At 61.9% G+C, this 229,836-nt stretch carries 224 protein-coding genes and 1 tRNA gene (1 of these 225 only partly in view); 86 read left to right on the top strand and 139 right to left on the bottom strand.

Going from position 1 to position 229,836, the window contains the following annotated elements:
- Positions 1 to 1,191, bottom strand: partial view of an alpha,alpha-trehalose-phosphate synthase (UDP-forming) gene (locus BMX27_RS10845; protein WP_090159847.1) — the 5' portion only. Its footprint begins 177 nt before the window's first position; the window shows 1,191 of its 1,368 coding nt (coding positions 1-1,191); its start codon is at positions 1,189 to 1,191; its stop codon lies off the left edge, out of view.
- The gene (gene otsB, locus BMX27_RS10840; protein WP_090159846.1) at positions 1,188 to 1,952 is read right to left on the bottom strand and encodes a trehalose-phosphatase; all 765 of its coding nucleotides are present in this window, start codon (positions 1,950 to 1,952) and stop codon (positions 1,188 to 1,190) included. The genes BMX27_RS10845 and otsB overlap by 4 nt, the downstream gene beginning before the upstream one ends.
- A 215-nt stretch (positions 1,953 to 2,167) precedes the next feature.
- On the opposite strand from otsB, the gene BMX27_RS10835 reads away from it, so the two are divergent.
- The gene (locus tag BMX27_RS10835; protein WP_090159845.1) at positions 2,168 to 2,899 is read left to right on the top strand and encodes a Crp/Fnr family transcriptional regulator; all 732 of its coding nucleotides are present in this window, start codon (positions 2,168 to 2,170) and stop codon (positions 2,897 to 2,899) included.
- A 46-nt stretch (positions 2,900 to 2,945) separates the two neighbouring features.
- Here the strand turns inward: BMX27_RS10835 and BMX27_RS10830 are convergent, their stop codons facing one another.
- The 7 genes from BMX27_RS10830 to BMX27_RS10800 form a co-directional block, all read right to left on the bottom strand.
- Positions 2,946 to 3,536, bottom strand: coding sequence for a hypothetical protein (locus tag BMX27_RS10830; RefSeq protein ID WP_090159844.1), 591 nt, complete (start codon positions 3,534 to 3,536; stop codon positions 2,946 to 2,948).
- Position 3,537: 1 nt separating this feature from the next.
- A complete protein-coding gene (locus BMX27_RS10825; RefSeq protein WP_090159843.1) occupies positions 3,538 to 4,116 on the bottom strand; it encodes a DUF3618 domain-containing protein in 579 nt (192 codons plus the stop codon).
- Positions 4,106 to 4,507, bottom strand: a complete 402-nt coding sequence (locus BMX27_RS10820; RefSeq protein WP_256212476.1) for a phage holin family protein — start codon at positions 4,505 to 4,507, stop codon at positions 4,106 to 4,108. The genes BMX27_RS10825 and BMX27_RS10820 overlap by 11 nt, the downstream gene beginning before the upstream one ends.
- A 3-nt stretch (positions 4,508 to 4,510) precedes the next feature.
- Entirely contained in the window at positions 4,511 to 4,999 is a 489-nt protein-coding gene (locus BMX27_RS10815; protein ID WP_090159842.1) for a hypothetical protein, read from the bottom strand.
- 147 nt (positions 5,000 to 5,146) lie between these two features.
- Positions 5,147 to 6,160 (bottom strand): UDP-glucose 4-epimerase GalE, encoded by a 1,014-nt coding sequence (gene galE / locus BMX27_RS10810; protein ID WP_090160012.1) that lies wholly within the window; start codon positions 6,158 to 6,160, stop codon positions 5,147 to 5,149.
- A 52-nt stretch (positions 6,161 to 6,212) separates the two neighbouring features.
- Entirely contained in the window at positions 6,213 to 6,605 is a 393-nt protein-coding gene (locus BMX27_RS10805; RefSeq protein WP_090159841.1) for a rhodanese-like domain-containing protein, read from the bottom strand.
- A 9-nt stretch (positions 6,606 to 6,614) separates the two neighbouring features.
- On the bottom strand, positions 6,615 to 7,049 hold the full coding sequence (locus BMX27_RS10800; RefSeq protein WP_143056811.1) for a hypothetical protein: 435 nt from the start codon (positions 7,047 to 7,049) through the stop codon (positions 6,615 to 6,617).
- A 130-nt stretch (positions 7,050 to 7,179) separates the two neighbouring features.
- On the opposite strand from BMX27_RS10800, the gene BMX27_RS10795 reads away from it, so the two are divergent.
- The gene (locus tag BMX27_RS10795; protein WP_090159839.1) at positions 7,180 to 8,811 is read left to right on the top strand and encodes an alpha-amylase family glycosyl hydrolase; all 1,632 of its coding nucleotides are present in this window, start codon (positions 7,180 to 7,182) and stop codon (positions 8,809 to 8,811) included.
- Between the two features lie 53 nt (positions 8,812 to 8,864).
- Here BMX27_RS10795 and rpe read toward each other — a convergent pair whose 3' ends face one another.
- Positions 8,865 to 9,542 (bottom strand): ribulose-phosphate 3-epimerase, encoded by a 678-nt coding sequence (rpe, locus tag BMX27_RS10790; RefSeq protein ID WP_090159838.1) that lies wholly within the window; start codon positions 9,540 to 9,542, stop codon positions 8,865 to 8,867.
- A gap of 216 nt (positions 9,543 to 9,758) precedes the next feature.
- On the opposite strand from rpe, the gene deoC reads away from it, so the two are divergent.
- Both deoC and BMX27_RS10780 read left to right on the top strand, forming a co-directional pair.
- The gene (gene deoC, locus BMX27_RS10785) at positions 9,759 to 10,682 is read left to right on the top strand and encodes a deoxyribose-phosphate aldolase (RefSeq protein ID WP_090160011.1); all 924 of its coding nucleotides are present in this window, start codon (positions 9,759 to 9,761) and stop codon (positions 10,680 to 10,682) included.
- Between the two features lie 48 nt (positions 10,683 to 10,730).
- Positions 10,731 to 13,031, top strand: a complete 2,301-nt coding sequence (locus tag BMX27_RS10780) for an aldehyde dehydrogenase family protein (RefSeq protein WP_090159837.1) — start codon at positions 10,731 to 10,733, stop codon at positions 13,029 to 13,031.
- 61 nt (positions 13,032 to 13,092) lie between these two features.
- Here BMX27_RS10780 and BMX27_RS10775 read toward each other — a convergent pair whose 3' ends face one another.
- The 8 genes from BMX27_RS10775 to BMX27_RS10740 all read right to left on the bottom strand — a co-directional run bounded on the left by BMX27_RS10775 (position 13,093) and on the right by BMX27_RS10740 (position 20,849).
- Entirely contained in the window at positions 13,093 to 13,770 is a 678-nt protein-coding gene (locus BMX27_RS10775; protein ID WP_090159836.1) for a DUF1523 family protein, read from the bottom strand.
- A 9-nt stretch (positions 13,771 to 13,779) separates the two neighbouring features.
- Positions 13,780 to 14,046: a hypothetical protein gene (locus tag BMX27_RS10770; RefSeq protein WP_090159835.1), complete on the bottom strand. Its 267-nt coding sequence runs from the start codon at positions 14,044 to 14,046 to the stop codon at positions 13,780 to 13,782.
- 10 nt (positions 14,047 to 14,056) lie between these two features.
- The gene (locus tag BMX27_RS10765) at positions 14,057 to 15,373 is read right to left on the bottom strand and encodes a DUF6638 family protein (protein WP_090159834.1); all 1,317 of its coding nucleotides are present in this window, start codon (positions 15,371 to 15,373) and stop codon (positions 14,057 to 14,059) included.
- Positions 15,374 to 15,383: 10 nt separating this feature from the next.
- Positions 15,384 to 15,716, bottom strand: a complete 333-nt coding sequence (locus BMX27_RS10760; RefSeq protein WP_090159833.1) for a hypothetical protein — start codon at positions 15,714 to 15,716, stop codon at positions 15,384 to 15,386.
- Entirely contained in the window at positions 15,713 to 17,647 is a 1,935-nt protein-coding gene (locus tag BMX27_RS10755; protein ID WP_090159832.1) for an ATP-binding protein, read from the bottom strand. Before BMX27_RS10755 ends, BMX27_RS10760 begins: the two co-directional genes overlap by 4 nt.
- Before the next feature lie 49 nt (positions 17,648 to 17,696).
- Positions 17,697 to 18,821 carry a hypothetical protein gene (locus tag BMX27_RS10750; RefSeq protein WP_090159831.1) on the bottom strand — a complete coding sequence of 375 codons (1,125 nt, stop codon included), beginning with the start codon at positions 18,819 to 18,821 and terminating at the stop codon, positions 17,697 to 17,699.
- 6 nt (positions 18,822 to 18,827) lie between these two features.
- Complete coding sequence (locus BMX27_RS10745; protein ID WP_090159830.1) at positions 18,828 to 19,907, bottom strand: GumC domain-containing protein; 1,080 nt, start codon at positions 19,905 to 19,907, stop codon at positions 18,828 to 18,830.
- A gap of 141 nt (positions 19,908 to 20,048) precedes the next feature.
- Positions 20,049 to 20,849, bottom strand: a complete 801-nt coding sequence (locus BMX27_RS10740; protein ID WP_090159829.1) for a L,D-transpeptidase — start codon at positions 20,847 to 20,849, stop codon at positions 20,049 to 20,051.
- Positions 20,850 to 21,037: 188 nt separating this feature from the next.
- On the opposite strand from BMX27_RS10740, the gene BMX27_RS10735 reads away from it, so the two are divergent.
- The 4 genes from BMX27_RS10735 (at position 21,038) to BMX27_RS10720 (ending at position 25,293) form a co-directional block, all read left to right on the top strand.
- Positions 21,038 to 21,508 carry a hypothetical protein gene (locus BMX27_RS10735; RefSeq protein WP_143056810.1) on the top strand — a complete coding sequence of 157 codons (471 nt, stop codon included), beginning with the start codon at positions 21,038 to 21,040 and terminating at the stop codon, positions 21,506 to 21,508.
- A gap of 2 nt (positions 21,509 to 21,510) precedes the next feature.
- Positions 21,511 to 22,473, top strand: a complete 963-nt coding sequence (locus tag BMX27_RS10730) for a P1 family peptidase (RefSeq protein WP_256212474.1) — start codon at positions 21,511 to 21,513, stop codon at positions 22,471 to 22,473.
- A 111-nt stretch (positions 22,474 to 22,584) separates the two neighbouring features.
- On the top strand, positions 22,585 to 24,063 hold the full coding sequence (locus tag BMX27_RS10725; protein WP_090159826.1) for an NAD-dependent succinate-semialdehyde dehydrogenase: 1,479 nt from the start codon (positions 22,585 to 22,587) through the stop codon (positions 24,061 to 24,063).
- 117 nt (positions 24,064 to 24,180) lie between these two features.
- The gene (locus tag BMX27_RS10720; RefSeq protein WP_177172706.1) at positions 24,181 to 25,293 is read left to right on the top strand and encodes a sensor histidine kinase; all 1,113 of its coding nucleotides are present in this window, start codon (positions 24,181 to 24,183) and stop codon (positions 25,291 to 25,293) included.
- A 38-nt stretch (positions 25,294 to 25,331) separates the two neighbouring features.
- Here the strand turns inward: BMX27_RS10720 and BMX27_RS10715 are convergent, their stop codons facing one another.
- Complete coding sequence (locus BMX27_RS10715; protein ID WP_090159824.1) at positions 25,332 to 25,931, bottom strand: DUF1285 domain-containing protein; 600 nt, start codon at positions 25,929 to 25,931, stop codon at positions 25,332 to 25,334.
- Between the two features lie 59 nt (positions 25,932 to 25,990).
- Between BMX27_RS10715 and BMX27_RS10710 the strand changes: the two genes are divergently transcribed.
- The 4 genes from BMX27_RS10710 to BMX27_RS10695 all read left to right on the top strand — a co-directional run bounded on the left by BMX27_RS10710 (position 25,991) and on the right by BMX27_RS10695 (position 32,851).
- Positions 25,991 to 26,995 (top strand): AAA family ATPase, encoded by a 1,005-nt coding sequence (locus BMX27_RS10710; RefSeq protein ID WP_090159823.1) that lies wholly within the window; start codon positions 25,991 to 25,993, stop codon positions 26,993 to 26,995.
- The gene (locus tag BMX27_RS10705; protein WP_090159822.1) at positions 26,992 to 27,864 is read left to right on the top strand and encodes a DUF58 domain-containing protein; all 873 of its coding nucleotides are present in this window, start codon (positions 26,992 to 26,994) and stop codon (positions 27,862 to 27,864) included. Before BMX27_RS10710 ends, BMX27_RS10705 begins: the two co-directional genes overlap by 4 nt.
- A 60-nt stretch (positions 27,865 to 27,924) precedes the next feature.
- Complete coding sequence (locus BMX27_RS10700; protein ID WP_090159821.1) at positions 27,925 to 30,690, top strand: DUF4159 domain-containing protein; 2,766 nt, start codon at positions 27,925 to 27,927, stop codon at positions 30,688 to 30,690.
- Positions 30,691 to 30,766: 76 nt separating this feature from the next.
- Complete coding sequence (locus tag BMX27_RS10695; protein WP_090159820.1) at positions 30,767 to 32,851, top strand: hypothetical protein; 2,085 nt, start codon at positions 30,767 to 30,769, stop codon at positions 32,849 to 32,851.
- Here BMX27_RS10695 and BMX27_RS10690 read toward each other — a convergent pair.
- Positions 32,848 to 33,195 (bottom strand): hypothetical protein, encoded by a 348-nt coding sequence (locus BMX27_RS10690; RefSeq protein ID WP_090160010.1) that lies wholly within the window; start codon positions 33,193 to 33,195, stop codon positions 32,848 to 32,850. The genes BMX27_RS10695 and BMX27_RS10690 overlap by 4 nt on opposite strands.
- 110 nt (positions 33,196 to 33,305) lie before the next feature.
- On the opposite strand from BMX27_RS10690, the gene BMX27_RS10685 reads away from it, so the two are divergent.
- From BMX27_RS10685 to BMX27_RS10665, 5 genes are all read left to right on the top strand, one after another.
- Entirely contained in the window at positions 33,306 to 34,739 is a 1,434-nt protein-coding gene (locus BMX27_RS10685) for an FAD-linked oxidase C-terminal domain-containing protein (protein WP_090159819.1), read from the top strand.
- Positions 34,740 to 34,799: 60 nt separating this feature from the next.
- Positions 34,800 to 35,885: an FAD-binding protein gene (locus BMX27_RS10680; RefSeq protein ID WP_090159818.1), complete on the top strand. Its 1,086-nt coding sequence runs from the start codon at positions 34,800 to 34,802 to the stop codon at positions 35,883 to 35,885.
- Entirely contained in the window at positions 35,885 to 37,270 is a 1,386-nt protein-coding gene (glcF, locus tag BMX27_RS10675; RefSeq protein WP_090159817.1) for a glycolate oxidase subunit GlcF, read from the top strand. The genes BMX27_RS10680 and glcF overlap by 1 nt, the downstream gene beginning before the upstream one ends.
- 61 nt (positions 37,271 to 37,331) lie before the next feature.
- Positions 37,332 to 38,132 carry a trypsin-like serine peptidase gene (locus BMX27_RS10670; protein WP_256212473.1) on the top strand — a complete coding sequence of 267 codons (801 nt, stop codon included), beginning with the start codon at positions 37,332 to 37,334 and terminating at the stop codon, positions 38,130 to 38,132.
- Positions 38,133 to 38,287: 155 nt separating this feature from the next.
- Entirely contained in the window at positions 38,288 to 38,755 is a 468-nt protein-coding gene (locus BMX27_RS10665; RefSeq protein WP_090159816.1) for an Hsp20 family protein, read from the top strand.
- Between the two features lie 68 nt (positions 38,756 to 38,823).
- Here the strand turns inward: BMX27_RS10665 and BMX27_RS10660 are convergent, their stop codons facing one another.
- The 4 genes from BMX27_RS10660 to BMX27_RS10645 all read right to left on the bottom strand — a co-directional run bounded on the left by BMX27_RS10660 (position 38,824) and on the right by BMX27_RS10645 (position 43,913).
- Positions 38,824 to 39,303, bottom strand: coding sequence for a pyridoxamine 5'-phosphate oxidase family protein (locus BMX27_RS10660; RefSeq protein ID WP_090159815.1), 480 nt, complete (start codon positions 39,301 to 39,303; stop codon positions 38,824 to 38,826).
- Between the two features lie 78 nt (positions 39,304 to 39,381).
- Positions 39,382 to 40,872 carry a Na+/H+ antiporter NhaC gene (gene nhaC / locus BMX27_RS10655; protein WP_090160008.1) on the bottom strand — a complete coding sequence of 497 codons (1,491 nt, stop codon included), beginning with the start codon at positions 40,870 to 40,872 and terminating at the stop codon, positions 39,382 to 39,384.
- A 57-nt stretch (positions 40,873 to 40,929) separates the two neighbouring features.
- Entirely contained in the window at positions 40,930 to 43,734 is a 2,805-nt protein-coding gene (gene polA / locus BMX27_RS10650; protein WP_090159814.1) for a DNA polymerase I, read from the bottom strand.
- Positions 43,734 to 43,913 (bottom strand): zinc-finger domain-containing protein, encoded by a 180-nt coding sequence (locus tag BMX27_RS10645; protein WP_090159813.1) that lies wholly within the window; start codon positions 43,911 to 43,913, stop codon positions 43,734 to 43,736. The genes polA and BMX27_RS10645 overlap by 1 nt, the downstream gene beginning before the upstream one ends.
- A gap of 83 nt (positions 43,914 to 43,996) precedes the next feature.
- Between BMX27_RS10645 and BMX27_RS10640 the strand changes: the two genes are divergently transcribed.
- Complete coding sequence (locus BMX27_RS10640; protein ID WP_090159812.1) at positions 43,997 to 44,929, top strand: ABC transporter ATP-binding protein; 933 nt, start codon at positions 43,997 to 43,999, stop codon at positions 44,927 to 44,929.
- 58 nt (positions 44,930 to 44,987) lie between these two features.
- Here the strand turns inward: BMX27_RS10640 and BMX27_RS10635 are convergent, their stop codons facing one another.
- On the bottom strand, positions 44,988 to 45,350 hold the full coding sequence (locus BMX27_RS10635; protein ID WP_090159811.1) for an HIT domain-containing protein: 363 nt from the start codon (positions 45,348 to 45,350) through the stop codon (positions 44,988 to 44,990).
- 8 nt (positions 45,351 to 45,358) lie between these two features.
- Positions 45,359 to 46,936 (bottom strand): DUF5928 domain-containing protein, encoded by a 1,578-nt coding sequence (locus tag BMX27_RS10630; RefSeq protein ID WP_090159810.1) that lies wholly within the window; start codon positions 46,934 to 46,936, stop codon positions 45,359 to 45,361.
- A 152-nt stretch (positions 46,937 to 47,088) separates the two neighbouring features.
- On the opposite strand from BMX27_RS10630, the gene BMX27_RS10625 reads away from it, so the two are divergent.
- Both BMX27_RS10625 and BMX27_RS10620 read left to right on the top strand, forming a co-directional pair.
- On the top strand, positions 47,089 to 47,907 hold the full coding sequence (locus tag BMX27_RS10625; protein ID WP_090159809.1) for a sulfotransferase family protein: 819 nt from the start codon (positions 47,089 to 47,091) through the stop codon (positions 47,905 to 47,907).
- 75 nt (positions 47,908 to 47,982) lie between these two features.
- A complete protein-coding gene (locus tag BMX27_RS10620; protein ID WP_090159808.1) occupies positions 47,983 to 48,681 on the top strand; it encodes a hypothetical protein in 699 nt (232 codons plus the stop codon).
- On the opposite strand, the gene nth is transcribed toward BMX27_RS10620, so the two are convergent.
- Positions 48,678 to 49,322 carry an endonuclease III gene (gene nth, locus BMX27_RS10615; RefSeq protein WP_090159807.1) on the bottom strand — a complete coding sequence of 215 codons (645 nt, stop codon included), beginning with the start codon at positions 49,320 to 49,322 and terminating at the stop codon, positions 48,678 to 48,680. The genes BMX27_RS10620 and nth overlap by 4 nt on opposite strands.
- 86 nt (positions 49,323 to 49,408) lie before the next feature.
- On the opposite strand from nth, the gene BMX27_RS10610 reads away from it, so the two are divergent.
- Positions 49,409 to 50,251 carry a methylated-DNA--[protein]-cysteine S-methyltransferase gene (locus tag BMX27_RS10610; protein WP_090159806.1) on the top strand — a complete coding sequence of 281 codons (843 nt, stop codon included), beginning with the start codon at positions 49,409 to 49,411 and terminating at the stop codon, positions 50,249 to 50,251.
- A gap of 105 nt (positions 50,252 to 50,356) precedes the next feature.
- Positions 50,357 to 51,010 (top strand): YiaD family glycine zipper/OmpA-like lipoprotein, encoded by a 654-nt coding sequence (locus BMX27_RS10605; RefSeq protein ID WP_090159805.1) that lies wholly within the window; start codon positions 50,357 to 50,359, stop codon positions 51,008 to 51,010.
- A gap of 121 nt (positions 51,011 to 51,131) precedes the next feature.
- Here the strand turns inward: BMX27_RS10605 and BMX27_RS10600 are convergent, their stop codons facing one another.
- From BMX27_RS10600 to BMX27_RS10580, 5 genes are all read right to left on the bottom strand, one after another.
- A complete protein-coding gene (locus BMX27_RS10600; RefSeq protein WP_090159804.1) occupies positions 51,132 to 51,689 on the bottom strand; it encodes a F0F1 ATP synthase subunit B in 558 nt (185 codons plus the stop codon).
- A gap of 3 nt (positions 51,690 to 51,692) precedes the next feature.
- A complete protein-coding gene (locus BMX27_RS10595) occupies positions 51,693 to 52,214 on the bottom strand; it encodes a F0F1 ATP synthase subunit B' (protein ID WP_090159803.1) in 522 nt (173 codons plus the stop codon).
- A gap of 81 nt (positions 52,215 to 52,295) precedes the next feature.
- On the bottom strand, positions 52,296 to 52,532 hold the full coding sequence (locus BMX27_RS10590; RefSeq protein ID WP_056035496.1) for a F0F1 ATP synthase subunit C: 237 nt from the start codon (positions 52,530 to 52,532) through the stop codon (positions 52,296 to 52,298).
- A 63-nt stretch (positions 52,533 to 52,595) separates the two neighbouring features.
- Positions 52,596 to 53,381 carry a F0F1 ATP synthase subunit A gene (locus tag BMX27_RS10585; RefSeq protein ID WP_090159802.1) on the bottom strand — a complete coding sequence of 262 codons (786 nt, stop codon included), beginning with the start codon at positions 53,379 to 53,381 and terminating at the stop codon, positions 52,596 to 52,598.
- On the bottom strand, positions 53,353 to 53,706 hold the full coding sequence (locus tag BMX27_RS10580) for an AtpZ/AtpI family protein (protein WP_090159801.1): 354 nt from the start codon (positions 53,704 to 53,706) through the stop codon (positions 53,353 to 53,355). The genes BMX27_RS10585 and BMX27_RS10580 overlap by 29 nt, the downstream gene beginning before the upstream one ends.
- Positions 53,707 to 53,913: 207 nt before the next feature.
- On the opposite strand from BMX27_RS10580, the gene BMX27_RS10575 reads away from it, so the two are divergent.
- The gene (locus BMX27_RS10575; protein ID WP_090159800.1) at positions 53,914 to 54,255 is read left to right on the top strand and encodes an ArsR/SmtB family transcription factor; all 342 of its coding nucleotides are present in this window, start codon (positions 53,914 to 53,916) and stop codon (positions 54,253 to 54,255) included.
- A 169-nt stretch (positions 54,256 to 54,424) separates the two neighbouring features.
- On the opposite strand, the gene BMX27_RS10570 is transcribed toward BMX27_RS10575, so the two are convergent.
- Entirely contained in the window at positions 54,425 to 55,336 is a 912-nt protein-coding gene (locus BMX27_RS10570; RefSeq protein ID WP_090159799.1) for a DMT family transporter, read from the bottom strand.
- Positions 55,336 to 56,214 carry a LysR family transcriptional regulator gene (locus BMX27_RS10565; protein ID WP_090159798.1) on the bottom strand — a complete coding sequence of 293 codons (879 nt, stop codon included), beginning with the start codon at positions 56,212 to 56,214 and terminating at the stop codon, positions 55,336 to 55,338. Before BMX27_RS10565 ends, BMX27_RS10570 begins: the two co-directional genes overlap by 1 nt.
- A 120-nt stretch (positions 56,215 to 56,334) precedes the next feature.
- On the opposite strand from BMX27_RS10565, the gene BMX27_RS10560 reads away from it, so the two are divergent.
- The 16 genes from BMX27_RS10560 (at position 56,335) to BMX27_RS17120 (ending at position 66,360) form a co-directional block, all read left to right on the top strand.
- Complete coding sequence (locus BMX27_RS10560) at positions 56,335 to 57,246, top strand: alpha/beta hydrolase (RefSeq protein ID WP_090159797.1); 912 nt, start codon at positions 56,335 to 56,337, stop codon at positions 57,244 to 57,246.
- Positions 57,243 to 57,599: a DoxX family protein gene (locus BMX27_RS10555; RefSeq protein WP_090159796.1), complete on the top strand. Its 357-nt coding sequence runs from the start codon at positions 57,243 to 57,245 to the stop codon at positions 57,597 to 57,599. The genes BMX27_RS10560 and BMX27_RS10555 overlap by 4 nt, the downstream gene beginning before the upstream one ends.
- A gap of 169 nt (positions 57,600 to 57,768) precedes the next feature.
- On the top strand, positions 57,769 to 59,256 hold the full coding sequence (gene ffh, locus BMX27_RS10550; protein ID WP_090159795.1) for a signal recognition particle protein: 1,488 nt from the start codon (positions 57,769 to 57,771) through the stop codon (positions 59,254 to 59,256).
- A gap of 3 nt (positions 59,257 to 59,259) precedes the next feature.
- The gene (locus BMX27_RS10545) at positions 59,260 to 59,841 is read left to right on the top strand and encodes a GNAT family N-acetyltransferase (RefSeq protein WP_256212472.1); all 582 of its coding nucleotides are present in this window, start codon (positions 59,260 to 59,262) and stop codon (positions 59,839 to 59,841) included.
- Positions 59,838 to 60,353, top strand: coding sequence for a GNAT family N-acetyltransferase (locus BMX27_RS10540; RefSeq protein WP_056035528.1), 516 nt, complete (start codon positions 59,838 to 59,840; stop codon positions 60,351 to 60,353). Before BMX27_RS10545 ends, BMX27_RS10540 begins: the two co-directional genes overlap by 4 nt.
- On the top strand, positions 60,350 to 60,919 hold the full coding sequence (locus BMX27_RS10535; protein WP_090159794.1) for a GNAT family N-acetyltransferase: 570 nt from the start codon (positions 60,350 to 60,352) through the stop codon (positions 60,917 to 60,919). The genes BMX27_RS10540 and BMX27_RS10535 overlap by 4 nt, the downstream gene beginning before the upstream one ends.
- Positions 60,916 to 61,215 (top strand): chorismate mutase, encoded by a 300-nt coding sequence (locus BMX27_RS10530; protein WP_056035533.1) that lies wholly within the window; start codon positions 60,916 to 60,918, stop codon positions 61,213 to 61,215. Before BMX27_RS10535 ends, BMX27_RS10530 begins: the two co-directional genes overlap by 4 nt.
- Before the next feature lie 41 nt (positions 61,216 to 61,256).
- Positions 61,257 to 61,658 (top strand): 30S ribosomal protein S16, encoded by a 402-nt coding sequence (gene rpsP, locus BMX27_RS10525; RefSeq protein ID WP_177172705.1) that lies wholly within the window; start codon positions 61,257 to 61,259, stop codon positions 61,656 to 61,658.
- A 130-nt stretch (positions 61,659 to 61,788) separates the two neighbouring features.
- On the top strand, positions 61,789 to 62,298 hold the full coding sequence (gene rimM / locus BMX27_RS10520) for a ribosome maturation factor RimM (protein WP_090159793.1): 510 nt from the start codon (positions 61,789 to 61,791) through the stop codon (positions 62,296 to 62,298).
- Positions 62,295 to 63,098, top strand: coding sequence for a hypothetical protein (locus BMX27_RS10515; protein ID WP_090159792.1), 804 nt, complete (start codon positions 62,295 to 62,297; stop codon positions 63,096 to 63,098). Before rimM ends, BMX27_RS10515 begins: the two co-directional genes overlap by 4 nt.
- On the top strand, positions 63,058 to 63,897 hold the full coding sequence (locus BMX27_RS10510; protein ID WP_177172704.1) for a hypothetical protein: 840 nt from the start codon (positions 63,058 to 63,060) through the stop codon (positions 63,895 to 63,897). Before BMX27_RS10515 ends, BMX27_RS10510 begins: the two co-directional genes overlap by 41 nt.
- 64 nt (positions 63,898 to 63,961) lie before the next feature.
- Complete coding sequence (locus BMX27_RS10505) at positions 63,962 to 64,123, top strand: DUF1328 family protein (RefSeq protein WP_083484359.1); 162 nt, start codon at positions 63,962 to 63,964, stop codon at positions 64,121 to 64,123.
- 35 nt (positions 64,124 to 64,158) lie between these two features.
- Positions 64,159 to 64,980: a tRNA (guanosine(37)-N1)-methyltransferase TrmD gene (gene trmD, locus BMX27_RS10500; RefSeq protein WP_090160005.1), complete on the top strand. Its 822-nt coding sequence runs from the start codon at positions 64,159 to 64,161 to the stop codon at positions 64,978 to 64,980.
- 50 nt (positions 64,981 to 65,030) lie between these two features.
- The gene (gene rplS, locus BMX27_RS10495) at positions 65,031 to 65,408 is read left to right on the top strand and encodes a 50S ribosomal protein L19 (protein ID WP_090159790.1); all 378 of its coding nucleotides are present in this window, start codon (positions 65,031 to 65,033) and stop codon (positions 65,406 to 65,408) included.
- 11 nt (positions 65,409 to 65,419) lie between these two features.
- Complete coding sequence (gene rpmE / locus BMX27_RS10490; RefSeq protein ID WP_056035554.1) at positions 65,420 to 65,641, top strand: 50S ribosomal protein L31; 222 nt, start codon at positions 65,420 to 65,422, stop codon at positions 65,639 to 65,641.
- Between the two features lie 365 nt (positions 65,642 to 66,006).
- Entirely contained in the window at positions 66,007 to 66,360 is a 354-nt protein-coding gene (locus BMX27_RS17120; protein ID WP_090159789.1) for an HNH endonuclease, read from the top strand.
- Positions 66,361 to 66,458: 98 nt separating this feature from the next.
- Here BMX27_RS17120 and BMX27_RS10480 read toward each other — a convergent pair whose 3' ends face one another.
- Together BMX27_RS10480 and BMX27_RS10475 are read right to left on the bottom strand one after the other, a co-directional pair.
- Positions 66,459 to 66,845 carry a four-helix bundle copper-binding protein gene (locus BMX27_RS10480; protein ID WP_090159788.1) on the bottom strand — a complete coding sequence of 129 codons (387 nt, stop codon included), beginning with the start codon at positions 66,843 to 66,845 and terminating at the stop codon, positions 66,459 to 66,461.
- Positions 66,846 to 66,942: 97 nt separating this feature from the next.
- Entirely contained in the window at positions 66,943 to 68,259 is a 1,317-nt protein-coding gene (locus BMX27_RS10475; protein ID WP_090159787.1) for a DEAD/DEAH box helicase, read from the bottom strand.
- A 341-nt stretch (positions 68,260 to 68,600) separates the two neighbouring features.
- On the opposite strand from BMX27_RS10475, the gene BMX27_RS10470 reads away from it, so the two are divergent.
- Positions 68,601 to 69,410, top strand: coding sequence for a division plane positioning ATPase MipZ (locus BMX27_RS10470; RefSeq protein ID WP_056035780.1), 810 nt, complete (start codon positions 68,601 to 68,603; stop codon positions 69,408 to 69,410).
- Here BMX27_RS10470 and BMX27_RS10465 read toward each other — a convergent pair.
- Entirely contained in the window at positions 69,407 to 70,219 is an 813-nt protein-coding gene (locus BMX27_RS10465) for an alpha/beta hydrolase fold domain-containing protein (RefSeq protein WP_090159786.1), read from the bottom strand. The genes BMX27_RS10470 and BMX27_RS10465 overlap by 4 nt on opposite strands.
- Positions 70,219 to 71,001: an SDR family NAD(P)-dependent oxidoreductase gene (locus BMX27_RS10460; protein WP_090159785.1), complete on the bottom strand. Its 783-nt coding sequence runs from the start codon at positions 70,999 to 71,001 to the stop codon at positions 70,219 to 70,221. Before BMX27_RS10460 ends, BMX27_RS10465 begins: the two co-directional genes overlap by 1 nt.
- 136 nt (positions 71,002 to 71,137) lie before the next feature.
- On the opposite strand from BMX27_RS10460, the gene BMX27_RS10455 reads away from it, so the two are divergent.
- Entirely contained in the window at positions 71,138 to 72,685 is a 1,548-nt protein-coding gene (locus BMX27_RS10455; RefSeq protein ID WP_090159784.1) for an alpha-amylase family glycosyl hydrolase, read from the top strand.
- On the opposite strand, the gene BMX27_RS10450 is transcribed toward BMX27_RS10455, so the two are convergent.
- Together BMX27_RS10450 and BMX27_RS10445 are read right to left on the bottom strand one after the other, a co-directional pair.
- Positions 72,621 to 73,640: an SDR family oxidoreductase gene (locus tag BMX27_RS10450; RefSeq protein ID WP_090159783.1), complete on the bottom strand. Its 1,020-nt coding sequence runs from the start codon at positions 73,638 to 73,640 to the stop codon at positions 72,621 to 72,623. The two genes, BMX27_RS10455 and BMX27_RS10450, sit on opposite strands and share 65 nt — an antisense overlap.
- A 164-nt stretch (positions 73,641 to 73,804) precedes the next feature.
- On the bottom strand, positions 73,805 to 74,587 hold the full coding sequence (locus BMX27_RS10445) for a DUF4394 domain-containing protein (RefSeq protein ID WP_090159782.1): 783 nt from the start codon (positions 74,585 to 74,587) through the stop codon (positions 73,805 to 73,807).
- 323 nt (positions 74,588 to 74,910) lie between these two features.
- Here BMX27_RS10445 and BMX27_RS10440 point away from each other — a divergent pair, with 323 nt between their 5' ends.
- Positions 74,911 to 75,462, top strand: coding sequence for a sigma-70 family RNA polymerase sigma factor (locus BMX27_RS10440; protein ID WP_256212471.1), 552 nt, complete (start codon positions 74,911 to 74,913; stop codon positions 75,460 to 75,462).
- Complete coding sequence (locus BMX27_RS10435; protein ID WP_090159781.1) at positions 75,459 to 76,166, top strand: anti-sigma factor; 708 nt, start codon at positions 75,459 to 75,461, stop codon at positions 76,164 to 76,166. Before BMX27_RS10440 ends, BMX27_RS10435 begins: the two co-directional genes overlap by 4 nt.
- 71 nt (positions 76,167 to 76,237) lie before the next feature.
- Here BMX27_RS10435 and tal read toward each other — a convergent pair whose 3' ends face one another.
- The 8 genes from tal to BMX27_RS10395 all read right to left on the bottom strand — a co-directional run bounded on the left by tal (position 76,238) and on the right by BMX27_RS10395 (position 86,335).
- On the bottom strand, positions 76,238 to 77,179 hold the full coding sequence (tal, locus tag BMX27_RS10430) for a transaldolase (RefSeq protein ID WP_090159780.1): 942 nt from the start codon (positions 77,177 to 77,179) through the stop codon (positions 76,238 to 76,240).
- Positions 77,180 to 77,270: 91 nt separating this feature from the next.
- Positions 77,271 to 80,696 carry a YhaN family protein gene (locus BMX27_RS10425; RefSeq protein ID WP_090159779.1) on the bottom strand — a complete coding sequence of 1,142 codons (3,426 nt, stop codon included), beginning with the start codon at positions 80,694 to 80,696 and terminating at the stop codon, positions 77,271 to 77,273.
- Positions 80,696 to 81,931, bottom strand: coding sequence for a metallophosphoesterase family protein (locus tag BMX27_RS10420; RefSeq protein ID WP_090159778.1), 1,236 nt, complete (start codon positions 81,929 to 81,931; stop codon positions 80,696 to 80,698). The genes BMX27_RS10425 and BMX27_RS10420 overlap by 1 nt, the downstream gene beginning before the upstream one ends.
- Before the next feature lie 43 nt (positions 81,932 to 81,974).
- Positions 81,975 to 83,210: a urate hydroxylase PuuD gene (locus BMX27_RS10415; RefSeq protein WP_090159777.1), complete on the bottom strand. Its 1,236-nt coding sequence runs from the start codon at positions 83,208 to 83,210 to the stop codon at positions 81,975 to 81,977.
- Positions 83,211 to 83,318: 108 nt separating this feature from the next.
- Positions 83,319 to 83,672, bottom strand: a complete 354-nt coding sequence (gene uraH / locus BMX27_RS10410) for a hydroxyisourate hydrolase (RefSeq protein ID WP_090159776.1) — start codon at positions 83,670 to 83,672, stop codon at positions 83,319 to 83,321.
- 50 nt (positions 83,673 to 83,722) lie between these two features.
- Positions 83,723 to 84,718: a type I glyceraldehyde-3-phosphate dehydrogenase gene (locus BMX27_RS10405; protein WP_256212470.1), complete on the bottom strand. Its 996-nt coding sequence runs from the start codon at positions 84,716 to 84,718 to the stop codon at positions 83,723 to 83,725.
- A gap of 72 nt (positions 84,719 to 84,790) precedes the next feature.
- On the bottom strand, positions 84,791 to 85,627 hold the full coding sequence (locus BMX27_RS10400) for a bifunctional allantoicase/(S)-ureidoglycine aminohydrolase (RefSeq protein ID WP_090159775.1): 837 nt from the start codon (positions 85,625 to 85,627) through the stop codon (positions 84,791 to 84,793).
- A 252-nt stretch (positions 85,628 to 85,879) separates the two neighbouring features.
- Entirely contained in the window at positions 85,880 to 86,335 is a 456-nt protein-coding gene (locus BMX27_RS10395; RefSeq protein WP_090159774.1) for a MerR family transcriptional regulator, read from the bottom strand.
- Between the two features lie 75 nt (positions 86,336 to 86,410).
- On the opposite strand from BMX27_RS10395, the gene BMX27_RS10390 reads away from it, so the two are divergent.
- Both BMX27_RS10390 and BMX27_RS10385 read left to right on the top strand, forming a co-directional pair.
- On the top strand, positions 86,411 to 87,346 hold the full coding sequence (locus BMX27_RS10390) for a cation diffusion facilitator family transporter (protein ID WP_090159773.1): 936 nt from the start codon (positions 86,411 to 86,413) through the stop codon (positions 87,344 to 87,346).
- Positions 87,343 to 87,912 (top strand): methyltransferase family protein, encoded by a 570-nt coding sequence (locus BMX27_RS10385; protein ID WP_090159772.1) that lies wholly within the window; start codon positions 87,343 to 87,345, stop codon positions 87,910 to 87,912. The genes BMX27_RS10390 and BMX27_RS10385 overlap by 4 nt, the downstream gene beginning before the upstream one ends.
- 191 nt (positions 87,913 to 88,103) lie before the next feature.
- Here the strand turns inward: BMX27_RS10385 and BMX27_RS10380 are convergent, their stop codons facing one another.
- The 3 genes from BMX27_RS10380 to BMX27_RS10370 all read right to left on the bottom strand — a co-directional run bounded on the left by BMX27_RS10380 (position 88,104) and on the right by BMX27_RS10370 (position 94,637).
- Entirely contained in the window at positions 88,104 to 90,260 is a 2,157-nt protein-coding gene (locus BMX27_RS10380; RefSeq protein ID WP_090159771.1) for a malate synthase G, read from the bottom strand.
- A 103-nt stretch (positions 90,261 to 90,363) separates the two neighbouring features.
- Positions 90,364 to 93,486, bottom strand: a complete 3,123-nt coding sequence (locus BMX27_RS10375) for an efflux RND transporter permease subunit (protein ID WP_090159770.1) — start codon at positions 93,484 to 93,486, stop codon at positions 90,364 to 90,366.
- Positions 93,483 to 94,637, bottom strand: coding sequence for an efflux RND transporter periplasmic adaptor subunit (locus BMX27_RS10370; RefSeq protein WP_090159769.1), 1,155 nt, complete (start codon positions 94,635 to 94,637; stop codon positions 93,483 to 93,485). Before BMX27_RS10370 ends, BMX27_RS10375 begins: the two co-directional genes overlap by 4 nt.
- A 214-nt stretch (positions 94,638 to 94,851) precedes the next feature.
- Between BMX27_RS10370 and BMX27_RS10365 the strand changes: the two genes are divergently transcribed.
- The 6 genes from BMX27_RS10365 (at position 94,852) to urtE (ending at position 101,994) form a co-directional block, all read left to right on the top strand.
- Positions 94,852 to 95,538, top strand: coding sequence for a D-lyxose/D-mannose family sugar isomerase (locus tag BMX27_RS10365; RefSeq protein WP_090159768.1), 687 nt, complete (start codon positions 94,852 to 94,854; stop codon positions 95,536 to 95,538).
- A 428-nt stretch (positions 95,539 to 95,966) separates the two neighbouring features.
- Positions 95,967 to 97,259, top strand: a complete 1,293-nt coding sequence (gene urtA, locus BMX27_RS10360; RefSeq protein WP_056035592.1) for an urea ABC transporter substrate-binding protein — start codon at positions 95,967 to 95,969, stop codon at positions 97,257 to 97,259.
- Between the two features lie 69 nt (positions 97,260 to 97,328).
- Positions 97,329 to 99,263, top strand: coding sequence for an urea ABC transporter permease subunit UrtB (urtB, locus tag BMX27_RS10355; RefSeq protein WP_090159767.1), 1,935 nt, complete (start codon positions 97,329 to 97,331; stop codon positions 99,261 to 99,263).
- A 127-nt stretch (positions 99,264 to 99,390) separates the two neighbouring features.
- Positions 99,391 to 100,557: an urea ABC transporter permease subunit UrtC gene (urtC, locus tag BMX27_RS10350; RefSeq protein WP_090159766.1), complete on the top strand. Its 1,167-nt coding sequence runs from the start codon at positions 99,391 to 99,393 to the stop codon at positions 100,555 to 100,557.
- Entirely contained in the window at positions 100,554 to 101,303 is a 750-nt protein-coding gene (gene urtD, locus BMX27_RS10345; protein WP_090159765.1) for an urea ABC transporter ATP-binding protein UrtD, read from the top strand. The genes urtC and urtD overlap by 4 nt, the downstream gene beginning before the upstream one ends.
- Positions 101,296 to 101,994 (top strand): urea ABC transporter ATP-binding subunit UrtE, encoded by a 699-nt coding sequence (gene urtE / locus BMX27_RS10340; protein ID WP_090159764.1) that lies wholly within the window; start codon positions 101,296 to 101,298, stop codon positions 101,992 to 101,994. Before urtD ends, urtE begins: the two co-directional genes overlap by 8 nt.
- 69 nt (positions 101,995 to 102,063) lie before the next feature.
- On the opposite strand, the gene BMX27_RS10335 is transcribed toward urtE, so the two are convergent.
- Complete coding sequence (locus BMX27_RS10335) at positions 102,064 to 105,306, bottom strand: autotransporter family protein (RefSeq protein WP_090159763.1); 3,243 nt, start codon at positions 105,304 to 105,306, stop codon at positions 102,064 to 102,066.
- A gap of 271 nt (positions 105,307 to 105,577) precedes the next feature.
- Here BMX27_RS10335 and BMX27_RS10330 point away from each other — a divergent pair, with 271 nt between their 5' ends.
- Complete coding sequence (locus BMX27_RS10330; protein WP_090159762.1) at positions 105,578 to 106,459, top strand: hypothetical protein; 882 nt, start codon at positions 105,578 to 105,580, stop codon at positions 106,457 to 106,459.
- Here the strand turns inward: BMX27_RS10330 and BMX27_RS10325 are convergent.
- A complete protein-coding gene (locus tag BMX27_RS10325) occupies positions 106,456 to 107,559 on the bottom strand; it encodes a TIGR03032 family protein (RefSeq protein WP_090159761.1) in 1,104 nt (367 codons plus the stop codon). The genes BMX27_RS10330 and BMX27_RS10325 overlap by 4 nt on opposite strands.
- A gap of 88 nt (positions 107,560 to 107,647) precedes the next feature.
- On the bottom strand, positions 107,648 to 108,568 hold the full coding sequence (locus BMX27_RS10320) for a helix-turn-helix domain-containing protein (RefSeq protein ID WP_090159760.1): 921 nt from the start codon (positions 108,566 to 108,568) through the stop codon (positions 107,648 to 107,650).
- A gap of 143 nt (positions 108,569 to 108,711) precedes the next feature.
- Here BMX27_RS10320 and BMX27_RS10315 point away from each other — a divergent pair, with 143 nt between their 5' ends.
- From BMX27_RS10315 to BMX27_RS10275, 9 genes are all read left to right on the top strand, one after another.
- Positions 108,712 to 110,097 carry an aldehyde dehydrogenase family protein gene (locus BMX27_RS10315; protein ID WP_256212469.1) on the top strand — a complete coding sequence of 462 codons (1,386 nt, stop codon included), beginning with the start codon at positions 108,712 to 108,714 and terminating at the stop codon, positions 110,095 to 110,097.
- Positions 110,098 to 110,148: 51 nt separating this feature from the next.
- Positions 110,149 to 111,348 (top strand): amino acid ABC transporter substrate-binding protein, encoded by a 1,200-nt coding sequence (locus BMX27_RS10310; RefSeq protein ID WP_090159759.1) that lies wholly within the window; start codon positions 110,149 to 110,151, stop codon positions 111,346 to 111,348.
- Positions 111,349 to 111,411: 63 nt separating this feature from the next.
- Complete coding sequence (locus BMX27_RS10305) at positions 111,412 to 112,278, top strand: branched-chain amino acid ABC transporter permease (RefSeq protein WP_090159758.1); 867 nt, start codon at positions 111,412 to 111,414, stop codon at positions 112,276 to 112,278.
- The gene (locus BMX27_RS10300; RefSeq protein ID WP_090159757.1) at positions 112,275 to 113,210 is read left to right on the top strand and encodes a branched-chain amino acid ABC transporter permease; all 936 of its coding nucleotides are present in this window, start codon (positions 112,275 to 112,277) and stop codon (positions 113,208 to 113,210) included. Before BMX27_RS10305 ends, BMX27_RS10300 begins: the two co-directional genes overlap by 4 nt.
- 1 nt (position 113,211) lies before the next feature.
- Positions 113,212 to 113,943 (top strand): ABC transporter ATP-binding protein, encoded by a 732-nt coding sequence (locus BMX27_RS10295; protein WP_090159756.1) that lies wholly within the window; start codon positions 113,212 to 113,214, stop codon positions 113,941 to 113,943.
- A complete protein-coding gene (locus tag BMX27_RS10290; RefSeq protein WP_090159755.1) occupies positions 113,936 to 115,081 on the top strand; it encodes an ABC transporter ATP-binding protein in 1,146 nt (381 codons plus the stop codon). Before BMX27_RS10295 ends, BMX27_RS10290 begins: the two co-directional genes overlap by 8 nt.
- 1 nt (position 115,082) lies before the next feature.
- Positions 115,083 to 116,549, top strand: a complete 1,467-nt coding sequence (locus BMX27_RS10285; RefSeq protein WP_256212468.1) for an aldehyde dehydrogenase family protein — start codon at positions 115,083 to 115,085, stop codon at positions 116,547 to 116,549.
- Complete coding sequence (locus BMX27_RS10280) at positions 116,549 to 117,355, top strand: coniferyl-alcohol dehydrogenase (RefSeq protein ID WP_090159754.1); 807 nt, start codon at positions 116,549 to 116,551, stop codon at positions 117,353 to 117,355. The genes BMX27_RS10285 and BMX27_RS10280 overlap by 1 nt, the downstream gene beginning before the upstream one ends.
- Before the next feature lie 13 nt (positions 117,356 to 117,368).
- Positions 117,369 to 118,949 carry a flotillin family protein gene (locus BMX27_RS10275; RefSeq protein ID WP_090159753.1) on the top strand — a complete coding sequence of 527 codons (1,581 nt, stop codon included), beginning with the start codon at positions 117,369 to 117,371 and terminating at the stop codon, positions 118,947 to 118,949.
- A gap of 90 nt (positions 118,950 to 119,039) precedes the next feature.
- Here the strand turns inward: BMX27_RS10275 and BMX27_RS10270 are convergent, their stop codons facing one another.
- The 18 genes from BMX27_RS10270 to uxaC all read right to left on the bottom strand — a co-directional run bounded on the left by BMX27_RS10270 (position 119,040) and on the right by uxaC (position 138,812).
- Entirely contained in the window at positions 119,040 to 120,341 is a 1,302-nt protein-coding gene (locus BMX27_RS10270; protein WP_090159752.1) for a pectinesterase family protein, read from the bottom strand.
- Entirely contained in the window at positions 120,341 to 121,396 is a 1,056-nt protein-coding gene (locus tag BMX27_RS10265; protein ID WP_090159751.1) for a glycoside hydrolase family 88/105 protein, read from the bottom strand. The genes BMX27_RS10270 and BMX27_RS10265 overlap by 1 nt, the downstream gene beginning before the upstream one ends.
- A complete protein-coding gene (locus tag BMX27_RS10260; protein ID WP_090159750.1) occupies positions 121,386 to 122,891 on the bottom strand; it encodes a polygalacturonase PglA in 1,506 nt (501 codons plus the stop codon). Before BMX27_RS10260 ends, BMX27_RS10265 begins: the two co-directional genes overlap by 11 nt.
- Positions 122,892 to 122,954: 63 nt before the next feature.
- Positions 122,955 to 124,217, bottom strand: a complete 1,263-nt coding sequence (locus BMX27_RS10255; protein WP_090159749.1) for an ABC transporter substrate-binding protein — start codon at positions 124,215 to 124,217, stop codon at positions 122,955 to 122,957.
- 10 nt (positions 124,218 to 124,227) lie between these two features.
- A complete protein-coding gene (locus BMX27_RS10250) occupies positions 124,228 to 125,364 on the bottom strand; it encodes an ABC transporter ATP-binding protein (protein WP_090159748.1) in 1,137 nt (378 codons plus the stop codon).
- Complete coding sequence (locus BMX27_RS10245) at positions 125,364 to 126,248, bottom strand: carbohydrate ABC transporter permease (RefSeq protein ID WP_090160000.1); 885 nt, start codon at positions 126,246 to 126,248, stop codon at positions 125,364 to 125,366. Before BMX27_RS10245 ends, BMX27_RS10250 begins: the two co-directional genes overlap by 1 nt.
- Before the next feature lie 31 nt (positions 126,249 to 126,279).
- Complete coding sequence (locus BMX27_RS10240; RefSeq protein WP_090159747.1) at positions 126,280 to 127,164, bottom strand: carbohydrate ABC transporter permease; 885 nt, start codon at positions 127,162 to 127,164, stop codon at positions 126,280 to 126,282.
- Positions 127,164 to 128,549 carry a family 4 glycosyl hydrolase gene (locus tag BMX27_RS10235; protein WP_256212467.1) on the bottom strand — a complete coding sequence of 462 codons (1,386 nt, stop codon included), beginning with the start codon at positions 128,547 to 128,549 and terminating at the stop codon, positions 127,164 to 127,166. The genes BMX27_RS10240 and BMX27_RS10235 overlap by 1 nt, the downstream gene beginning before the upstream one ends.
- Positions 128,546 to 130,069, bottom strand: a complete 1,524-nt coding sequence (locus BMX27_RS10230; RefSeq protein WP_090159746.1) for a UxaA family hydrolase — start codon at positions 130,067 to 130,069, stop codon at positions 128,546 to 128,548. Before BMX27_RS10230 ends, BMX27_RS10235 begins: the two co-directional genes overlap by 4 nt.
- Positions 130,062 to 131,234, bottom strand: a complete 1,173-nt coding sequence (gene uxuA, locus BMX27_RS10225; protein WP_090159745.1) for a mannonate dehydratase — start codon at positions 131,232 to 131,234, stop codon at positions 130,062 to 130,064. The genes BMX27_RS10230 and uxuA overlap by 8 nt, the downstream gene beginning before the upstream one ends.
- The gene (locus BMX27_RS10220; RefSeq protein WP_371260129.1) at positions 131,234 to 132,670 is read right to left on the bottom strand and encodes a mannitol dehydrogenase family protein; all 1,437 of its coding nucleotides are present in this window, start codon (positions 132,668 to 132,670) and stop codon (positions 131,234 to 131,236) included. The genes uxuA and BMX27_RS10220 overlap by 1 nt, the downstream gene beginning before the upstream one ends.
- Complete coding sequence (kduD, locus tag BMX27_RS10215; RefSeq protein WP_090159743.1) at positions 132,648 to 133,391, bottom strand: 2-dehydro-3-deoxy-D-gluconate 5-dehydrogenase KduD; 744 nt, start codon at positions 133,389 to 133,391, stop codon at positions 132,648 to 132,650. Before kduD ends, BMX27_RS10220 begins: the two co-directional genes overlap by 23 nt.
- Positions 133,388 to 134,212: a 5-dehydro-4-deoxy-D-glucuronate isomerase gene (gene kduI / locus BMX27_RS10210; protein ID WP_090159742.1), complete on the bottom strand. Its 825-nt coding sequence runs from the start codon at positions 134,210 to 134,212 to the stop codon at positions 133,388 to 133,390. Before kduI ends, kduD begins: the two co-directional genes overlap by 4 nt.
- Before the next feature lie 17 nt (positions 134,213 to 134,229).
- Positions 134,230 to 134,535, bottom strand: coding sequence for a cupin domain-containing protein (locus BMX27_RS10205; protein ID WP_090159741.1), 306 nt, complete (start codon positions 134,533 to 134,535; stop codon positions 134,230 to 134,232).
- A gap of 8 nt (positions 134,536 to 134,543) precedes the next feature.
- The gene (locus BMX27_RS10200; protein ID WP_090159740.1) at positions 134,544 to 135,824 is read right to left on the bottom strand and encodes a TRAP transporter large permease; all 1,281 of its coding nucleotides are present in this window, start codon (positions 135,822 to 135,824) and stop codon (positions 134,544 to 134,546) included.
- A 1-nt stretch (position 135,825) separates the two neighbouring features.
- Entirely contained in the window at positions 135,826 to 136,347 is a 522-nt protein-coding gene (locus BMX27_RS10195) for a TRAP transporter small permease (protein ID WP_090159998.1), read from the bottom strand.
- A 54-nt stretch (positions 136,348 to 136,401) separates the two neighbouring features.
- The gene (locus BMX27_RS10190; protein WP_090159739.1) at positions 136,402 to 137,382 is read right to left on the bottom strand and encodes a TRAP transporter substrate-binding protein; all 981 of its coding nucleotides are present in this window, start codon (positions 137,380 to 137,382) and stop codon (positions 136,402 to 136,404) included.
- Positions 137,383 to 137,405: 23 nt separating this feature from the next.
- Positions 137,406 to 138,812: a glucuronate isomerase gene (gene uxaC / locus BMX27_RS10185; protein WP_090159738.1), complete on the bottom strand. Its 1,407-nt coding sequence runs from the start codon at positions 138,810 to 138,812 to the stop codon at positions 137,406 to 137,408.
- A 147-nt stretch (positions 138,813 to 138,959) separates the two neighbouring features.
- Here uxaC and BMX27_RS10180 point away from each other — a divergent pair, with 147 nt between their 5' ends.
- Together BMX27_RS10180 and BMX27_RS10175 are read left to right on the top strand one after the other, a co-directional pair.
- The gene (locus BMX27_RS10180; RefSeq protein ID WP_090159737.1) at positions 138,960 to 139,691 is read left to right on the top strand and encodes a GntR family transcriptional regulator; all 732 of its coding nucleotides are present in this window, start codon (positions 138,960 to 138,962) and stop codon (positions 139,689 to 139,691) included.
- Positions 139,688 to 140,587 (top strand): sugar kinase, encoded by a 900-nt coding sequence (locus BMX27_RS10175; protein WP_090159736.1) that lies wholly within the window; start codon positions 139,688 to 139,690, stop codon positions 140,585 to 140,587. The genes BMX27_RS10180 and BMX27_RS10175 overlap by 4 nt, the downstream gene beginning before the upstream one ends.
- Positions 140,588 to 140,664: 77 nt before the next feature.
- On the opposite strand, the gene BMX27_RS10170 is transcribed toward BMX27_RS10175, so the two are convergent.
- On the bottom strand, positions 140,665 to 141,582 hold the full coding sequence (locus BMX27_RS10170) for a LysR family transcriptional regulator (protein ID WP_090159735.1): 918 nt from the start codon (positions 141,580 to 141,582) through the stop codon (positions 140,665 to 140,667).
- 125 nt (positions 141,583 to 141,707) lie between these two features.
- On the opposite strand from BMX27_RS10170, the gene chvE reads away from it, so the two are divergent.
- The 7 genes from chvE to BMX27_RS10135 all read left to right on the top strand — a co-directional run bounded on the left by chvE (position 141,708) and on the right by BMX27_RS10135 (position 150,810).
- On the top strand, positions 141,708 to 142,763 hold the full coding sequence (gene chvE, locus BMX27_RS10165) for a multiple monosaccharide ABC transporter substrate-binding protein (RefSeq protein ID WP_090159734.1): 1,056 nt from the start codon (positions 141,708 to 141,710) through the stop codon (positions 142,761 to 142,763).
- A gap of 141 nt (positions 142,764 to 142,904) precedes the next feature.
- Positions 142,905 to 144,407, top strand: coding sequence for a multiple monosaccharide ABC transporter ATP-binding protein (gene mmsA / locus BMX27_RS10160; RefSeq protein ID WP_090159997.1), 1,503 nt, complete (start codon positions 142,905 to 142,907; stop codon positions 144,405 to 144,407).
- A 15-nt stretch (positions 144,408 to 144,422) separates the two neighbouring features.
- Positions 144,423 to 145,652: a multiple monosaccharide ABC transporter permease gene (gene mmsB, locus BMX27_RS10155; protein WP_090159733.1), complete on the top strand. Its 1,230-nt coding sequence runs from the start codon at positions 144,423 to 144,425 to the stop codon at positions 145,650 to 145,652.
- Positions 145,653 to 145,656: 4 nt separating this feature from the next.
- On the top strand, positions 145,657 to 147,399 hold the full coding sequence (araD, locus tag BMX27_RS10150) for an L-arabinonate dehydratase (RefSeq protein ID WP_090159732.1): 1,743 nt from the start codon (positions 145,657 to 145,659) through the stop codon (positions 147,397 to 147,399).
- Positions 147,399 to 148,322, top strand: coding sequence for a Gfo/Idh/MocA family protein (locus BMX27_RS10145; protein WP_090159731.1), 924 nt, complete (start codon positions 147,399 to 147,401; stop codon positions 148,320 to 148,322). Before araD ends, BMX27_RS10145 begins: the two co-directional genes overlap by 1 nt.
- A gap of 33 nt (positions 148,323 to 148,355) precedes the next feature.
- Positions 148,356 to 149,273: a dihydrodipicolinate synthase family protein gene (locus BMX27_RS10140; RefSeq protein ID WP_090159730.1), complete on the top strand. Its 918-nt coding sequence runs from the start codon at positions 148,356 to 148,358 to the stop codon at positions 149,271 to 149,273.
- 10 nt (positions 149,274 to 149,283) lie between these two features.
- The gene (locus tag BMX27_RS10135; RefSeq protein WP_090159729.1) at positions 149,284 to 150,810 is read left to right on the top strand and encodes an aldehyde dehydrogenase (NADP(+)); all 1,527 of its coding nucleotides are present in this window, start codon (positions 149,284 to 149,286) and stop codon (positions 150,808 to 150,810) included.
- On the opposite strand, the gene BMX27_RS10130 is transcribed toward BMX27_RS10135, so the two are convergent.
- A complete protein-coding gene (locus BMX27_RS10130; protein WP_090159728.1) occupies positions 150,805 to 154,062 on the bottom strand; it encodes an ATP-binding protein in 3,258 nt (1,085 codons plus the stop codon). The two genes, BMX27_RS10135 and BMX27_RS10130, sit on opposite strands and share 6 nt — an antisense overlap.
- A 6-nt stretch (positions 154,063 to 154,068) precedes the next feature.
- Positions 154,069 to 155,679 (bottom strand): FAD-binding oxidoreductase, encoded by a 1,611-nt coding sequence (locus BMX27_RS10125; RefSeq protein ID WP_090159727.1) that lies wholly within the window; start codon positions 155,677 to 155,679, stop codon positions 154,069 to 154,071.
- A 137-nt stretch (positions 155,680 to 155,816) separates the two neighbouring features.
- Here BMX27_RS10125 and BMX27_RS10120 point away from each other — a divergent pair, with 137 nt between their 5' ends.
- On the top strand, positions 155,817 to 156,521 hold the full coding sequence (locus BMX27_RS10120) for a Crp/Fnr family transcriptional regulator (RefSeq protein WP_143056809.1): 705 nt from the start codon (positions 155,817 to 155,819) through the stop codon (positions 156,519 to 156,521).
- Positions 156,522 to 156,837: 316 nt separating this feature from the next.
- Entirely contained in the window at positions 156,838 to 157,563 is a 726-nt protein-coding gene (locus BMX27_RS10115; RefSeq protein WP_177172703.1) for a cyclic nucleotide-binding domain-containing protein, read from the top strand.
- 32 nt (positions 157,564 to 157,595) lie between these two features.
- Here BMX27_RS10115 and BMX27_RS10110 read toward each other — a convergent pair whose 3' ends face one another.
- The 9 genes from BMX27_RS10110 to BMX27_RS10070 form a co-directional block, all read right to left on the bottom strand.
- Entirely contained in the window at positions 157,596 to 158,054 is a 459-nt protein-coding gene (locus tag BMX27_RS10110) for a hypothetical protein (protein WP_177172702.1), read from the bottom strand.
- A gap of 170 nt (positions 158,055 to 158,224) precedes the next feature.
- Entirely contained in the window at positions 158,225 to 159,070 is an 846-nt protein-coding gene (locus BMX27_RS10105; RefSeq protein ID WP_090159723.1) for a CsgG/HfaB family protein, read from the bottom strand.
- 26 nt (positions 159,071 to 159,096) lie between these two features.
- Entirely contained in the window at positions 159,097 to 159,417 is a 321-nt protein-coding gene (locus BMX27_RS10100; protein WP_090159722.1) for a curli assembly protein CsgF, read from the bottom strand.
- Positions 159,418 to 159,640: 223 nt separating this feature from the next.
- Entirely contained in the window at positions 159,641 to 160,273 is a 633-nt protein-coding gene (locus tag BMX27_RS10095) for a hypothetical protein (protein WP_143056807.1), read from the bottom strand.
- A gap of 126 nt (positions 160,274 to 160,399) precedes the next feature.
- A complete protein-coding gene (locus BMX27_RS10090) occupies positions 160,400 to 160,963 on the bottom strand; it encodes a hypothetical protein (RefSeq protein WP_090159720.1) in 564 nt (187 codons plus the stop codon).
- Positions 160,964 to 161,815: 852 nt separating this feature from the next.
- A tRNA-Arg gene (locus tag BMX27_RS10085) sits at positions 161,816 to 161,892 on the bottom strand.
- 58 nt (positions 161,893 to 161,950) lie between these two features.
- Positions 161,951 to 163,351 carry a sensor histidine kinase gene (locus tag BMX27_RS10080; RefSeq protein ID WP_090159719.1) on the bottom strand — a complete coding sequence of 467 codons (1,401 nt, stop codon included), beginning with the start codon at positions 163,349 to 163,351 and terminating at the stop codon, positions 161,951 to 161,953.
- A 16-nt stretch (positions 163,352 to 163,367) separates the two neighbouring features.
- Positions 163,368 to 164,789: a dihydrolipoyl dehydrogenase family protein gene (locus BMX27_RS10075; RefSeq protein ID WP_090159718.1), complete on the bottom strand. Its 1,422-nt coding sequence runs from the start codon at positions 164,787 to 164,789 to the stop codon at positions 163,368 to 163,370.
- Between the two features lies 1 nt (position 164,790).
- Positions 164,791 to 165,543: a TVP38/TMEM64 family protein gene (locus tag BMX27_RS10070; RefSeq protein ID WP_090159717.1), complete on the bottom strand. Its 753-nt coding sequence runs from the start codon at positions 165,541 to 165,543 to the stop codon at positions 164,791 to 164,793.
- Between the two features lie 281 nt (positions 165,544 to 165,824).
- Between BMX27_RS10070 and rpmH the strand changes: the two genes are divergently transcribed.
- From rpmH to yidD, 3 genes are read left to right on the top strand one after another with little or no spacing between them, the layout of a single operon-like run.
- On the top strand, positions 165,825 to 165,959 hold the full coding sequence (gene rpmH / locus BMX27_RS10065; protein ID WP_056038884.1) for a 50S ribosomal protein L34: 135 nt from the start codon (positions 165,825 to 165,827) through the stop codon (positions 165,957 to 165,959).
- Between the two features lie 11 nt (positions 165,960 to 165,970).
- Positions 165,971 to 166,366, top strand: a complete 396-nt coding sequence (gene rnpA / locus BMX27_RS10060) for a ribonuclease P protein component (protein ID WP_090159716.1) — start codon at positions 165,971 to 165,973, stop codon at positions 166,364 to 166,366.
- Positions 166,363 to 166,584 carry a membrane protein insertion efficiency factor YidD gene (yidD, locus tag BMX27_RS10055; protein WP_090159715.1) on the top strand — a complete coding sequence of 74 codons (222 nt, stop codon included), beginning with the start codon at positions 166,363 to 166,365 and terminating at the stop codon, positions 166,582 to 166,584. Before rnpA ends, yidD begins: the two co-directional genes overlap by 4 nt.
- Here the strand turns inward: yidD and BMX27_RS10050 are convergent.
- Positions 166,581 to 167,120, bottom strand: a complete 540-nt coding sequence (locus BMX27_RS10050) for a DUF3833 domain-containing protein (protein WP_090159714.1) — start codon at positions 167,118 to 167,120, stop codon at positions 166,581 to 166,583. The two genes, yidD and BMX27_RS10050, sit on opposite strands and share 4 nt — an antisense overlap.
- 99 nt (positions 167,121 to 167,219) lie before the next feature.
- Here BMX27_RS10050 and ttcA point away from each other — a divergent pair, with 99 nt between their 5' ends.
- The 7 genes from ttcA to BMX27_RS10015 all read left to right on the top strand — a co-directional run bounded on the left by ttcA (position 167,220) and on the right by BMX27_RS10015 (position 174,721).
- Complete coding sequence (gene ttcA, locus BMX27_RS10045; RefSeq protein WP_090159713.1) at positions 167,220 to 168,062, top strand: tRNA 2-thiocytidine(32) synthetase TtcA; 843 nt, start codon at positions 167,220 to 167,222, stop codon at positions 168,060 to 168,062.
- A gap of 63 nt (positions 168,063 to 168,125) precedes the next feature.
- A complete protein-coding gene (gene yidC / locus BMX27_RS10040) occupies positions 168,126 to 169,976 on the top strand; it encodes a membrane protein insertase YidC (RefSeq protein WP_090159712.1) in 1,851 nt (616 codons plus the stop codon).
- A complete protein-coding gene (locus BMX27_RS10035; RefSeq protein WP_256212466.1) occupies positions 169,977 to 170,735 on the top strand; it encodes an MOSC domain-containing protein in 759 nt (252 codons plus the stop codon).
- Positions 170,735 to 171,379 carry a ribosome biogenesis GTP-binding protein YihA/YsxC gene (gene yihA, locus BMX27_RS10030; protein ID WP_090159711.1) on the top strand — a complete coding sequence of 215 codons (645 nt, stop codon included), beginning with the start codon at positions 170,735 to 170,737 and terminating at the stop codon, positions 171,377 to 171,379. Before BMX27_RS10035 ends, yihA begins: the two co-directional genes overlap by 1 nt.
- A 74-nt stretch (positions 171,380 to 171,453) precedes the next feature.
- Positions 171,454 to 173,271 carry a c-type cytochrome gene (locus BMX27_RS10025; protein WP_090159710.1) on the top strand — a complete coding sequence of 606 codons (1,818 nt, stop codon included), beginning with the start codon at positions 171,454 to 171,456 and terminating at the stop codon, positions 173,269 to 173,271.
- Positions 173,272 to 173,336: 65 nt separating this feature from the next.
- Positions 173,337 to 174,236: an acetylglutamate kinase gene (argB, locus tag BMX27_RS10020; protein ID WP_090159709.1), complete on the top strand. Its 900-nt coding sequence runs from the start codon at positions 173,337 to 173,339 to the stop codon at positions 174,234 to 174,236.
- Positions 174,233 to 174,721: a SixA phosphatase family protein gene (locus tag BMX27_RS10015; RefSeq protein ID WP_090159708.1), complete on the top strand. Its 489-nt coding sequence runs from the start codon at positions 174,233 to 174,235 to the stop codon at positions 174,719 to 174,721. The genes argB and BMX27_RS10015 overlap by 4 nt, the downstream gene beginning before the upstream one ends.
- A gap of 87 nt (positions 174,722 to 174,808) precedes the next feature.
- Here BMX27_RS10015 and BMX27_RS10010 read toward each other — a convergent pair whose 3' ends face one another.
- The 54 genes from BMX27_RS10010 to BMX27_RS09750 all read right to left on the bottom strand — a co-directional run bounded on the left by BMX27_RS10010 (position 174,809) and on the right by BMX27_RS09750 (position 224,188).
- A complete protein-coding gene (locus BMX27_RS10010) occupies positions 174,809 to 175,600 on the bottom strand; it encodes an amino acid ABC transporter ATP-binding protein (protein WP_090159707.1) in 792 nt (263 codons plus the stop codon).
- A 12-nt stretch (positions 175,601 to 175,612) separates the two neighbouring features.
- Positions 175,613 to 176,929, bottom strand: a complete 1,317-nt coding sequence (locus BMX27_RS10005; RefSeq protein WP_090159706.1) for an amino acid ABC transporter permease — start codon at positions 176,927 to 176,929, stop codon at positions 175,613 to 175,615.
- 1 nt (position 176,930) lies between these two features.
- On the bottom strand, positions 176,931 to 178,145 hold the full coding sequence (locus tag BMX27_RS10000) for an amino acid ABC transporter permease (protein WP_090159705.1): 1,215 nt from the start codon (positions 178,143 to 178,145) through the stop codon (positions 176,931 to 176,933).
- A gap of 141 nt (positions 178,146 to 178,286) precedes the next feature.
- Positions 178,287 to 179,306, bottom strand: a complete 1,020-nt coding sequence (locus tag BMX27_RS09995; protein ID WP_090159704.1) for an amino acid ABC transporter substrate-binding protein — start codon at positions 179,304 to 179,306, stop codon at positions 178,287 to 178,289.
- 204 nt (positions 179,307 to 179,510) lie between these two features.
- Positions 179,511 to 180,224, bottom strand: a complete 714-nt coding sequence (locus BMX27_RS09990) for an ATP12 family chaperone protein (protein ID WP_090159703.1) — start codon at positions 180,222 to 180,224, stop codon at positions 179,511 to 179,513.
- Positions 180,221 to 180,895 (bottom strand): HAD-IA family hydrolase, encoded by a 675-nt coding sequence (locus BMX27_RS09985; RefSeq protein WP_090159702.1) that lies wholly within the window; start codon positions 180,893 to 180,895, stop codon positions 180,221 to 180,223. The genes BMX27_RS09990 and BMX27_RS09985 overlap by 4 nt, the downstream gene beginning before the upstream one ends.
- The gene (locus BMX27_RS09980) at positions 180,895 to 181,947 is read right to left on the bottom strand and encodes an RluA family pseudouridine synthase (RefSeq protein WP_090159701.1); all 1,053 of its coding nucleotides are present in this window, start codon (positions 181,945 to 181,947) and stop codon (positions 180,895 to 180,897) included. The genes BMX27_RS09985 and BMX27_RS09980 overlap by 1 nt, the downstream gene beginning before the upstream one ends.
- Positions 181,944 to 182,318 (bottom strand): fluoride efflux transporter CrcB, encoded by a 375-nt coding sequence (crcB, locus tag BMX27_RS09975; protein WP_090159700.1) that lies wholly within the window; start codon positions 182,316 to 182,318, stop codon positions 181,944 to 181,946. The genes BMX27_RS09980 and crcB overlap by 4 nt, the downstream gene beginning before the upstream one ends.
- A gap of 31 nt (positions 182,319 to 182,349) precedes the next feature.
- Positions 182,350 to 183,669: a replication-associated recombination protein A gene (locus tag BMX27_RS09970; RefSeq protein WP_090159995.1), complete on the bottom strand. Its 1,320-nt coding sequence runs from the start codon at positions 183,667 to 183,669 to the stop codon at positions 182,350 to 182,352.
- A gap of 39 nt (positions 183,670 to 183,708) precedes the next feature.
- Positions 183,709 to 184,299 carry an acyl-homoserine-lactone synthase gene (locus BMX27_RS09965; protein WP_090159699.1) on the bottom strand — a complete coding sequence of 197 codons (591 nt, stop codon included), beginning with the start codon at positions 184,297 to 184,299 and terminating at the stop codon, positions 183,709 to 183,711.
- A 71-nt stretch (positions 184,300 to 184,370) separates the two neighbouring features.
- Positions 184,371 to 184,982, bottom strand: a complete 612-nt coding sequence (locus BMX27_RS09960) for an autoinducer binding domain-containing protein (RefSeq protein ID WP_090159698.1) — start codon at positions 184,980 to 184,982, stop codon at positions 184,371 to 184,373.
- 150 nt (positions 184,983 to 185,132) lie between these two features.
- Entirely contained in the window at positions 185,133 to 185,552 is a 420-nt protein-coding gene (gene rplQ / locus BMX27_RS09955; protein WP_090159697.1) for a 50S ribosomal protein L17, read from the bottom strand.
- 135 nt (positions 185,553 to 185,687) lie between these two features.
- Entirely contained in the window at positions 185,688 to 186,704 is a 1,017-nt protein-coding gene (locus tag BMX27_RS09950) for a DNA-directed RNA polymerase subunit alpha (RefSeq protein WP_056039029.1), read from the bottom strand.
- A 109-nt stretch (positions 186,705 to 186,813) separates the two neighbouring features.
- Entirely contained in the window at positions 186,814 to 187,206 is a 393-nt protein-coding gene (rpsK, locus tag BMX27_RS09945) for a 30S ribosomal protein S11 (protein ID WP_056038943.1), read from the bottom strand.
- A gap of 12 nt (positions 187,207 to 187,218) precedes the next feature.
- On the bottom strand, positions 187,219 to 187,587 hold the full coding sequence (gene rpsM, locus BMX27_RS09940) for a 30S ribosomal protein S13 (RefSeq protein ID WP_056038946.1): 369 nt from the start codon (positions 187,585 to 187,587) through the stop codon (positions 187,219 to 187,221).
- A 206-nt stretch (positions 187,588 to 187,793) separates the two neighbouring features.
- Positions 187,794 to 188,441, bottom strand: coding sequence for an adenylate kinase (locus BMX27_RS09935; RefSeq protein ID WP_090159695.1), 648 nt, complete (start codon positions 188,439 to 188,441; stop codon positions 187,794 to 187,796).
- On the bottom strand, positions 188,438 to 189,778 hold the full coding sequence (gene secY / locus BMX27_RS09930; protein ID WP_090159994.1) for a preprotein translocase subunit SecY: 1,341 nt from the start codon (positions 189,776 to 189,778) through the stop codon (positions 188,438 to 188,440). Before secY ends, BMX27_RS09935 begins: the two co-directional genes overlap by 4 nt.
- Positions 189,779 to 189,905: 127 nt before the next feature.
- Complete coding sequence (rplO, locus tag BMX27_RS09925; protein ID WP_090159694.1) at positions 189,906 to 190,388, bottom strand: 50S ribosomal protein L15; 483 nt, start codon at positions 190,386 to 190,388, stop codon at positions 189,906 to 189,908.
- Positions 190,389 to 190,607: 219 nt separating this feature from the next.
- A complete protein-coding gene (locus BMX27_RS09920; protein ID WP_090159693.1) occupies positions 190,608 to 190,820 on the bottom strand; it encodes a DUF1127 domain-containing protein in 213 nt (70 codons plus the stop codon).
- A 191-nt stretch (positions 190,821 to 191,011) separates the two neighbouring features.
- Positions 191,012 to 191,200, bottom strand: a complete 189-nt coding sequence (rpmD, locus tag BMX27_RS09915) for a 50S ribosomal protein L30 (RefSeq protein ID WP_090159692.1) — start codon at positions 191,198 to 191,200, stop codon at positions 191,012 to 191,014.
- 13 nt (positions 191,201 to 191,213) lie between these two features.
- Complete coding sequence (gene rpsE, locus BMX27_RS09910) at positions 191,214 to 191,816, bottom strand: 30S ribosomal protein S5 (RefSeq protein WP_090159691.1); 603 nt, start codon at positions 191,814 to 191,816, stop codon at positions 191,214 to 191,216.
- A gap of 109 nt (positions 191,817 to 191,925) precedes the next feature.
- Complete coding sequence (gene rplR / locus BMX27_RS09905) at positions 191,926 to 192,285, bottom strand: 50S ribosomal protein L18 (protein ID WP_056038964.1); 360 nt, start codon at positions 192,283 to 192,285, stop codon at positions 191,926 to 191,928.
- Between the two features lies 1 nt (position 192,286).
- A complete protein-coding gene (gene rplF, locus BMX27_RS09900; protein WP_056038967.1) occupies positions 192,287 to 192,820 on the bottom strand; it encodes a 50S ribosomal protein L6 in 534 nt (177 codons plus the stop codon).
- A gap of 10 nt (positions 192,821 to 192,830) precedes the next feature.
- A complete protein-coding gene (rpsH, locus tag BMX27_RS09895; protein WP_056038970.1) occupies positions 192,831 to 193,223 on the bottom strand; it encodes a 30S ribosomal protein S8 in 393 nt (130 codons plus the stop codon).
- A 12-nt stretch (positions 193,224 to 193,235) separates the two neighbouring features.
- Positions 193,236 to 193,541, bottom strand: a complete 306-nt coding sequence (gene rpsN, locus BMX27_RS09890) for a 30S ribosomal protein S14 (RefSeq protein WP_056038972.1) — start codon at positions 193,539 to 193,541, stop codon at positions 193,236 to 193,238.
- Positions 193,542 to 193,562: 21 nt separating this feature from the next.
- Positions 193,563 to 194,126 carry a 50S ribosomal protein L5 gene (rplE, locus tag BMX27_RS09885; protein ID WP_056038975.1) on the bottom strand — a complete coding sequence of 188 codons (564 nt, stop codon included), beginning with the start codon at positions 194,124 to 194,126 and terminating at the stop codon, positions 193,563 to 193,565.
- A complete protein-coding gene (gene rplX, locus BMX27_RS09880) occupies positions 194,126 to 194,431 on the bottom strand; it encodes a 50S ribosomal protein L24 (RefSeq protein WP_056038978.1) in 306 nt (101 codons plus the stop codon). Before rplX ends, rplE begins: the two co-directional genes overlap by 1 nt.
- A 2-nt stretch (positions 194,432 to 194,433) precedes the next feature.
- Positions 194,434 to 194,802, bottom strand: coding sequence for a 50S ribosomal protein L14 (rplN, locus tag BMX27_RS09875; RefSeq protein ID WP_056038981.1), 369 nt, complete (start codon positions 194,800 to 194,802; stop codon positions 194,434 to 194,436).
- Positions 194,803 to 194,885: 83 nt separating this feature from the next.
- Positions 194,886 to 195,116: a 30S ribosomal protein S17 gene (gene rpsQ, locus BMX27_RS09870; RefSeq protein WP_056038985.1), complete on the bottom strand. Its 231-nt coding sequence runs from the start codon at positions 195,114 to 195,116 to the stop codon at positions 194,886 to 194,888.
- 4 nt (positions 195,117 to 195,120) lie between these two features.
- A complete protein-coding gene (rpmC, locus tag BMX27_RS09865; RefSeq protein ID WP_056038989.1) occupies positions 195,121 to 195,330 on the bottom strand; it encodes a 50S ribosomal protein L29 in 210 nt (69 codons plus the stop codon).
- 518 nt (positions 195,331 to 195,848) lie between these two features.
- The gene (locus tag BMX27_RS09855; RefSeq protein ID WP_090159993.1) at positions 195,849 to 196,469 is read right to left on the bottom strand and encodes a 2OG-Fe(II) oxygenase family protein; all 621 of its coding nucleotides are present in this window, start codon (positions 196,467 to 196,469) and stop codon (positions 195,849 to 195,851) included.
- Between the two features lie 260 nt (positions 196,470 to 196,729).
- Positions 196,730 to 197,143, bottom strand: a complete 414-nt coding sequence (gene rplP, locus BMX27_RS09850; protein WP_056038998.1) for a 50S ribosomal protein L16 — start codon at positions 197,141 to 197,143, stop codon at positions 196,730 to 196,732.
- A 12-nt stretch (positions 197,144 to 197,155) separates the two neighbouring features.
- Positions 197,156 to 197,872, bottom strand: coding sequence for a 30S ribosomal protein S3 (gene rpsC / locus BMX27_RS09845; RefSeq protein ID WP_056039002.1), 717 nt, complete (start codon positions 197,870 to 197,872; stop codon positions 197,156 to 197,158).
- A complete protein-coding gene (gene rplV / locus BMX27_RS09840) occupies positions 197,872 to 198,252 on the bottom strand; it encodes a 50S ribosomal protein L22 (protein ID WP_056039005.1) in 381 nt (126 codons plus the stop codon). Before rplV ends, rpsC begins: the two co-directional genes overlap by 1 nt.
- Positions 198,253 to 198,255: 3 nt before the next feature.
- The gene (gene rpsS, locus BMX27_RS09835; RefSeq protein WP_024088539.1) at positions 198,256 to 198,534 is read right to left on the bottom strand and encodes a 30S ribosomal protein S19; all 279 of its coding nucleotides are present in this window, start codon (positions 198,532 to 198,534) and stop codon (positions 198,256 to 198,258) included.
- Position 198,535: 1 nt separating this feature from the next.
- Positions 198,536 to 199,378, bottom strand: coding sequence for a 50S ribosomal protein L2 (gene rplB / locus BMX27_RS09830; protein WP_090159689.1), 843 nt, complete (start codon positions 199,376 to 199,378; stop codon positions 198,536 to 198,538).
- Positions 199,379 to 199,683: 305 nt separating this feature from the next.
- Positions 199,684 to 202,365 carry a beta strand repeat-containing protein gene (locus tag BMX27_RS09825; protein ID WP_090159688.1) on the bottom strand — a complete coding sequence of 894 codons (2,682 nt, stop codon included), beginning with the start codon at positions 202,363 to 202,365 and terminating at the stop codon, positions 199,684 to 199,686.
- Between the two features lie 253 nt (positions 202,366 to 202,618).
- Entirely contained in the window at positions 202,619 to 203,110 is a 492-nt protein-coding gene (locus BMX27_RS09820; protein ID WP_090159687.1) for a prepilin peptidase, read from the bottom strand.
- The gene (locus tag BMX27_RS09815) at positions 203,107 to 203,721 is read right to left on the bottom strand and encodes a hypothetical protein (protein WP_090159686.1); all 615 of its coding nucleotides are present in this window, start codon (positions 203,719 to 203,721) and stop codon (positions 203,107 to 203,109) included. The genes BMX27_RS09820 and BMX27_RS09815 overlap by 4 nt, the downstream gene beginning before the upstream one ends.
- A gap of 14 nt (positions 203,722 to 203,735) precedes the next feature.
- The gene (locus tag BMX27_RS09810) at positions 203,736 to 207,068 is read right to left on the bottom strand and encodes a hypothetical protein (protein WP_090159685.1); all 3,333 of its coding nucleotides are present in this window, start codon (positions 207,066 to 207,068) and stop codon (positions 203,736 to 203,738) included.
- A gap of 10 nt (positions 207,069 to 207,078) precedes the next feature.
- On the bottom strand, positions 207,079 to 207,870 hold the full coding sequence (locus BMX27_RS09805; RefSeq protein ID WP_090159684.1) for a hypothetical protein: 792 nt from the start codon (positions 207,868 to 207,870) through the stop codon (positions 207,079 to 207,081).
- A gap of 40 nt (positions 207,871 to 207,910) precedes the next feature.
- On the bottom strand, positions 207,911 to 211,024 hold the full coding sequence (locus BMX27_RS16865; RefSeq protein ID WP_090159683.1) for a hypothetical protein: 3,114 nt from the start codon (positions 211,022 to 211,024) through the stop codon (positions 207,911 to 207,913).
- A complete protein-coding gene (locus BMX27_RS09795) occupies positions 211,021 to 211,893 on the bottom strand; it encodes a type II secretion system F family protein (protein ID WP_056039457.1) in 873 nt (290 codons plus the stop codon). The genes BMX27_RS16865 and BMX27_RS09795 overlap by 4 nt, the downstream gene beginning before the upstream one ends.
- On the bottom strand, positions 211,890 to 212,786 hold the full coding sequence (locus BMX27_RS09790; protein ID WP_090159682.1) for a type II secretion system F family protein: 897 nt from the start codon (positions 212,784 to 212,786) through the stop codon (positions 211,890 to 211,892). The genes BMX27_RS09795 and BMX27_RS09790 overlap by 4 nt, the downstream gene beginning before the upstream one ends.
- Positions 212,779 to 214,692 (bottom strand): ATPase, T2SS/T4P/T4SS family, encoded by a 1,914-nt coding sequence (locus BMX27_RS09785; RefSeq protein WP_090159681.1) that lies wholly within the window; start codon positions 214,690 to 214,692, stop codon positions 212,779 to 212,781. Before BMX27_RS09785 ends, BMX27_RS09790 begins: the two co-directional genes overlap by 8 nt.
- Positions 214,693 to 214,705: 13 nt before the next feature.
- Positions 214,706 to 215,410 carry a Flp pilus assembly protein CpaB gene (cpaB, locus tag BMX27_RS09780; protein WP_090159680.1) on the bottom strand — a complete coding sequence of 235 codons (705 nt, stop codon included), beginning with the start codon at positions 215,408 to 215,410 and terminating at the stop codon, positions 214,706 to 214,708.
- Positions 215,411 to 215,427: 17 nt separating this feature from the next.
- Positions 215,428 to 215,625 (bottom strand): hypothetical protein, encoded by a 198-nt coding sequence (locus BMX27_RS09775; RefSeq protein WP_090159679.1) that lies wholly within the window; start codon positions 215,623 to 215,625, stop codon positions 215,428 to 215,430.
- 9 nt (positions 215,626 to 215,634) lie between these two features.
- Positions 215,635 to 215,796: a hypothetical protein gene (locus tag BMX27_RS16860; RefSeq protein ID WP_157057569.1), complete on the bottom strand. Its 162-nt coding sequence runs from the start codon at positions 215,794 to 215,796 to the stop codon at positions 215,635 to 215,637.
- A 75-nt stretch (positions 215,797 to 215,871) separates the two neighbouring features.
- Complete coding sequence (locus BMX27_RS09770) at positions 215,872 to 217,044, bottom strand: CpaF family protein (protein WP_177172701.1); 1,173 nt, start codon at positions 217,042 to 217,044, stop codon at positions 215,872 to 215,874.
- A 5-nt stretch (positions 217,045 to 217,049) separates the two neighbouring features.
- Positions 217,050 to 217,178: a hypothetical protein gene (locus BMX27_RS17025; RefSeq protein WP_256212462.1), complete on the bottom strand. Its 129-nt coding sequence runs from the start codon at positions 217,176 to 217,178 to the stop codon at positions 217,050 to 217,052.
- A 10-nt stretch (positions 217,179 to 217,188) separates the two neighbouring features.
- Positions 217,189 to 219,084 carry a hypothetical protein gene (locus BMX27_RS09765; protein ID WP_090159677.1) on the bottom strand — a complete coding sequence of 632 codons (1,896 nt, stop codon included), beginning with the start codon at positions 219,082 to 219,084 and terminating at the stop codon, positions 217,189 to 217,191.
- Complete coding sequence (locus BMX27_RS09760) at positions 219,084 to 219,851, bottom strand: ATP-binding cassette domain-containing protein (RefSeq protein WP_177172700.1); 768 nt, start codon at positions 219,849 to 219,851, stop codon at positions 219,084 to 219,086. Before BMX27_RS09760 ends, BMX27_RS09765 begins: the two co-directional genes overlap by 1 nt.
- A gap of 28 nt (positions 219,852 to 219,879) precedes the next feature.
- Complete coding sequence (locus tag BMX27_RS09755; RefSeq protein WP_090159675.1) at positions 219,880 to 222,450, bottom strand: SH3 domain-containing protein; 2,571 nt, start codon at positions 222,448 to 222,450, stop codon at positions 219,880 to 219,882.
- 19 nt (positions 222,451 to 222,469) lie between these two features.
- Positions 222,470 to 224,188: a hypothetical protein gene (locus BMX27_RS09750; RefSeq protein WP_143056806.1), complete on the bottom strand. Its 1,719-nt coding sequence runs from the start codon at positions 224,186 to 224,188 to the stop codon at positions 222,470 to 222,472.
- A 371-nt stretch (positions 224,189 to 224,559) separates the two neighbouring features.
- On the opposite strand from BMX27_RS09750, the gene BMX27_RS09745 reads away from it, so the two are divergent.
- Genes BMX27_RS09745 through BMX27_RS09730 form a run of 4 tightly spaced genes read left to right on the top strand, consistent with a single transcriptional unit; the run spans position 224,560 to position 229,408 of the window.
- Positions 224,560 to 225,240, top strand: a complete 681-nt coding sequence (locus BMX27_RS09745; RefSeq protein ID WP_177172699.1) for a TadE/TadG family type IV pilus assembly protein — start codon at positions 224,560 to 224,562, stop codon at positions 225,238 to 225,240.
- A complete protein-coding gene (locus BMX27_RS09740) occupies positions 225,237 to 226,997 on the top strand; it encodes a TadE/TadG family type IV pilus assembly protein (RefSeq protein ID WP_090159672.1) in 1,761 nt (586 codons plus the stop codon). The genes BMX27_RS09745 and BMX27_RS09740 overlap by 4 nt, the downstream gene beginning before the upstream one ends.
- Positions 226,981 to 229,020 (top strand): HNH endonuclease, encoded by a 2,040-nt coding sequence (locus tag BMX27_RS16960; RefSeq protein WP_218144655.1) that lies wholly within the window; start codon positions 226,981 to 226,983, stop codon positions 229,018 to 229,020. The genes BMX27_RS09740 and BMX27_RS16960 overlap by 17 nt, the downstream gene beginning before the upstream one ends.
- 4 nt (positions 229,021 to 229,024) lie before the next feature.
- Complete coding sequence (locus tag BMX27_RS09730) at positions 229,025 to 229,408, top strand: hypothetical protein (protein ID WP_090159671.1); 384 nt, start codon at positions 229,025 to 229,027, stop codon at positions 229,406 to 229,408.
- The last annotated feature ends 428 nt before the right edge of the window (positions 229,409 to 229,836 follow it).

The raw sequence follows: 229,836 nt of genomic DNA, 5'->3' as shown, positions 1-229,836 counted from the left end.
CACGATCAGCGCAGAGGCCATCTGTTCCACGGCCCCCGCAAACTGCGACAGGATCAGCACGCCGGGGTCATCCGGGTCCTGTGCGGCGACGAATTCCTTGGCCACAAGGTTCATGCCGTCGCAGAACGGCGTGACGAACCCCACATCTGCGGCACGGTAAACGGCGGCCAGCGTGTCACGCGGCACGCCGCTGTGGATATAGCGGATGGGCGTCCATCCCAGATCGGAATGCAGGCCGTTGACCTTGCCGGCGGTGCGTTCCAGATCCTCGCGGATCTGCTGGTAGGCATCGACCTCTTCGCGCGTGGGTGGCGCAATCTGTAGCAGCGACGCCTTGGGCGCATCCTCGGCGCGGTCACGCAGGTAACGGCCAAAGGCGCGCAAGCGGTTATCCAGCCCCTTGGAATAATCCAGCCGGTCGACCCCGATTACCAGCCGTTCGTCGGGGGCAAAGTTCAGCAGTGCGCGACCGTCGATCCGGGCGGCCTCTTCGGCAAAGGCCGCGGCGTCGATCCCGATGGGAAAGCTGCGCACCTCGAACCGGCGCTCGCGATAGGAAATCGTGCCGTCGCGCAGCAGCTCGGCCCCCGGCAGGCCACGCAGCATTTCCAGTGCCGCGGCCACGTCGCGCTGCGTTTGCAGGCCGAACAGGTCGAACCCCGCCATCCAGCGCGGAAACAGGTCATGCTGCGGCAGGGCCATCATGTCGTGTGTCGCGGGGAACGGGATGTGATGAAAATAGCCGATGGTCGCGGTGACGCCTTCGGCGCGCAGGCAATCGGCCAGCGGCAGGAAGTGATAGTCGTGAATCCAGATGCGGTCATCGGGGCGCAGTTCTGCCGCCATCATCCGCGCCAGTCGCCGGTTCACCTGCATGTAGGTGTCGTAGTCGCCCGCGTTCAGCGCCATCAGGTCCGCCCTGCGGTGACAGAGCGGCCAGAGCACCGAATTGGCATAGCCCAGATAATAGCCCTGCTGTTCGGCCGGGCTGAGGTCAAAGGTCCGCATGGTGTAGCCGTCACCCTGCACCTGGGCAAAGCTGTCGTCGGGATCATCGGTGATCCGACCCGAGGTGCCGAACCACAGCCCGCCCGTTGCCCGCAGACAATCATGCAGCGCAACAACCAATCCCCCGGACGGCGGCCCGTCAGACGGGACGCGGTTCGAGACGACGACCAGCCGCCCGGTCATGGCTGCACAGCCCAGCGCCGCAACAGCGCGTGAACATCCGACGGTGCATCCAATCGGTGCGGGGCGATGGTGTCACCCTCGCCTACCCTGATACAAATTCCGTTCATGGTCTGGGCGACCTCCATCGCTTCTTCGTCTGTTGTGTCATCACCGATCACCACGGGTCGGACGTCATCGGGCTGCCCGTCCATCAAGGCCTGCACGGCACCGGCCTTGGACGCGTCGGCAGGCCGGATTTCCCAAGCCATTTTCGACGCGTGCAGGACCAGATCAGGATGGCCTGCGATCATGTCCGACAGTGCAGCCCGGACCGCCGACCCCTTGGTCGGGGCCGCGCGGTAGTGCACGACAGCGCCCGTTTTCTTGCGTTCCAGCAGCAGTGCCGGATCGGTCGCGACCAGATCGGCGGCGGCGGCCTGCACGGCGGCCACCGTCGCGCTGCCCGCCAAAGGATGGGGCCGGTCGACGCCCTCCACCCGGGATTCCGCCCCGTGCGCGCCATAGATTGCACCGGGAAACGTCGGCAGAAAATGCGCGATCTGCGCCACCTCGCGGCCTGACACGATTGCAAGCCGTCCCTGCGTCCGGTCATGCAGACCCGCCAAGAGCGTCGGCAAATCGTCGGGGACATGGATTGCATCAGGTGTCGGCGCAAGGTCGACCAACGTGCCGTCGAAATCAAGAAACAGATAGAGCCTGCGCAGGTCGAGCGTGGCGAGTTCGGTCATGGAATCGGTCGCAGTCGCTGGGGATTTGACCACACCATGCCCCCCTTGATCCCAGATGACCAGATGCCGCACCCGATCACCAGGGCGTTAACTGCCGCAACGTCAACCATCGATCCTGCAAAAAAGCTAGACCAGTTTAATCTAGTTAATACCGTGACACTTTTGCCCTGCCTACAACACGCTTAAGAGATTGCCCCCGCCAGTCGCCGTTTTCGCGGTGGCCAGCCGATATACTGGATTCGAAAATCATGAAAACTTCTGGACAAAGCGCGTTCCTGACGCGGATGACCCATCTTGCAGAGCTGTCGTTGTCCGACCGTGCGGCACTCGCGGCGCTGGAACAGAACCCGACCCAACTGGCCAAACGCCAGACCGTTTTCGCGCCCGGATCACCCGACGACCGCATTGCGATCATCCGGTCGGGTCTTGCAATCACACGCATCATGTCGGGTTCCCAGACGACCATCGCGCAGCTGTTCATGGCGGGCGAAGTGGTCGGATTGTCGGAACTGGGTTTCAGCAGCGCGCTGTACCAGACCACGATGCAGACCGATGGCACCGTCAGTCTGATCAGTCGCAAACGACTGGGCGACCTTGCGCGCACAAACCCGCGAATCTTTGCAATGCTGCTGTCGATGGCGAGCCTTGATTCCGTGACGCTGCTGGACCGGCTGCATGCGGTGACCCGCTATTCCGCCGAAGATCGTCTGATGCATTTCCTGCTGACCGTGCAGGCCAAGACCGATCAGGTCAGCGAGCAGGGATCGGACCGATTCCCCATGCCGCTGTCACAAAAAGAGATTGGCGACGTTCTGGGCCTGACGGATATCTATGTGAACCGGCTGTTGCGAAACCTGCAAAAACGCGGCGCGTTGGAAATTGCGCGGCCCTATTTCAGGATCATCGACAAGGCGGCATGGGTTGCGCAACTGGACTACAAGGATCGTTTCTCGGCGGTCGATTTCAGCTGGGCTGGATAAAGAAAAGGGGCACTGCGGTCATCCGCAGCGCCCCTTTTTTCGCGGCTTAGTGTTTGGCCGCAGATTTTGTCTTGGCCTTGACCTCTTTGGCCGAAGATCGCGCCTTGGTTTCGACCTCGTGTGCGGCATCCTTGGCCGCCTCTGCCGCGTCATCGACGGCGGATCGTGCCGCACGGGCTGCCGTGTCTGTCACATCGCGTGCCGCTGATGTCATTTCGGTCTGCGCCGTGTCCAGCGCGGCGCGGGCGCGGCTGCTTTCCTCCTGAAAAATGCGCTCGGCCTCGTCCATCAGGGCATCGCGCTGCGCGCCCAGATAGGAATTTTCGGTGCGCGTCTTGGGCAAGAGTGCCGCAACGGCGGCACCCAGCGCAAAGGCCAATGCGCCGATCACCAGCGGTTGCCGGTCGAACAGATCGGTCGCCGCATCCGACCCGTCGTGCATCGCACGGCGTGCGCTGCGTTGGGCGCTGATGGCGCGTTCGCGGGCCGCGACCACACGGGCGCGGGCCGCCTCGGACAGATGTTCGGTGCCTTCGGCCAGACGGTGCCGCAGATCGTCGATGCGGCTGTTGGTGTCAGATGCGGTGTCGCCGGGGGTGCCGGGCACCATTGCGGGGGTGGGACGTGTATCGGTCATGTCAGTTCCTTTCTGTCGCGCCAGCGTTGCTGCGCGTCGTCAGTTCATCATCGGCACGCGCCCAGGACGGGCGCGGATCCTGTATCGGTGTCGGTGCGACCCCCAGGGCCGCTGTATCGCGGGCCCAGCGGTCCGCATCGCGCTCCAGTTCAGCCGCCGCCATATCCGCAGGCGACAGGTCATAATCCGTCACGCCGCGCACTGGCGCGGATTTGGTCGGCGCATAGCCGACGCGGCGTTTGGGTTCGGGTTTCAACGCGCTGTAGGCGAGCCAGGCAAGGCCAAGTCCCGTCACCGCAAGCGGCCAAGGGTTCTTGCGCGTGGTTCTGGAAATGGTCGTTCCGGCCCGCGTCAACTGCGTGCGCAGTTCGGCACCGACCACGCCCGTCACCTCGACCACCTGACCGCGCAGGCTGCGTTGCAGCTCGTCGATCTGGCTGCGGACCTGCTGGCGCACCTCGTCCATCAGGCCATCGACGGTCAGCCGATCCTGCAAGGCGTCCAGATCGCGGGTCAGGCGCGCGCGCTCTGCCTCGATTTCCTTTTCGATTTCGGCCGGGGTGCGATTGTCAGCGGTCATTGTAGGCCTCCTTCATCATCGCGGCATCACGTTTGATGTTCCGTGCCGCACGCGAAGGTGCGAGGCTGGCCAGCTTCAGACGCTTGACCCCGATTACGGCAAAGATGACCGCAGCCACCAGCGTGATGACACCGATGATCAGCGTCGCCAGTATTTCGGCCACGCCCGCCAGCACCAGGGCACTGACGGCAGTGGTGACCAGAACGGTCAAGGCGATGAACAAAAGTACCAGCCCGACGACAATCAGCGCGAGCGCGCGGGCTGCGCGTTTGAGGTTTTCGTCAACCTCGGCGCGGGCCAGGTCGACCTCTTGGCGCAACAGGTTGCCGATGCTGTTCAATACGTCGGACAGCAGCGAACCTGTACTGCGCGGGTCCTTGGATGTCTGCATGGGTTACCCCCGACCGACGATATCGTCGGGATCAGTGTCGCGCCCATAGTCCGTGCCGTAGTCGTCGTGACGTTCGGACGCCTTGGCAAAGCGGCTGATGGCGAAACCAGCCAGTGCGGCACCGGCGAGGAATGTCAGTGGATGACGCCGTGCAAAATTGCCGGCGTCGCTGACAACCGTTCCCAGATCCTTGTTGCCGATGGTTTCGGACACATCTGCCAGCGAATTGGCAATTTGTCCAAAGGTGCGTTCCTGCGGGCTGCCGTCGCGGCTTTCGTCAGCGGCGCGGCGCAGGGCTGCGGCGACGTTGTTCACCTCGCCTGCGGCCGCACTGCGGGCGGCCTTGGCGCGGGCAGTAACTTCGGACTTGACCGTTTCGCGCGCATCTTCTGCGACGGATTTGGCATGTTCCTTGACGTCCTCTACCACGCTCTTGGCCTGGGCCTTGGCGTCGTTCACGGCGTCATCGATCTCTGTTTTGGCGTCTGCCATCGTACTATCCTTTCGGCTGCGCGAGCGCATGACCGCCGGGCGGTCACGTCGTCCTCACGAAACATTCATTGTGGATACAATGCGCGGGGCGCAGGAATGTTCCTGCGTCCTGCGACCGAATGTCACGATGGTAAGACTATGGCAGGTTCAGTCGCCGTAGCCGTCAGGGTTCGCGCTTTGCCAGGCCCAGGTGCTGGCGGCCATGTCGTCCAGCGTATGCGTGGCCTGCCATCCCAGTTCGGCCTGCGCACGCGACGCATCCGCCTGCATTTTCGCGATATCGCCCAGACGACGCGGGGCGATGGACGTGGGGATCGCCTGCCCAGAGGCGCGGCGAAAGGCGGTCACCATCTGCATCACGCTGTAGGGCTGACCGGTGCCGATGTTGAACGCGCGTGCACCCGTGTGCCCGGCCGCATAGTCGAGTGCCGCGACATGAGCGCGGGCCAGATCGACCACATGGATATAATCGCGTTCCCCCGTGCCGTCGGCCGTGTCGTAATCATCGCCAAAGATCTGCAACTGATCGCGCTTGCCCACGGCAACCTGTGCGATGAACGGCATCAGGTTGTTGGGATAATCGGCCGGGTCCTCGCCCATCCGGGCCGAAGCATGGGCCCCCACGGGGTTGAAATATCGCAGCAACACGGCGCTGGCCTGACTGTTGGCCGCTGCCCAGTCGGTCAGCACGTGTTCCGCCATCAGTTTTGTGCGGCCATAGACCGACATCGGGTTGGTTGGGTGCGCCTCGTCGTAGGGCAGGTATTCGGGTTCGCCATAGACTGTGGCAGAACTGGAAAAGATGATGCGCCGCACACCGTGCCGGTCCATCGCATGCAGCAGGGCCAATGTGCCCGCCACGTTCACGTCGTAGTAGTCGACGGGTTTGCGCCCGCTTTCGCCCACGGCCTTGAGACCCGCGAAATGAATCACCGCCTCGGGCGCGAAATCAGTCATCACAGCATCAAGTGCGGATGCATCACGGATATCGCCGGTGACGCAGGACACCTTACCGTTGGTCAGGCTGCGCACCCGGTCAAGGACAACGGGTTTCGCGTTCGTGAAATTGTCCAGCACGCAGACCTCGTGCGTCTGCCCCAGCAGTTCGATCAATGTATGGCTACCGATGTAGCCTGCCCCGCCGGTGACCAATACGCGCATCATGACCCCTCGTGTCGTATGAAGCGTGGTTTAGGCGGTCACAGGCCGCAGTTCAATCGCGCGGTTCGGGGTGTGCCACCGGGCCGCCGGCGGCGGTCCAGCCGCCGAACCCTTCGGTGATGTGGGACGCAACGAACCCCATGTCCTGCAAGGTCGCAACCGTCAGCGCCGACCGCCAACCCGAGGCGCAGTAGAAAACGAACCGTTTGTCCTGCCCAAAGATATCCTTGTGATACGGGCTGGCCGGATCGACCCAGAATTCAGCCATGCCACGCGGACAGTGGAAACTACCGGGGACATAGCCGTTCCTGCGTTCGCGCACATCGCGCAAGTCGACGAACACCACGTCAGGGTCGTCGGTCAGGGTCAGGGCCTCGGTCGCCGGGATCTGCGTGATCCGCGCGCGGGCGGCGGCAACCATGTCTGCGACGGGCGTAATGGCCATGTCAGCCCCCTATGGAATGATGTCGTGGCGACGGGCGTAGGCGGCACAGCCCAGCAGGATCAGCGCCACCATCAGCGTGAACAGCATCGTGGCCAGCCGTTCCGGCCCCATGACGGCGAACAGGCCGTAGGCGGCATTGCCCGCGATCATCACGCACAGCGCCACGACGGACAGCGCAAACCGGACCACCCCGCCCTGCGCGCGTTGCAGCACGCGGATGCAGCCGATCACACCGAACAGGACACCCAGCGCAAAGGCCGCCTCGACCCAGCGTGGCTGGTTCGCCATCAGCGCAGCCTGTGCAGCGGTCATGCCCTGCGACACATAATCATCGGCGGTGCGACCCATGCCGCCCAGAAACTGGATCACGCCAAACACGTTCCACAGCAATCCCAGCATGATCGTCACGCTGAACCACAGCGGTGCCTTTTTCCGTTCCGTCATCATCATCCCTCGTTTTGCAACGTTGTGCTTTCTCGCGCGGTGCCATGCAAGGCAAAGCGTGCGGCGGGCCTTGCGTGGATTTGTGATTGCGCTACCACCGCCCTGACACCACGTTTCATCGGAGGCCTACATGAGCACGCGAGAATGGTGGCGCGACGCCGTCATCTACCAGATCTATCCCCGGTCCTATCAGGACAGCACAGGTGACGGCGTGGGCGACCTGCCCGGCATCACCCGCCGCCTGCCGCATATCGCCTTGCTCGGCGTGGATTGCATCTGGCTATCGCCGATCTTTACCTCGCCGATGGCCGACATGGGCTATGACGTGTCGAACTATACCGACATCGATCCGCTGTTCGGCACGCTGGACGATTTTGACGAGATGCTGAAAACCGCCCATGATCTGGGGCTGAAGGTGATCGTGGATCAGGTGCTGTCGCATACCTCTGACCAGCACCCGTGGTTCATCGAATCGCGCAAGGATCGCGACAACCCAAAGGCCGACTGGTACGTCTGGGCCGACCCGCTGGAGGACGGTAGCCCGCCCACCAACTGGCACAGCCATTTTGGCGGACCCGCGTGGGAATACGACGCAACCCGGCGGCAATATTACCAGCACAATTTCCTGACCAGCCAACCGGACCTGAATTTCAACAACCCCGATGTGCAGGATGCCATTCTGGACACCTGCAAATTCTGGCTGGATCGCGGGTTGGACGGGTTCCGTCTGGATACCGTCAACTACTACGTTCACGACGCGCAACTGAGATCCAATCCCCCTGCCCCGCGCCCCGAGGGGATGATCGTCATGTCATCCGACCTGTTTGGCATGCAGGACAACATCTATAACAAGAACCGCCCCGAAAACGTGTTGTTCATCGAACGGCTGCGGGCGCTGACCGATCAGTATGACGAGATCATGATGGTGGGCGAAGTGGGCGACCACGGCCAGCGCAGCATCGACCTGATGGCCGATTACACCAAGGGCAACGGCCGGCTGCACATGGCCTACAGCTTTGCCATGCTGTCGGATGAATTCACGCCTGCGCATTTCCGCAACTGCATCGAAAGCTTTCAGGCGGGCGCGCCGGATGGTCATCCCGAATGGTCATTCTCGAACCACGACGTCGTGCGCCATGTGTCGCGCTGGTCGAAATACGCGGTGTCAGAGGATGCGATGGCCCGTCTGTCGGCCGCGATGCTGTTCAGCTTTGAAGGGACCATCGGTATCTATCAGGGCGAAGAACTCGGCCAGTTGGAAACCGTCATGGAATACCATGAACTGACCGACGCGCAGGCGATCCGCTATTGGCCGGGGATCAAGGGTCGCGACGGCTGCCGCACGCCCATGGTCTGGGAGTCGGATGCCCCCAACGCCGGGTTTACCGATGGCACACCCTGGTTGCCGATCAAGGCACCACAGGCGGCGCATGCGGTCGACCTGCAAGAGGCCGCAAACGACAGTGTGCTGCATTTCTACCGTGACATCATCGCGTTCCGCCGGGAACATCCCTGCATGACGCGCGGCAAGACGACGTTCCTCGACCTGCCCGATCCCGTGTTGGGCCTGCGGCGCAGCGTGGACGGTCGGCATCTGACCTGCCTGTTCAACCTCCGCGCCGATGCGGTGACATTGCAGGTCGCGGGTGCTGCCGGCATCACAGGCCCGCATCATGCAACGCTGGCAGACGGCACGCTGACGCTGCCTGGCAGCGGCTTGGTCTACCTCGATCACACGGACGACGTGACGATCAGCGCATAGCGGGTCGGCGGGCGGGGCGTCTTTCGCGTCAGCGAAACAGCGGCGTCCCGCCGTCAGCCTGCGGCGGCGCGAATGGCCTGCATGTTCGCGCCGTAAACCTCCGGCTTGTCGACCGATCCGCCCTTGAACACGGCAGAGCCTGCGACCAGCACATCGGCGCCAGCCGCCCGCACCAACGGAGCGGTCACGGGATCAACACCACCGTCAATCTCGATGTGCACCGCGCGGTCGCCGATCATGGCGCGCAGCTTGGCCACCTTGGCCGTCATGTCGATAAACTTCTGCCCACCGAAACCGGGGTTCACCGTCATCACGCAGATCAGATCGGCCATATCCAGCAGATCGGCCACGGCCTCGGCCGGGGTGCCGGGGTTCAGGGCCACGCCCGCCTTCATCCCCGCCGCGTGGATCGCCTGAAGCGTGCGGTGAATATGCGGTCCGGCCTCGATATGCGCCGTCAGGATATCGGCCCCCGCATCGGCGTAGGCGTCGATGTAGGCATCCACCGGCGAGATCATCAGATGCACGTCCATCACCGTTTTCACATGCGGACGGAACGCCTTGACCGCAGGCGGGCCAAAAGTGAGATTCGGCACGAAATGGCCATCCATGACGTCGACATGCACCCAATCGGCGCCCTGCGCCTCGATCGCGCGGATTTCCGCACCGAAATTGGCAAAATCCGCCGACAGGATCGAAGGGGCGATTTTCAGGCTGCGATCAAAACTCATGGGGCGCTCCGGCGTTGTTTGGCCTGCTGTATCGGCAAATGCCCGCCTCGTCACCTCCCTGACGCTGCGTCGACGCCTTTTGACCATTCGGTCAAACCTTGCGCCGCAGGCCCGCCCGTGCCACGGTTTCGCAAACATTTGACGAGGCCGCCCGTGACCCTGCAAGACACCACCACAGCGCACCTGCCGCAGGTGCATCTGCCCCGCAATCCCGGAATGCCGCTGGACATGGACTGGGTGATGCGCGCTCAGGCGAATACCTCCGCAATCGAGCGGCGCGCCGCCAGCCTGCCGGGCCGTCGCAGCGTGAAAAAGGATTATCAAGCCGCTTGGCTGTGCAAGGCTGTCAGCCTGATCGACCTCACGACACTCGCGGGTGACGATACAGACGCCCGCGTGCGCCGCCTGTGCGCCAAGGCCCGCCAGCCGGTGTCCGCCCCGCTGCTGGATGCGCTGGGGATGACCGGCCTGACTACGGGGGCGGTTTGCGTCTATCACGACATGGTGCCGGTGGCTGTCAATGCTTTGGCCGGGTCCGGTATCCCGGTTGCCGCCGTGTCCACCGGATTTCCGGCGGGTCTGTCGCCGTTCCACCTGCGGCTGGCCGAAATCGGCGAAAGCGTCGCCGCCGGTGCGCAGGAAATCGACATCGTCATCAGCCGCCGCCATGTGCTGACCGGAAACTGGCAGGCGCTTTACGATGAAATGGCGCAGATGCGCGCCGCCTGCGGCGCGGCCCACGTCAAGGCGATCTTGGCCACGGGCGAGCTGGGCACACTGCGCAACGTCGCCCGCGCCTCGCTGGTGTGCATGATGGCAGGTGCCGATTTCATCAAGACCTCCACCGGCAAGGAAGGCGTCAACGCCACCCTGCCCGTGACCCTCACCATGATCCGCGCGATCCGCGACTATCATGCGGCGACAGGGATTTGCGTCGGCTACAAACCCGCCGGCGGCATTTCCAAGGCCAAGGACGCGCTGGTCTATCTGTCCATGATCAAGGACGAGCTGGGCGACCGCTGGCTGCAACCCGATCTGTTCCGCTTTGGCGCATCGTCCCTGCTGGGCGATATCGAACGGCAATTGGAACATCACGTCAGCGGCAGCTACTCTGCCGGATGGCGTCACGCGATGGCATGACCGTCGTATTTTGAGTATTTTTGGCAAGATGATGACAGGGGTTCAGCGATGACCGTCAAGGAGATCTTTGAGACGATGGAGTACGGCCCTGCCCCCGAGAGCGCCAAGGAAGCCTACGCCTGGCTGGCTGAAAAGGGTGATTTCGGTCACTTTATCGGCGGGGCCTGGACGGCACCGGGCGATCTGTTCGCGACGGTGAACCCTGCAACCGGTCAGACGCTGGCACAGGTCTCGCAGGCCACACAGGCGGATGTCGATGCCGCCGTCAAGGCCGCGCGCAAGGCGCAAACCGCATGGGCCAAGGATGGTGCGGCCCGCGCGCGGGTGCTCTATGCGCTGGCGCGGCTGTTGCAGAAACATGCGCGGCTCTTTGCGGTGCTGGAAACGCTGGACAACGGCAAGCCGATCCGCGAGGCGCGCGATATCGACGTCACATTGGCACAACGCCATTTCTATCACCACGCGGGCTACGCCCAGTTGATGGGGACCGAGATGCCGGACCGCGCAGCCCTGGGCGTTTGCGGTCAGGTGATCCCGTGGAATTTCCCGCTGCTGATGCTGGCCTGGAAAATCGCGCCGGCGCTGGCGATGGGCAACACGGTTGTCCTGAAACCAGCCGAATGGACGCCGCTGACGGCCCTGCTGTTTGCGGATATCTGCGGTCAGGCCGGCGTGCCGGCAGGCGTCGTGAACATCGTGACGGGCGACGGTGCCGTGGGCGAGATGATCGTGACGGCCGACGTGGACAAGGTCGCGTTCACCGGGTCCACCGCCGTGGGTCGCCGCATCCGCGAGGCCACCGCCGGTACCGGCAAGGCGCTGTCGCTCGAGCTGGGTGGCAAGGGCCCCTACATCGTGTGCGACGACGCCGACATCGACAGCGCGGTGGAAGGTCTGGTCGATGCCATCTGGTTCAATCAGGGCCAGGTCTGCTGTGCTGGGTCGCGCCTGTTGGTCCAGGAGGGCATCGCGGATGTGTTCCACGCCAAGCTGCGCGCCCGCATGGACAGCCTGCGCATCGGCGATCCGCTGGATAAATGCATCGACATCGGTGCCATGGTGCATCCTGACCAACTGGCCCGCGTGCGCGACATGGTTGCGGCGAATACCGATGGCGAGGTCTACCAGACTGCCGTACCAGCCGGCTGCTATTACCCGCCGACACTTATCAGCGGCCTGGCCCCGGCATCACCGCTGATGCAACAGGAAATCTTTGGCCCCGTACTGGTGTCGACCACGTTCCGGACACCGGCTGAGGCGGTCGAGATCGCGAACAACACCGCCTACGGTCTTGCCGCGTCGGTCTGGTCGGAGAACGTGAACCTCGCGCTCGACCTCGCACCAAAACTGGTCGCGGGGATCGTCTGGATCAACGGCACCAACATGATGGATGCCGCAGCCCCTTTTGGCGGGGTCCGCGAAAGCGGTTTTGGCCGCGAAGGCGGCTGGGAGGGGCTGGGCGGCTATACCAGACCCGCTAATGCGACCAAATCGCCAGCGGCTGTCGCAGCCTACACCGGTGACGGCACAGCAGAGGGTCTGGACCGCACGGCCAAGCTGTACATCGGTGGCAAACAGGCGCGACCTGACGGCGGCTATTCCCGTGCGGTCTACGGCCCCAAGGGCAAGCTGCTGGGACATGCGAGCCTGTCGAACCGCAAGGACCTGCGCAATGCGGTCGAGGCGATGAATGCTGCCAGCGGCTGGTCGCGGACCACGGGCCATCTGCGCGCGCAGATTCTGTATTACATCGGCGAAAACCTGTCAGCCCGCGCGGATGAATTCGCCAACCGCATCAAGGATATGACCGGCAAGGACGGCAAGGCAGAGGTCGCGGCCTCTATCGACCGATTGTTCAGCGCTGCCGCCTGGGCCGACAAATACGATGGCCAGGTCAAAGGCGTCCCGCTACGCGGCGTGGCACTGGCGATGAAGGAACCTGTAGGCAAGATCGGCATCCTGTGCCCGGATGCGCAGCCTTTGCTTGGCTTGGTCAGCCTGATGGCCCCGGCGATTGCGATGGGGAACCGCGTGGCACTGGCTGCGTCAGAGGCGTTTCCTCTGATTGCCACCGATTTCTACCAGGTGCTGGATACTTCAGACGTGCCAGCCGGCGTGGTGAATATCCTGACCGGTGCCCATGCCGATCTGGCAGAACCCATGGCGCGGCACCTTGATCTGGACGCGGTCTGGGGCCTGTCCGGCCACGCGCAGATGATCGAGGCGGCCAGCGCGGGTAATCTCAAACGCACCTGGACCGGGCCGTTCGATCCGTTGCAGGATCACACGCGCGACATCCTGAACCATGCAACAGAGGTCAAAACGATCTGGGTGCCCTACGGGGCCTGAGGCCCAGACTTCTTCTGGTCGTAAATATCCCGGGGTCTGGGGCAGCGCCCCAGTCCTGCCCTCACTGACGGTCCTTGGATTTCCAGCTGTCCAGCCAGCGGCGCAATCCGCTGCGGCGTTGAGCCAACCCTGCGCGGGCCTCGTCGAACTGGTGTTCTGCCGCATCGATTGACGGATCGATCATCCTTTCGCGGAATTGCCGCCACATGCCGCGCACAACAAAAAAGGCGACAAAGAGAAAGCTGAAGAAAAAGATATTGAACCACGGCACGATGCCGGGGTTCGGGCCATCAACCGGCGTGATCCGCACCGCGTTGGGATAGATCGACAGCCAACGGTTACGCCAACCATAATGCGTGATGCTGTACCAGCCATCTGCACGGGCGGCCGCCGATGCCTCGGCCTGCAGATCGGCGCTGTCGAACTTGAAATAGGGTGGCCAGATCCAGCCGGTGTCCTCGTTGCGGTAGACCATGACCTCGGTCCGGTCGGTCGGAATGAACCCCAGCAGATAGGTGCGCACCTTGGTCGTGTTGATCAGACGCAGGTCGCGGGTGGCCTGTTCGACACCGCCATTGTCAGCCTGGGCATAGAATATCCGGTTCAGATTGCTGAAATCCGTGCGGATCACCTCGGTCGAGGTGATCTGGACGGTGTCATGCTGCGGCAGCACGTAATGCAGGAAACCGCCCAATATCAGAATGGGCAACAGACGCAGAAAGAAGAATATCGCGCGCATGACGCCCCCTTAGTTGTTGTTCACCACATAGATGATCACCGACACGACAACAATCGGCACGACATAGACGCCCAGCAGCAGCTTGGGCCGCAGGCCCTTGCGATAGGTTGCCATTCCTGCGGCGACATAGGCCTCGCGGGTCTGACCCGGCACCGGGTTGGCGTCATAGTCGTCTTCCAGCCGTTCGCGTCGCAGCGACGCGGAATACAGCGACAGTGACCAATACACGACCGTCAGGCCGACAAGTGCAAAAACAAGCAGTCTGACAAAGGCCATTTGGTCCTCACTATCCCCATGGGCCACGGCGGGCGGGCAGCGGCGGCGGCCCCGACCGGCGTGACGTGTCACCGAACAACTGGTCGCGCACCTGCGCCTTGTTCCCCAGATAATCACGTTCGAGCATGTTTGCCACGTAGTCGCGCATCGGGTCCGGCCAGCCCGCGTAGGCTGCGTAAAACGCACGTTTATGACAGATGAACAACTGGCGGGCATCCAGCGGCGACAGTTCGGCCAGCATCATGTTCACCAGATCCGCCTGCGGGCCGGGACGGGCGCGCATCACATAGAAATAAGCCGGATCGTCGGAAGTGATGCGCGGCCAGGGCCCGCCATCGGCCGCCCAGCGCAAGAGTGCGGCCAGCCCGTACCACGCCTGCGGCAAGGCCTGTGCGTGACGCCGCGCCAGGGCATGCATGTCGCGGCTGGTCACCACATCCAGCGCCTCGCCCGCCATGGCCGCGGTATGGGCCGTGATCTGGTCCATCTTGTGCCGCAGGATCGCAACGGTCCGCGCGCTGCGGTCCTGCGCCACAGGCACCGCCAGATCGTTTTCGGACAGGAACTGTGCAATCGCCGCCCGGTCGTTGAAATCCAGCTGACTGAGGATCGGCAGATCGCCCAGCGCCTGATCGGGGTCAACGGCGATCGCGGCAGGATGGGTCACGTCCCGAAACACATAAAGCCCGCCGAAATGTGCAGTCCAGAAATCAGAAGCAACGTATTCGTTCTGGGTCAGGCGCAGCGGATGCCGCGACACGTCCCCGGTCTTTTGCGCCAGATCGATCATCTGCGCGATCAATACGTCATCATACCAGCCGTCGGGACGCGTCGTGAACGCGTCGATCAGCGCCCCCAGCGCCTGTGCGTTGGCGATCGTTCCAGCGGTGGTGTCGGCGGTGATCCGTATGCGACGGATATCGAACAGCTGTGCCGCGGCCTCGGCCTTATAGACGGAATTCAGCAATTCACCCGCCACAGCGTCCTGAGCGGTCAGCGTGTACAGCGTCGCGTGATTGTCGGTGATGAACTGCCGCAAAATCTGCCTGCTGATCGAAAAGGTCGCATCCAGCAGCGGCGCGCGCGCCTGATCGGTGGTCAACAGGATGAACTGACGGTTCAGCCCCCGCGGATTGAGGTAGCGTGGGTCGCCCAGCTCTTCGCCGATTTCGGGACTGAACCCGGATATATCGATATGGAACCGATCCAGCGCAGTTGTCCGCCCTGTCAGTGCCGCCAGCGCGCGGTTGTAGCGCGCCACCAGCACCGGACTGTCAACCGCGACGAGGTTGCCGAACATCAACCCCCGCGCAATCAAGCGATGCATGCCGACACCCCTACCAAACCACATCCACCCAGGTCCGCGGCAAACCCGCCAATGACAGCACCATGATCGGCCCCCAGATCAATGCGGTCGACATGGCCAGCTTGCCAAAAAAGACGACATTGCCCAAGATGCCAAGGTCGAGGATACGGTCGAACGGTATCCCGCTGATCACATAGAGCGCCATGAAATAGCCCCCCGTGATCACGCACAGGATCACCGACGACAGCGCGCCGTTCAGGACCAGTGGCCTGATGCCCTCGGGCAAGAGCATCGACAACAGTTTCGGTACCAGCCATGCCAGCAGCGCCAGCACCATCGCAGGCAGCAGCAGGCTGTCGATCATGCGGCACCGCCTGCCGCGAATCGGCGGCGTGCCTCGGCCATGCGTTCCATCTCGCGCACGGCGGTGTCGATGGCCACGGCGTCGGATTTGTCGGCATATCGGAATTCGCTGTCGGCGTAGCGGTTGATTTCCTGCAACACCGTTTCCGGCGTGATCGGTTTGCGCAACTCCGAGATCATCCCCATTTTCGTGTCATAGTCCTGAAACAGGAACAGCTCGGGGTCCTCCATCCAGTCGTCGGGCAGCTCAAAATCCATCGCGCGCACCTTGACCGCATCGGTGATGTTCTTGATCGCGCGACCGGTGAAACGGGCGTCGGCCTCCTGGATCGCCTTGAGGTAGGTGCCGAGTTTCGCAATCGTGTCCAGCGGACCGATCCGGTCCTGTACGCGGTCGAACACGTTTTCCAAGGTCGCGTCCTTGGGCCGCGCATGGCTGGCATAGCTGGCGGCGACGGCGCGCTGTATCGCCTGCGCGGCATATAGGTCATGGTCGCCCAGGGGAATATCATGTTTTTTCCCCAGCAGCAGATGCAGGATGTCGATGTAATCGTGCTGCGTTTGCGGCCCATCTACCAGAAACCGCGCACCCGCCCGCTGGCGTAGCGCGTCGTCGACGTTTTCAGGAAAATTCGAAAACAGCCCGAACGTGCAGTTGCCGCGCACCACGGTGCCCGCACCGGCAAAGGCATCCATCAGCACGGCGGTGATTTCCAGCTGCCCCGCGCTGGACTGGCGGTCACCGCGTTTGCCCGCCAGTTGGTCGATATCGTCGATGGTGCCGAACCCGATGACATTGGGGTCGAGGATGTTGTCCACGAAGGCCTTGGCATTCTGGCCCGATTTGCCCTGATAGCTGTCGATATTCTCGGTCGACAGGTTCTGGTAGCGGAACGCATAACCTGCCGTTTCGCAATAGCCTGCAATCAGTCCCGCCATCATCTGGATCAGCGTGGTTTTCCCCGTGCCCGGCGCACCGTCCCCCATAAAGGTAAAGATGAAACCGCCCAATTCGGCAAAGGGATTGAGCCGCCGGTCAAAGTCATAGGCCATCAGCATCTTGGCCAGCCGCATGGCCTGCGCCTTAGCGATGTGATTGCCGATGACCTCGTGGGGTTTCTTGAACGCCATCGTCAGCGGGGTGCTGCGCCGTGCACGGGCGGGGGTGAAACCGCGCAGGGCGAAATCATCGGCCGCCACGTGCCACGATGCCTGACGAAACGCCTCCAGCCCGGCGGCGCTGCCCGCACGGGCGGTTACCTGATCCTGCAGCGCATCGGCAAAGGCCAGAACCGTCGCCACCAGCGTCGCGTCTGACGTGGCTAGCGACGCGATATCGCGGTCCAGCTCCCACAGCACCCCGTTCACGGCGAGGGGCGCGTTGTCGGTCAAAATCTCGTCGATCTGCGACAGATCCACCGTTTCGCCGCCTGCGCGATCGGCCAGCAGGTGTGCGGTGGCTGACCCAAATACGAAAAGCACGGCCAGCGCCTCTGCCTCCAGCGCTTGGGCGAATGAGACGCGGCGGTCGGCGGACAGGGTTCCGTTCAGATTTGCGGCCTTGAGTGCGGTTAGCCCGGTGCGGTCGGCCAGTTGGTCGCCCACAGCCATGGCAATCGCCAGCGCGCGCCGCAGCGCCTGCAGCACCTGCGCCTGCACCGGCGTGGTCAGTGCGTCGTCACCGACCGCCCCGATCCGGTCCTGCAAAGACACCGCCCCCGCAGGTGCGGTACGGCGCGTGACCAGACCTGGCGTCGTGGACCGGAACGCCCGCCGCGTGCCAATGCCCGCCGACCGTTCCGGTGCAGTCGCAGGACCCGCCTGCGCCAGACGCGGCGCGTGATCGAACCCGTCCAGCAACGCAAGTGCTGCGCCGTATTGCGCGCGGATATCGCTTTCGCGCAACTCCACCTGATCGCTGGTCTGGCTCATGTCATGTCCATCATCTTGCCAAAAATACTCCCGCCGGAGGCATCCGCACTCACCGTCTGCGCACCACCCGGCCATCGTCAGAGACCACGTATTTCACCACGTCCGCGAACCCCACAGGTCGTGCGTCGGCCAGGGCCTGGTAGGGTCGCGCGGGCAGGATCAGGCTGCGTTCCATCCGGCTTGCACCCCGGTCCAGCGCCGCGCCGGCAAAGGGGTCCTGGGCAAATATCTGTCGCTCCACCGTGCCGAACCAGCCGGATTTCACGCTCTCTACCCGGTCGGTCACCAGTTCCTCTTCGGTCCAGACCAGCGCCCAGTCGTCACCTTCGGGGCTGTTGGCCACCGCCAGCACATCGCGCAGGGGCCCCGATTGACGGGTAAAGGCGTGCGAATACATCGGCCCGATATGGAACCGGCGCAGGCGGACGGGATGCAGGTCATCGAAATCCTGATCGAATCCGGTCGCAATGGTCAGCAGTTTCAAACCCGTCAGGGATTGCGCCATCAGATGCGCGCGGGCCTGCGGCCAGCGGCGGTCGTCCTTGGGCAGGGCTGTGCGGCCACTGTCCTCTACATCCATCAGATAGATGACGGGCAGATTGACCTCGCTGTCATAGACGGCCCAATGGACCAGAAATCGGCGCCGCCCATTGCTGGCGGTGGCGACATAGACGGATTGCGGATCGTTGCGCGGCAAAAACAGCCGCCCCTTGGCGAGTTCTTCCAGATAAAGCCGCCGCGCGAGGGTGAATTGCAGGTCCGTCGGGATGGCCAGATCGCCGGTAATCTGGCGCACCATCGCGCCCTTGAGGTCTGCCACGGATGGCATGTCCGCAAGGTCGGCTGCCGCGCGTGCCGCATCGGCGGCCATGTCCATCAGTTCCGCATGGACGGGAAAACCGCTCTCGATACGGTCGATGGTCAGCTGACCTGCGTGGGGCACACGGCCTGCCATGTGATAACGGTGCGACAACGCCGTAAAGCTGTAGTTCAGCCCCGCAAGGTAGCTGACGATGGCGCAGATCTCTGCGCGATCCAGCCCGCCTTCGGCCTGCAAGGTTGCGGCGACACGGGTCAGATGCCGCGTGATGCGGTGAAACTTGGCGAAATAGCGCCGGGTGACGCGCGTGTCCTCCAGCTTGAAATGGTCCAGTGGTGCCGTGATCGCCGACATGCCGCCCTAGACGTCCTGCGGCCCGTAACGGTTGGAATCGTGTTTTTCCGCAATCCGGGCAAAGCGGCGCATGAACCGCTCATCGGCCTTGGCCTTTTGTTCCAGAATGTCGCGGGCAAAGACCATGTGATCGCCGTGTGCCTCCAGCATGTCGGCCATCCGGTTGTTGGTTGCGGCCCCGATGGCGGCCATGGCGGTCTGCGCCTCTTGGTCGGTTTTCACGCCGATCTCGTTGATTCGGTGCGCCACGTCCTGTTGCTGCGCGGTTTTCAGCGATTTGGACAAAGCGTCATACAGCACGACCCGCTGGCGGGTGTCGGTTTCCAGTTTGTTGATCAGCACCATCTGGGTCGCCGCCTGGTTTTGCAGGCTGTCGATCCAGGTTTTGCCCTTTTCGATGTAGCGTTCCAGCGTCTGCGATTTGGCCAGCTGGACCTGCTCGGCCTGCACGAGTTCGTTATAGCGGGTGTTCAGCTGGGCCAGTTCGCTTTCCAGTTTGGTGCGGGCCTGCGTGTCCTGTTCGACCGCAATCTTGTTTTCAAGCGTGATGATCGCGGGATCCATGCCTGCGATTTCCGCGCGGACCGATTCCAGTTCGGCCACGGTCGCCTCGCGCTCTGTCAGCGTACCTTGCAGGTTCCCGTCCACCTTGGTTTTCTGGTCCTCCAACATGGTCAGCTGCCCCTTGAGCAGCCGCGTGATGACGTCGGATTTGGAAATCAAGTCCTGCAGCTTGTCATCGATAGACGCCTGACGGATGCGTTCCTCGCGCATCGAATCAGCCTTGCCGCGCGAGAAAATGCCGATCAGTTTTTCCGTGGTGGTTTTCGTACGCATCTCGTCGAAATCGCGACTGAACCCGGCGGTCACATCGTCCAGCCCCATGATCAGTTCCGCGATATTGGCGTTCATCAGGTCGGTCTGGGCGTGAACGTCGTCCAGCGTGGCGTTTTCCAGATCAATCGCCACGTCACTGCCCAGATCGGCACGCGCGCGTTCGATGCGTGCGGTCATTTCGGCAATCTGCGATTGCGCGGCCGCGACTTGCGCCTGACTGTCCTGGATTTGCTGATCGAAACTCGCCATGCCCTTGTCCCCTGCCTGTGTGCGCCGAAGGGACACCAAGCCCCACCAGTCGGGCATAAGTTAGGCAAAGCATGGGCGCGGACCAAGTGTGCCGCACGGGTCACGCCGTCTTTGTCAGGCGGCGTGACCGAAGGGTCGCAATCAGAAGTTGCTGGCGAGTTCATCCCGCATCGGTTCGCGGTCAGAGGACACGGCCTCTGGTCCCAGCAGTTCGTCCGCACTGATGATCTTGGGCGGCAGTTCCACGCCCCGGTTGAAATACTCGGGGTCGACACGCAAGGATTCCGCCTCGGACCGGATATTGATGGTCATCGGTGTCGTCACGTTGTTGTACAGGTGGATGATGTCCTGGTTGAACATGCGGATACAGCCGGCGGAACCGGAATTGCCGATGCTTTCCAGATCGTTGGTGCCGTGCACACGGTAAAAGGTGTCGCGCCCGTTCCGGTAGATATACAGGGCGCGCGCGCCCAGCGGGCTGCGCAGGCCGCCGGGGATGCCACCGCGGAAATCGCTGTACACCTCGGGTTCGGTGCGGATCATGTTTGCGGTGGGTGTCCAGCCCGGCCAGGCCTTTTTCAGCTGAATCGTGGCCAGCCCGGACAGGGTGCGGCCCTGACGGCCGACGCCCACGGGGTAACGCGTGGCGGTGCCGTCCATTTTCACATGATACAGGAATTTTGCGTAGGGATCGACGTCGATGGACCCGCGCGGTGCCTCGCCGGTATAGACGCCTTCCATCCGGCGGTTGATGCCTTGGGTGTATTCGATGGGAATCGCCGGCAGGTCGTAACCCGCATCGCGCAGGGGGGGGTATTCCGGCAGGAATTGCGGTGCGGTAGGCACCGGCATTTCGGGAACGCGCGGGGCACAGGCCGCCGCGGTCGATGCCAGCAGCATGGACCCAAAGGCACGACGAGACAGGGACGAATATGCGCTCATTTTCCAAATCACCAATTTTTAGCTTCTGATCTCTTTAACATCACAATCGGGATAGGCAAATCGCCAAGCCGCCGGGTTTCAATTCCTCACACGTCGTTTACCCGGTGGCTTGCCTTGGATGCGCCTGCGCGGCACTGTCAGGCCATGCAACGCGATTTTTGCCCAAAAAACATGCAACGGTGGATCAGATGACGCTGTCCGGCCTGTTCAATCGACTGCTGCGATACCTGGCCCGCCGCGGGTTGCGGGACGCAACCAGGCTGATCCCGTCAGAGAGCACGCGGATCGCGCAACCGACCCGCCCTGCCCCTCCACCGCAAGGTCAGATGCGTTTGCATCTGTTCGGAGCGAATTTCGACAGTCAGGCAGCGGCAGAGGCGTTTTGCCTGTCGCCGCCGGGCACGGAACTGCCCAGCGCCCTGACCCAGCAACTGTCGGGTGCCTTTGTCGACGACGCACAGGTCGAGGCGGTGCACGACGACATCCCCAACCGATTGGCGGAATTTCTGGACCCCGAAGGCGTGGACGACGTACTGTTGCGGCTGGCGGGGGACAATACGCTGATCATCCTGACCGAACTGGCGTTCGGCGGACTGCCATACACCCTGGATGACACGACCGACCTCACCTACCTCGGCGATATCACGGTGGCGGTCTGACGGTGCGCAACCTGCTGACCGATGTGCCCGGGCTGCGGGTCGGACATGCACAGGACGACCGGATCATGTCGGGTGTAACGGTCGTGACCGCCGCCGCACCCTTTGTCTGCGGCGTGCATGTCATGGGCGGTGCCCCCGGCACCCGCGAGACTGATTTGCTGGCCCCTGACAAACTGGTCGAACGCGTTGACGCGCTGGTGCTGTCGGGTGGGTCGGCGCTGGGGCTGGATGCGGCATCGGGGGTTGCCAATGCATTGCGCGCGGCGGGGCGCGGGTTCGACGTGGGCGGCCAGCGGGTGCCCATCGTGCCGGCAGCGATCCTGTTCGATCTGTTGAACGGCGGGGACAAGGGGTGGGAGGTCAACCCCTATGCAGCACTGGGCTTGCGGGCGTTGGAATCCGCAGGCGATGGTGCCGGGCTGGGCAGCGTCGGCGCGGGGGCCGGTGCGACCACGGCCACGCTGAAAGGCGGGCTGGGTCAGGCGTCTGTCCGGCTGGATGACGGCACGACCGTAGCGGCGCTGGTCGCGGTCAACGCCCTGGGATCAGCCACGGTGGGCGAGACCGCGCATTTCTGGGCCGCCCCGTGGGAAGTCAACGCAGAATTCGGAGGCCACGGACCTGCCTTGACCTATCCGCAGGGCTACCCCGCGGTAAAAGGGGCCAGCCGCAACACCACGCTTGGGATCATCGCAACCGACGCGGCCCTGACGCAGGCGCAATGCACCCGGCTGGCAACGGCCGCGCATGACGGGTTCGCCCGTGCATTGGTCCCCAGCCATACGCCGATGGACGGCGACCTGATCTTTGCGCTGTCGCAGGGTGACAGGCCCGCAACCGATGCGGCTCTATTGGGTCATGCGGCCGCGACGGTGATGGCACGCGCCATTGCGCGCGGCATCTATCATGCCACACCTGACCCCCGCGACAGCCTGCCGACCTACGGCCAGCGCCACGGAACATAACCGCCCGATGGGGCGCACCGGATCAGCGCGACGTGCAGAGTTCCGGTTTCCCCCGCCGACCGCGCGCTCTATATGCATGACAACCGAAACGCGCGTCCGAAAGGAACGACCATGCTTGACCAGACCACCGACCTTGCGTCCCAGCTGAAACGCCCCGACCTGTTGTGCCAAAAGGCCTATGTGGCGGGTGAATGGGTCGATGCCGCATCCGGCAAGACCATCGACGTGGTAAACCCCGCCCGCGGCGACGTGATCGCGACCGTCCCGGACCTGAGCCGGGCCGAAGTTGCGACCGCCATCGCGGCGGCCGACAGCGCACGGCACGCCTGGGCGAGACGCACCGGCAAGGACCGCGCAGGCGTGATGCGCAAATGGTATGACCTGATGATGGCCAACCAAGAGGACCTGGCGATCATCATGACCGCCGAACAGGGCAAACCCCTGACCGAATCCCGTGGCGAGGTCGCCTATGGCGCCGGTTTCGTGGAATGGTTTGGCGAAGAGGCAAAGCGCGTCTATGGCGAAACCATCCCTGCACATCAGGAAAACGCGCGCATCACAGTGATCAAACAGCCGATCGGTGTGGCGGCAGCGATCACGCCCTGGAATTTCCCCAACGCGATGATCGCGCGCAAGGTTGCCCCGGCGCTGGCCGTCGGTTGCGGCTTTGTCGTGCGCCCCGCGTCGCTGACACCGCTGTCGGCGCTGGCGATGGGCAAACTGGCCGAAGAGGCAGGCATCCCCAAGGGGCTGTTCAGCGTCGTGACATCCGACGACAGCTCTGGCGTGGGCAAGGAATTCTGCGAAAACCACGCGGTGCGCAAACTGACCTTTACCGGATCGACCGAGGTGGGTCGCATCCTGCTGAAACAGGCCGCCGATCAGGTCATGAAATGCTCGATGGAACTGGGCGGCAACGCGCCGTTCATCGTGTTTGACGACGCCGATATCGACGAAGCGGTCAAAGGGGCCATCGCCTGCAAGTTCCGCAACAATGGTCAGACCTGCGTCTGTGCGAACCGCATCTACGTGCAAAAGGGCGTCTATGATGAATTTGCCAGCAAACTGCGGGACGCGGTCGCGGCAATGAAGGTCGGCGACGGCCTGAAGGACGGGACCGATCTGGGCCCGCTGATCGAACCCAAGGCCATCGACAAGGTCCGCGAGCACATGAAGGACGCGGTCGAAAAGGGCGGCAAGGTGATCCTGGGCGGTGAGCCGCACGCATTGGGTGGCCAGTTTTTCCAACCCACCATCGTCACCGGGGCCACGCAGGACATGAAGGTCGCCACCGAGGAAACCTTCGGTCCCTTTGCACCGCTGTTCGCCTTCGAGGACGAGGACGAGGTCATCGCCATGGCGAACGACACGATCTTTGGTCTGGCCAGCTATTTCTACGCCAAGGATCTGAGCCGCGTGATCAAGGTCCAGGAGGCGCTGGAATACGGCATCGTCGGCGTGAATACGGGCATCATCAGCACCGAAGTCGCGCCCTTTGGCGGGGTCAAGCAATCGGGTCTGGGCCGCGAAGGCAGCCATCACGGCATCGAGGACTACCTCGAGATGAAATACATCTGCACGGCCATCTGACGCATGGGTCGAAAGCGGCGCATCGCCGCTTTCGACCTTGCCGGATTGCATGCGACCTTGGGGTCAAATAAAGCTGCCGGGATGGGTACGCTGACCCGGTGGACAGGAATTCAGACAATGCAGGCACCGCTGCACCCGGACGAAGATCAACGCCTGAGCGCGCTTGACGCCTACGACATGATCGAGACGCCGACGGAATCCGATTTCGACGATATCGTCGATCTCGCGTCGCGTATCTGTGAAACACCGGTTTCCCTGATGTCCCTGCTGGACAAGGACCGTCAGTGGTTCAAGGCCAGCGTCGGCACCGACACCGACAGTACCCCCCGTCAAAACGCGATTTGTGGCCACACGATCCTGCAGGACGACCTGCTGGAGATCGAGGACACGCTGAACGATCCGCGCACGTGGGACAATCAGCTGATCGTCGAAGAGCACGGGATGCGGTTTTACGCAGGCGTGCAGTTGCGCACACCGCAGGGCCTGCCGATCGGCACGCTGTGCGTTCTGGATGACAAGCCGCGCAAGCTGACAGAATTCCAACGCACCGCCCTGCGCACCCTTGCCAATCAGGTCATGTCGCAGCTGGAATTGCGCCGCACCCTGCGCAATCAGGAAATCCTGCGCGGAGAGATGGACCACAGGGTCAAGAATTCGTTGCAGACCGTGCAGTCGCTTATCCGGATCTACGCCAGCAAGGTGTCTGACCCCGTCGCAACCGAAGCCTTTGCCGCCGTGGACCGGCGTCTGACCGCCGTGGTGGCCCTGCACCGCGAGTTGCACCAGTCCAGCGCCGTGACACGTGTCCGGATGCAGCCGTTCCTGTCCGGAATCCTTGCACATCTGTCGCAGACCTGCCCGGAAAACGTGCGCGTCTCATCAAAGATCGCCGATTTCGAGTTGTCCTCGGCCGAGGCGACGGCGGTCGCCGTGGTGCTGTCCGAATGTGTCGCCAATGCGATCAAACACGCCTTTCCGGACAATCGCGCGGGCGAAATCAGCATTTCGTTCCAGTACGAACCGGATGGGTCTGTCCGGCTGTCCTGTGCCGACAATGGCGTGGGCAAGACCGACACCCCGTCCGAGGTTGCGGCGATGACCAGCCTGGGTCAGCGGATCATGGATGCATCGGCCCAGCAGATCGCGGCCACGCTGGACCGCGAAGCGCAGAATGACGGTTACCGCGTGACGATGACGTTTACCCCGGTCGCGACAGGCCGTCCGGCCTGAAAACCAGCCGAGGTCCGGGAACGCAGGACCTGTGCAGATCAATCCAGACCCACAAGCTCCGCCGCCGGCATGAAGCCAAAGAAGACCCCGCCGGAGCGGACACCGAACCAGTCCGCGCCGTCATGCAAGCTGACCTCGCCCATATCCACAAGGCGGTAGAAACTCTTGCGGTCGATGAGCGCCTCGAGGTTGCGACGGATCAGCACATAGGGTGACGGCTCGCCAGTCTGCGGGTCGCGCGCCATGCGGATCGGATGGTCGGGGCCGGCCACCGCACGGTCACCGACGTTTGTGGTAAACACCAGATCGTCGCCCTGCCGGTCCACATCGATCGCGACGAATGGCGCATCCTCGACCGTGATCCCGACCTTTTCCACCGGAGTCACAAGGAAATAGGCGTCACCCTCGCGTTTCAGGATCGTTGAAAACAGGCGCACCAGCCGGGTTCTGCCGATCGGCGTGCCCTCGTAGAACCAGGTCCCGTCACGGGCGATCCGCATGTCGATATCACCGCAGAAATCAGGATTCCATTTATCGACCGGCGGCAAACCGCCTGCTTTTTGCGCCTTGTTCGCGGCCTCTGCCAGACCTTCGGGGCTGGGGGTCACGTTCTTTTGTGGACCGGACTCGTTTGTCATTGGGGTCTTCCGCGATAAGTGCTGTTATGCAGGGATATAGCGGTAAGGGATGAATTGTCATGGCGGATACGGACGACCTGGTGGCGCGGATCGAGGATTTGGGCGACAAGCTGGCGCAGGCCCGCAGTTCGATTGCAGCGCGTTTTCTGGGGCAGGACAGGGTTGTCGACCTGACATTGACCGCGTTGATCTGCGGCGGCCATGCCGTGCTGATCGGCCTGCCCGGACTGGGCAAGACGCGGCTGGTCGACACGCTGTCGACCGTCATGGGGCTTGACGGCAACCGCATCCAGTTCACCCCGGACCTGATGCCGGCCGACATTCTGGGGTCCGAGGTTCTGGAAACCTGCGAAGGCGGTGCCCGCGCGTTCCGCTTCATCGAAGGACCGATTTTCTGCCAACTGCTGATGGCCGACGAAATCAACCGTGCCAGCCCGCGCACGCAATCCGCGCTCTTGCAGGCCATGCAGGAAAAAGAGGTCACGATCGCCGGTGCCCATCGTAAACTCGGTGTGCCGTTCCATGTTCTGGCCACGCAAAACCCCATCGAACAAGAAGGCACCTATCCCCTGCCAGAGGCGCAGCTGGACCGGTTCCTTGTGCAGATCGATGTGCCCTACCCCGACCGCCAGACGGAACGCGATATCCTGATCGCCACCACCGGGGCCCAAGATTCAAAATCCACCGCCGTGTTCACCGCCGCAGAACTGATTGATGCGCAGGACCTGCTGCGCCGGATGCCTGTGGGCGACGGGATCGTGGAAATGATACTCGATCTTGTGCGCGGTTGCCGTCCCGGACCTGATGCCGCTGCCGCCGTGAACGACGCGGTCAGCTGGGGCCCCGGCCCGCGCGCGTCCCAGGCGCTGATGCTGTGTGTTCGCGCGCAAGCTCTGCTCTCAGGCCGACTCGCGCCCACACCAGAGGATGTGCGCGCGATGGCAGGACCTGTCCTGAAACACCGCATGGCACTCTCCTTTGCGGCCCGCGCGCGCGGGGTCGATCTGGATGCGCTGATCGACGATGTCACAGCCGGTATCACCCGGACTGCCGCCGCCGCATGAGTGATCCCGTCGTCCTTCGCGCCCGGGCAGAGGCCAGCGCCAGTGCGCTGCCGCCACTGCTGGCCGCGGCAGAGCATCTGGCCAGCACCGTGATCCTGGGCGATCACGGCCGACGCCGCGCAGGCACGGGCGACACCTTCTGGCAATACCGCCCGGCGCAAAGCCACGACAGCGCGCGCAGCATCGACTGGCGCAGGTCCGCCCGGTCCGACGGGGCCTTCGTGCAGGACAAGGAATGGCAGATCGCGCAATCGGTCGTGTTCTGGGTCGATCAGGGCGCGTCGATGCGGTTTTCATCTGCCCCGGCAGTTGCGCAGAAATCAACCGTGGCCCGTACATTGGCGCTGGCCTGCGCGATCCTGCTGACCCGCGGCGGTGAACGGGTTGGCTTGACCGGGGCCAGCCTGCCACCCCGCCGCGGCACGGCCCAGATCTCGCAAATGGCGGCGCTGCTGTCGCAGGACGACCCCAGTGACTACGCCATGCCAGAGGCGCGCGGCATGGTTCCGCACAGCCGCGCGGTGTTCGTGTCGGATTTCCTGTCCGATCTGGCCCCGATCGAGGCCGCATTGACCCGCGCCGCCGACCGCGGCGTGCGCGGTGCTCTGGTGCAGATTCTCGACCCCCAGGAAGAAGCCTTTCCATTCGACGGGCGCACGGTCTTTGAATCCATGACCGGTGGCTTGCGACACGAAACGCTCAAGGCAGGCGATCTGCGCGACCGCTATCTGGACCGCCTGGCCGAACGCAAGAACCGCCTGACCGCTCTCGCACGCACGACCGGTTGGCAGTTTACAACCCAGCATACGGACGCGCCCGCGACACAGGCACTCCTGTGGCTCTACGCTGCCATGGAGCAGCCCGTATGACACTTCTTCTGGTCGAAAATATCCCGGGGGTCCGGGGGCAGCGCCCCCGGGATTTCACTTATGTTTAGCATTGGCCCCCTCGCCTTCACTGCGCCCTGGCTGCTGCTGGGGTTGATCGCATTGCCGATCCTTTGGGTGTTGCTCCGCGCCGTCCCACCAGCGCCCGTGCGGCGCAGGTTTCCCGGTGTCGCTCTTCTGCTGGGACTGACCGACAAGGATGCACAGTCCGACCGTACGCCCTGGTGGCTGCTGCTGCTGCGATTGCTGGCCGTTGCCGCGATCATCCTGGGCTTTGCGGGCCCCGTTCTGAACCCCCAGGACGATCAGGGCGGCGACGGTCCGCTGCTGGTGGTTCTGGACGGCACATGGGCCGACGCACGCGACTGGCCCGCGCGGATCGACCGTGCACGGATCGCATTGGACGACGCAGCCCGGTCAGGCAGGCCTGCCGCCGTGATGACGCTGACCGCACCGCCCGCACAAATGCCCGATTTCCAACCGGCGCAAGCCGTGGCGCAGACCTTGCCCAACCTGCAACCCGCGCCATGGGAACCTGATGCAGAGGCTCTTGCAGAGCTTGCGCAGACGCTGGACGGCAGCTTTGACACCCTTTGGCTGTCCGACAGTCTGGCACGTGACACACGCAGCGACATGCTGGCCGCGTTCGAGGCGCGCGGCACGGTGCGCGTGGTGCAGACGCCGCGCACCACCATAGCACTGCGGCCTGCCACATTTGCCGACGGCAATATCGCGCTGTCTGCCGCACGCACGCCGGTCGGCCTGCCGCTGAGCGTGCCGGTGCAGGCCATCGGGCTGGACCCCGCCGGCACCGAACGCGTCCTTGCCACCGTGAACATGGAGATTGCTCCAGGCGAAGGCGTGGGCGAAACACTTTTGTCCCTGCCGGCAGAGCTGCGCAATCGCGTCACGCGGTTTGCGGTGACAGGCGTGCGGTCTGCCGGTGCCGTGACGCTGACCGACGACGCCCTGCGCCGCCGCGAGGTCGCGCTGATTGCCGGCGGCGGCGAGGCCGAAGGCCTCGACCTGCTGTCGCCGCTGTACTACCTGCGCGAAGCGCTGGAACCGACAGCGGACCTGATCGACGGCACGCTGGAGGATGTCCTGCTGGCCAACCCGGACGTGATCGTGTTGGCCGATGTGGCGAACCTGTCTGCATCAGAGGCAGACGACATCGCGACATGGGTGGAAAACGGCGGATTGCTGCTGCGCTTTGCCGGACCACGGCTGGCCGCATCCGACGTGGGCCGCATGACCGAGGACCCGCTGCTGCCCGTGCGGCTGCGGGCCGGTGGACGCAGCATCGGCGGGGCCATGAGCTGGGGCGAACCAAAGGCGCTAGCCCCCTTTCCCGAGGGATCACCCTTTTTCGGCCTCGCCATCCCGCAAGACGTGAGCGTGACGGCGCAGGTCGTGGCACAACCCGACCCGACACTGGCCGACCGCGTGATCGCAGGGCTGGCGGATGGCACCCCACTGGTCACGCGCAAGGCGCTGGGACAAGGTCAGGTCGTCTTGATGCATGTCACGGCAAATGCCGAATGGTCGTCATTGCCGTTGTCGGGTCTTTTCGTACAGATGCTGGAACGTCTGGCGGTTTCTACGCGTCCCGCCACACCCGAGGCTGCGGCGCTGGAGGGCACTGTGTGGCTGCCGCAGGCACGGCTTGACGCCTTTGGCCAGTTGACGGATGCCACGACCGAGGCCGGTGTGCCCGGAGAGGCACTCGCCGCAGGCACCGTCGGGCCTGATCTGGCGCCGGGGTTATACGCATTTGACGAAACGCAGATCGCGGTGAATGTGGCAGATGCGGATACAACGCTGGCCACGGCGCAGTGGCCCCCCCGTATCCCCGTCGAAGGGTTGGATATCTCGCAGGAATTGCCTCTGAAGGGCTGGCTGATCGCCGCGGCACTCGCGCTCTTGGCGATTGACGTGATCGCCTCGCTGGCTGTGGGCAGCCGTTTGCGCGGACCGCGCGCCGATGTGGCCGCCGCCGTGTTGCTGGCACTGATGATCGCCACCCCGCAGAATTCGCGCGCACAGGATGCCGATGAATTTGCCATCGCGGCGACGCAGGCCGTGTCCCTGGCCTATGTCACGACGGGCGATCCGCGGATCGACGAGGTATCGGAGGCCGGATTGCGGGGATTGTCCGACGTCCTGTTCCGCCGCACCTCGATCGAGCCTGTCGCACCGACAGCCCTGAACATCGAGACGGACGAGCTTGCATTCTTTCCGTTCCTCTATTGGCCGATGACACCCGGCCAGGCGCTCCCCTCGCTCGAGGCCTACGCCAAGTTGAACCGCTATCTGCGGTCCGGCGGGATGATCCTGTTCGACACCCGCGACGCGGATACGGCACGTTTCGGGTCATCCAGCCCCGAGGGGCGGCAATTGCAGTCCATCGCCATGTCGCTGGATATTCCCGCGCTGGAACCGATCCCGGACGATCACGTGCTGACGCGGACATTCTACCTGATCCAGGATTTTCCCGGTCGCACCGCCAGTCGCGATGTCTGGGTCGAGGCTGCCCCCCCGGACGCCGAACAGGCCGAGGGCATGCCGTTTCGCAACCTCAACGACGGTGTGACGCCCGTCGTGATCGGTGGCAACGACTGGGCACGGGCCTGGGCCGTGGACCAGTTCGGTGATACGATGTTCCCCGTGGGCCGTGGCAGCGCGGGCGACACACAGCGCGAATATGCCTATCGGTTTGGCGTGAACCTGATCATGCATGTGCTGACCGGCAACTATAAATCCGACCAGGTTCATGTGCCCAACCTGTTGGAAAGGTTGGGACAATGAACAACTGGCGCATGTGTTGTGAGGGCAGGATGCCTCCGGCGGGGATATTTTTGACCAGAAGAAGCAGGGTGGATTAATGCAGAGCGTTGTCCTTGATCCACTGTTGCCGATTGTGGCGATTTATGGTGTCGGCGCGCTGGTACTGGCGGCCGTGCTGTTGGCAGTCTGGCGGCGCCTGCCCGGTTGGTGGTTGCGCGGTCTGGCGGGGCTTGCCCTGCTGGGCGCATTGCTGAACCCCGCACTTAGCCAAGAGGACCGGGTGCCGCTGGCCGATATCGTGATGTTGGTCGTGGACGAGAGTGCGAGCCAGCGGATCAGCGACAGACCGGACCAGACGGCTGCGGCCATCGCGAATGTGCAGGCCGAGATTGCCGGTATGGAAAACACCGAACTGCGGATCGTGACCGTCGGCGACGGTGAGGGCGACGCGGGCACGCAGGCCATGACCGCACTGGCCGAAGCACTGGCCGAAGAGCCCCAGGGCCGCATTGCCGGCATCTTGATGATTACGGACGGGCGTGTGCACGACCTGGACCGCACCCCGCCGCTGCCTGCGCCGCTGCACGCGCTGGTGACGGGCCAGCCCGACGACTGGGACCGGCGTCTGGTCGTGGCCAATGCACCGGCCTTTGCCATTCTGGGCGAACCCGTGACGCTGACCGTGCGGATCGAAGATCAGGGGGCCGCCCCCCAGGGTGTCGTGTCGGTGCCGCTGAACATCAGCATTGATGGTGGCGCGCCCTTGCCCTTTGAAGTGCCGATCGGGCGCGACATCGAATTGCCCGTCAACCTGCCGCATGGCGGGATGAATGTTCTCCAGTTCCAGACGCCAACGGTGGATGGCGAATTGACGGATCGCAACAACGCCGCTGTTGTCCAGATCAACGGTGTCCGCGACCGGTTGCGCGTCCTGCTTGTCAGCGGCGAACCGCATGCGGGTGAACGCACCTGGCGCAACCTGCTCAAGGCGGATGCCAGCGTCGATCTGGTACATTTCACCATTCTGCGCCCGCCGGAAAAGCAGGACGGCGTGCCGGTAGATGAGTTGTCGTTGATCGCCTTTCCCACGCGCGAATTGTTCATGGAGAAGATCGCGGATTTCGACCTAATCGTTTTTGACCGCTATCGCCGGCGGGGCATCCTGCCGTCCCTGTATCTGGAAAACATAGCCAATTACGTGCGCGAGGGCGGTGCCGTGCTGGTGTCCTCTGGTCCGGAATACGGCAGCGTCGACAGTATCTTTCGTTCGCCCTTGCAGACGGTCTTGCCCGGTGCGCCGACGGCGCGGGTCTTTGAGGAAGGCTATGTGCCGCAGGTCACCGACCTGGGCGACCGGCACCCGGTGACCGCCGGGCTGGAAGCGATGTCACCCGGCACCGACGGCGACGGTCCCGGTTGGGGGCGTTGGTTCCGGCTGGTGGATACCACCGTGCCCGAGGGCGCCGAGGTGCTGATGACCGGGCTGGACGACCGCCCGCTGCTGACGCTGGACCGGATCGGCGAGGGGCGCGTGGCGCTGCTGGCAAGCGATCAGAGCTGGCTGTGGGATCGTGGCTACGAAGGCGGCGGTCCGCAGGCCGAACTGTTGCGCCGCCTTGCCCACTGGATGATGAAAGAGCCCGAGCTGGAAGAAGAATCCCTCTGGGTCGAACCCTCCGGCCAGACCATGCGCATCATCCGGCGCACGCTCGAAGATGCACCCGGCGACGTCGTTGTGACTGGACCGGATGGGTCAGAGGTGACGCTGACGCTGGACCAGGTCAGCCCCGGACGGTTCGAGACCCTGTGGGACGCACCGGAAACCGGGCTTTATCGTTTGACGGACGGCACGCTGGACACCGTGATCGCGCTGGGGCCGGCGGCACCGCGTGAATTCGAGCAGACCATCGCCACCGGCGACGTGCTGGACGAGACCATCAGCGCCACCAACGGCGGCACGGTGCTGGTTTCTGACGGCGATATCGACATTCGCAGTGTGCGGGCAAGTCGCCCGGCTGCGGGACGCGGCTGGCTGGGCATCACCCCGCGCGAGGCCTACCGCACGGCCGATATTTCCATCGCGCCGATCCTGCCCGCCTGGGCATTCCTGATCCTGGCGGCGCTGTTGGTGATCGGAGCCTGGCTGCTGGAAGGACGCGGCACCAAACGGCGCAAGACCTAGTCCGGCAGGGCGACTGAAACCGTATCCTTGGACCAGCCGTCGACCGCGCATTTCGTGCGGATAAAGACCACTGACAAATTCGTCGGAACGGCGACATTGCCAAGTGACCGGGTAAAGGGCTGTTCGTTGACGTGAGGGTGCAGCAACGCTCGGGTGCCAAGGATTGTGCCATCCGCATCCTCGACTCGCCAGCCGTCGGCATAGTGATCCCAACCCGTATCGGGATGGGACAGGGTCACATCGAAACGCCAGGCGGGTCCGTCACGTGCGACCTGCGCTGCGGTGACGACTGGGGCGTCGGCCAGCGCGGGAGTCGCGATGCCAAGGATCAAAAGCGTGGTCATGCGCAAAGGGGCGGTCCTGTGTCGGGGCGGTTGGCCGCAGGTTAGATGATGCAGGCGCGCTTGTCAGGGACGTGCGTCGTGCCTTAGGGTTTGTCCAAGAGGAGATCATCATGCACATGCCTACACCCGACGCCAGGATCATGGCGCTGAAGGCTGCGCTTGCCGCGCGCCTGCGCGCCGTTTTGCCTGCCGACGCCGTGATCGACGATCTGGCGGAAACCCGCGCCTATGAATGCGACGGGCTGTCAGCCTACAAATGCCCGCCGATGCTTGCGGTGTTGCCGGCCACCACGGCAGAGGTCTCGGACGTGCTGCGCATCTGTCACGAGATGAACGTGCCCGTGGTGCCGCGCGGGTCCGGCACATCGCTGGCCGGTGGGGCCATGCCGACGGCGGATTCGGTTGTGCTGGGCGTGGCGCGGCTGAACGCAGTGCTGGAAACCGATTATGCCGACCGGATCATTCGCGTGCAGTCGGGCCGCACGAACCTGAGCGTCACCGGCGCTGTCGCGGAAGACGGATTTTTCTACGCGCCAGACCCCAGCAGCCAGCTGGCCTGCGCGATTGCGGGCAACGTGGCGATGAATTCCGGCGGGGCGCATTGCCTGAAATACGGGGTGACGACCAACAACCTGCTGGGCGTGACGCTGGTGTTGATGGACGGCACCGTCGTGGAACTGGGCGGCGGGCATCTGGATGCGGGCGAACTGGATCTGCTGGGGGTCATCTGCGGATCCGAGGGCCAGCTGGGTGTCGTGACCGAGGCAACCCTCCGCATTCTGGCCAAGCCGGAGGGCGCCCGCCCCGTGCTGATCGGATTTGACAGCAACGCCGTCGCGGGGGCCTGCGTGTCCGACATCATCAAGGCGGGCGTGCTGCCCGTCGCGATCGAATTCATGGACCGCCCCTGCATCGTCGCCTGCGAGGCCTTTGCCAAAGCAGGCTATCCCGATTGCGAGGCATTGCTGATCGTCGAGGTCGAAGGGTCGGACGCCGAGATCGACCATCAGCTGGGGCTGATCAGTGCGATCGCCCAGCGCCATGACCCGGTAGAGGTGCGCGAGGCCCGCGATGCGGACGAGGCCGCCCGCATCTGGCTGGGGCGCAAATCCGCGTTCGGCGCGATGGGGCAGATCAACGACTACATGTGCCTGGACGGGACGATTCCGGTCACGGAACTGCCGCGCGTGCTGGACCGGATCGGCGCACTGTCGCAAGAATACGGGCTGGACGTCGCCAACGTGTTCCACGCCGGCGATGGCAACATGCATCCGTTGATCCTGTATGACGCCAATACCCCCGGCCAGCTGGAACTGTGCGAGGCACTGGGTGCCGCGATCCTGAAACTCTGTGTCGAGGTCGGCGGCTGTCTGACGGGCGAACATGGCGTCGGCATCGAGAAACGCGACCTGATGGCGGTGCAGTTCGATCCTGCGGATCTGACAGCGCAGATGGCTGTGAAGGATGTGTTTGACCCCAAGTGGCTGTTGAACGCGGCCAAGGTTTTTCCCCTTGATGCGAGTGCCACGCACCGGGCGGCCTGAGGGCCGCCTTGGAGGCGCTGCCTCCAAACCTCCGGCATATTTCTGACCAGAAGAAGACCTATGACCCTGCAAACCGAAGATGATGTTGCTGATTTTGTGCGGGCAGCGAAAGGGCCGGTGGCCGTGCGCGGTGGTGGAACGCGCGCGCAGGGCGGGGTCGATGAGACACTGCCTGTCGCGGGACTGTCGGGGATAACGCTGTATGAACCCGGTGCGCTGACGCTGGTGGCCAAGGCCGGCACACCGATGACCGAGATCGAGACAGCCCTTGCGGCAGAGCGGCAACAACTGGCGTTCGAGCCGATGGATCATCGTGCGTTGCTGGGGACGGCGGGCGTGCCAACCATTGGCGGTGTGGTGGCGACCAATGCGTCGGGTCCACGCCGGATACAGGTGGGCGCGTGCCGCGATCATCTGCTGGGCGTGCGGTTTGTCGATGGGTCCGGCACCGTGGTGAAAAACGGCGGTCGCGTGATGAAGAACGTCACGGGCTATGATCTGGTCAAGCTGCTGGCGGGCAGCTACGGCACGTTGGGCGTGCTGACCGAAGTGTCGCTGAAGGTGTTGCCACTGCCTGAACGGGTCGCGACGCTGACCACGGTGGTGCCTGATGCGGCGGCGGCTGTCAGGATCCTGTCGGACGCGCTGGGATCGCCCTATGATGTCACGGGTGCCGCCGCTGCGCAGGACGGTGACGGGTTTCGCGTCCATGTAAGGGTCGAAGGATTTGATGACAGCGTCGGTTATCGCGCGGCACAGTTGCGCGATTTGCTGCATCTTGATGACGGTGCCGATCCCTGGGCGGATTTACGCGACGTGACCGCCTTGGGCGATTGTCCCTTTGTCGTGCGCGTGTCGGTGCGACCATCGCAGGCGGCTGCGCTGTTGTCGCGGATGGACGGCATGGACAGGGTGCAACTGGATTGGAGCGGTGGTCTGATCTGGCTGGGCGGCGCGGAGGCGGCGCTGTTGGCACAGGCGCAGGCGATCTGCGCCGACATCGGCGGCCATGCAACGGGGATCAAGGGCGACTTTGGCCCGCTGCCCCGGTTCCAGCCGCAACCTGCACCGCTGGCGGCGATCAGCGCGGGCCTGCGGGCCAAATTCGATCCACGCGGAATCCTCAACCCCGGAGTGATGGGCTGATGCAGACGACCTTTACCCCCACGCAGCTGCGTGATCCGGCCACGGCGCGGTCCAACCAGATCCTGCGCGCCTGCGTGCACTGCGGGTTTTGCACTGCGACCTGTCCGACCTATCAGGTGCTGGGGGATGAACTGGACAGCCCGCGCGGGCGTATCTACCTGATCAAGGACATGCTGGAAAACGAACGTGTCCCCGATGCCACGACTGTCAAGCACATCGACCGCTGCCTGTCGTGCCTTGCCTGCATGACCACCTGTCCATCGGGCGTGCACTACATGCATCTGGTCGATCATGCGCGTGCCTATATCAATGCCAACTACAAACGCCCATTGTCGGACCGCGCGTTGCGCTGGGTCCTTGCGCGGGTGCTGCCCTATCCGGGGCGTTTCCGACTGGCGCTGCTGGGGGCCAAGATCGCGCGGCCCTTTGCGCGGTTCATGCCTGATCCGCGTCTGCGCGCGATGTTGCGGATGGCCCCTGACGTGATCCCGCCTGTCAGCCGCAACGACGATCCGCAGACCTTTGCCGTGGCGGAACCCAGAATGCGGGTCGCCTTGATGACAGGCTGTGCCCAGCGGGCGCTGAATACCGACATCAATGACGCGACGATCCGGCTGCTGACGCGGCTGGGGGCCGAGGTGGTGATCGCCGACGGTCAGGGCTGTTGCGGGGCGCTGACGCATCACATGGGCAAAGAGGATGAATCCCACGCCTCTGCTGCGCGCAATATCCGTGCCTGGACCGCATTGGGTGATCTGGATGCAATCATCGTGAACACCTCTGGCTGTGGGACCACGGTCAAGGATTACGGGCATATGTTCCGCAATGATGCGCTGGCAGAGGATGCGGCGCGCGTCTCGGCGCTGGCGCGCGACGTAAGCGAGGTATTGCTGGACCTGCTGCCCGCCGACAGCCCGCATCTGGACCTGAACGTGGCCAAGGGCGCGATCGCGGGAACCGATGCAGCACGTCTGCCTGCACAGTCCACCGCCGCCGGGACCGGGCTGCGCGTCGCCTATCACGCGGCCTGTTCCCTGCAACACGGCCAGCAGATCAAGGCGGCACCCAAGACACTGCTGAAACGTGCAGGCTTCACCGTGCTGGAACCCGCCGACAGTCACCTGTGCTGTGGATCGGCGGGGACCTATAACCTGATGCAGCCCGAGATCGCGGGGCAGCTCAAGCAGCGCAAGGTCGCCACCCTGTCGGCATTGCAGCCCGATATCGTGGCGGCAGGCAACATCGGCTGCATGATGCAGATCGGGACGGCGGCTGGAGCGCCCATCGTGCACACGGTCGAATTACTGGACTGGGCGACCGGCGGGCCACAGCCGCCCGCGCTTTTGCGGGACCCGGCCACGCCGGTGGTGCCAAAGCTGCGCTGATCTGGTCATAGTGTCGCCATGCGCGGGTGCCACGATTCCCGGCAACCGAAAGGACCGACCGTTGCGCCTGACCCTGCCCCTGATCCTGTTCCTGCTGGCATCACCGCTGTCTGCGCAGGATACCAGCCTGATGGCGCTGGAAACATCCGACACCGGACGCGGTTGGGAGGCGGTCGGCCGGCTGGACGTGGATCGCGGCGGTTTCTGCACGGCCTCGTTGATCGAGGAAAAGCTGATCCTGACAGCGGCGCATTGTCTGTATGACAGCGACGGCAGCCCGATTGCCGCAGAGCGTTTCACCTTTTTGGCAGGCTTGCGCGATGGACGGGCCGAAGCGACGCGCGGCGTTTTGCGCGTCACCCCTCACCCCGACTACGTTCACCGATCCGAACGGCCGCAGAATGATGCGGTCGCGGTCGATATTGCGGTGCTGGAACTGGACCGTCCGATCCGGCAGGGGCGTGTGACGCCGTTCACGCTGGCCACCGAACCGCAAGCGGGCGCGCAGGTCGGCGTGGTGTCCTATGCCAACGGTCGCGCCAATGTGCCCAGCCTGCAAGAGGTCTGCGAGGTTCTGGACCGGCAAGGCGGGATCGTGGTGATGACCTGTTCCGCCGATTTCGGGGCCAGCGGATCGCCTGTGTTCTGGATGAACGGCGGCACGCCCCGCATCGTATCCGTCATCTCGGCCAAGGGGCGTTCCGGCGCGCGCGACGTTTCACTGGGCACATCGCTGGCGGACCCGCTGGCGCGTTTGCTGGACGTGCATGCGCGTGGGGTCGGCGCGCTGCCCGTGCCTGTCGCACGCACCATCGGTGTCGGCACCCGCGACGGCACGGGTGCGAAATTCGTCCGTCCCTGAGGACCGTTTCGACAGCCCGCACTCTTGAACGCGGGGCATCTGTTTCCCAAATATGATGCACCACGATGCCTATCAGGGTCGTGGCACAAACCAATGGCCGGGCCCGAACGGGGCGGCCAGACATCGTTATCGCTTGCACAAAAGGATGACCTGACATGCGAAATTTCGACCTTACCCCCCTTTATCGCGCGACCGTCGGCTTTGACCAGCTCGCGGAACTGATGGATCGGGCGCTTGCCTCTGACGTGGGCAGTCAGACCTATCCCCCCTACAATATCGAAAAGACCGACGACGACGCGTGGCGCATTTCCATCGCGGTTGCCGGATTTTCGGACCGCGACCTGTCGATCGAGGTCAACGATCGCAATCTGGTCGTGACCGGCCGCAAGGCTGATGACGACAAGTCGCGCAAATATCTGCACCGGGGCATTGCAACCCGCGCTTTTGATCGCCGCTTTCACCTGGCCGACCATGTCCGTGTGACGGGTGCCAGCCATGTGGATGGCATGCTGCACATCGATCTGGTGCGTGAAGTGCCAGAGGCGCTGAAGCCGCGCCGCATTGCAATTGAGACAACCGCCCCGCGCGATGCTGACGTGCTGGATGCAAAATCGGTCAATTAATCACTGACCGTGGATGAGGAAAGGCGGGCCATTGCGGCCCGCCTTTTTTGTGTCTCGACTTGCCCGTCTTAGAACGTCAGATCGGCCTGATAGCCTTGGTCGGGTTCTGCGCCCGTGACGTTCGCCTTGCCGATCTCGTAAAAGAATTTGAGCGGATTTGTTGTGCTGAACCAGCAACCTGCGATCGTTGGGGTCAGGCAGAGCAGACGCACATCGTCGTCTTGCTTGCCGTCTTCGAACCATGCGGCGGCTACGAATGACCAGAGTTCGTCCAGAATGGCGGCGTCCTGAACCTGCTCCAGCTTGCCCTCGATATTGGCATACAGGCCGGATTTCGCATCGGCGATCACGAAACGGGCGGACTGGTTCGCACTGGTCGTATTTTTCACCAACTCTTCGCCAGCGGCAGCGATGAACCAGATCTTGCCGTCGCGATCCTTGCGCAGTGTCGGGGACATGGGCACCAGTTTACCGTTTTCTGTCAGGCCCAGCATGCCGGCCTGCACATCATCGACCCGGTCCCAAAAGTCTGCTTTTGCGTCACTCATCACGATCTCCTTGCGTATGAAATTCAGTGACGAAACGCGTGGGCGGCAACGGTAGTTCCGCCGCCGCCCACATATCGATCAGGACGTCAGCGCGTGGCCGCTCATGTCCTTGACGTCTTCGTTCTGTTCCTTCCACGTCTGGCGTTCCTCATCCGTCGCCTTGGGTGAGAACAGCCCCGTCAGCGCGTAGAAGATGCCGATAATGGGTGCCATCCAGCAGGCAAAGGCGAGCGGGATATACAGCAGGTTTTGCATATTGCCGTCCATGATACCCAGACCAAGCGCCGTGATGACAAATGCACCACCCGCATTCCACGGGATCAGCGGCGACATCATCGTGCCACCCTCTTCGACCGCGCGCGACAGGTTCAGCGTCGAATAGCCGATCCCGCGATAGAGCGGCGCATACATCCGACCCGGCAGCGCGATGCTGATGTATGGGTCGCCCGCGACCACGTTCGTGGCAAAGCTGGTGGCGATGGCGCTGGTCTGCACGGCACCAAAGTTGCTGACGCGTTTAACGATGGAATTGATGATCGATTCCAGACAGCCGGTGCGTTCCAGCGCACCGCCAAAGCCCAGCGCGATCAGGATCAGTGAAATCGTCCACATCATCGATTGAATCCCGCCAGAGTTCAGCAGGCTATCGATGTCCGACACGCCGGTATCGATAGAGAAACCTGACTGTGCGTAGGTAAAGACGTCATGAAGACCCTCACCCTGCCAGAAAATGGCGACAAGACCGCCGGCCAGCACACCCGAAAACAGCGACGGCAGGGGCGGTTGTTTGGTCAGCGCCAGTCCGATGACGATCAGCGCAGGCAGCAGCGGCACGATGCCGATGCTGAATTCATTCTGGAGACCGCCGGTAATGGCATCGATCGCGTCAAAAGACGTCTGGCCATCGCCCATCAGCAGAAATCCCGCCCCGATATAGATTACGAGTGCGATCAGCATCGCAGGCACGGTCGTGGGCAGCATGTTTTGGATATGATCAAAAACCGTGACCCCTGTCACGGCAGGTGCCAGGTTCGTCGTATCAGAGAGCGGGGAAATTTTGTCCCCGAAAAACGCGCCCGACACTACCGCCCCGGCCGTCCAATAGACAGGCACCTCGAACCCGGCACCGATGCCCATCAGTGCCAGACCGATGGTGCCGACAGTGCCCCAACTGGTGCCCAGCGATACAGAGACCACCGCGCACAGGATCATCGCCGCCGCGAGGAAGATCGACGGGTTGAGGAGTGTCAGACCATAATAAATCAACGTCGGCACCGTGCCCGACGCGATCCAGACACCAATGATCATGCCGACGATGATCAAGACGGCCACCGACGGCATAGAGACGTGAATGACGTGAAAAACGCCCTCGCGGATGTCCGGCCAGCCCTGTCCGCGCAACTTGCCCAAAAGGGCCGTGATCGCGAGACCCAAAATGAGCGGAATATGCGGTGTAAAGTCGCCATAGTAGAACAGTTGCAAGGCCAGAAGGCCCAGTGTCAGGACAACGGGTAATAGCGCAAGCCCGAGGCTTGGCAGGTTTTTTTCGTCGCTTGCAGTCTCGCTCATCGCGGCCTCCGGCATTTGTGATCTTATTTGACCTAGTGCGCTGGCAAATTAGTCCAGTTAATGCGCTTCGGACCAGGTCAGGCCCTTGCCGCCGTCGACTGACAGTTTGACGTCCAGATGCACGGCAGGGTGGGCCGCATTTTCCATGACCTCGCGCGCCGTTTCGATCAGCGCGTCAGCGGCATTTTCATCCACCTCGAACAGCAATTCGTCGTGGACCTGCAACAGCATTTTGGCAGGCAAGTCCTTGATCGCATCGGGCATACGGATCATGGCGCGACGGATGACGTCGGCGGCGGTGCCCTGAATCGGGGCGTTGATCGCGGCGCGTTTTGCAAAGCCGGCCTGCGGCCCCTTTGCATTAATTTCGGGCGTGTTTATGCGCCGCCCGAACAGTGTCCGGACGTAGCCGTGCTCTTTGGCGAATGCGACAGTGTCGTCCATATAGGCGCGGATGCCCGGGAAACGTTCAAAATAGCGGTCGATGAAACCCTGCGCCTCGGCCCGCGGGATGCGCAGATTACGCGCCAAGCCAAATCCGCTGATGCCGTAAATCACGCCAAAGTTGATCGCCTTGGCCTGACGGCGCACCTCTGGTGTCATCTCGTCCAGGGGCACGTTGAACATTTCGGACGCGGTCAGCGCGTGGATGTCGACGCCGTCGCGAAAGGCCTGTTTCAGCTCTTCGATGCCAGCGACATGGGCGAGGATTCGCAGCTCGATCTGGGAATAGTCGAGGCTGACCAGCACCTTGCCGTCCTCTGCAATGAAGGCCTCGCGGATGCGGCGGCCTTCTTCGCTGCGGACCGGTATGTTTTGCAGGTTCGGATCCGTGGATGCCAGACGCCCGGTGTTGGCGCCCGCGATGGAATAGGATGTATGCACCCGGCCCGTATCGGGGTGGATGTGGTCCTGTAGCGCGTCGGTATAGGTCGATTTCAGTTTTGACAGTTGCCGCCAGTCCAGGATCAGGCGCGGCAGGTCGTGCAGCGTCGCCAGATCCTCGAGCACGTCAGCCCCGGTGGAATAGGCCCCCGTCTTGCCCTTGGCCGGGGTTTTCCCGTCGGGCAGCGACAGGCCCATCTCATCGAACATCACCTCGCCCAATTGTTTGGGTGAGCCGACATTGAACTTGCGCCCTGCAAGAGTCTGGATCTCGTCCTCCAGCCCCGCCATTTTCTGGCTGAATGCGTTGGACATGCGCGACAGCGTATCGCGGTCGACCTTGACGCCTGCCATTTCCATCTGCGCCAGCACCGGCACCAGCGGGCGCTCCAGCGTCTCATAGACCGTGGTGACCTTGTTCACATGCAACTGCGGTTTGAGGTGCTGCCACAGGCGCAGGGTGATGTCCGCATCCTCTGCCGCGTATTTCACCGCCTCGTCGATGCCGACGCGGTCGAATGTGATCGCGGATTTGCCACTGCCCAGCAGTGGTTTGATCGGGATGGGGATGTGCCCCAGATAGCGTTCGGACAGCACGTCCATCCCGTGATTATGCAGTCCCGCGTGCATGGCATAGGACAGCAGCATCGTGTCGTCGATCGGGGCCACGTCGACCCCCAACAGGGCAAAGACCTTGGCGTCGTATTTCATGTTCTGACCGATCTTGAGGATGCTATCATCCTCGAGCATCGGTTTCAGGGCCGCCAGACAGGCATCCATGTCCATCTGACCTTCGGCCCGCGCGTCGGACCCGAACAGGTCGTCCTGCGTCGCGGCCTTGTGCGCCAATGGAATATAGCAGGCCTGACCTGGCGTCACGCAAAGGCTGATGCCGACGAGGTCGGCGCGCATTTCATTCAGCCCGGTGGTTTCGGTGTCCACCGCGACATGACCGTGTTCATAGATCCGGTCGATCCAGACCTGCAGCGCATCCATGTCGCGCACACATTCATAGGCGTCCGCATCAAACAGCTGATCGTCAGGCTGGGCCACGTTCTTCGGGGTATCGACCTCGATCGCGGGGGCCTCTTGTCCCAATGAGGCAGCGATGCGTTTCGTGACAGTGCGGAATTCCATCTGTGCGAGGAACCCCAGGAGTGTGTCGGGATCAGGATCACGGATTTCGAGACTGTCCAGCGTGAACGGCAGATCCATGTCGCAATCGAGCTGCACAAGGCGTTTGGACAGCTCGATCTGGGCCCGGTGGTCGATCAGCGTCTGGCGGCGCTTTGGTTGCTTGATCTCTTCTGCGCGGTCCAGAAGGCTTTCCAGATCGCCGTATTCATTGATCAGCAAGGCAGCGGTCTTGATGCCGATGCCCGGTGCGCCCGGCACGTTGTCGACCGAATCGCCGGCCAGCGCCTGCACATCGACCACGCGGTTCGGACCGACGCCGAATTTTTCCACCACGCCGTCGCTGTCGATGCGTTTGTTTTTCATCGGGTCCAGCATTTCGACACCGTCACCGACCAGCTGCATCAGGTCCTTGTCCGACGACAGGATGGTCACCCGCCCGCCCGCATCGCGGGCCTGATGTGCAAGGGTCGCGATGATGTCGTCGGCCTCGAACCCTTCGATTTCCTCGCAGGCGATGTTGAACGCGCGGGTGGCATCACGGGTCAGCGGGATCTGCGGGCGCAGATCCTCTGGCATGGCCTCACGGTTCGCCTTGTATTGATCATACATGTCGTTGCGGAACGTGTGGCTGCCCTTGTCGAAAATCACCGCCACATGGGTCGCCGCATCCGGGCCGGTGTTCCCCTCGATGTAGCGTTGCAGCATGTTCACGAAACCGGACACGGCGCCGACAGGCAACCCATCAGAGGCGCGCGTCAGCGGTGGCAGTGCGTGATAGGCGCGAAAGATGAACGCAGAGCCGTCGATCAGGTGCAGGTGGCAGCCTTTGCCAAAGGCCATCAGACCTTGTCCTTGAACTCTTCGTGGATGAACCGCGCGTCACAGTAGCCGCATTCGACCCAGCCTTTGTCATGCGGAATCGCCAGCCAGACCCGCGGATGACCCAGGCCCGGGCCGCTGCCATCGCATGCAATGCGCCATTGGTCGACGATCTTGGTTTCCGGTGCGGGACGTGTCATGGACTGGCCTGTGCGTTGTCGCGGGACCTGCCCGCCTTATATCGCCCCGAACCTATCCCAGCCCAGCAAAGGGTGAAAGACCCATGTCAGACAATGCCATCGAAATTTCCGGACTCAGGAAAACCTATGCCGCCACAGGGCGCAGTGCGGCCAAGGACGCGCTGAAAGGCATCGACCTGACCATTCCGCGGGGGTCAATCTTTGGCCTGCTGGGTCCGAACGGTGCCGGCAAATCCACACTGATCAACATTCTGGCCGGTCTGGTCCTGAAAACCGAAGGCACGGTGAAAATCTGGGGATTCGATCAGGACGTGAACGCGCGCCAGTCGCGGGCGTCGATCGGGATCATGCCGCAGGAACCCAACCTTGACCCGTTTTTCACCCCGCGCGGGTCGCTGGATGTGCAAGCGGGCCTGTACGGTGTGCCCAGATCGCAGCGCCGCACGGACGAAATTCTGGATCTGATCGGTCTGTCGGACAAGGCCGACGCCTATGCCCGGTCCCTGTCGGGTGGTATGCGGCGGCGGCTGTTGCTGGGCAAGGCGCTGGTGCATTCGCCGCAGATCCTTGTGCTGGACGAACCCACCGCCGGCGTCGATATCGAGCTGCGCAACCTGTTGTGGCAGAACGTGCGGCAGTTGAACGAACAGGGCATGACGATCATCCTGACGACACATTACCTCGAAGAAGCCGAAGCGATGTGTGACGAAATCGCCATCATCAACCACGGTGAGATGATCGTGCGCGACACCACAGCGAACCTGCTGGGCACGCTGGACCAGAAAACGCTGGTGATCACCCCCGACGCGGATCATCCGGACCTGCCCGCACTGCCCGATGGCGTGACGGGGGAAAAGCGTGCGAACGGTACGCTGGCCTTTACCTACCAATCCAGCAAAACGCCTGCCGGTCAGATCATCGACACGGTGCGCAATGCAGGCGTCACGATCCGCGATGTGACGTCCGAACAACCCGACCTCGAGGACGTGTTCCTGTCGCTGACGTCCAGCCGCTGACGGGACGGTGGGCGGGGCGCCTTTGCGGGCGTAGCCCGTCAAACAGCGCCGCCGACCGTCATTTGGGCAGCATACGGCCCAGTTGTTTGCCACCAATGATGTGCAGATGAAAATGCGGCACGTCCTGCACGCCGTGGGTGCGGGCATTGGCGATGGCACGGAACCCGTCGTCGACGCCCGTGATCCGGCAGACCTCTGCGACCGCCCGCATGAAACCCGCCTGTTCCTCTGGCGTGGCCGCACCCGCGAAATGATCCAGCGACACATAGGGCCCCTTGGGGATCACCAGCACATGCACCGGGGCCTGCGGCTCGATATCTTGAAATGCCAGCGCGTGATCATTCTCGAACACGGTCTTGTTGGGGATTTCACCGCGCAGAATGCGGGCAAAGATGTTCTGGTCGTCGTAGCTGAATTCCATGTCTGTCCTCAATCAACGAATAGGTAGGGCGTTTCCGCCAGCGTCTTGGCCACTTCATCCGACACGCTCAGGAAACTGGCAAGCGCCGGCGCATTCTCGATCGGTGTCGCCCGTTCTCTGATCCGGTAGAGATGACTGAAATTGGCGTCCCGGATCCGGTCGCTTTCGAATGTCACATCCTGCTTGATCGTGGGCAGGATCTGGTTGATCGCGTCCAGCGGGGTCTGATCCCCCGCAAGGCCCACCCGCTTGGCATGGCCGATCAGATAGTCCTCGGTGAATTCGCACTGGATTTCCAGCAGGCGGGTGGTGGACCGGTCGGAAAAGAAATCCTGCATCAGGTCGATGTTGGATGTGTCCAGACAGATGATCATCCGGTCGCTTTCGTAATAGTCGAACAGCATCCGCATCAGGGCCCGCCTGTGACGTGTGCGTTTTTCGAGGCTGGCCTGAATGCCGCCCAGATCCGGCATCACGGTGTTTTCCTCGTTGAACAGATAGGCCACGGCAGGAATGTTGGTGTTGTGTTCTATCGCGGCCAGCAGGCGTTTGGCGACGTGCCATTTCTTGCAGGCGATGATCAGCAATTCGCGTTCGCGGCCCAGCGTGCTCTCTGTTTCCCAGAAACGGTCTGCGAACCGGCGGCCAATCCGTCCGCGCCCCGTCAGGAATCGAAACAGGTTGCGTCCTTCGTTCGATATCTGGAAATCGGACCTGTCCGACGCATATAGCCGCCCCAACCGGGCCTTCAGGTCGGTCGCCTCGGGACTGATCTTGCGGGCGAACAGCGCGTCCTGATTGAGCAGCAGATCAAAGTGATCGTTGTAGAATGTCACCGGCATCCCGTAGTCGGTGAACATCAGGAATGTCAGCGTGCGCGCCTCGATTTCCTTGCCCGGCACCAGATGCCGCACGAGTGTCTGAAAAAACGTCTCGTCCGGAATCCAGGTGGTCCGAAAGAACCGCATCACGTCGCGCCGCTGGCGTGCGAAATCCAGAATCATCTCGATGGTCTGGCGCCGCAGGCACCACCATTGGCTGCCGATCATGATTTGCAGGTCGTCAGGCACCTTTCGGGTCAGGCCCAGGCGGCGCTGTGTCCAGAAACTCCAGTAGAACCGCCGCTTCTGCGTGCGTTCATTGAACCAGTGGCGATAGATCAGTCGTTCTTGCTTGAAACCCGTCTTGATCCAGTCGCTGTCAAAGAAATCAAAGCTTTCGATATAGTCGCGGTCGTTGCGGTCCAGAAAGGCGTGGGCATAGGCCGCCGATTTGATCGCAAGGCAATCGCCGGACACCATGTAGAAATGCGTCGCACGTGGAAAGGCATCGACCGCCGCCTCGACCGCGGACAGGGTCGCGTCAACCAGGCTCCACTCGCCCCAGCCGCATTTCAGTCGCCGCTTGGCGAATGTCACGTTGGGATTCCCCGCCAGGGCCGCGCGGATGCGGTCGTAGCTTGCGCGCGGGGCACGGGCGTCGAAATGAATAGCGATGCAATCGCCCACGGCCGTCAGTTGCCGGGCCTGCTGGATGATGGCGTCCGGGTCCTTGTGACAGAGCAGGATAAAGGCGATGGTAGCCATCGGTCAGAGAATGTCCTGTTTACGACTGTTGTAAGGTGTCCTCATATCAACAACACTCGGCCATAAGACAGGGTTTCTTTGTCATGATACCTCCAATAAGACATTATTGGATCATATACTGGCCCAGACTTAAACCGACGAGGTAGTGACCCATGGGGTTTCCCGGAACATGGATGACCGAAAGCGAGAGCATGGTCTACCGCGTGGTGCCCAAATGCGCCTGTTCGACCATCGGGCAGATCATGTTCTATTCGGATCATGGCACGTTCTTTGACGGCGATATCCATGACGCGCAGGCCGGTCTGCACAAATGGGCGATGGATGACAGCCAGCCGCTGATCACGGACAACGTCAAATCGCACCGTTCCTATGCCTTTACCTGCGTGCGCAATCCCTACACCCGAATCCTGTCATCATTTTTCGACAAGATTTGCGGCATCCAGCGCAATGGCAAACGCTATCGCGGCAACCTGGTGCCGCTTTTGATCCAGAAATACGGGATCGAGGTCGGCGACCCCGAGACAGGGTTCGAATTCGACCAGATCAAATCGTTCCGCCGGTTCTTGCTGTTCGCACGTGACACCATCCGCTGGCGGCGCCCGATGGAACCGGACATTCATTGGTCAGCCATGTCGGGCCATATCAGTACCTTCATTCACAACGGCGGAACCTACGACCAGATTTTCTGGACCGAACAGTTCAACGACGGCATGGCCGAAGTGCTGTCGCAGATCGAGACACGGCACCCCGTCGATCTGGCAGCGATCCCCCGTTTCAACGAAAGCGAAGGCCACGGCCCCAAGCGGCTGCACAAGGTGTCCGACTATTTTGACGACCTGTCGATGCATCTGATGTGGGAAATCTACAAAAAGGATTTCCAGCTGTTCCGTTACGATTTCGACAATCCCGACAACAAGATGCCTTTGTCCGACATTGATTTGCGTGAGGTCCACGCCAAGTTGGGCGACTAGAGGGGGCGTTGCCCCCGTGCCGCAAGCGGCACCCCCCAGGATATTTTTGACCAGAAGAAGACAGGACCGCCCGACATGACCCGTGTGTTGATCCTGGGGTCCGGCCCTGATGTGGCCGAAGCAGCTGATTGGGCGCGCGCGCCGTTCGATGTGATCGTGGCGATCAACAACGCATGGCGCGTGCGTGACGATTGGGACGTTCATATCTTTCCCACCGATTTCCCCGTAGATCGGCGTCCGCGCGACATGCAGCACGATCAGCAGAGTGTTCAGGCTGACGATTATGTCCCGGTCCAGAACACCTATGGCGGTTTCGTTTATGCTGGAGGGACCATGGCGTTTACCGCCGGGTACTGGGCGTTGGGGGCCTTGCGTCCCAGCTTGATGGCATTCGCCGGTTGCAACATGGTCTATCCGGCCAGCGGGGCCACGCATTTCTATGGGACCGGCACCGCCGATCCGCTGCGGCCGGACGTGACGCTGCGGTCCTTGCCTGCGAAATCGGCGCGGTTGCATGTGCACGCAGCGCGGCAAGGTTGCACCTGTGTGACCGTTACGGGGGAGGACAGCGTGCTGATATTTCCCCGCGCCACACCAGATGCATTGCCCGCAGCCCCTGCCCCATTTGATGCCAGTGTGGCCGCACAAGCCGATGCGATGGAGGCCCGTCTGGACTACGTGGTGCCCAGCGGCAAATACTGGAAACAAGAATACCGGTTCGATCCCGCGCAGATCGACGCGCTGGACGCGCTGTGGCTGCGCGCCGTCAGCTAGAGGGTCTTGTCCTCGAACAGGCACAGATCATGAATGATGCAGGTCGCGCATTTGGGTTTGCGCGCGACACAGACGTAGCGTCCGTGCAGGATCATCCAGTGATGGGCATGCAGCTGGTAGTCGGCGGGTATGTGATCCTCGATCCGGCGTTCGACGGCGTCCACATCCTTGCCCGGTGCGATGCCCGTGCGGTTTCCGATGCGAAAGATATGCGTGTCGACGGCCTGGGCGGGATAGCTCCACCACATGTTCAGCACGACATTCGCGGTTTTGCGCCCCACACCCGGCAGTGATTGCAGGGCCGCGCGTGAATTGGGAACCTCTCCGCCATATTCGTCGACGAGTATCTGGCTGAGCTTGATGACGTTCTTGGCCTTTTGCCGGAACAGACCGATGGTCTTGATGTGTTCCATCACGCCGTCCAGCCCCAGATCCAGCATCTTTTGAGGGGTATCGGCGACGGCGAACAACCCGCGGGTCGCCTTGTTCACGCCCTTGTCGGTTGCCTGTGCAGACAGCGCCACGGCCACCACCAGCGTATAGGCATTGGTGTGGTCCAGTTCGCCCTTGGGTTCGGGATCCACTGCATGAAACCGGCGAAAAATCTCGCGGATCGTGTTGTAGTCGAGTTGCTTTGCCATGGCCCTTGATGCCCCGGCGGCGGGGGCTGCGCAAGTTGCGCAAGTTCCGGGTCGCGCGACATGTTGCAGCGCCGTAGATTGGGATCATGGAACAGAAAGACAGCTATCATTATCACGTCATGGCCCGCGCGATCACAGAGATCGACGCACGGCAGGGCGAGGCCGCATCGCTGGCCGATATCGCCACTGCGCTGGACATGAGCCCCGCCCATTTCCAACGGCTGTTTTCCGCGTGGGTCGGGGTGTCGCCCAAGCGGTACCACCAATACCTGACGCTGGATCATGCGCGGCACCTGCTGCGCGACAGATTCACCACGTTGGAAACAGCGGCAGAGGTCGGCCTGTCCGGCACCAGCCGTCTGCACGACCTGTTCGTGCGCTGGGAGGCGATGACCCCCGGGAATTTCGCCCGTGGCGGTGCGGGGCTGACGATCCGCTGGGGGTGGTTCGACAGTACGTTCGGGCCCGTCCTGTCGATGGCGACGGACCGGGGATTGTGCGGTCTGGCGTTTGCCGCAGAAAGTGGTCGAGAGGCCGCCATGGATGACCTGACCTCGCGCTGGCCCACGGCACACTATGTCGAGGACGCAGCCACCATCGCGGCGTGGACGACCGCTGCGCTGACCACACGCGGGGACGCGCGTTTGCACATGATCGGCGCACCGTTTCAGATCAAGGTCTGGGAGGCATTGCTGCGGATCCCCTCGGGTCATGTCACGACGTATTCCGAAATCGCCAGCAGCATTGGCCATCCCAAGGCTGTGCGGGCCGTCGGCACGGCTGTCGGCCGCAACCCGGTCAGCCTGCTGATTCCCTGCCACCGGGCGCTGCGCAAATCGGGTGGCTTGGGCGGCTATCACTGGGGGCTGCCGGTCAAACGTGCCTTGCTGGCCGTCGAAGGCGCGCGGGCTGACGCGATATCCGCCTGAAAAACGCAATTTCGCCCCCGCTATTTGATAGCGGCGACGGTTGCGCCATATAGCGAGGTATCTTGAATGCCCGAACGTCGGGGATTCGCATGAAGGAAACACGCTATGACTTTTTCACGTTTGAACATGACCGCCGCGTCCGCAGCCTTGCTGCTGGCAGCTGGCTGTGCCGGCACTGGCGGCCCGAACGACAACCAGAATGCCCGCAACGCCGCAATGATCGGCGCGGGTGCTGGTGCCGTCGCCGGCCTTTTGGCAGGGGATGATGCAACCGAGCGGCGTCAGAATGCCCTCGCAGGTGCTGCACTTGGCGCCGCCGCTGGCGCTGGTATCGGCACGCTGCTGGACCGCCAGGAAGAAGAACTGCGCCGCGAGTTGGGCAACAACGTCGGCATCGTCAACAATGGCAACAACCTGACCGTGACCCTGCCGCAGGACATCCTGTTCGCAACCAACTCGATCGCGGTTTCCGGTGCGGCACAGGGCGACCTGACAGCGCTGGCCCGGAACCTGCAGTCCTATCCGAATTCGACCGTGAACGTGATCGGTCACACCGACAACGTCGGCGAGGCCGCATTCAACTTTGACCTGTCGCAGCGCCGCGCGCAGGCCGTCAGCAGTGTGCTGATCAACGCAGGTGTTGCACCGTCGCGGATCCGTTCGATCGGCCGTGGCGAGGATCAGCCGATTGCGACGAACAATTCGCCCGAGGGGCGTCAGCAGAACCGCCGGGTCGAGATCGTCATCACTCCGAACTAAGCGGCATATGTCAGAAAACCGCCAACCGTTTCGGTTGGCGGTCACTGGCCAGACGGAAAATCGACAAACAAAAAACCCGGCGCACAGCGCCGGGTTTTTTCATTCTGCGATATTGATCGCGTCAGTGCATCTTGGCTTTGACGGTGTCGATGCTCTCGTCGATCAGGGCGTTGGTGCGCTTGGCGTCCATGTTCTTGGCAATCACGTCCTTGGACGCTGCGACAGCGACCATGATCGCCTGATCGCGCACATCGCGGATCGCGGCCGCACGGGCTGCGGCAAGCTGCTCTTCCGCACCGGCCAAACGGCGGTCAATGTTGGATGCGATTTCGGCTTTTGCGGCTTCGGCAGAGCGTTCTGCCTCTTGGCGCGCATTCGCAACGATCCGGTCAGCCTGTTCCTGCACTTCTTTTTGCTTGCGCTCGTAGGATGCAAGCAGCGTCTGCGCTTCTTCACGCAGGGCGCGGGCCTCGTCGAGGTCAGACTGGATGCCTACAGCGCGGCTGTCCAGCATCTCGGTCACTTTGCCCGGTACCTTGAAGTACAGAAGGATCGCGATGAACAGCAAGAAGCCGAGCGTCACGACGAAGTCGGTGTTCGCCAGCGAAAAGAACACATCGCCCGCAGCGAGTGCCGGAGTTGCGGACAGGGCGAGGACGGCGATCAGGATATGACGCATGACTTAACCTTTCATCCGCGCGGTGACGGCTTCGTTGATGGCATCCGCGTTGACGTCCACGCCCATGGTGGACACCAGTGCCTGCGCCACGTCGCGCGCGACCTCGCCTACGTTTTGCGTGGCGTTTGCCCGGATCTCGGCGATGGCAGCTTCGGCCTCGGCGGTCTGGGCGGAAATCTTGGCGTCGGCTTCGGCCAGTGCAGCATCAAGGTCCTTCTGGGCCTCGGCACGGGCTTCGTCCGCGATACGGTTGCTTTCGCTGCGTGCGTCGGCAAGCGCCTTTTCGTATGATTTTTCTGCGGCGGCGGCCTGATTTTTCAGGTCTTCGGCTGCGGCCAGATCATTCGAGATCGTGCCGGACCGTTCAGCCAGAATAGCCGAGATGCGCGGCAAGGCCACGCGCGACAGCATCAGATAGATCACGACAAGCGCGACCAACAGCCAGAAAATCTGGTTGGGGAATGTTTCAAAGTTAAGCTGGGGCATGCCAGCGTTCACTTCGGTTGCGACTGTTTCAGTTGCCATCAGGCCCCCCGGATACCTTAGGTTCTACCGGCCGGGCCGCGAATGCGCCCCGGCCAGCCGTAAGGATGATTTGCGGTCGTCTTAGACTGCGAACATCAGCAGAAGTGCGATCAGGAACGAAAAGATCCCGAGAGCTTCTGCAAATGCCAGGCCGATGAAGAGTGTCGCGGTCTGCGACGCAGCGGCGGAGGGGTTGCGCAGTGCGCCGGCCAGGTAGTTACCTGCCACGTTGCCAACACCCAGAGCAGCCAGACCTGTACCGACGCCAGCCAAGCCAGCACCCAGGAATTGGCCCATGTTTGCGATATCGCCTTCCATAATCTTTTCTCCTTACGATGGAATTGCGTTGATGGTTCGTAGACTTACCCGTGGACCTGCCCGTTAGTGGGCCGGATGCAGCGCATCCTTGAGGTAGACACAAGTCAGAATGGTAAAGACGTAGGCCTGGATGCCGCAGACGAGGATTTCCAGACCGTAGATCGCCGTGATGGCCAGAACGGACAGCGGGCTGACGGCCGCCAGTGCGGCAAAGGCTGCGAACACCTTGATCACGGCGTGACCGGCGGTGATGTTGCCTGCCAGACGGACCGAGTGGCTGACCGGACGGACGAAGTACGAAATGATTTCGATCACGGCGATGATGGGACGCAGGAATAGCGGTGCCTCTGACATCCAGAACAATTTCAGGAACGACGGACCGTTCAGCACGAAACCAAGGATGGTAACTGCGAAAAACACGCCGAAACCCAGCACCGCGGTCGCCGCGATATGGCTGGTCGTCGAGAACGACATCGGGATCAGGCCGAGGTAGTTGGCGAACAGGATGAACATGAACAGCGTCATGATATAGGGGAAATACTTCAGCCCCTCCTTGCCGGTGATGTCCTCGACCATCTTGTGGGTAAAGCCATACATCAGTTCGGCGATGGACTGGCCGCGACCGGGGATCGTCGACCGGCTGCGCGTACCCCAGATGAACAGCGCCGCGATGCAAAGCACCGCAATAGCAAGCCACAGGGTCACGTTCGTTGGCGTGTACCAATGCACGGGACCGTCACCGAACAGCGGCTTGACAATGAACTGGTCCAGCGGGTGAAAAACCAGACCGCCAGTTTCTTCGGCACCGTCGTAAGCAGTTTCAGTCGCCACGTGTTTCACCCTCGTCATCGGCGGATTGTTCCGCCTGCTGTTTCGCCTGCATTTCCTTGGCTGACCGCATCATGGTGTTCACACCAGCTGCGAAGCCAAAAAAAATGAACAGCACCAGAAATATCGGCATGGTCTCAAAGAAGAGATCCAGGCTGTATCCGATGCCGAAACCGATCCCAAGACCGGCCACAAGTTCGATCACCATCCGCCACGCAAGCTGCGCCTGACCGTGATGGCTTTCACTATGGGATTTAATCGGTTGTATCACCTTGCGGGCCGCCAGTTTGCGTTCCAGCGCCTTCAGACGCTCGGACGGATCTGGCTGGTCCGGGTTCGGTGTCACGTGGATCTATCCCGTTCGTTCCCGTGAGGGTCTATGGCGCGAACGAAAAGGAGTCAAGCGAGGCAAATTTTACGCCAACAAATTGATTTGTATGGATATATTCAATACACACAGACAGCAATTCGCCGAAATCCAATGCATCGCGCCCCCGTTTGTCATTCAACCATTCGGTTGACGATAGCGCTGGCATCGGCGTATCGGATTTGCATGACCGCAAATCTGGACACAACCTTTGCAGCACTTGCCGACCCGACCCGCCGGGCGATCCTGTCCATGTTGCTGGAGGATGATATGGCCGTCACGGACGTGGCAGAGCCGTTCGAGATGTCATTGGCGGCAGTGTCAAAGCACCTTGGCGTGCTGACAGCCGCCGGTCTGGTGTCACAGGAAAAACGCGGCCGCGTGAAATGGTGCAAACTGGAACCCGATGCGCTGCATGCTGCGGCGGTCTGGATGCAGGCCTTTGGCATGTTGGGCCCGCTGGACATGGATGCGTTCGAAGGGTTTCTATTGGGCCAGTTGGAACAGAAAAAAACCGCCAACCCGTGATCCGGGCGGCGGCTGATAACTGGTTAACCTGTCGTGTGCGTTACAGTACGAACTGCACGATCGCGACGACGATGACCACGAGACCCACGAGATAGATGATATTACGCATTTTTTTTATCCTTGCTGAACTATTCGTGAGCGAACGCCCCGGTGCGACATTTTGTTCCGATCAGCCCCCGTGTTTTTTCGGGCCGTCATCGCGCAGCAGCAGGAACAGTGCCAGAATGGTCAGCGCTATTCCGACCAGGATCAACGGTCGCGGCGGCACGGCCCCCAGCGCCAGCTGCCAGCAGATCACCCAGCTGGGCGTCAGATAGGTGTAGGCCATGACCTTGGCGCTTGGCAGGCGGGTTGCGGCGAACTGCAACAGCGCAAAGGTCGCGGCAGACGCAGCGATGGCCACATAGGCCAGCGTGATCCAGACGATACCCGGCAGACTGGTCCAGGGCGTCGCCACGATTGCGTCCCAGGCATAGACCGTCAGCAGCAGCGCTCCGGCCAGCAAGGTGCCACAGGCAAATACCAGCGTGCCCTCACCCCGTTTCAGCAGCGCCACGCAGGGCGTGTAGAACGCATGCGCAATACATCCGACAAAGAATATCGCCTCGCCCCGTCCCACATCCAGCGCACGCAGAGCGGCCAGATCAGCGCGAAAGATGACCCACAGCGCCCCGATCCCGCCGATGGCCAGCGCCAGCGCCATCCGCACCGTCAGACGTTGCCGCAACAACAGCCAGCCGAAACCGGCCGCCATGATCGGTGTCAGGGTAAAGACCGCCGAGGTGCTGACCGGCGGCGCGGTTTTCAGCCCTTCGAACATTGTGGCGAAATAGATGCCCATCAGGGCTGCCAACGCGAAATAGCGCCATGGTGCCTGAAATGCCCTGCGGTTCACCTGCCCGGTCGCCACCGCGGCCACGGCCAGCAATACGGCCGCCAGCCAGAACCGGGCAGCCGTCATGACCACGGGGTCGATTTCGTTTGCAGCACGGCTGCCAAGCGCAAAGCTGCCCGCAACCAGCGCCGAGAAGGTCAGCATCGCCAGATGACCCGCCCTGTCGGCGGACCGGGGTTTGAACATCACAGTTCGGCCTTTTTGACCCAATCCTTGAGAAAGGCGACAAAGGTCTGCACCTTCTTGCTGCGGTGCAGATCGACGTGGGTGACGATCCAGACATCCACGGACCACTCTTCCGGGCTTTCGATCACGGGGACCAGTTTCGGATAGCTCAGCAGATCCAGTCGCGACATGAAACCGATACCGGCCCCGGCCAGAATGGCCTCGCGCAGCACACGGGCGTCCGTCGTCTGAATGCGCCGCCTTTCGTCGGGCACACGTTCGGACAGCCAGCGGTAGAAGGGCGCGCGATTGACCCCGTCCATATGCGTGACGAATTCGTGCCGCGCCAGGTCCGCTTCGGATTCGACCGGGCCCATCCGGGCGAGGTAATCCTCTGATGCGACCAGCACGGGCCGGAGCTGCATCAAGGGTTGGACCACGTTGTCGGGTTCTGCCGGTCGCGCGCCTGCCCGCACGGCGACATGGGCCTCGCCGTATTCCAGCCGAAAGATGCGTTCGTCGGTCAGGATCTGGCTGCGGATTTCAGGGTAAGCCGTGTTGAATTCGTGAATGACACCCGCAAGGATGATCGACAACTCGCCGATCGAGGTAATGATCAGCTCGCCGCTGACGCCATCGCCCTGCCCCTTGATGCGTCCGACCAGCTGGGTGAATTGTTCATCCGTCGTCTGCGCCACGCGCAGCAGATCCACACCTGCATCGGTCGGCGTGTAGCCGCGTGCATGGCGCTGGAACAGCTTGACGCCCAGCCGGCCCTCAAGCGAGTCGATATGTCGGATGACCGTCGCATGATGCACGCCCAGTTGTTCGGCGGCCCCGCTGACCGTCCCCGCCCGCGCCACCTGAAAGGCCGTGCGGATTTCGTCCCAGCTGTCCATGTCTTGCGCTCTCTCTGGTTCAGGCCGTTCTGTGCCAAGGTCGGTTATTTTACCCCATAGCGCAATCGTCAATGACCTGCATCGCTTGACCGGGACTGACGGAACATCCCACTGTAGGACATGACTTCGTTGACCCACCGCCTGATGCGGCTGCACGCATGGACCGTGCAAAAGCCGATCCTCGCCCTTGTGCGACACACAGGCGTGCTGCGCGTCCTGTTCACCGTGAATGCCGTGATCGGCAACAAGACACCGCCGGGTCTGCGCCTGAAGGCAATCGACCTGAACGGCAGACCCGGAATGATCTGCGGCACGGATGCACCGACACCGAACGGCACGACGCTGTATCTGCACGGCGGCGCCTTCGTGATCGGCAATCTGCGGGGCTACAGGCATCTGGTCGCGCGGCTGGCGCAGGCGGCGGGCACGCGGGGTGTATTCCTCGATTACCGGTTGGCGCCGGAACATCCGTTTCCGGCCGCACTTGACGATGCAGAGGCGGCCTGGCGCGCGTTGTCTGATGATCCGGACGCGGGACCGCTGACATTGGCGGGGGACAGCGCGGGCGGCAATCTGGCGCTGGCACTGTTGCAGCGGATCATCGCCAAGGGGCTGGTGTTGCCGCATGGCGTGGCTGTGCTGTGTCCCGTCACGGACCTGCGACTGGAAAACCCGTCGCTGGCGAAAAACCGCAGTACGGATCCGCTGGTTTCGACCCGTTGGGGCGCGCGGGGCGTTGCGGCCTATCTGGCCGGTGCAGATCCCGCCCAGCCCGATGCCTCGCCCATACTGGGGGATTTCACCGGCGCACCACCCGTTCTGATCCACACCGACCGGGGCGAGGTGCTGCACGACGATGCCTGCCTGATGGCCGACCGGCTGCGCCATCAGGGCGTGGATGTCACATTGACCAAGGAGGCGGGTCTGTATCATGTCTGGCATCTGAATGTCGGGCGCACCGTCGAAGCAGGTCGCAGCGTGGCCCAGATCGGCGCATTTCTGTCCGACGCCGTCACAAGGGGCCGTTCATGACGATACTGATCCTGATCCTGCGGATCGCGCTGACCGTCGCGTTTCTCTATTTCGGTTTGCGCAAGATTTTTGGCGGCAAGGAAGACGTCAAAGTCTACGACGCACTTGGGTTCGGACAATGGCCGCGTCCCATCACCGGCAGCGTGGAAACGATCTGCGCCATCGGGCTATGGGTGCCGGGGTTTCAGGGGATCGCGGCACTGGGCCTGCTGGCAACGGTCATCGTCGGCACCACGGCGCTGACCCTGTTCACCAGACTGCCGCGCGCGCACATGTTCGCGCTGATCGCAGGCTGCGCCGTGCTGGTCTGGTTCGATGCCGCCGATATCCTGCGTTTTCTGCCGCCGGCTTGACTCTGTGACTGTCCCCGCATAATCCGCAAGCAATTCCCCGGAAGCTGTGCCTTCCGGTCCCCGGTTTACGGGGATCGCCCTCCGTCAGCGCGTTGCGCCCACGGGGGCGCTACCGCATTGAGCGTTCGTCCCCATATGGGTGGCAACGCAACCGACGACAGGACGAGCCATGTTCGAGAACCTCTCTGACCGCCTATCAAGCGTCTTTGACCGCCTGACGAAACAGGGTGCCCTGTCCGCGGACGACGTCAAGACCGCCATGCGCGAGGTGCGTGTTGCCCTGCTCGAGGCTGACGTGTCGCTGCCTGTCGTGCGCGATTTCGTCAAGGCAGTCGAGGCCAAGGCGACCGGTCAGGCCGTGACTAAGTCGATCACACCGGGCCAGCAGGTCATCAAGATCGTCCACGACGAATTGCAGCACGTCCTGACCGGCGACGAAGATCCCGGCAAGCTCAAGATCGATAACCCGCCAGCACCCATTCTGATGGTCGGCCTGCAAGGTTCCGGCAAGACGACGACGACGGCGAAACTGGCAAAACGGCTCAAGGATCGTGAGGGCAAGAAGGTCCTGATGGCCTCGCTTGACACCAACCGCCCTGCGGCCATGGAACAGCTTGCGATCCTCGGCACGCAGATCGGCGTGGATACCCTGCCCATCGTCAAGGGCGAGACACCCGTGCAGATCGCCAAGCGCGCGAAAACGCAGGCAAGCCTTGGCGGGTATGACGTGTTCATGCTGGATACCGCGGGTCGTCTGCACATCGACGCAGAACTGATCGCGCAAGCCGCCGAGGTGCGTGACGTCGCCAACCCACGCGAAACGCTGCTGGTGGTTGACGGCCTGACAGGTCAGGACGCAGTCAACGTCGCCCAGGAATTCGACGACAAGATCGGCGTGACCGGCGTGGTCCTGACCCGGATGGACGGCGACGGGCGCGGCGGTGCGGCCCTGTCGATGCGAGCGATCACCGGCAAGCCCATCCGCTTTGTCGGTCTGGGCGAAAAGATGGACGCGATCGAAACCTTCGAGCCACAGCGCATCGCGGGCCGTATCCTGGGCATGGGCGACATCGTGGCCCTGGTCGAAAAGGCGCAGGAAACGCTGGAGGCCGAACAGGCCGAACGCATGATGAAGCGGTTCCAGAAGGGCCGTTTCAACATGAACGACCTGAAAATGCAGCTCGACCAGATGCTGAAAATGGGCGGCATGGAAGGCATGATGGGCATGATGCCCGGCATGAACAAGATGAAGGGCCAGATGGACAAGGCCGGGATCGACGACAGCATCCTGCGCCGCCAGATCGCCCTGATCAATTCCATGACCAAGGCCGAGCGCGCCAACCCTGACCTGCTGGCTGCCAGCCGTAAAAAGCGGATCGCCAAGGGTGCCGGCCTCGAGGTTTCGGAACTGAACAAGCTGGTCAAACAGCACCGCCAGATGGCCGACATGATGAAGAAAATGGGCAAGGGCGGGATGCTCAAACAAGCGATGAAGCAGATGATGGGCAAGGGTGGCATGCCGGACATGAACGACCCCGCCGCCATGCAAGAGGCCGCAAAGGCCATGCAGGGCCGCATGCCCGGTGGTGGCCTGCCCGGTCTGGGCGGTGGTGCCGCCCTGCCTCCCGGTCTGTCCGGCTTCGGCAAAAAGAAATAAGCGATGATGTCGGATCGTTCCCTGCACAGCCGCATGCTGACCTCTGCCCCGGTGTTGACCACCGGGCGGTTGTTGCTGCGCGGCCCGCAGGACAGCGATCTGGACGCCTTGACGGACATGGTGACGCAATCGGACCGCATGGCGCATGTCGGCGGCAAGGGCACCACCACCGAAGCCTGGCGCGCATTCATCGCTGGGATCGGCCACTGGCAGATGCGGGATTTCGGGTTCTTTACGATCACCGACCGCAACACCGGCGAAACCTTTGGCCGTTGCGGCCTGCTACGCCATGTCGGCTGGCCTGAAACCGAACTGGCCTACCACCTGTTCGACGGCGCAGAGGGACGCGGCATCGCCTATGAGGCATGTATTGCCGTGCGCCGCTGGGCGGGCGAGAGCCTTGGCCTTGGGCCGCTGGCGTCGTTCATCGCCCCAGCCAATGCGCGCAGCCGTGCGCTGGCCAAACGCCTGGGCGCGGTCGAAGAAGGCCTGCACGTCATCGACGGCGACGAGGCATTGGTGCACCGGCACTTGGCGCATGATGCGCCGCTGGCCCGCGCGCAATGGCTGGAGGTGTCGCAATGAACCACAGCCTGCAAACCGCCCGCCTGATCCTGCGTCAGCCCAATGCATCGGACTGGCCCGCATTCCGCGATTTCATGGCGTCCGACCGTGGCGCGCTGTTCGGCCACACGACCGAAGGCGCCGCCTGGCGCAGCTTTGCCGCCGAACTGGGGCACTGGCAGATATTCGGTTACGGCATGTGGGCCGTCACGCAGCGCGGATCGGATGCCATCGTGGCGTTGATCGGCCCGTGGTGCCCGCCAGACTGGCCAGAACGCGAAATCGGCTGGATGGTGCTGGACCCCGCAATCGAAGGCACGGGCATCGCCCATGAGGCGGCCAAGGCATCGCTGATGCACGCCTTTACGGCCCTGGGCTGGACCACCGCCGTCAGCTACATCGCACCCGGCAACACCCGGTCTGCCGCATTGGCCGCCCGGTTGGGCGCCGCACCCGACCATGCCGCGACCCCGCCCGCCAGCTATGCAGGCCAGGTGGTGTGGCGTCATCCCCTGCCAAAGGACCTGTCATGACGATACATCCCTGGGAACAGCCCCCTGCCGGACAGGCCGCCGTCGCGGTCGACCGCATCGTGCAGGCGCTACCGCGCATTGCAACGGACCGCACCATCATGCGCGGCCCCTACATGGAAGATTTCGACGTCTTTGCCGATCTGGTGACGTCGGACCGGGGGCGCTATGTGTCCGGCCCACTGACGCGCGAGGGTGCGTGGGACGATTTCATTCAGCTGACCGCCAGTTGGATCTTGCGCGGTGCCGGTCTGTGGACGGTCGAACATCAGGACGACAAGCGCGTGCTGGGGTTCGTGCTGCTGGGCCACGAAACCGGCGATCCCGAACCCGAACTGGGGTTCCTGTTCACCCAAGAGGCCGAGGGCCACGGATACGCTTTCGAGGCTGCTGAAAAGGCACGCAACAATGCGTGGAACGCGCTCAGCTTTGAAACGCTCGTCAGCTATATCGACCCCGAAAACGACCGCGCGATCGCGCTGGCGAAACGTCTGGGTGCGATCAAGGACGACGGCATGCACGACGGCTGCGAAATCTGGCGTCACCCCCGACCGGAGTATGACCTGTGACAGATGATCCCGTCATCCGCGCCGCAGAAGTGCTCAAGGAGCACCGCGCCAGCATAGACCGGCTGGATGCGATCCTTGTCTATACCTTGGGCGAACGGTTCAAGCACACGCAGGCTGTCGGCGCGCTCAAGGCCGCGCACGATCTGCCGCCGTCAGACCCCACGCGCGAGGCGACACAGATCGCCCGCCTCACCGATCTTGCGAAACGGGCCGATCTGGACCCGGAATTCGCCAAGAAATTCCTGAATTTCATCATTCAGGAAGTCATCCACCACCACGAACAACACAAATCCTGACGGGCCTCCCCCGTCATCAATACCCAAGAAGGAAAAACATCATGGCTATGAAAATTCGTCTCGCCCGCGGCGGTTCCAAAAAGCGCCCCTATTATTCCATCGTTGCTGCCGACAGCCGCATGCCGCGCGACGGCCGCTTCAAGGAAAAGCTGGGCACCTACCAGCCGATGCTGTCCAAGGACGATGAAAACCGCGTCAAGATGGACATGGAGCGCGTGACCTACTGGCTGGGCCAGGGCGCAGAGCCCACCGACCGCGTCGCCCGCATGCTGGAGGCCGCAGGCCACCTGCCCAAGAAAGACCGCCAGAACCTGAAAAAGGGTGAGCCGGGCAAAGCTGCCAAGGCACGCGCCGAAGAAAAGGCCGCCAAGCAGGCCGCCATCGACGAGGCCGCTAACGCCCCCGCCGAGGCCCCCGCAGAAGAGGTCGCAGCAGAGGAGTAAATCCTGCGCCGCGTGACCGATTGGCCCGCCTGTGCACCCGCACGGGCGGGCCTTTTTCGTATCGCGCCCCTATTCCGCCCGCGCCGTGGTCGCGCTACACTGGATCCCGAACAAAATTCAGGGGCGTTGCATGACCGAGACCGTAATCGTGGGCCGTATCGGCGGATCATTCGGCGTTAAGGGCGAGGTCCGGATCAAATCCTTCTGCGCCGATCCACAGGCCATCGCGGATTATACGCCGTTGACGACCGCGGACGGGCGCAGCTTTGCCCAGATGGTGCTGACGGGGCAGACCAATGGCGGTTTCACCGCGCGGCTGGATGGCGTCATCACCAAGGAAGACGCCGATGCGCTGCGTAACGTCGATCTCTATGCGCCGCGCGATGTGCTGCCGGCCCTGCCCGACGACGAGTATTATTACACTGATCTGATCGGGTTGACCGTGGTCGATACCGGCGGCGTGACTTTGGGCACGGTCGCGCGGGTGGTCGATCACGGCGCGGGTGATCTGCTGGATGTGACGGTGGCCGGGCAATCCGACACGGTCCTGATCCCCTTCACCCGCGCGGCGGTTCCCACGGTCGATCTGACCAGCCGTCGCATCGTGGCCGATCCCCCCGAGGGTCTGTTCCCCACATGAGGCAGATTTTCATCCATCCGGGGTTCCACAAGACCGGGACCAGCTCGATCCAGCATTTCCTGTGGTACAACCGCGAAACACTGGACCCGTTTGGCGCACCGGTGATGCTGCGGCACATGAAACCGCTGTTGCAGATCATCGGGCGGTTTTCGCGCACGCTGAACCCGCTGGATCTGATGGATTACGTGGCCCGCATGGACGATGCATTCGCCGTGGCGGCCCCCCGCAGCGACCAGAACATCATCATGTCCTGCGAGGGATTGCTGGGCAACCTTCCCGGCGGGCCGGGGGTCGCCTCTTACGCGCCGTCGGTCACGCTGGCCGCCTATCTGACCGGCTACCTCGCGGAACGGTTCCCCGATGTGCGGCAACGCATGATCCTGACCACGCGCGATGCCGACGGCTGGCTGTTCAGCACCTACCGGCATCATCTGCGCGGACACCGGCTGAAACTGGATTTCAATGAATTCGCGGCCCTGCACGCAGGCACCGCCGATCTGGATAAAACCGTGGCAGAGGTGGCAGAGGTGATCGCCCCCGTGCCCGTCGACACGCTGCCGATGACCGACCTGCTGGCGCATGATTTGGGGCCCGGTGGCGCGTTGTGCGAACACATGGGTGTGTCGCCCAAGATCATGGTGCAGCTGGCACCCGTGGGGACCGGCAATGCGGGACCGGATACCGCGTTGTGGCAGAAATTCCTGGACCTGAACCGCAGCCCGCTGGCCGATCGCGCAGTCGCCGCCGAAAAGGAACGCCTTGCGGCAGAGGCCAACCTGGGCGGCTGGCGGTTCGCCTGATATGGCCCGCGTCGTCGTCCACCCCGGTTTTCACAAGACCGGGACATCCAGCCTGCAAACCTACCTGACGAAACACCGTGCAGCGCTTTGCCCGTATATGGCGTTCTATGGCAAGGACGACTTCTTGCAGGCCGGAGCCGCAGCGCGCCTCTATGCGCAACGCCCGTTTCGGTGGCGACTCTGGCTCTTTCGGCGGCGCCTCGACCGGTTCCTGGCCACGATCTCGGACGCCCCTGTGGTCGTCCTGAGCCGCGAGACATTCAGCGGGTCCATGCCCGGCCACCGCCGTATGTCAGGCAGGCTCATCACAAGATACCACGACGTAGCCGTGCCGTTGGGCCACCAGATCAATGCGGCACTGCGTGCCCGGTTCGGCCCGGACGTGCAGATCACTTATTTCTACACCCTGCGTGAACGGGAGGACTGGATCAGGTCCGTCTATGGCCATCTGCTGCGATCCATTCACCTGACCTGCGATTTCAACGCGTTCCGCGCGCAATTTCCCGATCTGATCGACCCCGCGACCGAGGCCATGCGGATTACGCAGAATTTGGGCATCGCCGACGTGCATTGCGCCGACCTTCACGATATCGGCCACCGCCGCGCCGGACCCGCCAGCGCGTTGCTGGACCTCATAGGCGTTCCGGCAGCGGTTCAGGATGCCCTGCCACCCGCCGCCCGTGCGAATGCAGGGCAGGATCTTGAATTGCAAAATACTTTTCTGGCACTGAACCGCGCAGGCCTGAGCAAGGCAGCGTTGAAACGACGCAAGGAGGAACTGCGCCGACTGGCCGATTGACGTGCATGGAACAAAATGTCGCAGCCCCGGGTTGGATCAATAGTCAAACCAGAAAGGATCTATCATGATCGGTTGGATTATCACTCTACTCGTTATTGCCGCCATCGCGGCGCTGCTCGGCTTTGGCCGGATCAGCGGCCTTGCCCTCACAGGTGCAAAAGTACTGATCGGCATCGTGCTGATACTGTTCCTGCTCGTGATCTTTGGCATCGTCGCGATCGCCTAGTGCAAGGCGGCCCGCGCCGCGCTATGACGCGGGCCATGACTGACACGCCCCGTTCCGCTGGTCGCAAGACCATCCGCCCCACGCTGAAACCGCGCGACCTGATGACCGACCAGCCAGAGCTGGCGGGCGTCTGGACCGCGCAGGTGCTGACCCTGCTGCCCGAAGCTTTCCCCGGTATTCTGGGTGAAAGCCTGCTCGGTCGCGCGCTCAAGGACGATCTGTGGCAGTTGAACGTGACCGACCTGCGCCACTACGGTGAGGGTAAACATCGCAACGTCGATGACACCCCGGCGGGTGGCGGTGCCGGCATGGTATTGCGCGCCGATATCCTGGACCGGGCGCTGCACGATGTGCGTGCCGGGTCGCGCGGGCGCAATCCATTGATCTACCTGACCCCACGCGGTCGCCCCATGACGCAAGGGTTGATGCAGAAACTGGCCGCCAGTGACGGTGTCACGCTGCTGTGCGGGCGTTTCGAGGGGGTGGACGAGCGCGTGATCGAGGCGCATGACATGATCGAGGTCAGCCTCGGCGACTTTGTCATGACCGGCGGAGAGATCGCCGCAATGGCCTTGATTGACGCAACGGTCCGTCTTATACCCCGCGTGCTTGGGAATCAGGCATCCGTGGAAGAAGAATCCTTCTCGCATGGATTGCTCGAACATCCTCAGTACACGAAACCCGCCGTCTGGAACGGTCGCGCGATACCCGAAGTTCTTCTCTCGGGGCACCACGCGAAGATCACCGACTGGCGACGGGCGCAGGCCGAAAGGCTGACAAAGGAACGCAGACCTGAACTCTGGCGGGCTTACTGTGCGGTGCATGGTAGGGACCCGGACGAAGACACAGAGCTCTGAGGTGGCATAAACGTCGCGGGAAAACCCGTGCTATCATAGGAGCGCATGATATGGATATCATCGCACAGATCGAAGCGGAGCAGGTTGCTGCGCTGGGGAAAACCATCCCCGATTTCAAGGCGGGTGACACCATCCGCGTCGGTTACAAAGTGACCGAAGGCACCCGGACCCGGGTTCAGAATTACGAAGGCGTCTGCATCGCCCGCAAGAACGGCCGCGGCATCGCCGGTTCGTTCACGGTCCGCAAGATTTCCTTTGGCGAGGGTGTGGAACGCGTGTTCCCGCTGCATTCGACAAACATCGACGAGATCACCGTGGTGCGCCGCGGCAAGGTCCGCCGGTCCAAGCTGTACTATCTGCGCGCCCGTCGCGGTAAGTCCGCGCGTATCGCCGAGATGTCGAACTACAAGCCCCGCAACGACGCATAAGGACGGACACGATGAAAAAAGACATCCATCCCGATTACCACACCATCGACGTCAAGATGACCGATGGCACCGTGGTCCAGATGAAATCCACCTGGGGCAAGGAAGGCGACCAGATGTCGCTGGATATCGACCCCTCCGTGCACCCCGCATGGAACGGCGGCAGCACCCGCCTGATGGATTCGGGCGGCCGCGTGTCCAAGTTCAAGAGCAAATACGCTGGCCTCGGCTTCTAAGCCTGACGCCTGTGACAGACGAGAAACGCCGCCCCTCGGGGCGGCGTTTTACGTTTAATGGATGAGTTGATCTTCAAGGTCAGATTGGACCGACTTTGGAAACTGTGTTTCGCTATTTCACGCTTTGAGAACGAATTGACTCGCAGCTTTACGATTGCGAGGTTTAGGCAAGTGGACGCTGCAAATTGCGGTGCCGATCGGGACATAACGTCTGGTCGGACCAGACAAAAAGATGTCTGCTTCTGCGTACGGAACGCGATATCACGAAAACTCGGACTTCGCGCGAGCAATAGCTTCCTGCCGAGGAGCGTCCTTCAGGACGTCGCGCATTCGCTTCAATCGAAGTAGAATAGGAGTTCGAGCCAATGAAAAAACTCGTTCGCATACGACACAAAAAGATGAAGCAGCAAAAGGGACGTTGCTACTATTGCGATTTGCCGATGTGGGAGCCCGCCGCCGCCGCGGATAGGCATGCACCTCATAGAAACCGGACCGGACCGAAGCCGTTGCGATGTACCGCCGAACATCTCCGACCGAGATCGGAGGGCGGCGGGAATACCGAGAACAATATTGTCGCCGCATGCCTCTTTTGCAACAGTAACCGGCATCGCGCAAAGATCGCCCTTACTCCCATAGTCTATCGTCAGCACGTTCAGGAAAGAATGGCGTCAGGCCGGTGGTTGTCTGTCCTGAGAAAGCAGACGCTGAAAACCGGATGAGCGAAGCCACGTATCGCCACGCTTTAAAGAGCGAGGCGATACGTGGCAGACCAAATGTTGAGCAAGGAGCGACCTAAAGGCCGCGCTCCAACTACTCTTTACAACGTCTCCAAAGCCTTCTTGCAGTCCTCGACCGTCTCGCGACACATCTTGGCGCAGCGCTTGCAGTGGGCGTCGTCGTGGGTTTCGCACATCGCGGCGCAGGCTTCACAGGCCTGGATGCACAGCGCCAGCGTGGCCTTGATGATCGCGACGTTTTCGCCGGTGCGGCGCGTGGCGACGCGGTAGGTCGCGGTGCAGATGTCGGAACAGTCCATGCACAGGCGGATGCATTGCGCGCGGTCCTCATCCTCTGCCGAGCAGGCGTCGGCGCAGGAATTGCAGATGGCGGCGCAGTACATGGCATAGCGGACGGCCTGCGTCAGCGGCTCGTTATCGTGGCCGGCAACGTCGGGATGCTCGGCGATCATTTCCTTGATGGACATAGCGTGTCTCCTGTCTGGGTTCGGGGACCAACCCGGCTCACGCGACAGATGTTCCGCATAGAAAAAAGGCGCACCCGTCGGGGTGCGCCTTGATCGTTCAGGCGGCAGAGGACCGCCCGCCGCCACTGCGACGGCGACGCTGACCGCCACCGGGTTTGGCGTTGGTGTGTCCGGGCTTGTTATTCGCCTTGGGCTTGCCGCGACCTGCGCCGCCAGCGTTGCCACCGCGACCACGACCGCCGCCGCCACCGCCACCGTTGGGGCGTTTTTTCTGGCCCGGCTGGATTTCCCAACGCGTGCCTGTTGCCGTCGGGATCGTCGATTTCATCGCTTTTTCGATGTCCTGCAGTTCGATCATCTCATCGGGTGCAACCAATGCGACGGCGCTGCCGTCAGCACCCGCACGCGCCGTCCGACCGATACGGTGGACATAGTTTTCGGCCACGTTCGGCAGGTCGTAGTTATAGACAAAGGCCACATCGGGGATGTCCAGACCACGGGCGGCCACATCGGTGGCGACCAGAACCCGGACCTTTCCCTGTTTGAACGCCTCCAGCGCGCGATCACGCTGGCCCTGGGATTTGTTGCCGTGGATGGATGCGGCGGCGAAACCCTTGTTCTCGAGCTGCTTGTAGATCTTTTCGCAACCGTGCTTGGTCCGGCCGAAAACGATGGCCAGCTCGTCGCGATGCGCGTCCAGCAGTTCGACCAGCAGGTCGAACTTGGCCGCCTGCGCCACGAAATGCACCGATTGTTCGATCTTTTTCACGGCCTGACCCGGCGGGTTGACCTGCACGCGCACGGCATCCTTGAGGTAGGTATCGGCCAGCTCGCTCATCAGCTTGGGCATTGTGGCGCTGAACATCATGGTCTGACGATCGGCGGCCAGCAGCGGTGCGATCCGGCGCAGCGCATGGATGAAACCCATGTCCAGCATCTGGTCGGCCTCGTCCAGCACCAGATAGATGGTTTCATCCAGCCGCACGGCGCGGCGGTCCAGCAGGTCGATCAGGCGACCGGGCGTCGCGACCAGCAGGTCGACACCGTTTTGCAGACGTTTCTGCTGGGCCACGATCCCCGCGCCCCCTACGACCAGCGCGACCTTCAGGTGGCTGCCCATGGTGTAGTTGGTCAGGTTGTCGGCAATCTGTTTTGCCAGTTCGCGCGTCGGGGCCAGGATCAGGCCACGGACGGTTTTCGGGGCCGGTTTCGTGCCGGCCTTCATCAGTGCGTCGATCATCGGCAGGCCAAAGGCTGCCGTCTTGCCGGTACCGGTCTGGGCCAGACCCATGACGTCGCGGCCCTGCATCGCGTAGGGGATCGCCTGTTTCTGAATGGGGGTGGGTTCGGTGATGCCTTGCTCTGCAAGTTTTTCCACCAGGCGGGGCGCAAGGCCCAACATGTCGAAATCCATAAATAACTCTTTCCGGGACCAGACGGCCCCTTGCGGCACACGGCAATCGTGTGCGGCGCAGATGGGTCGCTGCAAAAAGTCGTCCACGCCGAATTGCCCGGACGCCGCTTGCGGCGCTGGACCCCCTGCGTGACCGTGGGAACCTGAAAATTTGACGGTGATTTGCGGGGCGTTCTGGCCCGGCCCTGCTCACGCGGCAGGATCATGCGTCTGTGGGGCACATGAGGCTTTGTTCGTCGCATGTCAACCACCCAGACAAAAGCGGAGGCAGAAGGCCGCTTGCGCTTTTCACGCCGCACCACACAAGATAAGGTGTGCCAAACGAATAAGAGGACTTTCGCGTGGCGCATATCATCGTGGTCGGCAACGAAAAAGGCGGTGCTGGCAAATCGACCGTCGCCATGCACGTGGCAACGGCGCTGGCGCGGATGGGGCACCGGGTCGGGACGCTGGACCTGGACATGCGGCAGAAATCGCTGGGCCGCTACATGCTGAACCGGCAGACATTCCTGCGCGACGAAGGCCTTGATCTGCCCTCGCCCACCTATGCGGAATTGCCCGAAATCGACCAGGCCAGCCTTGGACCGAACGAAAACATCTACGACCACCGCCTGTCCAAGGCCGTCGCCGGGCTCGAACCCACATCGGATTTCATCCTGATCGACTGCCCCGGCAGTCACACCCGGCTCAGCCAGGTTGCCCACTCACTGGCCGATACGTTGCTGACGCCGTTGAACGACAGTTTCGTGGATTTCGACCTACTGGCGCATGTCGATACCGCTGGCGAACAGATCACCGGGCCGTCGGTCTATTCGGAAATGGTATGGAACGCGCGGCAGTTGCGCGCGCAGGCGGGTCTATCGCCCATCGACTGGATCGTGGCGCGCAACCGTGTCGGCGCCCAGCAGATGGTCAACAAGGACAAGATGGAACGCGTGATCGAAAAACTGGCCAAGCGGATCGGTTTCCGTATCGCGCCCGGTTTCAACGAGCGCGTCATTTTCCGCGAATTGTTCCCCCGTGGCCTGACCCTGCTGGATCTGCGCGACATCGGGGTCAAGAACCTGAACATCTCGAACGTGGCCGCCCGCCAGGAACTGCGCGAGCTGATCAAGGCGCTGAACCTGCCCGGTGTCACGGCGGATTTCTAGGCGTTCAGAAACGCGGCCACGTCTGACAGCAGGATGCGCGCCTCTGGCAAGGTATCCGGCCAGATATGCCACATGTGAAACAGGTCCGGCACGGTGCGCAATGTCACCTCGGCCCCGGCAAGTGCCGCCGCGTGCGCAAGCAACAGGCTGTCGTCCAGCAGGACCTCTGACAGACTGACGGATATCAACGTGGGCGGCAGGGCAGACAAATCCCCAAGAAGTGGGGATACCTCTGGGTCCCGCGGATCACGGTCGCCAAAGGCCAGATGGGCCAGTGCTGCATCCTGTGCGTCGTCATTCATCAGATCGCTGTCACCGTTGCGCGCCCGCGTGGTGCTGGCACCGCTGCGGTCAGTGTTGGGCGACAACAGCGCCATGCGCGGAATGTCGGCACCCGACTGGGCTGACACCAGTGCCAGATGACCACCCGCGCTGTCACCCACCACCCGCGCCCCCGGCAGTGCATCCAGCACCTGCCGGGCGGCCTCGCGGATAGCGGGCCAACCGAACTGTGGGGCCAGCGGGTAATCGGGCACGAACACCCGCGCGCCGGTCAGACCCGCCAGATAGGTGGCACAGCCCGCATGAGTGTCGGACCCGCCAAAGACATAGCCACCACCATGAAACCAGACGATCGGGTCCGGCCCCTGCCCGAACCACCGGCCACGGCACCCCCCGACCGTCGCGGTCGGGGGCAGGTCCTGCGGATCGGGCCAGCGGCACAGCCGCACAAAGGCCGCCCGCATTTCGTCAGGTGACCCCGTGACCGGTGTGCGACCGATGTGCCTGACAACGGCGCTGAGTGACATCAGACGTTGATGGAGCCGACAGCCCCACCGTCCACACGGTAGTTCGAACCCGTCACGAACGACGCCAGTTCAGAGCAGAGGAACGCGATAACCGGGGCCACTTCCTGAGGTTTGCCGCGACGTTCGAGGACCAGATAGGGGCGTTCCTCGCGCAGGAAGCTGTGCACGGCCTCGTCAAAGCTGACGCCTTTTTCCTCGGACCGTTTTTCCATCATGCCATCGGTCATGGGCGTCTCGATGAAGGCGGGGGCTACGCAGTTGACCATCAGACCCTTGCCGGAATGCTGCATGGCGACGGATTTGGCAAAGCTGAGCAGTGCCGATTTCGATGCGTTATAGACCGTTTCGTCCGGATAGGGCTGGGCCACGTTTTCGGAGGTGATGAAAACGACACGGCCCCAGCCACGGTCGATCATCGGCGGGCACAGGTGCCGCGCGAGACGCACGCCCGACAGAAAATCAATGTTCAGCGCGTCAGACCATTCTTCCTCGCTCATGGTCAGCGGATCGCCCTTGCCACCGGTCACACCGGCCGCATGAACGACGATATCGAACGCTGTGCCCGCCTTTTCAACAAAGGCCGCGACACCTTCCACGCTGGACAGATCGCCCGCGATACCGGTGACATCCAGCTCTTCGGCCGTTTGGGCCACCTGATCGGCGTCCAGATCGGACAGCGTGATGACGGCCCCCGCATCCTTGAGAAGTTTGATCGTTTCGACACCGATGCCGCCGGTGCCACCGGTGACGAGTGCGATTTTGCCTTTGATACCCAGATCCATGGGATGCTCCTGTGTCTATGTGTCGTCATCCAACAGAGGCCGTGGGCATTGTGTTCCTTGCAATCATGTCGCGTGCCGGCTGCGGAACCATCGGTCGGGACCAAAGGTTGGTCAGACGAATGAATGAAAGCTGCACATGACAGACACCTTTGGGCATCGCCCGACCGCCCCCGCGATCTATCAGATTTATCCACGGTCATTTCAGGACACGACAGGCAGTGGGGTGGGCGATCTGGCGGGCATCACGCAGCGGCTGGACTACGTGGCGAGCCTGGGTGTGGACGCGATCTGGCTGTCGCCGATCTATGTCTCACCCATGGTGGATGGCGGCTATGACATCATTGACCACAGCGCGATTGACCCGCGTTTCGGGACACTGGACGACTTCGATGCGCTGGTGGCCAGGGCGCATAATCTGGGCCTTGCGGTCTATATGGATCAGGTTCTGAACCATACCTCGGATCAATGTCCGTGGTTTCAGGATGCCATCGCCGGTGACGCGGCCAAGGCGGACTGGTATCTGTGGCGCGACCCCAAGCCCGATGGCAGCCCGCCCAATAATTGGCTGTCGCAGTTCGGCCTGCCCGGCTGGCATTGGAACCACAAGCGGCGTCAGTACTACTACGCACAGTTCACCGCATCCCAACCCAGTCTGAACCTGCGCAATCCCGACGTGCAGGCAACGATTGCCCGGCAAATGAAGGGCTGGCGCGACCGGGGGGTCGATGGTTTCAGGTTCGATGTCGTGACATCGTTTCTGTGGGACGAAAGCCTCAAGGACAACCCGCCGGCAACTCCGGAGGTTCAGGACAAGGTGTCGGGCGAGAATTTCAATCCCTATACCTATCAGGATCATACCTACGACATGTTGCCCGGCGATGGGGCCGCCTATGCGCAGAACCTGCGTAAATGGGCCGGCGACGACGCCTATCTGTTTGGCGAAAACACATCCGGCAACCAGTCCGTCGCACTGGCCATGGCGTTTTCCGAACCGGGCCGCCTGAACGCGACCTATATCACCGACATGCCCGAGGGGCGCGGCAGTCCTGCGACCTTTGCCGATCTGATCGCGCGCGGGGCCGATTTTCAGCGCCTGCCCGGCTGGCTGTCCAGTCATGACCAACCCCGCCACGGGGCCGGGGATGCGTCCGATGCCGTGCTTGCCTTGCAAATGGCATTCCTGCCCGGACCGTGGATCATCTATCAGGGTGAGGAACTGGGTCTGCCGCAACCCGACCTGTCAAAGCACGAGGTCACGGACCCGCTGGACCTGCGCTATTGGCCGGATGGACCCGGACGCGAAGGCGCGCGGGTCCCGGTACCGTGGAACGCCGACGACGACTGGTTCGGATTTACCGACGACTGCCCCTGGCTGCCGATGCGCTGGGACCGTGATGCGCTGCGCCGTGCCTGGGCAGATGGCGGCATGGTCGATTTCTATCGCCGGATCATCGCCCTGCGACGGGACCTGAACTGGGCAGAGGCAGACATCACCGATGTCAGGCTGAACGGTGACGTTTTTGACATGACGATCACCACTGGGGACGATGTCCGCTATCGCGGGATATTCACCCATGGTGCCCACGCCCCCGCGGACATGCCGCGGGGCGATGCCTTGATCAGCGCAGACGGCGTGGCACCCGATGCGGCAGGCTGGTCTGGCGGCGTCTGGCGGCTGTCGTAGCCACCAGAGCCCCCAACCCAAAGGCTGCGGCAACAATACCGCCCGCGATGACCTTGCGCGCACGGTCGGCGTCGACCGTCAGCGCCGTGGGGGCGACATCGCCGTCGAAATCACCCGTGGCAGACCCGGGTCGCGCCACAGGCGCATGCAGGTTGTCGGCATCAGCTGCAGCCCAAGTGGGTTGATCGGATTTCTGCATCTCGATCCCGTTGCGGGACAAGCGACGGTCGATATAGCCCGGCAGCAGCATGTCACCGAAAACCAGTTTCAGCACCGATGTGCCGACCAGAACCTCGCGCAGGTTGCCGTCGATCGCCTTGAGCACGGCGCGGGCCGCGACATCGGGATGATAGACGGGCGGTGCAGGCTGCGGTTTCATGTCCAGATCGTTTCGGGCCCACTCAAACTGGGGCGTATCCATCGCAGGAAGCTGGACAAGCGACAGATGCAGATCCGGTCGGTCCTGCATCAATTCGGACCGGACCGCGCCGGCAAAACCGTTGATCGCATGTTTCGCCGCCACATAGGCCGCCTGACCCGGGACCGGGCGGTAGGCCAGCCCAGATCCGACGTGGACGATATTGCCATGCTGCATATGGGCCAGCGCCAGCCGCGTACCATTCACCTGACCCAGAAACGTGGTGCGGATGATCTTGTCGAAATCGGCCACAGGAAGGTCGGCGAATTTGCAAAATGCCGTGCTCATCGCGCAATTGACCCAGACGACGGGCGCACGATCCGCGACCAGCGTCGCGACCGCGTCCGTCAGGGCCTCTGCATCACCGACATCGGCGCTGGCGGTCTTGATCCGACCTTGCGGATGCGCACGACGCAGCCCGTCCAGCCGGTCGCCACCCCTTGCGATGACACCGACGGTCATCCCCCGCGCCACCAGCGCATCAACGACAGCCCGCCCGACCCCGGCGGTTCCGCCCAAAACGATTGCGTCTGTCATCAAACTCTCCTGATCCGTGCGCGGGATGCGCGTTCAAGGATAGAAGTCCCGCCACCCGCCGCAGGTTCCGCGACCATTGCCCCCTTCGAACCTGCCGCGCCGTCAGCGCATAAAAAAGCGCGACCCCGAAGGGCCGCGCCTCTCTGCCGCGATGTGTATTGGGGTTACATCGCGGGCAGAACGGTGACGTCGCGGATTTCGCCGTCAACACCTTCGATCATGCCGACGCTCGTCGCGGCACCCGTGGCCAGATCAACGGTAAACAACGTGTTGCCGTTCACCAGGAACGCGGTGTTTTCCAGCTCTGCCGTGGTCTGGACGTCAAATGCATAGGCCTGCGCAGGCGCATCAAGGCCAAGCTTGCCGATGGCCGACAATGTGCCGTCGTTGGGCGAGGTCTGCTGGATCAGGCCCGCAATCGTCGCGTCGATGTCATACATGGCGGTGGATTCCGGCTGACCGTAGCTGTTGATATAGGCGGCGGCCACGATGTCAGGGGTTTCGCCCATGTGCATGTCGCCTTCGACCCAATCCAGGCTGCCGTCGACCGTGACCTCACCGGTGTCGACATTGACACGGTGGTTCGTTGTATCGGTCATGAAACGCAGACGGTCGGCGGCCGGGTTGAAATCGACGATGACCTGCGAATCTGCGACGGGCAGCGGCGTGTCCATCGTGGAAATCTCGGTTGCCTCGCCGGTGGCGGTGTCGATGCTGACGATGGTCATGTCTGGGGTCACGCCGACGACGGTGTTGTTGGACGGACGCAGGTCGATGCCCAGCAGGCTGTCGACGCCGGTCACATCCATCGTGCCGGACACAGCCAGTGTTTCGGTGTCGAACATCACCAGCGTCTTGTCACCGACCAGACCCAGGGCCGGGGCGGCCATCGCGGCGGTTGCAGACAGAGCAATGGCAGAGGTGGAAAGTGCGAGAATACGGAACATGGAAATCTCCTGTTGATCGTTTCACAGACAGCGTGCTTGCCGTCCTTCCCCTGAAGACACGGCAGATCGCCAAACGGATGCAAAGAAGCAGGAGAAAATTCATATTTTTTATAAGATACTGTTTATAAACAAATTTATATGCCGTTCTTTCTGATCGTGTGTGATTATTCGCCGTTGCCTGCATCCAAAGCAAAGTTTCGCGTGTCATCCTCTCGACAGGAGAGACGATGTTGCAACTGGCCCCGAACACACCGACATTCGGCATGACCACGACATACAGACAGCGCCCGCCAGCGGGCAGGACGCGCGATAGGATGACACACGTGACCGACCGGACAGCGCGACTGCGCGATGCTCTCAAACAATGCGCGGCCGAAAATGATGACGGCCTCGTGCAGATCCTGAACATAGAGGGGCCGCAACTGCTGGGTTTAGCCACCCGCATTCTGGGTCGCCGCGATCTGGCCGAGGATGCCCTACAGGATGCGATGGTCCAGATCTGGCGCAAGGCGCAGCAGTTTTCCGACACCAGTGGTTCTGCACGCGGCTGGATCTACGCAATCGTGCGCAACCGGTGCCTGAACATCCTGCGTGACGGCAAACGACTTAGCCTGATGTCACCAGAGGACCTTGCCACCGTGCAAGAGGCCCGGCAAAGCATCGAACCCACACAGGATTGGGAAATCCTTGCCAGCGGGTCCAAGTTGCAGAACTGTTTGAGAGGCCTCGATGACAAGAACAGAGAGGCCATTCTGCTGGCCTATGTCGGCGGCTACAGCCACGGCGAAATCGCAGCGAAACAGGATGTCCCGCTGGGCACGACGAAATCGTGGATCCGCCGTGGCCTGACATCCCTGAAGGAGTGCCTTGCATGACCACTTTGTCCAATGACCTGACACTTCTGGCGGACGATCATGTTCTGGGCCTGCTCAGCGAAACCGAGGCAACGCTGATCGAGGAAATCATCCAGCGCGATCCAGAACTGGCCGCCCGCGTGGGACGGCTGCGTGACCAGTTGCTGCCGCTGGACCTGTCTGCCGTGCCGCAACCGGTATCGCCGGACCTGATCGACGCGGTGCGCGCGCAGCTGGCGGCGGCGACGCCTGCCCCCGCCCCCCTGTCGTCGCCGCACCCCGCCAACGATCCACATCCGCCCCGCAGGTTCTGGCCTGCCGTCGCGGCGGCCAGCGTCGTGGGGCTGGCTCTGGGGTTCGGCGCAGGCTGGCAAACACCGGGACCGGACCCGGTGGTGGTTGCCGTTTTGCTGGACGACGCAGGCAATCCGCAGGCGGTGATCGAGGATTACGGCAACGACACGGCTCAGGTCCGCTTTGTGGCTGATATCACCGTGCCCGATGGTCAAAGCCTTCAGGCCTGGACGTTGCCGTCACCGGAAATCGGCGCAACATCGCTGGGTGTTCTGGACGGCGCGCGCCCGGCGTTTCTGGATTTCGACGACCTGCCCAACCCCAGTGGTCAGCAGTTGTACGAGGTCACGCTGGAACCGCTGGGCGGATCACCGACCGGTCGCCCCACCGGGCCGATCATCGGCAAAGGCTTTGCCGCGCTGCAAGGCTGACATCACACCAGACGGAAAAAGGGGCGCAACCCGACCGGATGCGCCCCCTTTTTATTGTCGCGCAGCTGCGCCTACATGCGGTCTGCGATCACCTTGATCAGCTTTTGGTGGTCGGCATCGAAATTGCGGATGCCTTCTGCCAGTTTCTCGGTGGCCATCGCGTCGGCATTCATCTGCCAGCGGAACGTCGCCTCGTCCATCGCGATGGGGGCCACGCCGCTGGCGTTGTCAGGCGACAGCACGCGCGGCAGATCGGCAGGGTCATTGGCCATCTCGTCCAGCAGGGCTGGCGCGATCGTCAGGTTGTCACAACCCGCCAGCGCCTTGATCTGATCGGTGTTGCGGAACGACGCGCCCATCACCACCGTGTCGATGCCGTTGGATTTGTAATAGTCATAGATGCCGCGCACGGATTTCACGCCCGGATCTTCGTCCGGGGCATAGCTGTCGCGGCCTTCGGCCTTTTTGTACCAATCGGTGATGCGCCCCACAAAGGGCGAAATCAGAAAGGCCTTGGCATCCGCACAGGCCACGGCCTGCGCCATGGAAAACAGCAGCGTCAGGTTGCAGTCGATCCCTTCGGATTGCAGGATCTCGGCGGCCCGGATGCCTTCCCAGGTCGAGGCCAGTTTGATCAGCACCTTGTCCTTTGACACATCGCGGCGGTCGTATTCTGCGATGATATCGCGCGCACGGGCGACGGATTTTTCGGTGTCGAATGACAGGCAGGCGTCGACTTCGGTCGACACACGGCCCGGCACCAATGCGGCCAGTTCCGCACCCATCGCCACGGTCAGCACCTCGACCGCCTGTTCTGCTGTCAGGCCAGCCTTGCGGGCCGCGTCAAGTTCACGGGCAACCAGATCCTCTGATGCGGGATCGGTCAGCGCCTTGAGCACCAGTGACGGGTTGGTCGTGCAGTCGACAGGTTCGTATTTCTTGACCGCTGCGACCTCGCCGGTGTCGGCAACGACGGTGGTCATCTCGCGGAGCTGGTCCAACACATTCGTCATGATTTGCATCCTTTATCCAATGGATCACTGTTGTGCGCAGTATTCCCCGAACCGCGGCGGCATGCCACCCGATAGTCGGGCGCGTGAACCGTCAGTCCTGAATATTGTGCACCATCGGCGGTGTGTCGCAGACCGCCCGCGCGATGTCGACCACATGCGCATGATGCGTCAGATAGATCGCCTGCCCCGACCGGCCGATCTGTTCCATCATCCGGCAGGCGGCACTGGTGCGCGTTTCGTCAAATGTTTCAAAGATATCATCACAAAAGAACGGCAACCGTGTGCCTTGCGCGACCATCTGGGCATGCGCCGCCGCCCGCAGCGCAAGATAGAGCTGGAACCGCGTGCCCTTGGACATGTCCGCCACACCCTTGGCCACACCGCTGGAGTCGATCGCCATCAGGGTTTCCGCAGCACCGTCCGATTGCGTAACAAGACCGCTGTAGGCCCCGCCGGTCAGCGTGGCGAAACAGTGTTCCGTCGCCGTCATCATCGCCCCGCGATGACTGTCGCGATAGCGACGGATCGCCTGATCGGCAAGCCTGTGGCCCAGCGTCAATTCCAGATGGTCGATGATCGCGGATTCCAGTTCCAGTTCCAGCGTGGCGCGCTGTTCCGACAGTTGCGCGATATCGGCATCCCCCGTCACCTGGGTCAAGGCCGCCGCGGCAGCGACACGCGCCTCGACCGCGGCCGTCAGCGCGCGTTCGGCCTCCGCCAGGGCCGATTGCGCCCGGTCTGTCCGGGTGTCCAGCCCGGCGCGGGTCACATCCGCCAGAACCGCGCGGGCCTGTTCAATGTTGCGCACGCCTAGTTCGGTCAGTAGCGCGGTCTGGCTCTCGGCCAGTTGCGCACGGTCGCTGATGACGCGGACCGCATCACGGGTCACCTGCCGCAGGCCGTCCAGCGTGGTCACGGCCAGCCTGTCGGGGAAAATGGCCGCCATCGCCACCAATCGCGCCGCAAGCTCTGCCTGCGCCTCTTGCTGTCGGGCCAGTTGCGTGCGGGCCTGCGCCTGCTGCGCCGTCAAGGACGCCAGTCGTTCAGCCGCCCTGGCTTGTGCCTGCGACGCCTCGCGCAGGCGCACGTAGGTCTCTGTTGTGGTCGCGCCTTCGGGCACATCATGGTCACTTGCCAGTGCGGATACGGCCTGCGCGAATTGCGCCTGATCGGCCAGCATCGTCGCAACCCGGCTTTCGGCCGCACGACGGCGGTCGTCCTCGTGGCGCAGGGTGCGCAGTGGCGTCAGCGATGGTTCCAGCCGGTCGGGATCAACCGTATCGCCCAGCAGGTCCGCCACACGGGCGCGCCACGCGCGCTGTGCCGCGTCCCGGTTCGCGACAGCCGCATCGGCCTGTTGCCGCCGTTGATCCAGATCGGTCTGCAGCGCATCCAGCCGGGCCCTCGCCAGGTCCACGGCACTGCGTGTTGCCTGTTCGGCCTTGACCAATGGCTGCGCGGCATCCAGCGCGGCCGCCAGATCGATCACGCCGCGATCCAGAACGGGCCGCAGCGCATCCAAGAGCGCATCCGCCCGGTCCAAGGTCGCCTGATGCTGCTGTGCCGTGCGACGCGCGGCATCCCGTGCCGCGACAGCTTCACCGTGGCGTGTCACCCAGTCACGCCAATCCGCAGGCGCCAGACCCGCTGGCAGCCCGACCGATTGCGCCGCTGTGTCAATATGTTCCTGAACGTCCGCTATCTGGTCAGACAGCCGCTTTGCCTCTGCCGTGGCGGTCTGCCCACGGGCGCGATCCTCGGCGGCAGATTGCTGGATCTGCCGCAACTGCCCCAGATCGACGGCACGCGCTGCCCGCGCGCCCAGCGCCGTGTCCACCTGCATCATGGCTGCGGCAAAGGCATCCGCCGTTTCATCGTCGAACGCGGCCCGGTGCGCGGCCCAGCGCTGGTCACGCGCGGCCAACAGATCCCGAAGGGCCACTTCGCTGACCAATGCGGCATCATCCAGCAGGACAGCTGCCCGTGCGTCACCGGCGGTTGCATCGGCCTGATGTTGTGCGACCAACCGTTCGGCCTGCGCCAGTTCCTGCGACAATCGTGCGGCCCGATCCACCAGATCCTGTGCCTGTCCTGCCGTCGTCGGACAGGCGGGCAGATCATCCACCTGCACGCCCAGTGCATCGCAGGCAATCTGGGCTTCTTGCTGCGCGCGGGACACGGCGGCGATCGCGGTGGCATGCGCCGGCGCCAGCCGGGCCGCGTCGTGCTGGTCAAGGATTGCCGTAATGCCGGTGCCAGCGGAGGATTTTGCACAGATCGCGTCAAAGGCCGCCTGCGCATCGTCCCGCGCCTGCGTCAGCGCACCCAGCTCGCGCAGCTGATCCTCGGCCACACGCATCGCCTCGCGTTGGGTCAACCGCGCGGCGTCCAGCGCATCAATCGCCTCTGGGGACAGCACCAGCGCGAGCGGATCAAGACCATCACCAAGCGGCGCGACGGCGACGGCCATCGCCCGCGCCGCATCATCAGCCGTGGCCCGCCTGCGATCCACATCCATGCGCGCTGTCACATCCCGTGCCTGCAAATCGGCAAGGGCATCCAGCGCATCCGGCAGGCTGACGTCTGCGAGGTCATCCGGCAAGGCATCCCGTTGTGCGGCAAGGTCCGACAGTTCATCCGTCAGACGCTGCATATCCGCGCGTATCCGCTGATCCTGCGCGACCATATCGACGATGCTGTCCGGGTCATAATCCAACGCGATCGGATAATCCGCGAAATCCGCTACCGCCGCTGTCAGGGCGTCCACCTGCGCCAGCAGTGGCAAGGCCCGCCGCCACGTCGCAAGCATGGTCAGTTCGTCGTGATGCGCATCGCGGGCCGCGCGCATCGCAGCCTCGGATTGCTGCGCATCCGACAGCGCCTTTTTCAGACTACGCCAAGCGGAGGCACTGGTATCGCGGTCGCGGATCAGGCGGTCGATGTCAGTCAGCGCCCGTTTGAGTTCGCTTACACGCGTCTTGCGCCTGGTCTTGTGATAGAGGTCGTCCGCACTGGCCTGAACCCGGTCCAGCACGGTGGTCAGGTCGGCCACGCCGGCCGCGGCGGAAAACAGCAGCCGCCCGATATCCCCCTTGGCCTGCGCAATTTCTTCACCGCCCTTTTCGATGGTTTCGTCATCCAGACACAGCAGGCTGCGGTAATCCGCCAGCGACAGCCCGGCCAGATGCTGCGCCATGGCGCTTTCCGGCAGGGGCTGGCCTGCGGCATCCAGCAGGTTTGCGGTCTTGGTCGGCAACCGGGTCAGCCGGGTCAGCTGACCGTCCACATCCAGCAGCGCACCGACGCACAGATTCTTGCGCTGGTGCTTGAACCCATAACCATCACGCGCCGGAAAACCGTAGAACAGGCGCAGCACCGCTTCCATCGTGGTGGTCTTGCCGGCCTCGTTGGGGCCATAGATGATGTGGAAATCGGGACGACCCGCTGCATTTGCGAAATCGTAAGTCTGGTCGGTGAAATGCCCGAACCGTTCCAGTGTCAGACTGCGCAGGCGCATCAGTCGACCGCCCCCTTCATCATGGCCGTGACCCGGCGGGCACCACGCTCTGACAATCGGGCTGTCAAGTCGGGGATCGCCGTCTCGTCGGGCATCAGACGCGCGCGCAGGGATGCGGGCAGATCCCCCAGCGTGTCAGCGACCAAGGCACGCGCGGCGGCAGCAAAGGCCGGGTCACCGGTCAGATCGGCCATGGTCTGCGTCAGCTCTGCGGTCGCGCTGGTCTGATCCGCCTCGGACGACGGGGCCTGCACATCCAGCACAAGCCGGTCCAGCCAGAGCACACCGGTATCAAGCAGCATCTGGGTCAGCTGTTCAGTCCACAGATCCGCATCCCGCAGGATCTGCCAGTAGCGGGCCGGCGTCCCGGTCAGAGTCAGGCGCATCACGCTTGTGTCACTGTGCAACCCCCGCGCATTGTCCTGAACATGGTTTCTGAGCATCGTGCGCAGACCGTCGCCATCGCCTGCGTCGGTAATGTCGATCGTGCTGCGGATAAATTCCACCACCGAGGTGGCGACCGTCTCGACCGTGATTCGTCCCTGATCAATGGTCAGCAGGCTGGCGGTCTTGGGCCCTGCCTCGCCGATGTCGCGGCCCTGTGGCATGCCGGGCATGACGACCCAGGGGTCAGTGGCATGCACCTGTCGTCCGTGCACATGGCCCAACGCCCAATAATCGAACCCGGCGCCAGTCAGGTCCGACAGCGCGCAGGGGGCATAGGGATCATGCCCCGCAGCCCCTGCCAGCGAGGTGTGCAGCATTGCGATGTTCACGGCCCCCCGGACGGGTGCCGAAAAGCGCGGCAGCAGGCTGTCGGGTGCCGTGCGCCCGGCAAAGCTGACGCCGTGGATCCACAGATCGTCAGCCAAGGCGACCTTGCCTCCACGGGCATCGAACACATGGACGTTGCCGGGCAGGTCGATCTGACCCGTAACGGGATTGTCCGCGTCGTGGTTGCCCTTGATATAGAAAACACGGATACCTGCATCTGACAGACGATCCAGCTGGCTCGTCAGAAACGCCCCGGTCCGCGCGCTGCGTGCCTGTCCATCGAACAGGTCGCCCGCGATCAAAACGGCGCTGACGCGCTGGTCCAGCGCCACGTCAACGATCCGGGCAAAGGCCGTCCGCGTCGCCGCAATCACCCGGTCGCGCAGGTCCGGATCGCGCAGCGCCAACGATTTCAACGGGCTGTCGAGATGGACATCGGCGGTATGCAGGATCTTGATCAACGGTGACCTCCGGGCCGCAGCATGTCAGGCGGTCTGGTGGAACTCAAGATTCAGCGCGGGCGGCACGCACCCAGGACACAAGGGCGCGGCGGGCCTCTGGGTCCATCTGAATGGCATTGGGCGGCGGCATCGCATGGCTGATCCCGGCTTGGATGTAAATCTGGCCTGCGTGACGGGCCACGTCTGCGGGGGTTTCAAGATAGACCCCCTTGGGTGCCCATTGCATGTTGCCCCAGACCGGTTCGCGGGCATGGCACATCGAACAATTCCCGATCACCGCGTTATAGGCCGCATCGAACCCGGCGGCAGAGGCATATTGCTGTTCATGCGCGGTCAGGGGCCGGGCCGCCGCGTCCTCATAGGTGTCGGTGGGCCGGACCGACGACAGCCATGCGATCACCAGCATCAGCACCACGGTGACGCCCCAGGTCCAGTGCGGACCACTGCCCGTGGCATGCATGGTGTTGAAATAATGCCGGATGGTCACGCCGGTCAGGAAAATCAGGCTGGCGATGATCCAGGCATAGGGCGTGGCAAAGGCCAGCGGATAGTGGTTCGACAGCATCAGGAAAACGACCGGCAACGTCAGATAGTTGTTGTGGGTCGACCGCAGCTTGGCGATCTTGCCGTATTTGGCGTCGGGTGTGCGCCCGGCCTTCAGGTCTGCCACGACGATCCGCTGGTTCGGCATGATCTGAAAAAACACGTTGGCCGTCATGATCGTGGCCGTGAACGCGCCCAGATGCAGCAGCGCCGCGCGGCCCGTGAATATCTGGTTATAGCCCCAGGACATCACCACGAGGATCAGGAACAACAGCAGCATCAGCAGCGTGGGCCGTTCACCTAGGCTGGATTTGCACATCGCGTCATAGGCCAGCCAGCCGATGGTCAAAGAACCGCCCGAAATGATGATCCCCTGCCACAGCGTCAGCTCTGCCTTGGTCGGGTCCAGAAGATACAGTTCGCCGCCAACCCAGTAGACGATCATCAGCAATGCCGCCCCGGACACCCAGGTGATGTAGCTTTGCCATTTGTGCCAGATCAGATGCGCCGGCATGTTGTCGGGGGCGACCAGATATTTCTGGATGTGGTAGAACCCGCCGCCGTGGACCTGCCATTCCTCGCCGTGGACGCCGTGCGGCATGTCGGGCACCTTTTTCAGCCCCAGATCCAGCGCGATGAAAAAGAATGACGCCCCGATCCAGGCCATGGCCGTAATGACATGCAGCCAGCGGACCGAAAAGGCGATCCAGTCCCAGAGAACGGCAAAGTCATACATGGCGGGCTCCTCTCATGATCACCGGATCACACTAGGGATTGCCGGACCGTTGCGCCATGAGGAACAGATCGGACGAATGCACGAAAAATAACCACGATCACAGACGGATCAGGACCCGCGATAGGTGGAATAGCCGAACGGCGACAGCAGCAGCGGCACATGGTAGTGCGTCTGCTCGGCCATGCCAAAGCGGATCGGAATTTCGTCCAGAAAACGCGGGTTGCCCGACGGCACGCCCAGCGCATCCAGATAGGCACCGGCGTGGAACACCAACTCGTAATTGCCGCAGGCGAAATCAGCCGCAGGCAGGATCTGGCTGTCGGTGCGCCCGTCGGCATTGGTGGTCAGTGTCGTGATATGCTGCCGCCCCTCGCCCGTCAGACGATAGAGATCGATGCGCAGCCCTGCTGCTGGCTGTCCGCGGGCTGTATCCAGCACATGTGTCGTCAAAAATCCGGTCATCGCGTCCTCATTTGTTGTTGCCTGTTCATCGTCCAAACGCGCTGCCCCGGTCAGTCCCGCGACTGCATCAGCCGCGCCATGTCGATCATCCGTGCGGAAAAACCCCATTCGTTGTCATACCAGCCGAACAGCCGCAGCTGCGCGGGGGCCACGGCGGTCGTCTGTGGCAGCGCCAGTATCAACGATTCCGGCCGTGCGCGCATATCGGTCGATACACAGGGATCGTCGGTCAGCCCGATGATCGGATCATCCGCGAACAGCCCGCGCAGTGCCGACAGCGCATCAGCCGGCATGTTGCGCAGCTGAAAAACGGCGTCGATGGCTGACACCGAATGCACCGGCACGCGCACGGCAGATACGCTCAGACGACCGGCAAAGTCCGGCAGGACCTCTGTCACCTGATGGGCCGCACTCGTGGTGGTCGGCACCATCGACACGGCCGCGGCACGGCTGCGTTCCGGGCTGGGGCCCGGCAGATCGATCGTGGGCTGGCTGCCCGTATAGCAATGGATCGTCGTCACATGCGCCGCAGCAATGCCAAAGGCTGCATCCATGGCCCGCAGCAAGGGTGCGATCCCGTTGGTCGTGCAGGATGCGTTGGATACAATCCGCGCGCGGCCGAGCGTCCGGGCATTGGCACCCAGCACGACGGTCTGATCCGCCACGGGTGACGGGCCGGAAATCAGCACCGCCTGCGCCCCGGCGTGCAGGCCCGCCTCGGCCACGGGGCGGGTGGTGGCGCGGCCCGTGCATTCCAGCACGACGTCAACGCCCGTGAGATCGACCTGCGCCAGATCGCTGTGCCGGGTCAGCGCAAATGCGCGGTCACCCACATGCAGCAGACCCGCGTCAGCGCGTACGCGCTGGGGAAACGGGCCAAAGGCGCTGTCGTATTGAAACAGATAGGCGCAGCTGTCGGCGGCTGCGATATCGTTGATCCCGACCACCACGATATCCGCGTGGGCGGGATCGGTCAGCAACTGGCGCAGCACCGTCCGCCCGATCCGGCCAAAGCCGTTGATAAAGACCTGCATGGGCCGGGTCATGGTCTTGCCCTTTGTTTGGGTGGTTGCGTCAGGCGGCAAGCTGGACCAGCCCGCCGCCCGTCGCAAGATGCCTTAGCGTATCGCGGTCAGGGGACGCAGGGGCATGTGCCGGTTCACATCCTTGTACAAAAGGTAACGGAACGGCCCCGGACCACCCGCATAGCAGGCCTGCGGGCAAAAGGCGCGCAGCCACATGTAATCGCCTGCCTCGACCTCGACCCAGTCGGTGTTCAGACGATACGCCGCCTTGCCCTGCAACACATAAAGCCCGTGTTCCATCACATGCGTTTCCAGAAAAGGGATCACACCACCGGGCTCGAACGTCACGATGGTGACGTGCATGTCATGGCGCAGGTCGGACGGATCGACGAAACGTGTGGTCGCCCACCTGCCGTCCGTATCCGGCATGACGGTGGGGGCCACATCGTCGTCATGACTGATGATCACGTCCGGCGCATCCAGACCCGGCACCGCGTCATAGGCCTTGCGAATCCAGTGAAACCGCAGCGCCGCGTCGCCTGCGTTGCGCAACGCCCAATCGCTGCCGGGCGGCAGATAGGCATAGCCGCCGGGGGCCAGGGTGTGCGTGGCACCACCCACCGTCAGCGTCGCATTGCCATCCACCACGAACAAAACGCCCTGCGCCTGCGGGTCCAGTTCGGGGCGGTCAGACCCGCCACCGGGGCCTATCTCCATGATGTAGTGCGAGAAGGTTTCGGCAAAACCGGTCATGGGCCGCGCAATCACCCAAAGCCGCGTGGCGTCCCAGAACGGCAGATAGCTGGTCGTGATGTCGCGCATCGTCCCGCGCGGGATGACGGCATAGGCGTCAGTGAACACGGCGCGGTCCGTCAGCAGTTGATCCTGCCCCGGATGCCCGCCGGTGGGCGCGTAATAACTGGCTGGCATTGTGTCCCCTCGCGTTGATGTTTGCCGCAGTATCGGATGCGTCGTGTCCCGTTACCATTGGAAAACGGCCGATATCACCTTGCCGGGATATCTGAGACATGTTGGCCAACAGCGCAGGCGGTGCCACAACAGCGTTTCGTCCACAGCAGCATCGGCAAAGGGCATTGTTAGTTTCTTGCCGAACGGCTGTTTTAAGCGCAACCTGTTCGCTCGTCAGAGTGTGCGAATGTCTGGTTAATCCATGACGTTCGCCTAGTCGCTATGGATTGTAGTCAGGTTTGTTGGTGCTTCATGCGCTCCGATGCACAAACGGTGATCGCCGAGCACTTGTATAATGCGGCAATCCGCAGCTTGCCCGTTATCGTCCGCATTCGTCATTCGCGCCAGTTCTTTGCGAAGCTGCCCAAGAATGGTCATGCGTCGGTCCACTGCCGCGAGCTGCCTTCGAGCGATCTCATGGGCGGGGGCACAATCTTCGGCTGGCTCTTTGGCCAGAGCCATCAGATCCGCGATGTCATCGAGCCCGAACCCCAATTCCCGCGCATGGCGCAGGAATGCCAGCCGTTCGAGTGCGGCCTCGTCGTATCGCCGCTGCCCGCCTGCCGTGCGCGCAGGTGACGGGATCAGACCACGGCTTTCGTAATAGCGGATCGTCGTCACTTTCACGCCTGTCTGGCGCGACATCTGCCCGATTGAATACTCTTTCACATTTGCCCCTTGAAGCTACAGTCGCTGTAGATCGTATATACATGAAAAGGACGCGAATCGAAAGGAGCCACCGATATGGGGCACGGCCATCATCATCACGTCGATCCCGAAGCGGGCGACCGCCGCGTCTTTGCCGCCATTGCGGTCAATATGAGCCTCACTGTCGCGCAGGTCGTTGGCGGTATCATGTCCGGGTCGCTGGCTTTGATCGCGGACGCGCTGCATAATTTCTCTGACGCGATCTCGCTCATCATCGCTTTCGGCGCGCGCAAGATAGCGCGACGGCCACGGGACGCGGAGATGACTTTCGGCTATGGCCGGGTCGAGGTTGTGGCGGCACTCATCAACTATACGACGCTTATCGTGATCGGCCTCTACCTTCTCTATGAAGCCGCAATGCGCTTTGCCGATCCGCAGGATGTCGAGGGTTGGATTATCGTTGTCATCGCGGGCATCGCTCTCGTTGTTGACGTGGTGACTGCGATGCTGACTTATGCCATATCCAAGTCCAGCGTAAACATCCGCGCGGCGTTCCTGCACAATGTGGCCGACGCACTCGGTTCGGTCGCCGTGATCTTCGCAGGCACACTGATCCTGCTTTACGACTGGCGGCTGATCGACCCCATCGTGACGGTTCTGATTGCGGGCTACATCCTGTGGCAATCGTTCCGCGAGATCGGCCCGGTCATTCGCATCCTGATGCTGGGCTCGCCGCCGGAGATTGCGACGGAAGCTGTCCTCGATATGGTGCGTGCCATCGACGGCGTGAACGGCATCCATCACGCCCATTTCTGGCAGATGGACGAACATCGCGCTTCGCTTGACGCCCATATCGTCATTGCGGAAGGGCGCTGGAGTGACGCAGACGCTGTGAAGTACCAGATAAAGTCGGCACTGTCCGACCAATTCGATATCGAGCACACTACTCTGGAGCTGGAATGTGCGCGCCACGCTTGCGATGACCCATCCGATTTCGGCGGGCGAGGACACGGCGACGAGCAGCGCGGATGAGCAATATTGTTGCCCTCACGCTGATCATCGGCCTTTTCTGCGAAGCTGCATTGATCGCGATTCTGGTCTGGTCGATCTTTGTCCCGGATCGCCGCCTCTGGCCCCCTCGGCAGGTGAGTTGGCTTAGTCAGATCATTGTTTGGATGCCCACCATCGCGGTTTTCGGCAGCGCCATTATCATCGGCCTCTCTCAATGGAACGCCTTAGGCTGGCCTCTTTGGCTTCGTTGGACTATCGGACTGCCTTGGGTCCTTGCAGGTAACGTAGTGGTCTGGAGTGCGGCCTTGGGGATCGGCATGGACGCAACGAGCGGAGCTGAAGCGGAGCTGAAGACTGACGGCATCTACCGCTGGTCGCGAAACCCGCAATACGTCGCCGACATGGGCATACTGCTCGGATGGGCGATCCTGTCCGCTGCTCCGTCTGCATGGATCATCGCAATAGGCGGCGTAGTTGCCTTCGCACTCGCCCCCTTCGCGGAGGAACCTTGGCTCGAAGATGTCTACGGTGCGCTTTACCGTAAATACCGCACCCGAGTTCCACGTTTCTTTGGCATACCGAGATAACTATGGCTTCATCAACAGCGGACATACGGCCAATGTCGGCTTCGTCCGCATACCGGACTTCCCCGGCCTCACCGCGCATGCATCCTGACTGACCACTCTTTGGTCGCTGGCCCGTCGTGCCGGCACAACAACGGTCAAAGCTGGCCACCCTCATCGCAAAAGGGCGACCCGATGGCCGCCCCTTTGAAACTTCACCGCGCCTTGTATTCCAGACGGCGGGCATGCAGCACGGGTTCGGTATAGCCCGATGGTTGCGTGCGGCCCTCAAACACCAGATCACACGCAGCCTTGAACGCGATGCCGTCGAATGACGGGGCCATCGGCGTATACAGCGGATCGCCCGCGTTCTGGCCGTCCACGACCTGCGCCATGCGTTTCATCGTGTCCATGACCTGATCGCGGCTGACCACATCATGCCGCAGCCAGTTCGCGATATGCTGGGCCGAGATACGGCAGGTGGCGCGGTCCTCCATCAGGGCGACGTCGTTGATGTCAGGCACCTTGGAACAGCCGATGCCCTGATCGATCCAGCGCACCACGTAGCCAAGGATACCCTGCGCGTTGTTCTCAACCTCGCGCTGGATCTGGTCGTCGGTCCAGCGACGATAGCTTGCGGTCGGAATGTCCAGCAGCGCCTCGACGTAGGCGCGTCTGCCACCCTTGCGCAGACGGTACTGTACGGCGGCCACGTTCACCTTGTGGTAATGCAGCGCGTGCAGCGTCGCGGCGGTCGGGCTGGGCACCCATGCACAGTTCGCACCGGCCAGTGGGTGTTCGACCTTGACATCCAGCATCGCGGCCATGTTGTCGGGGGCGGCCCACATGCCCTTGCCGATCTGTGCCTTGCCCGACAATCCGCATTCCAGACCGATATCGACGTTCTGGTTTTCGTAGGCGGTAATCCAGCCCTTGCGCTTGATGAAATCCTTGCGGCTGAATGGTCCTGCCTCCATCGAGGTGTGGATTTCGTCGCCGGTCCGGTCGAGGAACCCGGTATTGATGAAACAGACCCGGTGCCGGGCAGCACGAATACATTCCTTGAGGTTCACAGAGGTACGGCGTTCCTCATCCATGATGCCCAGCTTGACCGTGTGTTCGGGCAGGCCCAGCACCCGTTCGACATGGGCAAAGATATCGTTGGTGAATGCGACCTCTACGGGGCCGTGCATTTTCGGCTTCACGACATAGACCGACCCGGTGGTCGAATTGCGGATGCCAGCGTCCTTTTTCAGATCATGCATCGCGATCAGGGTGGTGATCATCGCGTCCATCAGACCCTCGAACACCTCTGCGCCCTGCGCATCCAGGATCGCGGGGTTGGTCATCAGATGGCCCACGTTGCGCACCAACAGCAGCGCGCGGCCCTTGAGCGTCAGATCGCCGCCGTCTGCTGCGGTGAACATCTGATCGGCGTGCAACGCGCGGGTGATCGTCCGCCCGCCCTTTTCGAATGTTTCGGACAGATCGCCCTGCATCAGGCCCAGCCAGTTGCCATAGGCCAGCACCTTGTCCTCGGCATCGACACAGGCAACCGAATCCTCGCAATCGACAATCGCAGACAGGGCCGATTCCAGCGCAACATCAGCCAGCCCGGAGGCCGCCGTCTTGCCGATCGGATGGCTGCGATCAAAGACCAGTTTCACGTGCAGGCCGTTGTTGCGCAAAACGATCGCATCGGGGCTGTCGGGGTCACCCTGATAGCCTGCGAATTTTTCGGGCTGCATCAGCGGCGTGCCGTCGACCAGCAACGCGCCATCCGCGATCCGGTAGCTGGCGGCCCCCGCATGGCTGCCACCCTCGACCGGGAATACATCATCAAGGAACACGGCAGAACGTGACACAACACGCGCACCACGGCCTGCATTATAGCCGCCGCCGACCGGGGCCGCGCCCATCGCATCGGTGCCGTAGAACGCATCATAGAGGCTGCCCCAGCGCGCGTTCGCCGCGTTCAGCACGAAACGCGCATTGGTGACGGGCACCACCAGCTGCGGGCCCGCGACGGTCGCGATTTCAGGGTCGGTATTGGTCGTCTGGATTTCGAAATCGTCCCCTTCGGGCACGAGATAGCCGATCTCTTGCAGAAACGCCTTATAGGCGACTGAGTCATGCGGCTGGCCTGCACGGGCCTGATGCCAATCGTCGATCTGGGTTTGCAGCGCGTCGCGCGTGGCAAGCAGTTCGCGGTTGCGCGGACCGAAATCATTGATCAGCGCTGCAAAACCATCCCAGAACGCGGATGCGTCGACGCCTGTGCCCGGCAGGGCGCGGTCCTCGACAAAGGCGGCAAAGACCTCTGATACCTGTAGGCCCGCGCGTTCCACCCGGCTCTCTGAACGATCTTTCATCTGCTGTCCCCCCGTTGATATGCATGGCGCGCCTGCGCGCGCGTCTGGCGCAACTTAGGCCAAACCGCGCGGGGGCAAACCCCCAAAACGACAGTGCCGTGTGCTACTCGGCGGGCAGACCCTGCGGCACACGCCGCTGGGCGCGGCGTTCGCCCAGCATCAGCATCGCAGGGGTTACGACCAGCGTCAGGACGGTCGCGACCACCAGACCGCCCACGATGGCGGACGACAATTCGGTCCACCACTGCGTTGACGGCGCGCCCAGCACGATTTCGCGGGTGAAAAAGTTAATGTTCATCCCGATCACCATGGGCATCAGGCCCAGCGCAGTGGTGATCGAGGTCAGGAACACCGGCCGCAGACGCTGTGCGCCGGTGCGCAACGCGGCCTCCAGTGGGGACTGGCCCGCCTTTTTCAGATCGTTGTAGGTATCGATCAGAACGATGTTGTTGTTCACCACGATTCCCGCCAGAGCGATGACACCAATGCCGCCCATGACGATCCCGAAGGGCCGCCCGGTGATCAGCAGCCCCAGCAACACACCCGCGATGGAAAAGATGATCGCGCTCATCACCACAAAGGCCTGATAGAAATTGTTGAACTGGATGAGCAGGATCACGAACATCAGCAGAATGGCCGTGGCGAATGCGCTCATCAGGAAGATCATGCTCTCGGCCTGATCCTCGGCCTCGCCGCCGAAACTGAATTCGACGCCTTCGGGCAGATCGGCGCTGTTCAGGCGGGCGGTCAATGCGGTGACCTGATCGTTGACCAGCACGCCGGGGGCCACGTTGGCCTCGATGGTCATCACACGTTTTTCGTCGATCCGGCGGATGACTCCGGTGCGGTCCGTTGGGGCAAAGGTCACAAAGTTCGAGATCGGCACGAGACCGGAAGTGGTCGGCACCCGCAGGCCCGCCAATTCCGCAAGTGACCGTTCTTCGCGCGGGAAACGCACGCGGATATCCAGCGACCCGTCCACGTCATCGGGGCGGTAATCCGCAACCGTGATGCCTTGGGTCAGCAGCTGCACCGCCTGCCCCAGCAGACTGACATCGGCCCCGAAACGTGCGGCCTCGGCCCGGTCCACGAGGATCGAAACCTCGACCCCCGGCACGGCACGGGTGTCGGTGACATCGGTGAAACCGCCCATTTCGTCCATGATATCGCGGATCTGCTGCACGGCTGCCGGTTGCAGGTCAGGGTTGCGCGACGTGATTTCGATATTCACGGGCTTGCCTGCGGCGGGGCCTTCGCTTTCGGTCTGGACCTGCACGTCGATGCCCGCGATATCGGCCACGCTGGCGCGGATATCTTCGCCGATCTGGGCCGCAGGACGGCGGGTGTCCCAAGGGGTCAGGTCCAGCTGGATCACGCCAATCGTTTCTTCGTCACCCTGCCCCGCGCTCATCATCGAACGGGCGTAGATGCTGGCGATTTCGTCGTAATCCACCAGACGGTCCTCGACCGCGTGCACCAGTGCGTCGCGCTCAAAGATAGAGAAATTGTCGCGCGCACGGATCTGAACCTGCATGAAATCAGGTTCTACTGAGGGAAAGAACGTCACCCCGCGCCCGAACTGACCGTACAGCCCGAAACCGCCCAGCAGCAGCGCGACCGCCAGCAACAGAGTCGCACCGGGCCGCAGGATCGCCCATTCCAGCACGCGCACATACAGACCCGTCAGACCGCCGATATCGCGCGGATCACCCAGTTCGGCTGCGTGCAATGCCGCCTTGGCCTTGGCCGTCTGCGGCTGGCGTTTGCCGATCAGCCCGCCAACCACGGGGATGAACACCAGCGCCATGAACAATGACGCCGAGAGCGTCAGGATTACGGTGATCGGCATGAATTTCATGAACTCACCGACCATCCCCGACCAGAACAGCAAGGGAAAGAAAACGCATAGCGTCGTCGCCGTGGACGCAAGGATCGGCCAGGCCATCCGTTTCGCGGCAAAGGCATAGGCCTCTTTGGCGGGTGCGCCCTCTTGCAGTTTGCGGTCGGCCAGTTCGGTCGTGACGATCGCGCCGTCCACGAGCATGCCCACCACCAGGATCAGCGAGAACAGCACCACGATGTTCATGGTGAACCCGAACGCCCACAGCGCGATCACACCCACCAGAAATGCGCCGGGGATCGACAGGCCAACCAGCACGGATGACCGGAACCCAAGCGCCAGCACGATGACGATCATCACTAGGATCACGGCGGCGATCACGTTCGCCTCGAGGTCGCTAAGCAGGTCCTTGACCTGTTTGGACTGATCCTGAAGGTAGGTGACATTGACGCTGTCGGGCCAGTCGACGCGCATTTCCTCGACCGTGGCTTTGACCTCATCGACGGTCTCGATGATGTTGGCCCCCGAACGTTTGGTGATTTCCAGCGCCAGCGCGGGCTGCCCGTTGATGCGGGCGAATGAATCGGGGTCCTCGAACGTGCGGCGGATGGTGGCCACGTCGCCAAAGGTAACGACCGCGTCGCCGCGCACCTTGACCGGCATCGCCATCACGTCCTCGAGGTCCTCGATCAGGCCCGGCACCTTGAGGACGATGCGTCCCGAACCGGTTTCGATCGCGCCTGCCGCGACCAGCCGATTGTTGCGCTGAATCTGCCCGATCAGTTCATCGAACGAAAGGTTGTAGGTCTGGAACACCGTGGGGTCGATCAGGACCTCCAGGAATTCGAAACGCTGGCCACCGATATCGGCCTCTAGCACACCAGACAGACCTTCCAGTTCGGTTTGCAGGTCCTCTGCGATGCTGTTCAGCGTGCGTTCCGGCACCGGACCGGACAACACTGCCGTGATGATCGGGAACAGGGCCGTGTTGATCTCGGTGATGATGATGTCATTCGCGTCATCGGGCAATTCGCCCTGCGCGCGGTCGGCGGCCTCGCGGACCTTGTCCAGCGCCTCCTGGTTGTCGCCACCGGCGGTGAATTCCAGCTGGATGCTGGCAAAGCCTTCGGTTGCGTCCGACTTCATGCTGTCGAGTCCGGTGATCGAGGCGAATTCCGTTTCCATCGGCTCCAGCAGCAGGCGTTCGGCGTCGCCCGGACTGATGCCGTCCAGCCCCGTGGACACGTAAAACAGCGGCAGCGGAATTTCCGGGTTGGCCTCCTTTGGGATCGCCGTATAGGCGTAGGCCCCGATCCCCATGATCATCAACAGCGCCAGGACGATGACCCGCGACCGCGAAAATGCTGCGTCAATGATGGCGTTCATTTGGTGATGTCCTGTTCACTGGGGATCACTGTTTCACCTGCGTTGACGAACCCCTGACCGACAGTGATGACGGCGGCATCATCCGGCAGACCTGTCACCCAGATTCCGTCGATCTGCGCACTGACCACCTCGATGGGATAGAACGCGACAGTATCATCTTTGGCCACGGTTTTCACCCCCAAGGTACCATCGGTATCCAGCGACACGACCGAGGCCGACAGGAAATGCGCCGTGACATCGCCTGTGGGAATGCTGACTTCGGCGGAAATACCCGCGGGAATGGCACCGTCATCATTCGCGATTTCGACTTCGGCCAGAAAGGTACGTGTTTCAGCCGCAGCCGAGGTGCCGACAAAGGTCAATGTGCCTTCGCGTTCTTCACCGGTGATGAAACGCACGGTGGCCGATTGCCCGACGGTCAGGCGGGTCAGGGACTGTTGCGGCACCTGAATGGCAACGGTCAGCGGCCTGATATCAACCAGGCGGCCAACGGCCGTTCCGGCCGTGACGAATTCACCGGCATCCAGATCCAGCGTTTCGATTCGCCCGTCAAAGGGAGCGGTGATCGCCAGCGCATTCGCGGCCTGTTCGGCGGCGGTGACCTGCGCCTGTGCTGCCGCAAGTGCGGCACGCGCATCCGTGACCCGGTCGGTCGTCGCCACACCGCGATCCAGCAACTGCTGTGCGTTGTCGAATTCGCGCTGCGCACTGGCCAGCTGTTCGGCGGCGCGGTTGGTGTCGGCGTCACTGTTGGACGGGTCGAACCGGGCGATCACGTCACCGGCGGATACATCCTGACCCTTGCGGACCAGCACCTCGGCGATATCGCCAGAGGTTTCGGCGACCAGCATCGTGTCACGGTCGGGCAATGCCTGACCTTCGGCCTGAAAGAACTGGGTCACCGTTTCCGCCACGGATGGCGTGACGGCAACGGCGACGGGTTCAGGGGTCGTACGCCTGACCACCGGCTCTGGATCTTCGGAGGGGACCACGAAACCGCTGCCCATCCAGCCCACGATCAGCACGACGAACAGGCCCGCAATCCATGTGGATTTCGAGGCTCCCTTGTCGTCGGAAAAACGCAGACTGCGACGGGGCTCTGCCGCGCTGTCTGGCTGTGGTGCTGCGGATTGTGCCTGTGGCTTGGTCATCGAATGGGTCTCCGCTGCGCCAAACGCGCAGATTTGGGCCTATTTGGGGTGCAAGGCAGGGGTGAAGCAAGCCCAGAGCCCCAAATTACCCTGCTACGCCGCGCACATAGAGATGTCAGTCGCGCACAGATCACGATTTGCACAACTTTGCGGCCAATTGAATTGCGCGACGGCCACGCCTAGGGTGACACGACGCATCGCGGGGGGAAGTACGATGAAACGGTCCAGAATCAACGACATCATGGCCGCTGCGGATGACATGATCCGGCAGTATGGTTTTGTCCTGCCCCCCTTTGCCTATTGGACGCCGGACACATTCAAGGCACGGGCACAGGACGCCGCCCATGTGATCGATGCGCGTTGCGGATGGGACATTACCGACTACGGACGTGGCCGATTTGACGACATGGGACTGTTTCTGTTCACCCTGCGCAACGGTCTGCTGTCAGACCTGCAAGGCGGTGGCGGCATGTGCTATGCCGAAAAACTGCTGATCTCGCGGCAGGATCAGCTGTCACCGATGCACACCCACATCATCAAGGCCGAGGACATCATCAACCGTGGCGGGGCCACGCTGGTGGTGAAACTCTACGGGTCCGACGATCAGGGCGGCTTTGCCGAGGATCGCGGCGGTGTGGTCATGTGCGACGGGATCGCGCGGCCCTTTGCACCGGGTGAAAAACTGCGGCTCGCCCCGGGCGAAAGCGTGACATTGCGCCCCGGAGACTGGCACGCGTTCTGGGGCGAAGGCGGCGACGTCCTGATCGGCGAGGTCAGCACCGTCAACGACGATGAGACCGACAACGTGTTTCAGGCACCACTGGGCCGGTTCGCCCAGATCGAAGAAGACACCGACCCCACCCATCTGCTGGTCAGCGACTACCCGGTCTGGCTGTCCTGACCCAGGCACCGCGCGCATGGCCAGGCTGTCGGTGCGACATCGCCCGCGACGACAGACCAAACTCCCGTCGGCGCTAGATCGATTCACCAAGTTGACGTGAATTTCGCCACGGCACGCAGTTCACATCGGCGTTATGCTTCGGGAACTGCGTGAAAATGCGGCATGCGACGTCTGCCTTGCGCGGAAAAAAGGCACCCCCGACCACCTGACGGCCAAGCTGTGAAAAAATCTGGCGCCGATGCTGCAGCTGCGAACAGGTTACACAGTGCCATCTCGGCACCATCGCCGCGCGGCGGGCTAACCCTGGCAGATCAAGCCCCACCACGCGACGACCACAACATCACTGCTGCGCGTCCTGCATAATCGGCACCGCGTTTTCACGAAAGCATTTTTCGTCCGGGACAAGCAGCGGAACATGGGGACTGAACATGAAAAAAACACTTAGAACAACTGCAGTATCTGTTGCTGCCCTGCTGTCGACCGCGTCGGTTGCATGGGCACAGGATTGCGCTGATCCGATCAAGGTCGGCGTGCTGCATTCGCTGTCAGGTTCAATGGCGATTTCGGAAACGACGCTCAAGGACGTGATGCTGATGCTGGTCGAAGGCCAGAACGCCAAGGGCGGCCTGCTGGGTTGCGAACTGGAGGCCGTCGTAGTCGATCCGGCATCCGACTGGCCGCTGTTCGCCGAAAAGGCCCGCGAACTGCTGACCGTGAACGAGGTCGACGTGATCTTTGGCAACTGGACGTCGGTGTCGCGCAAATCCGTGCTGCCGGTGATCGAAGAGTTGAACGGCCTCTTGTTCTACCCGGTTCAGTACGAGGGCGAGGAATCCTCGAAAAACGTCTTTTACACCGGGGCCGCGCCAAACCAGCAGGCAATCCCTGCCGTCGACTATTTCCTCGAAGAGCTGGGCGTGGAAAAGTTCGCGCTGCTGGGCACCGACTATGTCTATCCGCGCACGACCAACAACATCCTTCAAGCCTATCTGATGGACAAGGGGATCGCCGAGGAGGACATCTTTGTGAACTACACCCCCTTTGGCCAGTCCGACTGGGCAACCATCGTGGGTGACGTCGTGGCCTTGGGCGAGGACGGCAAACAGGTCGGCGTGATTTCCACGATCAACGGTGACGCCAACATCGGTTTCTACAAGGAACTGGCCGCCGCCGATGTCAGCGCCGATGACATCCCCGTCGTCGCCTTTTCCGTGGGCGAGGAAGAACTGTCCGGCCTGGACACCTCGAACCTGGTCGGTCACCTGGCGGCCTGGAACTACTTCATGTCCGCCGAAACGCCGGAAAACGCCGAATTCATCGCCGCTTGGCATGACTTCATCGGCGACGAGGCCCGCGTGACCAACGACCCGATGGAGGCGCATTACATCGGTTTCAACATGTGGGTGCAAGCGGTCGAACAGGCCGGCACCACGGATGTGGACGCCGTGTCAGAGGCGATGATCGGCCAGACCTTTCCGAACCTGACCGGCACGATGGCCGAAATGCTGCCGAACCACCACCTGACGAAACCCGTGCTGATCGGTGAAATCCGCGCAGACGGCCAGTTCGACATCATCAGCCAGACCGAACCGGTTCCCGGCGACGCCTGGACCGATTTTCTGCCCGAAAGCGCGGTCCTGATCTCTGATTGGAAAGAGCTGGGGTGCGGCATGTACAATACCGAAACCGAAACCTGCGTTCAGTTGACTTCGAACTACTGAACCCTTTGCCGGGGCGCGCAACCACCTGCGCCCCGGCACCTCCTCCCCATGCCCCAGGAAAAACCAGCCATGCTTCGCACATTGGCGTGCCTCTTGATCATCTGTGCCGTGGCTAAGGGTGCCGCGGCCCAGACGCTGCAACCCATCCTGCAGACCCATGCCGCAGAGGTCGCCGACCCATCGCGCGGCAGCGTCTCGGTTGTGCTTGATGATCTTGTGGCCTCCGGTCTGCCGCAGGTGCCGACCTTTCTGGAACGCTGGTCGGACAAGGGCGTCTGGCAGAACACGGCTGACGGGCAGTTCTACTATGGCCGCACCGACGGCGATGACCTGGCCCTGACGGATATCGACACAGGCACACAGACCACGGTGGACCGCGCCGGATACACCGAATTGCGCCCCAACGGCGGTGTGCGCCGTGTCATCGGCACGGCCCTGGTGCAATTCCAGCTCAGTGATCCGGACCTGGGCCGCCGTCAAAGCGCCATCGATTCCATCGCACGCCGCCCCGACGCCGACCAACTTGCCCCGCTGCTGGCTTCGATCGACGGCGAACCCGACTCGTTACTCCGGGCGCGCAAGATCCAGCTTGCCAATTTTCTCTCGGCCAGTTTTGCAGGTGACCCCGCCGACCGCATTGCCGCGATCGACAGCCTGTCGCGCGACACCTCGATCGAGGCACGCGCCGTTCTGAACCAGATACTGACCACCCGTGACGTGGTGGCCACCGATGCGCCGGATGGAAATATCGCCCGGATCCTGACGGTCGGCACCGATATCACGGCGGACCAGGCCTACGACCGGCTGGTCGCCGCAGACCTGGCCCCCGCGGCGATCCCCTCTGCCGCCGTGCGCGATGCGCTGGCCGCCAATATCACAGATGGCCGCGTGGGCGGCATTCCCACCGCACAACTGAACACCGAGGCCACCCGCGCGCAGGCCTATGCGGCGCTGGCCGACCGCGGCCTCGTCCCGCCCCGCCTGACCGAAGAGGGACGCGCCGCCGCCATCGCGGCCCATGTCTTTGCCGAAGTTTACACCGAAGATGACCCGGCCATCACCGATGCGGCGCGCGCCGCGCTTTCGTCGGTGGAAACCCGTGTGGCCGCCGCCAGTTTCGCGGATCTGACGCTGGACGCCATGTCGCTGGCGTCAATCTACTTCCTCGCCGCCATCGGCCTCGCCATTACCTTCGGTGTCATGGGCGTGATCAACATGGCCCACGGCGAATTCATCATGATGGGGGCCTATACCGGCTACGTGGTGCAGCAATTCGTGCCGGATTACACGGTGTCGCTCATCCTGGCCCTGCCACTGGCATTCGCCGTGACCTTTGCCGCAGGGGTCGCGATGGAACGGCTTGTCATCCGGCACCTGTATCACCGCCCGCTGGAAACACTGCTGGCGACATTCGGCATCTCCATCGCATTGCAGCAACTGGCCAAGAACATCTTTGGCACGCAGGCACGTCCGCTGACCTCGCCCAGCTGGCTGGACGGTGCCTGGGTGATGTCAGACGTGATCCAAATCAGCTACATCCGTATCGCGATCTTCGTGCTGGCCCTGCTGTTTCTCGGCCTGATCCTCTACATCCTCAAACGCACCCGCCTCGGGCTCGAGGTCCGCGCCGTCACTCAGAACCCCGGCATGGCGGCTTCCATGGGGATCGACCCCGACCGCATCAACATGCTGACCTTCGGCCTTGGCTCCGGCATCGCGGGTATCGCGGGGGTGGCGATCGGCCTTTATGCGCAGGTCACATCCGAAATGGGCGCAAACTACATCGTGCAGTCGTTCATGACCGTGGTCGTGGGCGGGGTCGGCAACGTATGGGGCACGCTCGCAGGTGCCTCACTCATCGGCAGCCTGCAAAAGGGAATCGAGTTCCTGAATCCCTCCAACACCCTAGCTGCCCAAACTTACATGGTCCTGTTCATCATCCTGTTCATCCAGTTCAGACCCAAGGGAATCGTCGCCCAAAAGGGTCGGGCGGCAGCAGACTGATGCGCCGTCATCCGCAACATCCGCCCCCCCTTCTTCTGGTTGAAAATATCCCGGGGGGTGCGGGGGGCTGGCCCCCCGCCCAGGTGCCGCGCCCCGCGCGGCGAAAAACGATCAAAGGCGCCACCGCATGACCCAGGGCTTCATCATCCACAACCGTTCCATGATGCGGTTCATCGGGCTTCTCGGACTGTTCACCCTCCTCGTGACCCTGGGGTCAGAGGCGATGGGCACGGGCGTCATCTCGACCTCATTGGTCAAAACATTGGGCAAGACGCTGTGCCTGTGCCTGATCGCCATCGCGATGGATGTGGTCTGGGGCTATTGCGGCATCCTCAGCCTGGGACATTTCGCATTCTTCGGCATCGGCGGCTATGCCATCGGCATGTGGCTGATGTATGCCCGCACCGAAACCATCGTGACCGAAAGCCTCGCACGTCAGGTCATCCCCCCTACCCCGGCAGAGGTTACGGACGCCATCGGCGCGCAGATTTTCGGTGTGGTCGGCAGCTCTGATTTTCCGGTGATCTGGTCCTTTGCCGACAGTCTGATCCTGCAATTGCTGATGGTCGTGCTGGTGCCCGGACTGCTGGCACTGGTGTTCGGCTGGCTGGCATTCCGCAGCCGGGTCACGGGCGTCTATCTGTCGATCCTGACGCAGGCCATGACACTGGCGCTGTCGCTTTATCTGTTCCAGAACGATTCCGGTCTGCGTGGCAACAACGGCCTGTCGGGCCTGCAGAACATTCCGGGGTTCGAGTCTACGCCCCAGGCCACGATCAGCCTGGTCTTTTTCTGGGGCTCGGCGCTGGCGCTTGGTCTGGGTTATATGTTGTTTGCCTTTGTCGTCGGGGGCAAGATGGGCAGCATCGTGCAGGGGATCCGCGACAACGAGGCCCGTGTTCGGTTCCTGGGCTACCGGGTCGAGGGCTACAAACTATTCGTCTTTACACTGACCGCCGTTGTGTCCGGTATCGCGGGCGCGCTGTATTATCCGCAGGCAGGCATCATCAACCCGGCGGAAATCGCACCCATCGCATCGATCTATCTGGCGGTCTGGGTCGCCATCGGCGGGCGCGGGCGGCTTTATGGCGCGGTCATCGGGGCAGCGCTGGTGTCGCTGTTGTCCAGCTGGTTCACGGGCGGCGGTGCGCCTGACGTGAACCTGGGGTTCTACACGGTGCAATGGACCGACTGGTGGCTGGTGCTCTTGGGTGTGTCATTCGTCTGTGTCACGCTCTTTGCACCCAAGGGGATCGGTGGGCTGTTCGACTATCTGATAAGGAAACCGCGATGATCAGCCTGCTCGAAGTCTCTGGCGTCAGCAAAACGTTCGACGGGTTCCGCGCGATCAACAACCTGTCGATCCAGATCAACGAACCCGAACTGCGCGCCATCATCGGCCCCAATGGTGCGGGCAAGACGACGTTCATGGATATCGTCACCGGCAAGACGCAGCCCGACTCCGGTCAGGTCCTTTGGGGTGAGCGCAACGAAAGCCTGACCGGCCTGTCAGAGGCCGAAATTGCCAATCGCGGAATCGGGCGCAAGTTCCAGAAGCCAACGGTTTTTGAAAACCAGACCGTCCGCCAGAACCTCGCAATGGCGCTGAAAAATCCACGCGGCCCGCTGGCCGCATTGTTTTTCAAGGAACCGCGGACCGATGCAGTCCGGATCAACGAAATCGCTGGCGAAATCGGGCTGGCCGATCAACTGCCCCGGCCCGCCGGCGAATTGAGCCACGGGCAAAAACAATGGCTGGAGATCGGGATGCTGCTGGCGCAGGACCCGCGTCTATTGCTGGTCGATGAACCTGCCGCCGGCATGACCGCCGAGGAACGCGAAAAAACCACCGACATTCTGAAACGCGCGGCACGGACCCGTTCGGTCGTGGTGGTGGAACACGACATGGAATTCGTGCGCCGCCTGAATTGCAAGGTCACGGTGCTGCACGAAGGGCATGTGCTGGCCGAAGGGTCGCTGGATCACGTGACCGCCGATCCCACCGTGATTGATGTCTATCTGGGGCGTTCCGATGCTTGATGTTGCCGACCTGTCGCTGAAATACGGGCAAAGCCAGATCCTGTATGACATCTCGCTGACAGCCCCCGCAGGTCAGGTCACGACCGTGATGGGCACCAATGGCGTGGGCAAGACCAGCCTGCTGCGCGCCCTGTCCGGGCGGCACCCCTACAGTGCGGGCACGATCCGGCTGGACGGCGATCCGCTGGTGCATCCCAGTGCGGCACAGGCCGCGCGCGCAGGTATCGCCTATGTCCCGCAAGGGCGCGAAGTGTTTTCGATGCTGACCGTGGCGGAAAATCTGGAAACCGGGTTTGCCTGTCTGCCGCGCAGCGATCATCACGTACCTGACTGGATCTATGACCTGTTCCCGGTTCTGCGCGACATGCGGCACCGTCGCGGCGGCGACCTGTCGGGGGGACAGCAACAGCAGCTGGCGATCGCGCGGGCGTTGATCACCAAACCCCGTGTCCTGCTGCTGGACGAACCGACCGAAGGCATCCAGCCCAACGTCATCCAGCAGATCGGCCGGGCCATCGTGCAGTTGCGCGATCGTGGCGACCTGGCAATCATCCTGGTGGAACAAAACGTCGATTTTGCGTGGTCGGTCGCGGACAGCTTTGTGATGATCAAACGCGGGGCCGTGTTCCGCAAGCTGTCAAAGTCAGACAGCACCCGCACTGATATCGTCGACTGTCTGTCCCTGTCGTAACGCTCACTGATCCTCGGGCACGAAAAAGGCGGCACCTGATCAGATGCCGCCCAATCCCGTTGTCTGCGATCAGAACCGGATCGTCAGACCGACACCGGCCCGCAGGGCATTGACGTCGTCACCCACGCTGCCGCCAAGATTCACGAAACCTTCGACGGCGTCCTCGATCTCGTAGGTCATGTTCATGTCAAGCGACAGCAAATCGTCGGCACCGGATTTCACCGACGTGTCGAACGCGCCCTCGACACCCGTGATCGTACCGATCGCATTCGTGTCCTCGCCGGAAATCATGGTGTCGTAGACCATCGTCACGCTGGGGCGCAGGGTCGTGCCCAGCGCATCATAGACGGCCCCGTAGCGCAGACCGATACCGGCATAGACCGCGTCAGAGTCCAGTTCCGCCACGTTGAGGTTCTGCAAGCCCGCACCGGTTTCGCTATAGCCGTCGACAGTCGCCTGATAGCCGCGCAGACGCACCAGCGGTGCAAGACGCGCGCCGCTGGTCAGGCCCATTTGCGGTGCCACATCATACGAGGCCTCGACCAGCCCGGACACCGTTTTCACATCCGTTGTGGCCGTCGCGACTGCGGCACCAACGCGGCGCGACAGATCGAACTCAGACGCCGAATAGCCCAGCGCACCCGACAGGCGCAGCGCACCCTGCGCATAGGACCCCGACAGACCAAAGTGCAGATCATCGGAGTCAGCCGCACCCTCTGCGGTGTCCACATTCGTCTGGCTATACCCCAGCCCCAGGTTCACCTGATAGGACGCGGCATCACCGAGGCTGTTGTAGAAACTGACACCCGCCGCGATACCGGTCGACTGCACATCATAGCCAGACAGACCGCCGGCATCCTCGACATCGGATTTCTCGGCAAAGGTCGAAAAGAACGTGCTCATGTCGATATCGGTCAGACCGGACATGCCTGCGGGTTCGGATTTCGTGCTGATGAATTCCGACGTGGCAACGTTCCGGGTCGATGGCGTGCCTTCCACAGCGCCGGAACCGACCGTCGGCAGATTTGCCATGGCATCCGAGAATTTCAGACCGGAAAATCCGGCCGATGCACCAGAGGCCGGGCCGTTGGTCTTGTCGGACGCGCCGGGGGCCGCAGGCGCGGGGCCGGCACCGCCGCCCGGCGCTGCCTCTGCGACCGTTGCCGTCAGAACGACACTGCTGCCGTCGTAGACATCCTTGAAATCGACATCGACCAGATTGTCGGTCACGGTGCCAAAGGTGCCGTCGACCCCCTCGTCCGCGACAAGGACCGTCCACGCCAGATCGTCGCCGTTGTAGTCGCCAGCCGCTGCCGTCACAGCCAGGGTCGCCGCGTTGCTGATGCGCGCGGCATCGCCCACATCGATCAGGTCGCTGGTGCCATCCGCACGCAGGTTCACCGCAAAGGTGCTGCCAGCCTCGAACGTCACATTGCTGGTGGACGTCAGGGTACCGATCCCGGTGCCTGACCCGGGCGAGACGACCGTGCCGCTGCGGGCGATCAGACTGCCAAAGCCGCCAGCGCCTGTCAGGCGTCCACCGATCAGGTCGATGGCCATTCTGTTGGCAAGCGTCTTGTCCAACTTCACGGTACCTTCGCGAACGGTCAGATTATCGATTAATTTGCTACTTCCGGTCAGTGTCGCCGTACCGCTGCCAATCTTTTCAAATGCGTCAAAACCAAAGAACTGCTCCGACGTCCCTTCTTCGGGTGTGATCATCACCATGTCGTTCAAGGCAAGCGGTTCCGCTGGGACGGTCTGCAGATTGATTTCATTACTGAAATCTTCGCCCACCGGTTTCGGCGAAACCAGCAGGCCCTCGTAGTCGCCACCGATCTTGCCGATGTCAAAGCTCAGATCGCCGTCACCACCCAAGGCCAATACATCGTCCGTGCGCGGACCCGAAACATAGACATTGCCCGTGATGTCATAACCGGACTGAAGTTCGACACGGTTCGCCGGCAGCGTCAAATCTCTCCGGTCGTCGATGATGGCGATGGCAGCACCTGCTTCGATGTCACTTCCGACGACCCGTCCTGCCACTGTGATATCGGATGCATTCTGAAGGGATACGATGGCGGCAATGCCTTGGCTCGCGTCGACCGAACCGCTTTGCGTGATGCGGATCGTGTTGGTGCCATCGGCCGTCGGCAATTCGGCGACTTTTGCCTCAGAGCCGGAATTGGAAAAAGCGGGAATATTCTTGCCGACCAGAATGCCATACGGCCCGGAATATGTTGGCGCTCTGCTGCCAGGCCGCGCAACGATATCCCCGGAAATCTCGATATCATGGGACGCGCCGTTACTGCGAATACCGGTGGCAGCCGTGATGTTGCTGCCTTCGACGACAGTGATCGTGACGGTTTCAGCACCGTAATTGTCCCGGCTTGATCCCTGACCGGGCCTGTTCAAGATACCATATTTCATCGTCCCCTCGGGCACGGCGATTTCGACGTCTTCCGGCTCCGCTGAACGGGCAACCGTCGGCACCTGGTCCCCGCCTTGGTATCCAATCCCGCCGGTGCCAACCGTGATGTCCACGGACCCACCGGTCGTATAGGTCTGAATGCCGTACTTGCTTGCGGCCAATTGACCTGATCCGGTTTCGATGGCGATGCGGCCACCACGGCTTGTTTTGGTCTGGTACCCACGATTGTCGACGTTGATGGCATGATCGCCACCGATCACGTTGCCGCTGCCCGTCGTGATGCTGACGTCCCCCGTGCGTGTGATCGCGACGGGTTTCTCGATAGACAAATCCAGCGTGTTGGGTTGGAGTATCTCGACGTCGGCCCTACGTGTCACCGCAATCGCAGATGCTCCGGGAGAGTTCGACCGGATTTCGCCATCGCCTGTCACAATCCGTATATCGCCGGCCGCTGCCGCTGCCCTGATCGCGCTGTTGAGGACTTCGCCGCCAAGGATCGCGCCGTCGACATTGATATCAATAACCGGATCCGAACCCGGTGTATCGGTCACTGCGGTGGCATTTATCGTGCCGTTCAGTTTCGATCCCGGCAAGGCGTCGATCTTGACCGTCGATCCCGTCACCCTGATGGCAGTTCCGTTCCCCGGGAAATTGGCACTCGGTTCGACGATGACGTTTACATCTGCCCCTGACTTATCAAGGACCAACGGCTCACCAAGGTCACCCGCACATGTGTAGGTGCCCGTTGCCGTATCGAAATCGCAGCCGGCTACCTGCGCCTCGGCCTGTCGCCCGTAGGACACCAGCCCCATTGCCACAACCGACACGGACAGCAGCAGCTGTCCTCGGGTCATTGACGTTCGCGTCTTGAATTCTGACATATGAAATCCTTTTGAAAACACGTCTGAGGGGCCTCACCAGCTGGCTTTTCGAACCGCAGTGCGGCTGGCCCCCGAACAATTCAAAGAGACGCTAGCCGCCAGTGCGGACGAAATGGGATGTATCTGTCGGTTTACAGAGGAAATTTTTTCCACGTTGCCCAAGTGACACGTTCAGCGCATCCTCAAGCTGTGCAAGCGATGTGGTCCGATGACCGGGTTACGAGCGGCCAAACGCGCGCTAGGCTGCAGGCGAAAAGGATAAAACCAGTTTATGGCAGACTTTCGCGCCTTGGCACGCCAGCAACCAGTGGTGCGCCAATACATCAAGCATCGCAAATGGGTCGATCGGTCGGGCGTCATCGCCTATGCGCCCATGCTGCGGACGCCGGTTTTCACGACCGATGTCGCCGGGTTCCGACGTGGGATGCTGAATGGTGCACCTTATGATCTGAACGCGGCGTTTTCCGGAAATCCCTATGCCCTGGTCATGGGATCCAGCCATGTTTTCGGGTTCGGGCTGGACGGTGATGCCCTGACCATTCCGTCACAGGTGGCGGCGCACAGGGGGTTGCCCTGCCTGAATATTTCCTTCCCCGAGGCGCAGCTGCACACGCTGTATGCCGTGGCACTGCGGATCTGCGCGCAGGCCCCCCGCCCGCCTGCGTTCATCGCCCTGATGCCGGGTGGGGCGCTGACACGGTTCGAATTTGTCCGCAGTTGCGACCCCCTGTTCGGGGTGCCTGATTTCCAGACCGTCAAGGCAGACGGTCCCCCGCCCGGCAGCGATCAAGAGACAGCGGCCTATAACGCGCTCAGGGCCTATTCGGCGTTCTGGATCGGCGAATTCGAAATGCTGGCAGCAAGGCACGGTTTCACATTTGTCCTGCACCCCGAATTCACGGCCTTTGAAAAACCGGACCTGTCGAAACATGAAAGCGCCTGCGGTGTGACTGTCGCCCAATCGGATGCCGACCATCTGCGGTTTCAGACCCACCGCCTGCGTTGCGCGGATTACAGGGCATTCGTGATCGGTTTGTTGCGCCCTGCTACACGAGTTGCGCTGTGCGGGGCCGCTGAACTGACCTATCTGGATGAATATCACTATACCGCCGACGGGGCCGCCGTCATCGCGGCAGCGATCGCCCGAGCCTAGGACAGCGCCCTGTCCACCGTGATCAGATGAACGATGTCGGGTGCCGTGAACCCCAGCGACATTGCGCATGACGTCCCCCCGACCACGGCGGTGTCATAAAGCTCGGTCACGGCCCCGTCGATCCGGAACCAGTGGTCAACCTTGCCGGTGCGCAGATCCACGACCTGTACGCCGCACCATGCGTCGCTGTCGGCCTCTTGCAATCGACGATCCAACGCCAGTCCCTCGAACCTTTCGTGGCGGGGTTTCGACAGGCCGATCACCGCATGATGGCCATGAAAGGACAGACCGCGTGCAAACCCGGGCAGGAACTTGATCGGCTGAAATGCCTGATCGGCGGGTGCATCAATATCGACCCAGCCCAATTCACCCGTGCCGGAGTTCAGCACATACAGACGCCCGTCATGCAGACGCGGCGAATGGGGCATGGACAGTCCCGAACAGACCACGGCACCGCTGTCCACGTCGATCACGACACCGCCATCCTGCCGCCTGTCGCGCCAGCCGTCGATCGTATCCGATCGGGAACAGGCCGTGACATAGCGCACGCGCCCCGCCTCTGGCGTGCCTGCCTCGCCCATCGCGAGGCCGTTCAGGTGACAGCGGTCCTCTTGCACCAGATCGGACACGAACCGTGGCCGCCAATAAGGGGCGAACGAATGACGATCCGACACCGTTGCCAGACAATTGTAGGACGTATTTGCAAAGACGATGCGCCCGTCGTCCAGCATGCCCACGTCATGCACATCCAGTTCGCCCGTCGTATGCAGCACCCGCGGCACGAACAGACCATCGAACACGGTATCGGCGACCTCGCCCGGGTGCAGGACATTTTCAAACCGGGTGATCTGAAACAACGTGGCAAGCAGGATCGTACCGGGTCGCGGCGTCGCCAGCCCCATCGCCTTTTGATAGACACGCTCGTTCACCATCAGGCCACCCGTTTCGGAATTCCGCCCGAGCAGGTAAAATCGGCCCGACTGATAGGATGTGATTGCAACGCAGATGTGCTGGTCTGCACACCAATCCGCAAATCCCGGCGACACCGAATATTGCGTTTCCGGCTGGGTCCCGGGTTCGGTGGCTTGGGCCTGATCCATCGTGCTGCATCCTGTTGCGTCCGGGGAACAGCCTGCGGCAAGCGTCCGGGTTCAACAACCCGATTTACGACGACAGCGCAGCATTGCGTCAGGGCCAATCGGCGTAGCTGCGCATCTGGACCGCCGACTTTGTGCCAGCCTGCTGCATCAGCGCCTTGCGAAACGCCCCCGGCGGCATGCCGACCTCACCTTTGAAAAAGGTGCTGAACTGTGGCGTGCTGCGAAATCCCAGGTGATCCGCGATCTGATCCAGCGTCAGGTGCGACCGTTGCAGCAGGGCCTGCGCCTCGAATGTCAGACGGTCCCGGATCAACCGCTGCGGTGACTTGCCCAGCTTGCGTTTGCAGATATCGTGCAACCGGTCCGTCGAAATCCCAAGTTCCGTGGCAAAACGCGCGACCGGCCACCGTTCGCGCAGGTGCGCCTCGACCAGATGGCGGAACCGTTCCAGCGTCAGGTTCGTGGTTCTGTAGGGGTGAGCCTCGATTATCTCGTTCACGCCGGCACGCCATAGCGACACCAGCAAAATACGGATCTGCGCCTCGATGACGGTCTCCATGCCGGTCTGGGCGGCGTCCAGCTCGCGAAAGATCGCGTCGAAACAGGTGGACAAGGTTTGCAGGATGTCAGGCTTGGCCCCGAGATCCAGTGTAAAGGCCCGCGCCGACATCAGGCGCAGGGCCGCGGCCTCTGGCTTGTGACCGATGGCATTGCTCAGCATGGAGTCACCCAGCGTCATGATGACGCCGCTGCTGCCCGCCCGTGCCTTGATCCGCGTCTCGGGCTGTTTGGGGGTCCAGTTGATTGCGGGCCCTGTAATGACCTCTTCCTGATCGGGCGTCATGCGGACCGCCGACCCGGACAATACCATGATGCATTGCACCGGGCGGCCCGGAAAATCCACCAAACCGCCCAGGAATCGGTCGGCCAAGCCGCCGCGAAAAACATCGGCATGAACCGTGGCGTGACGCGCCGACAGTGGGGTGCCGCCCCTGAATCCGGAAATCATGACCAGATCATGACATGAAAAGACCGGATATCAATATTTTTTAGCTGCCCCGTTCCAGTAAGCTGTTCGAGCCGCCTTGGGTGGGGCGTGCGCGCAAACCGATGGAGGTCCGTTTGCGCGTCAGGGCAGATTGGGAGGGATACGTGCGGCATCAGGCGTCACAATTCAGTCTGATCACAGGGTCGGATGCCATCGCTGTCGCGGTGGACGGGGCCGTGAACGCAGCTGCCGCCGCCTTTCCGCTGTGGTCGCGCAGATCACCCGCCGACCGTGCAAAGGTGCTGCTGGACATGCGTGCCGCACTCGATGCCAATCGCGACACATTCTACGCGCTGGCCGCCGAAGAGGTGGGGGCCGCACACCCCTGGACCGCCTTCAATATTGACCTGGCCATTGCGCAGTTGACCCATGTGGCAGGACTGGCCCCCGCATTGGCCGACCAGCGCATAGACGATCCGGTGACGGGCAAGCAGTCGATCATCCGCAGGCAGGCCGCTGGCGTCGTGCTGGGCATGGTGCCGTGGAATGCGCCGATCACGCTGGGCGTGCGCGCGGTCGCCGGTGCGCTGATGTGCGGCAACACCGTCGTGATGAAAGGGTCGGAACGCTGTCCGAAAACGCATCGGCACCTTGTCGATGTCCTCAACAGCGTCGATCTGCCCGCAGGTGCGCTGACCTGTGTTGTCGGAGAGGCGGAACAAGCCCACGACACCATGGCGCAACTGATCGCGCATCCTTGCATCCGCCGCATCAATTTTACCGGATCGACCCGCGTCGGCCGTGATGTGGCCCTCGCCGCCGCGCGCGACATGAAACCCGTCCTGCTGGAACTGTCCGGCAAGGCCCCGCTGATCGTGCTCGAGGACGCGGATCTGGATGCCGCTGTCGAAGCAGCCTGTTTCGGGGCCTATTTCAACCAAGGCCAGATCTGCATGTCGACGGACTGGATCATTGTCGTCAAAGCCATCGCAGATGAATTCGTCGCGAAACTGTGCACCCGCGCCGCAGACATCCGCGCCGCCGACCCGGTCAAGGAAACAGCCACGCTGGGCCGCATGATTTCCGCCGATGCCGCCCAGCGCATCCACGGCCTGATCGAGGACGCGGTGTCCAAGGGCGCGCGTCTGCTGGTGGGCGGTCAAATCGACGGTTGCGTGATGCAGCCTGCACTGCTGGACGGGATCGCGGCCAACATGCGCATTTTCCACGAGGAAACATTCGGCCCCTTGGCCAGCATCATGCGGGTCCAAGACGCCGAAGAGGCCATCTCGATCGCCAATGATTCCGATTTCGGGCTGAATGCCGCAGTTTTTTCCCGGGATCAGGACCGCGCAAGCCGCATGGCCGACCGGCTGGAATACGGGGTGGTCCAGATCAATGGGCCAACCGTGCACGATGATCCGGCCATGCCGTTCGGGGGCATGAAACACAGCGGCTACGGCCGGTTCGGTGGCCTGGAGGCCATCCACGAATTTACCGAATTGCGCTGGATCGCGACACACAGCGCGGGTCAGACGCCGACACTTTGAAACGACGACGGGCATCCGCCCACACGATCAATTGCAAATGGAGGATACGCAATGAACCGCAGACCATTTCTGAAACTCGTCAGTGCGCTGACCATCGCAAGTGCGCTGGCCGCATCTGCCGCCACGGCCGAAACCATCCGCATCGGTGCCGTGGCCCCCAAAACCGGACCGCTGGCCGGTGGTGCGACCGTCACACAGTGGCCTTCGATCTATCTGTGGGTGGAACAGGTGAACGCTGCTGGCGGCCTGACCGTCGACGGCGAACAGATGATGATCGAACTGATCGAATACGACGACCAGACCAACCCCGGCGAGACGATCAAGGCCGTGCAACGTCTGGCCACGCAGGACGACGCGCATTTCATCATCGCCCCCTATGGCACGGGTCTGAACCTGGCCGCTGCACCGCTGTTCGACCGCTACGGCTATCCGCAGATCGCGGTTTCTGCGATTACCGACCAGCAACCGGAATTGTCCGCGCAGTTCCCCAACATGTTCTTTACCCTTGGCACCACCACCGCGCTGGCCGCCGACGTGGTCAAGGTGCTGACCGACATGCGTGACGCAGGCCAGATGGGCGACCGCGTTGCCATGGTCAACGTGGCCGACGCCTTTGGGATCGAACTGGCCACTGCAGCCAAGCCGCTGTTCGAAGAGGCCGGGTTTGAGCTGGTGTACGAGACATCCTACCCGCTGGGCACGCAGGACCTGTCGCCGGTGATCAAGGGGGCCGCAGCCGCAGAACCCGATGCCTTTGTCGCATGGTCCTACCCGCCGGACACATTCGGTCTGACCGAACAGGCGATGATCGAAAACCTGGACGTCAAGGCGTTCTACACCGCAGTCGCCACCCCGTTCCCTGGCTATGGCGCACGTTTCGGGGCCGCCGCAGAGGGCGTTCTGGGGGCCGGTGGTGTGAACCCCGACAGCCCGGCCTTCATGGAATATGCCGCAGCGCACGAAGAGGTCACCGGCGAAAAGCCCGATTACTGGGCTTCGGCCACGACTTATGCCTCGCTGGAAATCCTGGCCCAAGCGATCGAGGCTGTCGGTCTGGACCGCGCTGCCGTCACCGCACATCTGCGCGAAAGCACCTACGAGACCATCCTTGGCCCCATCAGCTTTGACGAAAACAACTCCAACCCCGACTTCTGGACTGTTGGCCAGTGGCAGGGCGGCGTGTTCAAGGGCGTTGCATCGCGTGGCCGCGACGGCACCGTGCCCGTCATCCTGAAGGAAGGCTGGGAATAATCCTGCACACCAAATGGGGCGGCGTCCGCGCCGCCCCGCACCGATCAACTGGGGAACACCACTTTGGACATTCTGATCACAGGTATTCTGCTGGGCGGCACCTATGCGCTGATCGCGATGGGCCTGAACCTGCAATACGGCGTTGCCCGGATCATGAATCTGGCCAACGGTGAAATCCTTGTTGCCGGGGGATATTTCGCGTTCATCGCATACACGGCCACGCAACTCAGCCCGATCCTGACGATCTTTCTGGTGGCACCGCTCGCCTTTGCGCTGAACTGGCTGATCTACCGCCTGATGCTGCAACCGCTGGTCAACCGCGCGAAAAACCGCGGCCAACTGGAAACCGACAGCATTCTTGCGACCTTTGGCCTGTCGTTCATCGGCGTGGGCCTGATGCTCAGCTTTTTTGGCGGCGATTATTTTTCCTACAGCTTCATGGCTTTCCCGGTCGAGCTGTTGGGCAATACCTACGGGGCCAACCGCGTGCTGTCGTTCGTGATGGCGGTGCTGATCTGTGGCGCACTGTATCTGTGGCTGAACCGGTCCCGCGCCGGTCTGTCGATCCGCGCGATTGCGACGGCCCCAGCCTCTGCCCGGCTGGTGGGCATTGATGTCAAACACCTGTCGGCGCTGGCCTTTGCGCTGGGCGGCGCTGTCACGGCGGTGGGTGGCGCGCTGATTTCAACCTACCTCACGCTCGATGCATCGACCGGGGTCGTCTTCACCCTCAAGGCGCTGATCATCGTGATCATGGGCGGCGTGGGTGACGTGCGCGGCACCATCGTCGCGGCCCTGCTGCTGGGCATCCTGGAAACGCTCGTGGCCAGCCTGCTGGACCCCGGCCTGACGCTCGCCGCCGCATACGTGATGTTCCTGGGCATCCTGTTGTTCCGGCCTCAGGGCCTATTCGGAAAGAAACCGACATGAGCCTGACCGCGACCGATATCCGCAATCTGTGCCTTGCAAGCCTCGTCTTTGCCATCTGCGCGCTGCTGCCGCTGGGCGATCAGGGCTACTGGCTGGGGCTGGGCGTCACCATCGCGATGTTCACTGCCCTCGCAACTTCTTGGGCGCTGTTTTCAGGGCCGACGCATTACATCAGCCTTGCGACAGCCGCGTTTTTCGGCGTCGGCACCTATGTCACGGGCCTTGGCATCGACACGCTTCCGTTCTGGTCACTGGTAGGGCTGGCCGGGGTCATCGGTGCAGTACTCGCCGCACTCGTAGGCCTTGCGACGCTGCGCCTGTCGGGCGTCTATTTCGTGATCTTCACCCTCGGGCTGGCCGAACTGGTGCGGCAGGTCATCACTTGGGTGCAGAACAATTCGGGGCAAAAGGGCCTGTACGTGTTGACCGACCTCGACGAGGCGGGAATTTACTGGTGGCTGCTGGGTCTGTCGGCGGCGGTGTTCCTCACGGGCTGGCTGATCGGGCGGTCGCGGCTGGGGTTCGCGCTGCGGATCATCGGCGATGATGAAACCGTCGCGGCCCATTCCGGAATCAACACGGCACGGGCCAAGGTGCTGCTGTTCATGGTGCCCGGTGCCGTGGCCGCCATGACCGGTGCGATCCTGGCCCCGCGTTACGTCTATATCGAACCGTCGCTGGCATTCGCGCCGATCCTGTCGTTTCAGGTGGTCATCATGGCGCTGCTGGGCGGTGCATCCCGCCTGTGGGGGCCAGTGCTGGGCGTCATTCCGTTCACATTCCTGCTTGAGGCCGTGTCGTCCAATTTCCCCAACCAGACCACGCTGGTCATCGGTGTGGCGTTCCTGGTGATCGTCTATCTGCTGCCCGGCGGTTTCGTCGGCCTGATGGGCCGCATCAATCGCCACCTGAACACGCGGGAGGGCGCATGACATGAGCACACCCGTCCTGTCCCTGCGCGGCGTGACCAAACGCTTTGGCGGGCTGGTCGCCGTGAACGCGATGGATTTCGATGTGGCAGAGCGTGAGGTCGTGGGCCTGCTTGGCCCCAACGGGTCCGGCAAATCCACGACCCTGAACCTGATTTCGGGCGCGCTGCCGCTGACGTCGGGCCATGTCTCGCTGTGGGGGAGTCGCATATCCGGCCTGCCCGCGCAGACCATCACCCGCAAGGGGGTCAGCCGCACGTTCCAGCTTGTGCGCCTGCTGCCATCCATGAACGTGCGCGAAAACGTGGTCGCCGGAGCCGTCTTTGGCCATCGCAGGCGCTGGGGACAAGATGCCTGGGACCACGCCGATCAACTTCTGGACAAGGTGGGCCTTGGCGGCAAGGGCGACATGGCGCTGGGGCAGCTGACCTATATCGACACCAAGCGGGTGGAACTGGCGCGCACGCTGGCCAGCGACCCCAAGGTGCTGTTGCTGGATGAATGGCTGGCGGGCCTGAACCCGACCGAACTGCAAATCGGGATCACGCTGATCAAATCGCTGCGCGACGAGGGCCGCACGATCATCCTCGTGGAACACGTCATGGATGCGATCCGGTCGCTGTGTGACCGCTGCGTCGTCATGGCATCGGGCACCAAGATTGCAGAGGGCACACCGACGCAGGTCTTGTCTGACAAGGAAGTCATTCGCGCCTATCTGGGGGACGACGATGCTTGAGATGTCAAACGTCACGGTGCGCTATGGCCAGCATCGGGCGCTGGAAAACGCGCATATCACTGTGGGCAAGGGGGAAATCGTCGTCATCCTCGGGGCAAATGGTGCGGGCAAATCGACCCTGCTCAAGGCTGCAAGCGGGATCTGCGAAGGTGCCGTGACCGGCGATATTCGCCTTGATGGCACGGCGCTGAACGGGCTGAGCGCGAACCGGATCGTGGATGCAGGGCTCGCACTTGTGCCAGAGGGGCGCGGCGTGTTCCCCGACCTGACGGTGCGCGAAAACCTGACGCTGGGGGCCTATGCGCCACGCGCACGCGACGACGAGAAAATGACGCTGGACCGCGTGTACAGCCTGTTTCCGAAACTGGCTGAACGCGGCAGGCAGATCGTCGGCACCATGTCGGGTGGCGAACAGCAGATGGTCGCGATTGGCCGCGCCATGATGTCGAACCCCAACATTCTGACGCTGGACGAACCATCGCTGGGCCTGTCGCCGCTGCTGTCCAAGGAGCTGTTCCAGAACCTCGCCCGGGTGCGCGAACTGGGGATCGGCGTGCTGATGGTGGAACAGAACGCCAAACAATCGCTGGCCATCGCGGATCGCGGGTATCTGATCGAAAACGCCCATGTGGTGCATCAGGACAGCGCCGCCAACCTGATAAATGATCCTGCCGTGCAGGCGGCCTACCTGGGCGTCGGCAGCGGGGACGAAAGCGCCGCGACACCGCCCGCGACAGAGGTGCCGGAAACCGTGGCAGAGGCCTTTGCCCTGCGCCCACGCAGCCAGAAAACCATCTCCGCGGACAGTGTTCTTGGCCGTTCGGTCGATGATCTGGTCGCGGCGGCGGGACGTCAAAGCGTGGCCGCCACAATACAAAAGCGGCCTGACCAAAAGCAGGCGCAAAGAGCAACGGTGCCGACGGATCGACTGGCCGCAACGCTGGCCGACATCGAACGCAGCGCACGGGCCGCCCGCAACCGTCCCAAGCCGCAGCCACGACCTGACCGCTATGCGCCGTCGCCGCCCCCTGCCCCACCGACCGAGGCGAAGCCACGCCCCGTGATCGAAGTGTACCGCGCCCCGCGCGTCGAAGTGTACCGCCGCCAACCCGACGGCAGCGGATTTGAAAGGAAATAGGATGCGCGATTCACAGACCCAGATCAAAGGCATGTTCATCGGCGGCAACTGGGTGTCCTCGAACACCACGTTCGATGACATCAACCCGTCCACGGGCGCTGTCTGGGCGCAGATCCCCGACGGCGGGCGCGCCGAGGCACGCGATGCGATCAATGCAGCACAAGCAGCCTTTCCAGCTTGGGCAGGCCTGCATTTTCAGGACCGCGCACGCATCCTGCTGCGCGCCGCCGACGTCTGGGAGGCACGCAAGGCCGATTTCGTTGCCGCCGCACAGGCAGAAGGCGGCGGCTGGTTCGGCAAGGGCATGTTCGAGGCGGGCTATGTCCCAGAAGTGTTCCGCGCCGCAGCCGCCATGTGCTATAACGCGGTGGGTGAAATGCTGCCGTCGCAACACGGCAAGGTGTCGATGGTCGAACGGACCCCGATGGGCGTGATCAGCGTCATCAGCCCGTGGAACATGCCCGGCATCCTGACATCGCGCGGATTTGCCTTTCCTCTCGCAGCTGGCAACACGATCGTGCTGAAACCGTCAGAGGACACGCCCTATGCGGGCGGTCTGTTCTTTGCCGAAGTCATGCAAGAGGCGGGCATCCCCAAGGGCGTGTTCAACGTCGTGACCTGTTCGCGCGAACGCGTGGGGGAAATGGGCGACGAGTTGGTGGAAAACCCTTTGGTCAAGGGAATCTCTTTCACCGGTTCCACCCCGGTGGGTCGCCAGATCGCGGCCAAGGCAGGCGCGCACTTGAAAAAGGCCTGTGTCGAACTGGGTGGCAAGGACAGCCTGATCGTGCTGGAAGACGCCGACATGGACCGTGCGACCTCTGCCGCGAGCTTTGGCAGCTTCATGCATCAGGGCCAGATCTGCATGTCAGTCGAAAAGGTGCTGGTCCATGAAAGCATCTACGCCGATTTCCTGCGCCAGTTCGTCGCCCGCGCGGCCAAGCTGAAAACCGGCGACACGGCGGACAAGGCCAATGTGATCGGTCCCCTGATAAACGACCGCCAGGTCGAACGGGTGAAATTCCAGATCGAGGATGCGCTGGCCAAGGGGGCCAAGGCGGTTCTGGGCGGTCGCGTCTGGGACAGGTTCGTGGAACCCACGATCCTGACCAACGTGACCCCGGATATGGCGGTCTGGCAGGACGAAACCTTTGGTCCCGTGGCGGTCGTAGTCCCGTTCAGCACGGACGCAGAGGCCATCGCCCTGAACAATGACACCGAATACGGGCTGAGTTCCGGCATCATCACTGCGGACGAAAACCGCGCGCTGCATATGTCGCGCAAGCTGGAAACCGGGATGTGCCATGTGAACTGTTCGTCGGTGAACGACGAACCGCACGTGCCGTTCGGCGGCAGCAAGGCGTCGGGTGTGGGCAAACACGGGGGGAAATGGTCGATGGAAACCTTTACCGAAACGCGCTGGATCACGCTTGATCGCGGCGGCCGTCCGTTCCCGCCGGTGTTCTGATGGGCTGGGAACGCGCACCCCTGCTGCGGGGCAAAACGATTGTCGTCACCGGATCGGCCTCCGGTATCGGGCTGGAAACCGCACGGGTCTGCACGGCGATGGGGGCCCGCGTGCTGGGGATCGACGTGACAAAACGGTTCGACCATGTCGAGGAATTCTACCGGGCCGATCTGTCTGACGGGGCCACCATCGACGCGCTGATCGACGCCCTGCCGGACGGCATCGACGGGCTGGCCAATATCGCGGGCCTGCCGCCCACCGCCCCGGCGGACAAGGTGCTGGCGGTCAACCTTTTCGGCCTGAAACACCTGACACAGGGTCTGATCGCAAAAATGAACGACGGGGCCAGTATCGTGAACCTCGCCTCGCTCGCGGGCTTCGGATGGGCTGACGCGATCCCCGCGATCCGCGCCAGCGAGGGCGTGCATGTGGACGATGCCGCCCGCTTTGCCGAGGCGCATCAGATCAGCAACGCAGGCGGGCGCAGCTACTTTTTCTCCAAGGAAGCGCTGATCGCCTGGACGTTGCAGAACCGCTGGGCCTGGCGCGAGCGCGGCATCCGCATGAACACGGTCAGCCCCGGCCCGGTCGATACCCCGATCCTGGGGGATTTTCTGGAAACCCTGGGCGCCCGCGCCGAGGAAGACGCCCGCATCATGGACCGGCCAGGCACACCGGCCGACCTCGCGCCCATCATAGCATTTCTGCTGTCGGACATGACCACCTGGATCCGCGGCACCAACATCCCCGCCGACGGCGGCATGTCATCAAACATCCTGTGCGACATGCACGGGCTGTCATCATAAGGGAGGCCACATCATGTCTGCACTGGCTTGGATCATCATCATCCTCATCGTGGCGGCGATCATCATTGCGCTGGCCGCGTCATTCTACCAGCGTGCCACAAACGAGGTCGCACTGGTGCGCACCGGTCTGGGTGGCCGCCGCGTCGTGATCGACGGCGGCACATTGGCGATCCCCTATTTTCATGAAATAAACCGCGTCAACATGCAGACCCTGCGGATGGACGTGGCCAGATCCGGTGAATCGTCGCTGATCACCAAGGACCGCCTGCGCGTCGACGTCGGCGCTGAATTCTACGCCAGCGTTACGCCCAACGACGATGCGGTCACGCGGGCGGCCCAGACGCTGGGCAAACGCGTTTTCCAGCCAGACCAGCTCAAGGGTCTTATCGACGGCATGATGATCGACGCGCTGCGGTCGGTGGCCGCACAGATGACGATGGACGAACTGCACGAAAACCGCGCCAGTTTCGTCAAACAGGTGCGCGAGGCGCTGACCGATACGCTGGCGAACTACGGTTTGCAGCTGGATTCCGTTTCGTTGACCGCGCTCGACCAGACCCCGTTTGCAGCGCTGGATGAAAACAACGCCTTCAATGCGGTCGGCATGCGAAAGCTGGCCGAGGTCATCGCCAAGTCAAAGAAGGAACGCGCCGAGATCGAAGGCGACAGCCAGGTCAGCGTCGCCCGCGCCGCAATGGAATCCGAACGGCGCAAACTGGAAATCAATCTTGACCAGCGCCGGGCCGAAATCGCGCAGACGCAGGAAATCGAAACCCTGATCGCGGCGCAACTGTCCGAAATCGCTGCGCGCAAGGCCGACAGCGAACGCAGCGCAGCACAGGCCCGGATTCAGATGGAACAGGACATCGCCGCCGCCGATATCGCTAAGGAACAGGCCCTGCGCCAGGCGGAAATTGCCCAAGCGCTCGCGCTCGACATGGCCGAGCAGGACAGCCACATTTCGCGCGCCGCCAAATCCCAGGAAGAAAGCCGCGCCCAGACCGAGGCAGACACGGCGCGAATCGCAGCCGTCGAGGCGGCAGAGGCGCTGTTGACCGCCCGGCAGATGGCCGAGGCCGAACGCCGCAAGGCCTTGGCCCTGATTGCAGCACAGGAACAGGCCGAGGCGACAGCCGCCCGCGCCCGGATCATGGCCGCAAGTGACAAGGCCACCGCCGCCGACAAGACGGCTGCCAAACGCGAAGAGGCCGAAGCGATCAAGGCCGTCAGACTGGCTGAGACAGAGGCGCATCTGGCCCAGATCAATGCCGAAAATGCGCGTTCAGAGGCGCAGGTCGCCATGGAACTGGAACTGGCCAGACTGGGTGCCTTGCCAAAGATCCTGTCCGAAATGGTCAAACCGGCAGAAAAGATCACCGGTATTTCGATCAACCAGATGACCGGTCTTGATCGCAGCACCGGCAATTCAGCGTCGTCGCCAATCAATCAGACGGTCGACGCGATCATGGATATGGCCGTGTCTCTGCCCGCGCTGCAAAAACTGGGGGAATCCATCGGCGTCAACGTCGATGCGACCCTGACAAGGCCGCAGTCATCTACGGCCAAAAGATCGCCAGAGACGGGCGCGACCTGATGCACAAGTGGACTGCACGCGCGGGAATGGCCCGATCATGACACCTCTAGCGCACTGTCGTTGAATGCAGTGGGCAAAAACAACGCGGCTTTATGCGGTTGAATTGCCGTATTCCCCCAGAAATATCGTGTCAGGGCAGATGTCGTCATAGCTTTGCCCCTGCTGTCTCAGCCAGTCAGCCAAAGGGGACATCATATCCGCCGCACGGTACAGAACCGGGCGATGCCGAGGGTTCCATGTGTTGCCAGCCCAGGCGTCCCAAGGTGAGGCGGCGTCGATATGACCCGCGATCCTGGAATGCAGGATCACGCATTTTCCGACGGCATTGAGGGTCGCCAGACTGATCGTCCCGACGGGTGCATGGTAGGCAGAGGTCGGACCGATCGTGACCCTGTACCCCGAAATATCGGGCAAGCCGAAAGGTGTGGCGCGGACGCCCTCGAACCATTGCCGTCCCAGGTGGAACTGGCCCGGTCGGGCATGTCCGTCATGCGTGAAATGGCAGTCGTGGAACACGAACCCAAACCGCGTTCGGATGTCGGTGCTGGGTGCCGTGGCCCATGATTTTGCAGCACGGCTGGTCAGCGTTCGGATCGTGCAACGCGCGAACCATGCCGTCGACTGGCCAAAGATGAAATCGACGTCGCCTTCGATATCGCAGTCGGTGAAACACGATCGAACGGTCTCGCCCCGGGTGGGCGATTGCAGATACAGCGTGTCCTGAAAACTTTTGAGCGCGACATTCTGCACCTGCACCCGATCCGCGCCCGCGACGAGCAAGGCCACCGCCTGATGCTGGCCGGTGGTGAATTGCCCGGCCGCGTTCCTGTCATCGGACCCGCCTTGTGCGCGGTCGCAGTTGTAGGTGTTGCGCACTGTCAGATTGACCAGTTGCGTGCCATCCGCCTCGACCCTGATGACCGACGCGTTGGCGGTGGTGATCGTGTCCCGCGCCGCGATCCGATCGTGGATCGAACGCACCGAGGCGTGCGCCTGCGCGAAGGACTGGCCGAACTTTGCGCTGTATTCCGTGCCGGACATTTCCGCGTCGATGTTTTCGGACAGTACGACATCGGAGGGATGATCGCCCAGCCCAACCAGTGTAAAGCGGGCAGAACCCCGTGGCAGATAAACCAGCCCCGTGTATGTGCCGGCGGCAATCCCGATCACGACGCGACCTGTGCGGCCCTCGGCGATGGCCAGATTGACGGCAGTCTGCACGCCGTTGGCGTCACAGCCAGAACCCACGATATAATCCGGCACCAATCTTGCGGGGTCCAGCGGTTCTGGCGTCCACGGGTCATCGCGCTCTGCACCGGCGGGGCCGACGTAGCGCAGCACCTGTGATTGGGTATACCCGGCAGCTTGCGCAGGTGTCAGTTGCGGGCGCATCAACGCTGCATCAGCGCAGTTGCCATCATCAGCGGACCGACGCCTTTGATATCGTCCGCGACGCGCGCTTCGGTCAGGTAGTACGCGGCGCTGCCGTCCCGGAACCGGTTTTCGTACCAGCCAAGGCCCGCGACCTCGCAGATGTCGACCATCTCTTGCCCCCCGCCCGCCTTAGGACGCAAGCACCGGGTCACGAGCGTTGAGACCAACCCGTCGGGCACGACGTTCAGACCTAGATCGGCACCGCGCAGCAGCGCGTAAGCGAACATCGCCGATGCAGATGTTTCCGGATAATTGCCATCCAGATCAGGCTGATCCATGACCTGCCACCAGATACCGTCCGCCGTGCGCAAGGCAGCGATCCGGTCCAGCAAGGCGATCGTGCGATCTCTAAGCGGCGCGAAATCATCGCCAACGAGGTCGGCCACATCGACCAGCGCCATAGCAAGCCAGCCAATCGCCCTAGCCCAGACTGCCTGATTGAATCCCGTTACGGGGTCCGCCCAGGGCTGTTCGCGTGCTTCGTCGTAGGCGTGCCAGTACAGACCGCTTGCAGGGTCGCGCAGGGTTTCCAGTGCGGTATCCAATTGCGCCAGACTATCGGCGACACCACCTGCATCGCCTCTTGCCTGTGCGTGGGCGATCCGGAACGGCTGCCCCATATACAGACCATCCAGCCATATCTGCCAGGGGTAGCGCAGCTTGTGCCAGTAAACGCCGCTTTGGGTGCGCGGCTGGGTCTGTAACTGCCGCGCCAGCAGGTCGGCCGCTGTCATGTAATGCGGGTCCCCGGTCAGCCCATGCAGATACAACAATGTCCGGCCCGGCAGGATGTTGTCGATGTTGTAATCGGACAAACCATAGCCCTTCAGGCTTCCATCCTGGCCAATCTGCGGATTCGCGAGGCGTCGCAGATGGTTCAGCCAACGCGCCTCGCCCGTCTGGTGATGCCAGGCCTCCAGACCGCGATAGAGCAAGCCATCCTCATAGCACCAGCTTCCGCCCTTGTAGGGTTGGTAGCGCCGTGCGTAGTCGTCGAAATAATCAGCCAACATCGTTCAAGTCCTCGAGTATCTCAGTCAACGCGGCCTCTGCCTGGATCATGGCAAAGCGGTGCAACAGCCCAGCGTGTCGTGCAGGGGGCAAATGACAGGCCATCAGCGTATCGCCCGCCTCGGCTGCCGCATCATAGTCAATCGTGATCCCTGACAACCGCAGGCCGCGCACTGGTGCCTCGGGCAAGCCCAGAAACGCACCCGCCGCGTGGCGCACGCCGCGCAGTCGCAGGTTGGAGATGGTGATGTCAGACACCTGCGGTGTCGTGTCATCCACGGGTGCAGGATCACGCGACTGCACCGCCGCAGACTTTCCATCTGCATCACAAAAGTAAAAGGCATTTATGGCCAGTGCCGTTCCCACGCCGTCCATGACCACATCGTCCAGGGTGATGCGGGTCACCTGCCCACCACGGCCACGGCGGGTCTTGATCCGCAGGCCACGGTCCGTGCCCTTGAACGCGCAACGGGTGATATCGACGTCGGTGATATCGCCACTCATCTCGGACCCCATGACGACCGCGCCGTGGCCGTCCTCCATCAGGCAATTTGCAATCGTCAGGTGTCGCGTGGGGGCGATGTGATCCACGCGGGTATCGTCACCCGTGCCACGTTTGCCTGCCTTGACGGCGATGCAGTCGTCACCAACGCTGATGTGCAGCCCGCGTAGCTGAACCTGAGTGCAGCTTTCGGGATCGAACCCGTCGGTGTTGGGACTGTCGGCAGGATTCCGGATATGCAGCGCGGCCGCCGTCAGCCGGTCGCAGCGGAACGGATGGACCGTCCATGACGGTGAATTGCACACTGTAATGCCGGACAGCACCGTGTCCGTGCAATGGGCCAGAAACAGCGTGCGGGGTCGGCGCGCGCCGTCGCGGGTTTCCTTGGGCCAGTGCCACCAGTCGCCACGGTCGCCACCACCATCCAGCGTGCCGCGGCCCGTGATCGCCAGATTGGCGCATCCGATCGCCGTGATCGGTGAGGCAAAACTGGCAGCGGGAAGCCCTTCCCACGTGCCGATCACGCGCCCAGTGTCGTCGTGCTCCGGCAGGATCGGCCAGCCGCTGCGGTCTGCGACAGCCTCGAATATGGCCCCGTCGGCCAGCCAGAATGTCATGTCGGATTTCAGGAACAACGGGCCACTCGCAAATCGCCCTGCGGGCACACGCAGCGTGCCACCCGTGGGCACTGCATCAATGGCCCGTGCAAATGCATCGGCGTTGTTCGCCGCACCAGCCGAGACGCCGAAATCGGTGGCATCAATCAGACCGGCGCAGGGTTTGGTCGTAAAACGGACCGCCTCTTCGGCGGTGGCAAATGTATAGGAAGTATCGGGTGCCAGCCCTTCGATGAACACGGGAACGGTATGTGAGACGCCGCCTTGGTCAGCGCCCTCCAACCGCCAGCTGACCGGCGCATCCAGATGGTAGCGGGCCTTGTCTGCGTGAATGAGAATGGTGGCGGTGTAAGGTGTGATTGCGAGGACGTTGAGCACGAAACGGCGCTTTCCAAGGGAGTTGTTCTGCTGGCGCCGGTGCAGACCGACGCCAGCATGCAGTTACTTGTCTTCGAGTGCTTCGCTCACGAGCATCAGGATTTCTTCGGATGCATCGGCGCTGTCCAACTCGCCATAGGCGAACAGTTCCAGCGTGTCCTCGATACCCGCACGCACGTCGGGATCCTCGTTGTAGGGGCTGATCGCGGGTGCGACCGCTTGCATCACCATGTCCTGCGCATCGACCTGGATTTGTTCGATCCCGCCGTTTTCCAGCAGCTGGGCCGCGGCCACGTCGGAGGACGGCACGCCACGGGCGGACCCCATGGCCGCGATCCCGTCGGGCTGCGTCAACAGGCAGTTCAGCACCTCTGCCGCGGCCTGCTGGTTGGGCGAATTGGCCGAGATCGAAAACACCATGGACGGCTTGCGGTAGACACCGTCGTTCTGCGCGCCTTCTACGCGCAGCAGTCCAGCCGGCACCAGTTCCTGACCCTCGGCCAAGGGATCAGAAATCTTGAAGAACGTCGTGTCCCACTGATAGCTGCCCGCGATCTGACCAGAGGTCCAATCCGCGTTTTCATGCAACGCGATGTTGCCCTGTGCCGCGCGGTCCTGCCAGCCCTTGATGACATGGTTGTCGACCATCGCCTGATACATGTCGATGCCCGCTTGCAGTTCGGCGGCGGACCACTGAACCGCGTTGGTTTCGGGATTGATAAAGGATTTGCCAGTCTGCTGGGTCACGATCATCTGGATCAGCAGGGACGCGTCCAGACCGATGCCTTCAAGCGGGTAATAATTGTCGCCCAGCTTTTCGGCGAACACCGGACCGGCAGCCATCAACTCGTCGAACGTGGTCGGCAGAGGCAGACCGGCCTTGTCAAAGGTGGTCTTGTTGAAAAAGAAGATGCGACCTGACACCGACGCCGGAAGGCCGTTCAACGCGCCATTGCGGGTGGATGCCTCAAGTTCTTCGTCGGACCATTGGGACAGGTCGATCGTATCCGCGAACTGACGCAGATCGGCAAAACCGTCGCCGTTTTCGGAAAAGATCGGCAGCCACGGCCAGTTGATCTGCATGATGTCGGCTTCTGTGCCGCCTGCGAGTTGGGTGGCGACCTTTTCAAAATGGCCGGACCAGCCCGTGAACTCTGGCTTGATCGTATGGCCAAGCGCCTCGCCACAGACCTCAAGCGCGGCTTGCGTCGCCTCGTGACGGCTGTCGCCGCCCCACCAGCTCATCCTTAGGTCTTCGGCCTTGGCTGTCCCGGCCAGGGTCGTGGTGGCCAACGCAGCCCCCAAAATCGTTTTGAAATATGTCATGTTTTCCTCCCTATGACAGTGATTTGGTTTGGTCCGCGAGCGAGATGTTCGCCCCGCTTTCCCGGTCGAACAGATGGATGCGCGCGCCGTGAGGGCGCATCGAAACTGCGTCACCGCGCCGGATGCCGGTGTCGAATTTGTCGTTCGGGATCACGGCGATAAAGGTGCTGTCCCCGATGTTCATGTGCAGATTGACCTCGTGGCCCATGAACTCGATGTTGTGGACCGTGCCGGCAAAGGCATCGGGCGTGCCTGCCGGCACGATGTCCATGTTTTGCGGCCGGATGCCGAATGTGACCGGCCCCTCCTGCGCGCTCAGCCGCGCGGCCAATTCCGGTGGCACAGCAATGGACTGGCCAGCCAGCGTGATTTTCAGACCGCCGTCATCGGCCAGCACCGCCGGGGCCAGGTTCATTTCGGGCATCCCGATGAACCCGGCCACGAACGCATTGGCAGGCCGTTCATACAGCGTCACCGGATCGGCCACCTGCATGATGTGGCCTTCTTTCATGACGCAGATGCGGTCGCCCATGGTCATCGCCTCGACCTGATCGTGGGTCACGTAAACCACGGTCGCGGGCCGCCCTTCGTCGCGCAGACGCTTGTGCAGATCGGTGATACGAATGCGCATCGACGCGCGCAGCTTGGCGTCCAGGTTCGACAATGGCTCGTCGAACAGAAAGACTTCGGGCGATTTGATCAGCGCGCGGCCCACGGCAACCCGTTGGGCCTGACCGCCCGAGAGTTGCTTTGGCAGACGGTCGAGCAGTTCCTCGATCTCGAGAATGCCCGACACCTCTTGCGTCGCACTTTCGATCTTGGCCGCAGGTTCACGCTTGAGCTTTAGCCCGAACGACAGGTTCCGCCGCACTTTCATATGCGGATAAAGCGCGTAATTCTGGAACACCATCGCGATGCCCCGCTTGCCCGGAACCAGGTCGTTCACGACGTTTTCCCCGATGCGGATTTCGCCGCCGGTGATGGTTTCCAGTCCCGCGATCATCCGCAGGGTGGTGGATTTCGCACAGCCCGACGGCCCCACAAGCACCATGAATTCGCCGTCCGCGACATGCAGATCAATGCCATGCACCGCCTTGAAGCCGCCGCCATAGACCTTTTCGACGGATGTAAGTTGCAGATCAGCCATCAGCCTTTGACCCCTCCGGTTGAGATACCTTCGATGAAGTATTTTTGAGCGATGAAGAACACGATCAGCGACGGGGCCAGCGCAAGCACGGTCATCGCGAGGATCTGGTTCCAGTTGAACGCCTCGGTCGTGTCGATGCTGAGTTTCAGCGCAAGCGACACCGGATAGTTTTCGACCGAAGAGATGTAGATCAGCGGCCCGAGGAAATCGTTCATGGTCCACATGAACTGAAACAGACAGACCGAGATGATGGCCGGCATCAGCATCGGCACGACCACATACCAAAGCACCTGGAACGTGTTCGCCCCGTCGACCCTTGCTGCCTCTTCCATGTCACGCGGGATCGACCGCATGAACTGGATCAGCATGAAAACGAAAAACGCCTCGAGTGCGAACCACTGCGGCACGAACAGCGGCAGGTAGGTATCCAGCCAGCCCAATTCGCGAAACAGCAGGTACTGCGGGATGCGCGTGACCACGTCGGGCAGCAGCAATGTTGCGATCAGGATGCCGAACAGGATCTTCTTGCCCGGAAAATCGAACCGCGCGAACCCGTAGGCCACGATCACCGATGAAAACGCCGTGCCCAGCATTTTCGGGATCACGATATAAAGCGAGTTCATGAAGAACCGCGCAAAGGTATAGGGCGTCGAAGTTTGCCAGCCATCGATATAGCCTTGGATCGTAGGGTCCTTGGGCCAGAACGCAGCAGAGCTGAATATCTCTTCGTTGGTTTTGAACGATGCGCCCACCAGCCAGATCAGCGGATAGAGCATCAACAGGCCAAATGCAGTCAGCACCACATAGCGGATGATCGCGCCGCGCCTTTGTTCGCGCTGAATCTTGAGTTCCTGCGGCGACCGCGTGCGTTCGGACTGCGGCATCGGTTTGAGATCGGGGATCGTGGTCATGGCCTCAGCTCCTCTTGTCGCCGGCGTAGTAGACCCACTTTTTCGACGACCAGAAGGCAATCAGGGTCAGCACCATGATGATGACGAAAAGGACCCAGGCGATGGCAGAGGCATAGCCCATGTCAAAGCTCTTGAAGGCCTTGTCGTAGATATAAAGCGGCAGCAGATAGGTGGATTTCAGCGGACCACCATTGGTGATGATGTAGGGGCCGTTGAATTCCTGAAACGCCTGCACCGTCTGCATGATCAGGTTGAAAAAGATCACCGGCGTGATCAGTGGCACGGTGATATAGCGGAACTGCTGCCATTTGCCCGCGCCGTCGATGCTGGACGCCTCGTACAGCGATTTGTCCACGGATTGCAGTGCCGCGAGAAAGATCACCATCGCCGATCCGAACTGCCAGCAGCGCAGCAGCGTCAGCGTGAACAGCGCATTCTGCGGGTCGCCGAACCAGTTGACCGGTTCCATCCCGATGGCCGTCAGGCCCATGTTCACCAGGCCTGCTTCGGCAAAAATGTAGCGCCACAGCACGGCAATCGCGATCGACCCGCCCAGAACCGACGGCACATAATAGGCCGTGCGGAAAAACCCGATCGCCTTGAGCTTGTAGTTCAGCACCACCGCCACCAGCAGCGCAAAGGCCAGCTTCAGCGGGACGGTCATGAACACGTACAGCAGCGTGACGTTCAATGATTTGGAAAACGTCCGGTCACGGGTAAACAGCCGTTCATAGTTGTCGAGGCCCACCCATTCCGGCGTCGACAGCAGATCGTAATCCGTGAACGACAGATAGAGCGAGGCCAGGAACGGAAAGGCCGTGAACAGACACAACCCGATGATGTAGGGGGACACATAAGCGATCCCCAGAAACTTGCTGTCACCACCCATTACGAGGCCTCCCTCAATAGATCACGGGGCAAATGGTGCGATGTGGCCTGCACCATTTCATGAAACATCAGCCGCGCCGTATCCGTAGGCAGCGGCGCAACCAGAGGATCGGTGCGGAACAGGCCGAACAGATCGTCCCAGCGGTTTTCGACCACTGCAGCCAGCAGGTCTGTCTGCCGTGCCGCATGGTCCCGTACGATGTCGTGCAGCGCATCGGGCAGACGCCCGGCTACCAGTGGTGTCACGCCCAGCGATGAAAACAGCGCGTTCGTTTCCACAATCGTGCCCATGGGCAGGCCGTCCATCTGGCCGCGATTGGGCAGGTTCACGTTGCTGACAAAATCACCTAGCCCCATCAGCCCCTTGATCTGATCGACCAAGGCCTCGTCCGAACGGTCAGCATGCGGCGCGCCCTCCCCTGCGGCGAGCGCACTTGCCCGCGCGCGTTTTTCGGTGCGGTCCCGGATCCGGTAGGACACCGGCGTCAGCGCGAAATCCCAGTCCTGCGCGGTATCGAGGTATTCGTCCTGCGGGACGAACTCGGCCAGGTGGCGATCCCCGGCAGCGGCGGGAATGCCAAAGCGGCGATACATGTCGAACTTCACACGACTGCGGTCCATGAAATACAGATCGTGCTCGTCGCCCGGATCGACCGCGCGCGGGGACCAACCGCTGTTGCCGTGCTGATCGGCAAAGGCGCGATAGGCGGGCAACATGTCGCGCCCGTCCAGCCCGATGGCATCGACAAAGGTAAAGTGATTGATGCCCAGCACGTTGACCTGGACGTCGCGGTGGCTGTGGTGCTGGGCACCCGCCTGCTGATTGGCGATCCAGGCAACCTGATGGCGCAGCTTTGTCACCTCGTGGCACTCTCCCCACAGGCGGATGCCCGGAAACGCATGATACATGGCACCCGTCAACACGCTCATCGGGTTGGTCAGATTGCAAACCCAGGCCTTTGGCGCATGATCGCGGATGGCCTCGGCAATCGGCAACATCATCGGGATCGACCGCAGCGCCCGCACGAAGCCGCCTGGACCGACGGTATCACCCACCGCCTGCTTGATCCCATATCGCGCGGGAATATCCACGTCGTGGGCCATGTCATCGAATTCACCGGGCAGGATCGACACGACCACCACGTCAGCACCGGTCAGCGCGTCCTGCAACGAAGGCACCGCCCGATAGACCGCTGGCGTCCCGTTGGACACCTCGGCGAACCGTGTGCCGATCCTGGCGTTCCGCTCTGCCGCGGCATGGTCGATGTCATAGAGCCGGACATGGGCTGCCAGCGCCGTGTCATGGGCCAGATCAGCCATCAGCTTGGTCGCCCAATTCAACGATCCACCGCCGATATATGCGATTGTTACAGGTCTCCGGATCACATCACCGCTCCGATTTGCCAGGGTACGAATTCGTTGTCGCCCAGGCCCAGCGCCTCGGACTTGGTCGTCTGCCCCGATGCGGTGGCGCGGATCAGGTCAAAGATTTCGCGCCCCTTGTCGGACATCGTGATCCCACCGGACAGGATATCGCCGGTGTTCAGGTCCATGTCGTCGGGCATCTGGTTGAACAGACGGTCCGACGTGGCCAGCTTGATCGTGGGGGCCGGTTTCGATCCAAAGGCCGAACCGCGTCCCGTCGTGAACACCACGATCTGCGCACCACCCGCGATCTGCCCCGTGGCAGACACCGGATCGTAGCCCGGCGTGTCCATGAAGACGAAACCGGGCTGCACGATCTGTTCGGCATAATCATAGACCGCCATCAACGGGGTCGCCCCGGCCTTGGCCGCAGCGCCCAACGACTTTTCAAGGATCGTGGTAATGCCACCCTGCTTGTTGCCGGGGCTTGGGTTGTTGTCCATCGAACCGCCGTTCTGCGCGGCGTAACCTTCCCACCACTTGATCTGTGCGATCAGCTTGTCAGCCACGGCCAGGCTGTTCGCACGGCGCAACAGCAGTTGTTCGGCACCGTAGATTTCCGGCGTCTCTGACAGGATCGCGGTGCCGCCCTGGGCCACGATCAGATCGCTGGCGATGCCAAGCGCGGGGTTTGCAGTTATGCTGGAAAATCCGTCGGACCCGCCGCACTGCAATGCGACACGCAGCGCGCTCATAGGCTGGGGGGTGCGGGTGATGTCGTTCACCGCAGGCAGGATCAGCGCCACATGCGCCTTGATCGCGTCCACGGTGGCGCGGGTGCCGCCAGTGTCCTGAATGGTCAGCGCATGGAATCGGTCGGTGCCCGCGTCGCCGAAATGCGATTGCATCCGCGCGATCTGCATGACCTCGCATCCAAGACCGACAAAGACCGTGGCACCCACGTTCGGGTGGGTTGCGTGACCCCACAGAACCCGGTCCAGAATGTCATAGCCACGCCCGCTGTTAGCCATGCCGCAACCGGTACCGTGGGCCAGTGCGACGATGCCGTCGACATTACCGTAGTCATCAAGCAGGCCACTGGCCTCGATCTCGGCGGCGGCACGCCGGATCACCGTGGCCGAGCAGTTCACCGTCGCCACAAGGGCGATGTAATTGCGCGTGCCCACGCAGCCATCGGCGCGGGCATATCCGTCAAAGGTCAGGGCATCGGTTTGCGGGATTGCCGCTTGCGCCGACGCCAGATCGGCCCCGATGGCGTAATCCTGTTCGGGATTGGCAAAGGTGCAATTGTGCGTATGGACATGCGCACCCGCCGCAATCGCCGCGGTCGCCTGGCCGATGAACTGTCCGAACTTGATGACCGACGCACCCGCAGGCATCGCAACGCGTGCAACCTTGTGACCCGACGGGACCGGTGCCACCAGCGGCGCACCAAGGCGCAGCGGATCGGCACCCGCCCCGGCACGTTCCGTAAGGACGGCGACCGTATCACCGGGGTGGAGGATCAGCGGATCAGTCATGGGCCAACGCCTTGATCACGCCGCGCAGCTCTGCCAATCCGCGCAGCCGACCGATCAGCGGATAGCCGGGGATCAGGTCGCGGGTCAGGTCCGACAGCATGTGGTGGCCGTGGTCGGGCCGGAACGGGATCGCATGGTCGGCACGGCCCGCATCGCGGCGGCGCGCCTGTTCCGTCAAGAGCACGCGGATCAGCGCGACCATATCCGTGTCGCCCTCCAGGTGATCCGATTCCTCGAACGATCCATCGGGGTCCTTACGGACGTTGCGCAGGTGCGCGAAATGAATCCGGTCGGCCACTTGGGCCGCAATCGCGGGCACGTCGTTTGCGGGATTCGCCCCGAGAGAGCCGGAACACAGCGTGATTCCGTTGGCAGGGCTGCCGTGCGCCTTCAGCACCCAATCAAGATCAGCACCATCCGACACGATGCGCGGCAGACCCAGAATGTCACGGGGCGGATCGTCGGGATGCACGCACAGCCGCAGCCCCAGATCTTCTGCGGTCGGCACCACCTCGTCCAAGAACCGCTTGTAGTTGCTGCGTAAGGCGTCGCGGTCGATGCCATCGTATCCCGCGAGGGCCGTTTTCAGACCAGCTATATCGTAACGGTCGAACGCCCCCGGCAATCCCGCCATGATCGCAGACAGCAAACCAGCGCGATCGTCCTCTGTCGCCGCCTGAAACCAGGCCGCCGCCTTGGCCAGCACTTCAGGGCTGTAGTCGTCTTCTGCAGCACGACGCCCCAGCATGTGGATTTCAAAAGCGGCCATGCGTACGGCCTCGAACCGCAGACAGGTGGCACCACCGGCGACAGGGGCCGCCAGATCGGTCCGCGTCCAATCCAGCAGCGGCATGAAGTTGTAGCAGATCGTGGTGACGCCCTCGGCCGCGAGATTGGCCATGGACTGACGGTAGTTGGCAAAGAAGGTGGTCAGATCGCCCTCGCCCTTTTTGATCCGCTCGTGGACCGGCAGGCTTTCGACCACGACCCAATTGAAACCCGCATCCACGATCTGACGCTTGCGCGCGGCAATCGCGTCTTGCGGCCAGACCTCGCCGTAGGGGATACCGTGCAGCGCGGTGACGATGCCCCGCGCGCCGGTCTGCGCCACGTCACCCAAGGAGATGCTGTCGAATTCTCCGTACCAGCGCCAACTTTCGATCATCAAACGGCCCTCTTGATGGCGGCACGGACACCGTCCTGCCAGATGACCGTGGCGGCCTGTGACACAGGCCCCTGCAAGCGGTAAGCCAGATCGCGGGGAAAGATTTCCGCCACCGACAACAAGGATGCGACGATGCCGGCAGGGTCGTCCTGTGATTGTGCCAGTGCATGCAGACGGTCGGCCATAGGATCGCGCACGTCGATGGGCTGTCCGGCCGCATCCGTGCCGGTGACATAGCGCATCCATGCGGCAATGGCCGTGCAAAGTCCCTCGATGGGTCGTCCCGCATCGAGGTTGTCGCGCACCGTACCCAGAATGCGTTGCGGCAGTTTCTGGCTGCCGTCCATCGCGATCTGCCAGGTCCGGTGGCGGATCGCGGGGTTGGCATAGCGGTCCATCAGCGCATCGGCATATTCGGTCAGGCTGACCCCCTGCGGCGCAGTCACGGCGGGCGAGATTTCGGACCAAAGGGCACGGACGTAAGCGGCGAAATCGGGGTCCGCGACGGTGTCCGCGATGGTCTCGTGCCCGGCCAGATAGCCGGTATAGGCCAGCGCGGAATGGGTGCCGTTCAGCATCCGCAGTTTCATGTCCTCGTGCGCGGTGACGTCCGCAACAAGTTCGACACCCGCAGCCCTCAGGTCGGGGCGGGTGCCGCCGACGAAATCATCCTCGACGGCCCATTGGGAAAACGGCTCGTGCAGCACCGGTGCTGCATCGGGGATGCCGGTCAGGGCAGTCACCCGCGCGATGTCGGCCTGGGTGGTTGCGGGGGTGATCCGGTCCACCATCGTTGACGGAAACCGGCCCTCGGTTGCAATCCAGTCCGCAAGCTGCGGATCAATCTGCCGCGCAAGTTGCAACACCATTTCACGCACAAGCCTGCCGTTGTTTGGCAGATTGTCACAGGTCAGCACCGTAAAGGGGGGCGTTCCCGCAGCCCGGCGTCGCGCCAGCGCCCGCACCAGAAAACCTGGTGCCGACATGGGCAGGTCGCGCGACAGATCGTGCCGGATATCAGGATGATCGAGGTTCAGTTTCCCGGTCGCGGGATTGTGGCAATAGCCCTTTTCCGTGACGGTCAACGTGACGATCCGGACGCCGGGATCGGTCATTGTCGCCAGTACCGCTTCAGGGTTTTCTGGCGCGACGAGCACGTCATTGAGCAGCGTGATATCGCGCGTCTGCTCGCCTTCGGGGGCCAGCGTGACAGAGGTGTAGTGCCAGTCACGCAGGCGCAGCGCGTCGCGTGTGTCAGGGCTGCGCAGGGACACGCCCACTATGCCCCAATCGCCGCCCGACGCGGCCATTGCGTCGGCGATATAGACGCAACCGAATGCGCGAAAGAACGCGCCAAGTCCCAGATGGACGATGCCGGTTGCGGGACGCGCCACCGCGTCATTCATTTGACCGTCAGCGGGCAAGCCAGCCTCCATCCACATTGAGGACCGCGCCATGGACATATCCGGCCGCAGGCGTGCACAGGTAAACAGCAGCCCCGGCGATGTCCGACGCTGCGCCCCAGCGGCCCGCCGGAATCCGTTCCAAGATCGCCCTGTTGCGGTCGGGATCGGCGCGCAGGGCCTCGGTGTTATTGGTCTCGATGTACCCGGGGGCCACGGCGTTCACGTTGATGCCCTTGGCCGCCCATTCATTGGCCAAGAGCTTGGTCAGGCCGGCGACGCCGTGCTTGGACGCGGTATAGCTTGGCACGCGGATGCCACCCTGAAACGACAACAGCGACGCGATGTTGACGACGCGGCCAGTGCCCCCCCGCGCCAGTACGGCCTTGGCAAAGGCCTGTGTCGTAAAGAACAGCGCCTTGAGGTTCACATCCATCACCGCGTCCCAGTCGGCCTCGGTGAAATTGACCGCGTCGTTGCGCCGGATGATGCCGGCGTTGTTGACCAGAGTGTCGATAGGCTGGTCGTCAAACAGACCCTGCCCTGCCATCGGATCGGTGAAATCCACCAGCATGGATGATGCCGTCCCGCCCACATCCGCGATCATCGCAACTGTCTCGTCGCAGGCGCGGCGGCCCGCGCAGATCACCTCTGCACCGGCCTGCGCCAGACCAACCGCTATGGCTTGTCCGATGCCGGTGTTGGCCCCGGTGACCAGCGCACGGCGGCCCGTCAGATCGAACGCCGTGCTCACCGCAAATCCCCCATGGCGACCATGTCCATATCCGTGAAATCGACGTTGTCGCCCGCCATCGCCCAGCAGAACGTATAGGACGACGTGCCCGCGCCTGCGTGGATCGACCACGGCGGAGAGATCACAGCCTCTTCATTGGCCATGACGATGTGACGGGTCTGGTCCGGCTCGCCCATCAGGTGAAAGACGCGCTGGTCTTCGGGCATCTTGAAGTAAAGATAGGCTTCCATACGGCGGTCGTGCAGGTGCGCGGGCATCGTGTTCCAGACCGACCCTTCGGCGAACTGCGTGTAGCCCATCAGGAGCTGGCAGGATTTGCAGACCTCGGGGTGCAGGAACTGGATGATGACGCGCTCGTTCGCGGTCTCGCGCGCGCCCATCTCGACGCGGCGCGCATCCTTGAGCTTGATCAGGGTGGTGGGATAGGTCTGGTGCGCCGGTGCCGACAGGACGTAAAACCGACCCGCGCCGCTGAACTCGACCGGCCCGGCACCCATGCCGATATAGAGAACCTCGCCGTTCTCCAGCTCATAGCTCTCGCCGCCTACCGACACCGTGCCGGTGTCACCGATGTTGAGCACGCCCATCTCGCGGCGTTCCAGGATCGTCGCGGTGCCGGTGGCCTCGACCTTGTCCAGCGTCAGGGTGCCGCCCGCGGGCACAGCAGAGCCGAGGATCAGGCGATCATAATGGCTGTAGACCAGATTGATCTCGCCGTCCGCGAACAACCCACCGACGTGAAAATGGTCGCGCAACTGATCTGTGTCCAGCGTCCGGGACGTGGCGGGATCGATCGCGTGGCGTGTTTGGGTTTTCAGCATGGTCATGTCTTTCTGGTTCAAAGGAAATCGTCGCGACGAGGTGTAAAGGTGTCGATCAGCGTACCCGCCTCGTGGCAGGTGCAGCCGTGCCGGGCACCAGACGGGATCATCAGACTGTCGCCCGGCCCCAGATCATGTGCCGTGCCATCGACGGTAAAGGTGAAACGCCCGCTTTCGACATAGGTGGCCTGCACGTGCGGATGATCGTGCAGCGCGCCTTTTGCGTCCGTGTCGAACCTGAAGGCGACGAGCATCATTGCGGGATTTTCGGCTAGAACCTGACGGGTCACGCCGGGGTCTGTCGGAACGACGGGATAGGACATGGCGGACCTCATCTGAACAGTGCCGGCAGCCACAGGGACAGCGCGGGGATATAGGTGACAAGCATCAGGGTCAGAAACGCGGCCCCGTAGAATGGCCAGATCGTGCGCACCGCGTCCCAGACGGGAATCCGGCCAACAGCGCAGCCCACGAACAGCACGGCCCCTACCGGCGGGGTACACAGCCCGATGCCAAGGTTCAGGATCAGGATCACGCCAAAGTGGACAGGATCGACACCAAAGGCCACGGCCACCGGCAGAAAGATCGGTGTCGTGATGACGATCAGCGGCGACATGTCCATGAACGTGCCCAGGATCAGCAGGATCACGTTCAGCAGCAGCAGGATGACGATCGGGTTGTCAGACACGTTCTGCAGCAGGGCGACCATGGACGCGGGCACCTTGGTATAGGCCAGCAGCCAGCCAAAGGAGGCCGCGCACCCGATCACCAGCAGCACCATGGCCGTTGTGCGCACGGCGGCGAATGTCGCTTCCTTGAAATCGTGCCAGCTGAGGCTGCGATAGACGAAAAGCGTCACGACCAGCGCATAGACAACGGCGATGTTCGACGATTCCGATGCGGTAAAGATGCCCGAACGCACGCCACCGAAGATGATCGCCACAAGGATCAAGCCCGGTGCGGCAGAGGCAAAGAGGGTTCCGATCACGCGAAATCCTTGGAATGGCTGGACGGGATAGCCCTTGCGCTTGGCGACCCACCAGGCGGCCAGCATCAGCAACAGCGCCAGCGTGAAACCGGGGATGATTCCTGCGGTGAACAGATCGGCGATGGAAATGCGCCCGCCCGCCGCGATGGAATAGATGATCATGTTGTGCGACGGGGGCAGCATCAGGGCGATGATCGAACTGACGACCGTGATGTTCACCGCATAGTCGACATCGTAGCCGCGTTCCTTCATCTGGGGGACCATCAGACCGCCCACCGCGCTGGCGTCGGCCGCGGCAGAGCCGGAGACACCGCCGAACATGACCGACGACAGCACGTTGACCTGTCCCAGACCGCCGCGAAAATGCCCGACAAAACCGCTGGCCAGCGCCACCAGACGCCGCGCGATATCGCCACGCACCATCAGATCGCCTGCATAGATAAAGAAGGGGATCGCCATCAGCGCAAAGACGGACACGCCGGAATTCAGGCGTTGAAAAACCACGACCGGGGGCAGGCCCAGATAGGCGATGGTCGCAAAACTGGACAGACCCAGGCAGAACGCCACCGGCGTCCCGATCAGCAGCAAAAAGACGAATGTCCCGAACAGAACGTAAAGTTCCATGCTACGCGACCTCCGGGTCTTCGCCGAACCGCGCCGTGGGCAGGCCCGCAGCACGGCGCAACACGCGTTCGATGGAAAACAGGACGATCAGGATGCCGCCGGCGACAAGAGGCGCGAAATCGAATGCGCCAGAGATACCAAGGCTGGGCAGGACATTGCCCGCTGTGCGCGCAGCCAGCTGCCAGCCGAACCAGATCATGCCGATCCCAAAGGCCGTGACTGCGATGTCTGAAATTGAATAAAGCACCAGTTTCGCCCGCAACGGCAGCATGTACAGCAGCACGTCAAAGGACAGGTGGTAGCCTTCGCGGATACCCACGGCGGCCCCCAGAAAGATGAACCAGCCCATGATCATGACCGATGCGGGTTCGGTCCAGATGATGCTGTCATTGAGGATGTAGCGCCAGACCACCTGGGCTGCGATCAGTACGGTCATCAGGACCAACCCGGTTCCGGCCGCCCACAGGGCCAGCCGGGCCAGATGCCCCGTCCAGATCGCCGCTTTTTCCATCGTCTGCCGCATATGTCCCCCGCAAAAATCGACCCGCCGCATCAGCGCGGCGGGCCGAAGGCGTTTTTATTCAGTGGCCTGAATGTCGGCGACCATCTGCTGCAACACCGCAGAGGTGACGTATTTGTCGTACACGGGCCCCATCGCTTCGATGAACGGAGTCTTGTCGATGTCGCTGATGACCTCGACACCTGCCGCGCGCACATGCGCTTCGGATTCGGCTTCGCGGGCGGCCCAAAGTTCACGCATGACCGGTACCGAATCCCGGGCGGCCTGACGCACGATCTCCTGATCCTCGGCGCTGAGGCCATCAAAGGTCGATTTCGCCATCACCAGCACCTCGGGCACGATCAGATGCTGATCGAGGGTATAGTATTTCGCCACTTCGAAGTGGCCAGAGCTGTCGTAGGACGGCCAGTTATTTTCTGCCCCGTCGATGACGCCGGTCTGGATCGAGGAATAGACCTCGCCATAGGGCATCGGGGTCGCGTTCGCGCCCAGCGCATCGACCATGTCCACGAACATATCCGACTGCATGACGCGGAATTTCATGCCGGCCAGATCGTCTATTGATGCGATCGGCTTTTCAGAGTTGTAGAAACTGCGCGATCCGCCGTCGTAGAACGCCAGGCCAACCAGATCGTGATCGCTGAACGCATCCAGAATCTGCTGTCCGACAGGACCGTCCATAACTTTGTGCATGTGGTCGGTCGAGCGGAAGATATAGGGCAGCGACGGGACCTGCGTTTCCTCGATGATGTTGTTGAACGGCCCGAGCGAGACACGGTTCATGTCGATCACGCCGAACTGCGTTTGTTCGATCGTGTCCTTTTCCTCACCCAATTGGGCTGAATGAAAGACCTCGATGCACAAACGACCGTCCGTGCGTTCCTCCAGAAGGCGGCCCATTTCCTCGACTGCCGCCACCGTCGGATACCCTTCGGGATGCGTGTCGGACGACCGGAACGTCGTTTCGCAGGCGGATGCGGCAGTGACGGTTGCGACGCTCGCCAACAGGGCCGCACCAAGTGTTTTCGTGTAAATCATTTTTCCCTCCCAGAAAATGCTCGTCAGAGCTTGTAGGCCTGTTTTGCAAGCCGGTAGCTGAGGTCATGCGCGACCTCGGGTGCCTCGTCCCGGTCCAGCCGGCCAGTCGCGACCAGCGTGGCAAGAAACGTGCAATCGACCCGGCGCGCCACGTCGTGGCGGGCGGGAATGGAACAGAATGCGCGGGTGTCGTCGTTGAAACCGACGGTGTTGTAGAAACCAGCAGTTTCCGTCGCCATTTCGCGGAAACGGATCATGCCTTCGTAGCTGTCATGGAACCACCATGGCGGGCCAAGCCGCAGCGCAGGATAGACCCCGGCCAGGGGGGCCAGTTCGCGCGCGTAGGACGACTCGTCCAGGGTGAACAGGATGATCGTCAGTCCGGCGTCACCGCCGACCGCGTTCAGCAAGGGACGCAATGCGGTCACATAGTCGGTGCGCATGGGGATATCGTACCCCTTGTCGCGGCCAAACCGGGCCATGATGTCCGCTGAATGATTGCGCGCAGATCCCGGATGAATCTGCATCACCAAACCGTCGTCGCGTGACATCCGCGCCATTTCGGTCAGCATGTGCCCGCGAAAACGGTCTGCCTCCTCGCTACTGCACTTGCCCTGAAGTGCGCGGTCAAACAGTGCCGCTGCCTCGTCTTCCGGCAGGTCCTCTGTCCGGGCGGTCAGGTGGCCGTGGTCCGAGGACGTGGCACCGAAAGATTTGAAAAATGCACGGCGGTTGCGATGGGCAGCCAGATACCCGCCCCATGTGGTGGCATCCTCGCCGGCCAATTCACCCATTTTTGCCACGTTATCCGCGAACCCGTCGCATTCCGGATCGATGACCGTATCAGGACGATAGGCAGTGATGACGCGGCCGTCCCAGCCGCTGTCGCGGATCATCTTGTGCCATTTGAGGTCATCAATCGCGCTCTCGGTCGTCGAAATCGCCTCGATGTTGAAACGCTTGAACAGAGAACGGGGACGAAACGCATCGGTTTTCAGGCTGGCGTCGATATGATCGTATATCGCGTCCGCCGAGGCCGCGGACAGACGTTCGTCCACGCCGAACACCTCTTGCAGGGCGTGATCCACCCAGATGCGCGACGGCGTGCCGCGAAACAGATGATAGTTTGACGCAAACAGGTTCCAGATTTTGCGACTGTCGGTTTCCGTGGCACCGCCATCGACACGCGGCACGCCCAGATCCTCTAGCGCGATCCCCTGACTGTGCAGCATCCGGAAAACATAGTGATCCGGCGTGACGAAAAGCGTCGCAGGGTCCGGAAATGCCCCGTTTTCGGCAAACCAGCGCGGATCGGTATGGCCGTGAGGGCTGATGATCGGCAGGTCCTTGACGCCATCATAGAGATCCCGCGCCAGTGTCCGAACGGCCGGATCTGTGGCGAACAGGCGATCCTCATCAAGTAACGGCATTCATCCCCCTTCACTGTCGGCAACCTGCCCGACTCTCCCTACTGATATCCTAGTTATTCAGAAGCTCCTGTCAACTAATATCCTAGTTGCAAGGAGACGCTTTCTGCGGGATAACTGAAGCAACGTGCGATAACTGGGGAAATAGCCATGAAGATAAGCGGCACACTGTCGTCGGGGGGATCGGACATAACGCTGCCCCTGCTGCGACAGACTCCCCAACCGACAGTCGCAGATCAGGTGTTCGACACTCTTCAGCAGCGCATTCTCAAGCTGGAGCTTCCGCCGCAGACCAAGATTTCCGAAGCCGAAGTGTCAAAGCTGATGGGCGTTTCCCGGCAACCCGTCCGAGAGGCGTTCAAGCGTCTGGCCAAGCTGGGGTTTCTGCATATCCGTCCGCAAAGCAGCACGACCGTCAGCCTGATTTCAGAAGAAGCCGTGTTGCGCGCCCAGTTCATCCGAACAGCGCTCGAGGTCAAAACCTGCCGGACAGCCTGCGAGACATCCACACCCCAGACGCTGGCCCCCCTGCATGCGCTGATCGCACGTCAGAAAGAGGCGATCGAGGCACAGGACAGAGACCTGTTTCACGCCCTGGACGAAGAATTTCATATCGCGATCTGCGTCTTGGCCGACGTCCGGTTCGTCTGGGACCTGATACAGGACAGCAAGGCGCATATGGACCGCATCCGCATGCTGTCTTTGAATACGACGTCACAGAAACTGGCGTTGCAGGAACATGTCGCAATTTTGGATGCCATTTCGGCGCGCGACCCGGATACGGCCGAGGCCGCGATGACCGCACATCTGTCGCGCATTGTCGTTCTGATCGACGAGGTCAAGAAACAGCAGCACAGCTTTTTTCAGGAAACGGACACGTGACACGGACTGTTTGCATCGGCGAGTGCATGATCGAAATGGCACCGACAGACACCGAGGGCGCGTTCCGGATGGGCTTTGCCGGCGACACCATGAATACCGCCTGGTATCTGCGCAGACTACTCGGGGCGGATCATCAGGTCGATTACCTTACAGCCATCGGGACCGATTCCGCCTCGCAACAGATGTCTGCATTCCTGCAACAGGCCGGACTTGGCGTTGACAGCATCTTGCGCCGCAGCGACCGCACTGTGGGCCTTTACGTCATTCGGCTGGACAACGGCGAACGCAGTTTCAGCTATTGGCGCGGGCAAAGTGCGGCGCGGACACTGGCGCAGGACAAGGCAGCGCTGACCGCAGCCCTGAGTGACGCGGATTACGCCTATTTTTCCGGGATTACGATTGCGATCCTGCCGCCTGAGGATCGGGCGCGGTTGCGCGATGCCCTTGCGGTGTTTCGTGCAAACGGGGGTCAGGTCGTGTTCGATCCCAATTTGCGCCCTGCCTTGTGGTCTGATCCACAAGAGATGCGGGATGAAATCATGGCAGGTGCTGCGGTCAGCACGATCGTTCTGCCATCACACGAGGACGAAGCCACCTGGTTCGACGATCGCGATCCCGCAGCGACGGCGTCGCGCTATGCCGCCTGCGGCGCGCAAACCGTTGTCGTCAAAAACGGCTCTGGACCGATGTTGACCTGCGTGGACAGGGTCCTGAAATCGCACGACCCCGTCACGGTGCAACAGGTGATCGACACGACAGCCGCAGGTGACAGTTTCAACGCAGGCTTTCTGGCATCCATCATCCGGGGTGCTGCACTTTCCGGGGCCGTGCAAAACGGTGCGCAGGTCGCCGCACAGGTCATTCAATCGCGCGGTGCATTGGTGGACCTGACCTGACGCACTGATCCCGTCACACCATGGACCCAGGCACGCGGGCACGCGGGCACGCGGGCACCGGTCCCGTAAGCAACCCGCTAAAGCCGCGACAATACCTCTTCCAAGAGGCGCTGCGCGATCGGGGACAAATGGCGATCAGCGCGGTAGAGGACCAAAAAGGGTGAAACAGCAATCTCTTCCGCGATGTCGATGACGCTCAGTTCCGAGTTGCCGTGGGACAGGACCTCTGCAACCTCTTGGGTTTGCGGGGAAATCGCGTCCGAACTGGTGATGACACTCAAGGCTATCAGCAAGGAAGAGCTGTTGATTACATGCTTGGGCGTGGCCAGACCGCTTTGCAGGAATTGCCGTTCGACAGCCGTCCTGATCGGCGACCCGGTCTCTTGGATGACGAATGCATAGTCCAGCGTTTCCGCAAGTCCGACCTGCCGCCGCCCGGCAAGAGGATGATCGGCGCCCACCAGCAGCCTGACCAGTTCGCTACGTCCGGGGTGTGCGCGCAGGTTGGCCACGTCGCTCTTGACCCCGACCCGCGCGAGGACGAAATCAAAATGCCCCTCTTCGAGCCCCTTCAACAGATCGACCGAGGGGGCGACCTCGATTGTTGGCTGCATGTCGGGCGCGGTATCGCGGACCGCGAGGAGCGCCGGCACCAGCGCGCTGACGGCAGGCCCGGTGACCGAACCGACCCGCACTGCCCCGGCCTGACCGTTCTGCAACCTTGCGATGTTGTCCGACAGGGCATCGACCTCTGACAGGATGACGCGCGCATGACGCAAGAACGCCTCACCCAAGGCGGTCGCTGCCATGCCACGCGGCAGCCGGTCGAACAATGCGCCGCCGATTTCGGTTTCGATTTCCGCCAGCAGTCGGGATGCGGCTGGTTGTGACATGGCCACGGAATCGGCAGCCAACTGCAGTTTTCCGCTTTCCTCTATGGCGCGTATGAGGCGCAGGTGGGCGGGCTTCAGGCGGTTTGCAAAGGGAAATGACATGCATCATCATACCAATTTTGATATGTTAGTCCATTTAAATTGCATTAGATTGGTATGACAGGATCAGCTAGGCAACACGAGGAAGGCTGCCGCGGAGGACGCGCAGACCTCGGGAGGAGAAAATCATGACCCTTAAGTCCATACTTGTCAGCACTGCACTCGTCACGACCCTCGCCACCGGCGCATTCGCCGAAGGCCTTGTCGGTATCGCTATGCCGACCAAATCATCCGCACGCTGGATTTCGGATGGCGAATCCATGGTTCAGCAATTTGAAGAAGCCGGCTACGACACCATCCTGCAATACGCCGAGGATGATATCCCCAACCAGCTGGCACAGATCGAAAACATGATCACCAATGGCGTCGACGTTCTGGTCATCGCCGCGATCGACGGCACGACACTGTCGAACGCGCTGGAAAACGCGAGCTTTGCCGGGATCGAGGTCATCGCCTACGACCGCCTGATCCGCGACAGCGAGCATGTCAGCTACTATGCGACCTTCGACAACTTTCAGGTCGGCGTGCAGCAGGCAGAAACGCTTGTTGCCGGCCTCGAAGAACGGTTCCCAGACGCCGAGACATGGAACGTGGAATTGTTCGGCGGCTCGCCCGACGACAACAACGCCTATTTCTTCTATGATGGCGCGATGTCGGTCCTGCAACCGATGATCGACGATGGCCGCGTCACGATCGTATCCGGCCAGATGGGCATGGACACTGTCGGTACCCTGCGCTGGGACGGTGCTGTCGCGCAATCCCGCATGGATAACCTGCTGTCCGCCCATTACACCGACGCACAGGTCCACGGCGTTCTGTCGCCCTATGACGGCCTGTCCATCGGCATCCTGTCGTCGCTCAAGGGCGTGGGATATGGGTCCGGCGATACACCGATGCCGATCGTCACCGGTCAGGACGCAGAAGTCCCGTCGGTCAAGTCGATCATCGCCGGTGAGCAATATTCGACGATCTTCAAGGACACCCGCGAACTGGCCCGTGTGACCGTGGGCATGGTCGAGGCTGTGCTGGAAGGCGGCGAGCCGGAAATCAATGACACCGAAACCTACGACAACGGCGTCAAGGTGGTGCCCTCCTATCTGCTGGAACCGCTGAAGGTGACTGCCGACAACTGGGAAGAGCGTGTGATCGAGTCCGGCTACTACACCATGGACCAGATCCAATAAGACACGGCCACGGCGTCAGCTGACGCCAGCCAAACAGGCGGGCCGGTCCGGATGACGGACACTGGCCCGCCGTACCACGGCGGCAGCGCCGCCCAATCATTTAACTGACAGGATGTTGCCGTGCAGGACACTCTGCTGGAAATGCGTTCGATCACCAAAACCTTTCCGGGCGTCAAGGCGCTGGACGAGGTGTCGCTCAAGGTGAAGCGCGGCGAAATTCATGCCATCTGCGGCGAAAACGGCGCTGGCAAATCCACGCTGATGAAGGTGCTGTCCGGCGTCTATCCGGCGGGCACCTATGACGGCGAAATCCACTATGACGGCGCGCTTGCGACCTTTCGCGACATCTCGGATAGCGAAAAGCGTGGAATCATCATCATTCACCAGGAACTCGCGCTGATCCCGCTGCTGTCGATCGCCGAGAACCTGTTCCTGGGCAACGAAAACGCCAACCGTGGCGTGATCGACTGGCACGGCACTAACCAGCGGACAGAAACCCTGCTGCGCAAGGTAGGACTGAGCGATGCACCCAGCACGTTGGTCGACAAACTGGGTGTCGGTAAACAGCAGCTGGTCGAAATCGCCAAGGCCTTGGCCAAGGATGTGCGCCTGCTGATCCTGGACGAACCCACCGCCGCCCTGTCGGAAAGCGACAGCCAGACCCTGCTGGACCTGATGCTGGAGCTCAAGGCGCAGGGCATGACCCAGATCATCATCAGCCACAAGCTGAACGAAATTCGCAAGATCGCGGATACCGTGACCGTCATCCGCGACGGCCAGTCGGTGTCCAGCTTTGACACCAAGGGCGACGGCATTACCGAGGACCGGATCGTGCGCGACATGGTCGGGCGATCGATGGAAAACCGCTATCCCGCCCGCACGCCGCAGATCGGCGACCGGATCATGAAGGTATCGAACTGGTCCGTCCATCATCCCGAACATGCCAATCGCAAGGTGATCCACGATGTGGATTTCGACGTGCGCGCAGGCGAGGTGGTCGGCATCGCCGGGCTGATGGGTGCAGGCCGGACCGAACTGGCCATGTCCATTTTCGGCAGATCGTGGGGACAGGGCATCAGCGGCCAAGTCGAAATGCGTGGCCAGCCTGTCGACGTCTCGACGGTCAGCCGCGCCATCGCCAATGGCCTTGCCTATGTGACCGAGGACCGCAAGAGCCTTGGTTTGATCCTCGACGACACGATCCAGCGCAACATCACCCTCGCGAACCTGCGACAAGTGTCCAACGGCGTCGTGCTGAACAAGCATCGCGAAACCGAAGTTGCCGAAAAATATCGCGACGATCTGGCGATCCGCACGCCCGGCGTGTTCCAGAAGGTCGGCAATCTGTCGGGGGGCAACCAGCAAAAGGTTGTCCTGTCGAAATGGCTGTTCACCGCGCCCGAGGTGCTGATTCTGGACGAGCCGACGCGCGGCATCGACGTCGGCGCGAAATACGAAATCTACGGTCTGATCAACGATCTGGCTGCAGCCGGCAAAGGCGTCGTTATGATTTCATCGGAAATGCCGGAACTGCTGGGCATGTGCGACAGGATTTTCGTCATGAACGAAGGGGCCTTTGTCGGTGAAATGCCGGCGGCAGAGGCCAGCCAGGAGCGGATCATGTCGCTCATTGTCAATCACTAGGGAGAGGCCACAGGCATGACCATCGCCGAAGAAAAACTGGAAAAACCGCAGGGTCGTGGCAGCGTCGGGGCCTATCTGGCCGCAAACCTGCGGGAATACGGCCTGCTGTTCGCCCTGATCGCCATCATGGCGTTCTTTCAGATCGTGACGGGCGGCACGCTGCTGCGTCCGATCAACGTGACCAACCTGCTGCTGCAGAACAGTTATATCGTCATCATGGCGCTGGGGATGCTGATCGTCATCGTGGCGGGTCACATCGACCTGTCCGTTGGATCGGTCATGGGTTTCGTCGGTGCCTTGGCCGCCGTCATGATCGTGAACATGGATGTCTCCATCGGGGTCACGATGATCAGCTGCATCATTGTCGGCGCGATCATCGGCGGTGCCCAGGGGTATTGGATCGCATATTGGAAAATCCCGTCCTTCATCGTGACGCTGGCGGGGATGCTGGTGTTCCGTGGCCTGTCGCTGTGGCTTCTCGAAGGCCAGTCCGTCGGCCCGTTTCCACGTGAATTTCAGGTCATCGCCACCGGTTTTGTCCCCGATGTGCTGCCCGGCGGAGAGGTGCTGGCCGGACTGCTGGACGTACGAAACGTCAACGTCCTCGCCCTGTGCACGGGTGTGATCGCCGCCGCCTGGGTCGTCTGGTCAGGCATGAAACAGCGCGCGACCAATAAATCCTACGGGATCGAGGACGAACCGCGCGCGTTTTTCGTCGCACGCATCGCGATCATTTCGCTGACGCTGGTGTTCATTCTATACAAACTGTCGACCTTTCGCGGCCTGCCGAACGTGCTGATCACGATGGGCGTGCTGACCGTCATCTACGCCTTTTTGACGGAACGCACCGTGCTGGGCCGCCGCATCTATGCGCTGGGTGGCAATGAAAAGGCCGCAAAACTATCGGGCATCAAAACCGAACGCCTGACGTTCCTCGCCTTTGTCAACATGGGCATCCTTGCGGCCATCGCGGGTCTGGTCTTTGCCGCACGTCTGAACACCGCCACACCCAAGGCCGGTTTCGCACTGGAACTGGACGTGATCGCGGCCGTGTTCATCGGCGGGGCATCCATGTCCGGCGGGGTCGGCAAAATCGTCGGGGCCGTCGTCGGTGCCTTTTTGATGGGGGTGCTGAACAACGGCATGTCGATCATGGGGATCGGCATCGACTATCAGCAAATGATCAAGGGCCTCGTGCTTCTCGCTGCCGTGATCTTCGACGTTTACAACAAGCAAAAGGGCTGATCGCATGACCTTTGAACCCGCTGCATGGCCGCGTCGCCTGCGGTCTCAGGACTGGTATTCGGGATCCAGCCGCGACGTGATCTACCATCGTGGCTGGATGAAAAATCAGGGCTATCCGCACGACATGTTCGACGGACGTCCCATCATTGGCATCCTGAACACCTGGTCTGATTTCACCCCCTGCAACGGGCACCTGCGCGAACTGGCCGAAAAGGTAAAGACAGGCATCCTCGAGGCCGGTGGCTTTCCGGTCGAGGTACCAGTGTTTTCGGCATCCGAAAATACGTTCCGCCCCACCGCGATGATGTTCCGCAACCTCGCTGCCATGGCGACCGAAGAGGCAATCCGCGGCCAGCCGATGGATGGCTGCGTGCTGCTGGTCGGCTGCGACAAGACCACGCCGTCGCTGATGATGGCCGCCGCATCCTGCGACCTGCCCTCCATTGTCGTGACCGGTGGTCCGATGCTGAACGGTTATTTCCGGGGTGAACGCGTCGGGTCCGGCACGCACCTGTGGAAGTTCTCCGAAGCCGTGAAGGCCGGCGAGATGAGCCAGGAGGATTTTCTGGAGGCCGAGGCGTCCATGTCCCGGTCCACGGGCACCTGCAACACGATGGGCACAGCCAGCACGATGGCCAGCATGGCCGAGGCGCTGGGCATGTCCCTGTCAGGCAATGCCGCGATCCCCGCCGTCGACAGCCGCCGCCGTGTCATGGCGCAGATGTCAGGCCGCCGTATCGTGCAGATGGTCAAGGACGACCTGAAGCCTTCTGACGTGATGACCAGACAGGCATTTGAAAACGCGATCCGGACCAATGCCGCGATTGGCGGGTCCACGAACGCGGTGATCCACATGCTCGCCATGGCGGGCCGTGTCGGTGTCGATATCACGCTGGACGACTGGGACCGCTGCGGGCGTGATGTGCCGACCATCGTGAACCTGATGCCATCGGGCAAATACCTGATGGAGGAATTCTTTTACGCGGGCGGCCTGCCTGTCGTCCTGAAACGGCTGGGCGATGCGGACCTGCTGCACAAGGATGCGCTGACCGTGTCGGGCGGCCCGATCTGGGACGAAGTCAAACACGTCCAGAACCACAACGAGGACGTGATCCTGCCCGCCGACAAGGCGTTGACCCAATCGGGGGGCATCGTCGTCGTGCGTGGCAATCTGGCCCCGAACGGTGCCGTGCTGAAGCCCTCTGCCGCGACGCCTGCGCTGATGCAGCACAGGGGCCGCGCCGTCGTGTTCGAGGATATCGACGACTACAAGGCACGCATCAACGATGACGCGCTGGATATTGACGAGACCTGCATCATGGTTCTGAAAAACTGCGGACCACGTGGATATCCCGGCATGGCAGAGGTCGGCAACATGGGGCTGCCGCCCAAGGTGCTGAAAAAAGGGATCACCGACATGATCCGCATCTCGGACGCCCGCATGTCAGGCACAGCCTACGGCACCGTCGTGCTGCACACCTCTCCCGAGGCGGCAGCCGGTGGCCCGCTGGCTGTCGTCAGGTCCGGCGACATGATCGAACTGGACGTGCAAAACCGCCGTTTGCATCTGGACATCCCCGACGCGGAACTGGCCGACCGGCTGGCCGCATGGACCCCCGCCCACGAAGTCGCGACCTCGGGTTACCTGATGCTGCATCAGACCCACGTCGAAGGCGCCGACACCGGTGCCGATCTGGATTTCCTCAAGGGATGCCGGGGCGCGCCGGTCGGAAAGGACAGTCATTGATGAAGATTGCATTAGTCGGCATCGGCAAGATCGCGGTTGATCAACATATCCCTGCGATCAACGATAGCCCCGATTGGGAATTGGCCGCGACCGTCAGCCGGCACGGGTCCGTGGACGGGGTCGATGCCTTTACCGATCTGGGCGACATGCTGGACGCGCGCCCCGACATCCGCGTGGTGTCGCTGTGCCTGCCCCCTGTCCCGCGATTTGCCTACGCCATGCAGGCGCTGGCAGCGGGCCGTCACGTCATGCTGGAAAAACCGCCGGGTGCGACACTGGCCGAATGCCACGCGCTGACGGCCAAGGCGCAGGCCGACGGCCTGTCTCTCTATGCAACGTGGCATTCGCGTCAGGCGGATATGGTCGCAGCAGCCAAGGACTGGCTGACGGACAAGCGGCTGACGCGGTTGCATGTGACCTGGAAAGAGGACGTGCGCCGTTGGCATCCGGGTCAGGACTGGATCTGGGAACCGGGCGGGCTGGGAGTCTTTGATCCCGGCATCAACGCGTTGTCCATCGTGACGGACATCCTGCCCCATCCGATCCACGTGACCGATGCCACGCTGAAGGTGCCCGAAAACCGCCAGACCCCCATCGCGGTCGATTTGGAATTTCATCACCCGCATGGTGCACAGGTCACAGCCGATTTCGACTGGCGCCAGGAGGGCGACCAGATCTGGATGATCGAAGCTGAAACCGAAGCAGGCACACTGACCCTGACCGACGGTGGTGCGACCCTGAAGATCAACGGCGAACGTTCCGGCACGGCGGCACCGCTGGGCGGCGAATATCCCCGCCTCTATGCACAAATGGCGCAACTGATCGCAGGCGGCGGCATCGACATGGACCTGCGCCCAATGACGCTGGTCGCCGACGCCTACACGCTGGGACGCCGCGAAACCGTCGCACCATTCCACGACTGACAGACCGGCGCCATCGCGCCGCAAGGAGAGATGATGAAAACCCCTTTGACCGGAATCCTGCCCGTCGCACCCACCCCGTTTCATGATAACGGCGCGGTCGACGAGGACGGCATGCGCCGCGTGCTGGATTGCATGATCGACCAAGGCGTGGACGCGATCTGCATCCTCGCCAATTATTCCGAACAATTCGTGCTGTCGGATGCGGAACGCGAGACACTGACGCGGCTGTCGCTGGAACATGTCGCGGGCCGCGTGCCTGTCATCGTGACCACCAGCCATTTCAGCACGCAGATTGCGGTGGACCGTGGTCGCATGGCGCAGGACATGGGCGCGTCGATGCTAATGATGATGCCACCCTACCACGGCGTCGGCCTTGCCCCGCCGGAGCAGGGCATCTTTGAACATTTCGCCGCCGTGTCGGACGCGATCGACATCCCGATCATGGTGCAGGACGCCCCGCTGTCGGGCGTCACGCTATCGGTGCCGTTGCTCGCGCGGATGGCGAAAGAAATCGAGAACGTCAGCTATTTCAAGATGGAATCCCCCTTTGCCGCCGACAAGCTGGCGCTGCTGATCGCGGCGGCAGGCGATCACATCGCCGGCCCCTTCGACGGCGAAGAAGCAGCGACACTGCTGGCCGACCTGGACGCAGGCTGCACCGGGACCATGACCTCGGCGTTGCAACCGGAACTGATCCGGCCCATCGTCGTTGACTACCTGGCAGGTAACATCGAGGCGGCACAGACAGGCTGGCGCGATGCGCTGCCGCTGATCAACCACGAAAACCGCCAGTGCGGCCTGCGGGCCGCCAAGGTGGTGATGAAGGAAGGCGGCGTGATCGGGTCCGATCATGTGCGCCATCCGTTGAAACCCATGACACAACGCACCCGCGAACGGCTGCTGCAACTGGCGACCGAGCGTGATGTGATCGCGCTGCGCTGGGGCAAATAAAGGAAATCCGATGACATACGAACCACACGGCAAGCACCTGATCGCAGGCGAATGGGTGGCCAGCGACGCGACCTTTACCTCGCAACCCGTGACGGGGGATGGGCAGGCCTATGCCTCTGGCGGCAAGACCGAAGTTGATCGCGCGGTGCAGGCAGCGGAAGACGCATTCGTGACCTACGGCTGGACCACACGCGAGGACCGCGCCACGTTTCTGGAAACCATCGCCGACGAAATCGAGGCACGCGGCGCGGACATCACCCGTCTGGGCGTGTCCGAGACCGGCCTGCCAGAGGGCCGTTTGCAAGGTGAAAGGGGCCGCACCACGGGCCAGTTGCGCCTGTTTGCAGACCATATCCGCAAGGGTGCCTACCTTGACCGTCGCCATGATGCAGCATTGCCGGACCGCGCGCCCCTGCCCCGGCCTGACCTGAAAATGGTGCAGCGTCCCATCGGGCCTGTCGCCGTCTTTGGCGCATCGAACTTTCCGCTCGCGTTTTCGACCGCTGGCGGTGACACCGCGTCGGCACTGGCAGCTGGTTGCCCGGTCGTGGTCAAGGGCCACCCGGCGCACCCCGCAACCGGTGAAATCGTGGCCGATGCGATCAAGGCAGCGATTGAAAAATGCGGCATGCCCGCAGGCACGTTTTCACTGATCCAGGGCACCAGCCACGAATTGGGCGGCGCATTGGTGCAGCATCCGCTGATCCAGGCCGTCGGATTCACCGGGTCGCTGGGTGCCGGTCGCGCGCTTTATGATCTGTGTGCCGCACGTCTCACGCCGATCCCGTTTTTCGGTGAGCTCGGTTCGATCAACCCGGTGTTCATAATGCCTGCGGCACTGTCTGCGCGTGCGTCTGATCTGGGCACAGCCTGGGCCGGATCGCTGACCATGGGCGTGGGGCAGTTCTGCACCAACCCTGGCATCGTCGTGGCCCCTGCCGGCGCAGACCTCGACGCATTTTGCGCCGCTGCGACCGACGCGCTGACCGGGGCCGACGCCGCAGTCATGCTGACGGCAGGCATCACCAGCGCCTACCGTAGCGGGGTGTCCAAGGTTGCTGCGGCCAGCGGTGTCGCGGAACTGGTATCCGGCACGGGCGAAGGTCGCACCGCAACCCCTGCCGTCTACCGCGTCAGCGCAGAGGACTGGCTGGGCAACGAAGATCTGGCCGAAGAAGTCTTTGGTCCGCTGGGCATCGTCGTCACGACGACCGGACCCGAACAAATGCTGGAAGTCGCGCGCAGCCTGCAAGGGCAGTTGACAGTGACGCTACAGATGGACGACGGCGACACCGACATGGCGAAACCCTTTGTCCCCGTGCTGGAACGCAAGGCGGGTCGTTTGCTGGTCAATGGCTTCCCCACGGGGGTCGAGGTCGCGGACGCCATGGTGCACGGCGGCCCCTACCCTGCGTCCACCAACTTTGGCGCAACATCAGTTGGCACGCTGGCAATCCGCCGGTTCACGCGTCCGGTCAGCTATCAGAACATGCCCGACGCGCTGCTGCCCGCCGATTTCCAAGGTCAGGATTCATAGCAAGTCAGTCACTTCAGCGGCGATCGCTACGCGGGTCGCAGCGATCTTGCGCTGAAACAGCACGACGCCCTGCTGGTCCGCGACGCCCTGCGCGCGGTCCAGAATGGCCCGCACCTGTTCAGGATCGCGGTTTTCGTGGTGGGCAATCAGACCGTCAATGCGACCGAATTCCGCCGATAGCCAGGTTTTCTGTTGCAGCAGCGTGGGGCCGGTCGCCTGAAAGCGTTTTCTGGCCTGTGGGATCAGCCCGGCCCTGACGCAGGCCTCGGCGTGCAAGGCCATGCAGAAATCGAGGAATACGCCGATGTGGCCGATGCGTGAGATACTCGTATCGGCCAGGGCACACCCTTTATCCAGTTGGCCCTGCGACATCAGCGCGGTGCCCTGAAACAGATCCGCGTAGATTTCCCAAGTTTCCAACTGATGCGCCCGCGCGATGCGACGCAACTGGTCGGCGTGGACCTGCACCACCTCGTATTCATCAAGCAATAGCGGCAGAACGCAGCCCAAAAAGAACGTGCAGTGGCACAGATCATGGGCCTGCCCGCTCAGGTCTGACAGGTTTCTTGCCATGTCCGACCAGTGCTGCGATTCCGCTCCGTCGCATGCCAAAACAGCCAGTTCGGCCAGACCGACCGCCGACATCGCCCCGTGATGCGAACTGCCGAACCTATCCAGCCAAACGTCATGGGTGCCGGCGTCGTAGGTTTCAAAGAACGCGCGCAGGTGTCTGTCAGCCTCCTTGAGATTGCCGCAAAACAGATGCGAGGTGCCAAGACAGCGGTTGGCCAGCAGGTCGCCTGCCTCGCCGTTGTCACGGGTCAGTTGCTCGATCTGGCGGGCCACCTCGAGCGATGCGGAAAACTGACTGCTGGCACCGGCAAAGACCCATTTCGAAATCAGCAGCGGCAGCATCTGTCCGGTGCTCTTGAGTGCAGCACCCAGCGCCTCGACCCGTGGCATTTCCGTGTGGACCGCAGCCGAGTTAAAACCGTAAGCCGACACCAGTGCGGCAACCAGATGGATACGCACTGCCAGTTCCGCCTCCTCGAGGTCCGTACCGGCGGGGGCCTTGCCGCAGTCTTCGATGGCGCGGCGGAAATGAACGATCGCTTCGGAATAGGCGGATCGTCCGGCGGCAAGCGAACCAGCGCGGTCCCAGAATGTGACGGCACCTTCCAGATCGCCACCGCAGGACAGATGGTGTGCCACGATCTGCGGCACCGTCGCCGCAAGTTCCGGAAAACGCCGTGTCATCGTGCGGGCGATCCGGGCATGCAGGTTGATCCGGTCGCGGCGCAGCAATGTCAGATAGGCCGCATCCTTGAGAAGCATGTGACGAAATCCGACTGCCGGACCGAACGGGCTGTGACCGCGGCGCAGGACACCCGCCTCGATCAGGCTGGACACACCGCGCAACACCTCTGATTTTGGCAGGTCGGACACGTCAATCAGCAGATCGACGGGAAATTCGCTGCCGATCACCGCCGACAGCTGTGCCAGTTCGCGCCCGGTCTTCAACCGGTCCAGGCGTGACAGGAGTGAGTCTGCCAGCGTCGCCGGAAGCGGATGGTCGGCGGCACCCGGATGATCTGCCGCACGATCCAGGGCAAAGCGCGTCAGTTCTTCGGCAAAAACCGGGCTGCCGTCACAGCGGATTGCAATTTCCGCGATCTGATCGTCGCTCAGTGACACATGTGGTGCATTGGCGCGTGCGATGGCGCGCACCAGTTCATTGAAATCCGCGGGTGGCAGCCGGTCCAAAACCAGCACCTGCGCGCGGGCCTGTTCGCACCATTGCAGCACCTCGCCCGTGCGCATGGTCGCCAGCAGATGGGCCGACAGGCCGTCGAGCCTGGTTGCGACCCGCGACAGCACTTCGATGGTAGATGCGTCGATCCATTGCATGTCTTCGAGGATGATCGTGCCTGCCTGTTGGGCCATTGCACAAAACAGATCGGTCAACATCGTGATCTGCGCATTGCGCTGTTCCAGCGCACGGCGTGCATTGACCTGGTCATGCGCGGGAGAGCCCAACACATCCGACAGCAAGGCGACCTGTTCGGGATCCGTCATTCCAAATTGGGCAAGAAAATCAGCGACTGGCAGGTGCGGCCTGTCCGAAGTCGGTTCAGTCAGGCGAATGATGGATCGCCGGATCGGATGAAACGGCGTGCCGCGATGGTAGGGCGTGCATTGCATGAACAGGCGCAGGGCCGATGGTCTGCGCATCTTGCCCAGCAGTTCGCGGGCCAGCCGGGATTTCCCCATGCCCGCGTCCCCCATGATCAGTGACACCTGTCCCTGTCCAGCGGCTGCGCGCCCGGCTGTTTCCATCAGTTGCGCCATTTCCGACGCGCGACCGACGAAACCGGTCGCCGGGGCCTTTGATCGCAGGGCGTCGAACCGGCTGTCCGCCTCGGCGTGATCGATCGCACGCCATGCCTGAACGCCACCCGCAATGCCCTTGAGCGTCAGCAGGCCGAAATCCTCGAAACGAAAGAGGTCACCCAACCGGTCGCGGGTTGCCTGCGACACCAACACCGTATCCGGAGCCGCCGCCGCCTGCAGCCGGGCCGCAAGGTTCGGAATTTCACCGACGATCGTATCGTCGATCTGGATCTGATCGCCGTCGGGATTCTGACCGTTCACGATGGTCAGCCCGGTCGCGATGCCGATGCGCACCCGCGCCCTGCGATCATCTGCCCGGTCGTTGCGCGCAATTCGCTGGATGATGTCCAGTGCCGCAGCAACGGCGTTTTCGGCGGAATGGTCCTGCGCCCGGGCCAGCCCAAAGAACACCACGATTCCATCACCCAGAAACCGGGCCACATGGCCGTCATAGGGCACCAGCGCATCCGAAATGATCTGCCTGAATCGTGCAATCAGATCGCGATATTCCTCGGGGTCGACCAGCGTCGAAAGCCGCGTGGACCCGACCAGATCACAGAACATCGCAGTGATGATGCGCTGCTCGGCGCCGTCGCCAAGCTCGACTGCCTTCGCCATATCGGGCAAGGGGTTGTTGCTGGCCCCGGTCGCGCGTGTGGGGGCGTCGCACATCGCCTTGGCCGCGGACAGCAATCTGCGACGGTGACCGATTGACCTGACGCCGATTTCGGTCAGGTCCTCGGCCGTCAGTTCAGGCACAATGTCCAGCGTGACATCCTGATCCGCAAAAGCCTGTGCATATTGCCCCAGACCCAGTTGATCGAGCCAGTGAACCAGTGGATCTGCGGTTTCGGAGGTCATGGAATCCTAATGAAGCGTTGCGGTCACGGGGCGTTGCAGGGCGGCGATCACACTGGGGGGCACGCCGGGATCCTTGACCGGGGCATTGGTCGGGTCGGCCCAGATCTGCTGCGGAAAGGCAAAGGCGTTGTCGGGGTCGTATTTCGCCTTGACCGCCTGCAGCACGGGATAAGCCGCGCCCCAGAACCGTTCGAGAAACGCAGGGTCAGCGGCACTGGGATAGTTCTGATAGGATTCCCCGTTCGACAGCGGCGCGACCGCCGCATTCCAGTCCGCCAGAAAGGTTTCGCATGTCTCTCGGTCGGCGTTCAGCAGCCAATAGACATCCATGACCATGTTCAGCGACACGTCACGGTGGATGAACGCGGTGTCGTAGGTGCCGACGCTGGTGATCGCACCACTGTAAAGTTCGCCATATCCGTAGGCCATGTTGTTGGGCGCACTGGCAAAGAGCGCAAAGAGGTTCTCCCATTCCTGCGCGGACAGATTGCGTGCGATGTAGCTGCTCGATTTGTCCTCGAATGGCATCTGATCCAGCACCGGCATCCCTTGGGGATAGTTCAGCAGCTTATCGTTGAGGCTGCGGAAAGATCCCTGTGCGATCCACTGCGTGATGCACCCCGGCATGGCGGCAATGGCGGCGAATGTCTGTGTCACGGCACCTGGGTCCTGATCCGACATGCCCCGGATCATGAAATAGGGGCTTAGCGGCGTGCCGGCTGGTGGCGGGGGCTGCATGGGGTCGATGTGGTTCTGAAAACACAAGGAGGTCTGCACCGTCATGTGCGTGTCAGTGACCCCGGGCCCGGAAAACCCCGCTTGCAGCACCGCCATCGCCGCCGCAGCGTTGCTGATGCCCGCGGCACTGGTCAGGGGCCAAGCATAGGCAAAGCCGGTCATCTGACCCACAGGTCGCACCTTCAGGTCGACAGACAACAAGATGCCGAAATTGCCGCCAGTGCCGCCACGCAGTGCCCAGAACAGGTCCGCATTGGTCTGCGCGTCGGCGCGGATGATCGTGCCGTCGGCCAGCATCACCCGAAACCCCACGGCGTTGTCGCAGTTCAAACCATACATGCCAGAGGTGAACCCGTAGCCGCCGCCCTGCACGAAACCACCGACGCAGACATCGGGGCATTCGCCGCCCGGCACATTCAACCCCTTTGAATCAAGGTCCTGAAACAGTTGACCAAAGTTCACCCCGGTTCCGACGGTAATCTGCGTGCCCGATGGATCATAGACGATCTGGTTCAGGGCCGAGACATCGATCAACATGCCGTTGGTCGTGGAATATCCCGCGGTCGAATGCCCGCCGGACCGCAGGCAGAAACCCAGCGGCATTTGCCGTGCCAGCGCGAGAGCGATGCCGACATCCGCCTCTGTCTGGCATTTGACGATGACGCCGGGATAGGCATTGAACATCGGATTGAAGATCTGCCGCGCCTGATCGTAGGTCGGATCGCCCTTGAAGATGATATTGCCCGACAGACTGGCCTGCGCCTGTTTCAGTTGGTCGCGCGTCAGGCCAAGGCCCTTGAACTCTGCATCGGGGACTGCGTGCCATGCGGCGAAAGTCTCTGCATCTGCGATACGTTTGGATGAAAAATTTGCAGGCATGAAAAATCCTTTGGTGAAATAAGGCGTCCTTTAAATTGCGACTCGCGCAAGCGTGATGACATGTTAACCTATTGATCATCATTTTGAAAAAATTCGGCACCGATGATGTGCGTCCCCTGCCTGAAAGCGTTGAGACCATGACCGCAAGTTCAAGGATTGAAACGCAAGAGGCGCTCGATCTGGCGGCCAGCGACCTGTTTTCCGGCATCGCTGACGATGATTTGCACGGTATCGCGGACAGGATGACGGTGATGACCGTGCCAAAGGGTCGCCTGATCATGCAGCACGGGGATCTGGCAACCGACGTTTTCTTTGTCCTGTCGGGCACGGTGATCGGGCAGCTTGTCGCGCAAAGCGGACGGCAGATATTATTCACGGAATTCGACGCCGGCGCGCATTTCGGCGAAATGGCCGCGCTGGACGGTGCCGCCCGGTCGATCACGATTTCGGCCAGTTCCGATTGCCGGATCGCGCGTTTGACAAAGGCCGATTTCACCGAGCTGATGATGACCTTTCCCCGGATCGCGATCAATTTGGCGCGCGAACTGGGCAAACGCCTGCGCAGCATGAATGACCGTCTGTTCGGTTTGGTGATGCATGACGTGGAAACGCGGGTGGTCATCCGCATCATGCAACTGGCGCAGGATCAGGAACAATTGGTGCAGGGCGGCACCATCACCGATGTGCCGACCCACGAGGCGCTGGCCAGCTTTGTCGGATCCAACCGTGAGGCCGTCAGCCGGTCCGTTGCGCGACTGGCAAAATCGGGGGTCATCGCGACGGACCGCGGGCGTATCAGCATCCGTGACCTCGACCGGCTGATGGATGCCGCCGATCCCTAGATCCTGTGCCGCAGCGCACATCACGCGATCCCTTGACCTGTCAGGGTCTCGACATCTCCTGATACCTCTGGCGGTGGGGGCCTGACCGGCCTTCACCGCATTTTTTGCCCCGCATGAATAATTGCCGCCGCGCGGGCGATCCCGGCGGCGACAATCAAAGTACTGAAATAATTTGGTCATTGAATGCGATCTTGGTACATGGCCCGCCGCAACGGTTCTGTGTCCCAAGACACAGGATGTCATTTTCGTTGCCAGTCTGGGCGCAAGATCGTCAATCCGATCAAGTCAAAGCAGTTTTATTTTGATGCATGGCGCGATGCGGTTCTATACCGACAGGGTTACGTCCAGAACGGGTGGCGCGGTGGATATCTCTTACCTCTTTACGGCCGGCATTTTCGTGCAGATTGCGCTATTGTTCTACGTGTTGGGCCTGCTGGTGCGGAACGAACTGCTGCTGCGCGGTCTGCTGCTGATCGGCACGATGTTCTACATTTTATATTACTTCTTTGTTTCGGATGTCCCGCTGTGGGATGCCATATTCGCCAGCGCGATGATCGGCCTTGCGAATGTCATCATGATACTGGTCATCCTGCGCGAAAAATCCACGCTGGGCATGTCGGACGACATGCTGGCCCTGTACGACACGTTCACGACCCTCAACCCGGGCCAATTTCGCAAGATCATGCGGCACGCGGATTGGATTACGGCCCCCGAGGACCTGCCGATCTGCACCAGGGGTGTTCGGTCGGACTATCTGTATCTGGTGTCAAAGGGGCAGGTAATCCTGCGCGACGACGGGCGGAACGTGGCGGTCGGCAGCGGCAATTTCATCGGGGAAATTTCGTTTCTGCTGGATTGTCCGGCGACCGCCGACGTCATCGCAGTGCAGGGAACAGAGCTGGTCCGGTGGGATCGCCAGGAACTGATGTCGTTGATGCATAAATCAGTACGGCTGTCGAATGCGATCGGCGCGTTGTTCAACGCGGACATCGCGCGCAAACTCTCGGTGAGTTGGCCCAAGGACCACCCACACCGAGAGTGATGCGCGCATGACAGGCGGGCGCGCGGCCCGGCCTAGTTCTGGATGATGAGTGCGCGGTTGCGCGAACCGAATTGACTGATCCCCGCGGTCGCGTTGGAACTGGCCTGAATGACGGCCGCGCGGTTCATGGTGCCGCCGGTCTGCGTGATCGTGGCCATGTGCCCCATGCCTGTTTGCTGGATCATCGCCGCATGCAGCCCGCCTTGTGTGATGGATGCACTGTGGTTGGTGCCGGTCTGTGCAACGTTTGCATAGGGCCGGGCATCGGCAACGGCAGGCAACAGGCTGTCGTCAAAGCCTGCGGCGATGCCTGCGCGGTCGGGCATCACTGTCGGAACGGACGCCTGAATGCTGGCCACGGTGATCTGCTGGGAAACGGGTGCGGTGGTGCTGACGCGCAGGTCACCGACCTGCGCCACGAATGCGTCCTGTGCGGCCAGAAATTGCGGAAACAACGACATGCCGACAGCGAAAATAACTGCTTTTTTCATGAATATAGCCTCGTCCTGAAAATGGGACAGAGGCCGCGCGGTCCGGCTGCGCGACATGGCCCAAAGGTGAAAAACCTGCGCAGCATGGGCTGCACAGGTCAGGGCTAGTCATGAAAGACAGTTATATTGTGGCGCGCATTGGGTCATTGCGGGGCGCGCGCCACCCTGTTTTAGCGCAGCGCGAAACGCTGTTCTTCGAGCCGCTTGAAAGAATTCAGGATCTCCTGACCTTGCTGCGGATTGGCAAACACCCATTCGCCCGACTCGACGCCGTCCAGGATCAACGACAGAACACCCAGTTCCAGCGCCTCCTTCACAGCAAAGATTTCGGGTTCGTTGCGGGAATAACCGCTCTCGATTTCCAGAAACTTGTCGACAGAGGTGAACTGGAACAATCCGTTGCGCACCAGCGCGGAATACACCGTTTTTGTCGTTGTGGTCGACGCCAGCACCCGTCCGTTCGAAACGCTGACAGCGCGCATCGACACCGTGACGACATCGCGCCGGTATTCGACCGATGACCCGATCCCGAGAAAGCTGGCCCCGACGCCACCGGTGATGTCGTTGCTGTCGTATCCGACGATGGCCCCTTCGATCAGGGTGCCGGCGAACCGCAGCGGCGGCAATGTCGAAACACCCTGGTACGCATTCTGGGTCTGTTCGATGATCTGGCGTTCACGCAGCAGGTTGTCGACGCCCGTGCGTTCCGAGATCGCGAACCAGCGTCCGTTCCCGACATCCGACAGGACGTCGACCAGCAGATGTGCGCCACCCTGTGTCACGGCCCGTGACAGGCTGGCAAAATCCTCGACCGGTTCGTTCGCGCCCGACAGATCCGGGAATGCGTAAACCGCCACGTCGATCGGGCGACGGGGGGGCGGCAGGTTTTCGACGGTAAAGCCGGTTCTGGTCATGGGTGCCAGCTCGGCCGGTTGGGTCATCACGTCTGCAACAGGCGGAAGCGTATTACATCCAGCCAGCACGAGGCAGACTGCAATCATTGGTGCGATGCGCATCTTGATACTCTTTTTCTGCTCGGTTCTTACTGGCCGGGGATCGTGTTGGTCACATCACCGGGCGAAGGCACGCTGTTGCTGATCGGAATGATGATCGTCGGCCCGCCGATGTTGCCGCCCGTGACGGCTGGCCCCCCACCGATCCCGCCGGTTGGCGCGCCTTCGAGCGAGTCGCGATTGGTCGCCGATTGCTGCGCCTGCGCGACGCCGAACAGAAAAACACCGTTGTTCGGATTTCCACCAAAGCTGGGGCTAAGGAAATTGAAATTCCGATCCTCGGAAAAAGAAACGCTTGGTATGGCGGCCGCAATTACTGCGGCAAAGGCCGTTTTTAATGCCATGTTCATAATAAATCTCTTCTTGAAAATCAAAAATATAACCCAGTTGAAACCAACTAATAGAATTAAGATAGAGCCTTATTTCACAAAAAATTAAGAAGTGTCGTTATCGCAACGAAATTTTACCTTCAATCATTATAGTACATTTACAAAAATCCGGCTCTCGCCGGAATTTCGACGGAAATGGCTGCACTATTGCATTTTCAGCGGCGCTGTTGCCGATGAAATTGGGTTAGCCCGACAGCCGTAAAACGGTTGTTGCCGTGCCCGGCTGGATCATCAACGTGCCGGCTGCGTCACGCATGATGCGAACGTTGACCGGATCTTGTCCCATGGACTGATTGACACGCACCGCCAGGGGATCCGCAGCGGCAGAACGTGCGGTCATGCCGTCGATCAATGCGACGTTGCTGTTCAGTCCGGCACCGTTCTGGGTGACGTAGGTCTCGGTGTGATTGCCGTCGACCTGAACGCGCGAGGCATTCGCGAAACCGAATTGCAATGTCGCAACCCTGTTGAAATTCCCTAGCACGATGGCCTGCGCCACATGGTTGCGCCCTGACTGGAACGTGCCGGTGATATTCTTGCGTCCTTGGGTCATTGACAGGTTCTGGTTGGATTGCCCGACCTGAACCGACGCCAACTGGTTGTCGCGACCGCCCAGAGTCATCTGGACTGACGTATTCCGGTTTCCGATCTGCGCGATGACCGATGACGATTGACCCGTCAGATCAAGGTTGGCCCCTCGGTTCGCATCACCGACCTGTGCGACGAAGGCATCCTGAGCAAGAGAAGGCGCAGCACTCAGAAGCAGAAAGACACAGATCGCGGCGGGGTGGTTAAAGGTTTTGGTGATGGAAAACATGTCCAATCCCAATGCGTTATAAATATAATAAAAACGTGAAAATGGTATCGGTGGCCCGTCTGGCCCACCGATCTCTTGAAGTTTTCGGCGCAGGGTCGAAAAGCGACCGAGGCTATCGAAAACGTATCAGTTCGAGTTCACGGAGACCGAACCGAAACCGCTGACAGTCGCCATTCCGCCCGGAACCGGGTTCGGAATGGAGGTCAGGGCCAGCACCGGCATCGCGAGAGTCGGCGACCCCGTTGCGACGGCGTTGCCGCCTTCTTCGATCCAGTTGATCGCGACGTTGTCGTCACCATACTGAAGCGTCTGCGCGGTAAAGTCGTCGTCGCTGCCGTTCGCCATCACGTTGATCGCCATGTTGTTGCTGGCGACGTTGTTGCCTGTTTCCTCGGTCTGCAGGATTAGCGACGCGTTCGACGAACGGGTCGTTTCCTGGTAGGTGAAGGCATTGTTGTCAGCGCCACGCTGCAACTGGACAGCCGTGTTGTCACCCTGCGGGCCCAAGAACCCAAAGAATCCACCAGGCACATTGTTGACCTGTTGCACGACAGCCAGATTGCCGCCGCCCAGGGAAGTCTGGATGTTCGCGGCAGCGTTGTCATCGCCAAGCTGTGTGATGAAAGCATCCTGTGCAAAAGCGCCGGACGCAATGATCGTGGCTGCGGTAGCCAAGAATAGAGTTTTCATGTCAAAGTCCTATCAAAAAGTTTTCGCAAGATAAGGCTCCTCGAAAAAAATGAGGATCGCCATTGGTTAAAGAAGCAGTTCTTTTCCCGACTTGCACAAACATGTTAACACGACGGCCTTTTTGTTGACACATTTTTCAAAAATTTTGTAAGTATTTGAAAGATATAGGTATTTAATTCTGTTACACACGCTTAACGTGTCTTTTAGCCTCACTACTACACCTTTGGGGTTATTCAATTTGGTAGAGGAACCCGTATTCGACAGATGATTCTCTCGTAGCTTGGAAACAAAGACAGTTTTCCACATTTGACCGCAGACGCATCCCGCGAAAACCCCATTATCTTGTTCAGATATTGTTTGAAAGCTGTACGCGCCCGACGCACGAATTGATCCTGGCGGCCACTGAAATCAGTAATTTCACAAATCGCATGAAACAGCGCCCACTCATTCAAATGGGTGCTGTCGATGTGGTGGGATAGATCCATGCGCCGTCGATGCATCGCGCCAGACGTTGGCTTCTACGCATCACAGGTGCCGCCTGACATACTGTGCCTGCGGCACAGGTCAGCACACTTCGCGTCAGCGCGATGCGCGGTCAAAATGCCGCCGGTCTCATCTTCGCCGTACCGCATCCGCTTCAAGGTCTATCACCTCCTTGGGTCGGAAGCTCATTCCAAACGGGGAAACCACCTTGGCAGGTCAGGCAAGATTGGATGACATCCCACGTCTCTGACTCCCACTGATAGCGGCACATGCCGGAAATCGGTCACAGATCACCAACAGCAAGACAACCGGACGGTAGCCTGAGCCACTGACATCAGACGACTTATGCTTCAAAATACTGGGTGAAAATGGCGGACTGGGGAGGATTCGAACCCCCGACCCCTTGATTCGTAGTCAAGTACTCTATCCAACTGAGCTACCAATCCGCGTAGGGCTGCATTTAGACTCAGCATCGGACCGATGCAAGCCCCCAAACCGGAAAATTCAGTCGTTCGTTGGGGAAAGTGCAAAATCCGCCTTGGGCAGTTTGATCTCGAACACGGTGCCGTTTTCGTTGGTCTGCGCCAGTGTCAGGCGGCCGCCGTGGCCACGCACCAGATCGCCGGCGATCACCAGCCCCAGCCCGATCCCCCCCTTGCGCGCGCCGCCCTGAAACGGCTGGAACAGGTGTTCGCGCGCCTTGGTGGGAAGGCCCGGCCCTGTGTCGGCCACGCGAATGCACCATGATGTGTCATCCTCGGCAGCCGTCACTGCGATTTCGCCAGCGCGGTGCGTCGCGGCGATGGCCTGCCGCGCGTTACGCACAAGGTTGGTCAGCACCCGGTGCATCTGTTCCTCGTCGGCGCGCAGCATCATCGTGGCCGGGATGTCTTCGGCAAAGGACACGGGATCATCGCCAGCAGCCAGACGTTCGCCCTCGATTACATCCGCCACGATCCGCGACAGGTTCACATGATCAAGGCGCGGTGCAGGCTCGTCCGCGCGACCGAATGCCAGGGTGCTTTCGCACAGGTGGACGGCACGGCTGATCGATCCGACCAGCTTGGGCGCCATCCGCTTGACCAGCGGGTCGTCGGATCCCTCAATCCGGTCGGTGAACAGCTGCGCAGCCGTCAGGATGTTGCGCAGGTCGTGGCTGACCTTGGCCACAGCGCCCCCCAGTTGCGCAAGCCGGTCCTTTTGCTTGAGCGCGCCGGTCAACTGGGTCTGCATCGCCTGAAGCGCCACCTCGGCGTCACGCAATTCGCGTACCCCCGCGCTGGGTGCGATGATGCGGCGCGCGTCCTCTGGTGCGGCGGCATAGGCGGTCATGTGATCGACGACACCCTTGATCGGGCGCACCAGCAGCACGCGCACCGCCAAAAACAGCAAAAACGCGGTGATGACAGAAATCACCGCCGACAGCAGCAGCACGTTCAACCCGTATTCCAGCATCGCCGTGCGCAGCGGTACCTGCATCATCGTCACCTCGATCAGGCGCCCTGCCCCCTGGACCGGGTCACCGATCACGCGGATGATCCGCGGCTGGGTATCCAGCAAGGTCGCCATCGCATCGCGGATCAGCGTCGAGGCCGAGGGATCGCGCATGTCATAGGTGGCCGAGATCGGTGACGGAATCGGTGATGACAGCGCCAACTGCCGTGCATCATCACGCCGCAGCACGACGTTGAAGACGCCCGCGTTCTTCAGCAGTTCCGATTCCAGATCGGGCGAGATCATCGGCCCCGCCTCCACGGCGAGTGACGCGATCTGCGCCCGTTCCAGCCGGTCCAGCAGGTAATCCTCGCGGAACCGCGCGACAGAGGGCACGAATATGAACACTTCGGCCAGCATCACAAAGATGACGGTCAGGATCAGGAAACGTCCTGAGAGTGTGTTCAGCATCGCCCCTCCTGAAAGGTCAGGGTAGCCAGCGCTGGACCAGACCGACCACCATTTTCACCGTATCGCTTTCGAACAGCTTGGGTGTGAAATAGGCGCCCGCCGCCCGTTTGTTAATCTCGTTATAGGTGGGATAGGGCAAAACGGTATTGGAAATCGCCGTCATCTTGAGTCCGTTGGCGATGGCCATGGACCACATGGCGATCAGCTCTCCGGCCATATGTCCCGCGATGGATGCGCCGACCGGTTTGCCCTTGACCACCATGACCTTAATCAGGCCCTTGGTTTTCAGTTCCGTATTGGCGCGGTCGTTGTGTTCGAATTCGCTGCGCACCACGGTCAGCGCGGCCCCGTGTTTCTTGCGCGCCTGCGCCTCGGTCAGGCCGACCTGGGCCAGTTCGGGGTCGGTATAGGTGACCCAGGGGATATGATCGGTCCGCGCCTTGGCGGGCAGGCCGAACATCAGCGAACGGACCAACTGGCCGCCGTGATAACCCGCAACATGGGTGAATTGCAGACCACCCGCCACGTCACCGGCGGCATAGACCCGCTTGTTCGTAACACTGCGCAGGTTGGCATCCACCTTGAGCCCGCCACGGTCGTATTTCACCCGCCCTTTTTCCAGGTCTAGCCGGTCGACGTTGACCTTGCGACCAACCGCCATCAACAGATGCGAGCCGGTGAAATCACCCTGCGAGGTATGCACGGTGATCTGGCCCTCATCGCCGCTGACACGTTCGGCCTTGGCGTCCTCGATGATCTCGACACCCTCGGCACGCAGATTGTCCAGCACCACGGCCGCCAGTTCGGGGTCATCCTTGCCCATGGCCTTGGCGCCTTCGATCACGGTTACCTTGCATCCCAGCCGCCGATGCGCCTGCGCCATTTCCATGCCGATGGGACCACCGCCGATGACCAGCAGGTGATCGGGCCGTTCGCGCAGATCGAAAATCGTCTCGTTGGTGTGGACCGTCACGCCGTCCAGCCCGTCGATTGGCGGGACAAGCGGCCCCGACCCCGTCGCCACGACAAAGCGCCGGGCCGTGATGATCGTGTCACCCGCCTGCACCTCTGTGTCCGAGATGAAACGGGCATTTTCGCGGATCACGGTGCAGCCCAGCCCCTCGAACCGCTCCTGACTGTCCACGGGCGCGATGGTGTCCACGACGCGTTGGACGTGGTCCTTGGCGGCGGCATAGTCCACCGCAGGCCAGACATCGGCCACGCCGTAGGGCTGGTTGTTGATGCCCGCATGGGCGTGCTTTGCGCTGGCGATCAGCGCCTTGGACGGGATGCAGCCGTAATTCAGGCAATCACCGCCCATCTTGTGCCCCTCGATCAGGACGACATCGGCCCCCATCTGTGCGGCCCCGGCCGCAACCGACAGCCCGGCAGAACCAGCACCGATCACACAAAGATCCGTCTTGATGCGTTTGGTCATGTCAGACCCCTTTCTTGCCGCGCACGGCCTTGAGTACGATGGGCAGGGCGGCCAGCAGACACAGACCCAGGATCGGCAACAGGATCGCCGGTTCGAAGATAATGCCCAGGTCGGGTGTCTCACCCCTGTCAAAGACTTGGCTCAGCCCAGCACCAACCGAGGTATAGACAACCGCCCCCGGCATGATCCCGAAAAACGTGGACACCGCGAACCGGAACAGCGGCACGCCGACCAGCGCCGGCACAAGGTTCGCCACGAAAAACGGCACCGCGGGCACCAGGCGAATCAGGAACAGCATCGACCACTGGTTTTCGTCTATCCCGTCCTTGATCCGTTTCACCACACCTTCGCCGGTGTCCATCTTGCGGGCCAGCGTGTCGCCCAACCCCCAGCGCGCTGCCAGAAACAGCGCAACCGCGCCCAGCGTCGCCCCGGTGACGTTGTAAATGGCCCCCGGCAGCACGGGAAAGGCCTGCGGAAAACTGGCGAACAGGAACCCGCCCGTCAGGGTGGCAATCGTCGCCCCCGGCAGACTGAACGCCACGATCGCCGCATAGGCCGCGATGAACCCCAGCACGCACAGCAGGTAATTCGCGTCCCGAAACGCGATCAGCGTCTCGCGATTCTGGCGCAACGCATCAAAACTGAGGTAGTCGCGCAGCAGCCAAAAGCCCAGCAGAGCTGCAATTGCGATACCGATCAGCGGCAATCGCCGCAGGATGGGGTTGGCCGAATCTCGGGAACTGGGCGACATGGGCACTCTTTCTATTTTGGCGCAGGTGACGGTTGTGACCCACAGTTGGCAGAATGTCGCACCGGTGACAGGCTTCTCACAAGGGGTTGACCGATTTGACGCGATACCGTGCAGCTGCGGCCGAATTGTAACATTTGTCACGCGTCGCATTTCGAAAATGTTTCAGCGCATTCCGGGCTTGTTTGCGTTGACAGCATGTATGGCACCGCCTAAAGGACGGGTCTGAATTGATACGGGCCTTGCATCCATCCGTGGATCGGCCCCCGAACCGGAGTTTTGCCATGAAGCGCACATTCCAGCCCAGCAACCGGGTCCGCAAGAACCGTCACGGTTTTCGCGCACGGATGGCGACCAAGGCAGGTCGCAACATCATCAACGCACGCCGCGCCAAGGGCCGGTCGAAGCTGAGCGCGTAAGCGCACAGGTTTTGAGCGACGTCAACAACAGGCCGCCGGAGGCACCCGACAGGGTTGCTCCGGCGGCCTTGTCGCGTTTGCCGGTCCTGAAAAAGCGGCGTGATTTCATTGCCGCGAGCCACGCACGCCGTCAGGGCACACCGGGCATCCATCTGCAGGGGCGCAACCGCGACGACGGCGATGACACCGTGCGCGTCGGTTTCACCTGTTCGAAAAAGGTCGGCAATGCCGTGGCGCGCAATCGAGCCAAGCGCCGCCTGCGCGAGGTGGCCCGCCTGACCTTGCCGGAACACGCCCGCCCCGGCTGGGACTACGTTCTGGTCGGCCGCGCAGAACAGACAGCGGCTCTGCCCTTCACCCAGTTGCAATCCGACCTGATCCGCGCCCTGCGCAAGGTCCACGGATGACGCCTGGCGCGCGATTGCTGGCGCTGCCGGTGCGCGCCTACCGCTTGTTGCTGTCACCCTGGGTCGGCCACGGCTGTCGCTATCACCCCACCTGTTCGGCCTATGCGCTCGAGGCGCTTGAACGACATGGTGCCATCAAGGGCGGTTGGCTGACCATCCGCCGTATCGCGCGCTGCCACCCCTGGGGCGGCAGCGGTATCGACAACGTGCCGGATTAATCCGGTTTCTCGAACGAAATGCTGACATCACCGATATCGAACCCGTAGCGTTTGACATAGGCGCGGTTGAACAGCCGCTTGTCCGTCAGCAACCACATCCAGTCGTCAAAGGTCACGCGCAACGTCTCTGATGTGCCATCCGCCGCAGGGATCGGGAGGTCAATCTCGTAGCGCCAGTTGAACCGGTTGTCCTGTTCCTGCCCCACGGCCTGCCCGATCACGCCGGGCGCGGTGCCGACCCAGCTGTCCGGCCCGGTTTTCGTCAGCGACCAGATCCGCTGTTCGGTACTGCCGTCCTCATAGACGAAATCCTCGGTCAGGGTCAGCACCTCACCGTCCCATTCACCTGTGATATCCACCACAAAGCTGCGGCGTACCGTACCCAGCACGTCCTGAAACTGACCGTAGGCCACCAGTTCGCCGTCGAAAAATTCCTCGAGGTTCAATTTCGGCCCGCCAAGGGTTTCGTCATCGAACGACGGCTTGCCCGTGCAGGCCGCCAAGACCGCAAAAATCGCTACCGTGAAAAATCGCATGGGATGCCCTCCTGTTATGTAACGCAGGTAGCGCCACAGCATCGCGTGCCCAGCGCAATTTCACTTGGTCTTGTGCGCTGATCGCAGTAGATGCAGCCCATGCTAGATGATCCAGAAATCCACCCGCTGTTTTACGGCGCACCCGACACGACCGAGTTTCGCAAGCTGCGCAAGCGGCTGGTGCGCGACACCCGCGAGGCGATCGACCGCTACGGCATGATCGAACCCGGCGCACGCTGGCTGGTGTGCCTGTCGGGCGGCAAGGACAGCTATACCCTGCTTGCCGTGCTGCACGAACTCAAATGGCGCGGCCTGCTGCCGGTGGATCTGCTGGCCTGCAATCTGGATCAGGGGCAACCGGGTTTTCCCGCGACAGTCCTGCCTGAGTTTCTGGAAAAAATGGGCGTCCCGCACCGTATCGAATACCGCGACACCTATTCCATCGTGATGGAAAAAACACCGCAGGGCCGCACCCTGTGCACCATGTGTTCGCGCCTGCGTCGCGCCAACCTCTACCGTGTCGCGCGCGAAGAAGGCTGCAGCGCCATCGTGCTGGGCCATCACCGCGACGACATTCTGGAAACGTTCTTCATGAACCTGTTTCACGGCGGCAAGCTGGCGACCATGCCGCCCAAGCTGCTGAATGACGAAGGCGATCTGTTCGTCTATCGCCCCCTCGCCCATGTGGCCGAAGCGGATTGCGACAAATTCGCCCGCGCCATGAACTATCCGATCATTCCCTGCGATCTGTGCGGGTCGCAGGACGGTTTGCAGCGCCAGCAGGTCAAACAGCTGCTGGACGGTTGGGAGGCAAACGCCCCCGGCCGGCGCGGCAAAATGTTCAGCGCGCTGATGAATACTCGTCCCAGTCACCTGCTGGACCCTGCTCTTTTCGACTTCACGGGACTGGCGCGCGATCACAAAGACCCTGAAACCCCTTGACCTTTGGGGCCTTGGGGGGTTGAACCAACCGGATTCTAAATCAGCGATGGATAGGCCCGGTTCATGGACGACCAAAACAAGAATCTGATCTTGGCGACAGCCCTCAGCTTTGGGGTTATCCTCGTCTGGTTCCTGCTGTTCCCGCCACCCGCGCAATCGCCCGCCGCGCTCGAGGATGTGACCGCCCAGATGGAAGAGGCGACGGTGCCCAACGCCGCGCTGACCGACAGCGGTGTGACGGCCCCCACCGACGCCAGCGCCGACGCGCCGCGCGTGCCGATCGCAACACCTGAAATGGATGGCTCCATCTCCTTGCTGGGTGGTCGCATCGACGACATCAAACTGGTCCGCTACCGCGAAGAGGTTGATCCTGAATCGCCCGAGGTCACGCTGCTGTCCCCCGCAGGCACGCCCGACGCCTATTTCGCCAGCTTTGGCTGGGCGGCTGTGACCGGTGTTGACGCCGCCAACGTACCCGGCCCCGACACGCTGTGGTCGTTGGAAAGCGGCGAGACATTGACCCCCGACAGCCCCGTCACACTGGCCTGGGACAACGGTGCAGGACAGATTTTCCGCACCGAAATCGCGGTCGATGACAAGTTCATGTTCGACGTGACCCAATCCGTCGAAAACACCGGCACTGCCGAAATCGCGATCCGTCCCTATGGCCTGATCCGCCAGTACGGTATTCCGTCCGACGTCGAAAATTTCTTTATCCTGCACGAAGGTCTGGTCCGCATGACCGACGGCGAGCTGGAAGAAACGAAATACGGCAATATCGAGGATTACAACGTCGACCCCGCCGAAGGCACCAACGCCGAACGGCTGGACGTCACGGGCAGCGGCTGGATCGGCTACACCGGCCACTACTGGATGACGACGCTGATCCCACAGGACGGCACGCCGTTCCGGTCCACGTCTAAATACTTCCCTAGCCGCGACATCTATCAGGCCGAGGCGGTGCAGATGCCCGTCAACGTGGCCGCAGGCGCGTCGGCCACCGTCACCACCCAATTGTTCGCGGGGGCCAAGGAATGGGAGGCCATCCGCGACTATGAACGTGCTGGCGTGCTGAACTTTGTCGACAGCATCGACTGGGGCTGGTTCTTTTTCCTGACCAAGCCGATTTTCTGGGTTCTGCACCACATCAACATCGTGATCGGCAACATGGGTTGGTCGATCATCGGCCTGACCTTTGTGCTGAAACTGATCGTGCTGCCGCTGGCCTACAAATCCTACGTCAGCATGGCCAAGATGAAAGAACTGCAGCCCGAAATGGAAAAGCTGAAGGAAAAGGCCGGCGACGACCGCCAGCAGCTTCAGCAGGGCATGATGAAACTGTACAAGGACAACAAGGTGAACCCCGCCGCGGGTTGTTTGCCGATCCTGTTGCAGATCCCGATCTTCTTTTCGCTGTACAAGGTGATCTTTGTCACCATCGAACTGCGCCACGCCCCTTGGGTCGGCTGGATCAACGACCTGTCCGCGCCTGACCCATCGTCGATCCTGAACCTGTTCGGCCTGCTGCCCTGGGGCGTGCCGGATCCGGCTTCGATCTTTGCACTGCTCAGCCTCGGTATCCTGCCGATCCTGCTGGGTATCTCAATGTGGTTGCAGCAGAAACTGAACCCGACCCCCACCGACCCCACGCAAAAGATGATCTTTGCCTGGATGCCCTGGGTGTTCATGTTCATGCTCGGCAACTTTGCATCGGGTCTGGTGCTGTACTGGATCACCAACAACACGATCACATTCGTGCAGCAGTACATCATCATGCGCAGCCACGGGGCCAAGCCTGACGTGTTCGGCAACATCAAGGAATCGTTCCAGCGTCGCAAAGACGCCAAGGCAGCGGTGCCCGCCAACACGAACAAGGCCCCCAAGGCCAAATCCAACAAGGACAAGGCCAAGTAGATGGCACCGCAACGGATGGGGAGCGTCGCCGCCCTGTGGCGTCACCCCATCAAAAGCCATGGCCGCGAGGCGCTGGACGGCGTGACATTGACCAAGGGGCAGACGATGCCCTGGGACCGCCGCTGGGCCGTGACCCACGACCGCAGCCGCGACCGTGACGGCTGGGACGTTTGCCGCAACTTCATGATCGGGGCGATCACGCCGGGGCTTGCCGGACTGTGTGCGCGTCTCGACACGGCGACAGCGACCGTGACCCTGTCGCACGTCGATCTGGGCGACCTGACGTTCCGCCCCGACGCTTCCGACGATATCGCGCGGTTCCTCGAATGGGTCGCGCCGTTGACCGGTGACGGCCCGCAGCCGCAGAGCATCGTCAGCGCAGGCGACCGCGGCATGACCGACAGCGATTTCCCCAGCCTCTCGCTGATGTCGACCGCCAGCCATGCCGCCGTCGCTGACGCATGCGGCGGTGCGCTGGAACAGACCCGCTGGCGTGGCAACGTCTGGCTGGACGGTTTTGCCGCATGGGACGAATTCAACTGGTATGGCCGCAGCCTGCGGATCGGTGACGTCGTCCTCGACATCGGCGACCCGATCGAACGTTGCGCGCATACCCGTGCAAACCCCGTGACGGGCCAGCGTGATCTGGATACTGTCGCAGTATTGCGCGATAGGTTCGGTCATACGGATTTTGGCGTTTACGCCACCGTCGCCCAAGGCGGCACAATCGCACTTGGCGACACGGCAGAGGTGATCTGATGCAACTACCCTTCCCCGAGGCAGAACGCCCCGACGACGCAGCCCTGGAAAAGGGCCGTCTGCTGTTCGCCGGCGAAACCGAATTCGTCAAAGGCGTCGTCGCCATGGACGGCCTGCCAGAGGCCGACCGGCTCGAGGTTTGCTTTGCCGGGCGGTCGAACGTGGGCAAATCGTCCCTCATCAACGCGCTGACGGGCCGCAAGGGGCTTGCCCGTGCATCCAATACGCCGGGCCGCACGCAGGAAATCAACTTTTTCACGGCTGGTGACCTCTATGTGGTCGACCTCCCCGGCTACGGTTTCGCCAATGCGCCTGTCGCCGTCGTCGCAAAATGGCAGGCCCTGCTGAAACAATACCTCTCGGGCCGTCCGACCCTGCGCCGGGTCTTTGTGCTGATCGACGCACGGCACGGGGCCAAGGCCGTGGACGAGGAAATCATGACGCTGTTGGACCGATCCGCGGTGACATTCCAGGTCGTGATGACCAAGATCGACAAGGTCCGAGGTGCGGCACTGGAAGAATCATTGGCCAAGACCCGCGCGGCGCTCGCCAAACACCCTGCCGCCTACCCGGAACTGATTTTGACCAGTTCTGACAAGGGTGATGGAATCGACGTGCTGCGCGCCATCATCGCGACCATCTGAAATAAAATCCGGTTTTTACGCGACACGGTGCGATCGTGGCCTAACTCAGACGTGTTGGGTCAGGAGCCTTTGTCATGTTTGATCAGTTTACGCGCGCTTTTTGGAAAAAGTTCTTTGCCGTGGTTGCCGCCGCAGGCGTCGTGGTGGGGATTTTGGGGGTCGCGGCCATCAGCCTCGGCTTGATGCCCATATCTGCCCGCACCCCGCACATGCAGGTGACGACGCAGCTTCTGCACTTTGTGTTCAAACGGTCCACCGCACGCACTGCCGAACAGTTCACCGCCCCCGATGACCTGATGTCCCCGGAACGCATCGCCCTTGGCATGCAGCACTACAACAACGTCTGTTCCAGCTGCCACGGTGGCCCGGAACTGGGACAATCGCCAATCGCCCTGTCACAACGCCCGCGCCCGCAGCACCTGCCCGCCGTCGTCGACCAGTTCTCTGACGAACAGCTCTATGTGATCCTGCGTAACGGGGTGAAATTCTCGGCCATGCCGTCCTGGCCTGCCGACAGCAATTTTGACGAAATCTGGTCTGTCGTGGCGTTCATCCGCAATCTGCCCAACATGACTGCAGAGGAATATATCGCCGGCACCACCCGCACCATGCCCGAAGGTGCGCCCGCGTTGCCGTTCGAGGCACCGGTCGCACTTGGCCCGATGGATCGCGGTCCCCAAGCCTACCCGATCGACGAATACCTCTACGCGGCCCCGGGCACAGGCTGGCACGAATACGCCAGCAACAACGATATCATCGCAACCTGCACGTCCTGCCACGGTGCCGACGGCAGCGGCAGCCCGACGCTGGGCCTTGCCCCGAACCTGACCGTTCAATCGGCCGACTATCTGGCCAAGGCGCTGCGCGAATACGCATCCGGTGCCCGGCCCTCTGGCATCATGATGACCGTCGCCGCCAGCCTGACGAACGACCAGATCGACGGCCTCGCCGCCTATTATGACAGCCTGCCCGATGTGCCGTCGCCGCAGGATCAGGCCTCTGCCGCCGATCTCGCCGCCGGTGAACAGATCGCGCTGATGGGCAAGCCGGACGTCGTCATCCCGGCCTGCTATACGTGCCACCAGAACATCGCAGCACAGGCCAACATGGTCGTCCCCGGCATTTCCGGCCAATCAGAGGCCTACCTGCGCAACAAGCTGGACCAATTCGCCACAGGCACCTGGTATGGTGACGGCGCGTGGCAGCCGATGGGCCACATCAGCCAGGCGCTGACGCCCGAGGACCGCGCCAACCTCGCCGCCTACTTCGCAGCACAGCCGGCGGGTGAAACGGCACCAGCCCTGACCATGGCCACCGCCGATCTGGCGAATGCCGAAACGATCGTGGGACAGGTCTGCGCCGAATGTCACACCGAATCCGGCGTGGGCGTGGATTCGGGCGAATTTCCGAACCTGACGATCCAGACCGCCACGTACCTTGCCCAGCAACTGCGCGCCTTTCATGCGCGCGAACGCGACAACGAAACGATGTCGATGGTGGCCGGGCGCTTGTCGGATCAGGACAAGACCGACCTTGCCCAATACTTTGGCAACGCCGTCGCGCAGCCATCACCTGCACCGTCCGACCCCTTCGCGACCGCTGCCGAAATCACCAACGGCCAATTGATCGCGCAGAACGGCATCGCGGACAAAAATATCCCCGCCTGCCTGTCCTGCCACGGTGCCGAACCCACGGAAGATCTGCCGATCGTGGGGCGCCTGCACGGACAAGCCGGTCGATATATCGAAAACCGCCTGCAGGCTCTCGGGTCCGACGCGAATACGGGTCTTTACAGTCTCAGCCCCATGCACGGCATCGCCCGCGACATGAACGTGCAGGAACGCCATGACGTTGCTGCCTGGTTTGCCGCGCAGGACCCGCTGCCCAAGTGATCCCCGCTTGAGGCCGCACGCGCCCTCGTCTACCGTCTGCCAAGTTTCGAACGGGAGCACAGGCGATGAGGGCGCAGAATATGGACCGGGACTGGATCAGCACGGCACGGACACTGTCTGAGGCAGTGCCATTCCTGCAGCGCTACGCAGGTGCTGTGGTCGTCGTCAAATTCGGCGGCAACGCCATGGGCGATGCGGATGCAATGGCCAGCTTTGCCCGCGATATCGTTTTGATGAAACAGGTGGGCATGAACCCGGTCGTGGTTCACGGCGGCGGCCCGATGATCAACCAGATGCTGGACAAGCTGGGCATCAAATCCGAATTTATCCGCGGCAAACGCGTCACCGATCAGGCCACGGTCGAAGTGGTCGAAATGGTGCTGACCGGCCTTGTCAACAAACGCATCGTGCAGGCGATCATGGACGAAGGAGGCCGCGCTGTCGGCCTCTCGGGCAAGGACGACGACCTCATGGTCGCAGAGGCCGACGATCCCGAACTGGGGTTTGTGGGCCGCCCTGTCGAAATGAACGTGCAGGTGCTGCGCGACCTTTATGGTGCGGGCATAATCCCCGTCGTGGCCCCCGTCGCCACCGGCATGAACAGCTTGGAAACCTTCAACGTGAACGGCGACACGGCCGCTGGCGCGATTGCCGGGGCACTTCAGGCGGACCGCCTGCTGTTGCTGACCGATGTGTCAGGGGTCAAGGATGCGGATGGCAAGGTTGTCACCCAACTGTCGCCCGAACAGGTCCGCCAGATGACGCAGGACGGCGTGATCGCGGGCGGCATGATCCCGAAAACCGAAACCGCGCTCAAGGCGATCGAGGATGGCGTGCGCGCCGTCGTGATCCTGGACGGACGCCTCCCCAATGCATCACTCTTGGAACTGTTCACCGAACATGGCGCGGGTTCGATCATCCGCAGCTCTGAATCGCGTGTCAAAACCCGCGGCAACGCCACGTGACGCACAAGCTGATCCTGATCCGGCACGGGAAATCTGGCTGGGACGACGACGCGCTGGACGACTACGACCGTACCCTGACGGACCGCGGGCGCACCGACGCCGCCGCGATGGGCGCATGGCTGCGCGCTCAGGGGCACGCCCCCGACGTCATCCTGTGCTCATCGGCACAGCGCACACGTGAAACGGCAACAGCGCTCGATTTGCCCGGCACACTGAAGCTGGTGGATGCGCTTTATCTTGCGTCCAGCGACGTGCTGCTGCGGCACATTGCGAAACAGACGGCCGCGAGCATAGCCGTCATCGCCCATAACCCCGGGATTGGTGATCTAGCCACAAGACTCGCCCGCCAGCCCCCGACTGACCCGCGTTTTGACAGCTATCCGACATCCGCAACCACAGTTCTGACCTTTGATGTGCCGGATTGGTCCAGCATCACCACGGGCATCTGCACCGCCTTCGTGACCCCACGTTCCCTGAACGCATAAGGGCCGCACCCCTAGTGCGACCCTCACTTCTTCTGGTCGAAAATATCCCCGCCGGAGGCATCGGTTTTGCCAACGGCAAAACCGACCCTAGTGGCCCAGGATCTGGCTCAGGAACAGCTTAGTCCGGTCCGACTGCGGGTTGTTAAAGAATTCCTTAGGCTCGTTCTGTTCGACGATCTGACCTTGGTCCATGAAAATGACCCGGTTGGCGACGGCCTGCGCAAATCCCATTTCGTGCGTCACGCACAGCATGGTCATGCCCTCTTCCGCCAGCTCGATCATGGTATCAAGCACTTCCTTGATCATCTCGGGGTCCAGCGCCGAGGTCGGTTCGTCGAACAACATGATCCGCGGTTTCATGCACAGCGACCGCGCGATGGCGACGCGCTGCTGCTGACCACCGGACAGCTGGCCGGGATATTTGTGCGCCTGATCCGGAATCTTGACCTTTTCCAAGAAATGCATCGCCGTGGCTTCGGCCTCTTTCTTGGGCGTCTTGCGCACCCAGATCGGGGCAAGCGTGCAGTTCTCCAGGATCGTCAGATGCGGGAACAGGTTGAAGTGCTGAAAGCACATGCCGACCTCTGACCGGATCTTGTCGATATTTTTCAGGTCGGAAGACAGTTCCGTGCCGTCGACGATGATGCTGCCCTTCTGGTGTTCTTCCAGACGGTTGATGCAGCGGATCAGCGTCGATTTGCCGGACCCCGACGGGCCGCAGATGACGATACGCTCGCCACGTTGCACGGTCAGGTTGATGTCGCGCAGCACGTGAAACGTGCCGTACCACTTGTTCATGTTGCTGATTTCGATCGCAACCTCGTCGCTGACCTTCATCTGGCTGCGGTTGATGGTGCGGTCCTGAACGGCTTCAGACATGTCTGGCCTCCCTTAGCGGTTTTCACGCTGAAGCTTGCGCTCCAGGTACATGGAATATCGGCCCATCGCGTAGCAGGCGACAAAGAACAGCAGACCGATAAAGACATAGAGTTCCCAATAGATCCCGTTCCAGTCGGTGCTGGCGCGGATCGAATTGGTCAGACCCAGCGGGTCCAGCAGGCCGATGAACACGACCAGCGTGGTATCCTTGAACAACCCGATAAAGGTGTTCACGATTCCAGGGATCGAGATTTTCAGCGCTTGCGGCAGCACGATCAGACGCATCGACTGCCAGTAATCCAGACCAAGGCTGTCCGCGCCTTCGTACTGGCCCTTGGGCACGGCGGCCAGACCACCGCGCACGACCTCGGCGATATAGGCCGCCGAAAACAGTGTCACCATGATGATGACGCGCAGTGTCAGGTCAAACGTGGTGCCCGGCGGCAGGAAATAGTTCAGCAGCAGCGATGCGGTGAACAGCCAGACGATCAGCGGCACACCGCGGATGACCTCGATGAAACCGACCGACAGCTTGTTCACGATGAACAGATCGGACGCGCGGCCCAGTGCGAGGATGATCCCCAAAGGCAGCGACAGCACGATGGCAGCCACACCTATGACGATGGACAACATGAAGCCGCCGAATTGCTTGGATTCGATGGCCATGATGCCGATGGGCAGAATACCTTGCAGGATGTTCACCAGCGGCATCATCACGACGAACCAATAGAGGATCGGCACGATGATCGCTCCCAGAACAGCGACGATCTGATTTACCGATGCCAGCGCCCGCGCGACATAGAACCCGATGACGAAACCGACCGCAGCCATGATCGGCAGCCAGATGGACCCGCCCCACAGCAGGAAAAAGATGATGAACGGCGACGCCAGCGAAAATGCCATGAACCGGCGCGGGATCGACCCGAACAGCACCGGTGCCAGACCGGCCAGCAGGATCACCAGCGCCACAACGGGCCGCCAATAGGCCTCGGACGGATAGAATCCGAACAACAGCTGCTGCCAGCGGTCGCTGATCACGGCGAAACAGGCAGCAGAGGCATCCGGCCCCAGCGTTGCGTCGCGGATTTCGCGGCATTCCGACAACGACGACGCGTTCCAGATCCCGTTCAGGAACCAGGGCGCAACATGGCTGAGGATGAAATAGATCACATACAGCGAAACCACGGTCCCGATGGCGTTCAGCCACGTGGGAAACAGGTTTTCGCGCAACCACTTGATCGCCCCGGTTTCCGTCGCGGGTGGCGGTTGCTGAGCGATCATGGTTTCGCGGAAATAGGCGTTCGTGACGTGTGCGTCGGTATCGCTCATCTTAACGCTCCTCCAGCTTCATGGAATTGTTGATGATGTTCATCACGAAAGAGATGATCAGCGACAGCGCGAGGTAGAACAGGCCCAGCAGCAACATGCATTCCAGCGCGCGGCCCGTCTGGTTCAGCGTGATGCCACCCAGCGTGGCCCGCACATCCGGGTAACCCACGGCAATCGCCAGCGAAGAGTTCTTGGTCAGGTTCAGATATTGCGACGTCAGCGGCGGGATGATGACCCGCATCGCCTGAGGCAGTATCACCAGGCTCATGGTGCGGTTGGCACGCATGCCCAGCGCCTCGGATGCCTCGGACTGCCCCTTGGACACGGCCAGGATACCGGCCCGGACGATTTCGGTGATGAACGCGCCCGTATACAGCGCCAACGCCAGCCACAGTGCGACCAGCGGCGTGCTGATCTGCAATCCGCCACTGAAATTGAAGCCACCCAGCGCGGGGTAATCCAGCGTCACCGGACGGCCCAGGATGAAATAAAACAGGATGGAAGGCACGATCGCGATCAGGATCGCGGGCCAGACCAGTGGCAACAGGCGCCCTGTGTCGAACAACAGTTTCTTGGCCCAGCGGCGATAGACAAAGGCACCAACCAGGGACGCGGCAAAGATGGCCACCAGAATACCGGAATTCGCCCCCCAGACCGGCCCGGGAACATAGACGCCGCGATTGGTGATCGCGATAGCGTCCCAGATCATCGAAGCGCCGCCACCTTCGCGGAAATCGCGCGGCTGCGGGGTTGATTCGCTCATCACCGCGTAGATCAGCACGATCCACAGCAGCAGCGGTACGTTGCGGAATGCCTCGACGTAGACAGCCATCAGACGGCTGACCAGCCAGTTTTTCGACAGGCGCAGGACCCCTGCGATCACGCCAAGCACGGTCGCGAGCACAATCCCGAGCGCGGCCACAAGCAATGTGTTCAGAATACCGACATAGGCCGCATCCAGATGCGAACTGGCCGAGGAATAGGGAATCAGCGTCATCCCGATGTCGTATCCGGCACGGCTGCTCAAAAAGCTGAAACTCGGCTCGATGCCCAGATCCGTGAGGTTGGCCAGCAGGTTGTCCACCAGCCACCAGATTCCGACGCACACCAGACCCAGTGTCACGACCTGAATCGTCATGGACCTGTAACGTGTGTCGTAGATAAGTTGGCTCAGGTGGAAACTGTTGCGCGGCGGGTTTTCCGACATCGATGACATAGGGTGTCTCCCGGTTGCAGTGCTAACGATCAAATAGGTGCACGGGTTTAGACCAGCGCACCACGGTCAGTTCTGCATTTTTTTGTTTTTGGGTCGCTGTGGCGAAAGGCCCGGCAATTTGCCGGGCCTTTGCCTAACGTTTTAGCGGAACGGAGGTGCGTACAGCAGGCCGCCGTCGGTCCACTGTGCGTTCAGACCACGCGCCAGACCGATCGGGGTGTTCTCACCGATGTTGCGCTCAAAGATCTCGCCGTAGTTGCCGCCGGCCATGATCGCGTTCTTGGCCCAGTCAGCTTCGAGGCCGATCATCGTGCCCAGCTCGCCTTCGGTGCCCAGGATACGGTTCACTTCAGGGTTGTTGGTCGGTGCAGCAGACATGTCAGCGATGTTTGCAGAGGTGATGCCCAGCTCTTCGGCCGCGATCAGTGCGTTCAGCACCCACATCGTCAGATCGCCCCACTCGTTGTCACCGTGACGGACCAGCGGGCCCAGCGGTTCCTTGGAGATGATTTCGGGCAGCAGCACGTGGTCTGCGGGTGCCTCGAACGTCGCACGGGTTGCGGCAAGGCCGGATGCGTCCGTCGTATAGACGTCACATGCACCAGCCAGATACTGCTGCTGTGCTTCGGCGTTGGTCTGGATCGGAACCGGCTCATAGCTGATGTTGTTGGCGCGGAAGTAGTCGGCCAGGTTCAGCTCGGTCGTGGTGCCGGTCTGGATGCACACGGTGGCACCGTCCAGTTCCTTGGCAGAGGTCACACCCAGCTCGCGCGGGACCATGAAGCCCTGACCGTCGTAGTAGTTCACGCCGATGAAATCGAACTTCAGGTCGGTGTCACGGGACATGGTCCACGTGGTGTTACGCGCCAACAGGTCGATTTCGCCGGACGACAGTGCGGTGAAACGGGTTTCGCCGGTTGTCGGGACGAATTCGACAGCGTTCTCATCGCCAAAGATCGCGGCAGCGACGGCACGGCACACGTCGACGTCGAAACCTTCCCAGACGCCGTTTGCGTCGGGTGCTGCGAAACCGGTCAGACCAGTCGTCACACCACAGTTCAGATTGCCGCGTGCCTTGACGTCGTCAAGTGTTGCCGCACTTGCAGCGGCAGCACACAGACCGGCAACGGTCAGCGTTCCGAGAAAAATCGTCTTTTTCATGTATACCTCTTCCTGAGTTCCCGCCCCACATCGGGGGCAGCCAATTATTTCGTCCAGACGGACGTTAGCGGTAAGAAGGTTGATCCTTCACCTGCATACAAACTGGGCGATAAGCCGCCGAAAGGTCAAGGGCATGTTGCACAAGACAGCGTGTCAAATGCCCATTCATTCGACATCTGCTGCCCAAATGGGCGGGATTGACTGCTAAACGGACCGGGCCATGACCATGAATCGGGCACCGTCGGAAAACGCCTGCGCTTTGATCTCGGCCACATGGGTGGCCTCTTCGTCATCGCCCCACTGGCTGATCTGGAAATCCTCGTCAATCCGGCTCAGGGTCCAGGCCTCATCAGGGGTCAACTTGCCCGCAGCCACCGCCAGCGCCAGAACAAGCGATCCCGACAGCTGCACCAGGTCATGGAATCCTGTCAGCTCCCAGGCATCAAATGCGGCGACCCGGTCGTGCAGGCGCTGCAACGATTCAGCGGGCTGCTCGATCGGCATGATCCCCGCCGTCACATGCAGGGGGGCATCCAATGCCTGCGCCGCCCAGGAAAGCCAGGGGTTCCACGCCGCATCCTGCTGCGCGATCAGCGCCTCTGGGGCGGTCGCGCGGTAGCATAGCAGATCGGTTTCGGCATAGACCGCCAGCATCGCGGCGACCTCGGCACGTTGCGGCATCACCTTGTCTATCGCGGAATTTGCGGCACGGGTCACGGGCATGGTCTGGGGGTCGATCAGCTCGACCTGGGCCTGCCATTCGGACGCCACCGCCTCTGCCAGGGCGCGGGTCGGCATCACCAGAGGTGTCTTGTAAGGCGTCTTGACGGGGCGACCGTCCAGATCGACGGCGAATCCGCCGTCACGGGTCACGACCTCGGCCATGGTCCAGAATCGTTTCGGTGCCCAGTCACTCATGGGTGTCCTCCTGTCAGCGCATCGACAGCCGCGTCGAGCTGCGCGAAATCGGTGATGATCCGGTCGGCGTCCAGTGCCTCTGGCGGATGATAGCCCCAGCTGACACCGATGGTCGCGACGCCTGCCGCCCGTCCCATCTGCATGTCGAAACTGGTATCGCCCACCATGACCGCGCGTGCAGGCTCGACACCGGTATCCGACAGCACCTGATGGATCATGGACGGATGCGGCTTGGACGGATGATGGTCAGCAGTCTGCACGCTTTGGAAATAGCCCACCAGCCCGTGATCCGCGATCATCGCCTGCATGCCGCGCAGCGATTTCCCTGTCGCCGCCGCCATCAAGAGCGTGTCCTGCGCGCGGAACCGGTCCAACGCGTCGCGGGCACCGTCGTAGAATGGTGCCATCGCCTCACTCCCGAGTGAGGCGCGGTGATCGTAATAGGCCTGCTGATAGGCACTGCGCAGTGCGACCAGTTCTGTGTCCGGTGCATCGGGCACGAGTGCGCGAAACATCACGTCGACCGACAGGCCGACGCCGCGCAGGCAGGCGGCGTCTCCCGGATAATCGCGCCCCACGGCAGCAAAGCCTGCCCGCATGGCATGAACGATGGCGGCGCGGCTGTTCACCAGCGTGCCGTCCACGTCGAATATGACCAGCCGCAGGTCCATCAGTCAGGCATGTTGAACGGATCGACGGGCGCATGCGCCTCGACCCAGCCCACAAAGTCCCAGGTGCGTTTCATGTGGTCGGGCATGGGTGCTGTCAGATGCAGAATGGCACCGGTTTCGGGATGTTCGATCGTCAGCGACCGGGCGTGCAGGTGCATCTTGCGGCTGATGTCGCCGCCCATGCCAGCGCCCCAACCATCGCCCAGGTTTTCTTGGCTCGACCCGCCGTATTTGCCGTCACCGATGATCGGATGCCCCATCTCGGCCATATGGGCGCGCAGCTGGTGCGTGCGCCCCGTGATCGGGACCAGCGCCACCCAGGACGCGCGACCACCCAAGGTATCCAGCACGGCGTAATCCGTCGTCGCGCGTTTTGCACCTTCGGTCGTGTCGACCTCGCGCGGGTGGATGCAGTGCATCTTTTCACCCTCGCCGTGATGGCCGTGACCGCCCGCCTTGACCAGACCGTATTTGATCGTGCCCGCGCGCGGATGCGGTGTGCCGGCAACAGCGGCCCAGTAGATCTTGCGCGTCGCGTGATGCTTGAGGTTCTCTGTCAGCGCCTTGGCCATCATGCGCGTGCGCGCCAGCAGCAGCACGCCGCTGGTGTCGCGGTCCAGCCGGTGCACCAGACGCGGCTTTTCATCGTAACCAAAGGTCAGCGCCTCGGCCATACCGTCCACGTGCCGCGTGGTTTTCGATCCGCCCTGCGTCGCCAGCCCCGCCGGTTTGTTGATCGCGATGATATGATCGTCGCGGTAGATCACGCAGGACTGGATCAGCGCGGCATCCGCCTTGGTCACACCCTGTTTCAGCAAGGATCGTTCGGCGGCGACCTGTTCCTCGGTCGGCAGCGGCGGGATGCGGATCGTTTGCCCCACCTCCAGCCGGGTATTGGATTTCACCCGGCCGCCGTCGACGCGCACGTCGCCCTTACGGCACATCTTTTCGATGCGCCCCTGCGTCAGGTGCGGGAACAGCCGCCGCAGATAGCGGTCCACCCGCTGATCGCCATCGTCGTCACCGATTGTGCGTGTTTGTACACCACTCATATCATCATCCTTGTCACGATCAGGCCCGCGAACAGCGCCAACAGGGCCACGCCCACGCTGGCCCCCACATATAATCCCGCCAGCCCCAGCTGGCCCGTCTCGATCAGGCGGATCGCGTCCAGTGAAAACGCGGAAAACGTGGTGAACCCACCCAGCACCCCGGTCATCAGCAACGGTGCGAACCGATTGCCGGACCGTTCCGCCAGCACCACGACCAGCACCCCCATCAGGAACGACCCGACCACGTTGACGCACAACGTGGCCCACGGGAATCCCGGCCCCATGACGCGCAGCGCCCACAGCCCGGTCAGCCACCGCAGGGTCGCGCCAATCGCGCCGCCCAATGCCACAGAGATGCCTGTCAAAATCATCCGCGCTCTCTGGCCCCTGACGCGGTAGAAGTCAATTCTGACGGGCCTTGCGCTTGGCCCGCAACCCGGCAAAGAAATCCAGCCGCTTTTTCAGATCACGCTCGAACCCGCGATCGACGGGCAGATAGTAGATGCCGCGCTTCATGCCTTCGGGGAAATAGTCCTGACCGGAAAACCCGTCCTCTGCGTCGTGGTCATAAGCATAGCCCGCGCCGAACCCCTGCTCTTTCATCAGCGTGGTCGGTGCGTTCAGGATATGGGCCGGCGGCGGTTCGGATCCGGTCTTTTTCGCGGCCACCATGGCGGCCTTGAACGCGACGTAGCCCGCGTTGGATTTCGGCGCGAGCGCCAGATAGGTCACCGCCTGCCCCAGCGCCAATTCGCCCTCTGGACTGCCCAGCCGTTCATAGGTTTCCCAGGCTTGCAGGCAGATGTGTTGTGCCTGCGGATCGGCCAGTCCGATATCCTCGACCGCCATCCGCACGATACGCCGCGCCAGGTATCGCGGGTCCTCGCCGCCGGTCAGCATCCGGGCCAGCCAGTACAGTGCTGCATCAGGGTCCGATCCCCGCACGGATTTGTGCAAGGCCGAAATCAGGTTGTAATGCTCGTCGCCGGATTTGTCGTATTTCGCCGCCCGCTTCATCAAGCGGCTGGTCAGGGTATCGACGCCCAGCGGTTTGTCCGTTTTCCAGCCCGCGATCTGTTCGATCAGGTTCAGCAGCGACCGCCCGTCACCGTCTGCCATGTTGATAAGCGCCGCACGCGCCGGCGCATCCAGCGGCAGCCCACGACCCAGTTCCGCCTCGGCCCGCTGGGCCAGCAGTTCGAGGTCATCCTCGTTCAGCCGCGTCAGGATCAGCACCTGCGACCGCGACAAAAGCGCGGCGTTCAGTTCGAAACTGGGATTTTCCGTCGTGGCACCGACCAACAGGATAGTGCCATCCTCCATATACGGCAGAAATCCGTCCTGCTGCGCCTTGTTGAACCGGTGGATCTCGTCCACGAACAACAGCGTGCCCTGCCCGTTCGCGCGCCTGATCTTGGCCGCCTCGAACACCTTGCGCAGGTCTGGCACGCCGGTGAAAATTGCACTAATCTGAACAAAATGCAGGTCGGATTCATTCGCCAGCAGCCGCGCAATCGTCGTCTTGCCGACGCCCGGCGGCCCCCAGAACACCAGTGACGACAAACTGCCAGACGCCAGCATCGCGCCCAGCGGTGCATCCGGTCCCAGCACCTGCTGCTGCCCGATCACCTGCGACAAGGCGCGCGGCCGCAGCCGATCCGCAAGGGGGCGCGGACCGGCAGGTTTCGCGGGAGGAGGGTCAGAGTCGAACAAATCAGCCATCTGCGACAGATAGGCCTTGCCCGGCAACTTGGCAAAGCGTCAGTGCATCTGGCGGGCAAATCCGATCCAGACGGCCTGATAGTCGATCCCGCCCATGTTCATGTTGCGCCCTGCGGGTTCCATCGTCAGATGGCAGCGCCCGGCCCAACGACCCCAGTTCGACGGCAACAGCGCGATCATGCGGCCGATCCCTTCGGTGCGGGCGGTGCGCAGCATCTGGTTCACCAGCCGGATGCGGACCCGCTGACGCTGGGCTGCGGGCAGGTCATGAACGATGAAGCCGCGCGTGACCTCCCACGTACCGCTGTCGACAGGTGCCGCGCCAAACAACAGGTCATCGGGGATCGACGACAACAGCCCGTTTTGCGCATCGCGGATCATGTAGGAATAGACACCGCATTGCGCGGTTGTCGGTGTCAGACGCACGCCCGCCAGCACCCGCCCATCGACATCATGAACCGCGAGCCAACGTGACGCAGGTGTATCATACTGGTCGAATTCCATGCCCATGCTCTCGGGCAGTTTCCAGTTGTTTCGCACGATGAATGATTCGCGCCGTGCGCGCAGGATGTTGGCGAAAAGCTCGCCATGATTGTGCAGATTCGCAAAGGATAGCGTGGTTGCTTGCATGATTGTTTCTCCGATGAATGAAATGGCGACGACGGCTGGTCATCGTTTCGGAGTCATGCTTAAAAAAGTGTTTAGAGCAACTTGTAGTTGCGGGCCCTCTGGATCGCCTCAACCGTTGTTCTTGCTTTCAGATTGGTACGTGCGGCAGCAAGTCGCGCCTTGAGAGCGCTTTCTGAAATGCCCAGCTTTGCAGCAGCGGCGGCATGGCGATCCCCACCCGCGATCAGCGCCAGCGCCTCGATCTGTGCGGCGGACAGCGAACCGGGTGGTTCAACCAGACGATGCATCGTCTCGATCGTCTTGGCGAACTGGGTGATTTCGCTCTGCGTGAATTCGCGATCTGCGCGGGCGGCGGACGCAATGGTCCTAGACTTGATTGACCCCGTTGCCACGACAAATCCGTAGTTCATGCCGAATTCGCGAGCCTGCCCTATGATGTTCTCCGGATCAGGTAGCTGGATATCCGACCACCGGGCGGTACCGGAATTCCCAAACCCCCATAGAATGACCGGATCGCGCAGCGCATAGGCCCGTTCGGTATAGCGGTCGGTCCAGTCGCGCGGATAGCTGTGATAGTGCATCAGGGGCAGCGCGAACCGAAAATGCAGCGCATAGAACAGCCCCGACGGGGCCATTTTTACCAGTTCGCGCGTGTGGCGTTCGATTTCGGATTGGACGGTCATGGCCTGATCTATATTGGGTCACCGACAGTATGCTGCGGTTTTATAAAATTGTTTCTAATAGATATTTTCGCCGCGTGGCGAATTTTTGACCCTTAAACACAAAAAAGGCCCGATCTTGCGACCGGGCCTCTTTGACGAACTGCCGTCAGCTTAGCTTTCGGCGGAATCTTCTTCGGCCAGACGTGCCTTGTCCGATGCGCCCTTGGCATCACGGTCGCGGTCGACCAGTTCGATGATCGCCATCGGGGCCATGTCGCCATAACGGAAACCGGCCTTCAGAACGCGGCAGTAGCCGCCCTGACGGTCCTGGTAGCGTGGCCCCAGGATTTCGAACAGTTTCGCTGTGTGCATTTCCTGCTTCAGTTGCGCATTGGCCATGCGGCGGGCGTGCAGGTCGCCGCGCTTGCCCAGCGTGATCAGCTTGTCGATGACGCGCTTGAGTTCTTTGGCCTTGGGCAGGGTTGTCTTGATCTGCTCATGTTCGATGAGCGAGCCAGCCATGTTCGCGAACAGCGCCTTGCGGTGTTCATGGGTGCGGTTCAGGCGGCGGTATCCACGTGCGTGACGCATGTTAAGTCTCCATTACGTTTTATGATGGGCCCGCGATGCGATGACGCGTAGCTCCGTTATTGGGGCACCATGCCCGGATCTTCCCCGCCATTGCGGGCATTGTCGCGCCCCGATCGTGACCAGGGCGCGTAGCTCTTAGAACTGGTCTTCGAACTTCTTGGCCAGGTCTTCGATGTTGTCTGGCGGCCAGTCCTCGACGTCCATGCCAAGGTGCAGACCCATGCCGGACAGCACTTCCTTGATCTCGTTCAGGGACTTGCGGCCAAAGTTCGGCGTGCGCAGCATTTCGGCTTCGGTTTTCTGGATCAGATCGCCGATATAGACGATGTTGTCGTTCTTGAGGCAATTTGCCGAACGGACAGACAGTTCCAGTTCGTCGACCTTCTTCAGCAGCAGCGGGTTGAATTCCAGACCATCGTCATCGCCACCGGCGGATGCGGATTCCGGCTCATCAAAGTTGACGAAGACCTGCAACTGATCCTGAAGGATACGCGCGGCATAGGCCACTGCATCGTCGGGGGTCAGCGAACCATCTGTTTCGATTTTCATCGTCAGTTTGTCATAGTCCAGCACTTGGCCCTCACGGGTGGGCTGCACGTCATAACTGACCTTTTTGACCGGGGAATAGATCGCATCGATGGCGATCATGCCGATTGGCGCATCCTCGGGCTTGTTCTTGTCGGCGGCGACATAGCCCTTACCGGTGTTGACGGTCAGTTCCATGTACAGATCGGCGCCGTCATCCAGGTGACAGATCACGTGATCCTTGTTCAGGATCTCGATCCCGGCCGTTTCCGAGATATCGCCGGCCGTCACGATGCCCGGACCCTTGGCCTGAACGCTCAGACGCTTGGGGCCTTCGACGTCCATGCGGATCGCGACGCCCTTGAGGTTCAGAACGATGTCGGTCACGTCTTCACGCACACCGGCCACGGACGAAAATTCGTGCAGGACGTTGTCGATCTGGACGGCGGTGATGGCAGCGCCTTGCAGCGACGACATCAGAACGCGGCGCAGCGCGTTGCCCAACGTCAGACCAAAGCCGCGTTCCAGCGGTTCGGCGGTCACGGTCGCCTGGCGTGCGGGGTCGTTGCCCGGCTTGACGTCCAGTTGCGACGGTTTAATCAATTCGGCCCAGTTCTTGTGGATCATATGTCCCTCCATCCTTGCCCGACCCTATGTCCAAAAGGTCCGACGCTCGAGGTTTCAAAACGGCGCAACGGGGCCGTGCGGATGCACGGCCCCATCACCATAAATAGGCTTAGACGCGGCGACGCTTTGGGGGGCGGCAGCCGTTGTGGGCCATCGGGGTCACATCACGAATCGAGGTGATGTTGAAACCGACGGCGGCCAGAGCGCGCAGCGCGCTTTCGCGGCCGGAACCGGGGCCCTGCACTTCGACTTCCAGCGTTTTCACGCCGTGGTCCTGTGCTTTCTTACCGGCGTCTTCTGCGGCCATCTGGGCGGCATAGGGTGTCGATTTACGCGACCCCTTGAAACCCATGGTACCGGCAGAGGACCACGCAATTGCATTGCCCTGAACGTCGGAAATCAGGATTTTCGTGTTGTTGAACGAAGAGTTCACATGCGCCACACCAGCGGCGATGTTCTTGGAGACCTTCTTCTTGCCCCCACGACGAGTATCACGTGCCATGATGGAGGCTCCTTATTTCTTCTTGCCGGCGATGGCCTTTGCGGGGCCCTTGCGCGTGCGTGCGTTGGTGTGGGTCCGCTGACCGCGAACCGGCAGGTTCCGGCGGTGACGCAGGCCACGGTACGAACCGAGGTCCATCAGGCGCTTGATGTTCATCTGGGTCTCACGACGCAGGTCACCCTCGACTGTCAGATGCTCGTCGATATACTCGCGCACCTTGAGGATTTCGGCGTCGGACAGGTCGTTCACGCGGCGCGCGCGGTCGATGCCAACGGCTTCACAGATGGTTTCAGCGGTCGTGTTGCCGATACCGGTGATATAGGTCAGTGCGATGGGAACGCGCTTACCAGACGGGATGTTAACCCCAGCGATACGTGCCAAAATAGCAATCCTTTTCGTTGCGGGTCCGTCATGCCAGACCCTTTTTTCACAACGCAGGCCTACCGATTTTCGCGGCAGGCCGGTGTCATATGAGGTAATCTTGGCGGCGTGGGTGCGACCCGGACACCAAGAATGATTCCCTCGCGGGATGCGGGTGTTTAGGAGTAAGGCAACAGGGGGTCAACCCCCTGTTCACCATTGGCGCATCAGGTCAGTGCAGCGCGGATCGCAGCCGATACATCGTCCATCGACTGCAAGCCGTCGACCGTGCTCAGGTCGCCGTTCGCATAGTAGTAACCGACCAGCGGACTGGTCTGTTTGTAATAGGCGAGCAAACGGGTTTTCAGGCTGTCCTCGTTGTCGTCCGAACGGCGCGTGAACTCTGCCTTTTCGCCGCAGCTGACGCAGACGCCGTCGTCGGGGACAGGTTTGGTGTTGTCGTTGTAGACCTCACCACAGTTGGCACAGGTCGAACGTGCCGTGATCCGGGCGACCAGTGCCTCGTCGTCGACTTCCATCAGGACAACGCGGTCCAGATCCTCACCCAGTTCCTTCAGCAGATCACCCAGCGCATCGGCCTGGGCCAGGGTGCGGGGAAATCCGTCAAAGATATAGCCGTCAGCGCCGTCGTCGTTGGTCAGTTGCTCGCGGATCAGACCAATCACGATCTCATCGGTGACCAACTCGCCCCGGTCCATGACCCCGGCAACCATCTGGCCCATCTCGGTGCCCGATGTCCGGGCGGCGCGCAGCATGTCACCTGTGGACAGCTGCACCAGATTGCGTTCTTCGACCAGGCGACGCGCTTGCGTGCCCTTACCCGCCCCCGGCGGTCCCAACAGGATAATGTTCATCGGCGCGCTGGCCCCCTCCGCTTCGTGCCGCCGCGCTTGCCGCGCAACTGTGATTTCTCGATCAGTCCCTCATACTGATGCGCCAGCAGATGTGACTGTATCTGCTGGATCGTGTCCATCCCCACCGACACGATAATCAGCACGGATGTTCCGCCGAAATAGAACGGGATCGCGAACTGGCTGCGGATGATTTCCGGCAACAGCGCGACCAGCGCCAGATAGCCGGACCCCAGCACCAGAACACGGGTCACAACATAGTCGAGGTATTCCTTGGTTTTCTGACCCGGACGAATACCGGGTACGAAACCGTTCTGGTTCTTCAGGTTTTCGGCAACCTCGTCCGTCTTGAACGCGACCTCACGGGTGTAAAAGTAGGTGAAGAACACAATCATCACCGTAAAGAACAACAGATACAACGGCTGCCCCGGACCGAAATAGGCCAGCAGCGCCGACATGATCGGACTGTTGGACCCGCCAGAGAAGGTGCTGATCGTGGTCGGCAACAGCAGCAATGCGCTTGCGAAAATCGCAGGGATCACGCCAGCCGGGTTCACCTTGATCGGCAGGTGGCTGGACGATCCGTCATAGACCTTCATGCCGCGTTGCTGGCGTGGATACTGGATGTGGATCTTGCGCAGCGACCGTTCCATGAACACCACGAATGTCAGCACCGCAATTACCATCACGATCACGCCAACGATGACAAAGGGGCTGATTGCGCCGGACCGGCCTTGGCTCAGGAATTGCGCCAGAGCGGCGGGAACCTCGGCGATAATGCCGACGAAAATGATCAAGGAAATACCGTTGCCGATACCGCGTGCGGTGATCTGCTCACCCAGCCACATCAGGAACATCGTGCCACCCACGATGGTGATCACACAGCTCGCGGTAAAGAACAGGCCCGGATCGGCGGCGAGACCGCCCGCTTCCAGCGACTTGGCCAAACCGTAAGCCTGCGCCGTCGCCAGTGCCACGGTGCCGTAACGGGTGTACTGGTTCATCTTGCGACGCCCCTGCTCACCCTCTTTTTTCAGGTTTTTCAGCGGCTCCCACATCGCGCCCAGCAGCTGCACGATGATCGAGGCCGAAATATAAGGCATGATGCCCAGGGCAAAGATACCCATCCGCGACAGCGCACCACCTGTGAACATCGACAGGATGCCACCGATTCCGGCGGCCGCGTCGTCCATGAAGGCGCGCAACTGCACGCCGTCGATCCCCGGCACCGGGATATAGGTGCCCAGACGGTAGACACACAAAAGTCCGATGGTGAAAAGGATTCGGCTGCGAAGTTCCTTCGCCTTGCCGAAAGCGCCCCAACTCATGTTGGATGCCATTTGTTCTGCTGCGGATGCCATGCAAAGGCCTCTTCGATAATAAAAACGCCGCCCAACGGTTTCCCGGTCGGCGGCGTTTGGAAAACGTTGATCCTATCTAGGGCAGGTTTCCCTGACCCACAAGCGATCAGGCGTCTGCGGCCGCTTTCGGGGCTGCGACGGTGACGGAACCACCTGCCTTCTCGACCGCTTCGATGGCACCCTTGGATGCGCCAGTCACGTTCAGCGTGATCTTGGACGTCAGATCGCCCTTGGCCAGAACGCGGATACCGTCCTTGCGGCGGCGGATCAGACCGGATGCGATCAGTGCGTCCTCGGTCAGCTCGTTGCTGGCATCGATCTTGCCGGCGTCGATGAATTTCTGGATCAGGCCCAGGTTCACGACGGAATAGGTCTTGGCGTTGATGTTGTTGAAACCACGCTTGGGCAGGCGCTGGTACAGCGGCATCTGGCCGCCCTCATAGCCCTTGATCGCCACACCAGAGCGCGACTTTTGACCTTTGATACCACGGCCACCGGTCTTACCTTTGCCGGAACCTGCACCGCGGCCAACGCGCTTCTTGCGGTGGGTTGCGCCTTCGTTGTCGGACAGTTCGTTCAGTTTAAACATTGTCGCTATCTCCTTGGCCGGAGGACCTCACCCAGCGACGGGAACGAGGCACACGGCATTACAGTGAGTCGCACCCGACGGGTGCAGACAGGCGGCGTATAGCGGCGCACCTGCAGCGCGTCAAGAATGGCCGGCGACCGGCAGTTTGGGTCGCGACCTGAAACGCAAAACGCCCCGCCAAAACTGGCAGGGCGTCCTGAATCTTGCGTCGGTGGCGGCTTAGCCAGCCAGTGCAGCGGCCTCGCGCGCGACGGCGGGGATCATGCTGCGGTTGATGCCGATGTCGGCCAGTTCGCGGCTGGACATGGCGTGCAGCTCGTCACGGGTGCGCACATAGGCCTTGTGGCGGGCGCGTGCGGTGCGCAGTGTCGTTGCCAGGCGGCCCATCAGGCTGTCGGCGTTGGCGGTGTTGAATGTGCTTGCAAAAGTCATCTGTACGTCCTTCGGGTTTAGGTGCCCGCGGTTCTGTGCAGGCCGGTTATCTCTCTCGTGACCGTTAGATAGAACCGTCCAGACATTCCCACAACGCACAGAACTTCAGACCCGCCATGCAAATGCTGCAACGCAGAACGCCCGCAGCGTGCTGCTGCGGGCGTTCCAAAATCTTGTCGTTGAAAGAGGCCTTAGCCCTTTTCTTCGATGATCTGCACCAGGTGCGGGATCGAATTCACCATGCCGCGGACGGAAGGTGTGTCTTCCAGTTCGCGGGTGCGATGCATCTTGTTCAGGCCCAGGCCGATCAGCGTTTTGCGCTGCTTTTCGGGGCGACGGATGGGCGAACCCACCTGCTTGACGACGATTGTTTTAGCCATTGTCATCTACTCCTTACGCGTCAGCGGTTGCTTCGGCTTCGGTGGCGTTGTGTGCCACGTCAGACTGCTGATCGACGTTGTTCTGCTTTGGCAGAATGTCGGCGACCTTCTTGCCACGACGCTGTGCCACATTGCGGGGCGACTGCTCCTTGCGGAGGCCGTCCAGCGTGGCGCGGATCATGTTGTACGGGTTCTGCGAACCCAGCGACTTGGACACGACGTCCTGCACACCCAGCATCTCGAACACGGCACGCATTGGACCACCGGCGATGATACCGGTACCTGCGGGAGCCTGACGCATCACGACGCGGCCAGCGCCGTGGCGGCCTTCCATGTCGTGGTGCAGCGTCCGGCCATCCTTGAGGGCGACGCGGATCATGTTGCGCTTGGCGGATTCGGTTGCCTTGCGGATCGCCTCGGGGACCTCTTTGGCCTTGCCCTTGCCGAAACCGACGCGACCCTTCTGGTCGCCGACGACGACGAGTGCGGCAAAGCCGAAGCGCTTACCACCCTTGACGGTCTTGGACACGCGGTTGATCGCGACCAGACGGTCGGCAAATTCCGGTGTTTGCTCTTCGCGGCGGCCGCGGCCACCCCGGTTATCACGTTCTGCCATGTCTGGCTGTCCTTTCTGTTTCAGGCTCGCGCCTTGTGGATACGATCGCAGTGCCCCACCGGGCCCCGATCATCGAGACGGCCCCACCGGGGGGCCGCCTACGTGTCGTTTAGATCTTCAGGCCAGCTTCACGGGCAGCGTCGGCAACAGCCTTCACCTTGCCGTGGAACAGGAAACCACCGCGGTCGAAATATGCTTCTTCCACGCCGGCTTTCTTGGCGCGCTCGGCAATCGCCGCGCCCACCTTCTTGGCGGCCTCGATGTTGTTTGTGCCGACGACGCCCAGATCTTTCTCCAGCGTGGAGGCAGAGGCGACGGTCACGCCGTTCACATCGTCGATCAGCTGGACGCTGATGTTCTTGTTGCTGCGGTGGACGCTCAGACGCATCCGACCAGCATTGACGCTGCGCAGCTTGTTCCGGACGCGCAGACGGCGCTTGAGGAACAGGGTTCTTTTGCTGTTGGCCATGTTACTTCTTCTTCCCTTCTTTGCGGAAGATGTACTCATCTTTGTACTTGATACCCTTGCCCTTGTAGGGCTCGGGCTTGCGCCAAGCACGGATGTTCGCGGCAACCTGACCAACCTGCTGCTGGTCGATGCCTTCGACGATGATCTCGGTCTGCTTGGGGGCCGTCACGGTGACGCCCTCGGGCACATCGAAATTCACGTCGTGGCTGTAACCCAGCGCCAGCTTCAGGACGTTGCCCTGCATCTGTGCCCGGTAACCCACGCCGTTGATCTCAAGCTCTTTCTTGAAGCCGGTGGTCACACCGGTCACAAGGTTTGACACCTGCGTGCGCGTCATGCCCCACTGCTGCCGTGCGCGCTTGGACTTGCCGCGCGGCGTCACGCTGACTGCGCCGTCTTCGACCGTCAGTGTCACATCGTCGGTCGCCTTGAAGCTGCGGGTCCCCTTGGGGCCTTTCACTTCGATGGTCTGGCCGGAGACTTTCGCCTCAACCCCGGAGGGCAGCTCGACCGGTTTTTTACCAATACGAGACATCAGTCCCTCCTTAGAATACGGTGCAAAGCACTTCGCCGCCAACATTGGCTGCGCGTGCATTTGCATCAGACATCACACCCTTGGGGGTGGAGACAATCGACACACCCAGGCCCTGACGGACGCTCGGCAGGTCATTGACGGCCATGTAAACACGACGACCGGGCTTGGACACGCGCTTCACCTCTTGGATGACGGGCGTACCTTCGTAGTACTTCAGCTCGATCGAAAAGGCCGGGTGACCGTCCTTGCCGTCTTTTTTCTCGTAACCGCGGATGTAGCCTTCGTCAGCCAGCACATCCAGCACCCAGCCACGCAGCTTGGATGCAGGTGTCTCGACCGAGGCTTTGCCGCGCATCTGACCGTTACGAATGCGGGTCAGCATATCACCGATAGGATCGTTCATATTAAATTCTCCTTACCAGCTCGACTTGACCATGCCGGGGATCTCGCCGTTGGAACCAAGGTCCCGCAGCGCGATCCGGCTGATCTTCAGTTTACGATAATACGCGTGCGGACGACCCGTCAGCTGGCAGCGGTTGTGCAGACGCACCTTGCTGGAGTTGCGGGGCAGTTCGGCCAGCTTCAGGGACGCCTTGAAGCGCTCCTCGACGGGCTTTTCACGGTCGTTGATGATTGCCTTCAGGGCCGCGCGCTTTTCAGCGTACTGCGCCACCAGGCGTTCGCGCTTTTTCTCGCGCTCGATCATGGATTTCTTAGCCATATCTTTGTTCTCCTGACGCGATCAGCTGTTGAAGGGCATGTTGAAGGCTTTCAACAGGCTCTTGGCTTCAGCGTCGGTTGCGGCGGTGGTGCAGATCACGATGTCCATGCCCCAGTTCTCGTCGATCTTGTCGAAATTGATCTCGGGGAAGATGAGGTGTTCCTTGATGCCCGTGGCATAGTTGCCGCGGCCGTCGAAGGATTTGCCAGAGACACCACGGAAGTCGCGGATGCGCGGCATTGCGACGGTGATCAGGCGGTCCAGGAATTCGTACATGCGGTCACCGCGCAGGGTCACCTTTGCACCCAGGGGCATGTCCTCACGGACGCGGAAGCCAGCGATGGACTTCTTGGCACGTGTGGTCATGGCCTTCTGGCCGGCGATGGTCGTCAGGTCTTCCTGAGCGGTCTTCGCCTTCTTGGAATCGCGCACGGCCTCTGCACCGCAGCCGATGTTCAGGACGATCTTGTCCAGCTTCGGAATCTGCATGTCGTTCTTGTAGCCGAATTCTTCCTTCAGCGCAGCGCGGATCGTGTCCATGTACTGCTGCTTCAGGCGCGGGGTGTAGTTCGCTTGGTCAAGCATCAGATCGCATCCCCTGTCGTCTTGGCGTAACGCACCTTGTTGTCGCCATCCATGCGGAAACCGACGCGGGTGGCTTTGCCGTTCGCATCAACAACAGCCAGGTTGCTCAGCTGGATCGGCATCGCCTTGGGCGTGCGGCCACCTTCGCTGGACTGGCTCTGCTTCACGTGGCGGATCGCCATGTTCACACCTTCGACCACGGCCTTGCCGGCCTTGGGGTCGACGCTCTTGATCTCGCCGGTCAGACCTTTGTCCTTGCCAGCCAGAACGATGACCTTGTCACCTTTGCGGAGTTTTGCAGCCATGGTTACAGCACCTCCGGAGCGAGAGAGATGATCTTCATGAAGTTCTTTGCACGAAGCTCACGCACGACCGGCCCAAAGATACGGGTGCCGACCGGCTCGTTGTTGTTGTTGAGGATGACAGCCGCGTTGCGATCGAAACGGATCGCGGTTCCGTCTTCACGGAACACTTCCTTGGCGGTGCGCACGACGACAGCTTTACGCACGTCGCCCTTTTTCACGCGGCCGCGGGGAATGGCCTCTTTCACCGATACGACGATGATATCGCCGACCGATGCGTAACGACGGTGCGAACCGCCGAGAACCTTGATGCACTGCACACGGCGTGCGCCGCTGTTGTCAGCAACATCCAGGTTGGTCTGCATCTGGATCATGTGATGTCCTTTTTCGACCTATGGGGTATGCCCGATTTCCGACCGGGGCCCCAGGGTTTCGTTGAATTGGGGGTGGGCGCCGATTAGGACGCGATCACTTCCCAGCGTTTGGTTTTCGACTTCGGCGCGCATTCCTGAATGCGGACCTGGTCGCCGACGTTGAACGTGTTGTTCTCGTCGTGGGCGCGGTACTTCTTGGACTTACGCACTGTCTTGTGCAGCAGCGGGTGCTTGAAGCGACGCTCGACCGACACGGTGACGGTCTGTTCGTTCTGGTTGGAGGTGACGACCCCGGACAAAATACGCTTTGGCATGGGCTCAGGCCTCCGAATTGGCCGCGTCAGCGGCTTTCTGGTTGAGAATCGTTTTGACGCGGGCCGCGTTGCGACGTGCAGCGCGGATCGCAGCGGTGTTTTCCATCTGGCCGGTGGCCTGCTGGAACCGCAGATTGAACGATTCTTTCTTAAGATTTACAAGCTCTTCCCGCAGTTGGTCGGGCGTCTTGTCACGCAGTTCGTTGGCTTTCATGCCGTATCCTTTCAACATCACTGGAGGGCCCTTTCGGGTCACCCTGCATCCAGTGGAGTTCGTGATGAAGTGGCCTCATAGAAGGGATGCGGTCAGTTGGCAAGGGGCTATCCCGGACCGACATGCAAATCCGAAATTAGGCCAACAGTATTTTAACGATTGCTATTTTTTTGTGTGTATTAAAATTTTAATACACACAAATTTACAGGAAAACATCTTATGAACAAGCGTCACGAGAACATCATTGCCGGTAGAATGGACGAGTTAGTAGCCCGGGGATCTACGAAGCTATACTGGTGGGAGTTATATCTTTGGTATAAATCAGAGCGCCTAAGCAAATCTGTGTATAGAGATATACAAACCCGCTACGAAAGCGCAGACGGCGCGGATGAACTAAGGTTTCAGGATCTATCGGAAGCACTACACTTGATCGAAGCGTCAAAGTTCAAACCCCTAACCGACCTTACCTAGTCTCAAAGATAAGGAGTGGCGTCGCCGTTGTGCTTTACATCCGAACTTTAGTCCCAGCGGTAGTTGAAACTTACCGAGATCCGGTCCTCTTCGGCCATGTTCATCGGCACCTCGTGGCGCAGCCAGCTTTCCCATAGCAGCACGTCACCGACCTCGGGGGCGACGTAGATGAACTGGCGCAGCGCCTCGTCCGCATCCTTGGTACGGCCGGGGGCGGCCATCATCATGGCCAAGCGCGGGTCCTCGAACTTGATCGCGGATGTGCCGGAAGGCATCGCCACATAGGTCGTGCCGGAAATGACAGAATGTGGGTGGATGTGGGCGGTGTGAATGCCGCCCTCTGGCAGGATGTTGATCCAGAGGTCTTCGAGCTTCAGCTTCTTGTCACCCAGGTCGAATGACAGGTCCTTGGCGAATGCCTTCACGTGCTTGTCCAACGCCTTTTTCAGCGTCTTGAAGATCGGCATGCGCCACGGCAGGTCCGTCAGCGAGGCATAGGACGTATAGCCGGGAAAGCTGTTTTCCTCGCACCAGTCCTGTCCCGCCTCGTCATCCTCTGCGATAGACAGGCATGTCGCCTCCAATTCTTCGGGGTCGATGGGTTTGCCATGCGCGGACAGGGGCGCTTGGTACAGGCGGGTCACAAAGAGGGATCTGATCTGGGTCATGTGCCACATCTAGCCCCATTGCCGGACCTGCGCCACGGGGCGTCAGAATTTTCGCGAAAATTCTGGCACCTCTGGCGGGCCGGGTGGACTCGTTTTCGGCGAAAACGTGTCTGGACCGCACGCAGGGGTGAACGCTTTATGCCATCCAGGACAAGCCGTTGATCACCCGTGCACATCGCCCCGATTGCCAATTGGCAATCCAAACGCAAAAGGCCCCCACCTTTCGGCAGGGGCCTTCTATCATTAACGAACGACCGGGTTTACCAGTCTTCGCGGACCACGGTGCGGGTCTTGATCGGCAGCTTCATCGCGGCCAGGCGCAGGGCCTCGCGTGCGGTGACTTCGTCGACGCCGTCGATCTCGAACATAACGCGGCCCGGCTTGACCTTGGCTGCCCAGAAATCGACGGACCCCTTACCTTTACCCATCCGGACTTCGACCGGCTTGGAGGTCACGGGCAGATCCGGGAAAATCCGGATCCAGACGCGGCCCTGACGCTTCATGTGACGCGTCATGGCACGACGTGCCGCTTCGATCTGACGTGCGGTGATCCGCTCGGGCTCCAGTGCCTTCAGGCCAAAGGTGCCAAAGTTCAGGTCAAACCCGCCCTTTGCTTCACCCTTGATGCGGCCTTTGTGCATCTTGCGGAATTTTGTGCGTTTCGGTTGTAGCATTGGTTCTACTCCTTACCGGTCGCGACGCGGGCCACCAGGACCGCGCGGAACAGCGCCTTCCTGAAGCTCGGCATGTTTGCGATCGTGCGCCTGCGGATCATGTTCCATGATCTCGCCTTTGAAGATCCAGACCTTGATCCCGATGATACCATAGGGGGTCATTGCCTCGTACAGCGCGTAATCGATGTCGGCCCGCAGGGTGTGCAGGGGCACGCGGCCCTCGCGGTACCATTCGGTCCGTGCGATTTCGGCACCACCCAGACGACCAGCGAGGTTCACCCGGATGCCCAGGCCACCCATGCGCATGGTGTTCTGCACCGCACGCTTCATCGCGCGACGGAAGGACACACGGCGTTCCAGCTGCTGACCGATGTTTTCGGCAACCAGGGCTGCGTCCAATTCGGGCTTGCGGACTTCGACGATGTTCAGGTGCAGTTCGGACGCCGTCAGTTTCGCCAGCTTCTGACGCAGACCTTCGATGTCTGCACCTTTCTTGCCGATGATGACGCCGGGACGGGCTGCGTGGATCGTGACGCGGCACTTGCGGTGCGGACGCTCGATGATCACGCGGCTGACGCCGGATTGTGCACATTCCTTGCGGATGAACGCCTTGATGGCCAGGTCTTCTAGCAGCAGATCACCATAGTCCTTGGTGTTTGCAAACCAGCGGCTGTCCCACGTGCGGTTCACCTGAAGACGCATGCCGATAGGATTAACTTTGTTACCCATTACGCTTGCTCCTCAACTTGGCGCACCAGAATGGTGATTTCAGAGAACGGCTTGACGATCTTGCCGAAACGGCCACGGGCCCGGGGGCGTCCGCGCTTCATCAACAGGTTCTTGCCCACATAGGCCTCGGCGACGATCAGTTCATCGACGTCCAGGTTGTGGTTGTTCTCTGCGTTGGCGATGGCCGACTGCAGGCACTTCTTCACGTCAGCTGCGATGCGCTTCTTGCTGAAAGTCAGGTCGGTCAATGCCCGCTCGACTTTCTTGCCACGGATCAGCTCTGCGACGAGGTTCAGTTTCTGCGGCGAGGTACGCAGCATGCGCAGTTTTGCGCGGGCTTCGTTGTCGGCCACGCGGCGGGGATTCTTATCCTTGCTCATGACTTACTTCCGCTTCGCTTTTTTGTCGGCGGCGTGACCGTAATAGGTCCGCGTCGGGGAATATTCACCGAACTTCTGACCGATCATGTCTTCGCTGACGTTGACGGGGATATGCTTCTTGCCGTTGTACACACCAAAGGTGAGGCCAACGAACTGAGGCAGGATGGTGGAGCGACGCGACCAGATCTTGATCACTTCGTTACGACCGCTTTCGCGCGCAGCTTCGGCTTTTTTCAGCACATAAGCGTCGACGAACGGGCCTTTCCAGACGGAACGAGCCATATTAGCGGCCTTTCTTCTTTTGGTGACGCGTACGGATGATCAGGCTGCTGGAAGCCTTCTTCCGGTTACGGGTCTTGGCGCCTTTGGTGGGCTTGCCCCAGGGTGTCACGGGGTGACGACCACCGGAGGTCCGACCTTCACCACCGCCGTGCGGGTGATCGATCGGGTTCATCGCGACACCGCGGACCGAAGGACGCTTGCCCTTGTGGCGGGTGCGACCGGCCTTACCAAAGTTCTGGTTGGAGTTGTCGGGGTTCGACACGGCACCGATGGTGGCCATGCATTCCTGACGCACCAGACGCAGTTCGCCCGAGGACAAACGGATCTGAGCGTAACCACCGTCACGACCGACGAACTGGGCGTAGGTGCCGGCGGAACGTGCGATCTGACCGCCCTTGCCTGCCTTCAGCTCGATGTTGTGAACGATCGTACCGATCGGCATGCCCGAGAACGGCATGGCGTTGCCCGGCTTGATGTCGGCCTTTGCGGACGCGATCACCTTGTCGCCGATGGACACACGCTGCGGTGCGAGGATGTAATTCTGAGTGCCGTCTTCGTACTGGATCAGCGCGATGAATGCGGTGCGGTTCGGGTCATATTCGATCCGCACGATAACAGCGGACATGTCCAGCTTGCTACGCTTGAAATCGACGATGCGGTACAGACGCTTTGCGCCCCCACCAATACGACGCGACGTGATCCGTCCGGTGTTGTTCCGGCCGCCCGATTTCGTCAGACCCTCGGTGAGGGATTTGACGGGACGTCCTTTCCAAAGCTCCGAACGGTCGATCAGCACCAGCCCACGCTGGCCCGGCGTCGTCGGCTTATACGACTTGAGTGCCATGTTAGCTTCTTCCGTTTGCTTGGCGGGTCCACTGACGCGGACCCTGATGTGAAGGCCCCCGTAGGTGCCAAAGAATAAACCAAACGGCCCCGGAACGAATCCGAGGCCGGTCAGTTGGCGGCTGATAGCAGGGGGGCGCCGGGGTGGCAAGTCCATTGCTCAATGCCGACAGCGTTTCCACAAGGCCGTGCTTGGCCAGAGTCGAACTGCCGCTGCCTACCCCACACCCCGTGGCCAAAGCAAAGGGCACCCCGATTGCGCGGGATGCCCCTGTTTCAATGCTGCCGGATCAGACCGGCCCGAGATCAGAAGTGGAAACGCACCTCTGCGGTGATGCCGTAGCTGTCCACATTGTCGCCAAACCGGCCGTCGATGCGGATCTGCTGGTCGATCTGATCGACCGGACCATCGGTGAACAGCTGCGAGAACGTGTAGCCAAAGCTGGCCTCGGTAAAGCTGCCCAAGTTGCCGGTCGACAGTGTTTCCGTGCCGCCACCGTTTGCGAGGGTAAAGGTGCCCACCTGATCGTCGGACAGGTCGTCGAACAAGGAGACCGTACCACGGAACCGCTGCTGCGAGTCACCCGAAGGGGAGTTGATGGTTTTCTGCACTGTCCCGCCAACATAGGCCAGCGTGCGGGTGTGATCGTCCAGCGACAGCGTGCTGCCATCACCAAAGCCGAGGTTCGAGAACTGCATGCGCTCGACCGACACACCGGCGCTGGGAATGATCGCCCAGCCTTCCTGCGGCAGTGCGTAGAAATAACGCGCCGCAAGCGAAACACCCAGGCCGCTGACGCTGAACTCACTGTCGTTCAGGCTGACGGACGAGTTCGAGATTTCGCTGTTGGTCCGTGTCCCGGTCAATTGGCCGTCGATCAGCAGCGACCCCTTGGTCGCGGCGACATAGGCACCGAACGACAACTGGTCGAAATCGGTCGCGGTTGTCGACGCGGCGACGGTGCCGATCGCATCCACCGGCACGCTGGACTGACCGGTCACGGCAGACACCTGACCACCCATGACCAGATCAAATCCGCCAGGGCCGCCCTGCACGCAGGCCACGTCACGTCCCAAGGTCACACCACCATAGGTGATGTTCACGTCGTTATCGGTCTGGCCCAGCGAATCTGTGGTGGTGACATTTCCATCTGCCTCGCCCGAAATCGCACGTGCCCAAAGCCCGCGACCGCAGGTGTCAGCGGCCTGTGTCGCGCTTTGCGTCACAAAGGCCGACGCCGGGCGGTTCACGATCGAACCGATCAGGGCATTTGTTGCTGCAACGCCACCGATCACACCGCCAACAGCAGGTGTCACCGAGACCGTATAGGCCAGGTTGTCGCCGTTCTGCGTCAGCGCGGTCACGGTCGTCCCACCCGGCAGCGCCTGGAGCCCAACCTCGAAATCGTCGGGATCAACCGTGCCGCCGTCGCCGATGACGACATCGACAGGATCAGTCTGAAGCCCGGTGCCTGCGTTGACGAAATTCAACGTCTGCACCGCCGATACGTCGCCCGGGCTTTCGAGCGTGATGGTGTCGACGTTGGGTGCAGCCGCCGATGTGTTCACGTCCAGATTGAACGTGTTGCTGCCCGTGATCGCGCCACCGATGGAGATGTTGTCCGTTGTGCCACGGCCGCGCATGTCAATGATGCCCGCACCGTTCACGTCGCCGCCGATCCGGGTCTGACCGCGTGCCGCCAGAACGGCTGAATTGCTGGACCCCAGATTGGCGGATGTGTAGTCCCCGCCGATCGTGCCACCGTCCAGCTGCACGGTCCGCGCGTTCATCACGTCACCGTTGTAGGTGCCTGCGATCGACAGGTTACCGTACACGTTGTTGATCGAACCACCTGCGACAACAGCACCGTCACGGATATCAATCCGACCAGGGCCACGGTTGTCGATATCACCCAACAAGCCGGCCGACCCATCTTCAACAGAAATTCTTCCGGTATTGAAAATATCGCCATCAATCAAGCCGGACAAACGTATCAAACCAGTGTTTTGCACATCACCGTCGAGCGTTCCGGTCACGTTCAGCTCACCAAGATTTCGAACATCAGAAACCATCGTGCCTTCAATGATCCCGCGACCACCGTCAGAAACGCGGGCACCATTAACTGTCGTCAAAGACGCGCCATCCGCGACGGTCATCGTTCTCTTAAAGACGCGCACGCCCCCGACCGTGGAATCACCGTCAAACACCGTTTGACCGCCACGCACGTTCACGGCGCCATCCACATCGCCCGCAATGAACGTACGGCCAAAGGACGTCACCGTTCCGATGATGTCACCACTGGCGACAAACAGCGCGTTGTTGGAAACGTTGACGCCGCGCGTCGTGAGCGTTGCCCCACCGTCGATTAGGTAGTCACCCCTGATCTGCGTCACCCCAGACACATCGACATCACCGAACTGAAACACATCCTGACCCGCGGATGCCAGATTGCCAGTCACAAAGACATCACCCAAGTCGATCAGACCGCTGCCAGACAGGTTCAGCGTACCGGCAATTTCGATACCGTCGAGAACAACAAACGCACCCGGAGCGACCCGCAGCGCCTCAAGCGCGAGTTGGCTTGGCCCCGTGATCGTCACGTCCGCTGCCCGCACGAAAACGTCGCCCGCGCGCACGATACCATCTCCGCCCTGATCATCGACCGTGATCGTAAAACCCGGGGCCGCATTGGAATCACGGATGACAACGTCATCGAAGGGGCGGAACCCGACACTGCCCGTGCCGTCGTTCCAGTTTTCGACCGTCCGCTCATCATCCCAAGTGCCGTCACCCGAGGTGACCGTAGCGCCGTCACCGGACACGATATCCCATGTCAGCGTCTGCGCGTCGGCGTGGGATACACCCAGCGTCACCACCGCGCCTGTCGCAAACGTCAGTACGAGGGCAGTCGCGCGGCCCAGACGGCAATGGCCAGCCAAGGATTTTTGACGGATACCGGTTTGGCGGAGGTTGGAGTTGTCAGTCATGATGCCCTCAATGCAGCGAATGCGTCTAAAAATTTTGTTCAGCGTCGACCTGTGGCCGATCGGGTGTGTCCCGTGTTGCGAACCTGCGGGGGCGAAAATTTGCCGATTACGCAAGGTCACGATCACTTTCTATTGTATTTAGGAGTTTACGTAAGGACCGGAGTCAAGGGCAACGGCCACAATATTGCCGTAAATCCCTTAGCAGGTGCGCAATTGCACCGATTTGAAACGATTGTTCGCAATGGCCTATGTTTTAGGCAGATGCCAGATAACGCAACGCGCCAACTAGCAAAACGCCAGCCAACGGCACGCCCAAGGGATATTGTCGTACGTTCTGCCAGGATTTGCGGATTGATTTCAGCGCGATTCCGCTGACGATCAAACTGATGACCACGTGCAACACCAGCAGCCCGTAGAACACCCAGACCGCGTTCCAGAATTGTGCAGACGGCACCAGCGCCAGCGTGGCGCACAAGAGCTTGATATCGCCACCGCCGATCCGCGCCTTTTGATAGATCAGCACCCCGACCACAAAGACGGCGATCGCCAGACCGAGGCCACGCAGCACCTCGAACCAAGGCAACAGGAACAGCGCTGCAATCAACCAGACCGCCGCCAGCGCCGCGACAGCCGCATTGCTGATCCTGCGGGCCGAAATATCCGTCCAGATGATCCATGTGGAAATCAGGGCCACCGCCAAGGCGAGGCCAAGCGACAACAACGTCGGGTCCGGCAGGCCGATCATTCCAGCGGCACCAGCAAATCAATGCGGACATAGCCCTGCCCGCCAGCCAGTCGCGCCCAATCGTATCCCGGCTCACGGCCCGGCACGATCGCCACCACATCCAGCACCGCCCCCTCGGGTGCGCGGCCCACACGCGCCGAATCCTGTGCAGAGGACGGCAGCGCGCGTACAGAGGCCACCACGACGCGGACCCGGTAGCGTGCGATCATTGGCGCATCTGCAACGCCTGGCAGGCGCGCCGCAATCGCCCGCCGCTGCGGCGCAGTCAGGGCACTGTCAGGCATTGCCATCTGGATCAGGATTTCATTCACCAGTGCTGCGACAGCCGCACCCTGTGGCCCGTTGTCCGCGACCAGGCGGTCCAGCTGCATCAGCTGTGCCGCAATCAGGCCCCGCTGGGCCGCGTCCAACAGATCGGCCCCCAGATCCTGCGTGCGCATCAGGTTGGTGTAACCTCGTTGTGCTGTGACACTATCGCCTTGCGACAGCGCGGCAAAGGCCTGCTGAAACTGGTCACGCACCGATAGATCGGTCGCGGATTGCGCAACCGCAGGACATGCGGTCACCCAGATGACGCATGTCGCAGCAACCGCACGCCACCGGCGTGTCATGCACGCCCGGCCGGTCATTCCCCCGCGCAAATCGCGCCAAAGGCGAGACGAAAGCCGACCTCTGACAGGCGGCTTTGACCATCCAGACAGGTCGGTGCCTCGAGTGGGGCAGCGGTATCGACGCCCGCGTAGAACGGCCGCGCAACCGAGGATTCGCCACAGGCTGTTCCGGTCATTTCGACACCTGCGGATGCGGGATCAGCCTGACTGATCAGCGCGACCAGTGGCGCAGGCACCAGGCAGACAGCCTCGCCGCTTTGTTCTGACAAATGCCGGGCGTAGGACAACGCAAGAAATCCGCTGATGTTGGTCGCGGTTTCCGATGTCTCGGCCTGGGTGGTTGCCGCGATTTCGGTCAGAACCGCTGCCTGGTTCGGTTGCAAACCGTCGCCCCAGGCCTGCACCTCGGCCAGGGTAACAGGGGCCATGCCGACGCAGTGCTGTCCGGCAAGCGCATCAAGACTGCCCTCTTGCGGCGCATATGCCGCCGGCAGCGCGGCCAGGTCTTCGGACCGGACGACAAGTGCCGCCATGTCGTACCCCTCGAAGGTGCAGTTGAGCAGCGCACCGGCGTCAAAGTCGGACACCAGTTTGCGCAGGGTCGCGTTCTGTTCGGCCAACATGCTGTTGCCGGACAGGATATCCACGGCGTCGGGGTCACCGAACCCCGCGACGGCCTCGACATAGGCCGGGTGCGTGCCCAGCCCGGTTTCCGCAATGCCGGCGGTCAGCACCTCGTATTCTGACGCAAGCCTCTGGCGCTGCGCCTGCGCACGTTCCAGTGCCGTGGTCCGGGCCGCGATTTCGGCCGTCAGGTCGGCGGCGCGGTCACGCAGGTCAGCCAGTGCATCGGCGGTTTCCGGCACGGCGGTCGCGGCCAGTTCGGCTGCACGTTCGGCCAGATCGAAATTGCCGGGGATCTCGGTCAGCCCGGCGACCTCTTCGGCAGCGGCATAGGCCTCGGCTGCGTCATTCAGGACGGATTTCCCTTGGGCCCGGATCGTGGCAGCCGTCAGTTGCGGCAGCCCTGCGGCACAGGCGGCAAAGGCCTCTCGGTCGGCCTCTCCGTCCGTTACCTGCGCGGCAGCGGTGCGCGCGGTGTCCAGCGCCTGCGCCTCGTCCCAGGTGGTCAGCAGCGCGGCCTGTTCGGCATATTCGGCGGCAAAGCTGTCGCATTGCGCGCGCCCCGCCTGCCATTCCGCCGCCAGTTCGGCATCCAGCGTCGACAATTGGGTGGTCAGGTCTGCCCAGCGCGGCAAGGCGTCGGGGTTGACCGGCAGTTCGGACATCGCAGCCGCCGCGGTCTGCCATTCGTCCACATCATCATAACCCGCCTGCCCTGCCCCATCGGCAAGCGTGGCAATCGTGTCGCGCAGTTCCGCGATTTCCGACAACGCCTGCGCACCCTGACCGCCGGCCTCACCCACGGCGCCCTGCAATTGCGCCACGGCAGCATAGACGGCCTGAACAGCCTCGGACGTCAGGGCCCGCGGCTGGTTCGGCAGGTCGGCGATGTCAGCCTCGAGTGCGGACCACTGCGCGCTTTCGCCCAGGCTGGCCCGCAGATCGGCGATTTCATCAAGCAGATCCTGCCGCTGTGCTCCCAGATCGCGGGTCAGCCCCGACATCAGGGCGGATTCACCGGCGGCTTGCGCCTCGGACAGGGTGCGCAGCGCCGGGGCGGATGTGTCCTGTGCTGCGGCCGCGCCCAGCGCATCGAACGCAGGACCCGTGTCATTTGCATCTGCGGGCAGTGACCAGATGCCTGCGACCTCGTCGCGCAAGGCAGCGAGGGCGGTCGCCCGATCCTGAAGGGCGGCCATATGGGCCGCGACCAATGCGTCCGTCGCCGTGATGATGCCTGCCTCGCGTTCGGCGATGGGCAGGTCTGCGGCGTCACCCCGTTCGGCAACGGCGCGGGCGTCGTTCAACGCAGGGGCACCCGCCATCGCCGGATTTTCGGCGGCAAACGCGATTTCATCCTCAAGCGCTGTCTGCAGTCCGGCCAGGTAGTCACCTGCCAGCGCCGTCGCACGCGCGTTGATCTGGGGACAGTCCCGCACGGCGGCCCTGATGTTGTCGGTGGTGTCGGGCGGCGGCAAGGCCGCGCGGTCCGCGACCAATGCATCCCAATCCGCCGTGGTGGCAAAACCCGTTTCGCCCAATGTCTCGAACGTCGCGGCCATCTGACCGCAGACCTCGGCGGCCTCGTTCATGGCCGCGGCGCGTTCGGCCGCAATGCGGTCCTTTTCAAGCTTGTCCACGTACCAAAGTCCGCCGGTTCCGACCAACAGGACGGACCCGATCGCAGCGGCTGTCAGCATCCCGAATTTCGATTTCTTGGGTGGCATCCCGGTGCCCATACCCGCCACGCCAAGGCCAGTACCCACCACCGGCGCGGTCGACACGTTCAGCGTGTTGCGCAGCGCCGAGATGAACAGATCGACGGTGCCAAATCGGTCATCGGGCACCGGCGACGTGGCGCGCGCGAACAGCGCCGCAAGGTCGAGCGACATTTCGTTGTCGGTCGCCGCGCGCAGGGCGGTGTCGTCGATCCCGACCTTGCGCTCGGCCCGGTTGACCCAGAAATCGATGTTCTGGAGCATCGGCAGCACATCGTCCTTGGTCGTGACCTCTGGCGCGCTGAACACCTTGGCGAAACCGACCGGACCGGCCAGGAAATAGATCAACAGAGCCGCCAGCGAATAGACGCGGTCCGGCCCCGAGGCAGGCTGCGCGCTGCCGTTTGCCACCCGTTCAGGCGCCGTAAAGGCCGGCTCGTGCGGGGTGTTGCGTCCCAGCGGCGATGTGCCGGGAAAATAAACCAGATCAATCAGCAGTTTGACACCGTTCCCGTCGGGAACCACCTGCGTGGTCGACACGCCGAATTCGGGCAGGCGCAGGTCCATGTTTTCCAGCGCGTTCACACCGTCGAGAAACGCAACTGCAGCCCCCTGTCGCTGGGCGTAGGGGATATTGGTTCCCTCGAACCACGACCGCCCGCCGCCGTCGCGTTCGATCCCGAAAAAGCCGCCGACGGTCGCGCGTTTCAGCACCAGCGCCATGCCGTCCTTGCCCTTCTTCGGGGCGATCTCGACGATATCGTAGGGCACGGGCAGGGTCGCGGGGTGATGCGAGCTATTGTAGCGCTGGAACTGTTCGAACAGTTCGGACCGCGCCTTGGCGTCCTTCATCACCTCGGGTTCGGGGACGTAGATCGTGACCTCGTGACGTTCGTTGTTCTTGTCCACACCGCGGTGCACGTTGCTGGAACCATAGGTTTCAAAGGTGTTCCGGTCGAAACGGTAGTGCTGTTCGATCCGATCCAAGAGCGCGTGGTGGGTCATATCTATCGTCCTAGTTGAGGCGGTTCAGCGCCTGAAGGGCAGTTTGCGAGACACGGGCGTCCAGATCGCCCACACGCGTGACAACCTGCGAATAGGCCGCCCGCGCCTCGTCATAGAGGCGCATCCGTTCCAGACGGCGCGCCTCGCTCATCAGTACGATCACCTCGCTGGCATAATCGGCAGCGATACGGTCGCGGGTTTCGGCATCGGGTGCGCCGCGCAGGGCCAGTCGCGCCTCTTGCAAGGTGCGCGGCTGGCCACCCGGCAGATCGCGCGCGACCTCTCCGGTTTCGTCGCGCAGCAGGGCGATCACCTCTTCTTCGATGATGGCGGGTGTCAGCCCCTCGCCCCCGGTGCCAGGTTGATCCTGAATCGCCATGAATAGCAGGCCCGCGATCATCATGCAGACGAGTGCCAGACCGTAAAAATAGGGACCGTCCATGAATTCACGCGCGGTCGGCATGGTGAAACCGGCGCGTTCCGACTTGAACCGCACGCTCAGCTGCACAGCGCCCGCCTGATCGCTGCGCGGAAGGGTCAGTACGTTGCCCGCCGCCAGCTTGTTCGTGCGGCGCAGCGGGCCGTCGTTCAACCGCGCGGCACCGTTGGTCACCTCTTCGACGAACCAGTCATCCTCGCTGCGTTCGAATTGCAGATAAACCAGACCGGCAGGCACATCGACCAGTTCGTGCGTGGCACCGGACCCACGGCCACCGATACTGGGGCGACCATCAGACAAGGTCAGCTTGCGCCCCGTACTGGCGGTCCCGTGTTCGACGGTCAAAATCAGGTTTCTTGGCATAAGTGACCTATACAGTTCCGGCTGGCGGCGGTGTGTCGCATCAGAATGTCCCGACTCCGGCCCCGGGGCAATTGAAACCGACGCAGGGCTGTGCAGGTGCAGGTGCCGGGGCGGGTTGACGGGCAACTGGGGCAGGTGCGGGTGCGGGTTGGGCCCGCGGGGCGGCGGCGGCAGGGCGTGGTGCAGAAGGTGTCGGCGCAGCCGGACGCGGTGCGGGCGGCGGGGCCGCGACCTGCACGGGCGCACAGGTATCGCCGCTGATCTCGAAACCGGCAGGGCAGGTCAATGTGCAAGCCCCTGCGTCGCTGTCGAAATCCTGCAATGCAAATAGCGTGGTGCAGCCGGGTCTGCCGTCGCCGGCCCAGCCCGCCAGCGTCGCACCGCCCAGCGCCTCGGTCACGAATTGATCCAGCGCCGTCGCCGTGCGTTGGCCCCACAGACCATCGATCACGCCCGGCCAGCAGGCGTTTTCAAGCAGAGCATCCTGTAGCGCCCGTGTCCCGTCCCGTGTCAGGGTCAGCTCGTCGTCGCCCGACACCGTGCACAGGTCGGATGCCGCACGGGCGCGCGCCAGCAGGCAGGCCCGATCACGGCGCGCCACTGCGTCACCCTGTTCGGCAAGGTCGGGATAGGCCAGCAAAAATCCATCCCAACCCGCACAGGTGTCCGCCCCCTCGGCCGCGGCATAGGCGATGTCGCGCGGTGACAGAACGGACTCCGGGTCGGTGGGGGGCGCGGGTGGTGCCGTCTCGGGGCGCGGCGCGGACAGTGCCGCGAGGATCGGTGATGTGACCGGCTGCCCCTCGAAATCGACACAGGTCACGGTGTCGCCATCGGCCACCGGGCGCAGGCAGCTGTCCAGCACGCCGGTTGCATCGCGGGCTACGGCCAGCAAGTCGAGATCATCCGCGACCGCACGGTTGCCGATATCGGGAAGTGCCACCATCACCCTGTCCCGCACAAAGCGCAACGACAGATCCGGTGCGTCCTGAACGATCCCGGTCAGAACGTCGAGCATCGCGCCTGTCTCGGTATCAGGCTGGCTGTGATCCTGACCGTTGAACACGATGACATTCGCAGCACCCGACACCCGCGCACAGCCGCTGTCATCAGCAATATAGGGCCACAGGTCGATGTTCCCGGGAACGTCGGGTTTGGCAGGCGGGCGGCAATCCTCGATCATGGCCAGAACCCGTGCGCCGGTCGCCTCGGACAGGTCCGAAAGGGCCGCTGTCACGTCAAAGGCGGTGTCGCGGAAATCCCCCGGCGGCAGCGCACGGCGCTGCGGCGTATCGAAATCGAAATCCGCAGGCAGCATCCACAGCCGGTTGTCGCCGGCGGTCACGGCCATCTGTCCTGCGAGATAGACCAGCACCTCGGTCACCGGTGCGGCATCCGGATCGGTCTGCAGGACCTGCGCAAAATCGGCAGCATCCACAGCAGTGGTAATGGCTGCTGGATCGCCCCCCATTTGCGCGACGAAACGATCAAAAGCCCTGCGACCCGCGTCAAAGCTGCGGTCAGGCAGGGATGGCGCGTCGAAACTGTCAATGATCAGACTGATGGCACGCAGATCATCACGCAGATCGGTGACCGTGGGTGCAGCCGTATCATCAGCGGCATCCGTTGCCTCGGGCTCTGGCGGCAGCAGCACCACCGCAGAGTCTTCGGCGGGCGGCGCGTCGGGCAGGGCGGAACGCGGCGGCAGCGGGATCGCCAGATCCTCGTCCGTGCAGTAGCGCGCGATTGCACCCGGTGCGCCAAGCAAGGCCATCAGGCTGTCGGCATGGTCGCGCATGAACACGCGGTAGCCGGTGCAGTCGGTCGTCCCCTGAAGCGCGTCCCAGGCAACCTGCCAGGCTTCTGCGGCACGTTCCGCGACGGGCAACACGTCGCTGGGGGCGGGTTCATCGGTGGCGACAACGGTGTCTGCGGTCACCGTGGCCGGGTCGTCCGAGGCTGGTTCTGGTTCTGGGGCCGTTTGCGGGGCAGCGGTCAATCCCGGCGTCGGCGGCACAGGACCATCCGGACAATGCTGGGTGATCATGCCGGGCAGGAACATCAGGCTGACAGGCGTCTGCGGAAACTGCACCTGAAAATCGACGAGCCCCTGACAATCCGGCGCATCCTGAAGCCCGGCCCAGACCACGCGCCACGCATCGCCGTCGGTTTCACGTACGCCGGCAATCACTGGCAACGGTGCCGGTTCAGCGGTCTCTGGCTCCGGGGCAGGTTCAGGCGTTGCCTCCGGCGCGGGTTCAGGCGCTGCCTCTGGCGCAAGTTCCGCTGCCGCGACCGGTGCGGGATCCGTCTGGGCGGGGGCGTCATCGGCAGCTAGTGCCTCCTCTGGCGCGGGCGACGTGACTGTGTCTGGTTCATCCGCGATGTCGGCGGTTGCGGGGGGATCCTCTGCCGTAGGCGCTGGCGGGGTCTCGGGCGACGGGTCACCGGCTTGACGAAACAGGGCGGGCAGCGTGTCCGCATCATCGAACAGATCAGCCGGGTCGCGCGCGGCAAGGGTTTCCCAGATGCCGAAATCCATCATAGCCGGATCGGCAAAGACGATGCCATCATGGGTAATGGTATCCGGACAGGACACCTCTGCGATCTGGTCATCGAGGGCCGCGCGCAAATCCGCGTCAACGGGGTCAGTGGCGCAGGCCGCGACGATGACCTGTGCCTGACCAAAGCCAAAGGCCAACAGATCCTCTTTCATCCGGGAGACTGGCAGGCTGCCGCGTTCAAGACGTCGCAGCGCCAGCCGCGCGGCAAACTGACCGTCGAACCGCGTGCCCGCCGTCAGGATGCGAACATCATCGGCACCCACCAGGCTGAAGGCCGCACCGTGGATATAGACCAGCACACGTTCGTCGGGGGCTGCGGTTTCGGCCAGTGCGATCAGCGCATCCTCGACCGTCGTCTGGGCCGGGTTCAACAGGAACCGACGGCGGTCGCGCGGAATGCCCCATTCGATCGCGGTGGACACGAACCCGTCAATGGCCACATCGGCATTGGGTATCGCGTCAGATGTCATGCCGTTTTCGTCAAAGACCAGCGCAAGCGCCGACAGCGGAACGTCCGACTGTTGCGCCACGGCGAGCGCGGGCAGCGACAGGCCGACGCAAAACGCCCCTATGGTTGCCAGGCGGATCAAAAGACCACGTTGCTGCCCATCAGGGTCGCAACCGGCAGGGACAGGATAATCAGGAACACGGAGGCCGCCGCCAGCACAACGCAGATCATGAACTTGGCATTCAGCGCCTCGGCAATCTTGGCGGCGTGTTCCTCGCGCATGGCGCGCAGGTCGTTGCGCTGCGCTTCGAGCGTGGCGGCCATTTCGACACCGCTGCGCAGCTTCTGCGCCAGTTCGCCAATCGCCTTTTTCAGCTCGGGGTCGCCGACGCGGGCGGACAGTCGCAAAAAGCTTTCTTCTTCGTTTGAGGCGCGGAATGTCTCAGCCAGAATATTCAGTTCGCGGCCCAGCGGATCACGGCCAAACACCTTGAGATACATGGCGATGGCGTCGTCCAGACCGCCGCCCGACTGCACCGTCAGCAAGAAGATATCCAGAAAGAACGGGAATTGGCGGGCCTGTTTCACATGCGCCTGTTTCAGGCTGTCGACCAGGGTCCATTGCAACAGGACCGACCCCAGCACGCTAAAACAGATCCCCGCGATCAGCGCACCGATCAGGCCCAGTGTCGGCCATGACAGCACGGCCACGATCGCGCCCAGAATGACGCCGTTCACCAGCATGGATGATTTGTAGGATTGTTCCGTCACCCCCAGCAGGCGATGCGGTTCGCTGCTGAGACTGGCGTCAAGCGAGGCGTCCATGTCGGCCCGCATCTGGCCCCCTGCCCCGGCAATCACCATGGCCTGCACCGGGCCATAGGACGGGGCGACGTCGCGGTAGATCGTCAGATACTTGCGCGCGGGATTCCAGACCTGGCCCACGACGCCGATACCGACGAGCATCAGGCCAAGGGCCGAAATCAGCGGGATCATCACGGCAGGGGTCATATGTCTTGCGCCTTGAAATACCAGGCCAGCCCGATTGCGGTAAACGCAAGCAGGATGCCGAATGTCACGACGGTCCAGAGGATGCCCATATCGGCGGTGTCCCATGTCGCCTCTGGCAGGGCAAAGGGGGCGATGGCCACCACCAGAAAGGGCACCACCAGCATGATCCGCATCGATGTCTCACCTTGGCGGGTCGCGGTGTCGATCCGGTCACGCATGGCACGCTGCTGCGCAAAGACGCGGCTGAGGTTCTGCAACACCTCGGATTCGGAACTGGCGCGTTCGTTGGTGGTTTTCAGCACCGCTGCCGTCACGGCGAACCAGTCCGATTTGACCCGTTCCGCCGCGTCGTCCAGCGCCATCGGCAGGGACCCCAGATCGCGTTCCTTTTGCGCCAGCAGGCGCAGTTCATAGTCCAGCGGCGGCGGTGCCGTGCGCGACACCTCTTCGAGGGCGAGGCCCACATTCTTGTTGTTGGCGAGGTTCGCAGACAGCTGTTGCAGCAGACCGGGCAGGCCATTGTCAATGTCCCTGCCCCGCTTGCGACGGGACAACTCGAACGCCGGGGTGGCCACGGCAAGCGGCACCAGCACCATGATGAACCCGGTGACGATGGCCGCGACGATGCCAAAGGGCCAGCCGCTGGACCGGCCGAACAGCAACCCCATCAAGAGTGAGACAATGCAGATGAACGCCAGAATGACCCACAGCATGTTCACCGTCAGCGGGCGCCATTGCAGTACAAACACAAAGCGGTTGTCATAGGATGTGATGATCTGCGCGAACATGCCCTCGAGCCAGGGGCGCAGCAACAGGAACAGGCCGATCACGGCCATTGCGATGCCGACGGCAAGCCCGAGGGCAAGGATCACTGGGGCGTTTTGTTCAAACATTCCGGTTTCCGAATTTCAGGCGGCGGGGGTTGAACCCGCCGTCGATGATTTCGCGGATTGCCACGGGCGTGCGCCCGGCAAAGGTAAACCGCGTCCCAAGATCGGGGCGCACGGGATTGTAATAGGTTTCAAAGATCGGGTTGACCTCGATCCGGCCCGTGACGGGATCGACCGCGCCAACCTCGGCGATGGCGGAGATTTTTTTGCGACCGTCGGCGTAGCGGTGCAATTGCACGATGAAATCAATGGCGGCGGCCACCTGATAGCGGATCGCCTCGAGGGGCAGACCCTCACCCGCGCTAAGCACGAGGTTTTCCAGACGTGCCACGGTTTCGGTCGGATCATTGGCGTGAAGCGTCGTCATCGATCCTTCGTGACCCGTGTTCATGGCCTGCAACATATCGAACGCCTCGCCACCACGGCATTCCCCGACGATAATGCGGTCGGGCCGCATCCGCAGCGCGTTGTGCACCAGATCGCGGATCGAATGCCCCTTGCTGTCGCCGGTCGGGGCGACGCCCTGCATGGTGACGACATGGGGCAGACGGCCACCGTCCTTTTCCGAAATCTTGAGTTCGGCGGTATCCTCGACCGTGACGATGCGTTCGTCAGGCGGGATCATGGATGCGAGGTAGTTCACGATCGTCGTCTTGCCGGTGCCGGTGCCGCCCGCGACGAGGATGTTCTTTTTCGAGACCACGCACCCCTTGAGAAAGCTTGCCATGGCGCTGGACAGGCTTTCCTTGCGACGCAGGAACAACAGATTCGGCGCCTTGGGGCGGAATTTGCGGATCGTGATGGTGGTGCCCGACAGCGCGATCGGGTCGATGACGATATTGACGCGGCTGCCGTCCGGCAGACGGGCGTCACGATAGGGGTGCTGTTTTTCAACGCTGGTATTTGACCGGGTCGCGATTTTCTGGGCCGTGGTCAGCGCCTCGCCTGGCGAGCGAAAGGCCAGACCGGACAGCACGAGTTTGCCGTCAATTTCGACGAACACCTTGTCATAGCCCACGACCATGACCTCGTTGATGTCCTCGATCGCCATCAGCGCCTCGAGAGGCCCAACACCGTCCATCGCCGCCACGACCGAAAAACGCACGCTTTCGGCAACGATCTTGTCCAGCAGCGCGCGGCTGAAGGTCATCATGCGGCGCGAAAAGACCTTGGCGAATTGTTTCGACAGGATGTCCAGTTTCTGCGGGCGGCGGTTCGGGGCGGTATCGATCCCCATATCATCCAGCAGTTCCTTGGCCAGCCGGTCGACGCCCGTGCGGTCGCCTTCGGTGATTTCAGCGCCCAGCGCCTTGCGCAGCAACCCCGGATGCCCCAGCAGGCGCAGCACCAACTCGCGGCGCAGAGTTTCGTGCGCGTAATTTTCGAACAGATCCTGAGACACTTGCGACAGGGCGGTGCGCAGGTGTCCTTCGATGAAGGGCAGGATTTTCTGACGATAGAACGGATCGTCGCGTTCCATTTCGCCGGTCGAGGCGCGGCGTTCGGTGTCGCGGCTTGTGCGCTGCTGGATATCCGACACCAGTTCGTCAAACACGGCCTTTGGCGTGGTGACTGCGGCATCGTCCTGCCGATTGGCACCGGTGGGCGACACCAGCTGAAAACTGACGTCGGCAATGGCGAATGCCGCATCGCTGCTGATCTTGCGGCGTTCGTTGACCGGCAGGATGTTGACGGTATCAAGCCGCACGCCCGTCTGGCGGGGCGTCAGATACCACCCCAGCGAGGTGTATTCGAGAACGGCGTGGTTGGGTTTCACCCGGTCGGAATGGATCGTGATCGGCGCGCCAAGTTCGCTATTTTCACCAGAGCCCAGAACATAAGTGGCACGGCCCAGAGGGTGACGCACGAGTGGTTTCTTGCCGTGCCGAACCTCAAGGACCAGTTCCATGTCTAGACCACCTTCACAGGCATCCCGGGTCCGTCGCGGCGTCAGTGTCACACTGGCTGCGCAGGACCACGGACACGGGACCGTCAAGGGCGGGTGTCGCCTGTGACAGGGCCAGCGCGTCCTGTGGCGTCATTTCAAGGGTCAGGGTCGAATAATTGTCGCGTCCCGACGCCAGCCATTCGTCGTAGCTGAACATGTCGCCCACCGCGATGACCTTGACGTCTTCCATCAGGATTTCGGCCTCTGACCCGGCGAGGTTGGACCGCACGCCGATCAGGTCGACGCGGTTGCCGGGGGCCACCTGATAGTTCAGCGCGCTCTTGGTATCGACGGAAATGGTCAGGGCACGCATGCCCGGTGTGATCACCTGGTCCAGACGGGTTTCGGCAACATCCTCGAACAGGTCGCGGGTCAGAATGCGACCGCGCGGCAGACGCATGTTGATCGGCTGCAGTGTCACGAACTGACGTGTAGCGGCACTGTCCGGAAAGGCATAATCGCCAAGATTGCCACCGGTTTCCGGTATCTGGACCGATGTCAGGTGTTCGGGGCGCAACTGACTGCCGGCCTCTAGAAAGGCATCAGGCAAGTCGGCCCGCAACACCAGATAGGCGGGTGCATCATTCACGGCCTCGATTTCGGCCATGCGCTGCCACGACATGTATCCGGCGACCCCGCCCAGCAAAAGCCCAACGACGATCATTGCCACGTATTTCATGAAGTGACCAACCCGACTTAGAAGGTGAAAGTTTCGGCCTCATCGAAGATGTTGGGTGCCTGCGACCGCATCCATACGATGAATTTGGTTCCCGCCAATGCGAGGAACGTCACCAAAGGCACGGACACGACACCAAGTATCAGGACTGCCTCAAGCGAGGTGACGCCGCGGTCATCGCGCAAAATACGCGCCGCGACGTCTATGAATTTACGCAACGGATTGCCTTACCAAGAAGAACCGGCCGTGCTGGACAGGCCATCAGCGGCCGAGTCCATGCTGGTGCCAGCTGTCTTGGTGTTGTCCACCACAGCCGTGCCAACATAAGCAAGAAACATGACCAGCGGCAAAACAATGACGCCGATTTTCAGAATATCTCCAGGACCCATCTCGTACTCCTTCGAAGAATCAATTAAAGATTGTCTTATTATAAGCGGAAGTCTGCTTGTTAAAAGCATTTTTTCTTATTTTTGCCACAATCGCGTAAGTTCGCTGATCTCCTCGGGCAGCAATTCGGGAAAGGTCGGCATTTCTCCTGTCCACATCAATGACTTGCCGTTGGGGCCGTCCTTATCGGGCTGCAAGTTAAAGATCAGGGCCATCTGGTAATAGTTCGTTTCGGGGTCCAATCCGCGGACCTCGGAAATCTCGACCACCCGTCGAAAACCCCGCACACGCGAAATCTGAACGACAACCTCGACCGCCGCCGCGATCTGGCGTTGCAGCGCGACCAGCGGCATGTCCACCCCCGACATCAGGCACAGCGTTTCGACGCGGGCAAGGCAATCGACCGGGCTGTTGGCGTGCACGGTCGACATCGATCCTGCGTGGCCGGTATTCATTGCCTGCACCATGTCCAGCGCCTCGCCCGCGCGGCATTCGCCGACGATGACCCGGTCAGGGCGCATCCGCAGCGACCCCTTGAGCAGGTCGCGGATCGAAATGCCACCGTCGCCGTGTTCGGTCGGTTTCTGCGCCTCGAGCTGGAGGACGTGACGATCATCCTCGAACCGGATTTCGGTGGTATCCTCGATGATCAGAACGCGATCATCTGGGGCGATCATTTCGGACAGGGCGTTCAGAATCGTCGTCTTGCCCGAACCGGTGCCGCCCGACACCAGCAGGTTCCGACGCTGTTCCATCGCCACGCGCAGATAATCCTGTGCTGCCGCACTGAATGACCCCTTTTCGCGCAGCATATCAAGGCTGATGCGGTCCTTTGGAAACTTGCGGATCGCCATCGACAGACCGGGCCGCGCGGCCGGGGCCTGCAAGATATGAACCCGGTGCTTTTCGGGGGTGCGCGCCTCGATCGACAGGTCGTTGGGATCAAGGCGTTTGCCTGCATATTGCAGGATCGCACGGGCCAGCGCGGTCAGGTTCTCAGGCTCTCCGAAACTGGCACCCGGCAGGCGGGTCAGTTTGCCCGACAATTCGACATAGATCTCATCCGGGCCATTGATCATGATTTCCTGAACGGAATCAGCCATTTTCCGGCGTTCCGGGTCTTTTTCCTCGGGGTCGCCATAATAGGGGGCGATTGGGCCCAACAGTCCCTGGATGACCTGCGCATGGTATCTTGCGAAAACCTCGTCGTCGCTTTCGCTTGCGCCAATGACTACAAAATCATCCAGCATGCCGTTCATAGCGGCAGCATCCACACGCCTTCGGCGATGCGCCAATAGAGCATGAGCGAAATGGTCAGCCGGATCATCAGGACCATGATCGGCACACCGAACACCGCAAGGATAATTACGTATTCCAGGCTCATTTCCGCCCTCCTATTCCATCAAGCGGTCGATCACGCCGCCGCGGGACACACCCTTGGATCGCAATTGCAGATAGGTCAGCGCCCACCCGATCAATAACATGAAACCGAGGAACGCGAGGAGTCCTAATGCAGGGACCGGCAAAACATCCAGCATTTCGCCCAGCGCAATCCGGTCATATTCCGTCGACAGCGCGCGGATCGCGCCAAAGAGCGTCGCCCGAATGGCAACAAACAGGCCAAACGCCACGGCCAGCCCCAGCACAACGCACATCGCCACCTGCGTGCAGACCAGCACGACGATCTGCAGCGGCGACAAGCCACCCACGATCAGCGTCGCATATTGCCCGCGCCGGTGACCCAGCACGGTTCCCAACTGCACCCACAGGATTGCGACGCCCAGACCGACCAGCGACCAGCCGACCGGCCCGGACACCGCATCGATCAGGCGTGACAAGAAGCCAAAGCGCATAAGGCTGTCGCGGTAGATATTGTGTATGGCGATCCGGCTCTCGGTCGCCTGATCTCCACTCTCATCAGATGCACTGGCAAGGGGCATGCACAGCGTATCATCCAGCGCACCCGACGTGACGCCATCACAGGAAATGACGGACACCAGGCCATCCAGGCCGATCCGGTCTTCGGCAAAGACAAGCATTTCGTCATAGCCCGAGGATGCGTTCGCCGTTTCGATCGTGATCGGATCATCGCCGCAGGACGATTGCGCGGAATCGGTCGCGCCAAGGGCAAAGGCCCGCTCGCGTGGATTGATCGCAGAACAGGGGGCCGTGTAGAGGCTGACGTCGACGCCCACATCCGGAACAGGCTGGGGTGACAGGCCGTCCCAGTCCGACAGCGCCAGATCGCCCCCGGTGGCAAAGAGCGCGGCCACAACCCAAGGCACGGTCGCAGCACAGGTCCCGCCGCTATTGTCGGGCGCTGACCAAGATACGCGACTGGGATTGGCGACAGACAATGACCCGCCCATGGCCGCGTGCAGGTCCGTCAGTGCGGCCCCCATGGGCGCGCTGCGGGCGGCGCGATCCTCGGCCGACATCAGCAATAGCGACGGGCTTTGAACGCCGGCTACAGGGGCAATGGGCGCAGGCCCCGCGCTGAAATCAAGGCACAGACCCGGACTGGCAGAGGCTGCTGCTTCCAGCGTGTGCAGCGCGGCGGGCAGGACAAAGTCGGGCGCGATATGGCCCGCGCCAAGGTAATTGGCCCAAGTCACGCGAAACGGCACGAGATGTGCGCGGTCGTTGACCCGCATTTCCAGCCAAAGCAGCGACATGTCGTCCAGCGATGCGGTGTCTTGTGGAATATCATCCAGCGCTGCGGGCGGCACCCGCCCGGCCAGCGCCGCGCGATAGGCGTCCAGATCCAGGAATTGCGCAAAATTCTCGCGGTCCAGCACGATGGACCACATGTGCGCCACCACGTCCTGCGACAGACGGGTTGCTGTTGCCGTGGACCGTTGCTGACCGGCCAGTACGCTGTCTGTGTCGGCAAATATCCCCTCGAACGCGGGTTCCGCATTCAAGCGCGGTTCGGTCCAGACGTCCTGCGCGGGCAACCGGATCAGGTCGCCGTCAAACGTGCGCCGGAATGTCTGGACGGGAAAGCCACGCGCCTCCAGATCGTCCACCATGTCTTGGGTCATTGCACCGGCGTCGTTTTCCGCCAGATAGTTCTGCCGCACCCAGACCGGCACGCCGTAGCCCGGCACCTTGCCCAGAAACGCATCGACAGAGCGTTCCAGCACCCCCAGCTTGGCGCTGAAAATCACGATACCCAGCAGTTGCAGCAAGGCGATGAGGGCCAGCAGATATGCAAAATCGCGCCCCCCCGGCGGGCGCGGCAGAAAACTGCGGAACAATTCGTTCCAAGCCATGCGCAGGATCAACATCAGGCCATCACACCCGCTGTGTTATCCCACCGCACGGACCCGTCGGCCACGACCAGCCGGCGCGGTGCACCCGTATCCGCGGGATCGCTGTCATGGTGCGTAACCCAGATCAACATGCGTTCCGGCGTCAGCCAGTCGGTCAGCATCGCCATGATCGTGCGCCGTGTCTCGCCGTCCAGACTGCCCGTGGGTTCATCTGCGAACAAGACGACCGGATCCTGCACCAGCGCCATAAGTAGGGACGTCCGCTGGCGTTCCCCGCCCGACAGCTGCCCCGGAAAGCTGGCGGCGATGCGCGCGACCTTTTGCGCATCACCGTCAAAGGCGGAATGCAGACTGCGCTGTGCCGCATCCCGCGCCTGAGCGCGGCTGTGACCTCGGTTTTCCAGCGCAAATGTCAGCGCCTCGGTGATGGTCATGAATTCGGGCACATGCGGCGTCTGAAAGGCGAAACCGAAATACCGACGCCGCAACCGGCCCAGCATGTCCGGGGATGGGCCACGATGCCCCCAGTCCAGTTGCGCCCCATCGGGAAAGGTCCATGCGATCCGCGCCTTGGGGCTTTGCGGAAGTGTGGTCGCGGAAATCAGGTGCATCAGCGTGCTCTTGCCCGCGCCTGATGGTCCCATCACCGGCACGCGATTGGTGTTCCCACCGGCATAGCGGATGTCCAGCCGTCCGTCGCAGCGGATGCGGAACTGGGTGCCTGACCCCGCACGCCCACGTGCGAAATCGAGGTCTGTCACCGTGCAGCCCCAATCCGTCATGCAGCCTGCCATGCGTCCGACAGCCGGATCATGGCAGGAACTGGTTGGGTATCCAGAACCAGCGCGCGTTCAGATCGACATAGCTGTATTGCATCGTGTCTTCGGGAAAGCTCTTGAAGTCGTCGAAGGTCAGGTCCGTCACGCCGTCATACCGCATGTCGCACCGATCGGTCGGGATTTCGGCGCTGGTAAAGGTCGGCACGTTGCCACGGTCGATTTCGCGAAAGAAATCGCGTCTGACGGCCAGCCAGCGGATCACGAAATAGATCTCGCAGGAATCGATCGCCTCGTCAGCCGAACCGCCGCCTTCTGCCGCAAAGATGAAGTCACGCAGGCTGTAGTTCATCAGGGGGGTTTCGCTGCCTGCGGGCAAGGCGGCCTTGAGGTTGAGGAAATCCGACAACGGCATATCCAGTTCGGCGGGTGACAATTCACCCAGCGACCGTTCCAGCCCCTTGACCAGCGAGGTCAGGATCATCTGGGACTGCTGCGGAACCGACATGTCGGTGACATCGCGCAGCGGGCGCAGCATCAGGCCCCAGTCGTCGAATTCCTCGGCCGACACCAGCACGTCAACCTGCGTATCCTCGCCCGCGCGGACATAGCCGCGCGTGGTGTCTGACACGATCTTTTGGGTGCAGGCATCACCCAGCGTGTCGCAGACCCGCCGTTCGATCTGGGCCAGACGCAGCGCAGGCACCCCGTTGGCGCTGGATTGCAGGGCAGTGATGATTTCAACCAGCGCCTCGCCGGTCTGAAGGCCCGCGATGATTTCCGTCACCGGCCCCTGATCGCCAAACCGGGCGACCTGATCGGTGATGATGCGGATCAGCTCGCGCTGGGCTGCGTCGCTGTCCTGGCCGTTCATCGAGAAATAGTTCTGTTCCAGATCCAGCGATACCGGGATCTGCTGGCTGTCCTGATAGATCGACCCGATGGTGCCGATCATCAGTTTGGCCTGCACCTCGTATTTCTGATAGGCGCTAAGGTAGCGTTCCAGCCGGTCGCCCGTTGCCTGAAGCGCCTCAGCCGCCTCTGGCACATGGATGAAAAACGGGATGATCGGGTCCACGGTCTTGGACGATACACCGTTGACCAGCATGTCCACGACGGCCAGTTCATCCGTCAGCATGTCCGGCACGCCGCGCGAAATCAGGCTTTCGCTGTCATAGCCCGTGTCACCGATGACAAAGAGCATTTTGACGTTGTCCTCGCAGGCGGTGATGTCGTCGGACGCTTGTGCAAGCGCCACGATCAGCGCCTCTTCGTGGTCGGGATCGGGTTCATTGCCGCTGCCGAAACCGGTGTCGATCTCTTGCAGCATCGTGTTGAAAGTCTCGCGGTTCTGGGTCAGCGCGGCCTCGTCCGGGGTGCAGTTGCGATCCAGTGGCAGGCCTTCACCGATGCCGAAATTCCCGGCATAGGTGTCGCGGTAGACCCGGAAACCGTACCGGACGGTCACATTGGAAAAGCGTGGATCGCCCTCGAATGAATCCTGAATGGCCGGGATCACGCCCTTGACGGTATCGCTGCCGATCAGCGCCTCGATATGCGGTTCCATCGACTGGGTGCCGTCGATGAGAAAGAAAACATCGAGGTTTTTCAGCTGCTGCAATTCACGGATCGCGTTGTCCAGACCGGCGACCTGTTCCAGCAGGGCATCGCGCCCGTCCTCGCCCACGGTGGCGACGGGCACGGCGATTTCGTAGAAATCTTCTCCGTCGATTTCCAGATCGCCGATGATTGGCAGGCGCACGTTGGACGTGAACCAGCGCGGACCGCCCAGAACCTGCACGTCGCAGGCATTGCCGGTTTCGGCCTCAGCCGTTGAGAGCGAGGCGCGCGCGGCGTCTTCGGTCTCGTAGACGCACATGATCGTTTCTTTTTCGACCTCGAGGCTGCCCGTATCGGCGTTTACGACCATGTTGTCGGACGGGCGCAGGCCCAGTCGCGTGTTCCAGCGATATCCGTCGTCGGCGGAGACCCAGCCATTCAGTGGCTCCAGTGCCTCTGACAGGTTCGAGCTCATGAGCAGGACGCTGTTCGTCTCGGGGTCCTCGGCAAAGATGAAGAACCGCTGGAAACGTGTCATGCTCTGACAGATGCCGTTCAGTTCCGCGCAATCATCGCCGCCGGGGTCGGTGACCGGCACGACACCGACCTGCGCATCCTCGGCCGCGTTGGCAGCCGTGCGGATGTAGAATTTGCGCGAGATGTTTTCTTCGGTCATCAGCGGCGTGGCGCGACAGGACACGTCATCGGCAGCCACCCAGCCCAGCATCGGCGAGTCCGGTCGCGTGTCGCGCCGCACGTGGATATAGTCGCCGTCCTGCGCAATCGGGTTGATACGTTCGTTGAACACCAGTTCGCCGATCACGGTGGCGTCGGCACCGGGACCGTCCCGTAGGGGGGTCGCCCCAACCATCACCGGAATGATCCCGTTGCGGATGATTTCGCCGGTTTCGGCGTTGAAGCTCCCCAGCGCATCGGGTCGGTCATAATAGCCTAGGCAGCTGCCTTCGATCTGGGCCGCGACAAAGGTAGGCGCGGCAGACAGAGCAAAAACCAGGGCAAGGCGTGCATAGGGTTTCAAAAGCAACGTATTCGTCCTCGTTTTACTATTTTGTCAGATCGGACAGCAGCGACTGCAAGTCGGCGCTGACCGAACCTGCGGTCACTGACGTACAACTGTCGAACAAAAGGCGCTGTGTGAACATGTCACAATCAACAGCACCGGAGGTATCGAGCAAATGCACGGGAATGCCCAGTACTTCCCAGGCGAGCGCCTCTGGCGAAGATGTCAGGTCATCGACATAGACATCATCGCCCTGCGCGATGATGACCAAGCCTGACATGTCACGTCCCGCCTGACGCCAGATCCAGATGAAATCGCGCAACAGTTCGGAGCGGGGTGTCAAAAAATCTAGCGATGCGAAATTCGCGTCCTGCACCGCGTTCGCATTGAGATAGAGCGACTGACCGGACACCAGCGTTTCGCGCAATTCATTACGAGACATCGTATAGCTGACGTTGGCGCAGACTTCGGCCTCGCTTTGGGACGTGGCGGCGTCCAGCAGGGCATCGACGATGGCAAAACCCAGATCGCCGTTCATGCTGTCGTGTTGGGCCAGATGCACCAGAACAGGCGGTTGCGTGCAGGTCGACAGCGGTGTGTCGGGTGCGACGCTCAGTCGATCCTCTGACACCTGCAATGCGGCACAGCGCGACAGAGCGGTGCCTGTATCGGACTGAAGTTGCAGCGATCCGCAGGCCAGCACGGGTGCTGCATCATCCAGCGCGTCCAATGCGATACTGTCCGACCGGGTCTGACAGGCGTTGTCACCAAACAACTGCACGACAGTACCAGCAGTCGCGGTCACGCCATCCGACAGCGCCAGCGGCAACCGCAGATCGGGCAGTTGCCTGACCATATCCGCAGCCACATCCGTCAGCGACGGACCCAGCGGTGCCACCTGTGTCAACAGATCCTCGCCGGGGCGCTGCACCGCTAGGCGGACAGCATCGGGAAACACCGCCTGTGTCCAGCCAGCCTCGGACAGGGTCGCGCCCTGCCCAGTGATGTCGAACGGTGCTACATCATTGCATGCGTCCGCCGCGCAGTATCCGGTCACCTGCAACTGTGCGTCCGCCAAGCCGCAAGTCGCAGCGCCATCCACCATGTTCATGTCGATCGTGATCGCCGGCCGCAGTTCGGGGGCCGGGGCGAGCACCACCTCTGCGGCATCGCCAAGAGCCACGTCGAAATCGCCCCAGATCGCAGATGTCACGCGCAGACGGTCTACGCCGTCGGCCAGCACGCAAGTCAACTCAGCGCCTTCTCCGCTGCAATCCTGGGCGCGCAGCGTATCGCCTGCGGGGCCCGTCACGGCGACAGCCCGGCAAGCAGGCGCGAAATCATGCACGACCATACCGGCGTCTGCGTCGGCAAATCGCGCGCCCGCGAGCAATTCGGCACAGAATGGGTAGTCCTGCGATTGCAGCATGACCGTCGAACGCAACGGCAGGTCAATGTCATAGAATTGACGGCCCGCGTCATCCAGGCCGACCTCGACGATGTTGAGGGCGCGATCGTCAAGCGGCGCCTGCCAATCCGCAACAGCGATGCGGACGCGCTGCGATGTGCGATCCTGTGCCGGCTGGGCCTGTGCCAGTGTGGGCACCTCCTCTTGCGAGGCGGCACCGGGGTCATTTGACAACAGTTGGCCCGCGTATTGCATCACGCCGTCCATCAGCGGAAATGCAAGACTTTCAGCATCATAGGACAGATCGGTCAGATCGATCTCGACAGCTGCGCGATCGCCTGAATTGTACCGCAATAGGCGAGTGGATCGGTCTGGACATTCGAATGCCGCACTCTGCGCATCAATGCTGACATTTACAAAGCGACAGCCCACCAATTCGAGATCACGCGCCTGCAATCCAGATGGAATCGGTAGGGAAAAGACGACGTTGGCATCAGCATCGCTTGCTGCGGAATCAGTCTGCGCCCCTGCCGGAGACGTGGCGTGTGCGGCAAGGCCAATGATGAGAAAATACCTGCAAAACCAATGGATTGAAGATCGTTTTTTCAGGCTCATGTTACGCAAATCAGCATTGAAAAATCCGCAAACTAAAGTCTGTTAAAAGGTTGATCGCTACCTTACTCTAGGTCAATGATTGGTCAACAGATTTATCTCGTGGTTTTGTGATGCAAGGACTTTTCCGAAGTGTGATGCGGCTTGCGAAATGCCAGCGCGGTGCATTGCCTTCGATTGAGTTCATCCTGCTACTGTTTCCCGTGTTTATCGTGACCATGTCGCTGATCCAGCAGATCCTGATCGCGCAGGCTGTGGTGACGACGGAATACGCGGCCTATGCGGCGGGGCGATCTGCGCTAGTGCATTCGTGCCGCCCCGTGCCGATCATGGCGCCCGGAGAAAGCCCCATCGGCACCGCCAAGGCGATCTGGGGCGCGCTGAATTGCGACGAACCCACCACAGAGGACGGGTCGGTCCCGTGGGAAACTGCCGCCCGCATGGCATTGCTGCCGATTGCACCGTCCAGCCTGTTCAGCCAGGAACGACAGGGCAATTGCCGCTACCCCGAGGCGGCGGTTGAATTCATCGTGCGGGGGCCCGTGGGTGAAACACTGCGCGACGCCGTCGAGCAGAAGGCCTGCTATGTGTTTGAGGGGGCAAACGTGTCCGTCGATCTGGATTGGGTCTGGACCGAGGCACAGGTGACGCTGGTGCAGACCCTGCCCCCGATCCGCGCCGAGGTCACATATCACATGTCGATCTACGGGCCGGTTGCTGGCCTGTTTTCCCAAGGGCGGCGCGATGACGGGACGCATTTCCGCATCATCAAGGCCGAGGCGACACTGCTATGATCGCGCTGCGCGCCACCCTCGCCGATCTGCGGCGCGACGAACGTGGCGCATTTGCCTTGATCGCGCTGACGGCCGTGTTGCCGCTGATGCTGATCCTGTTCCTGATCGTGAATTCCGGCAAATCGACCTTTGACAACACCCGCACGCAGGACGCAGCCGACATGATCGCGATGGCCCATGCGACCGAGGCCGCGCGCGCCATGAATACGCTGGGCATGAACCACGTCAGCCTTGCGCAGAATTACACGACAGCGGTGAACGCCAGTTCGCTGCACAATACCATCAACATGCATGCGGCGGTTCTGGGCATGGCGTCGGTCGAGGCCGGTTACTACGCCTATCAGACCTGCAAGAAATACAAGAATATCCCCAAGATCGGCGCCATTCTGATGGCCGCCTGCATGATCCCCGCGACGACCTATGCGGCGGAACTGGCCGCGGATGCGGCACTAACGCTGGCGCTTCACGTGACCATCAACCCCAAAGGCGCATTGGACAACGCCAATGACGCGCTTCTGGCGCTGACCGCCCAGAACACCGAAATCGTGGACCGTTTCCCGGACGTGATCCGCCAGCAGGGCCGCCTGATCGCGGCAGAGCACAAGATCAGCGATTTCTACATTGATGCGTCCTGCGAAAAAGGCATGGCGGAAAGCTGCGACAACGGCACCCAACGGCAGGGCATGGAACTGCCGGTGACGCGCAACGAACCGCGTGCGGTCTATCCCCGGTTCTGCGCCGCGCTGTATTTCGGAACCGGCGGTGTGGACCTGGGCAAGATACCATTCCTCAGCAACATCGCCCCGCAGATGGGCAGTCTGGCACAGATACCCGCGATCCATGGGTCATTCCACAGGCGCGGTTTCGACATCAACAGCGGCCCGATGTACGGCGGCAGCGAGAATGACCCATATCTGCCGACGCATATCTCGCGCGATTCAACGATGGGCGACAAGCTGAAGCATTATCACAAGGTCAGCCAGGAAAAGCGGCTGTATGACGGGCTGATCAATGCGTTCCAGATCCCCGGCATCACGACCGAGTTGATCGCCGGCATGGCATGGCGTGCCGCGTGGGGCCTGAGCACCCGCCGCCAGGAAAACAGACTGCGCGAGGCGATCGAAAGCCTTAACCCGCTGGAATTTCTGATCATTGGCGGCAAATCGACCAAGACCTACCGCAGCTTCAATCCGCTGGCGACCAGCTACCCGTTCGATCAGCGTATCGATTCCAACATGTTCACGCGCATGGTCGAACTGCGCACGCTGGCGCAATGCAGCAGCGTCCAGTTCAGCGCCGTCCCCGGTATCGACGCGATGGGCGGGTTCCTCGATGCAATAGGGCTGGTCACACAGGTCGAGGATTTCGACCTCTACAATGCGATCCCCCTCGAAGAAGAAGGCTTTGTCCCCTCGGTCAGCATCCTGCCGGACATCGATGATTTCCACGATGACTATAACGCGCTGGTTTTTGCGCTCCGTGCGCCGAACGAACGCTGGGCCGGGCGGTATTTCCGCACGCACGAGGCGGGGTATCTGCGGTACGCGCAGGGGCTGGTGTTCAACCCTGATGAGATCTCGATCTATTCGCAAAACTGGCGTGCCAGACTGGTACCCGCCGACAAGATGACGCGCCTGAGCGGTGTATTGAACCGGATGGACGGCGAAGTACCCGAAAGCTTTGGCCCGTATCGCACGTATCTGGAACGCCTCAATGGCACAGCATCCGCGGGGTGGGCCGATGCCGTTACACGCTGATTTCCTTCGTTTTTTCCGGCGCGAACACGGATCTGTCACGATCGAGGCGATCTGCTTTCTCGTGTTCCTGATGTCGGTCGCCGTGTCGTGTTTCGCCCTGTTCCCCATCGTCAAGAACGGGGCATCCGGCGCGATCGACAATCGCACGGTCATCCGCAATGCGTCCCTGAACGAAAGTTGCAGCCACACGGGGCTGTTTCCGGGGCAGCCGATCACGGTCGGTTTCCGCGAGAAAAGCCAGGTCACGATCCACTGCAACATGAACATCAACGGCGAAACCGCGGTCGAGGATGATCAGCGGTTCTGGACAATGTTGCAGGCCGCAGGCGATGCCGTCTATCCCAACCTGAACCGCGCGCAGGAACCTGTCATGGCGTTCAGCGCCGTGCAGTCCGAACAATTCTCGACATTCTTTGGGTCGCCCACCAGCACGTCGATGATCTGGTTCAACAACGAAACCTTTGCACCCAGCAATGAAACATGGCTGTTCAACGTCCCCCGCTGGGCCGAAGGCCATGACAAGGTGATCTGGGAACATTTCACCAACCGTCAAAAGGACCTGTTCCCGCGCGTCTATCCCAGCGCCAAGACCCCATCGACGGGCACCGCATCCGCCAGCAACCTCGAAGAGCTCGAGATTGATTATGCCAGCGCCGTGCGCCCCGATTTCAACATCACCGAAGAGCTGGAACGCATCACGGCGGTGGCCGCGACTGTCGATACGGGGGCCGTGACAACGGCCACGGAAACGACGGTGCCGACGCAGGTGACGGCCAGCGGCACGGGAAACCAGCCAAACGCACCCCCCACGTCCGAAGGCGGCGACACCGGCGGCGCACCCGCGTCATATGCGACGCCCCCGCTGGACAACCTGTCGAACTACATGCGCGAAACGCTCGCATCGCGGATCGGGACCGCACAAGGTGTGGCAGAGGGTGCGATCGGCTGGGTGGGCGACATGGTCGGTGGTGCCGCCACGGCCGTCGAAACGGTCTACGAGGCGGGCGTGGTCGGTCTCGAAGAAGCCACGGGCTGGATCCCCGACGACTACGCCGCCTCGCAGCAACAGGACCTGGTGGACCGCGGCACCGGCATTCTGGAGGCCGCACAAGAGCTGATGGATGACCCGGCTGCCGTGGCCGAGGCCTTTGCCGAATATTACGCCGCCCAATACGAACACGCCGACGCGCTGGAGGCCGCATATCGCGCAGGCGAAGGCGACATCTCCCTCTACCAAGAAGCAGAGCGTATCCGCGCCCGCACAACCACCGAACTGGGCATCATGGGCGTCGAGACGGCGGCCACCGTTGTCGGCGTCGGCGCGATTGCCAAGGGTCTGCGCGCGGCACGGATCGCCGACAAACTGGACGGTGCAACCCCGCTTGCCATCGCTCTGAACGGCGTGCGCCAAACCCGGCTCGCCACCGAGGCGGTCGGCGACCTCAGCCGTCAACCCGGTCGCACGACACCGTTCGACATGGGCGAGGTGCGCACCAGGACGGATGAGCTGGTTGAGGCTCGAAATCGCGATCTTGATGAAGATCTGGCAGAGACTCCAAGCAATGCACCCTACGATGCTAGAGCATGGCGTGATTATTATGACGAGTTTTACGAAGGCAACGTTACCTCTACGACAGTGCCACCATACAACGCAAAGAATGTCCCGCTTGCCGGCCAGCGACACCCAAATACTGGGGTCGTATTTGATCAACGTGGATTTCCAGTGTTTGATGACTTTACAGTGTATGACACGCGCTTCACTGGCCCAGAGTTCAGGAATGCCAGCTATCAAACTCAGATGAGAATGGGGACGCGCGACCTGCGAACACAGATCGAGAACAATCCGCAGCTCAGATCGCAGTTTAACGAGGCCCAACTACAGGCTATCCAGTCAGGCAATGCAAAAATTCCAGGCTACACATGGCATCATCACCAAGATTCTGGGCGGATGCAGTTGGTCGATGAGGATATTCACCGGAACACCGGTCATATCGGTGGCGAAGCTATGAGTGAGGGACAATAGATTAATGGCGCTCCGGCTAACCAAAGACGACGGCGAAGACATCGGCTTTGTCAAAAGCTGTTTTTTCATGGGCGTTATCGACTTTAACGAGCTCCAGAGATGGCTCCATCACGTTGTGGAGACACAAGATGATCTGCCGGACTACATCTGGTCGATGCTCGATATGAAAGATAAATTCGATTTCAAACCGTTGAAGATATTGGGATTTACGCCATACTGGGATCACTCGCGTGAGGAAGAGCAGGCATTGGCCGGAATAGGGTATTTGCGGAGCAGCACCTTCACGAGTGACCTCGCATCAAAAACAGATGCCATCAAATTACTGGATGATAATCCGCATATCCATGAGCGCTTCCAACACACTTTTCCATTTCTCACGATTCAGTAGATCCCTGGCCGTTTTATGTCAGGGGATGTCCCTGAGGCGTTTATGATGCGGGTCCACGGTATGACACTGGCCCAAATTGGTGCTGCAAATGTCCGGCTTCATCATCTGAACGAAACAGTGATTGAGGGTATCAACAGTGACTTTGGAACTGAAATTTCCTACTAGGGACGTAAGCTTCACCCTCGGCCAATCGCATTCATCTGCCCTTGAGATGCTAGGCGAATTCGAGACGGCCACGCAGATTGACGCCGAAATTCAACGTAGCGCGATCCAGGTCTTGCACGAAGGTACCGAGCTATTGTTCGAACGGGATGCATTGATCGCTGTTTTTCTTGACCTGCTCCCCAGAGAGTCCTCATTTATGAGTTAGCTCTGTTCAGGTTTTGGTCTTCGTTTGACCGGTTAGCATATTCGCGCGGTGTCAGGCC

Origin of the sequence: Loktanella sp. DSM 29012, assembly GCF_900110705.1 — a bacterium.
In the GTDB taxonomy this organism is placed as follows: Bacteria; Pseudomonadota; Alphaproteobacteria; order Rhodobacterales; family Rhodobacteraceae; genus Loktanella; species Loktanella gaetbuli.
The sequence above is the reverse complement of the archived record's forward strand: the minus strand, read 5'-3'. Positions and strand labels throughout refer to the sequence as shown.

Coding starts and splice junctions, on each gene's coding strand:
- BMX27_RS17025 (WP_256212462.1), bottom strand. CDS start 217,178: ATGAGCCTGGAATACGTAATTATCCTTGCGGTGTTCGGTGTGCCGATC.
- chvE (WP_090159734.1), top strand. CDS start 141,708: ATGACCCTTAAGTCCATACTTGTCAGCACTGCACTCGTCACGACCCTC.
- BMX27_RS10105 (WP_090159723.1), bottom strand. CDS start 159,070: ATGCGCATCGCACCAATGATTGCAGTCTGCCTCGTGCTGGCTGGATGT.
- BMX27_RS10180 (WP_090159737.1), top strand. CDS start 138,960: ATGAAGATAAGCGGCACACTGTCGTCGGGGGGATCGGACATAACGCTG.
- rplR (WP_056038964.1), bottom strand. CDS start 192,285: ATGGCCAACAGCAAAAGAACCCTGTTCCTCAAGCGCCGTCTGCGCGTC.
- BMX27_RS10400 (WP_090159775.1), bottom strand. CDS start 85,627: ATGCCAGCCAGTTATTACGCGCCCACCGGCGGGCATCCGGGGCAGGAT.
- BMX27_RS10450 (WP_090159783.1), bottom strand. CDS start 73,640: ATGACAGACGCAATCGTTTTGGGCGGAACCGCCGGGGTCGGGCGGGCT.
- BMX27_RS10255 (WP_090159749.1), bottom strand. CDS start 124,217: ATGACATATTTCAAAACGATTTTGGGGGCTGCGTTGGCCACCACGACC.
- yihA (WP_090159711.1), top strand. CDS start 170,735: ATGCAACTACCCTTCCCCGAGGCAGAACGCCCCGACGACGCAGCCCTG.
- BMX27_RS10635 (WP_090159811.1), bottom strand. CDS start 45,350: ATGGAATTCAGCTACGACGACCAGAACATCTTTGCCCGCATTCTGCGC.
- BMX27_RS10405 (WP_256212470.1), bottom strand. CDS start 84,718: ATGACCCGGCCCATGCAGGTCTTTATCAACGGCTTTGGCCGGATCGGG.
- BMX27_RS10385 (WP_090159772.1), top strand. CDS start 87,343: ATGAGCAATATTGTTGCCCTCACGCTGATCATCGGCCTTTTCTGCGAA.
- BMX27_RS10630 (WP_090159810.1), bottom strand. CDS start 46,936: ATGGCTACCATCGCCTTTATCCTGCTCTGTCACAAGGACCCGGACGCC.
- BMX27_RS10695 (WP_090159820.1), top strand. CDS start 30,767: ATGCAGAGCGTTGTCCTTGATCCACTGTTGCCGATTGTGGCGATTTAT.
- BMX27_RS10265 (WP_090159751.1), bottom strand. CDS start 121,396: ATGTTGGCTGATTATTTCGACGACTACGCACGGCGCTACCAACCCTAC.
- BMX27_RS09815 (WP_090159686.1), bottom strand. CDS start 203,721: ATGACACGCCGGTGGCGTGCGGTTGCTGCGACATGCGTCATCTGGGTG.
- BMX27_RS10805 (WP_090159841.1), bottom strand. CDS start 6,605: ATGGCCATTACGCCCGTCGCAGACATGGTTGCCGCCGCCCGCGCGCGG.
- BMX27_RS10465 (WP_090159786.1), bottom strand. CDS start 70,219: ATGTCACTCAGCGCCGTTGTCAGGCACATCGGTCGCACACCGGTCACG.
- BMX27_RS10080 (WP_090159719.1), bottom strand. CDS start 163,351: ATGCTGAACACACTCTCAGGACGTTTCCTGATCCTGACCGTCATCTTT.
- BMX27_RS10100 (WP_090159722.1), bottom strand. CDS start 159,417: ATGAACATGGCATTAAAAACGGCCTTTGCCGCAGTAATTGCGGCCGCC.
- BMX27_RS10715 (WP_090159824.1), bottom strand. CDS start 25,931: ATGACAAACGAGTCCGGTCCACAAAAGAACGTGACCCCCAGCCCCGAA.
- BMX27_RS10050 (WP_090159714.1), bottom strand. CDS start 167,120: ATGCGATTTTTCACGGTAGCGATTTTTGCGGTCTTGGCGGCCTGCACG.
- BMX27_RS10095 (WP_143056807.1), bottom strand. CDS start 160,273: ATGTTTTCCATCACCAAAACCTTTAACCACCCCGCCGCGATCTGTGTC.
- tal (WP_090159780.1), bottom strand. CDS start 77,179: ATGACGAATGTGTTGGACCAGCTCCGCGAGATGACCACCGTCGTTGCC.
- BMX27_RS10230 (WP_090159746.1), bottom strand. CDS start 130,069: ATGACTGATCCGCTGATCCTCCACCCCGGTGATACGGTCGCCGTCCTT.
- BMX27_RS10600 (WP_090159804.1), bottom strand. CDS start 51,689: ATGCGTCATATCCTGATCGCCGTCCTCGCCCTGTCCGCAACTCCGGCA.
- BMX27_RS10775 (WP_090159836.1), bottom strand. CDS start 13,770: ATGCGCGCGATATTCTTCTTTCTGCGTCTGTTGCCCATTCTGATATTG.
- BMX27_RS10710 (WP_090159823.1), top strand. CDS start 25,991: ATGGCGGATACGGACGACCTGGTGGCGCGGATCGAGGATTTGGGCGAC.
- BMX27_RS10820 (WP_256212476.1), bottom strand. CDS start 4,507: ATGCAGACATCCAAGGACCCGCGCAGTACAGGTTCGCTGCTGTCCGAC.
- BMX27_RS10515 (WP_090159792.1), top strand. CDS start 62,295: ATGAGGCAGATTTTCATCCATCCGGGGTTCCACAAGACCGGGACCAGC.
- BMX27_RS10610 (WP_090159806.1), top strand. CDS start 49,409: ATGGAACAGAAAGACAGCTATCATTATCACGTCATGGCCCGCGCGATC.
- BMX27_RS10725 (WP_090159826.1), top strand. CDS start 22,585: ATGCTTGACCAGACCACCGACCTTGCGTCCCAGCTGAAACGCCCCGAC.
- BMX27_RS10365 (WP_090159768.1), top strand. CDS start 94,852: ATGAAACGGTCCAGAATCAACGACATCATGGCCGCTGCGGATGACATG.
- BMX27_RS09770 (WP_177172701.1), bottom strand. CDS start 217,044: ATGCTGGATGATTTTGTAGTCATTGGCGCAAGCGAAAGCGACGACGAG.
- BMX27_RS10275 (WP_090159753.1), top strand. CDS start 117,369: ATGTCTGCACTGGCTTGGATCATCATCATCCTCATCGTGGCGGCGATC.
- polA (WP_090159814.1), bottom strand. CDS start 43,734: ATGGCCTTTGGCAAAGGCTGCCACCTGCACCTGATCGACGGCTCTGCG.
- BMX27_RS09745 (WP_177172699.1), top strand. CDS start 224,560: ATGCAAGGACTTTTCCGAAGTGTGATGCGGCTTGCGAAATGCCAGCGC.
- rplB (WP_090159689.1), bottom strand. CDS start 199,378: ATGGCACTCAAGTCGTATAAGCCGACGACGCCGGGCCAGCGTGGGCTG.
- BMX27_RS10455 (WP_090159784.1), top strand. CDS start 71,138: ATGACAGACACCTTTGGGCATCGCCCGACCGCCCCCGCGATCTATCAG.
- BMX27_RS10425 (WP_090159779.1), bottom strand. CDS start 80,696: ATGCGCCTGCGCAGTCTGACACTGGAACGGTTCGGGCATTTCACCGAC.
- BMX27_RS10330 (WP_090159762.1), top strand. CDS start 105,578: ATGGCAGACTTTCGCGCCTTGGCACGCCAGCAACCAGTGGTGCGCCAA.
- BMX27_RS10770 (WP_090159835.1), bottom strand. CDS start 14,046: ATGGCCTTTGTCAGACTGCTTGTTTTTGCACTTGTCGGCCTGACGGTC.
- rpsE (WP_090159691.1), bottom strand. CDS start 191,816: ATGGCAGAACGTGATAACCGGGGTGGCCGCGGCCGCCGCGAAGAGCAA.
- BMX27_RS10645 (WP_090159813.1), bottom strand. CDS start 43,913: ATGACACGTCCCGCACCGGAAACCAAGATCGTCGACCAATGGCGCATT.
- BMX27_RS09795 (WP_056039457.1), bottom strand. CDS start 211,893: ATGACCCCTGCCGTGATGATCCCGCTGATTTCGGCCCTTGGCCTGATG.
- BMX27_RS10005 (WP_090159706.1), bottom strand. CDS start 176,929: ATGAGCGATACCGACGCACACGTCACGAACGCCTATTTCCGCGAAACC.
- BMX27_RS10240 (WP_090159747.1), bottom strand. CDS start 127,164: ATGGGTGGTGACAGCAAGTTTCTGGGGATCGCTTATGTGTCCCCCTAC.
- BMX27_RS10830 (WP_090159844.1), bottom strand. CDS start 3,536: ATGACCGATACACGTCCCACCCCCGCAATGGTGCCCGGCACCCCCGGC.
- BMX27_RS10250 (WP_090159748.1), bottom strand. CDS start 125,364: ATGGCTGATCTGCAACTTACATCCGTCGAAAAGGTCTATGGCGGCGGC.
- rplO (WP_090159694.1), bottom strand. CDS start 190,388: ATGTTTAAACTGAACGAACTGTCCGACAACGAAGGCGCAACCCACCGC.
- BMX27_RS10660 (WP_090159815.1), bottom strand. CDS start 39,303: ATGAGTGACGCAAAAGCAGACTTTTGGGACCGGGTCGATGATGTGCAG.
- mmsB (WP_090159733.1), top strand. CDS start 144,423: ATGACCATCGCCGAAGAAAAACTGGAAAAACCGCAGGGTCGTGGCAGC.
- BMX27_RS10540 (WP_056035528.1), top strand. CDS start 59,838: ATGAACCACAGCCTGCAAACCGCCCGCCTGATCCTGCGTCAGCCCAAT.
- glcF (WP_090159817.1), top strand. CDS start 35,885: ATGCAGACGACCTTTACCCCCACGCAGCTGCGTGATCCGGCCACGGCG.
- rpsP (WP_177172705.1), top strand. CDS start 61,257: ATGGCTATGAAAATTCGTCTCGCCCGCGGCGGTTCCAAAAAGCGCCCC.
- BMX27_RS10370 (WP_090159769.1), bottom strand. CDS start 94,637: ATGACCAAGCCACAGGCACAATCCGCAGCACCACAGCCAGACAGCGCG.
- rpe (WP_090159838.1), bottom strand. CDS start 9,542: ATGAGTTTTGATCGCAGCCTGAAAATCGCCCCTTCGATCCTGTCGGCG.
- BMX27_RS10640 (WP_090159812.1), top strand. CDS start 43,997: ATGTCAGACAATGCCATCGAAATTTCCGGACTCAGGAAAACCTATGCC.
- BMX27_RS10190 (WP_090159739.1), bottom strand. CDS start 137,382: ATGATTTACACGAAAACACTTGGTGCGGCCCTGTTGGCGAGCGTCGCA.
- BMX27_RS10290 (WP_090159755.1), top strand. CDS start 113,936: ATGCTTGAGATGTCAAACGTCACGGTGCGCTATGGCCAGCATCGGGCG.
- BMX27_RS10625 (WP_090159809.1), top strand. CDS start 47,089: ATGGGGTTTCCCGGAACATGGATGACCGAAAGCGAGAGCATGGTCTAC.
- BMX27_RS10665 (WP_090159816.1), top strand. CDS start 38,288: ATGCGAAATTTCGACCTTACCCCCCTTTATCGCGCGACCGTCGGCTTT.
- BMX27_RS10090 (WP_090159720.1), bottom strand. CDS start 160,963: ATGAAAACTCTATTCTTGGCTACCGCAGCCACGATCATTGCGTCCGGC.
- BMX27_RS10575 (WP_090159800.1), top strand. CDS start 53,914: ATGACCGCAAATCTGGACACAACCTTTGCAGCACTTGCCGACCCGACC.
- BMX27_RS09950 (WP_056039029.1), bottom strand. CDS start 186,704: ATGATCCACAAGAACTGGGCCGAATTGATTAAACCGTCGCAACTGGAC.
- uxuA (WP_090159745.1), bottom strand. CDS start 131,234: ATGATCGAAAGTTGGCGCTGGTACGGAGAATTCGACAGCATCTCCTTG.
- BMX27_RS10375 (WP_090159770.1), bottom strand. CDS start 93,486: ATGAACGCCATCATTGACGCAGCATTTTCGCGGTCGCGGGTCATCGTC.
- kduI (WP_090159742.1), bottom strand. CDS start 134,212: ATGCTGAAAACCCAAACACGCCACGCGATCGATCCCGCCACGTCCCGG.
- BMX27_RS10585 (WP_090159802.1), bottom strand. CDS start 53,381: ATGACGAGGGTGAAACACGTGGCGACTGAAACTGCTTACGACGGTGCC.
- rplE (WP_056038975.1), bottom strand. CDS start 194,126: ATGCTTGACCAAGCGAACTACACCCCGCGCCTGAAGCAGCAGTACATG.
- rpmC (WP_056038989.1), bottom strand. CDS start 195,330: ATGAAAGCCAACGAACTGCGTGACAAGACGCCCGACCAACTGCGGGAA.
- rpsC (WP_056039002.1), bottom strand. CDS start 197,872: ATGGGTAACAAAGTTAATCCTATCGGCATGCGTCTTCAGGTGAACCGC.
- BMX27_RS10755 (WP_090159832.1), bottom strand. CDS start 17,647: ATGAGCCAGACCAGCGATCAGGTGGAGTTGCGCGAAAGCGATATCCGC.
- BMX27_RS10145 (WP_090159731.1), top strand. CDS start 147,399: ATGAAGATTGCATTAGTCGGCATCGGCAAGATCGCGGTTGATCAACAT.
- BMX27_RS10605 (WP_090159805.1), top strand. CDS start 50,357: ATGACTTTTTCACGTTTGAACATGACCGCCGCGTCCGCAGCCTTGCTG.
- BMX27_RS10595 (WP_090159803.1), bottom strand. CDS start 52,214: ATGGCAACTGAAACAGTCGCAACCGAAGTGAACGCTGGCATGCCCCAG.
- BMX27_RS10795 (WP_090159839.1), top strand. CDS start 7,180: ATGAGCACGCGAGAATGGTGGCGCGACGCCGTCATCTACCAGATCTAT.
- BMX27_RS10815 (WP_090159842.1), bottom strand. CDS start 4,999: ATGGCAGACGCCAAAACAGAGATCGATGACGCCGTGAACGACGCCAAG.
- BMX27_RS09805 (WP_090159684.1), bottom strand. CDS start 207,870: ATGCCAAGAAACCTGATTTTGACCGTCGAACACGGGACCGCCAGTACG.
- BMX27_RS10800 (WP_143056811.1), bottom strand. CDS start 7,049: ATGACGGAACGGAAAAAGGCACCGCTGTGGTTCAGCGTGACGATCATG.
- BMX27_RS10195 (WP_090159998.1), bottom strand. CDS start 136,347: ATGCGGCAGACGATGGAAAAAGCGGCGATCTGGACGGGGCATCTGGCC.
- rplP (WP_056038998.1), bottom strand. CDS start 197,143: ATGCTACAACCGAAACGCACAAAATTCCGCAAGATGCACAAAGGCCGC.
- BMX27_RS09965 (WP_090159699.1), bottom strand. CDS start 184,299: ATGCAAGCAACCACGCTATCCTTTGCGAATCTGCACAATCATGGCGAG.
- BMX27_RS10835 (WP_090159845.1), top strand. CDS start 2,168: ATGAAAACTTCTGGACAAAGCGCGTTCCTGACGCGGATGACCCATCTT.
- BMX27_RS10705 (WP_090159822.1), top strand. CDS start 26,992: ATGAGTGATCCCGTCGTCCTTCGCGCCCGGGCAGAGGCCAGCGCCAGT.
- rimM (WP_090159793.1), top strand. CDS start 61,789: ATGACCGAGACCGTAATCGTGGGCCGTATCGGCGGATCATTCGGCGTT.
- BMX27_RS10135 (WP_090159729.1), top strand. CDS start 149,284: ATGACATACGAACCACACGGCAAGCACCTGATCGCAGGCGAATGGGTG.
- BMX27_RS10765 (WP_090159834.1), bottom strand. CDS start 15,373: ATGCATCGCTTGATTGCGCGGGGGTTGATGTTCGGCAACCTCGTCGCG.
- BMX27_RS10760 (WP_090159833.1), bottom strand. CDS start 15,716: ATGATCGACAGCCTGCTGCTGCCTGCGATGGTGCTGGCGCTGCTGGCA.
- BMX27_RS10380 (WP_090159771.1), bottom strand. CDS start 90,260: ATGAAAGATCGTTCAGAGAGCCGGGTGGAACGCGCGGGCCTACAGGTA.
- rpsK (WP_056038943.1), bottom strand. CDS start 187,206: ATGGCACGTGATACTCGTCGTGGGGGCAAGAAGAAGGTCTCCAAGAAC.
- uraH (WP_090159776.1), bottom strand. CDS start 83,672: ATGACCGGATTTTTGACGACACATGTGCTGGATACAGCCCGCGGACAG.
- rplS (WP_090159790.1), top strand. CDS start 65,031: ATGGATATCATCGCACAGATCGAAGCGGAGCAGGTTGCTGCGCTGGGG.
- BMX27_RS10460 (WP_090159785.1), bottom strand. CDS start 71,001: ATGGATCTGGGTATCAAAGGCAAAATCGCACTCGTCACCGGTGGCACC.
- BMX27_RS10590 (WP_056035496.1), bottom strand. CDS start 52,532: ATGGAAGGCGATATCGCAAACATGGGCCAATTCCTGGGTGCTGGCTTG.
- yidD (WP_090159715.1), top strand. CDS start 166,363: ATGACGCCTGGCGCGCGATTGCTGGCGCTGCCGGTGCGCGCCTACCGC.
- BMX27_RS10390 (WP_090159773.1), top strand. CDS start 86,411: ATGGGGCACGGCCATCATCATCACGTCGATCCCGAAGCGGGCGACCGC.
- BMX27_RS16960 (WP_218144655.1), top strand. CDS start 226,981: ATGCCGTTACACGCTGATTTCCTTCGTTTTTTCCGGCGCGAACACGGA.
- BMX27_RS09995 (WP_090159704.1), bottom strand. CDS start 179,306: ATGAAAAAGACGATTTTTCTCGGAACGCTGACCGTTGCCGGTCTGTGT.
- BMX27_RS10035 (WP_256212466.1), top strand. CDS start 169,977: ATGGCACCGCAACGGATGGGGAGCGTCGCCGCCCTGTGGCGTCACCCC.
- deoC (WP_090160011.1), top strand. CDS start 9,759: ATGCCGCTGGACATGGACTGGGTGATGCGCGCTCAGGCGAATACCTCC.
- BMX27_RS10475 (WP_090159787.1), bottom strand. CDS start 68,259: ATGGATTTCGACATGTTGGGCCTTGCGCCCCGCCTGGTGGAAAAACTT.
- urtA (WP_056035592.1), top strand. CDS start 95,967: ATGAAAAAAACACTTAGAACAACTGCAGTATCTGTTGCTGCCCTGCTG.
- secY (WP_090159994.1), bottom strand. CDS start 189,778: ATGGCATCCAACATGAGTTGGGGCGCTTTCGGCAAGGCGAAGGAACTT.
- BMX27_RS10445 (WP_090159782.1), bottom strand. CDS start 74,587: ATGTTCCGTATTCTCGCACTTTCCACCTCTGCCATTGCTCTGTCTGCA.
- rplX (WP_056038978.1), bottom strand. CDS start 194,431: ATGGCTGCAAAACTCCGCAAAGGTGACAAGGTCATCGTTCTGGCTGGC.
- BMX27_RS10025 (WP_090159710.1), top strand. CDS start 171,454: ATGTTTGATCAGTTTACGCGCGCTTTTTGGAAAAAGTTCTTTGCCGTG.
- cpaB (WP_090159680.1), bottom strand. CDS start 215,410: ATGAAATACGTGGCAATGATCGTCGTTGGGCTTTTGCTGGGCGGGGTC.
- BMX27_RS10270 (WP_090159752.1), bottom strand. CDS start 120,341: ATGCGCCCGCAACTGACACCTGCGCAAGCTGCCGGGTATACCCAATCA.
- BMX27_RS10435 (WP_090159781.1), top strand. CDS start 75,459: ATGACCACTTTGTCCAATGACCTGACACTTCTGGCGGACGATCATGTT.
- BMX27_RS09855 (WP_090159993.1), bottom strand. CDS start 196,469: ATGACCCAGATCAGATCCCTCTTTGTGACCCGCCTGTACCAAGCGCCC.
- BMX27_RS10480 (WP_090159788.1), bottom strand. CDS start 66,845: ATGTCCATCAAGGAAATGATCGCCGAGCATCCCGACGTTGCCGGCCAC.
- BMX27_RS09920 (WP_090159693.1), bottom strand. CDS start 190,820: ATGACTTTTGCAAGCACATTCAACACCGCCAACGCCGACAGCCTGATG.
- BMX27_RS09980 (WP_090159701.1), bottom strand. CDS start 181,947: ATGAGTGGTGTACAAACACGCACAATCGGTGACGACGATGGCGATCAG.
- BMX27_RS09820 (WP_090159687.1), bottom strand. CDS start 203,110: ATGATCGGCCTGCCGGACCCGACGTTGTTGTCGCTTGGCCTCGCCTTG.
- nhaC (WP_090160008.1), bottom strand. CDS start 40,872: ATGAGCGAGACTGCAAGCGACGAAAAAAACCTGCCAAGCCTCGGGCTT.
- rpmH (WP_056038884.1), top strand. CDS start 165,825: ATGAAGCGCACATTCCAGCCCAGCAACCGGGTCCGCAAGAACCGTCAC.
- BMX27_RS10680 (WP_090159818.1), top strand. CDS start 34,800: ATGACCCTGCAAACCGAAGATGATGTTGCTGATTTTGTGCGGGCAGCG.
- BMX27_RS10070 (WP_090159717.1), bottom strand. CDS start 165,543: ATGTCGCCCAGTTCCCGAGATTCGGCCAACCCCATCCTGCGGCGATTG.
- BMX27_RS10075 (WP_090159718.1), bottom strand. CDS start 164,789: ATGACCAAACGCATCAAGACGGATCTTTGTGTGATCGGTGCTGGTTCT.
- BMX27_RS10620 (WP_090159808.1), top strand. CDS start 47,983: ATGACCCGTGTGTTGATCCTGGGGTCCGGCCCTGATGTGGCCGAAGCA.
- BMX27_RS10545 (WP_256212472.1), top strand. CDS start 59,260: ATGATGTCGGATCGTTCCCTGCACAGCCGCATGCTGACCTCTGCCCCG.
- ffh (WP_090159795.1), top strand. CDS start 57,769: ATGTTCGAGAACCTCTCTGACCGCCTATCAAGCGTCTTTGACCGCCTG.
- trmD (WP_090160005.1), top strand. CDS start 64,159: ATGACTGACACGCCCCGTTCCGCTGGTCGCAAGACCATCCGCCCCACG.
- BMX27_RS09760 (WP_177172700.1), bottom strand. CDS start 219,851: ATGACGGATTGGGGCTGCACGGTGACAGACCTCGATTTCGCACGTGGG.
- BMX27_RS09730 (WP_090159671.1), top strand. CDS start 229,025: ATGGCGCTCCGGCTAACCAAAGACGACGGCGAAGACATCGGCTTTGTC.
- argB (WP_090159709.1), top strand. CDS start 173,337: ATGAGGGCGCAGAATATGGACCGGGACTGGATCAGCACGGCACGGACA.
- BMX27_RS10565 (WP_090159798.1), bottom strand. CDS start 56,214: ATGGACAGCTGGGACGAAATCCGCACGGCCTTTCAGGTGGCGCGGGCG.
- BMX27_RS10295 (WP_090159756.1), top strand. CDS start 113,212: ATGAGCACACCCGTCCTGTCCCTGCGCGGCGTGACCAAACGCTTTGGC.
- BMX27_RS09985 (WP_090159702.1), bottom strand. CDS start 180,895: ATGGACCTGCGGCTGGTCATATTCGACGTGGACGGCACGCTGGTGAAC.
- BMX27_RS10750 (WP_090159831.1), bottom strand. CDS start 18,821: ATGTCGGCGATCACGGCACCACTGGACCATTTCAAGCTGGAGGACACG.
- BMX27_RS10110 (WP_177172702.1), bottom strand. CDS start 158,054: ATGAAAAAAGCAGTTATTTTCGCTGTCGGCATGTCGTTGTTTCCGCAA.
- rpsQ (WP_056038985.1), bottom strand. CDS start 195,116: ATGCCAAAGCGTATTTTGTCCGGGGTCGTCACCTCCAACCAGAACGAA.
- BMX27_RS10690 (WP_090160010.1), bottom strand. CDS start 33,195: ATGACCACGCTTTTGATCCTTGGCATCGCGACTCCCGCGCTGGCCGAC.
- BMX27_RS10720 (WP_177172706.1), top strand. CDS start 24,181: ATGCAGGCACCGCTGCACCCGGACGAAGATCAACGCCTGAGCGCGCTT.
- crcB (WP_090159700.1), bottom strand. CDS start 182,318: ATGATTTTGACAGGCATCTCTGTGGCATTGGGCGGCGCGATTGGCGCG.
- rplF (WP_056038967.1), bottom strand. CDS start 192,820: ATGTCTCGTATTGGTAAAAAACCGGTCGAGCTGCCCTCCGGGGTTGAG.
- BMX27_RS09785 (WP_090159681.1), bottom strand. CDS start 214,692: ATGGAACTGGTCCTTGAGGTTCGGCACGGCAAGAAACCACTCGTGCGT.
- uxaC (WP_090159738.1), bottom strand. CDS start 138,812: ATGCCGTTACTTGATGAGGATCGCCTGTTCGCCACAGATCCGGCCGTT.
- BMX27_RS10285 (WP_256212468.1), top strand. CDS start 115,083: ATGCGCGATTCACAGACCCAGATCAAAGGCATGTTCATCGGCGGCAAC.
- BMX27_RS10735 (WP_143056810.1), top strand. CDS start 21,038: ATGACGCTGTCCGGCCTGTTCAATCGACTGCTGCGATACCTGGCCCGC.
- BMX27_RS09960 (WP_090159698.1), bottom strand. CDS start 184,982: ATGACCGTCCAATCCGAAATCGAACGCCACACGCGCGAACTGGTAAAA.
- urtC (WP_090159766.1), top strand. CDS start 99,391: ATGACCCAGGGCTTCATCATCCACAACCGTTCCATGATGCGGTTCATC.
- rpsS (WP_024088539.1), bottom strand. CDS start 198,534: ATGGCTCGTTCCGTCTGGAAAGGCCCGTTCGTCGACGCTTATGTGCTG.
- urtE (WP_090159764.1), top strand. CDS start 101,296: ATGCTTGATGTTGCCGACCTGTCGCTGAAATACGGGCAAAGCCAGATC.
- rplV (WP_056039005.1), bottom strand. CDS start 198,252: ATGAGCAAGGATAAGAATCCCCGCCGCGTGGCCGACAACGAAGCCCGC.
- BMX27_RS10010 (WP_090159707.1), bottom strand. CDS start 175,600: ATGTCTGAAGCCGTTCAGGACCGCACCATCAACCGCAGCCAGATGAAG.
- BMX27_RS17120 (WP_090159789.1), top strand. CDS start 66,007: ATGAAAAAACTCGTTCGCATACGACACAAAAAGATGAAGCAGCAAAAG.
- BMX27_RS09990 (WP_090159703.1), bottom strand. CDS start 180,224: ATGAGTGACTGGGCACCGAAACGATTCTGGACCATGGCCGAGGTCGTG.
- BMX27_RS10205 (WP_090159741.1), bottom strand. CDS start 134,535: ATGTCCTATCCCGTCGTTCCGACAGACCCCGGCGTGACCCGTCAGGTT.
- BMX27_RS10740 (WP_090159829.1), bottom strand. CDS start 20,849: ATGAGCGCATATTCGTCCCTGTCTCGTCGTGCCTTTGGGTCCATGCTG.
- BMX27_RS10120 (WP_143056809.1), top strand. CDS start 155,817: ATGACCGCAAGTTCAAGGATTGAAACGCAAGAGGCGCTCGATCTGGCG.
- BMX27_RS10310 (WP_090159759.1), top strand. CDS start 110,149: ATGAACCGCAGACCATTTCTGAAACTCGTCAGTGCGCTGACCATCGCA.
- BMX27_RS10700 (WP_090159821.1), top strand. CDS start 27,925: ATGTTTAGCATTGGCCCCCTCGCCTTCACTGCGCCCTGGCTGCTGCTG.
- BMX27_RS10140 (WP_090159730.1), top strand. CDS start 148,356: ATGAAAACCCCTTTGACCGGAATCCTGCCCGTCGCACCCACCCCGTTT.
- BMX27_RS10415 (WP_090159777.1), bottom strand. CDS start 83,210: ATGTATGACTTTGCCGTTCTCTGGGACTGGATCGCCTTTTCGGTCCGC.
- BMX27_RS09765 (WP_090159677.1), bottom strand. CDS start 219,084: ATGTTGATCCTGCGCATGGCTTGGAACGAATTGTTCCGCAGTTTTCTG.
- rplQ (WP_090159697.1), bottom strand. CDS start 185,552: ATGCGTCACGCACGTGGATACCGCCGCCTGAACCGCACCCATGAACAC.
- BMX27_RS09740 (WP_090159672.1), top strand. CDS start 225,237: ATGATCGCGCTGCGCGCCACCCTCGCCGATCTGCGGCGCGACGAACGT.
- BMX27_RS10535 (WP_090159794.1), top strand. CDS start 60,350: ATGACGATACATCCCTGGGAACAGCCCCCTGCCGGACAGGCCGCCGTC.
- BMX27_RS16860 (WP_157057569.1), bottom strand. CDS start 215,796: ATGGGTCCTGGAGATATTCTGAAAATCGGCGTCATTGTTTTGCCGCTG.
- BMX27_RS09810 (WP_090159685.1), bottom strand. CDS start 207,068: ATGACCCACCACGCGCTCTTGGATCGGATCGAACAGCACTACCGTTTC.
- BMX27_RS10125 (WP_090159727.1), bottom strand. CDS start 155,679: ATGCCTGCAAATTTTTCATCCAAACGTATCGCAGATGCAGAGACTTTC.
- BMX27_RS09970 (WP_090159995.1), bottom strand. CDS start 183,669: ATGGCTGATTTGTTCGACTCTGACCCTCCTCCCGCGAAACCTGCCGGT.
- BMX27_RS10300 (WP_090159757.1), top strand. CDS start 112,275: ATGAGCCTGACCGCGACCGATATCCGCAATCTGTGCCTTGCAAGCCTC.
- BMX27_RS10335 (WP_090159763.1), bottom strand. CDS start 105,306: ATGTCAGAATTCAAGACGCGAACGTCAATGACCCGAGGACAGCTGCTG.
- BMX27_RS10560 (WP_090159797.1), top strand. CDS start 56,335: ATGACTTCGTTGACCCACCGCCTGATGCGGCTGCACGCATGGACCGTG.
- BMX27_RS09935 (WP_090159695.1), bottom strand. CDS start 188,441: ATGAACATTATCCTGTTGGGACCGCCGGGGGCGGGTAAGGGCACGCAA.
- BMX27_RS10115 (WP_177172703.1), top strand. CDS start 156,838: ATGCGGTTCTATACCGACAGGGTTACGTCCAGAACGGGTGGCGCGGTG.
- BMX27_RS10220 (WP_371260129.1), bottom strand. CDS start 132,670: ATGGAGGCTGGCTTGCCCGCTGACGGTCAAATGAATGACGCGGTGGCG.
- BMX27_RS10280 (WP_090159754.1), top strand. CDS start 116,549: ATGGGCTGGGAACGCGCACCCCTGCTGCGGGGCAAAACGATTGTCGTC.
- rplN (WP_056038981.1), bottom strand. CDS start 194,802: ATGATCCAGATGCAGACCAACCTGGATGTTGCTGACAACAGCGGCGCA.
- BMX27_RS10745 (WP_090159830.1), bottom strand. CDS start 19,907: ATGGCGAGTTTCGATCAGCAAATCCAGGACAGTCAGGCGCAAGTCGCG.
- BMX27_RS10505 (WP_083484359.1), top strand. CDS start 63,962: ATGATCGGTTGGATTATCACTCTACTCGTTATTGCCGCCATCGCGGCG.
- BMX27_RS10570 (WP_090159799.1), bottom strand. CDS start 55,336: ATGTTCAAACCCCGGTCCGCCGACAGGGCGGGTCATCTGGCGATGCTG.
- BMX27_RS10555 (WP_090159796.1), top strand. CDS start 57,243: ATGACGATACTGATCCTGATCCTGCGGATCGCGCTGACCGTCGCGTTT.
- BMX27_RS10325 (WP_090159761.1), bottom strand. CDS start 107,559: ATGGATCAGGCCCAAGCCACCGAACCCGGGACCCAGCCGGAAACGCAA.
- BMX27_RS10320 (WP_090159760.1), bottom strand. CDS start 108,568: ATGATTTCCGGATTCAGGGGCGGCACCCCACTGTCGGCGCGTCACGCC.
- BMX27_RS10245 (WP_090160000.1), bottom strand. CDS start 126,248: ATGCCGCAGTCCGAACGCACGCGGTCGCCGCAGGAACTCAAGATTCAG.
- BMX27_RS10000 (WP_090159705.1), bottom strand. CDS start 178,145: ATGTCATCGATGTCGGAAAACCCGCCGCGCAACAGTTTCCACCTGAGC.
- mmsA (WP_090159997.1), top strand. CDS start 142,905: ATGCGTTCGATCACCAAAACCTTTCCGGGCGTCAAGGCGCTGGACGAG.
- rpsN (WP_056038972.1), bottom strand. CDS start 193,541: ATGGCTAAGAAATCCATGATCGAGCGCGAGAAAAAGCGCGAACGCCTG.
- rpsH (WP_056038970.1), bottom strand. CDS start 193,223: ATGAACGATCCTATCGGTGATATGCTGACCCGCATTCGTAACGGTCAG.
- BMX27_RS10780 (WP_090159837.1), top strand. CDS start 10,731: ATGACCGTCAAGGAGATCTTTGAGACGATGGAGTACGGCCCTGCCCCC.
- BMX27_RS09825 (WP_090159688.1), bottom strand. CDS start 202,365: ATGACTGACAACTCCAACCTCCGCCAAACCGGTATCCGTCAAAAATCC.
- nth (WP_090159807.1), bottom strand. CDS start 49,322: ATGGCAAAGCAACTCGACTACAACACGATCCGCGAGATTTTTCGCCGG.
- BMX27_RS10825 (WP_090159843.1), bottom strand. CDS start 4,116: ATGACCGCTGACAATCGCACCCCGGCCGAAATCGAAAAGGAAATCGAG.
- urtD (WP_090159765.1), top strand. CDS start 100,554: ATGATCAGCCTGCTCGAAGTCTCTGGCGTCAGCAAAACGTTCGACGGG.
- yidC (WP_090159712.1), top strand. CDS start 168,126: ATGGACGACCAAAACAAGAATCTGATCTTGGCGACAGCCCTCAGCTTT.
- ttcA (WP_090159713.1), top strand. CDS start 167,220: ATGCTAGATGATCCAGAAATCCACCCGCTGTTTTACGGCGCACCCGAC.
- BMX27_RS10685 (WP_090159819.1), top strand. CDS start 33,306: ATGCACATGCCTACACCCGACGCCAGGATCATGGCGCTGAAGGCTGCG.
- BMX27_RS09790 (WP_090159682.1), bottom strand. CDS start 212,786: ATGTTTGAACAAAACGCCCCAGTGATCCTTGCCCTCGGGCTTGCCGTC.
- BMX27_RS10200 (WP_090159740.1), bottom strand. CDS start 135,824: ATGGAACTTTACGTTCTGTTCGGGACATTCGTCTTTTTGCTGCTGATC.
- urtB (WP_090159767.1), top strand. CDS start 97,329: ATGCTTCGCACATTGGCGTGCCTCTTGATCATCTGTGCCGTGGCTAAG.
- BMX27_RS10170 (WP_090159735.1), bottom strand. CDS start 141,582: ATGTCATTTCCCTTTGCAAACCGCCTGAAGCCCGCCCACCTGCGCCTC.
- BMX27_RS10130 (WP_090159728.1), bottom strand. CDS start 154,062: ATGACCTCCGAAACCGCAGATCCACTGGTTCACTGGCTCGATCAACTG.
- araD (WP_090159732.1), top strand. CDS start 145,657: ATGACCTTTGAACCCGCTGCATGGCCGCGTCGCCTGCGGTCTCAGGAC.
- galE (WP_090160012.1), bottom strand. CDS start 6,160: ATGCGCGTATTGGTCACCGGCGGGGCAGGCTACATCGGTAGCCATACA.
- rpmD (WP_090159692.1), bottom strand. CDS start 191,200: ATGGCTAAAACAATCGTCGTCAAGCAGGTGGGTTCGCCCATCCGTCGC.
- rpmE (WP_056035554.1), top strand. CDS start 65,420: ATGAAAAAAGACATCCATCCCGATTACCACACCATCGACGTCAAGATG.